The sequence below is a fragment of the Segatella copri genome (assembly GCF_026015295.1).
GTDB classification, from domain to species: Bacteria; Bacteroidota; Bacteroidia; order Bacteroidales; family Bacteroidaceae; genus Prevotella; species Prevotella copri_C.
In genome coordinates, this window is sequence record NZ_JAPDUW010000001.1 from 3,283,528 (window position 1) to 3,447,500 (window position 163,973).

At 45.6% G+C, this 163,973-nt stretch carries 122 protein-coding genes, 2 tRNA genes, 1 rRNA gene and 1 pseudogene; 73 read left to right on the plus strand and 53 right to left on the minus strand.

All coding sequences use genetic code 11. From position 1 onward, the window contains the following. Positions 1–28: 28 nt before the first annotated feature. From ONT18_RS17420 to ONT18_RS13780, 4 genes are all read left to right on the plus strand, one after another. On the plus strand, positions 29–1,108 hold the full coding sequence (locus ONT18_RS17420; protein WP_437183730.1) for a winged helix-turn-helix domain-containing protein: 1,080 nt from the start codon (positions 29–31) through the stop codon (positions 1,106–1,108). 125 nt (positions 1,109–1,233) lie between these two features. Beyond that, positions 1,234–2,757: a 2,3-bisphosphoglycerate-independent phosphoglycerate mutase gene (gene gpmI / locus ONT18_RS13770; RefSeq protein WP_264906200.1), complete on the plus strand. Its 1,524-nt coding sequence runs from the start codon at positions 1,234–1,236 to the stop codon at positions 2,755–2,757. Between the two features lie 102 nt (positions 2,758–2,859). Continuing rightward, entirely contained in the window at positions 2,860–3,525 is a 666-nt protein-coding gene (locus ONT18_RS13775) for a uracil-DNA glycosylase (protein ID WP_118151277.1), read from the plus strand. 92 nt (positions 3,526–3,617) lie between these two features. Beyond that, positions 3,618–4,253 carry a DUF3109 family protein gene (locus tag ONT18_RS13780; RefSeq protein ID WP_264906202.1) on the plus strand — a complete coding sequence of 212 codons (636 nt, stop codon included), beginning with the start codon at positions 3,618–3,620 and terminating at the stop codon, positions 4,251–4,253. An 83-nt stretch (positions 4,254–4,336) separates the two neighbouring features. Here the strand turns inward: ONT18_RS13780 and ONT18_RS13785 are convergent, their stop codons facing one another. The 4 genes from ONT18_RS13785 to rpsT form a co-directional block, all read right to left on the minus strand. Next, complete coding sequence (locus tag ONT18_RS13785; protein WP_264906204.1) at positions 4,337–5,230, minus strand: alpha-L-rhamnosidase N-terminal domain-containing protein; 894 nt, start codon at positions 5,228–5,230, stop codon at positions 4,337–4,339. 14 nt (positions 5,231–5,244) lie between these two features. Beyond that, positions 5,245–7,620: a glycoside hydrolase family 95 protein gene (locus ONT18_RS13790; protein WP_264906206.1), complete on the minus strand. Its 2,376-nt coding sequence runs from the start codon at positions 7,618–7,620 to the stop codon at positions 5,245–5,247. Positions 7,621–7,751: 131 nt separating this feature from the next. Beyond that, the gene (gyrB, locus tag ONT18_RS13795; protein WP_264906208.1) at positions 7,752–9,722 is read right to left on the minus strand and encodes a DNA topoisomerase (ATP-hydrolyzing) subunit B; all 1,971 of its coding nucleotides are present in this window, start codon (positions 9,720–9,722) and stop codon (positions 7,752–7,754) included. A 308-nt stretch (positions 9,723–10,030) separates the two neighbouring features. Then, on the minus strand, positions 10,031–10,285 hold the full coding sequence (rpsT, locus tag ONT18_RS13800) for a 30S ribosomal protein S20 (RefSeq protein WP_006847644.1): 255 nt from the start codon (positions 10,283–10,285) through the stop codon (positions 10,031–10,033). 233 nt (positions 10,286–10,518) lie between these two features. Between rpsT and recO the strand changes: the two genes are divergently transcribed. Next, positions 10,519–11,244 (plus strand): DNA repair protein RecO, encoded by a 726-nt coding sequence (gene recO / locus ONT18_RS13805; RefSeq protein ID WP_118190180.1) that lies wholly within the window; start codon positions 10,519–10,521, stop codon positions 11,242–11,244. Positions 11,245–11,307: 63 nt separating this feature from the next. Here the strand turns inward: recO and ftsZ are convergent, their stop codons facing one another. The 12 genes from ftsZ to rsmH all read right to left on the minus strand — a co-directional run bounded on the left by ftsZ (position 11,308) and on the right by rsmH (position 26,691). Next, complete coding sequence (ftsZ, locus tag ONT18_RS13810; RefSeq protein ID WP_117692949.1) at positions 11,308–12,639, minus strand: cell division protein FtsZ; 1,332 nt, start codon at positions 12,637–12,639, stop codon at positions 11,308–11,310. Positions 12,640–12,728: 89 nt separating this feature from the next. Beyond that, on the minus strand, positions 12,729–14,174 hold the full coding sequence (gene ftsA, locus ONT18_RS13815) for a cell division protein FtsA (RefSeq protein WP_117692951.1): 1,446 nt from the start codon (positions 14,172–14,174) through the stop codon (positions 12,729–12,731). A 39-nt stretch (positions 14,175–14,213) separates the two neighbouring features. After that, the gene (locus ONT18_RS13820) at positions 14,214–15,008 is read right to left on the minus strand and encodes a cell division protein FtsQ (RefSeq protein WP_153085234.1); all 795 of its coding nucleotides are present in this window, start codon (positions 15,006–15,008) and stop codon (positions 14,214–14,216) included. Then, positions 15,009–16,385: a UDP-N-acetylmuramate--L-alanine ligase gene (gene murC / locus ONT18_RS13825; protein WP_006847639.1), complete on the minus strand. Its 1,377-nt coding sequence runs from the start codon at positions 16,383–16,385 to the stop codon at positions 15,009–15,011. Further along, entirely contained in the window at positions 16,385–17,491 is a 1,107-nt protein-coding gene (murG, locus tag ONT18_RS13830; RefSeq protein WP_022121279.1) for an undecaprenyldiphospho-muramoylpentapeptide beta-N-acetylglucosaminyltransferase, read from the minus strand. Before murG ends, murC begins: the two co-directional genes overlap by 1 nt. Before the next feature lie 91 nt (positions 17,492–17,582). Continuing rightward, complete coding sequence (locus ONT18_RS13835) at positions 17,583–18,860, minus strand: FtsW/RodA/SpoVE family cell cycle protein (RefSeq protein WP_006847637.1); 1,278 nt, start codon at positions 18,858–18,860, stop codon at positions 17,583–17,585. 38 nt (positions 18,861–18,898) lie between these two features. Beyond that, a complete protein-coding gene (gene murD / locus ONT18_RS13840; RefSeq protein ID WP_264906217.1) occupies positions 18,899–20,236 on the minus strand; it encodes a UDP-N-acetylmuramoyl-L-alanine--D-glutamate ligase in 1,338 nt (445 codons plus the stop codon). Positions 20,237–20,279: 43 nt separating this feature from the next. Then, the gene (gene mraY / locus ONT18_RS13845; RefSeq protein ID WP_117692957.1) at positions 20,280–21,548 is read right to left on the minus strand and encodes a phospho-N-acetylmuramoyl-pentapeptide-transferase; all 1,269 of its coding nucleotides are present in this window, start codon (positions 21,546–21,548) and stop codon (positions 20,280–20,282) included. Positions 21,549–21,572: 24 nt separating this feature from the next. Continuing rightward, positions 21,573–23,036 carry a UDP-N-acetylmuramoyl-L-alanyl-D-glutamate--2,6-diaminopimelate ligase gene (locus ONT18_RS13850; RefSeq protein WP_118067294.1) on the minus strand — a complete coding sequence of 488 codons (1,464 nt, stop codon included), beginning with the start codon at positions 23,034–23,036 and terminating at the stop codon, positions 21,573–21,575. A gap of 81 nt (positions 23,037–23,117) precedes the next feature. Beyond that, entirely contained in the window at positions 23,118–25,277 is a 2,160-nt protein-coding gene (locus ONT18_RS13855) for a penicillin-binding protein (RefSeq protein ID WP_264906220.1), read from the minus strand. After that, a complete protein-coding gene (locus ONT18_RS13860; protein WP_022121285.1) occupies positions 25,274–25,780 on the minus strand; it encodes an FtsL-like putative cell division protein in 507 nt (168 codons plus the stop codon). The genes ONT18_RS13855 and ONT18_RS13860 overlap by 4 nt, the downstream gene beginning before the upstream one ends. Then, positions 25,777–26,691 (minus strand): 16S rRNA (cytosine(1402)-N(4))-methyltransferase RsmH, encoded by a 915-nt coding sequence (gene rsmH / locus ONT18_RS13865; RefSeq protein ID WP_117692963.1) that lies wholly within the window; start codon positions 26,689–26,691, stop codon positions 25,777–25,779. Before rsmH ends, ONT18_RS13860 begins: the two co-directional genes overlap by 4 nt. Before the next feature lie 356 nt (positions 26,692–27,047). Between rsmH and ONT18_RS13870 the strand changes: the two genes are divergently transcribed. Both ONT18_RS13870 and ONT18_RS13875 read left to right on the plus strand, forming a co-directional pair. Continuing rightward, positions 27,048–27,875, plus strand: a complete 828-nt coding sequence (locus ONT18_RS13870) for a glycerol acyltransferase (RefSeq protein ID WP_118416213.1) — start codon at positions 27,048–27,050, stop codon at positions 27,873–27,875. Between the two features lie 72 nt (positions 27,876–27,947). After that, complete coding sequence (locus ONT18_RS13875; RefSeq protein ID WP_153119036.1) at positions 27,948–28,943, plus strand: GNAT family N-acetyltransferase; 996 nt, start codon at positions 27,948–27,950, stop codon at positions 28,941–28,943. Positions 28,944–29,422: 479 nt separating this feature from the next. On the opposite strand, the gene ONT18_RS13880 is transcribed toward ONT18_RS13875, so the two are convergent. Next, positions 29,423–30,760 (minus strand): deoxyguanosinetriphosphate triphosphohydrolase, encoded by a 1,338-nt coding sequence (locus tag ONT18_RS13880; protein WP_264906225.1) that lies wholly within the window; start codon positions 30,758–30,760, stop codon positions 29,423–29,425. A gap of 168 nt (positions 30,761–30,928) precedes the next feature. Between ONT18_RS13880 and dut the strand changes: the two genes are divergently transcribed. From dut to ONT18_RS13920, 8 genes are all read left to right on the plus strand, one after another. Further along, positions 30,929–31,366 carry a dUTP diphosphatase gene (gene dut / locus ONT18_RS13885; protein WP_117692971.1) on the plus strand — a complete coding sequence of 146 codons (438 nt, stop codon included), beginning with the start codon at positions 30,929–30,931 and terminating at the stop codon, positions 31,364–31,366. A 42-nt stretch (positions 31,367–31,408) separates the two neighbouring features. Beyond that, positions 31,409–33,259 carry a tetratricopeptide repeat protein gene (locus ONT18_RS13890; RefSeq protein ID WP_264906227.1) on the plus strand — a complete coding sequence of 617 codons (1,851 nt, stop codon included), beginning with the start codon at positions 31,409–31,411 and terminating at the stop codon, positions 33,257–33,259. 37 nt (positions 33,260–33,296) lie between these two features. Beyond that, positions 33,297–34,211 (plus strand): DUF4292 domain-containing protein, encoded by a 915-nt coding sequence (locus tag ONT18_RS13895; protein ID WP_264906229.1) that lies wholly within the window; start codon positions 33,297–33,299, stop codon positions 34,209–34,211. Between the two features lie 50 nt (positions 34,212–34,261). Continuing rightward, on the plus strand, positions 34,262–36,043 hold the full coding sequence (locus tag ONT18_RS13900; protein ID WP_264906231.1) for a murein hydrolase activator EnvC family protein: 1,782 nt from the start codon (positions 34,262–34,264) through the stop codon (positions 36,041–36,043). 625 nt (positions 36,044–36,668) lie between these two features. Next, positions 36,669–37,631, plus strand: a complete 963-nt coding sequence (locus ONT18_RS13905; RefSeq protein ID WP_264906233.1) for a DUF5119 domain-containing protein — start codon at positions 36,669–36,671, stop codon at positions 37,629–37,631. Positions 37,632–37,706: 75 nt separating this feature from the next. Then, positions 37,707–38,858, plus strand: coding sequence for a fimbrillin family protein (locus tag ONT18_RS13910; RefSeq protein ID WP_264906235.1), 1,152 nt, complete (start codon positions 37,707–37,709; stop codon positions 38,856–38,858). A gap of 2 nt (positions 38,859–38,860) precedes the next feature. Continuing rightward, positions 38,861–39,991: a fimbrillin family protein gene (locus tag ONT18_RS13915; protein ID WP_264906237.1), complete on the plus strand. Its 1,131-nt coding sequence runs from the start codon at positions 38,861–38,863 to the stop codon at positions 39,989–39,991. A 17-nt stretch (positions 39,992–40,008) separates the two neighbouring features. Beyond that, a complete protein-coding gene (locus tag ONT18_RS13920; protein ID WP_264906239.1) occupies positions 40,009–40,953 on the plus strand; it encodes a fimbrillin family protein in 945 nt (314 codons plus the stop codon). A 438-nt stretch (positions 40,954–41,391) separates the two neighbouring features. Here the strand turns inward: ONT18_RS13920 and ONT18_RS13925 are convergent, their stop codons facing one another. Both ONT18_RS13925 and ONT18_RS13930 read right to left on the minus strand, forming a co-directional pair. Continuing rightward, positions 41,392–41,616 carry a DUF4248 domain-containing protein gene (locus tag ONT18_RS13925; protein WP_119238599.1) on the minus strand — a complete coding sequence of 75 codons (225 nt, stop codon included), beginning with the start codon at positions 41,614–41,616 and terminating at the stop codon, positions 41,392–41,394. Positions 41,617–41,630: 14 nt separating this feature from the next. Beyond that, on the minus strand, positions 41,631–42,752 hold the full coding sequence (locus ONT18_RS13930) for a replication initiation protein (protein WP_264906243.1): 1,122 nt from the start codon (positions 42,750–42,752) through the stop codon (positions 41,631–41,633). A 1,476-nt stretch (positions 42,753–44,228) separates the two neighbouring features. Here ONT18_RS13930 and ONT18_RS13935 point away from each other — a divergent pair. Together ONT18_RS13935 and ONT18_RS13940 are read left to right on the plus strand one after the other, a co-directional pair. Beyond that, the gene (locus ONT18_RS13935; RefSeq protein WP_264906245.1) at positions 44,229–44,483 is read left to right on the plus strand and encodes a hypothetical protein; all 255 of its coding nucleotides are present in this window, start codon (positions 44,229–44,231) and stop codon (positions 44,481–44,483) included. 295 nt (positions 44,484–44,778) lie between these two features. After that, positions 44,779–45,237, plus strand: coding sequence for a transposase (locus tag ONT18_RS13940; protein ID WP_264906247.1), 459 nt, complete (start codon positions 44,779–44,781; stop codon positions 45,235–45,237). Positions 45,238–45,558: 321 nt separating this feature from the next. Here the strand turns inward: ONT18_RS13940 and ONT18_RS13945 are convergent, their stop codons facing one another. Next, positions 45,559–45,936 (minus strand): helix-turn-helix domain-containing protein, encoded by a 378-nt coding sequence (locus ONT18_RS13945; RefSeq protein WP_106812019.1) that lies wholly within the window; start codon positions 45,934–45,936, stop codon positions 45,559–45,561. Between the two features lie 207 nt (positions 45,937–46,143). Between ONT18_RS13945 and ONT18_RS13950 the strand changes: the two genes are divergently transcribed. After that, positions 46,144–47,034, plus strand: a complete 891-nt coding sequence (locus ONT18_RS13950; protein ID WP_264906250.1) for an Rpn family recombination-promoting nuclease/putative transposase — start codon at positions 46,144–46,146, stop codon at positions 47,032–47,034. Between the two features lie 296 nt (positions 47,035–47,330). Here the strand turns inward: ONT18_RS13950 and ONT18_RS13955 are convergent, their stop codons facing one another. Continuing rightward, a complete protein-coding gene (locus tag ONT18_RS13955) occupies positions 47,331–48,395 on the minus strand; it encodes a M20 family metallo-hydrolase (protein ID WP_264906252.1) in 1,065 nt (354 codons plus the stop codon). 129 nt (positions 48,396–48,524) lie between these two features. Between ONT18_RS13955 and ONT18_RS13960 the strand changes: the two genes are divergently transcribed. The 6 genes from ONT18_RS13960 (at position 48,525) to ONT18_RS13985 (ending at position 55,156) form a co-directional block, all read left to right on the plus strand. Further along, a complete protein-coding gene (locus ONT18_RS13960) occupies positions 48,525–50,333 on the plus strand; it encodes an AMP-dependent synthetase/ligase (protein ID WP_264906254.1) in 1,809 nt (602 codons plus the stop codon). Between the two features lie 38 nt (positions 50,334–50,371). Continuing rightward, complete coding sequence (gene prfB, locus ONT18_RS13965; RefSeq protein WP_022120221.1) at positions 50,372–51,499, plus strand: peptide chain release factor 2; 1,128 nt, start codon at positions 50,372–50,374, stop codon at positions 51,497–51,499. Between the two features lie 21 nt (positions 51,500–51,520). Further along, positions 51,521–51,670 carry a hypothetical protein gene (locus ONT18_RS13970; RefSeq protein ID WP_181976430.1) on the plus strand — a complete coding sequence of 50 codons (150 nt, stop codon included), beginning with the start codon at positions 51,521–51,523 and terminating at the stop codon, positions 51,668–51,670. Between the two features lie 4 nt (positions 51,671–51,674). Then, entirely contained in the window at positions 51,675–52,175 is a 501-nt protein-coding gene (locus ONT18_RS13975; protein WP_006847608.1) for a CYTH domain-containing protein, read from the plus strand. A 166-nt stretch (positions 52,176–52,341) separates the two neighbouring features. After that, a complete protein-coding gene (locus ONT18_RS13980; RefSeq protein WP_006847607.1) occupies positions 52,342–53,706 on the plus strand; it encodes a sodium-dependent transporter in 1,365 nt (454 codons plus the stop codon). 94 nt (positions 53,707–53,800) lie between these two features. After that, positions 53,801–55,156 (plus strand): sodium-dependent transporter, encoded by a 1,356-nt coding sequence (locus ONT18_RS13985; RefSeq protein WP_264906258.1) that lies wholly within the window; start codon positions 53,801–53,803, stop codon positions 55,154–55,156. A gap of 58 nt (positions 55,157–55,214) precedes the next feature. Here the strand turns inward: ONT18_RS13985 and ONT18_RS13990 are convergent, their stop codons facing one another. After that, positions 55,215–56,057 (minus strand): helix-hairpin-helix domain-containing protein, encoded by an 843-nt coding sequence (locus ONT18_RS13990; RefSeq protein WP_264906260.1) that lies wholly within the window; start codon positions 56,055–56,057, stop codon positions 55,215–55,217. A 125-nt stretch (positions 56,058–56,182) separates the two neighbouring features. Further along, positions 56,183–56,255: transfer RNA gene (locus ONT18_RS13995), tRNA-Pro, on the minus strand. A 155-nt stretch (positions 56,256–56,410) separates the two neighbouring features. Between ONT18_RS13995 and ONT18_RS14000 the strand changes: the two genes are divergently transcribed. The 22 genes from ONT18_RS14000 (at position 56,411) to ONT18_RS14105 (ending at position 91,750) form a co-directional block, all read left to right on the plus strand. Continuing rightward, positions 56,411–56,483 (plus strand) — tRNA-Phe (locus ONT18_RS14000). A 200-nt stretch (positions 56,484–56,683) separates the two neighbouring features. Continuing rightward, on the plus strand, positions 56,684–57,040 hold the full coding sequence (locus ONT18_RS14005) for a subtilase (protein WP_264906262.1): 357 nt from the start codon (positions 56,684–56,686) through the stop codon (positions 57,038–57,040). Between the two features lie 18 nt (positions 57,041–57,058). After that, positions 57,059–59,395, plus strand: a complete 2,337-nt coding sequence (locus ONT18_RS14010) for a pectate lyase (RefSeq protein WP_264906264.1) — start codon at positions 57,059–57,061, stop codon at positions 59,393–59,395. Positions 59,396–59,597: 202 nt separating this feature from the next. Further along, positions 59,598–62,564 (plus strand): SusC/RagA family TonB-linked outer membrane protein, encoded by a 2,967-nt coding sequence (locus ONT18_RS14015; RefSeq protein WP_264906266.1) that lies wholly within the window; start codon positions 59,598–59,600, stop codon positions 62,562–62,564. Positions 62,565–62,582: 18 nt separating this feature from the next. After that, the gene (locus tag ONT18_RS14020; protein WP_264906269.1) at positions 62,583–64,244 is read left to right on the plus strand and encodes a RagB/SusD family nutrient uptake outer membrane protein; all 1,662 of its coding nucleotides are present in this window, start codon (positions 62,583–62,585) and stop codon (positions 64,242–64,244) included. 12 nt (positions 64,245–64,256) lie between these two features. Next, on the plus strand, positions 64,257–65,654 hold the full coding sequence (locus ONT18_RS14025; RefSeq protein ID WP_264906271.1) for a DUF5114 domain-containing protein: 1,398 nt from the start codon (positions 64,257–64,259) through the stop codon (positions 65,652–65,654). A gap of 18 nt (positions 65,655–65,672) precedes the next feature. Further along, positions 65,673–66,758: a glycoside hydrolase family 53 protein gene (locus ONT18_RS14030; RefSeq protein WP_264906273.1), complete on the plus strand. Its 1,086-nt coding sequence runs from the start codon at positions 65,673–65,675 to the stop codon at positions 66,756–66,758. Positions 66,759–66,775: 17 nt separating this feature from the next. After that, positions 66,776–69,226, plus strand: coding sequence for a glycoside hydrolase family 2 TIM barrel-domain containing protein (locus tag ONT18_RS14035; protein WP_264906275.1), 2,451 nt, complete (start codon positions 66,776–66,778; stop codon positions 69,224–69,226). A 155-nt stretch (positions 69,227–69,381) separates the two neighbouring features. After that, positions 69,382–72,261: a two-component regulator propeller domain-containing protein gene (locus tag ONT18_RS14040; RefSeq protein WP_264906277.1), complete on the plus strand. Its 2,880-nt coding sequence runs from the start codon at positions 69,382–69,384 to the stop codon at positions 72,259–72,261. Positions 72,262–72,808: 547 nt separating this feature from the next. Continuing rightward, the gene (locus tag ONT18_RS14045) at positions 72,809–75,745 is read left to right on the plus strand and encodes a SusC/RagA family TonB-linked outer membrane protein (protein WP_264906279.1); all 2,937 of its coding nucleotides are present in this window, start codon (positions 72,809–72,811) and stop codon (positions 75,743–75,745) included. A gap of 18 nt (positions 75,746–75,763) precedes the next feature. Further along, complete coding sequence (locus ONT18_RS14050) at positions 75,764–77,290, plus strand: RagB/SusD family nutrient uptake outer membrane protein (protein ID WP_264906281.1); 1,527 nt, start codon at positions 75,764–75,766, stop codon at positions 77,288–77,290. 15 nt (positions 77,291–77,305) lie between these two features. After that, positions 77,306–78,208, plus strand: a complete 903-nt coding sequence (locus ONT18_RS14055; protein ID WP_264906283.1) for a DUF4984 domain-containing protein — start codon at positions 77,306–77,308, stop codon at positions 78,206–78,208. A gap of 53 nt (positions 78,209–78,261) precedes the next feature. Then, on the plus strand, positions 78,262–79,866 hold the full coding sequence (locus ONT18_RS14060) for a DUF5003 domain-containing protein (RefSeq protein ID WP_264906284.1): 1,605 nt from the start codon (positions 78,262–78,264) through the stop codon (positions 79,864–79,866). Beyond that, positions 79,866–82,550, plus strand: a complete 2,685-nt coding sequence (locus ONT18_RS14065; RefSeq protein ID WP_264906285.1) for a DUF4458 domain-containing protein — start codon at positions 79,866–79,868, stop codon at positions 82,548–82,550. Before ONT18_RS14060 ends, ONT18_RS14065 begins: the two co-directional genes overlap by 1 nt. Positions 82,551–82,571: 21 nt before the next feature. Beyond that, the gene (locus ONT18_RS14070; protein WP_264906286.1) at positions 82,572–84,620 is read left to right on the plus strand and encodes a BACON domain-containing protein; all 2,049 of its coding nucleotides are present in this window, start codon (positions 82,572–82,574) and stop codon (positions 84,618–84,620) included. Positions 84,621–84,651: 31 nt separating this feature from the next. Then, positions 84,652–86,739, plus strand: a complete 2,088-nt coding sequence (locus ONT18_RS14075) for a subtilase family N-terminal domain-containing protein (RefSeq protein WP_264906287.1) — start codon at positions 84,652–84,654, stop codon at positions 86,737–86,739. 11 nt (positions 86,740–86,750) lie between these two features. Beyond that, the gene (locus tag ONT18_RS14080; RefSeq protein WP_264906288.1) at positions 86,751–87,488 is read left to right on the plus strand and encodes a DUF1573 domain-containing protein; all 738 of its coding nucleotides are present in this window, start codon (positions 86,751–86,753) and stop codon (positions 87,486–87,488) included. A 47-nt stretch (positions 87,489–87,535) separates the two neighbouring features. Further along, positions 87,536–88,018 (plus strand): lipocalin family protein, encoded by a 483-nt coding sequence (locus ONT18_RS14085; RefSeq protein ID WP_182429215.1) that lies wholly within the window; start codon positions 87,536–87,538, stop codon positions 88,016–88,018. Between the two features lie 96 nt (positions 88,019–88,114). Next, on the plus strand, positions 88,115–89,077 hold the full coding sequence (locus ONT18_RS14090) for a hydroxymethylpyrimidine/phosphomethylpyrimidine kinase (RefSeq protein ID WP_264906289.1): 963 nt from the start codon (positions 88,115–88,117) through the stop codon (positions 89,075–89,077). Between the two features lie 182 nt (positions 89,078–89,259). Next, complete coding sequence (locus ONT18_RS14095; RefSeq protein ID WP_144154481.1) at positions 89,260–90,417, plus strand: hypothetical protein; 1,158 nt, start codon at positions 89,260–89,262, stop codon at positions 90,415–90,417. Positions 90,418–90,422: 5 nt separating this feature from the next. Continuing rightward, positions 90,423–91,133, plus strand: coding sequence for a porin family protein (locus ONT18_RS14100; protein WP_144154479.1), 711 nt, complete (start codon positions 90,423–90,425; stop codon positions 91,131–91,133). Between the two features lie 266 nt (positions 91,134–91,399). Continuing rightward, positions 91,400–91,750, plus strand: a complete 351-nt coding sequence (locus tag ONT18_RS14105) for a hypothetical protein (protein WP_264906291.1) — start codon at positions 91,400–91,402, stop codon at positions 91,748–91,750. 347 nt (positions 91,751–92,097) lie between these two features. Here ONT18_RS14105 and ONT18_RS14110 read toward each other — a convergent pair whose 3' ends face one another. Both ONT18_RS14110 and ONT18_RS14115 read right to left on the minus strand, forming a co-directional pair. Continuing rightward, positions 92,098–92,715, minus strand: a complete 618-nt coding sequence (locus tag ONT18_RS14110; RefSeq protein ID WP_106812727.1) for an IS630 family transposase — start codon at positions 92,713–92,715, stop codon at positions 92,098–92,100. Continuing rightward, complete coding sequence (locus ONT18_RS14115) at positions 92,691–93,107, minus strand: helix-turn-helix domain-containing protein (RefSeq protein ID WP_106812837.1); 417 nt, start codon at positions 93,105–93,107, stop codon at positions 92,691–92,693. Before ONT18_RS14115 ends, ONT18_RS14110 begins: the two co-directional genes overlap by 25 nt. 833 nt (positions 93,108–93,940) lie before the next feature. Here ONT18_RS14115 and pdxS point away from each other — a divergent pair. Together pdxS and pdxT are read left to right on the plus strand one after the other, a co-directional pair. After that, a complete protein-coding gene (gene pdxS, locus ONT18_RS14120) occupies positions 93,941–94,816 on the plus strand; it encodes a pyridoxal 5'-phosphate synthase lyase subunit PdxS (protein ID WP_118200501.1) in 876 nt (291 codons plus the stop codon). 69 nt (positions 94,817–94,885) lie between these two features. Next, positions 94,886–95,455 carry a pyridoxal 5'-phosphate synthase glutaminase subunit PdxT gene (gene pdxT, locus ONT18_RS14125; RefSeq protein ID WP_117694675.1) on the plus strand — a complete coding sequence of 190 codons (570 nt, stop codon included), beginning with the start codon at positions 94,886–94,888 and terminating at the stop codon, positions 95,453–95,455. Positions 95,456–96,377: 922 nt separating this feature from the next. Here the strand turns inward: pdxT and ONT18_RS14130 are convergent. Continuing rightward, positions 96,378–97,679 carry a UDP-N-acetylmuramoyl-tripeptide--D-alanyl-D-alanine ligase gene (locus tag ONT18_RS14130; protein ID WP_118141662.1) on the minus strand — a complete coding sequence of 434 codons (1,302 nt, stop codon included), beginning with the start codon at positions 97,677–97,679 and terminating at the stop codon, positions 96,378–96,380. Positions 97,680–97,822: 143 nt separating this feature from the next. On the opposite strand from ONT18_RS14130, the gene ONT18_RS14135 reads away from it, so the two are divergent. The 6 genes from ONT18_RS14135 (at position 97,823) to ONT18_RS14160 (ending at position 103,530) form a co-directional block, all read left to right on the plus strand. Continuing rightward, on the plus strand, positions 97,823–98,044 hold the full coding sequence (locus ONT18_RS14135) for a hypothetical protein (protein ID WP_118190927.1): 222 nt from the start codon (positions 97,823–97,825) through the stop codon (positions 98,042–98,044). A 219-nt stretch (positions 98,045–98,263) separates the two neighbouring features. Then, the gene (gene folP / locus ONT18_RS14140) at positions 98,264–99,109 is read left to right on the plus strand and encodes a dihydropteroate synthase (RefSeq protein WP_264906296.1); all 846 of its coding nucleotides are present in this window, start codon (positions 98,264–98,266) and stop codon (positions 99,107–99,109) included. Next, positions 99,106–99,876 carry a diadenylate cyclase CdaA gene (cdaA, locus tag ONT18_RS14145; protein WP_006847577.1) on the plus strand — a complete coding sequence of 257 codons (771 nt, stop codon included), beginning with the start codon at positions 99,106–99,108 and terminating at the stop codon, positions 99,874–99,876. The genes folP and cdaA overlap by 4 nt, the downstream gene beginning before the upstream one ends. Positions 99,877–100,121: 245 nt before the next feature. Next, the gene (pta, locus tag ONT18_RS14150) at positions 100,122–101,168 is read left to right on the plus strand and encodes a phosphate acetyltransferase (RefSeq protein ID WP_153084725.1); all 1,047 of its coding nucleotides are present in this window, start codon (positions 100,122–100,124) and stop codon (positions 101,166–101,168) included. Positions 101,169–101,205: 37 nt separating this feature from the next. Continuing rightward, positions 101,206–102,408, plus strand: coding sequence for an acetate kinase (locus ONT18_RS14155; RefSeq protein ID WP_022121092.1), 1,203 nt, complete (start codon positions 101,206–101,208; stop codon positions 102,406–102,408). 75 nt (positions 102,409–102,483) lie between these two features. Then, positions 102,484–103,530, plus strand: coding sequence for a sugar kinase (locus tag ONT18_RS14160; protein ID WP_264906300.1), 1,047 nt, complete (start codon positions 102,484–102,486; stop codon positions 103,528–103,530). A gap of 95 nt (positions 103,531–103,625) precedes the next feature. Here ONT18_RS14160 and ONT18_RS14165 read toward each other — a convergent pair whose 3' ends face one another. The 5 genes from ONT18_RS14165 to efp all read right to left on the minus strand — a co-directional run bounded on the left by ONT18_RS14165 (position 103,626) and on the right by efp (position 107,304). Beyond that, positions 103,626–104,390, minus strand: coding sequence for a UDP-2,3-diacylglucosamine diphosphatase (locus tag ONT18_RS14165; RefSeq protein ID WP_118254383.1), 765 nt, complete (start codon positions 104,388–104,390; stop codon positions 103,626–103,628). A 61-nt stretch (positions 104,391–104,451) separates the two neighbouring features. Then, a complete protein-coding gene (locus tag ONT18_RS14170) occupies positions 104,452–104,772 on the minus strand; it encodes a metal-sulfur cluster assembly factor (protein WP_006847572.1) in 321 nt (106 codons plus the stop codon). A 101-nt stretch (positions 104,773–104,873) separates the two neighbouring features. Continuing rightward, a complete protein-coding gene (gene radC / locus ONT18_RS14175; protein ID WP_006847571.1) occupies positions 104,874–105,563 on the minus strand; it encodes a RadC family protein in 690 nt (229 codons plus the stop codon). A gap of 52 nt (positions 105,564–105,615) precedes the next feature. Further along, positions 105,616–106,674, minus strand: coding sequence for a glycosyltransferase (locus ONT18_RS14180; RefSeq protein WP_117694660.1), 1,059 nt, complete (start codon positions 106,672–106,674; stop codon positions 105,616–105,618). Between the two features lie 63 nt (positions 106,675–106,737). Next, on the minus strand, positions 106,738–107,304 hold the full coding sequence (efp, locus tag ONT18_RS14185; protein WP_022121096.1) for an elongation factor P: 567 nt from the start codon (positions 107,302–107,304) through the stop codon (positions 106,738–106,740). Positions 107,305–107,525: 221 nt separating this feature from the next. Here efp and rpmH point away from each other — a divergent pair, with 221 nt between their 5' ends. The 5 genes from rpmH to ONT18_RS14210 all read left to right on the plus strand — a co-directional run bounded on the left by rpmH (position 107,526) and on the right by ONT18_RS14210 (position 112,064). Next, positions 107,526–107,681 (plus strand): 50S ribosomal protein L34, encoded by a 156-nt coding sequence (gene rpmH / locus ONT18_RS14190; protein ID WP_004351099.1) that lies wholly within the window; start codon positions 107,526–107,528, stop codon positions 107,679–107,681. A gap of 225 nt (positions 107,682–107,906) precedes the next feature. Further along, entirely contained in the window at positions 107,907–108,641 is a 735-nt protein-coding gene (locus ONT18_RS14195) for a PASTA domain-containing protein (RefSeq protein ID WP_006847567.1), read from the plus strand. A 148-nt stretch (positions 108,642–108,789) separates the two neighbouring features. Further along, positions 108,790–109,848 carry an RluA family pseudouridine synthase gene (locus tag ONT18_RS14200; protein ID WP_118079897.1) on the plus strand — a complete coding sequence of 353 codons (1,059 nt, stop codon included), beginning with the start codon at positions 108,790–108,792 and terminating at the stop codon, positions 109,846–109,848. 5 nt (positions 109,849–109,853) lie between these two features. Beyond that, positions 109,854–110,849 carry a D-alanine--D-alanine ligase gene (locus ONT18_RS14205; protein ID WP_006847565.1) on the plus strand — a complete coding sequence of 332 codons (996 nt, stop codon included), beginning with the start codon at positions 109,854–109,856 and terminating at the stop codon, positions 110,847–110,849. Between the two features lie 66 nt (positions 110,850–110,915). Then, complete coding sequence (locus tag ONT18_RS14210; RefSeq protein ID WP_264906304.1) at positions 110,916–112,064, plus strand: 1-acyl-sn-glycerol-3-phosphate acyltransferase; 1,149 nt, start codon at positions 110,916–110,918, stop codon at positions 112,062–112,064. A 559-nt stretch (positions 112,065–112,623) separates the two neighbouring features. On the opposite strand, the gene ONT18_RS14215 is transcribed toward ONT18_RS14210, so the two are convergent. The 6 genes from ONT18_RS14215 to ONT18_RS14240 all read right to left on the minus strand — a co-directional run bounded on the left by ONT18_RS14215 (position 112,624) and on the right by ONT18_RS14240 (position 121,021). Beyond that, on the minus strand, positions 112,624–114,099 hold the full coding sequence (locus ONT18_RS14215; protein ID WP_264906306.1) for a TolB family protein: 1,476 nt from the start codon (positions 114,097–114,099) through the stop codon (positions 112,624–112,626). Positions 114,100–114,137: 38 nt separating this feature from the next. Beyond that, positions 114,138–115,832 (minus strand): DUF6057 family protein, encoded by a 1,695-nt coding sequence (locus ONT18_RS14220; RefSeq protein WP_264906308.1) that lies wholly within the window; start codon positions 115,830–115,832, stop codon positions 114,138–114,140. A gap of 183 nt (positions 115,833–116,015) precedes the next feature. Then, positions 116,016–117,044 carry a Rid family hydrolase gene (locus ONT18_RS14225; protein ID WP_264906310.1) on the minus strand — a complete coding sequence of 343 codons (1,029 nt, stop codon included), beginning with the start codon at positions 117,042–117,044 and terminating at the stop codon, positions 116,016–116,018. A gap of 178 nt (positions 117,045–117,222) precedes the next feature. After that, positions 117,223–118,185 carry an acetylornithine carbamoyltransferase gene (locus tag ONT18_RS14230; RefSeq protein ID WP_089544463.1) on the minus strand — a complete coding sequence of 321 codons (963 nt, stop codon included), beginning with the start codon at positions 118,183–118,185 and terminating at the stop codon, positions 117,223–117,225. 169 nt (positions 118,186–118,354) lie between these two features. Further along, positions 118,355–119,641: a glutamate-5-semialdehyde dehydrogenase gene (locus ONT18_RS14235; RefSeq protein ID WP_264906312.1), complete on the minus strand. Its 1,287-nt coding sequence runs from the start codon at positions 119,639–119,641 to the stop codon at positions 118,355–118,357. Positions 119,642–119,875: 234 nt separating this feature from the next. Continuing rightward, positions 119,876–121,021: a PDDEXK nuclease domain-containing protein gene (locus tag ONT18_RS14240; protein ID WP_264906314.1), complete on the minus strand. Its 1,146-nt coding sequence runs from the start codon at positions 121,019–121,021 to the stop codon at positions 119,876–119,878. Between the two features lie 574 nt (positions 121,022–121,595). Here ONT18_RS14240 and ONT18_RS14245 point away from each other — a divergent pair. The 6 genes from ONT18_RS14245 to ONT18_RS14270 all read left to right on the plus strand — a co-directional run bounded on the left by ONT18_RS14245 (position 121,596) and on the right by ONT18_RS14270 (position 131,754). Beyond that, positions 121,596–122,819 (plus strand): site-specific integrase, encoded by a 1,224-nt coding sequence (locus tag ONT18_RS14245; RefSeq protein ID WP_022459668.1) that lies wholly within the window; start codon positions 121,596–121,598, stop codon positions 122,817–122,819. Continuing rightward, complete coding sequence (locus ONT18_RS14250; RefSeq protein ID WP_122297811.1) at positions 122,816–123,190, plus strand: hypothetical protein; 375 nt, start codon at positions 122,816–122,818, stop codon at positions 123,188–123,190. Before ONT18_RS14245 ends, ONT18_RS14250 begins: the two co-directional genes overlap by 4 nt. 669 nt (positions 123,191–123,859) lie before the next feature. Continuing rightward, a complete protein-coding gene (locus tag ONT18_RS14255; RefSeq protein WP_007896891.1) occupies positions 123,860–124,912 on the plus strand; it encodes an IS110 family transposase in 1,053 nt (350 codons plus the stop codon). 266 nt (positions 124,913–125,178) lie between these two features. After that, on the plus strand, positions 125,179–126,225 hold the full coding sequence (locus tag ONT18_RS14260; protein WP_007896893.1) for an IS110 family transposase: 1,047 nt from the start codon (positions 125,179–125,181) through the stop codon (positions 126,223–126,225). A gap of 828 nt (positions 126,226–127,053) precedes the next feature. After that, entirely contained in the window at positions 127,054–128,508 is a 1,455-nt protein-coding gene (locus ONT18_RS14265; protein WP_089545425.1) for a hypothetical protein, read from the plus strand. Positions 128,509–128,877: 369 nt separating this feature from the next. Next, positions 128,878–131,754 carry a hybrid sensor histidine kinase/response regulator transcription factor gene (locus ONT18_RS14270; RefSeq protein ID WP_264906318.1) on the plus strand — a complete coding sequence of 959 codons (2,877 nt, stop codon included), beginning with the start codon at positions 128,878–128,880 and terminating at the stop codon, positions 131,752–131,754. A 165-nt stretch (positions 131,755–131,919) separates the two neighbouring features. On the opposite strand, the gene ONT18_RS14275 is transcribed toward ONT18_RS14270, so the two are convergent. The 3 genes from ONT18_RS14275 to ONT18_RS14285 all read right to left on the minus strand — a co-directional run bounded on the left by ONT18_RS14275 (position 131,920) and on the right by ONT18_RS14285 (position 136,568). After that, the gene (locus ONT18_RS14275; protein WP_264906320.1) at positions 131,920–134,142 is read right to left on the minus strand and encodes a hypothetical protein; all 2,223 of its coding nucleotides are present in this window, start codon (positions 134,140–134,142) and stop codon (positions 131,920–131,922) included. Positions 134,143–134,367: 225 nt separating this feature from the next. Next, a complete protein-coding gene (locus ONT18_RS14280) occupies positions 134,368–134,634 on the minus strand; it encodes an amino acid kinase family protein (RefSeq protein WP_264906887.1) in 267 nt (88 codons plus the stop codon). A gap of 515 nt (positions 134,635–135,149) precedes the next feature. After that, entirely contained in the window at positions 135,150–136,568 is a 1,419-nt protein-coding gene (locus ONT18_RS14285; RefSeq protein ID WP_264906322.1) for an AAA family ATPase, read from the minus strand. A 248-nt stretch (positions 136,569–136,816) separates the two neighbouring features. Between ONT18_RS14285 and ONT18_RS14290 the strand changes: the two genes are divergently transcribed. Further along, on the plus strand, positions 136,817–136,933 hold the full coding sequence (locus ONT18_RS14290) for a beta-propeller fold lactonase family protein (protein WP_437183740.1): 117 nt from the start codon (positions 136,817–136,819) through the stop codon (positions 136,931–136,933). On the opposite strand, the gene ONT18_RS14295 is transcribed toward ONT18_RS14290, so the two are convergent. Next, entirely contained in the window at positions 136,934–138,550 is a 1,617-nt protein-coding gene (locus ONT18_RS14295) for a DUF6377 domain-containing protein (RefSeq protein WP_264906326.1), read from the minus strand. 334 nt (positions 138,551–138,884) lie between these two features. Between ONT18_RS14295 and ONT18_RS14300 the strand changes: the two genes are divergently transcribed. Further along, complete coding sequence (locus ONT18_RS14300; protein WP_437183741.1) at positions 138,885–141,089, plus strand: alpha-galactosidase; 2,205 nt, start codon at positions 138,885–138,887, stop codon at positions 141,087–141,089. A gap of 109 nt (positions 141,090–141,198) precedes the next feature. Here the strand turns inward: ONT18_RS14300 and proB are convergent. From proB to ONT18_RS14325, 5 genes and pseudogenes are all read right to left on the minus strand, one after another. Then, positions 141,199–141,969, minus strand: a pseudogene (proB, locus tag ONT18_RS14305) (glutamate 5-kinase); the annotation flags it as partial. 63 nt (positions 141,970–142,032) lie between these two features. Then, positions 142,033–143,694 (minus strand): AMP-binding protein, encoded by a 1,662-nt coding sequence (locus ONT18_RS14310; protein WP_264906328.1) that lies wholly within the window; start codon positions 143,692–143,694, stop codon positions 142,033–142,035. Positions 143,695–143,704: 10 nt separating this feature from the next. Continuing rightward, positions 143,705–144,259, minus strand: a complete 555-nt coding sequence (locus ONT18_RS14315) for a helix-turn-helix domain-containing protein (protein WP_006847542.1) — start codon at positions 144,257–144,259, stop codon at positions 143,705–143,707. A gap of 196 nt (positions 144,260–144,455) precedes the next feature. Continuing rightward, positions 144,456–145,238, minus strand: coding sequence for a pyrroline-5-carboxylate reductase family protein (locus ONT18_RS14320; RefSeq protein ID WP_006847541.1), 783 nt, complete (start codon positions 145,236–145,238; stop codon positions 144,456–144,458). 243 nt (positions 145,239–145,481) lie between these two features. Further along, a complete protein-coding gene (locus ONT18_RS14325; RefSeq protein ID WP_264906330.1) occupies positions 145,482–148,247 on the minus strand; it encodes a DNA methyltransferase in 2,766 nt (921 codons plus the stop codon). Between the two features lie 412 nt (positions 148,248–148,659). Between ONT18_RS14325 and ONT18_RS14330 the strand changes: the two genes are divergently transcribed. From ONT18_RS14330 to ONT18_RS14340, 3 genes are all read left to right on the plus strand, one after another. After that, positions 148,660–148,827, plus strand: coding sequence for a KilA-N domain-containing protein (locus tag ONT18_RS14330; RefSeq protein ID WP_264906332.1), 168 nt, complete (start codon positions 148,660–148,662; stop codon positions 148,825–148,827). A 67-nt stretch (positions 148,828–148,894) separates the two neighbouring features. Next, complete coding sequence (locus tag ONT18_RS14335; protein ID WP_264906334.1) at positions 148,895–149,503, plus strand: hypothetical protein; 609 nt, start codon at positions 148,895–148,897, stop codon at positions 149,501–149,503. A gap of 345 nt (positions 149,504–149,848) precedes the next feature. Then, complete coding sequence (locus ONT18_RS14340; protein WP_264906336.1) at positions 149,849–151,975, plus strand: TonB-dependent receptor domain-containing protein; 2,127 nt, start codon at positions 149,849–149,851, stop codon at positions 151,973–151,975. A 161-nt stretch (positions 151,976–152,136) separates the two neighbouring features. On the opposite strand, the gene ONT18_RS14345 is transcribed toward ONT18_RS14340, so the two are convergent. From ONT18_RS14345 to argR, 5 genes are all read right to left on the minus strand, one after another. Further along, entirely contained in the window at positions 152,137–153,279 is a 1,143-nt protein-coding gene (locus tag ONT18_RS14345; RefSeq protein ID WP_264906338.1) for an aspartate aminotransferase family protein, read from the minus strand. Positions 153,280–153,387: 108 nt separating this feature from the next. After that, on the minus strand, positions 153,388–154,389 hold the full coding sequence (argC, locus tag ONT18_RS14350; RefSeq protein ID WP_117662207.1) for an N-acetyl-gamma-glutamyl-phosphate reductase: 1,002 nt from the start codon (positions 154,387–154,389) through the stop codon (positions 153,388–153,390). Between the two features lies 1 nt (position 154,390). Further along, positions 154,391–155,593: an argininosuccinate synthase gene (locus tag ONT18_RS14355; RefSeq protein ID WP_234564816.1), complete on the minus strand. Its 1,203-nt coding sequence runs from the start codon at positions 155,591–155,593 to the stop codon at positions 154,391–154,393. A 76-nt stretch (positions 155,594–155,669) separates the two neighbouring features. Then, positions 155,670–156,281: a GNAT family N-acetyltransferase gene (locus tag ONT18_RS14360; RefSeq protein WP_022121132.1), complete on the minus strand. Its 612-nt coding sequence runs from the start codon at positions 156,279–156,281 to the stop codon at positions 155,670–155,672. Positions 156,282–156,370: 89 nt separating this feature from the next. After that, positions 156,371–156,859 (minus strand): arginine repressor, encoded by a 489-nt coding sequence (gene argR, locus ONT18_RS14365; protein ID WP_022121134.1) that lies wholly within the window; start codon positions 156,857–156,859, stop codon positions 156,371–156,373. Between the two features lie 331 nt (positions 156,860–157,190). Here argR and ONT18_RS14370 point away from each other — a divergent pair, with 331 nt between their 5' ends. Continuing rightward, positions 157,191–158,519, plus strand: coding sequence for an inositol-3-phosphate synthase (locus tag ONT18_RS14370; protein WP_264906343.1), 1,329 nt, complete (start codon positions 157,191–157,193; stop codon positions 158,517–158,519). 130 nt (positions 158,520–158,649) lie between these two features. Then, positions 158,650–159,669 (plus strand): helix-turn-helix domain-containing protein, encoded by a 1,020-nt coding sequence (locus ONT18_RS14375; RefSeq protein ID WP_264906345.1) that lies wholly within the window; start codon positions 158,650–158,652, stop codon positions 159,667–159,669. Positions 159,670–159,953: 284 nt separating this feature from the next. Here the strand turns inward: ONT18_RS14375 and ONT18_RS14380 are convergent, their stop codons facing one another. Then, positions 159,954–160,712, minus strand: coding sequence for a Bax inhibitor-1/YccA family protein (locus tag ONT18_RS14380; protein ID WP_264906347.1), 759 nt, complete (start codon positions 160,710–160,712; stop codon positions 159,954–159,956). 117 nt (positions 160,713–160,829) lie between these two features. After that, positions 160,830–160,979: a hypothetical protein gene (locus tag ONT18_RS14385; protein WP_264906349.1), complete on the minus strand. Its 150-nt coding sequence runs from the start codon at positions 160,977–160,979 to the stop codon at positions 160,830–160,832. Between the two features lie 1,347 nt (positions 160,980–162,326). Here ONT18_RS14385 and ONT18_RS14390 point away from each other — a divergent pair. Beyond that, positions 162,327–163,858 (plus strand): 16S ribosomal RNA (locus tag ONT18_RS14390). Positions 163,859–163,973 lie beyond the last annotated feature (115 nt).

A 163,973-nucleotide genomic window follows, 5' to 3' on the forward strand; every position in this document is an offset into this window, starting at 1 on the left:
GCCGTCAAATTCAAAAGATCAGGAATGTATGAACAGTAACAGTAAGCTGAAAATAGTGTGGATGGTATGTGGGGTAGCAATCGTATTGTTGTTCTGCACGCAGGCATATTGGCTCCATCTTCAATGTCAATATAGCTTAGACCAGCAGGTAGAGCAATTCAAGAAGGATTGTGATGAAGTGTTAGCGCAAGATTTGAAGAATAGAAAAAAGTTGCAGGAGAATTCATCTACGAAAGGTAGAAGAGATACGGTTATGCTTAAGATAGAATCTGAATATGATATGAAGAAGGGATGTAGCCGTACTACGCTTTCTTTTTGGAACAATCACCGCTTTCTTGTCCGTTTGAATGATCCTAATCTTACGGGTGATGATGCTTATCTCATCATCAGCAGATATCTGGCTAATATAGGTAAGCATCCCTCGTTGGCTTCTTATCAAAGATTACTGGATGATAAGGGATATGGGAAGATATCCTTTTTTCGCCATCTGGATTACAAGACTGTCTTCCTGAATGCAAAATATGATGTCGAAGGCAGATGGTCACGTGTGGTGACGGTAAAGTATCAGACGAACCCAATGTTTCGCCAAGGTATTTCTTTTCAGGTGCCCATTCCTATTACTCGAACGCTCAAAGCCATGATGTGGCAATTGATAGGAAGCATCTTTCTCTTTTTCATCTTGATAGGATGTCTGTATTATCTGGTTAAGACCATAGTCTTCCAGAAACGCATTGATGGCATTCGCCATGAGTTTCTGAAGAATATGATTTATGAGTTGAAGCAACCGAAAGAAGACGACAAAGGTGAAGAATCTGCTGTTTTTATCGGTTCCATTGCTTTCTACTATGCGCAGAATGAACTGCTATGTGGTAATTTCAGAGTAGTCATCACATCTCGTCAAGCTGAAATTCTGAAGCTTCTTGCCGAGAACCAGAACCAGCTTGTAGAGCGGGATTACATACTGAATGAAGTATGGGGTGATGACTCATACTCCAATTCCCTTGCCCTGAACGTGCAGATTACCTATCTTCGCCGGGCATTGAACCTGGATGAAAAGGTAAGTATCGAAGCTGTCATCAAGAAGGGATATATCCTGCGAACCTGTTGATCTTGTTATCAACTTTCATCTTTTTAGAAAGGTGGAAGTTTTTTTATCTTAATTTATTTTGTCCTTCACCTATTTTGTTGTAACTTTGCACACTGAAATTCGAATTTAAATTATTTTATGTAATTATGGCAAAAAAAGCTCTTTTAATGATTCTCGACGGATGGGGAATCGGTAAGCATGATAAGGGTGATGTTATCTTCAAGACTCCAACTCCTTATCTCGATTATTTGACAGCAGTTTCAGCACATTCTACTCTCCAGACTTGTGGCGAGGACGTAGGTCTTCCTAAAGGTCAGATGGGTAACTCAGAGGTAGGTCACCTCAACATCGGTGCAGGTCGTGTGGTATATCAGGACCTCGTTAAGATCAACAAGGCTTGCGAGAGCGGTGACATCTTGAAGAATCAGGAGATCATCAACGCTTACAGCTATGCTCAGAAGACAGGTAAGAAGCTCCACTTGATGGGCTTGACTTCTACCGGTGGTGTTCACTCTTCTTTGGATCACCTCTTCAAGTTGATTGAGATTGGTAAGGAATATGGTTTGAAGGAGACATACGTTCACTGCTTCATGGATGGTCGTGATACAGACCCTAAGAGCGGTAAGGGCTTCATCGAGGAGGTGCAGGCTTGCTGCGACAAGAACGGTGCACACATCGCAAGCATCGTAGGTCGTTTCTATGCTATGGACCGTGACAAGCGCTGGAACCGTGTGAAGGAAGCATACGACTTGCTCGTTGAGGGTAAGGGTAAGCAGGCTGACGATATGGTGAAGGCAATGCAGGAGAGCTATGATGAGGACGTAACTGACGAGTTCATCAAGCCAATCAATAACTCTAAGGTTGACGGTACTATCCAGGAGGGTGATGTTGTTATCTTCATCAACTACCGTAACGACCGTGCCAAGGAGTTGACACAGGTATTGACTCAGCAGGATATGCCAGAGGAAGGCATGCACACCATCAAGGACTTGCAGTACTACTGCATGACTCCATACGATGCAAGCTTCCAGGGCGTTCACATCCTCTTCCCTAAGGAGAACGTAATGAATACTCTCGGTGAGTACTTGAGTGCACAAGGTCAGAAGCAGCTCCACACTGCAGAGACAGAGAAGTATGCTCATGTAACATTCTTCTTCAATGGTGGTCGTGAGACTCCATACGAGGGTGAGGATCGTATCCTGGTTCCTTCTCCAAAGGTAGCTACTTACGACTTGAAGCCAGAGATGAGCGCTTACGAGGTAAAGGATAAGTTGGTTGGTGCTATCAACACACAGGAGTACGACTTCATCGTTGTAAACTTCGCTAATGGTGATATGGTAGGTCACACAGGTATCTACAACGCTATCGCTAAGGCTGTTCACGCTGTTGACAACTGCGTAAAGGACGTTATCGAGGCTGCTAAGGCTAACGATTATGAGGCTATCATCATCGCTGACCACGGTAATGCAGACCACGCTATCAACGAGGATGGTACCCCTAACACTGCTCACTCTTTGAACCCAGTTCCATTCATCTACGTAACTGATAACAACTCAGCTACCGTAAAGGATGGTCGTTTGGCAGACGTAGCTCCTTCTATCCTCCATATCATGGGCTTGGAGAAGCCTGCAGATATGACAGGTGAGAACTTGATTTCTGACAACAAGTAAAAACGATTTTATATACCTCAAAAAAGTATCCTAAGATACTTGGCCAAGTATCTTAGGATACTTGCGTAAGTATCTTAAGATACTTTTGAATTTATATTAAGCATGAACGTAAAGATAGAAGAAAGTTGGAAACAGCATATAGGAGAAGAGTTCGACAAGCAGTATTTTGTTGACCTCACAAACTTCGTGAAAGAGGAATACCTGCGTACGCCCTGTTATCCTCCTGGCCGCTTGATTTTCAATGCCTTCAATCTCTGTCCTTTTGATGATGTGAAGGTAGTGATTATCGGACAGGATCCATACCATGAGCCGGGTCAGGCGATGGGACTGAGTTTCTCTGTGCCGGACGGAATCACTTTCCCACCATCATTGATTAATATATTCAAGGAGATTCAGATGGATCTCGGTACTCCGATGCCAGCTACGGGCGATTTAACCCGCTGGGCAAAGCAGGGAGTATTGTTGCTCAACGCCACGTTGACCGTTCGTGCCCATCAGGCTGCGAGTCATCAGCGCAAAGGCTGGGAGGAGTTTACCGATGCTGCCATCAAGGCACTCAGCAAGGATAAGGAGCACCTGGTGTTTATCCTTTGGGGCGGTTATGCCCGAAGCAAGGCGAAACTCATCGATACAAGCAAGCATCTGATATTGGAAAGCGTTCATCCTTCGCCATTATCAGCCAACAGAGGCGGATGGTTTGGTAATCATCATTTCTCCCGCTGCAATGCGTATCTGCAGCAGAACGGAATTGCGCCTATCCAATGGTAGGTACACCTATTAATATATAGCTATCCACTCATGGGTAGCTATCATTATTTTTATTATACACTTAAAGAAATTTATTCATCTCAAAAAACATTATGAAGAAAAACGAACTGCGTATTCTGCAGGTGGGCAACGTGTTGGTTTCACCTGATATTATCACCGAAAAATTCTGTTGCGACCTTGATGCCTGCAAGGGCGAGTGCTGCATCGAAGGCGATGCGGGAGCTCCTGTTACCCTGGATGAAATCATGGAGATAGAGAATGCGCTGGATGTAGTTTGGGATGATCTCTCAGCTTCTGCCCAGGCTATCATAGATAAGCAGGGCGTGGCTTATACCGATATTGAAGGCGATTTGGTGACGAGCATCGTGAATGGTAAGGATTGTGTGTTTACCTGCTACCAGGATTTGAAAGACCTGGGCGATGGACATACGATTCCGAATTGTTGTCTCTGTGCCTTGGAGCGTGCTTATCGCGAAGGAAAGTCGAAGTTCAAGAAGCCTATTTCCTGTGCTTTGTATCCAATCCGTGCCAAGGATTTCGGCAACGAGGTGTATGGCATCAACTATAACAAGTGGCGCATCTGCAAGGATGCCATCAAGAAGGGAGAGGAGTTGAACCTTCCGGTTTATAAGTTCCTGGAGGGTCCGCTGGTAGAGAAGTTCGGCAAGGAATGGTATGATGAGCTTTGCGAAGTGGCAGAGCAAGTGCTTGCCGAATTGGAAGACTAAATTCAGTTAGAGACTTTGGAAGATAATAGTTCCGAAGTCTTTTTTTGTTTTATAAAAAAAGAGATTTCGAAACGCTGTTGAGCTTATTCCGAAATCTCTAATCCTTCTATATTTGTGATATTACTTCTTCTAAAACCTTTATCCCAAGTTATCACGAAATCTTTTTGATGCTCAGCATGGATGCGGTAATAGGCTTGCTCGTCCATTTCGCCACTGCATACATATTGGTTTCCGTTAATATGAAGTGTTGTTCCTTTGCTGGCATTGCGTATCGTGAGCCGGATGGTTCCACGGAACGGACGTCCGAAGTCTATACGGCATCCCTGATGATCGAATTCCTCCTTGTATGGTTCTAATACCATTTGAAGCTTGTTCTGGGTGAGGTATGGCAGCTGGTCAACAAAGATATAGTTTACCGTATCATTGAAGGCACCTGTCGGATGAACCCATCCTGAAGATTGGTATTCAGCCGATTTCCACTCAGTAGTGTATATTCTATTGTCAAAGTGTTCTTTTTCGTTGTAACTGCCGCCCTTCAGGGGTTTGCACCACCATGTTTCGTCTGCTTTATGATAAAAAGGAACAGAGTCTGTATACCAGCCATGAAGTTCCAGCGAGAGTTGTTTGCTCTTATTTCTTATTCTTCCTGGTGCATACCAGACCGCGATGATGTTTTCGCCCTTTTTCAGATATCTGGAGATATCTATGGTTTGCATCAGAAGGATGCTGTCTCTGGCTCCTTCGTTGAAAATGCTTGGCGTAGCATTTCTTTCGTTGATGTATAGGCGGGTATTTCCTCCACTTGCCATGTTTATCTCAGCCTTTAAAGGCTTTTGATCAAGATGATAGATTTTCCTGTATAATATCTCAGAAGAATCGTTGGGGAATGGATATGATACCCAATGGGTACCGAATTCCTGTGCATAGGAATTCAGCACCCAGAGAGTTGTAAAGATGAGAATTGTAAAATATCTCATAGATGATTATTTGTCTATTTTATGAGTTTTGTTTCGCCAGCCTTGAAATTTAATGCTTTCTGCTTACCATTATACTTGACGGTCAGGTTTCCGGCATTCTTGCTGGTGATGGAAGCTTTGCTGACCTTTCCATTGTTCCATACGAGATTAATCTCGTAGTTTCCACGTGCTTTGATACCCTTAATTTCGCCTGCAGGCCATTCTTTAGGTAGAGCAGGAAGAAGATGCATAGTCTCGCCATCGCATTGCATCAGCATCTCGCATACGCCTGCTGTGCCTCCGAAGTTGCCATCTATCTGGAAAGGTGGATGGGCATCAAAGAGGTTAGGGTAGGTGCCACCGCTGCGGTGTTTGCTGTCCTTGTAGACTTCAGGGCTTACGTAGGTGAGCAGCTTGCGGTATATCTGATAAGCTTTGTCGGCACGATGCAGACGAGCCCAGAGGTTGATTCTCCAGCCTGTACTCCAACCGGTGGAATTATCGCCCTTGATTTCTAGGGTCTTGGTTGCGGCAGCAGCAAGTTCCGGAGTCTTGTTTACCGAAATCTGATGGAATGGATAGAGTCCCAGCAGGTGTGACTGGTGGCGATGATGCCAATCCTGGTCTTCCCAATCGTGGTACCACTCCATCAGATTGCCTCGCTTACCGATGTGGTAAGGGCGCAGGCGATTGAGGGCTGATTGCAACTGCTGCTGGTAATCGTTGTCGATGCCCAGGGCTTTTGCTCCCTTGATGGTATTCTTGAAGAGCTCGCGGATGATGGCGAGGTCGGCGGTTCCGCCATAGAAACTGCTGCCACGGTAGCCCTTATCGGTGATGTAATCTGCCTCTGGCGATGTGCAAGGAGCAGTAATCAGTTCGTTTGGATTGTGTGGATTCGGGATGAGCCACGCAAGCAGGAAGTCGGCAGCCCCCTTCATCAGCGGATAGGCTGTATTGCGAAGATATTCGGTATCGCGGGTATAGTCATAGTGATCCCAAAGGGTTTCTACAAGCCAGGCTCCACCCATAGCCCAGTTGCTCCATTGCGGACTTTCGCTTCCGGTTCCTACAGGATTGGTCATAGCCCAGACATCAGTGTTGTGTCCAGCGCACCATCCCTTATCGATACCATAGAAGTGCTGGGCATTGTGGCGACCTGTCACAGCCATACCCTCTACCAATCCGTCTACTGGGGCTACCAGTTCTGAGAGGTTCGCAACTTCTGCCGGCCAGTAATTTTCTTCCAGGTTGATGTTGATGGTATAGTTGCCGCGCCATGGCGAACGGAGGGCTGGTGCCCAGAGTCCCTGCAGGTTGGCAGGCACTCCCTTGGTTCTACTGCTGCTGATGAGCAGGTATCTGCCATACTGGAAATAGAGCTGTTCCAGATAAGGGTTGCTCTCGTGGTTGTCGCTGTAGGCGAGCAACTGTTTGTCGGTAGGGCGGGTGGCATCAAACTTGGCTCCTTTCAGACTCAAACTTACTCTATCAAAGAGTTTCTTGTAGTCGGCGATGTGACGCTGTTTGAATTCTTCGTAAGTGAAGTTGGCAAGGTGCCAGGCTTCATCGGTAACGTTCTCGATGTATGGAGCTCCTTCCTTCACAGGATGCTTGTCGAATCCGTTGTAACTTGTTTCGTTTACGAGATAGATGATAGCCTCGCTCACATCCTTCAGATGGAGTACAGAATCGCTTGCCCACACTTTTCCGTCGGTGTTCTTCACCTGAAGCATGGCACAGTAATGCGTACTGTTGGCTTCATCGCCGAGAACATGTCCCGTCATGGTGAGCTGTCCTCTGGATGCTTTTACCTGATGGGGAATGAGGGAAGTGAGTGAGATGTCGCTGTTGATGGATCTCTTCTGGGAGGCACTCAGCTTGATGGCAATCATCTTGTCGGGATGAGAAGCAAAATACTCTTTGGTGTATTGGATGCCGTTGCGCCTGTAATGAACAGTAGCCAGGGAGTTGTCGAGGCTCAGTTCGCGGTAATAATCCGTAAACTCGCCCTGGTTGCAGTCTTTGATATTGATCATGCCCAGTGGCTGATAGAACTCCGAGTTATGGCCTTGCACATAGTGTTGCAGGGAATCGGCGGTCTTGTAATCCTCCTTGAACAGCGCCTCTCTGATTTTCGGAATCCACTTGTAGGCTTCACCACCTTCGTTGGGATTCACAGGCACGCCCGTCCAAAGGGTGATGTCGTTGAGCTGGATAGAGTCATTATTGGCTCCACCATAAACCAGCGCACCCAGTTTGCCATTGCCTAATGGCAGTGACTCTTCGAAGGCGTATGCAGGTTTGTTGTACCACAACTTGTTGGGTTGCAACTCTTTACTTACTGTTGTTGCCTGGCAGTTCCATGTACTGGAGGCAGCTAACGCAATCGTAAAAAATATATGCTTCATAAAGATGGTATTGTTGGTTTTTTAATTCGATGCCCGGAAACGAAGTCGGAAGGTGATGCTCATTGGATGAGGCTATCCAAAAAAGGGGGAAGACTCTCGCTGAGTCTACCCCCAATATGTTCGTGTTAACTTTAAGCGTCGATATTGGCGTAAGTAGCATTCTGTTCGATGAACTCGCGGCGTGGTTCTACATCATCACCCATCAACATAGAGAAAATCTCATCAGCCTGGGCTGCGTTCTCGATAGTAACCTGCTTGAGCAAGCGTGTAGATGGGTCCATAGTAGTTTCCCAAAGCTGCTCTGGGTTCATCTCACCCAAACCTTTGTATCGCTGGGTGTGGATATTCTTGTCTTCTACTCCATCTCCATACTTGTCGATGAATGCCTGGCGCTGCTGCTCTGTATAGCAATACTCGCTTACCTTGCTACGATAAGTACACTTGTAGAGTGGTGGGGTAGCGATATACAGATGGCCTTCTTCAATAACCTTTGGCATGAAACGATAGAAGAGTGTCATAATCAATGTGTCGATGTGAGAACCATCGACGTCGGCATCGGTCATGATGATAATCTTGTCGTAACGCAACTTGTCGGTATTAGCCTCCTTGCTGTCTTCGCCATCTACACCGAAGCGGACACCGATACTTTGGATGATATTCATGACAGACTCAGCTTCGAATACCTTGTGCCACTGTACCTTTTCTACATTCAGAATCTTACCACGCAATGGGAGAATAGCCTGACGGAAACGGTCGCGACCCTGCTTGGCAGAACCACCGGCGGAATCACCCTCGACGAGGAAGATCTCGCATTCTTTAGGATCCTTCATTGAGCAATCGGCAAGTTTACCAGGAAGACCACCACCTGTCATGAAGTTCTTGCGCTGTACACTCTCACGTGCCTTGCGGGCAGCTATGCGGGCCGTAGCAGCCAGGACAACCTTTTCGCAGATTCGCTTTGCCTCGTCTGGATGTTCTTCCAGATAATCAGACAAAGCCTCGTTTACAGCCTGCTGAACGGCACCTTGTACCTCGCTGTTACCGAGCTTGGTCTTGGTCTGTCCCTCAAACTGAGGTTCAGCTACCTTGATGGAGATAACGGCAGTAAGACCCTCGCGGAAGTCTTCTGGTGCAATCTCTACCTTTGCCTTCTCAATCTGCTTAGAGATGGTTGGGTCTGCTTCTGCGTAAGCCTTCAAGGTGCGGGTCAACGCCATACGGAAACCAGTCAGGTGGGTACCACCCTCAATGGTGTTGATGTTATTGACGTATGAGTGGATATTCTCAGAGTAATCTGTGTTGTACATCACAGCAATCTCGATAGGAATACCCTGCTTTTCTGTCTTCAGATAGATAACATCATCGAAGAGATGAGTGCGGTGACGGTCTACGTAACGGACGAATTCCTTCAAACCATCCTTAGCGTGGAAAACCTGCTCCTTGGTCTTACCTTCCTCGTCAGGGCGCAAATCTCTCAAGGTAATCTTGATACCTGCATTGAGGAATGCCAACTCGCGCATACGGTTGGCTATGATGTCCCACTTATAGACAGTGTGAGTAAAGATGGTTGGATCTGGCCAGAACTGCTGGCGTGTACCGCGCTTGTTGGTTTCACCTACCACCTTAACCGGATAGAGAGGCTTACCCTTCTCATATTCCTGCTGGTAGATTTTGCCGTCACGGAACACCTGTGACAACATGTGGGTAGAAAGTGCATTCACACAACTTACACCCACACCATGTAAACCGCCAGATACCTTGTAAGAACCCTTGTCGAACTTACCACCTGCGTGAAGCACGGTCATAACGACTTCGAGGGCTGATTTATGTAGTTTCTCGTGCATATCCACAGGGATACCACGACCATTATCTTCTACGGTGATAGAGTTGTCTTCGTTGATGGTAACTTCGATGTCGGTACAGTAGCCCGCCATTGCTTCGTCAATAGAGTTGTCTACAGTTTCGTTTACCAAGTGATGAAGACCCTTTTCGGAGATGTCACCAATATACATCGCCGGACGTTTGCGAACAGCTTCCAGGCCTTCCAGAACCTGAATGTTACTCGCAGAGTAATTATTTGCGTTGTTTTGATTTTCTGCCATTTTAGTATTGTCTTATTTCCGTGCAAAGATACTAAAAAAAGCTGAGAAACAGGAACTTTTGTTTGTGAAAAATCACCAAAAAGTGAAGAAAAAACGTAGAATGTGAACTTTAGCGGCAAAAGTGTCTTGAAAAAGCTGTTTAATAATCGTTTTGCGCGTTTTTATAGGGTATGTTGTAGTATAAAACCGGTTGTGATGGGAAGATTTTATGATGCAGAAAGTGGGTAGTCGGGTTCATAGAAAAGAATAAGGCTGCGACCCTATAATAGGATTGCAGCCTTATTTATTTCTTTGCTTTGACTTATAAGTTAGGCCAACTTAGCGATGTGCTTTGTAAGACCAGACTTCAAGTTTGCAGCCTTGTTGTCGTGGATAACGTTGATCTTAGCCAACTTGTCTAAAAGCTTCTGAACAGTAGGATAGAGCTTTGCAGCCTCTTCCTTGTCAGACATGTTGCGCAACTTGCGGACAGCATTGCGCATAGTCTTTGCATAATACTTGTTGTGCAAAGCCTTCTTCTTGTCCTGACGGATTCTCTTGATTGATGATTTGTGATTTGCCATCTTCTTTATGTTATTTTTTTTATTTCTTAAATGTTTGTAGTCCCTAGCAGAGTCGAACTGCTCTTTAGAGAATGAAAATCTCTCGTCCTAACCGATAGACGAAGGGACCATTGCTTATTTGCGGGTGCAAAGTTACTACTTTTATTTGAATCTAGCAAATTTTTCATGGAAAATTTTCGCTAAATGCGCATTTTTTTGTATTTTTGCCCTGTTTTTCACTAATATTAGGCAAAATGGAGATAAAAACTAGTGCTATCGTATTGCAAACCATCAAGTATGGGGACTCTCAACTTATCGTGGATTTCTTCACCGAAAAGTTGGGAAGACTCTCCTTTATGGTACGTGTGCCTAAGTCATCTAAGGGGAAGATGAAACGGCAGCTTTTCCAACCGCTCATGGTCTTGAATTTAGAATTTGATTATCGTCCCAAGTCAAATCTGCAGCGCCTTAGGGATGTTTCGATTCAGATTCCATTCTCTGATATCCCTTTTTCTCCATACAAACTTGGCATTTCCATGTTCTTGGCAGAACTGCTTTCATATGCTACCCGTCATGAGCAGGCTAATGGTGCGCTCTATCTTTTCATACAGGACAGTATCGAATGGTTAGACCATGCTAAAGGTGCTATTGCCAATTTCCATATAGTCTTTATGATTCAGCTCTCTTTTCATTTGGGTTTTATGCCCAATATAGAGAGTGGTATGTCTGGCGATTATTTTGATTTGGTAGATGGATGTTTTGCAGCTCATGTTCCTTCGCATGTACATTATTTAAATAAGGAAGATTCTATGCGGCTTGTGTCTTTGTTCCGTTTAGACTATAAAACAATGCACCTCTACACAATGTCTCGTATGGAACGAAACAGGTGTGTAGAGGTGATACTGGAGTATTATAAACTTCATTTGCCAGATTTCCCGGAAATGAAGAGTTTTGCTGTTCTTCAGGAACTGTTTGCTTAGTCTTTTCAGATTTCCTCGTTTGCTTGATGTAAACGGGAAACAGACGTTGGCTATGTCCTCTGTTTAGGCAAAACTGATAACGCCCTGTACTGTAGCATCATCATTATTGTCTTCTTTCGGTTCTGTATTACCGGAAGCTATATTACGGATTTCTTCCAGAGTCTGTCGGGTACGCTTATAGGTAGGCGTGTTTTCTACCTGAAGGATGACATCCTCGTTATCCAAATCTTCCTGACGGAACAGGAATATGTGTGGATGACGCTTATACTGTGTCGTATTGCCATCGCTGCCATAATAGCGCTTGCGGCGGTCTTCTCTTTCAGCACGTTTCTCCTCTTCTTCAGCGAGACGGCGAGATTCTTCCTCAGTATGTTTCTTGAGGTGGCGGTTCATTCCCTCTACATCCTCGAGTCCGAAACCTGTTGCGAGAACGGTTACCTTTACGCGGCTTCCCAATTCAGGGTCAATGGCGAGACCCCATTTCAATTCGAAATCGTCACCGAATTTCTCCATAAAGTCGTTGACATCATTCATCTCGTCCATGGTCAAGCCAGGATTATCTTTCTTCTCGCTTGCAAATGCGATGCTGAGCAGAATCTTCTTAGAGTTGAATACGTCATTATCGTTAAGGAGTGGTGAGTTCAAGGCATCTTCTATCGCTTTCTTTACTCTTCCTTCTCCCTCACCGTAACCTGTACTCATGATAGCCACACCGCCATCTTTCAGTACGGTCTTCACATCATTGAAGTCGAGGTTGATGAGACCATGTACGGTAATGATTTCAGCGATACTCTTGGCAGCTACACTCAAGGTGTCGTCAGCTTTGCCGAAGGCATCGAGAACGGCAAGGTCTGGATAAATCTGGCGAAGACGTTCATTGTTGATTACCAGTAAGGCATCTACATGCTTCGACATTTCCTCTACACCATCCAATGCCTGGTCAATCTTCTTAGGACCTTCAAAACGGAATGGGATGGTTACGATACCAACGGTAAGAATACCTAACTCCTTACTAACTCTGGCGATGACAGGTGCTGCACCTGTACCGGTACCGCCACCCATACCCGCTGTGATGAATGCCATTTTTGTTCCATCGTTGAGCATGTTCTTGATATCTTCAAGAGTCTCTTCGGCAGCCTGGCGTGCCTTTGCAGGTTTGTTTCCTGCACCCAGACCTTCCTTGCCTAGCTGCAGGTGTACAGGCACAGGTGAGTCGTTAAGTGCCTGATTGTCTGTGTTGCAGAGTACGAATGTTACATCGTGTATACCTTCGCGGTACATGTGGTTGACGGCATTTCCACCGCCACCACCAACACCAATCACCTTGATGATGCTATTTTCTTTTTCAGGTTCCCCAAAGTCAAGAATATGAGGAGCGTTTCCATTATCTAGCATAGTCGTATAATCTTTATAGGGTTTATCTATCTGATTTTTTATTTAACCTGTTGTGAAATCTGTTTTCTGATAGCCTGGTCTTTGGCATCTTATTCTTCTTCAGAAATGGTATCTTTCACAAACTTCTTGAAACCTCTCATCATTTTATGGATGAGACTGTTTTCTTTGCGTCTTTTTTCTTCTTCTTCGGCTTCTTTTTCTGCCAGAAGTCTTGCCTCAGCTTCTTCCAGTTCTTTTTGCTTGCGGGCAGCCTCGTCAGCAGCCGCTTTTTCTGCCGCAGTTAGTACAACGCCCTTGCCGGCAGTCTCGTTAGGGTTTCTAGGAGCCTTGTGCTGCTCTGTTGCTACTGGCTTTTCTGCAGAATTGCTGAAGAGATCAGTGCCGATTTCATCACCTGCACAGTTCATGTCTCCCTTTGCCAGGAGTCCCAATACGGTGTTCATTGTACCATCGTGATTGGTAATCTTAGGATCCTTGGAGTTGACTGTTTGAGAAACAAACTTGGCAATGCGTACTTTGTCGATGTGGGTATGTGTCTTGAAAACCTTATCGATTTCAGGCATGTTGCTGCCGCCACCTGTAAGGATGATACCACCCAACAGCTTATCTGAGAATTCCACCGGAATCTGGAACCATGCGTTTTCTACGATTTCCTCTACGCGTGCTTCTACGATTTCGATGAACTTCTTGCTTTCAACCACTCTATCCTTGTCAATAGGGTAGTTCAGGGTCGGGTCGATATTGTTGATATCGGTATAAGCCTTGGCATACTTGAGTTTCATCTTTTCAGCATCAGGCTCTTCAATCTGAAGACAAGTTAAGTCTTTGGTCACGTTGCCGCCGCCTAATGGGATGACAGAGAGATGACGAAGTATACCTTTATAATATACAGAAACGGTTGTCGTATCGGCACCCAAGTCAACAAGCATACAGCCTGCACGCTTTTCTGAGTCTGTCAAAACGCTGTCTGCCATAGCTAAAGGAGCCAGGTACATTTCTGCAATAGGAATGTTGGCATTTTCAAAACAGGTATTGATATTGTTATAGAAGTTCTTGCGCCAAAGTATATTCAGGAAGATGCCTTCCAAATGGTTACACTGTATTCCTACAGGGTCTATCTGGTATTGGTTGTCTATCTTGTATTCCTGAGTTGCAGCATCCAGGATTTCCTGGTCCGGATAGGTCATGTTGCGGTTGATATCCATCAGTTCATTGATCATCTCTTGTGAGATGATGGTGTTACCTGGGAGATCCTTGACAATGACGTTCTTGATACTGCGTATAGAGCGACCGCCCACGCCTACATAGACCTGGGTAATATCCTGTTTCAGTATATTCTTCAACTTCTTGATGATGTTGGTCAAGCATTGGCAGGTTTTGTCAATGTTATAGATTACACCCTTTCTGATGCAAGAAGATGAATCTTCCTCTACGGTGGCAAGTACGGTGATGCTGCCGTCCAAATTCTTCTGACCTGCTATACCTGTCATCTTAGATGAGCCAAGTTCGATAGCTACAATAAATTCCTTTGGCATAGTTCTTATATGTTATCTTAATCTGTTTCTATTTTCTAATTAGCTATTTTGATGCTTTTTACATATGATCTGGTTGTCGAATTCGATATTGATATACGAATACTTGTTCCAGCCAGCTTGTGAGAGTCCATACTTATAGAATTTCTCTAATCGATTCATCTTCTTGTTGACGAAATCGTTGATGGCTTGCTCTCGTTTGTCGATGAGGTTGGTCTCTGGCAGGTTACCTATATATATAATGTGGTTGCCTACTCGCGGTACCAGTTCTATTCCTCTATCAGGCAGGACATTGATCTGTTCTATCTGGTTTCGCCAGAGTTCATTCGTCATCAGCGCTTTGCTTAGTAATGAGATGTATTTTTTAGCATACCACTTGTTGATGTAGCCCGTTGCGATGATAATGTCGCATGTATAGTTCGTGTTGGGCATGATCTGATTGTGGTCATCAATATAATAGTCCTCGTTGCTGATGTTTTTGATTCTGACGATTGGCATGCGTTGGGTGAGGTAGATGTCAACAAGACCATCTTGAGTCTTTGAACATTCTGCCGTCTTGACGAAAGGACTGGTCTTCAAGGTTTCTTCTATCATGCGGGCGTTCACCTCTTTGAGCGGTTCCCCCAGCGGATAGAGTTTCCTGGCTTCCAGTCGTTTCTTGATTTCCTTCGCATTCAGAAAGCCATTCGTCATCTCATCTTGGATGTTGATGTTCACCTTGGTGCATACCAACTTCGTTTCATCAGGTTTGTTAAACCTGGTGAAAGCGAATACCAGATAAGTACCGAGTACTAAATCCAGTGCGATGATGATGGTTTTCTTCCAATTGATATGCATTTATTTCTCTTCAAGTATTTTGGTAATTTGTGGAACATAGTTGTCCAAATCGCCAGCTCCTAAGATAACTAGAACATCGAAGTCTCGATTCTTTACCAGGTCAAGAACGTCTTCTTTGTGAATCATGCTCTTTTCTACACCTGGTTTCAGATTGTCATAGATAAGCTTGGAGGTTACTCCTGGAATAGGCTGCTCGCGAGCTGGATAGATGTCGCAGAGGATAACCTCGTCCAAGAGACTCAAACTGTTGGCGAAATCTTTATAGAAATCGCGGGTTCTAGTATACAAGTGAGGCTGGAAGATGGCTGTTATCTTACGGTCCTTGTATAACTCTCTGATACTCTTAGCACTCTGATATATCTCCTTTGGATGATGAGCATAATCAGACAGGAATACCAGTTTGTTGTTCTTGATCTTAAAGTCGAAACGGCGGTCAACTCCTCCGTAGGTCTTCATGCCGTTACGGAGTTCATCGGCTGTACAACCATTCAACTGTGCCATTGCCATTGCTGCCACACCATTTGTGATGTTGATAGGCACAGGCTGTCCGAGTTCTACGCCCGTTACGTTCTCGATAGGAGAGATGAAATCAAAGGTGATACCTCCATTCTCTATCTTGATGTTCTCAGCGTGGAAGTCGCCCTCGTCCTGGCTGTATTCGTATATCTTGACACCGTCTTGTACGTGTTGCTTCATCTCCAGACCTTTGTGGATGATGAGTGCACCGCCCGGTTGGATCAGTTCTGTATAGTGACGGAAACTCTCCAGATAAGCCTCCTTGGTGCCGTAGATGTCGAGATGGTCTGGGTCTGTAGCCGTGATGACACTCATCCATGGGCGCAACCAGTGGAAACTGCGGTCAAACTCATCTGCTTCAATGACAACATAGTCGCTCTTGTCGGAGAGGATATAGTTGGTGCCATAGTTCTTTGAGATACCTCCCAGGAAGGCATTACAGTCAATATGGCTTTGGTGCATGATGTGAGCACACATGGTAGATGTTGATGTCTTTCCGTGTGTTCCCGCTACGCACAGTCCCTTATGTGTACGGGTTAATGTACCCAGAACCTGAGCTCGCTTCTCGATGGTGAAGCCATTCTCATGGAAGAAAACCAGTTCCTTGTGTTCAGCAGGAATTGCCGGTGTGTAGACTACCAATGTTGTCTTGGCGTCCTTGCAGGCTTCTGGTATGAGGTCAACATTCTCCTCATAGTGGATAAGCATTCCCTCTTTCTCCAACTCATGAGTTAGATTGGATGGAGTCTTGTCATATCCGGCTACAACCAACTTCTTGCTGAGGAAGTATCTGGCGATGGCGCTCATTCCGATGCCGCCCGCTCCTACAAAATAAACTGCTTTAATATCTTTTATTTCCATTACTTTGTTGCTAATTTGATTACTTCGTCGGCGATGACGTCGGCAGAGTTCTTTAATCCTAATTTCTTGATATTCTCACAGAGCGAAGCAAGCTTTGCCTCGTCTTTTACCGTGTCAACTGCTTTCTTGAGCAATACCTCTGGTGCATCGGCATCCTTTACGTAGATGGCAGCATCTTTGTTGACTAATGCCATGGCGTTCTTGGTCTGGTGGTCTTCTGCTACATTAGGGCTTGGAACCAGGATAACCGGTTTGCCGATGAGGCAGAACTCGCTGATACTGCTGGCACCTGCGCGGCTGATAACCAGGTCGGCTGCCTTGTAAGCTGCACCCATGTCGCTGATGAAATCAGTAACCTTGAGCATTGGCAGCTCCTGACCTTTCAGTTGCTCCATGATGGCAGCATTATAGTATTTACCTGTTTGCCAGATAAACTGTACGCCGCTTTCTTTCACTAGGTCGAGGTGCTGGAGTACACTCTCGTTGATGGTTCTTGCGCCAAGGCTGCCACCTACGAGCAAGATGGTCTTCTTTTCAGGGTCGAGACCGAACTGCTTGCGTGCTTCTTCCTGGGTGATGGTAGTTTCCAATACATTCTGGCGAACAGGATTGCCGGTCATGATAATCTTGTCTGCAGGGAAGAAGCGCTCCATTCCTTCGTAAGCCACACAGATTTTTTCTGCCTTCTTGGCCAAGAGTTTATTGGTTACACCAGCGTATGAATTCTGCTCCTGGATGAGGCAAGGTATTCCTTTGCTGGCACAAACATTGAGAGTTGGACCGCTAGCATAGCCACCTACACCCACAGCCGCCATAGGCTTGAAGTTTTTGATGATGCTCTTTGCCATGTGCTGGCTCTTCCATATCTTGAAGAGTACGGCGATATTCTTGAGCAGATGCTTTCTGTCAAAGCCGCAGATAGGCAAGCCCTTGATCTCATAACCCGCAGCAGGTACACGCTGCATTTCCATTCTGCCGAGTGCACCTACAAACAAAATCTTAGCATCAGGGCGCTTTGCCTTGATGGCATTTGCAATGGATACGGCAGGGAAGATGTGACCACCTGTGCCGCCTCCGCTTATGATAATTCTTAATTCATTATTCATATCCGTTCATGTTTATAACGCAAAGGTATAAAAAAATATCGATTTAACGGCATTTTCTGCCATTTTTTCACCTTAATTTATAAAACTCTTGTCAGGCAGCCACCATTTTGCTGTCGTCGAGCTCATTTTGAGGTATCTCTTTCTTCTTGGCTGTTCTACTGATACTCAGGATGATGCCCAGGTACAGACAGTTGATGATGGTAGATGTACCACCTCTACTGATGAGTGGTAGTGGCTGTCCTGTAACAGGAGCCAAACCTACTGCTACTGCCATGTTGAAGAGTGCCTGGGTAACCAGCATGATGGCGAGTCCCATGCAGAGGAAGGCTGGGAAATTGTTCTCACACCGGTTGGCTATTCTGCCAGCTCTGAACAGGAGGATGATATAGAGGAATGCAACCAGTGCGGCTCCCCATATACCCATCTCTTCGATGATGATGGCATAGATGAAGTCTGAGAACGCCTGTGAGAGGAAGTCTCTTTCTACTGAGTTTCCAGGCCCTTTGCCTACGATGTTGGAAGAGGCGATGGCGATGTTGGCATGTGCCACTTGGGCATCTTTGTCGAGATCGACATCCTGTGGGGCTACAGGCTTTGAGTTCATAAACTTGTCAATACGGGCTTTCCAGGTGTCGGCTCTATGGAACATCTTTTCTGCCATGTTAGGCTTGTTCTGTTCCTGCTCAACCTTCTCTGTCAGCGTATTTTCCGGTTTATTGCCCTCTTCGCCCTTGTCCTGTCCTACTATCATGATACCTGCAAAGGCTGTGACGATGACAATCATGCACAGTCCCACCAGTTTGCCAATCTGGTTCATCGGCACTCGTCCGATGAGCATCATGGCTAAGATTGTGATACTGAGGAGCATGGCTGTGGATAAGTTTTCTAGTCCGATGAGAATTACAAATGGAGCGGTTGCTACAAGTATGAACTTGAATGCCTTCCTGTTGGCTCCCTGAGTTGTTTGCATAGCACTAAGAATCTGAGCAACAGCCAGTACTACCGCTCCCTTCGCTATCTCAGAAGGCTGGAACTGTATGCCCATCAGAGAGAACCATCGGGAGGCTCCGTTGGTAGATTGACCGGTAGCCAAGACCAGGACGAGCAACAGTAATGAGATGCCCATCACGACGGGGGTAACAATCTTGAAGTACTTGCATTTCACCTTGAGCATGCAAATCATGGTGAACAGACCGCCTCCCAAGAGCAAAATGTGGCGGATGACAGGTGCCATGTAGTTTCCTGTCTTGTACGACAAGGAGCTGGAGGCAGAATATACCTCCACGATGCTTATCATACAGAGAAAGAAGAAGACCATCCAGATCACCTTGTCTCCCTTGAAAATATTACCAATGCTCTTGTTATTCATTTCTTTATAGTTCTATCTGTTCTATTTGTTGAAAACTGTTATTCTCCGATAGCTCTTGCCAGCGCCTTAAACTGCTCGCCTCTATCTTCCATGTTCTTGAAGAGGTCGAAACTTGCGCAGCATGGGCTGAGGAGTACGGTATCGCCCGGCTTTGCCAATTCCTGGCAGGCTGCCACGCAATCCTTCATGCTGTGAGTGTCGCGTACAGGGATGCCGAGTGCGTCAAAGTTGTCGTGCAACTTCTGGTTGTCGGCTCCGAGATATACGATACCAGCACATTTCTCCTTTACCAGGTCCTTGATCTGGTTATAGTCATTTCCCTTATCCTTACCGCCGATGATGAGGATGGTAGGGGTGGTCATACTCTCCAGCGCATACCAGCAGGCATCTACGTTGGTAGCCTTTGAATCGTTCACATAGTAAACGCCCTGGAACTTGCCTACTTTCTCCAGACGGTGCTCTACACCAGGGAAGTCGCTCAAGCCTTTGTGCAGGGTCTCGTGGTTGATGCCTACGATGTTGCATGCCAGACCTGCAGCCAGACTGTTATAAATGTTATGCTTGCCGCTTAGACTCATGTCTGCCTGTGGCATTTCGAAGTCTGAAGGGAAGTTGAGTTTGTATTTGCCGTCTTCGATAAAGCCAACACAACCCTCCTCCTTGAACTCAGAGAATGGGCAGAGATGTGACTTGAGGTTGTACTTAGCCAGCTCCTTTGTAACGATAGGATCATCGTTCCAGAAGATGAAGCTGTCTTCTTCTGTCTGGTTCTGGGTGATGCGCATCTTGGCATCGGTATAGTTCTGCATCTTAAACTCATAGCGGTCCAGATGGTCTGGAGTGATGTTGAGCAGGATGGCCACATTGGCACGGAACTTATACATATTGTCGAGTTGGAAACTGCTCAGCTCGATGACGTAGTACTTATGAGGAGTTTCAGCCACCTGAAGGGCCAGACTCTTTCCGATGTTGCCTGCCAGACCTACATCATAGCCAGCCGACTTGATGATGTGGTAAATCAGCGAGGTAGTGGTTGTCTTACCGTTACTTCCCGTGATACAGATCATCTTGGCATCAGTATATCTGCCCGCAAATTCTATTTCGCTAATGATAGGTGTACCCTTAGCCATCAGTTTCTGTATCATAGGTGCTTCCTTAGGAATACCCGGACTCTTGATGACTTCATCTGCATCTAAAATCTTTTCTTCTGTATGGTGACCTTCTTCCCATTCGATGTTGTGGTCATCCATCAACTTCTTGTAGTTATCCTTGATCTTTGACATGTCTGAAACAAAGACCTCGAATCCCTCTTTCTTTGCCAGCACGGCTGCACCTGCGCCACTTTCGCCAGCTCCTAAAATTACAATTTTGCTCATTGTCTTATTCTCTATACTTGTCGGGCTGATAAGAGCCTGTATTTTATCTGATCTTCAATGTGATGATGGTCAATGCTGCCAGAATGATGGTTACAATCCAGAAACGGATGGTAATCTTTGATTCATGGAAGCAGTTGCGAGGCTTCTTCCACAGATACTTGCAGTCAGGATCCAGCTGACTGTCCTGTGTGCGGAAGTTGTCGTGGATAGGTGTGCGCTTGAAGATACGCTGCTTTACACCTCTCCGCTTTCCTATCTTGTAATAGTAAACCTGCATCATCACGCTGAGGCTTTCTACGAAGAAAATACCGCAGAGGATAGGCAGCATCAGCTCCTTGTGGATGATGATGGCACCTACTGCGATGATACCGCCGATGGTCAGCGAACCCGTATCGCCCATGAATACCTGGGCAGGGTAGGCGTTGTACCAGAGGAAACCGATGAGGGCTCCGATGAAGGCACAGAAGAATACTACCAGTTCCTCAGAACCAGGAATATACATGATATTGAGGTAGGCGGCAAACTCGATGTGCGACGACACATACGCAAGTATGCCTAGCGCCACACCTATGATGGCGGAGTTTCCGGCACACATTCCGTCCATACCATCGTTGAGGTTGGCACCGTTTGATACGGCTGTTACAACGAAGATGGTCATGATGACGAAGAGAATCCAGCCTGCTGCTACCTTGTACTTACCGCAGAAACTGGTGATGCTGGAATAGTCGAGGTTGTGTCCCTTGACGAATGGGATGGTAGTCTTCAGCGATTTTCTTGCTTCCGTACGATGCTTTACCACCGTTTCCTGTCCCTGTTGCTCGATGGCGAGGTTCTCGTTCATCTTTACATCAGGTGAAGACCAGAGTACCAGTCCCACGATCAGGCCGATGCCAATCTGTCCTATAATCTTATATTTGCCCTTCAATCCCTCCTTGTCGCGCTTGAATATCTTGATGAAGTCGTCCATTCCACCGAGAAAGCCGAGCCATACGGTGGTGATGATCATCAGGATCAGATAGATGTTGCGCAAACGTCCGAGTAACAGTACCGGTACGAGGATAGCCAGGATGATGATGACACCACCCATAGAAGGAACGCCAATCTTCTTGACACCGAACGGGTCGATGCTGGCATCGCGCTGTGTCTCTGTAATTTGCTTGCTCTTGAGATACTTGATGAATTTCTCGCCGAACCAGGCAGAGATTACCAATGATAAAATCAGCGCAAGCAGGGCACGGAATGAGATGTAGCCCCACATGTGAGAACCTGTGATGCCCCACTGCTCCAGAAATCTAAAGAGATAGTATAACATTTTTCTTTCTTTTCTTAATTGATTTTACTTCTGTGAAATTCCGAAGATGTCGCGAATCACCTCCTTATCGTCAAAGTGGTGCTTTACGCCCTTGATTTCCTGATAATCTTCGTGTCCCTTACCGGCTACGAGAATCACGTCGCCCTTCTTTGCCAGCATGCAGGCTGTGCGGATGGCTTCCTTGCGGTCTACGATGCTGATTACCTTCTTCATCTGCTGGGCATTGAGTCCGGCAAGCATGTCGTTGATGATGTCCTGTGGCTCTTCGAAGCGTGGATTGTCGCTGGTGATGATTACCTTATCGCTCTGCTTTACAGCCTCCTGTGCCATCAATGGGCGCTTGCCCTTGTCACGGTTGCCACCGGCACCGCAAACGGTGATGACTTCTCCGCCCTTGCCTTCGAGCACTTCGTGGATGGCATTCAATACGTTCTCCAGTGCATCTGGTGTATGGGCATAGTCAACAATGGCGGTATAACCTTCTGGTGACTGGATTGGTTCCAGTCTTCCGCTTACGCTGTGAAGGGTACTCATCACTACGAGTACATCCTCTGGCTTCTTGCCGAGCATAATGGCTGCACCATATACGGCGAGCAGGTTGCTCACGTTGAACTTACCGATGAACTGTACGCCCACTTCTCTGCCGTCAATCTCCAGATACATGCCGCCGAAGTGACACTCCAGGATTCTGGCTCTGAAGTCTGCCATGCTGCGGGTAGAGTAGGTTTTCACGGTAGCCTTGGTGTTCTGTACCATGATCATGCCGTTCTTGTCGTCGGCATTGGTAATGGCAAAGGCAGTCTTAGGCAGTCCGTCGAAGAAAGCCTTCTTGGCGTTACGGTAGTTCTCGAATGTCTTGTGATAATCGAGATGGTCGCGGGTCAGGTTGGTGAACAAGCCTCCGGCAAACTGTAGACCTCCGATACGCTTCTGTGCGATGGCGTGAGAAGAGCACTCCATGAAGGCATACTCGCAGCCTGCCTCTACCATCTTGCCCAGGAGCATGTTCAGCTCGATAGGGTCTGGGGTGGTATGGTCTGCAGGGATAGCCTCGTCCTCAATGTAGTTGCAGACGGTAGAGAGCAAGCCACACTTATGGCCGAACTTGCGGAACATATTATATAATAAGGTGGCAATGGTGGTCTTACCATTGGTACCTGTTACGCCTACCAGTTTGAGCTTTCTTGAAGGGTCGCCGTAGAAGAGGGTTGCTACCTTGCCGACAGCATCCTCGGTCGAAGCGACCTGAATGTAAGTTACGCCCTCAACTTTCTCTTCAGGCATGTCTTCGCACAAAACCGACTTTGCGCCCAGTTCCAATGCCTTTGGAATAAACTTGTGACCGTCAACCTGCGTTCCCTTCATGGCAACGAAGAGATGACCTTCCTTAATCTTGCGAGAGTCGATGTTTACTCCCGTAACCTCTACATCAGCATCGCCGATTATCTGAACCGGCTCGATGTTTTTGAGTAATTCTTGTAACTTCATATCCTGTTTCTGTTTTATATTCTATATATTTTTTATCTACACCTTATTATATATAGGGCTTCAGATAACTGTTTCTGAGTTTTATTCGAGCACAATGCTGCATACGACACCTTTCTTGATGACCGTTCCCGGCACCAGACTCTGCTTTACTACCTTTCCTCTACCTGTAATCTGGGTTTTGATGCCCCGGCTCTCCATATTGTAGATAGCGTCTCGGGCTCCCATTCCGGTAACGTCGGGTACAATCGTCTTGCCGTATTGCTTCTCCCTGATGAGCTTGATGCTGTGGTTACCCACGCGCTCTGCCTTGCCCCAGATAGGGTTGCCATCGGCATAGCTGCCACTCCAGTTGGCATTGGTCTTGATGCCGAGGTGGCTGAGCACATAGTTGGCAGCAAGGATATTGCCAGCCTTTACGTCAGGAACGAAGACGGATGCTGAGTCGCGGGCGTCCTTTACGTCAACTTTCAGACTCTGCGCCATGATGCCTTCTGAAATCTCATGGAACACCTTACCGCACATCGTACCGCCCGAAGCAGGCAAACCGGATTTCTGTATGCAGACGATACAGCTGTAGCGTGGCGCATCGGCAGGGAAGTAGCCTGCGAAACTGATGAGATAGCTGGTTCCGCCACTCTTATATCCACCGGCACCTTTTGAAATCTGGGCTGTACCGGTCTTTCCTGCCACTTTGAAGTTAGGCGAACCGGCTTTCTTTCCCAGTCCCACGCTTACCACCTGTTCCAGGATGGTTTGCAGTTCCTTGATGCTCTTCTCCTTGGCTATCTGCTGGCGCATCACTTCAGGAGGAAATTCCATGATGGTTTCTCCGTTCTTCATTACCTTGCTCACGAATCTTGGTCGCATCATCTTGCCGTTGTTGGCGATGGTGTTGTAGAAGGTGAGGGTAGAGATAGGCGGTATCTGGGTCTCATATCCGATACTCATCCATGGCAAACTGGTCTTTGCCCAGTTGTCATACTGTCCGTTCTTGTTTCTGTGCGGCATGCGGATTCTGGCTGGTGTTGCTCCCACCAGCGGAATCTTCAGGTCGTCGTGCAGACCGGTACGGTAGATACCCTTTACGAATTTCTCCGGGTTGTTGCGGTAATGGTCGTCTATGATGCGGCTCACACCGATGTTCGAACTGTACCACAGGGTCTGTGCGAGGGTCAGCATTCCGTATCCGCCTTTTCGCCAGTTGTGGTCTTTCATTTCTCTGCCGTACATCGGCCATATACCGCCACCGGTTTCTACGTGATAGGTCGTGTCTACCACTCCGTCGTCCAGCGCTACGAGGATAGAGGCTGGCTTGAACACCGAACCTGGCTCCAGAAGGTCGCTCACGGCATGGTTGTGGATTTCTCTGTATTCGCCGTCGAAACATTTCTCCATGTTTACGATGGCCTTGATGTCGCCCGTAGGTACATCCATCACGATGGCTACACCCACATTGGCGTTGATTTCCTTCAGCTCGTCGATGAGTGAGCGTTCGGCAAGGTCTTGCATGCTCACATCAATGGTGGTCACGATATCGGCTCCGTCAATAGGAGGGGTATCGGTAATGTCGAGGAACTTGTTGCGCACCTTGCGGCGATGCACGATACCGTTGGTGCCTCGCAGAATGGAGTCGTAACTCAGCTCCAGACCGAAGCGGGCGGTATCCTTGGCGCCATACATGGCTCCGATGGTACGGCCTGCCAGCGAACCGTAAGTTCTGGTTCGGGCATTATATTCTTCCCAGTGGAAACCGCTCTGGTAGGGTTTCAGGCGGAATACAGGGATGTCCTTTATTTCGGTGAAGGTGTTATAGTCTACACGCTTCGGATAAACCGGCCAGTGGCGGCTCATCTTGGCGCGACCTTCGGTGAGGTGCTTCTTGAAATCAGACTCGCTCAGATTCGGGAATATCTGGTGCAGGCAAAGACAGATGGAGTCTTGCTTGGCATCCCACAGCGAGTCGTTTTCTGCATCTTTCAGCGCCTTGAAGTCCATGAAAACCTTAAACTCCGGCAGCGAACTTGCCATCAGCTGTCCTGTGCAGCTCAAGATGTTGCCTCGGTTTGGCTTTACGGTCACGGAATCCTTCTTCTGCCGTTCTGCCACCTTCATCCAGTAATCATGCTTGGCGGTCATGATGTAGAGCGCTTTACCCACTACGGCTATGGCGAAAATCGTCATGATGATGGCGATGGCGCTGTAGCGGGGCATTACTTTCTTGTGATCAAATTTGCTGCTCATTCCTCGGGTACGTTTATGATATATGGAGGTTGGGTAGCGATGTGCAGCACGCTGTCTTTGTTGTTTTTCAGCATGTCGAGCACATTACTTTCACGACTCTTCTCTGTTATCTGGCTGCTTGTAGACAGCGCTTTGTATTTGGTGTCTTGCAGTTCTTTCTGCAGTTTGTCCAACTCGATGATATCGTTCTGGATATTGTATCGGTTGGATATGTAGATAATGACAAAAAACACGATGAGGATAACGAGCCATATCTGCCGGCGTATGATCTGTGCGGTAAGAATGTCTCCACCCAGAATCTTTCGCAGCGTAAAGCTCGATGATCCTGAAGCCTCTTCCTCAATGGCTTGCTTGGCAATCACTTCCTTGAGCGAAGCCTGTGGAGCCTCCTCCTGCTGTGGCTCCTGCTGCGGAGTTTTCTGCTTCGGCGGTTCCTGTGATGCCTGTGCCTTTTCTTCGGCTATAGGCTTCTCACTGATGTTTATGTCTTTATCGTTTATCATTTCTTTTCTGCTATTCTTAGTTTGGCGCTTCTGCTCCTAGGGTTTCTTTCCTGCTCGTCGGCATCGGGAACGATTACCTTGTTGTTCACGAGTTTGAAAGGGGTTTCTATTCTTCCGAAGAAGTCCTGCTCTATCTTGCCTTCTGCATTGCCCGCTTTCATCATGTTCTTTACGATTCTGTCTTCCAGCGAGTGATAGGTGATGACGCTGAGCCTGCCTCCCGGTTTCAGAAGTTCCGTGGCTGAGCGGAGCATCTCTTTCAGGGCGTCCATCTCGTGGTTCACTTCTATGCGCAGCGCCTGGAAGAGCTTTGCCATGTCTTTCTTCTCGCGTTCCCGCTTGAAGAGGGGCTCTACGGCTGCCATGAAGTCTTTGGTGGTGAGGATGGGCTTCTCGGCTCTTGCCTTGACGAGTGCTGAGGCGATGCGGCGCGAGTTCTTCAGCTCACCGTATAGGTAGAAGATGTCGGCAAGGGCACCTTCGTCATATTCGTTTACGATGTCGGCAGCAGTCTTGCCAGCACGTTTGTTCATGCGCATGTCGAGTGGGGAGTCGAAACGGAAGGAGAAACCGCGGGTCTCGTCATCGAAGTGATGGCTCGATACGCCAAGGTCGGCTAACAGTCCGTCGAGTCCGTCTACCCCGTAGTAGCGCATCCAGTTTTTCAGGAATCTGAAGTTGGAGCATACGAAGGTGAAGTTCTCGTTTGCCACCACGTTGCGCTCTGCATCGGCGTCCTGGTCGAAACTGTACAGGTGCGCTCCCTCCGTCAGGCGCGACAGAATCTCTCTGGAATGTCCGCCGCCACCGAAGGTTACGTCTACATAGATGCCTCCTGGCTGTATGTTCAACCCGTCAACGCTCTCCTTGAGGAGCACCGGTACGTGATATGTTTCTGCTGTCTTTATCATATATCTTTTTGCTGTCTTATCGCGTTATAATATTGCGTGCGTACTTATTAGTGTATAAATTTGGGTTCAAAGGTACATAAAAATCTCCATATAGCCTTACATTTTCCCACAAAATTTATAAAACTTAATGAAAAAGTTGTTTTTGGTCAACTTCACCTTCCTGTTTCGGGCATCGCCTTTTTGTTCTCATCAAGTGTGATGTTTTTGCAAAAATACGTGCAAAATGGGCTCGATTTGTCGTGATAGTTTAAAAAAACTAATAAATTTTCGCTTTTTTGCTATTTTTTTGGAAAAAATGGCACGTATTTGAAAAAGTTGAGTTACTTTTGCACTAACTTATATAAGTTTTAGCAAACATGAGTGAATCAATAGAGAAAACGATAGACATAGATAAGATTCTTAAGAGCAAGATGGGAAGCAAGGTGAAATTCGTACCGCGCTTCCTGGTTTCCTGGCTCAAGAAGATTATTCACGAGGACGAGGTGAACAGGTTCTTGTGGGAGAGCCGTGGCCTTTCGGGTACTGAATGGCTCACCGAATGTGTGCGCTATCTGAAGATGGATGTTGAAATCGTAGGCTTGGAAAACCTGCCTGACAAGAACGACGGCAAGCTCTATACCTTTGTTTCCAATCATCCTCTGGGCGGACAGGACGGCGTATGTCTCGGTTCCATCATCGGCAAGCACTATGATGGCAAGTTCCGCTATCTGGTGAATGATCTTCTGCTCAACTTGCCGGGTTTGAAACCTGTAAGTATCGGCATCAACAAGACGGGTCGCCAGAGCCGCGATTTCCCCCGGATGGTGGAGGCGGGCTTCAAGAGTGATAACCACATGCTGATGTTTCCGGCAGGCTTGAACAGCCGCAAGCGCAAGGATGGAACCATCCATGACCTGCCTTGGAAGAAGACGTTTATCTCTAAGAGTGTAGAATATCAGCGCGATGTGGTGCCTATCCATTTCGGAGGGCGCAACTCTGAGCGTTTCTACCGCATCGCCCGATTTAGCGACAAGTATCTGCCGTTCAATCTCGCCATGCTGTTCCTGGTTGACGAGATGTACAGGAATGTGGGCAAGCATTTCCGCATCTCCATCGGCAAACCGATTCCTTGGCAGACTTTTGATAAGAGCAAGTCGGCTACAGAGTGGGCGCAGTATGTTGAAGACAGGGTTTATGAACTTTAATGGTTCGCAAAACCCGGAAGAATTGTTTTATATTAACGAAATCGTAGAATCATAGCATATAAGAAGAGTAATATGGAAGAAGAAATCATCCAACCGATTGACCGTGAGCTCCTGAAGAGCGAGCTTACACCCGACAAACAACTGAGAATGACCAATAAGAGCCATAACGAGATTTACATCGTTACGGCAAATGATTCGCCTAATGTGCTGAAAGAGATTGGTCGACTTCGTGAAATCGCTTTCCGCGAAGCGGGAGGCGGAACGGGCAAATCTATGGATCTTGATGAGTTCGACTTTGGTGACAACTGTTACAAGCAGCTGATTGTCTGGAATCCTGAAGCCGATGAGATTATCGGCGGTTACCGTTATCTTCTGGGTAAGGACTGGCTGCTCGATGAGAAGGGACAGCCTAAGCTGGCAACCAGCCACATGTTCCATTTCTCCGACAAGTTCCTCAAGGAGTATATGCCTTATACCGTAGAGTTGGGCCGTTCCTTCGTTTCGCTCGAATATCAGAATGTGCGTACCAACACCAAGAGCATCTTTGCTCTTGACAATCTCTGGGATGGTTTGGGCGCCTTGACGGTTCTCTATCCGGAAGTAAAATATTTCTTCGGCAAGATGACGATGTATCCGTCTTACATCCGTCGTGGCCGCGACATGATTCTCTATTTCCTCAAGAAGCATTTTGATGACAAGGAGAACCTCGTAATCCCGATGAAACCGCTGAAATTGGATACTCCGGAGAGTGATTTGGCAGCCATCTTTACAGAAGATGACTTCAAGGCAGACTATCGTATCCTGAACCGTGAGGTTCGCAAGTTGGGTTATAATATCCCTCCTCTTGTTAATGCCTACATGAGTCTGAGTCCTACGATGAAGCTTTTCGGTACCGCCATCAACTATGGCTTTGGTGATGTAGAGGAGACCGGTATCCTCATCGCCATCGATGAGATTCTCGAAGAGAAGCGAGTTCGCCACATCAATAGTTTTATTAAGGAACATCCTGAGGCTCTCAAGATTACGAGCGGAGCCAATAATTTGATTTATAAGGAAAAAGAAATTTAATTCAAGTTTCGCATGTAAGCTTCACACGCCCCAGGCATCAGAACACCATCATGTCCCCACATGTCCAAGGCATCAGAACACCATCATGTCCCCACACGCCCAAGGCATCAGAACACCGTCATGTCCCCACATGTCCAAGGCATCAGAACACCATCATGTCCCCACACGCCCCAGGCATCAGAACACCATCATGTTCCCACACGCCCTGAAAGGGCAGAAGCTCCTAGCCCAGGGCAACGCCCTGGGTAATTACGAACACAAACCTGTCGCCCTGTAAGGGCAAAAGCTTTCAGATACCAGGCAATCAACAAAGCTTTTGCCCTTACAGGGCGTCTTGCTGATTGCTATTATACCCAGGGCGATGCCCTGGGCTAGGAGCTTCTGCCCTTTCAGGGCGTGCTGCTTCTGGAACTTTTGGGCCTTCAGCCCGTACCTGAACCACTTGCGAAAGTTCAGTAAGCTAAAAAGAGGGCGCTACCTTATACAATAGGCAGACTGATTCCGTTGATCTTCTGATAGATGTCGAGCGCATAGATGTCGGTCATGCCGCTGATATAATCAATTACCGCCATGATGCGTTCCTCCAGATTCTCGTTCTCTATATCATACTGGCTGCTCACCCGGCGCAAGAGCTGCTTGGAGTAGAAGCGCGATGGGTTGACGGCAGCTTCGATGAAAACCTCCATCAGAGTTGCCATGATTTGATAACCCGACAGTTCTATGTCGAGTACCGGCTTGCTTTGGTAAATCTTAGAGTAGGAGATCTTCTCACATTCCTTATATGCCTTTTTCTGGCGCTCGGAAATATGGTCGATGAGACTGCCCTCGAAAGTTCCGGCAAGGATTTCCTCCTCGTGCGCCAGGAAGGCTGCCACACATTCGTTCTCCAGTTTGCCGATGACGCTGGCTCTCATGTAAACCACTTTCTCGTTTTCGTCACTCAGTTCTTCGTCGATGATGCGCTGGCGTATCTTCTGCTGGATTTCTTCATCGAAGAAACTCAGCAGCAAGTGTTCGGTCTCAGCAAAGGAAAGAATCTTGAGCTTATGGGAGTCTTCGATGTCCATGATTTCGTAGCAGATATCGTCGGCAGCTTCTACCATATATACAAGTGGATGGCGGGCGTATTTGAGAGGCTCACCCGGTGCAGATTTGCAAAAAATGCCCAATTCATCGGCAATTTTCCTGTAAGATTCCGCTTCTGAAGCAAAGAAACCGAATTTGCCGTGGTTGCCGGCAAGACAGCTTGCAAACGGGTATTTTACGATGGAAGCAAGCATGGAATAGGTCATGACGAAACCACCCTGACGGCGCCCCTTGAACCGGTGGGTCAGGATTCTGAAGGCATTTGCGTTACCTTCGAAATGCGTAATATCATCCCAAAACTCCGATGAAACCATTGATTTTATCTTCTGACCCGGTCCTTCAGAGAAGAAAGTCTGGATGGCTTTCTCGCCGGAATGACCAAAAGGCGGATTACCCAAATCATGTGCCAGACAGGCTGCACTTACGATGGTACCAATCTCCTCGACGAGCGTATCCTTCAGTTCAGGCCGCTTCTGGATGACACGTCGAGAAATGTCGTTACCTATCGACATGCCCACACTCGCCACCTCCAGACTGTGGGTGAGGCGGTTGTGAACGAAGATGCTGCCCGGCAATGGGAAAACCTGCGTCTTGTTCTGCAGGCGGCGGAATGCCGATGAAAAGATAAGACGGTCGTAATCGCGCTTGAATTCAGAGCGATCATCATGGCGCTCGGCATGCTTATGCTCCTGTCCGAAACGCTTGTTGGATATCAGTTGTTTCCATTCCATATTATTGTATTACTTGATTCTGTAGCGCAAAAATACACTAAAGTAAGCACAAATCAAAATAAAATATGATAAATTACATGTTTTTATCCTCAAAAATTCATTTATTCCATCAAAATTGCTTATTTTTGCAGATTATTAAACTCAGACACAGATAAAAAAGAAGAAGTCATGATAAAAGTACAGATTATCAACAAGGGGCATCAGCCTCTACCTGCGTTTGCCACACCTCAGAGTGCCGGCATGGATTTGCGTGCAAATATCGATGAGGCAATCGTGCTTCATCCTATGGAGCGACGACTGGTGCCAACCGGTCTTTATATGGCTTTGCCTGCAGGTTATGAAGCGCAGATCCGTCCTCGCAGCGGTCTGGCTTTGAAGCATGGCATTACCGTATTGAATACGCCGGGAACCATCGATGCCGATTATCGCGGCGAAATCATGGTTCTGCTCATCAATTTCTCTACAGAGGATTTCGTAATCAACGATGGCGAGCGTATAGCCCAGATGGTGCTGGCTAAGCACGAACAATGCGATTTCATCGAGGTTAATGAGCTCGATGAAACCGAACGTGGAGCCGGCGGATACGGTCATACGGGTGTAAAATAACAGATTATTAAAGATAGAATAGAAAGGATTAGAATCGTGAAGATGAATCTTAGAAATATCAGTTGGGCAATGGGGCTGGTCTTGCTGGGTTCGGTAGCCATGCCGTCGCTTGCCCGTAAGAAGAAGGTGCAGCCGGTTCAGAAACCGGCGGTTCAGGAGGATCATCTCTCTCCGAACGACCGCCAGCGCTACAACTATTTCTTCCTGGAGGGAGCGCGCCAGCAGGCTGCCGGCAATTATTCGGCGGCTTTCGACCTCTTTGAGCATGCCAGGAAGATTGACCCGAAGGCGGCTGAAACCTATTTCTATGAGTCGCTTTTCTATTCTCAGCTCAAGCAGGATTCCCTGGCACTTGCCTATATGCAGAAGGCAATAGAACTGAATCCGGAAAACCAGACCTATGCAGAGCAGTTGGGCAGATATTATATAGGTAGCCAGAAATACGATCTTGCCATCGATGCCTATGAGAATCTGTATGCCAAAAACCACGATAATACCGATGCCCTCCGCATCCTGGTTCAGCTTTATTCCCAGAACAAGGATTATAAATCAGTACTCAAAACCATTTCGCGTCTTGAGGTGGAAGAAGGTGAAAGCGAACAGTTTACCCTCTCTAAAATGAGAGTTTATGAACTGATGAACGACAAGAAGGCTGCCTATCAGGAACTGAAGTCGCTGGTAGACCAGCATCCGCTGGATATGCAGTACAAGACAATGCTGGGCAACTGGCTCGTACAGCACGACCGCCAGAAGGAAGCCTACAAGTGCTTTACCGATGTGCTGAAGGAAGAGCCTGACAATTCCTATGCCCAGATGTCGCTTTACGACTATTATAATGCCACCCATCAGGAGCAGCTTGCCGGGCAGATGCTCGATAAGATATTGATGAGTCCGAAATCGGATCTGGAGACCAAGGTGATGATGTACCGCTCTTTCATTCAGAAGAACGAGAGCGAAGGTGGCGATTCTACCAAGGTGATTGCGCTGTTTGACAAGGCGCTCAACGTGGCTCATCCGTCAGCCGATGTGGCAGAGATGAAAGCTGCTTATATGAGTTTGAAGAAGATGCCTGCCGACTCTGTTTGCCGTGCCTTCGAAAAGGTGCTTACCATAGCGCCGGATAATGTGAATGCCAGAATGCAACTCGTACAGATGCTCTGGAACGAGAAGAAATATGACCTGGTTTCCCAGCAATGTAAGGCGGCTCAGGAGTATAATCCCGAAGAAATGGTGTTCTATTACTTCGGTGGAATGGCGTATTATCAGAAAGATAAGGAAGACGAGGCGCTCCGTGAGTTCCGTCTCGGATTGGCGCAGGTGAATGCACAGTCGCCTGCCGACCTGGTATCTGACCTCTATGCCGTAACCGGTGATATCCTTCATAAGAAAGGTGAAGAGCAGGAAGCCTTTGCGGCTTACGACTCCTGCCTGCAATGGAAAGATGACAACGTGATGGCGCTCAACAACTATGCCTACTATCTGAGCGAGAAGGGCGTTGACCTGCATAAGGCTGAGGCGATGAGCTACAAGACCATCAAGGCAGAGCCGAACAACGGTACTTATCTGGATACCTATGCTTGGATTCTCTTTATGGAAGAACGCTATGCTGATGCCAAGACCTATATAGACCAGGCACTCAAAAACCGCGATTCCACCGCAGATAACAGTACGGTTATTGAGCATGCCGGAGATATCTATTATATGAATGGTATGGCCGATGAATCCGTAGATTTCTGGAAGAAAGCCTATACCGGCGAGAACCAGACTGAGGTGCTGGCATGGAAGATTAAGAACAGACAATATATTACCGAAGAAGAACTGAAGAAGCGTAATGCGCCAAAGCAGAAACCTGCCGCTACGAAGAAGTCAGTTAGAAAAGGTAAGAAGAAATAAACGGAAAGTAGAAAAATCAGGAAAGATGAAATATACAATGAAGAAGAATAAGATGATGCTGCTTGCCGCAGCCTGCAGCATCCTGCTCCTCGGTTCTTGCGGAACCAGCAAGAATGTACAGGGCTCTGGCTCCACATCAGCCAGTCATCAGAAAGAGAATGCCACCAAGGGTTCTGGCTCTCGTCAGAGTGAGACGCTCAGGAAGTTGGCTTTCGTACAGAAGGTTTCAGACAATCAGGTGTATACCAGGAATATTGTAGGCAACATGTCGTTTACGCTCCAGGCTGGTGATAAGGACATTACCGTGCCGGGCAAACTGAGCATGCGTAAGGATGAAATCATCCGCATCCAGCTCTTTATTCCTATCCTGGGTACAGAGGTGGGCCGTCTGGAGTTTACTCCCGACCATGTACTTATCATCGACCGTCTGCACAAGGAATATATCAAGGCAGATTATTCCCAGGTAGACTTCCTCAAGAAGCAGGGCATCTCCTTCTATTCTCTGCAGGCTCTCTTCTGGAACCAGCTGCTCCTGCCGGGCGAAAGGACTGTGAAGGAATCAGACCTGAAGAAGTTTGATGCCAGACTGGATGTGGCAGGAGATGCTGTGCCGGTCAGTTTCAGGAACGGCAATATGACCTATGCCTGGACAGCCAACCGCACTACCGGCCGTATCACAGCAGCAGATGTTGTCTATAAGAGTGCGCAGAACGGCACCTCCAATCTCCACGTCGACTACGGCAACTTCAAGAGTGTAGGCGTCAAGATGTTCCCTGCCTCCCTGAATCTGTCGATGACCACTACTGCTACCAGAAAAAAGCAGGAGGCTAAGATCAGTCTGGAATTGAATCAGGTGAAGACCGACAGCAAGTGGAGCACTCAGACAGAGATTTCCAGCAAATACAAGCAGATTTCTCCAGCAGATGTGCTCAGCAAGATATTGAGTATGTAGATGCTCATCAAGAGTTTGAAATTATAGAACATGGGTTTTTAATATAAGAAATGAAGCGAATCTTATTATTCATCATGGCAATCACCTTCTCGCTCGCACCTTTTGCGCAGAAGCATTCTGCCCAGAAGAAGCCGGTGAGAAAGACTGCCGTAACTGCGAAAAAGAAGGCTGCTACTCCTGCCAGAAAGACGAACAGCAGAAGTCATGCGGTCAGAAAGACATACAAACCAGCTGCGCCAACCAGAGCAGAACGCAAGGCGGCAACCTACAGCAATGCCTCTATCCGAGGTTTGCAGGGACAGCGCGCTTCTATCCGGAAGAAGATCAGGGAACAGGAGCAGGCTTTGCAGAGAAATAAGGCGGATGTGAAGAAACGTCTTGAAGACCTGATGGCGCTGAACGGAGAAATAGACCAGCGTCAGAAGAAGATTGACGGTATCCAGAAGGATATCCATCATATTGACGGCAATATCGGCATTCTGCAGGCACAGTTGAAAACGCTTCAGCAACAGTTGCAGGACCGCAAGAACAAGTATATCCGTTCCATGCGCTATATGAGCCGTCATCATACGGTTCAGGACAAGCTGATGTTCATCTTCAGTGCCAAGAATCTGACACAGATGTATCGCCGCCTTTCCTTCATCCGCCAGTATTCTTCCTATCAGAAGGTGCAGGGCGAGGCTGTAAAGGCTAAGCAGAAGCAGGTGAACGAGAAGCACCAGCAGTTGCAGCATGTAAAGGGACATAAGAACACCTTATTATATAAGGGTAAGCAGGAGAAGACGGTTTTGGAAGGTAAGCAGACCCAGCAGCAGGAGATGGTGCAGGGACTGCAGAAACAGCAGAAGACCATTCAGGCTGTCATCGCCGACCAGCGTCAGAAAGATGCGGCAATCAACGCACAGATTGACCGCTTGATTGCTCAGGAAGTAGCCAAGGCTCGTGCCCGTGCTGCTGCCGAGGCTAAGAAGAAGGCCGCTGCCGCTGCTGCCGCCAAGAAACGTGCCGAGGAACTGGCTCGCAAGAAAGCTGCTGCCGAGGCTGCTGCCAGGGAGAATGCCCGTCGTATAGCCGAAGCCAAGGCGCGTGAGGCTGCTGCCGAAGCTGCCCGCAGAAAGGCTGCCGAAGAAGCAAGACTGGCTGCCGAGGCTGCAAGAAAGGCTCAGGAGGAGGCTGCTGCCCAGGCTGCTGCTCAGGCGAAGGCTAAAGCGCAGGCTAGGGCGCGTGCTGCTGCCGAGGCTGCCAAGCGTGCTGCCGCAGAGCAGGCTGCCCGTGAGGCTGCTGCCGAACAGGCTGCAAGAAAGGCGGAGGCTGAAAGACAGGCTGCCGAGTTGAAGGCGAAGATGGATGCGGAACGCAGTACCCGTGAGATTGCCGCTGCCAAGAAGGAGGCACAGGAGGCTTCTACCTTGAGTTCGGTAGACCGCATGCTGAGCGGTGGATTCGAGGCTAACCGTGGTAGATTGCCGATGCCTATCAGTGGCAGTTACCGTGTGGTGAGTCATTTCGGTCAGTATAATGTAGAAGGTTTGAAGGGTGTAACGCTCGACAATAAGGGTATCAATATCCAGGGCAAGCCGGGTTGTGTGGCTCGCAGCATCTACGATGGTGAGGTGAGTGCCGTCTTCGGTTATGGTGGCATGTGGAACGTGCTGGTCCGTCATGGAGCCTACATCTCTGTTTACTGTAATCTGAAATCGGTCAGCGTTCATAAGGGTCAGAAGGTACGTACCCGTCAGGCTTTGGGTAGTGTTGGCTCTGAAAACATCCTCCAGTTCCAGCTTCGCAAGGAGACTGCCAAGCTCAATCCGGAGGCTTGGCTGAGCAGATAATGTATGGCTGAGCCGATAATGTATGAATAGTTGCAGCCGAAAGTTTTGCCCCACACGCCCTGAACCAACGGTCACCGGCCGAAGGGAAAGGTAAAGGGCAGAAGCCCCTGGAAGCAGTACGCCCTGAAAGGGCAGAAGCTCCTAGCCCAGGGCAACGCCCTGGGTATAATAGCAATCAGCAAGTCGCCCTGTAAGGGCAAAAGCTTTGTATATTGCCAGGTATTTGAAAGCTTTTGCCCTTACAGGGCGACAGGTTTGCGTCCGTAATTACCCAGGGCGTTGCCCTGGGCTAGGAGCTTCTGCCCTTTCAGGGCGTGTGGGGGCAAAACCTTCAGGGCGTGCTGCTTCTAGTTCAATAAATGATAGAAATGAAACCTACAATCAATTGGTTTGATTGTAGGTTTTTTAATTGCTTACTAAACCGGTTGCTACTGGCATTTTTTTTGTGTTGTAACAAAAACGTTATCTTATTTATCATTTTATTTTTATTAAACATTGCTTTAGACCTAATTCAATTTTATGTTGTACTTTTGCACCCAGAAATTTTGAAATGAATATGATAATTAGATAAGAATATAAAGATGAAGCATTCATGAAAAGATGTAAAAGATGTATAGAACTATTCTTGTACTGTTGGCTCCTTATCATTTCGCTTACTTCTTGCGTTTATGATGACTATTCCAGTTGTCCGCCAAAGGATGGCCGTAGATTGGTGCGGATTAATGTAGATTGGCGTTTGTTTGATAAAGAGGTGCCTACAGGTATGACGGTCATGGTGTTTCCCTGGTCAGGTGGTGCTCCGCATACTGCCTTGACTAATGATATAACACATGCCGACTTTTTCTTGGAACCTGGAAAATATCATGTACTGGTATTCAACCAGAGTACGACCGAGTTTGGTACACTCGAATTTCAGGGAATGGACTCTTACGAGACGGCGCGAGCTCTGGTACTGCATACAACATCGCGCTGGTACTCACGTGGAGATAATGAACTGATAGGGGTTGAGCCCGAGTGGCTTGCCTCTGATAAACTCGATGAATTCGATGTTTCTGGAGACTATTCTGAGGCTACTTTAACGCCAAGGAATGTGCTTTCGCATATCCAGGTCAACGTGAAAGTTCCAGGTATAGGAAACCTGTATTCTGCGAGAGGATCCTTAACTGGTATTTCAGAAGGATTTCTGCTGGGACAGGGGAAGCCGCTTCAGAGTAGTAAGGTGACTTATCTTCTGGAGTCCTGGACGAAAACGATAGATAAGAATGACGCGACACTAGGAACGTTGACGACATCGTTTAAATGTTTTGGCCTACCAGAAACTGCCCATCCTGATGCCGAAAACAATAAGCTGTCTTTTTCAGCTTTGTTGATAGACAAAAAGACGCAGGTAGATTATCAGTTTGCGGTAGGAGATAAGTTTAAGGAAGATGAAAATTCATCGGAGTTAGGTTATTTTTCTTCTCTCCATGTTGATGTTGAGTTGCCGAAACCTTTACCTGATGTGAAGCCTTCGGAAGGAAGTTCTGGCGGTTTTGACGTCACGGTCAAGGATTGGGGTAAACCTGAGGATATTGATATGGAACTGTAGAAAAAGTGATAAGAATCAGATAAAAATAGTAAAAGATTAATAATAGATTAGTTTAATTTAAAAATCCAAAAAGATATGGATAAGAAATTCGTTATGGGTATTGCTGCAATGGCAGCGTTGACATTGGTAAGTTGTTCAAGCGATGACTTGGATAGTGTTTCAGGCAATTCTTCTAAGAATGAGGCTATCAGCTTTGATAGCTATTTGGGAAGAAGTGCAGTTGCTGTAAATGGTTCACGTGGTAGCGAGCTGAATAATACTACTCTTCAATCAAAAGGTTTTGGTGTGTTTGGTAACTATAGCACAGAAACTACAACTGCTTATGGTAATAACTTGTTTGATAACCAGCCGGTAACTTATGATAAAGCAAAATCAAAGTGGACATATTCTCCTCTTAAGTTTTGGCCATCAGATGGTCATATTGATTTCTTGGCGTATGCTCCTTATGAAGTAGGTAAGAAGTTAGAAAATACAACTATTTTTGGTTTTACTGTAGACGAAGATATTGCTAAACAGAAAGATTTGGTGTGGTCTAATGCTACGGGTAAGATAACAGCAAATGTCACTAGTCCAAAAGAGAAAGTAAAATTTAAATTTAAGCATGCTTTGTCTAGACTTGGTTATACTGTAAAGTTATCTGGAAATTATTCTTCTAATAATGTAACTTTTACATTGAAGGATATTACATTGGCAGGATCTGCTGATGGAAATACGCCAGCTTTCTATAAAACGGGTACCATAAATTTGGCTACTCAGATTACTCCTACTGTTACAGATCCTTGGACGTCAAAAGATAATACTACAAAGCTAAAATTTAATTGGTTCCATGGAAATTATAATATACCAGAACCAAAAGCAGGTACTACAGAGCCATCTTCATATCATCCTAATAAAGATGATAAAGGTAACAGAGACCAGAATGAAGATTATTTGTTTGTAATTCCACAGAATTTCTTAGATGCAGATGGAAATGGTGATAAACTTTATGTTATCGTAGAGTACGATATAACCTATAATAATGATCCAAAGACAACAATAACAAATAAGGTTTATAAGCAAATTAAACAGGACTTCAAGCGGGGTACGGCATATAAGCTTAACTTGACCCTTGGTCTTCCAATCGAATTCGATGTTACTGCTGGTGTTGATGCTGGTGTTGAAGGTTGGGGAGACGAAGAAAATATCAATATCGGTTCCAATGACAAGAATCCTTGGGATAGAGAATAATAATGAATTTAATAAATTATCATAAGATGAAGTTTCTTCGTTTAGCTTTTTATGTTTTGGTAGCACAGCTGGTATTATCTGGCTGTGCCGGCGAAGGTGTGGAAGAAACTTCATCTTCTTCATCTTCTGAAATCAACTTTGATGCTTATGTGGGTCGGAATGCTTCAACCCGTTCTAGTATAACCGATATAAAGTTTCTCCAAGGGAGTGTATGGAACGCCGGATTTGGTGTCTTTGCAAGATACGGCAATACTCATCTGATGGATAAAGAACACGTAACCTGGAGAGAAGGTCATTGGGGATATGACCATATCCGATTTTGGCCAAGTAGTGGAACTGTGGATTTCTATGCCTTTGCGCCTTATAGTCCATACGTAGCAATGGGCGGCCTACCTGATAGTCTGGTCTGGCAAGATAAAAATATTAGTCCATATACTTATATACGGTTTCCTTCTAACGACTCTCCTATAGATTTGGTATGGGCCAAACAACTAGGTCAAACTGCACCAAAATCTCCTGGTAGTAAAGTGACATTTCAATTTAAGCATGCTTTGGCTCGTTTGAGCTTTGATATCACAGCTCCGAATTTAGAAGATGGTACAGTTATAAAAGTTCAAAGGGTGAGACTATATGGCGTCTCAGATTTTAAAGGCGTCTTTGTTATGGAGGGCTATCTGAATCTTAATACGGGAGCTTGGATTCTCGCCGATAATGGTGTTAAATGGCATTATAGTTGGACACCAGAAGGCAAAAAAGCTGACATACCAGATAACGATAACGATAAAAAAGATAGTATCGTATATAAGTTAAGTTACCCTCCTGAGTTACCCAATCTAAAAAATAAAGTAACAAATGATGACGATTCTTATATCTTTATAATCCCTCAGACGAAGACCGAAGCGTTTCATCTAGCGATAACTTATACGGTAGAGCAGGGAGATTTTAAGGAAACGGTGACGGTAAAGAAAAATCTGCTAGAAGTTCTTCGGCCAGGAGTTCCTAATCCGTCTTTTACGTTTGAAAAAGGAAAAGCGTATGTCTTTCATTTGATACTTTCACTTGATCCTGTCGATTTCAGCGTAACGGTTGATGGCAAGAAGAGGGATGAGGTGACAGGTGAAATAACGATTTAATAAGGATAATCTGGAATATGAAGCGGAATATTTATAGTAAGTTATGGGTGATTTTCTTTGTCTTGATGGGTGCAGCCTGTACCAATCAAGTGGAGGATGCTATTCCTGTATCTGGTCAGCCTATCGAGTTTTCTGTGCAATCAGATTGGAAGGAAATTCACAATTCTCGCTCGAATGATAAAACGCAATTTGTCAAAGATGACGTGATTCAGATTTTCGGTTTTCATAAATCTTCTCAAGGTGCGGATGAGAATGTTCAGTTTATGTATCAGGAAGGCGATCCGACGACAGGTCAGAAAGTAAAATTCGATGGTACGAACTGGAATTATACCCCCAAGCGTTTCTGGCCTAAATATGGACTGCTAGATTTTTATGCCAGTTATCCATGCGATTCATACAACTCTTCTATTCACTATGACGTAGGAAATAAGAGGATGACTTATAACAATAATTTGACACAAGATCTGTTGTATGGCTTGGCTACCAATCGTGATTGTGCAAGTAAACGACTCGTAGAGATCTGGATGGTGCATGCCTTGGCTAAGGTGAAAATTATTTTAGACAAGTCGTCTTTGGGTGATATCGGACAAGTTATAGTCTCGGGTTACAAAACTGGCCATTTCTCTCCAATGAACAATAACTATGGAGTCCCTGTTTGGGAAATTGATGATAAAACGCCTATTAATGCTACCTTTCATAAATTTGCAGGCGAAGGATACGAAAAAGACGAAGAACTGTTTAATGAGAATTCTGTTACTGTATTTATCTTGCCGGAAAATATTACGGGACTCCAGATGTGGGATTATGGTGGTCACCTGATTGATGCTTCTGAAAAAATAAAGGATCTTAAGTTTGAAGCAGGAAAGGTATATAATCTCACGATATCAAAATCAAATGGAGTACGGAAGAAGAATACAAATAGCCGTTCTATAGCAATGTCTGTTCGTTGTGTTTCGGAATAGCGAAAAAATATCGACCTGTATGGTTGAAATTACCCAATACGCCCTGAACCAACGGTCACCGGCCGAAGGGAAAGTCACATCCAATACGCCCTGAAAGGGCAGAAGCTCCTAGCCCAGGGCATCGCCCTGGGTTATTACAGACGCAAACTTGTCGCCCTGTAAGGGCAAAAGCTTTAAAATACCTGGCAGTATACAAAGCTTTTGCCCTTACAGGGCGTCTTGTTGATTGCCATTATACCCAGGGCGATGCCCTGGGCTAGGAGCTTCTGCCCTTTCAGGGCGTGCTGCTTCTGGAGCTTTTGGGCCTTCACCTTGCCTTTGGCTATGTAATTCCCGCTATTAGGGCTTACTCGGGACTTGCACCCGTTAGACAATGCTCGTGCCGAGCATACCATAAAAAAACATTCAACATTCAACATTCAACATTCAACATTCTCTTTACGCCCCCGGCTCGCCCAGGTATTCGAAGATGGTGAATACCTGGCGGGGAGGGAAATACTGGCTATGCTCCTGGTAGCCTAAACGCTGCAGCTCGTTCCAGAGGGGCTCGCAACGCTTAATCCATCCCATGATATGACGGCGCGCTGTTGCCCCGTCGGTTGTGTCGGGAAAGTAGAGCAGACCCAGCTCGGTCTTGCTGTACATACGTTGGGGATAATTCATAAGCTTTATATTTTTTACAATCCTTCTACACCATGATCCTTAAAGAAACCTATCATCGCTGTGGTCATATAGCCACCCATGTTCATCTTCTTGTTCGAACGCCTGCAGTTGGCTATGTAATAATCCTTTCGCAGGAAGAAGTCCTCCAGGTCGCCAATCATATCTAACCTGAGATAGCCGCTCAGCTGGTCAGCCTTCTTCTCGCTCACATCATAATTGTATTGCAGCCGGAGTTTCAGTTTGCTCCGCTGTCCTCTCAGTTCGCTGCTCACTTCTGCACCCTCCGCAGTTTCGCCAGAAGTGCGACGGTCGTGCAGGGTAAAGGTGATGTGTTCGGGCAGGTGATGCTTCACTTTTTCACCCTCCTCCAGAAAGAAAGGCTTATAGGTAAGATACTGGTCGATGATGTGGTTCTGGTAAAGGCGCTTGAGGTCTTTGCAGGCAAAAGTCAGACATTTGTTGTCCAGTGCCGACCAGGTCTTGTAGTAATCTTCCCTGCCATGCATCAGTTGCTGGATATGCGCCGTTTTGCAGATGGTGAATCCCTTTGCACCCCAGCAATTCATGATGATATATAACTTGATGCTCGATGCGCTGCGGCATTGGTTGATGGCATTGAGGTCGATACGGCTGACTCCCTTGTCGAAACTGTAGAAAAACCGAATCACGTTGTTGTCGAAGCGGAATTTTACCATCCAGTTCTTGTGCCGGTCTTGGTATATCTCGCTCTTAAACAGGCATGTAAATTTCCGGTATAATGTCTGTTTTTCCAGCTTAAACGGCAGCAGGATGGGCTGGGATTCTATACGCTTGATGGCATCGCGCAATTGCGCATAATGGTGAGCACCATAAGGTAACTCCGACAGTTTCATGATGACATCGGTGTGGCCTGCAGCTCTCTGTTCTGCGGTGAAGCCATTAAAAGTCTGTGATGTTACCTGATAAGGGATCACATAGCCCAAGATGGCTTTCTGGGCATGCTTGATAATCTGCAGAACGATTTTGAGTTCTAGCACAGAATAGTTCTGGTAAGACAATCCCTGTACGCCAAGGATGGCTATCAGTTGTTTCTCTTGTTGATTTGTCAGAGGGAAGGCCTGCTGCCCGCCCTGCTGCTGTTGATTAAATTGTTCCATTATCGGTTTCTTTTAAAATTGTTAGTGGCCTGCCGATTGGGGCAAGTCTTGTTGTTGTTTATTGAAAACCGGCATGGAATTGGAGTAAGGATAACCTCGCAAGATTAATGAACAATCACAAAGGAAAGTTTTCCACCATCGCTCTTGCTATCAAAAGACCTTACTTCGCATCCATGCCGATAAATTTTCATCAAATTTATCAGGCATAGAATGCCCTGTAAGGATTACCTTTTGATCACTCACTTTTCAGGGTGGAAAATCCTACTCAATGAGCTATGTTCTAATCCTTAACCGAAAGCATTTCCCGGTGTCCTTCATCGGGAGGAGAATCACATTCTCCGCGCTTTCATGATGCAAAAGTAATATTTATTTCAGACTTATGCAAATTTTTGAAGAGAAAAAATGCATTTTAAAAGCTGATTTGTTGAAAAAAAAAATCTTTTTCCTCACGTATTACGTATAGTGTAAAAGATGTAAATGTATATATATAATATACTTGGTATAGTATAGGGAAGAAAAATCTGCATCTAACTGTCTGGTATTCAGTGCCTTGTATTTTTAAGATTCTCCCTGGTAGTCATTCGGGCATATCATAAAACTCATGATTGTCCCTGATGGTACCTGTTATTGTCCCTGATGGTACCCTCAGAAAGGCTAATTCTCCCTGGTAGTCATTGAGCACTCAAATGAGGTAAACAAACGATGTGTTTCCGTTTACCAACTGATGTGGCTGAACTGGGTTAAGGATATGGCTGCGTTGGGTTAAGGATTCGACTGAACTGGGTTACGCAGACGGCTGAACTCGCTGATTGAGCCACTTGAGTAGTCTGATTGAGCCACTTGAGTAAGCTGATTGAACCACTTGAGTAAGCTGATTGAGCCACTTGAATAAGCTGACTGAACCACTTGAATAATCTGCTGCATACGCTTGCGTGCATAAGTATACATTCAAGTTTCGCAAGTAAGCCCCACACGGCCCATACATCAGAACACCATCATGTCCCCACACGCCCTGAAAGGGCAGAAGCTCCTAGCCCAGGGCATCGCCCTGGGTTATTACGGTCACAAACCTGACGCCCTGTAAGGGCAAAAGCTTTAAAATACCAGACCATAAATAAAGCTTTTGCCCTTACAGGGCGCCTTGCTTATTGCTATTATACCCAGGGCGTTGCCCTGGGCTAGGAGCTTCTGCCCTTTCAGGGCGTGCTGCTTCTGGAGCTTTTGGGCTTTCAGGGCGTGCTGCTTCTGGAGCTTCTGCCCTTTACTTTTCCCTTCGGCCGGTGACCGTTGGTTCAGGGCGTATTGGGTAATTTCAACCGTACAGGTCGAAAAGTTTTAGAAAAAGTTATCAGATAGTATTGGGATAGCAAAATCTTTACTTTTTTACCTTTTTACTTTTAAAAATCCTAGAAAATTCTTGGCTGTTTTAAATAAAAGTTGTAGTTTTGCATTTGGAATAATATAAATCTGTATGATATGACAACATTAGCTATTTATAAATTGTGGAGTTTCTTGCAGTCCCTTTCTTTGACAGCAAGTAATGAGCGTTGGTTGGCCGAACGTCTGTTGGAGTCAGCTAATGCTAAGTCTGTTACAACTGTAAAGGAGCAAGAGAATGCGTGGGCTAACTATCAGCTTTCGCCCGAAATACTTAAGATGACGCTTAAGAATCGTAAGCAAGTTTCAGATGCGATAGATGACTCATTGTATGAATCTTTAGAAGAAAAATAAAGGACTTTAGGGATTTTGCAGAAAATGTGCAGACTCCTGCTGATTTTTTAGAATCGATATTAGTTTAAAATAAAAAATCCTAAGGCAGACCTTACGTTCAAGAAGATATTCGGCAATCATCCCGATCGATTGAAAAACCTTCTGAATACCCTTCAGTCACTCAATGAAGATGAACTGATACAACAGCATCATGTCCCCACACGCCCTGAAAGGGCAGAAGCTCCTAGCCCAGGGCATCGCCCTGGGTATTATGATATACAAACCAACGCCCTGTAAGGGCAAAAGCTTTAAAATTATGGCGCAATCCTTATCAAAGATTTACATCCATTTGATTTTCCACATCAAATCAACGAGCCCCCAAATCCGTGAAAATGATTTGGAACGACTCCATAGTTATATCGGCAAACTTGTAAAGACTGCGGGATGTACCGAGATAAAGGCTGGTGGTATAGGCGATCATGTTCATGTATTGTTCATATTATCAAAAGATGTCACGATTTCCGAAATAGTTGAGGAAATCAAGCGAAACAGCAGTAGATGGATAAAGGACCTTGATCCGGGTTATTATCATTTTTTCGCATGGCAGGGTGGTTATGCCGCATATTCCATCAGTCAATCCGTTGTGGACAAAACATCGCAATATATTGATAATCAGAAAGAGCATCACACCAAGCATTCGTTTGCAGAGGAATATAGAGCATTCTTGGAATTATATAATGTGGAATATAATGAAAAATTCGTGTTCCGGGATTAAGGAAGATTGGTGTTGTAAGGGCAAAAGCTTTGTATATTGCCAGGTATTTGAAAGCTTTTGCCCAGGTATTTTAAAGCTTTTGCCCTTACAGGGCGTCTTGCTGATTGCCATTATACCCAGGGCGATGCCCTGGGCTAGGAGCTTCTGCCCTTTCAGGGCGTGTGGGCAAAACTTACGAAAGTTCAGTTATTTAACAAGTTAGGGCGCATCCGGTCCGGATGCGCCCTTTTCCTTTGTCGTCATATTTCTTTCATTCAACACTCAACATTTAACACTCAACATTTAACATTCAACATTAAACATTCACCATTCACCATTAAACTATCCCAATACAACATTGGCAGGAACGCCGAGGTTGTGGTATATGTTTCTTGCAACATCAAAATTAATTGCACGACGTCCATGGAGAATATCACTTAATGCGGTTGTTGACACGCCTATAGCTTTTGCCGCCTCCTTTTGCTTGTAGCCTTTTTGGCGAAAAGCAACTTTGATGGCAGCTATGAGTGAAGGCTTAACTCGCCATGGATGGGGATCAACTTCGCATTCCCAATCGTAAGCAGCTTCGCTGAGGACCTTTAATTCTTCCTTTTCTACTTCGCTGAGAAAGTCCATGCCGCCCAATTGGGTGCCCTTTGCAAGCAGAGCCTCCATTCGCTCTTCAATTTCATTATATGTTTTTTCGTCTTTAATAGTCATAGTTATATATTTTTAATATCCTTAATCTTGTCATATATATCTTCATAATCGTTTATTTTTGCTGCAAAAATAGCGAAAAGTTCTCGATACAGAGAACTTTTCGCAAGAAAAGAAATAAATGTTTGCAATATTTAACTTATATGTACAGAAATCTCTTGCGGGTTTGAAAATAAAACCGTAACTTTGCGCTATAGAATTTTAAAACAGATGGTTATGAAGTACTTAGACCCTAAGGCAGACCTTACGTTCAAGAAGATATTCGGCAATCATCCTAAAAGACTGATCAGCCTTCTGAACGCCCTCCTGCCACTCAGCGAAGAAGAGCAGATACACGAGATAAAGTATCTGCCTACAGAACTTGTGCCTCAGCTCGAAGGGGGCAAGAACACCATAGTGGATGTACTCTGCACAGATGTCAGAGGCAGGAAGTTCTGCGTGGAAATGCAGATGGAATGGTCTGACGCTTTCCAGCAGCGAGTACTGTTCAATGCATCCAAGCTCTATGTGAGTCAGGCAAAAAAGGGAGGAAAATACAGCGAACTTCAACCAGTGTATTCTCTCAACCTGATAAATGATATCTTTGCGCATGATACTCCGGATTTTATCCACAACTACCGCATCGTGCACGATAAGGACAGCAATAAGGTCATCGAAGGCTTGCATTTCACCTTCATTGAACTCCCTAAGTTCACTCCTCATTCCATTGCCGATAAGCGCATGATGGTCTTGTGGCTCCGTTTCCTGACAGAAATCAATTCCAATACGAAGGATATTCCTGCCGACCTGCTTAATGACCCAGAGATTGGAAAAGCCGTAGAAGATCTTGAAGTTTCCGGCTTTACAGATGCCGAACTCCGTGCCTATGATAAATTCTGGGATTCGGTAAGTGTTGAAAGAACCCTTCTGGATGACAGATACCAGAAAGGAATGGAAGAAGGTATGGAAAAAGGCAGAACTGAAGGCATAGAAGAAGGCATGAACCAGCGAAGCCTTGAAATTGCCAGGAAGATGCTGGCAAAGGGTATGGATGAAGCGTCTATCATGGATATGACGGGGCTGACGGCTGAGGAGATAAAACTGCTGAAAGCGGAGATGTAGATTACGAATATCACCATATAATCAAGGGTCTATACGCCACCTGTTCATCGTGGCATATAGACCCTTGTCGTTTCACCGTGAGGTGCAATGTGTGCAAACGATTGCCTCTTTTTTATATCATTTCTTCTATATTCCTTATTCGGTATTCAAAAAAGAAGTATTATCTTTGCCAGCGAAAGTAAGTAACAAGATAAAAGATGATGGAAAACAGAAAGCGTGGTTATGTCTAAGGCATAACCGCGCTTCGTTTTTTGTTGTATTCTATATAAAAGTTGTAGTCAGAACGAATATCTCTTTCAGATGCTGGCTCCATCCAAAAGTTCCCGGTATTTAGCTACAGCATCCGAAATCTCGCTTATTTTGATAAATTCATCGGCTGAATGGGAACGGGAAGACTCGCCAGGACCCAGTTTGAACGAAGGGAAGTGCATCAGAGCCTGGTCGCTGAGGGTAGGACTGCCGAATGGCTTCATGCCCATGGCTACACATTTCCTGATAAGAGGATGCGCCGGGTCGATGCGGGATGACTTCAGACGGAAACTGTGGGCCTTCACCTCGCTCTTCAGGTGCTGGCAGATAAACTCGTAAACCTCCTCGTTGTCGTAGAACTCGTTGGTGCGGATATCCACAAGCATCGTACACTTATCCGGAATCACATTGTGCTGGGTTCCGGCATTCACTACGGTAAGCGTCATCTTGGTAGGGCCCAGGAACTCGCTTACCTTCTCAAACTTATAGTCACGAATCCATCGCATATCATCCAATGCCTCGTAGATAGCGTTTACTCCCTCGTTGCGGGCAGCATGACCGCTCTTTCCGTGAGCAATCACATCCAGCACCATCAGTCCCTTTTCGGCAACAGCCGGGTTCATGCCGGTAGGTTCACCTACGATGGCAAGGTCGATATGCGGAAGCAAAGGCAGGGCACGGGTAATGCCATCCTTTCCCGACACCTCTTCTTCGGCAGATGCCAGATAGATAAGATTATACTGCTGAGGCTTTGCGGTCAGCATTCTGAATATCTGGAGGAGCGAACAGAGTCCGCCGCCGCAATCGTTGCTGCCCAAACCGTAAAGTACACCCTCTTCAACATCCGGTGAAAACGGGTCGCGTGTCCATGAAGCCACAGGCTTCACGGTATCGATGTGAGCATTGAGCAGCAGGGTAGGTCGGCTCTCATCGTAATGAGGGTCGATAATCCAGATGTTGTTCGCCTCACGATGAGGTTCGAAACCATATTTGCGGATGGTCTGCTCCATGATGTCGGCAGCCTCCTTCTCGTTTCTGCTTACAGATGGGGTGGCGATGAGCTTTTTCAGCAAATCCACGGCATCGCTTACATATTCTTCTTGTGTCATCATAATCTCTCTATTTTTTGATTTTGGGGCAAAGATACGAAAAAAAGAGCAGATAAAGTGGAAAAAATATCTTTTTATTTTGTGTTCTTAACAAATTCTATTATCTTTGCATCAGAATATAAATATAAGCTTATGCAGATTAATAGTCATCTTTCGGTACTGGTACATAATCTCGCCAAGAAATGGGGAGAGAAAACTGCTTTAACTTTCAGAAAGTTTGGCAGCGACCAGTGGCAATCGGTTTCATTCAACCTCTTTTCCTTAAGAGTGAAACAAGTGAGCAATGCCCTCCTGAATCTTGGGGCTAAACCTCTTGACAAAATCGCAGTCTTCTCGCAGAACTGTGTGCATTATCTGTACACCGACTTCGGTGCGTACGGTATCAGAGTTACCTCTGTGCCTTTCTATGCCAACAGCAGCGAGCAGCAGATTCAATATATGATTAATGATGCGCAGATTCGCTTCCTCTTTGTTGGCGAACAGGAGCAGTATGACAAGGCTCACCGTATCTTTGCCCTCTGTCCATCTCTGGAGCGTATCATCATCTTCGATTCAAGCGTGCGCATCAGTACACATGACCCTGCAGCCCTCTATTTCAAGGACTTCCTGAAGCTGGGAGAGAATCTTCCTCGTCAGACAGAAGTGGAGGAACTCTACAAGCAGGCAAGTATGGATGATTTGGCTAATATCCTCTATACCAGTGGAACAACTGGAGATAGCAAGGGCGTGATGCTGACCTATAGCCAGTATTATGCTGCTTTGAAGGCAAACGATGAGTGCATTCCTGTTACCGAAAAGGACCGCGTCATCGACTTCCTTCCATTCACCCATATCTTTGAGCGTGGATGGGCATATCTCTGCTTGAGCGAAGGTGCCGAACTCATCATCAATACTTATCCTCATGAAATTCAGGAGAGTATGAGAGAGATGCATCCTACTTGTATGTGTAGTGTGCCACGTTTCTGGGAGAAGGTTTATATCGCCGTAAAGGCAAAGATGGATGATGCCGGTCCTATCCAGAAGAAACTCTTCTACCATGCCTTGGCGGTAGGAAAGAAGCGGAATATAGAATATCTGGCAAACTGCAAGCGCCCTCCTCTGACCTTGGAGTTGGAATATCAGATTATCAACAAGACCGTTTTGAGCATGGTTCGCAAGCAGTTGGGCTTGGAAAAACCGAATATCTTCCCTACAGCGGGTGCTTATGTAAGTCCGGAAGTAGAGGAGTTTGTACATGCCATCGGTATCAATATGGTGGTGGGTTATGGTCTGACCGAGAGTCTTGCCACCGTATCTTGCGATCATCTCGACAAGAAACGCAGTCTGGGTTCGGTGGGTCGTCCTATCTCCAGCATTCAGGTAAAGATAGGTGAGGATAATGAGGTGCTCCTCAAGGGCCCTACCATCACTCCGGGATATTATCATCGTGATACCACCAATGCGAAGGCATTCGACAAGGATGGATTCTTCCATACCGGTGATGCCGGCTATATGAAGGATGGCGAGCTTTATCTCACCGAGCGTATCAAGGACCTGTTCAAGACATCGAATGGTAAATATATCGCTCCGCAGCAGGTAGAATCGTTGCTCCTGGTAGATAAGTTCATCGATCAGGTGGCTGTGATTGCCGACCAGCGCAAGTTCGTATCAGCCCTCGTCGTTCCAGAGTTCCGTCTCGTGGAGGACTGGGCACGTGAGCATCATATCGCCTTCACCTGCCGTGAAGATTTGTGTGCTAACGAGAAGGTGCAGAAGATGCTGATGGACCGTATCCAGATTCTCCAGCAAAATCTGGCTTATTATGAGCAGATTAAGCGCATTACCCTCCTGGCTCACCACTTCTCTATGGAGTCGGGTGAGTTGACCAATACCTTGAAGATTCGCCGCCCTATCATCAACAAGAACTACAAGGCGGAGATTGACAAGATGTATGAGGAGTAATCTAAAGTTTAAAGTTAAAAGTTTATAGTTAAGAGTTAATGATTACAGCTGACCAGTTGAAGGATGTGATGGACAGAGCTGACGCTCTGCATCACTATCTCAATATAGACCAGAAGAAAGTAGAATTCGAAGAGGAGCAGCTCCGCACCCAGGCTCCTGACTTTTGGGAAGACCCGAAGTATGCACAGGAGCAGATGAAGAAGGTGAAGGGCATCCAGAAATGGCTCGACGGCTACAAGACCGTGCGTCTTTATGCCGACGAACTGCAGCTTGCCTTCGACTTCTATAAAGACGAAATGGTAACCGAGGAAGAGGTGGATGCCGATTATGCCAAGGCGATCAAAGCCATCGAAGACTTGGAGTTGAAGAACATGCTTCGCCAGAAGGAAGACCCGATGGACTGCGTGCTCAAGATTAATTCCGGTGCCGGTGGTACAGAAAGCCAGGACTGGGCACAGATGCTGATGCGTATGTATATGCGCTGGGCTGAGGCTCATGGCTACAAGGTAACCATCACCGATATGCAGGAAGGCGATGAGGCTGGTATCAAGAGCGTCACCATGACCATTGAGGGCGGCGAGTACGCTTATGGTTATCTGAAGAGCGAGAACGGTGTGCACCGACTGGTGCGTGTTTCTCCTTTCAATGCCCAGGGCAAGCGAATGACCAGTTTCGCCAGTGTCTTCGTAACTCCGCTGGTAGATGATACCATCGAGGTATATGTTGACCCAGCCAAGCTCTCCTGGGATACCTTCCGTTCGAGTGGTGCCGGTGGTCAGAATGTGAATAAGGTTGAATCCGGTGTCCGTCTGCGTTATTGGTATACTGACCCTGATACAGGCGAGGAAGAAGAAATCCTCATCGAGAACACCGAGACCCGTGACCAGCCAAAGAACCGTGCCAAGGCATTGTTGCTCTTGAAGAGCCAACTCTACGACCGCGCCATGAAGAAGCGTCTGGAGGCTAAGGCTAAGATTGAGGCTGGTAAGAAGAAGATAGAGTGGGGAAGCCAGATTAGAAGTTATGTCTTCGACGACCGTCGTGTGAAAGACCACCGTACCAACTATCAGACATCGGATGTAGATGGCGTGATGGACGGCAAGATAGATGATTTCATCAAGGCATACCTGATGGAGTTCCCTACGAATGATGACGAACAACAATAATAATCTAAAAAATATACGACTATGAGTGGAAATAAAGACTTAAGAAGAGCCAAACATGAGGCTTATCAGAAGAAACAGGCTGCAAAAGGCGAGAAAGTAATCAAGTGGATATTTATAGGATTGATAGTCCTCGGTATTCTTTTTGCCATTTATGCAACAACATTAGTATAAAACAATGAGTGGATTAGAGATAGAAAGAAAATTCCTCGTTAAGAAGGGCGACGCTTACAAAAGCGCCGCCTTTTCTTCTAGTCATATCCAGCAGGGATATATTCCTGCCGAGGGGGCTACGGTGCGGGTTCGCACACGGGACGAGAAGGCTTACCTTACCATTAAGGGCAAGTCGGTAAATGGCGGCATGACCCGCTATGAGTTTGAAAAGGAGATAACGATGGACGAGGCGCAGCATCTTCTGCAACTTTGTCAGGGCGGCGTCATCGATAAGCGTCGCTATCTGGTGAAAAGTGGCAGTCATACCTTCGAGGTAGATGAGTTCTATGGCGATAATGAAGGTCTGGTCATGGCAGAGGTGGAGTTGGCTAGCGAGACTGAAGCCTATGAGAAACCTGATTTCATCGGTATGGAGGTAACAGGCGACAAGCGATTCTACAATTCGCATCTCTTGGGCAATCCTTTCTCGAAGTGGCGTGATACCTTGCCGGCTGAATATCGTTAGAAAATGTATTGAAAAAGTCATTTCTGCGTCCTAAAACAGACTAAATAGCATAAATATTACTAAATTTGTGTTTTTGCTTTCAAATAATTCATATATTTCAGAATTATTTTATAATTTTGCACGAAGAAAAATTAAAAAGTAAGAAATTAGTAATAGAAAGATAGAAATGACAGATTCAAATAGAGGAAGTTTTGGTAGCAAGATTGGATTGATTCTTGCTACAGCAGGTGGCGCCGTAGGTTTGGGTAACGTATGGCGCTTCCCTTATATGGCTGGTCAGGAAGGTGGCGCAGCCTTTATTCTGGTATACATCGGAAGTGTGCTCCTGTTGGGCATTCCATGTATGATTTCTGAGTTTATCATCGGCCGTCATGGTGCCTCTAATACCGCACGTGCCTATACCAAACTCTCTAATGGTACGGCTTGGAAGTGGGTAGGCTATCTTGAGGTGCTTACCGGTTTTCTGATTACGGGCTATTATGCGGTGGTTTCGGGCTGGTGTCTGCAGTATGTCTATGCCAGCATCATGGGCGAACTGCATGGTGACCCTACCTTTGTGGCGAATTACTTCAAGGAGTTTTCTTCTGATCCTGTGCGTCCGGTTATGTGGACGGTAGCGATATTCCTGATTTGTCATTTCGTGATTATTCATGGTGTGCGCGGCGGTATAGAGAAGGCTTCTAAGGTGATGATGCCTCTCCTGTTCATCCTGCTTTTGATCATTGTGGTAGCAGCCTGTCTGTTGCCGGATGCAGGTAAGGGCGTGGAGTTCCTGTTGAAGCCTGATTTCGGAAAGGTAGACAGAAACGTGTTCCTGAATGCCTTGGGACAGTCGTTCTATTCTATGAGTATCGGTATGGGCTGTATCTGTACCTATGCTTCTTACTTCAGCCGTCAGACCAATCTCTTCAAGAGTGCTTTGCAGATTTCCATCATCGATTTGCTGGTAGCAGTACTGGCTGGTCTGATGATTTTCCCTGCAGCCTTCTCTGTAGGTGTATCACCGGATAGTGGTCCTTCGCTCATCTTCATTACTTTGCCGAATGTCTTTAATCAGGCGTTTGCATCGTTACCTGTATTGGGATGGATCATCTCGCTGCTTTTCTACGTATTGCTGTCGGTAGCTGCCTTGACCTCGCTGATGTCACTTCATGAAGTGAATACTTCTTTCTTCTACGAGGAGTTGAAGATAGACCGCAAGAAGGGTGCTACCATCGTTACGGTTTCCTGTGCCATCATCGGAGCCTTCTGTTCGCTCTCTTTGGGTGCAACAGATAAGCTTTCGTTCTTCGGAAAGGCGCTGTTCGATTGGTTCGACTTTGTTACGGGTCAGATATTCCTTCCTCTGGCAGGATTCCTTACCTGCCTGTTCCTGGGCTGGTATGTACCTAAGCAGATCGTACAGGATGAGTTTACGAACTGGGGAACCTTGAAGGGCCGTCTCTTCGGTATCTATCTCTTCCTGATTAAGTTCGTTTGTCCTGTCCTCATCTTCCTGGTATTCCTGAACCAGTTTGGTGTCTTCGGATAAAGTATTTGTAATCGGATATAACTATATATAATAAGGTGTAGCATCTGCCGTTTCGTCGGAAAACAACAAACACTACACATTAAAGATTTAGATAATGGAAACAAGAGGAAATTTTGGTAGTAAGTTGGGCGTTATTCTTGCCACAGCCGGCTCGGCAGTCGGTTTGGGTAATGTGTGGCGTTTCCCTTATATGGCAGGTCAGAATGGTGGTGCCGCCTTCATTCTCATCTATTTGGTATGTATCATCCTGCTCGGATTGCCTGGCATGATGAGTGAATTCATCATCGGCCGTCATTCTGCATCCAATGCAGCCCGAGCTTATACCAATCTGGGAAAGCATAAGGCTTGGGGGGCTTTGGGCTTGATGGGTATCATCACCTCTATGATTATCCTGGGTTTCTATGCCGTAGTGGCTGGCTGGTGTCTGCAGTATCTCTATGCCAGTATCATGGGCGGTGTTCATGGCGACGCAGAGTATGTGAAGACCTATTTCCAGACCTTTTCAGCCGATCCTATCCGCCCAACCTTATGGGCAGTAGGTTTTATCCTGCTTACCCACATGGTTGTAGTGCGCGGTGTGCGCAATGGTATAGAGAAAGCATCCAAGATTCTGATGCCGATGCTCTTCTTCCTGTTGATTGTGATTGTGATTGCTTCCTGCTCTCTGCCGGGAGCGATGAAAGGAGTGGAGTTCCTGCTGAAGCCGGATTTCTCTAAGGTAGATGAAAACGTGTTGCTCGAAGCGCTGGGACAGGCGTTCTTCTCTTTGAGTATGGGTACGGCATGTCTGTGTACTTATGCCTCTTACTTCAACAGACAGACCAATCTCTTGAAGTCGGCTACTCAGATTGTGACCATTGATACGGTAATCGCCGTATTGGCAGGTTTGATGATATTCCCTGCAGCCTTCTCGGTAGGTGTGCAGCCAGACAGCGGTCCTTCGCTCATCTTCATTACCTTGCCAAACGTATTCCAGGAGGCTTTCGGTAACATGCCGGTTGTCGGTTATGTGATTTCGGTGTTGTTCTATGCCTTGCTTGTATTGGCAGCCCTGACTTCTACCATCTCGATGCACGAGATAGGTACCGCCTTTATTTATGAGGAGGGTAAGATAAGCCGTGCCAAGGGAGCCTGGTTCGAGACCATCGTTTGCAGCATCATAGCCGTATTCTGCTCGCTCTCTCAGGGTGCCGTACCTGATTTGGGTTTCTTCGGCAAGGATTTCCTGAGCAATTGTGACAACTTTACTGCCCAGCTGCTCATGCCGTTGAGTTCATTCATCACCTGTCTGTTCCTGGGATGGTATGTGCCAAAGAAGATTGTGCGTGATGAGTTTACTAACTGGGGAACCTTGAAGGGAACTCTCTTCCCAGTCTTCCTGTTCACCATCCGTTTTATCTGTCCAATCTGTATTTTCCTTATCTTCCTGCACCAGTTTGGTGTCATTTAGCAAAACTGGCAAACTTGCAGACAGGCACCGGCAAACTTGCAGACAGGCTATCTTGCCCCTAGTAGGCAAGATACGGCTTGATTCTTTCTATTTCGGCAGGTGGAAAGTCTTTGAGGAGACGCAGCTCTTCAGCACTTTTCAGCGGACCATGGGTTCTGCGGTAGTTTACGATTTCCTTTGCTTGGTAAAAGTCCAGGTAAGGATGTTTGCGCAGTTCGGCTAAACTGAGCTGGTTGACATTCATTTTCCGGATATGTTTTGCATCAATATTCATATAGTGGAGGGCTGTCTCGGGCACGCCTTCCACTTCTTGTATCTGGCTCATGGAAACAAAACCGCCTAAACGCTCTCTGTAACGGATGATGCTTCTGGCATAGTAAGAGCCTATGCCGGGAATTTTCTGCAGTTCGGTCGTATCAGCAGAATTGATGTTGATATACTGACCTTCTCTCAGTTTTCGTGGATAACTGTATTGGGTAGTGTCTTTCTTCCTTTCTTCTCTGGTTCTTATAGCCGTCTCTTGATAGCCGTAGTTGTATCTTTCTCTTGGGTAAAAGTTGGCAGCCGGCTGGTAGTCTTTACCAATTCTGATAAAGGGCAGCAGTTTTTCGAATTGCTTCTTGGTTAGTCCGTAAACCCGTGCAAAGTCTCTAGGTGTCCTGAAGATACCTCCTTTATTTCGATATTTGATGATGTTTCTGGCTTGCCATGATTCCAGTCCCAGCCGTTGGAAATCAGATTGGCTTGCCGTATTGGGGTCAAAGGCGAATACTTCGCTCGACTGAAGTCCTTCGTCATAATAGCCTGGCTGTTGCCGCGTGGCATGTCTGATGATACTATCGTTATGGGCTTGTTGCTTTTCTGATGGCATGGTTTCTTTAGAACCTACAATGAAAATCATTGTGGTACTGACAACGAGCAGGGTCAGGATTACGAGTAATGCTCGCCGTTCATGGTAATTGATATAAAAAAAATCCTTTAAAAACTTCATAGGCTTACGGATTTTAAGTCTATATGATTGTTTAGTCGGGATTACTGGACTCGAACCAGCGACCTCATCGTCCCGAACGACGTGCGCTACCAACTGCGCTAAATCCCGATATCTGCTGCAAAGGTACATTAAATAATGGACAACACCAACAAAAATAGACTTTTTTATCTTTTTTTGAAAGAAATTTCCCGAAAAATTTGCAGGAACCAGAAAAAAGTATTACCTTTGCACCCGCAAATGATAAATCGCGATTTGTGAAAGTTGGTGCCATAGCTCAGTTGGTAGAGCAAAGGACTGAAAATCCTTGTGTCCCCGGTTCGATTCCTGGTGGTACCACTTCTTTATGAGACTGAATCTTCGTAACAGGATTCAGTCTTTTTTTATGCCCTTTTTTATAATACTCCATTTTACACTTATGAAAACGTTTGCGTATGAAAAATGCGCCAGGATGTTTTATAATAGCTATTTTTTCACTACTTTTGCATTGTAAAATTCAAAAACAAACCAAAAAATAAATCTAACAAACATTCATTAAAATGAAAAAAGCTTATTTGTTATTCTTGGCTGCAATGTTGTCTACGGCTGTATTTGCCGGCAGCAAACAGACGGTTAAGATTGATGGTCAGGTCATAGAAAAGACTGTCTCAGAGATTACCTTCGATGGCGACAATGTCGTTCTTCAGTATTCAGATAATACATCTGATCAGGCAGATATGTCGCTCGTAACCCTTTCTTTCACTTATCAAACTACCGGCATCAGTCAGGTAGAAGGCATTAAGCAGGCATTGCAAGGTAAGGTTTATAACCTTCAGGGCCAGTGTGTAGGTAAATCCCCTAAGGGTTTATCTAAGGGTGTTTATATGATTAATGGTAAGAAAGTAATCATCAAATAAAATAAGGAGGATTGAACAATGAAGAAAATGGTATTTACTTTGGCACTCCTCCTGATGAGCTTGAGTGCAGCTGTGGCTCAGACAGGGACATTTAAGATTACCCATGCCGTGGCTCGTAACAGCAAGGTGAACCAGATGTATGTTACCACCAAGTCGGGTGATGTGAAGTATTATAATACTGCAGATTTGACAAGTGTGAAGTTCGAAGGTGATAAGGCAATCATCGCACCTAAATCAGGCTCAGAGAATGATGAGTATGATGCTTCTGTTCAGAAAATCAGTTTCGCAAAGAAAGTAGAGCAGGGCGAAAGTGGTGATATTGACAATCCTGCAGGTGTGATTCAGATTACTGAGGCAAAGGGCTGGCAGGAGTCTGCCTACTTGAAGTGGGCTCCATTCGAGGGCGCTTCTTCTTATAATGTATATGTAGATGACAAGAAGATTGATGCTCAGTTGATTCGTCAGTATGCTTCTTACTATCGTGCCGATGTTCTCGGTTTGAAGGAAGGTACTTATTCTGTAAAGGTTGTTCCTGTAAATGCTGACGGTAAAGAGATTACTGGTGCCAATACTGCTTCTAACTTGGTAGTAAAGAGCTACAACCGTGAGGGCTTTGCTCATTTCAAGTATGCTGGTGTAGGTGCTTATAATAATGATGGTACTTTGAAGGCTGGTGCTAAGGTTCTGTATATTACAGCCAAGACGGCCAAGACTGTTTCTACAACAGTTAATACTGGTAAGCTTGAGACGATTACAGGTCTTCAGTCTATTATTGATGCTTATTCAAAAGGTAAGGATAAAACCCCAATCGCATTCCGTATCATCGGTAAGGTAAATCTTTCTGATTTGGATCACATTTCAAGTTCTGCAGAAGGTTTGCAGGTTAAGGGAGCTATGATGAATATGACATTCGAGGGTGTCGGTGATGATGCTACCGTATATGGCTTCGGCTTCTTGCTTAGAGAGGCTGAGAGTGTAGAGTTCCGTAACTTTGCTATCATGCGTTGCCTGGATGATGCTATGTCTCTTGATACTAAAAACTCTCATGTATGGATTCACAACATGGATCTCTTCTATGGTAAGAAGGGTAGTGCTGCCGACCAGGCTAAAGGTGACGGTACTGTAGATATCAAGGGTGATTCTAAGTATGTTACTGTAGCTTACAACCGTTTCTGGGATAATGGTAAGGCTTCTATGTGTGGTATGAAGAGTGAAACTGGTGAAAACTGGATTACTTATCATCACAACTGGTTCGACCATTCAGACTCTCGTATGGCTCGCGTTCGTACCATGAGTGTTCACATGTACAACAACTACTATCAGCATTGTGATGTTTATGGTATTGGTGCAACCAGTGGCTCAAGTGTGTTCATGGAGTCAAACTACTTTGATGCTGTTAAGCGTCCTATCATGAGCTCTTTGCAGGGTACTGATGCCAAGGGTGATGGTACTTTCTCTGGTGAGAAAGGTGGTTTGATTAAGGCATACGGCAATGTATTTGCCAACAAGCCTGATAACTTCAGCTATATCACATACGCAGAAAACAATACAAGCTTTGATGCCTACGAGGTTTCTGATCCAAGTAAGCAGGTTCCTGCAAGCATAAAGACTTTGGTAGGTGGTACTTCTTACAACAACTTCGATACCAACTCAAGCCTCATGTATGCATACGCTGCAGATAAGGCAGAAGATGTTCCTTCTATCGTAGAAGGCTTCTATGGTGCAGGTCGTTTGAATCATGGTGATATTGATTTCGTTATTCCTGATGAGACAGTCGTAACAAATGGTCATCAGCAGCCATGGCCTGCTTTGGCAAGCATTCTTGATGCTTATACTTCTGGTGTTGTTAAGGTATTCGGTGAGAGCAATGCAACTGGCGAAGGTGGTTCTGCTGAAGGTGGCAGCACTGGTGGTTCAGAAGGTGGTAGTACTGGTGGCTCTACCGGTGGTACAACAGAAGGTGGCAGTACTGTAACTCCTATCGAGGGTACTGTTTTGGTAACATTCACAGATTCTAAGCCTTCAAGTAGCATAGTAACAGTCTCAGGTAACTATGCTACAAATAAGGGAACTGCTACTATTGACGGCACTTCATATTCTACTTGTGTAAAGATGGAGTCTGCAACTAATATCTCAGTAACTGTTGATAAGAAAGTCACAATGACCCTTTATTTCAGTTCTGCAGATACCAAGACGAACGCCAAAATTGATGGAAAGAAGCCTGCTGAAGTAAATGCAGTTATTGATTCAACAGCTAAGACAATGACTGTAACATTGGATGCAGGTTCTCATACTATTACAAAGCAGGATACATGCAACCTCTTCGGTATTAAACTCGTACCTGTAAAAGAGTAAAGGTATAGAACTGATTTAAAGATTCCTGCCTCTTTAATGACAAAACGGACAAAAGCTAGATAAAGATTTGCTTTTGTCCGTTTTTTCTTTATTTTTGTCTTAAATCTATCTGCTGTTTTCTTCTTTTTTCTCTACTTTTGCAACTGAAAACAATTTTAAACGCAAACTCATTTAAACGTAAACGCAACCTAAAAGTAAAACAATGAAAGCAATCCAGAATTTAGCAAAGAGAAGTTTGCTTCTCGTGGCATTGTTCGTCATCGGATGTCTGCAACTCATGGCGCAGACAAGAACCATCAAAGGTGAGGTGACTGATGCGCAGAATGGTGAGGCTCTGATTGGCGCCACTGTCATGGTGGAAGGCGAAAAGGGCGGTACAGTTACTGATTTTGACGGTAACTTCAGTCTTCAGGTATCTTCTTCAGCCAAGAAGATCAAGGTATCTTATATCGGTTATATTGATAAGGTACTTTCTATCTCAGACAATATGAAGGTGAAACTCGAATCCGACAGCAAGGCGCTGGCTGATGTCGTGGTCATCGGATATGGTACGGCAAGAAAGAGTGACCTGACAGGTTCCGTAGCTACCGTGAAATCGAAGGACTTTAATAAAGGTCTCGTTTCTTCTCCAGAACAGTTGATCAACGGTAAGGTTTCGGGTGTACAGATTATGTCTAACAGTGGTTCTGCCTCTGCCGGTAGTACCATCCGTGTGCGTGGTGGTGCATCTCTTAATGCCAGCAACGACCCTCTTATCGTGCTCGATGGTGTGCCATTGGAGCAGGGTGGTATCTCGGGTAACAGCAGCAACTTCCTCAGCATGATCAACCCTTCTGATATCGAGAGCATGACTGTATTGAAGGATGCTTCTTCTACAGCCATCTATGGTTCCCGTGCTTCAAATGGTGTCATCATCATTACCACCAAGAAGGGACAGCAGGGTGCTGTAAAGGTGAACTTCAATACCACCAACAGTTTGCAGACCCGTGCGCAGATGGTAGATATGCTGAGCCGTGATGAATTTGTGAATGTCATCAACCAGTTTGGTGACGCTAATCAGAAATCATTGCTCGGTACAGCCAATACCGACTGGAATGATGAGGTTTACCGTACTGCCTTCGGTACAGATAATAACCTCAGCGTGAGCGGCAGCATCGACAAGTGGTTGCCATTCCGCGTGTCTGTAGGCTATTACAACCAGAGCGGTCTGGTTCGCAAGGACAATGTAGAGCGCTGGACAGGTAACGTGGTATTGACTCCTAGCTTCTTCCAGGATCACCTGAAGTTGACCATCAATGCCAAGGGAACCCTCAATAACAACTCATTCAATAATGGTGGTGCCGTATGGGCAGCTGCCACATTCAACCCAACCATCCCGGTTTATTCCGGCAACGACAAATATGGTGGCTATAATGAGGCACTCGATGCTGATGGCTATCCAGTGAATGCCGGTGTAAGAAACCCTCGCGGTCTGGTTGATCTGTATGATTCAAAGAGTAAGGTGAGCCGCTTCATCGGTTCTATGGATGTAGATTACAAGGTTCATTTCCTGCCAGACCTCAAGCTCCATGCTACCGTGGGTGCTGACTATGCCAAGGGCGACGGAACCATTTATGTTCCTGCCTACGCAGCACAGAGCTACAACAAGGATGAGTCTTTGGGCGGTAGCGATTACAAGTATGGTCCTCAGAAAAACGAGAACCGCTTGCTTACCCTCTATGCCAACTATGCGAAGTATTTCGAAGATATCAAGAGTAATGTAGATCTGACAGCCGGTTACGACTACCAGTACTGGAAGAGTACTACACCTCTTTATTATACCAAAAGTGCGGCAGGCACAAACCTGTCAACCGTAAAGGCATCAGATTACCGTCATGTAATGTTGTCATATTACGGACGTATCAACTATTCATTCGATGGAAAGTATCTCCTGACGGCAACCGTTCGTCGAGACGCATCTTCCCGTTTCTCTAAGGATACCCGTTGGGGTACTTTCCCATCTGTTGCTTTGGGCTGGACTTTGACAGAAGAGCCTTGGTTGAAGAACCAGAAGGTACTTTCTAACTTGAAACTCCGTGCCAGCTATGGTGTTACCGGTCAGCAGGAAGGTATCGGCAACTACAACTATCTGCCGGTTTATACATCCAGTGTAACAGGTGCCGAAGCTTTCATCAACGGACAGTATATCAATACTTACCGTCCTGAGGCATACGTATCAGACTTGAAGTGGGAGACTACAACCTCCTGGAACTTCGGTCTCGATTTCGGATTCCTGGATGGCCGTATCGGTGGTGCCATCGATTTCTATACCCGTAAGACCAAGGACCTGTTGGCATCAGTACCAACAGCAGCAGGTACCAACTTCTCAAAGACTATCCTTACCAACGTAGGTAATGTAGACAGCAAGGGTATCGAGGTTTCTCTGAATGCCACCCCTATCCAGACCAAGGACTGGGAGTGGAACCTGAGCTACAACTTTACCTGGCAGAACATGAAGGTGAAGAACCTTTCATTGACAAAGGGTGGAAGCCAGACCAACGTGAAGGTAGGTCCATCTATCGATGCTTACCAGTTCCAGGTACTCTCTGAGGGATATGAGCCATACATGTTCTATGTATACCATCAGCTCTACGACTCTAAGACAGGCAAGCCAATCGAGGGTGCTTATGCCGATTTGAACAATGATGGCGAAATCAATGATGCCGATCTCTACCGCTATCATTCTCCAGCCCCTAAGTATATCATGGGCTTGAGTACATCTTTGAGATACAAGCAGCTGACACTCGGTATGAGTTTCCGTGCCAACATCGACAACTATGTATACAACGGCATGGGTATGAGTACAGGTGCTTTCGAGACAGTAAGCTACAACAACTCACAGCTCAACAACCTCAACACCAGCTTCCTGAAGACAGGTTTCAAGACCCGTCAGTATCTCTCTGATTACTACGTAGAGAATGCTTCGTTCCTGAAACTCGACAACCTGAGTTTGAGTTACAATGTAGGCAAGATCAACAAGTGGGCTTCGCTCACCGTATCTGCAATGGTACAGAATGTTTTCACCATCACCGGTTACTCAGGTACAGATCCTGAGGTGCCAAACGGAATGGACAACTCATTCTATCCACGTCCTCGCACTTATTCATTAAGCCTCGGACTTCAGTTCTAACAATCAAAACAGATAACAATGAAACTTAAGAATATATTATATAGTATGATGATGGGAACAGCGGTGCTGACAGGCACAACCAGCTGTGTTTCCGATCTCGACCAATATCCTCATACAGAGACAACCTCTAAGGATGTTTATACCTCGCTTGCCAATTACGAGGCAGTGCTGGGCAAGATTTACGCTGCCATGGTGACTAGCGGTCAGGGCAAGGGCGGCGACAACAAGGATATGGAATCCGTATTGAACAAAGGAGCAGGTTTCGACTACATGCGTATGTTTATCAATATGCAGGAGTGTGGTACCGATGAATTTGCCTCTACCTGGCTGACTGGTGAGCAGACTACGGGTCTTACTTATCTCTCCTGGGATGCCAACGATGCCTGGGTATCAGATATGTATTATCGTATCTACTACAACATCGCCCTCTGCAACGAGTTCCTGCGCAATGCCAATAGTGCCAATTTCTCTGGTGCTGATGCAGAGAAGATGAAGGAATATAAGGCAGAAGTCCGTTTTATGCGTGCTCTGTTCTATTACCATGCGCTCGATTTCTATCGCAACATTCCGATGGTGACAGAGAACGACCCTGTGGGCAGCTACATTCCTCCTCGTTATACTCCTCAGCAGACATTCGATTATATTGAGAGCGAGTTGAAGGATTGTGTAGGTGATATGCTTCCTGCTTCTACCTGTCCTTACGGTCAGGCTTCTCAGGGTGCTGCCTATACCTTGCTTGCCAAGCTTTATCTGAACAGCGAGGTTTATACCGGCGTTGCCAAGTATGCCGAGTGCAAGGAGGCTTGCGAGAAGGTGATGGGTATGGGATATTCTCTGGAGTCTGATTACAGCAAACTCTTCAATGCTGATAACGACAAGCGTACCAACGAAATTATCTTCGCCTTGCCGGTAAGTGCTGAGCATACTGTAAGCTGGGGTTCTTCTACCTATCTGGTTTGTGGACAGGTAAGTATGTCGAATGCCAACCAGAATGTAGCCGATTATGGTGTAACTGCCGGCTGGAGTGAATTCCGTCTTCGTCCTGAGTTCGTGGATAAGTTTACCCAGACCGATATTGATGGCAGTGGCGACAAGCGTTGCAAGTTCTTCACCAATGGTCAGAGCAAGGATGTAACCAGCATGACCGATGAAACCGCCGGCTATCTTTCTGAGAAGTGGAGCAACCTGAAGGATGATGGTACTACCGCTTCCAATACTGCCGATGCAGGTGTAGAAACCGATTTTCCTCTCTTCCGTTTGGCTGATGTCTATCTGATGTATGCCGAGTGCGTGGTTCGTCTGCATAACGACTGGGATAACTGGGCTGGTGGTAGCGATGCTACAGATCCAACCGTGATTGCTTCCCGCAAGCAGGGAGCCATCTATTGGATCAATCTCCTCCGCGAACGTGCTGGAAATACTGATGTATGGTCTAGCAATTTTGCCGATGACGATGCCTTCCTCCAGTTCATCCTCGATGAGCGTGCCCGTGAACTCTATCATGAAGGTTATCGCCGTACCGACCTGATTCGCTATGGTCAGTTTACTACTAATAAGTACATCTGGCAGTGGAAGGGTGGAACTCACGACGGACAGGCTGTTGATAGCAAGTACAACATCTATCCAATCCCTAACACCGAGCTTACCGCAAATCCAAATCTTCATAACGACAACTATTAATAGGATAAAAGAATGAAAAAGATATTTAGAAACCTGATGATGCTTCTCTGCGCACTCACCGCCCTGGTGAGTTGCGACGAGAGTTGCGACAAGATATATCTGGATGGCTTCAAGGCATCCGACCTGATGGCATCGGCATCCGATGTGAAGCTGTCTGTAGATAACAGTAAGGACGTTGTCCTCTCGTTGGCTTGGCAGAATCCTACCTTGCTTTCGAGCGATGAAACCAAGCCTGCGGGCAACGGAGTGCTGAAAACTTATCTGCAGGTATCAGCCTCAGAGAACTTTACTTCAGAAAAGGAATACACCGTAACCGACCTTTCCAAGGCTTTCACCGGGGCAGACCTCAATGCTGCAGCCAAGGATCTCGGCTTGTCTCCTGATGAGAGTTCACCTCTCTATTTCCGTATCAAGAGTCAGATGGGTAGTAATCTTGATGCCGCTTACAGCAATGTCTGCCAGGTAAATGTTACTCCATACCTCATTGATATGAGCTACATCAATATCCTGAATGAGAAAAAGGATCAAGTTCTGACCAAACTCTATTCTCCTAATTCTGATGGAGTTTATTCTGGCTATATGAATGCCTCTTCTTGGTTCCATATCTGGGGTAAGGAAAATGATGGTACCATTTGGGGTAATGTAGGACAGGATAACCATGTGTACGAAATGGATAATACTGAGTCTGCATGGAACATCTGGTTCCCAGGTCAGACAGGTATTTATTATACAGTTCTTGATACAAAAGCTAAGGAACTTAAGCCAACTTACATCAAGTCAATGCAGTTGAATGGTGAAGATATGACTTATGATGCTCCTAACTATGCTTGGACCAAGGTCATTACAACTACAGCCGATAATACTCCAGTCAGCATCGTAGCTACAGGCGCTGAGTACAGCAAGGCTACAGGTACAGCTGATGCTGCAGCAGTAGTGAAGACAATGAACTATACTTTGGCTGATGGCAAGATGACTGACTCAAAGAACGCTGGCAGTGTGAATATTGCCACGGCGGGTACTTATACCATAACCGTGAAGGTTGGTGAGAACAGTCAGTTGGAATATACTATCGTTGAGGGCGACCAAACAACTCCAGAGCCAGAGGTTAGCAATACTCTCTGCATGTTCAGCAAGGATGGCAACAGCCTACTTGCCGTGATGAATAAGGTGAGCGATGGTGTTTATACCTGCAAGTACAAGCCAACAGCTTGGGAAGGATTTATGTTTATCTATGTAGGAGCCAACAAGGATGACAAGCAAACATGGTATGGTTGCGAGCCAAGTAATGATAAGATGTTTAATCTTTCTACGGCAGACGACAAGTGGAATCCTTGGTTCAAGGATGATGTAACTGGTGGTGAAGTTACCGTTACCGCCGACCTCAACACCATGACATGGCAATATAAATAATTAATAAGAAAAATAGCAATGAAAAATATATTTGGAAAAGCCATATTGCTGGCTACAGCACTCTTGTTTTCTATCACGGGCACGAGTTGCAGCAATGATGATAATACCACTCCCGAAAAGGAGAAGACATACAATATGAGTGGCTTCGCCAAGGGTGCCGATGTAAGTTGGCTCACAGAGATGGAGAAGGATGGTGTGAAATTCTATAATCAGAATGGCAAGGCAACAGAATGCATGAAGCTCCTTCGCGAAGAGGGAACCAATTCTATCCGTCTGCGTGTCTGGGTAAATCCGGAAGGTGGCTGGTGTGGCAAGAATGATGTCATCGCCAAGGCTTGGCGAGCTCAGCAGCTCGGCTTCCGTCTGATGATTGACTTCCACTATTCTGATACCTGGGCTGACCCGGGTAACCAGAAAGTTCCTGCTGCATGGCAGGGCTATACTGCCGAACAAATGAAACTGGCTGTGGCTGATCATACCAAGAATGTATTGACAGCCCTGAAGGATAGAGGTGTAACCAACGTAGAGTGGGTGCAGGTGGGCAATGAAACCCGCGACGGAATGCTCTTCAATAGCGATGAGGCTGTAACCGGTCAGGTATCTAAGAATGCAGCCAACTTTGCTGCTTATGTTAACGCCGGTTATGATGCTGTTAAGGCGGTTTATCCACAAGCAAAGGTCATCGTTCATGTAGATAAAGGTCAGGACCTTGGTGGACTTACCTGGCTTTACGATAAGTTGAAAGAAAATGGCGGAAAGTGGGATGTCATTGGACTGTCTCTTTATCCTGAGGATGATAACTGGCAGAGTTATGCAGAGAGCTGTCTCGCTAACATCCAGACCCTTTCTTCTAAGTATGGTAAGGACGTTATCATCTCTGAAATCGGTATGTGGTGGGGCTCTGACCAGGCTGCGCCAATGATGAAGAAGATGGTGGATGGCTGCAAGGCAATCTCTACCTGCGAGGGTATCTTCTATTGGGAACCAGAAGTTTACAACAACTGGAAGCCAGCCAACTATACCACTCTGGGTTGGTCTGCATATACCAAGGGAGCGTTCGACAACAGCGGCAAACCAACTGCCGTATTCGATGCATATAAATAAGAATATTAAATAGCAATATGATTAAGAGAAGCATTACTTTCATGACTCTTGCCCTGGCACTCACTACGCTGTGCCAGGCGCAGAGCAGAAAGGTTATCAACCTGCCTTCATGGGACTTCTCCCGTGATGGCAAGGCGTGGCAGCAGGTAGCTGTTCCGCACGATTGGGCTATCTCGGGTCCTTTCGATAAAAAATGGGATCTGCAGATGGTGGCCATCGAGCAGAATGGCGAAACCGAAAAGACCGAAAAGTCGGGACGTTCTGGTGCGCTGCCTTGGATAGGTGAGGGTATGTATAAGATGAACTGGACGGCTCCTAAGGGCTATAAGCGTGCCGTACTCGTCTTCGACGGTGCCATGAGCCAGCCTGTTGTCAGCGTCAATGGCAAGGAGGCAGGCAAGTGGGCTTACGGCTACAATGCCTTCCGCATCGACATCACACCTTTCATCCAGTTTGGTAAGAGTAATCTCATCGAGGTACATCTTAATAATGTAGAGGAGAGCAGCCGATGGTATCCGGGAGGCGGTCTTTACCGTCCGGTTTCCGTAGAACTCTATGGCAACGAAAACTTCTCTACCTGGGATACCTTCGTGCGTACCCTGAAGGCTGATAAGCAGGAAGCTGAAGTAGAAGTAAATGCGCTGCTGGAAGGAAAGACTGGTAAGTCGGGCAAGACCGTCATAGCCCTGTTGAATGAGGCTGGCAAGAAGGTTGCCGAGCAGACCGTCACAGGTGCCAATCCTGAAATCAAGACTACCCTGAAGGTAGCGAATCCTCAGCTCTGGTCTCCGGAATCTCCTTACCTCTATCAGGTAAAGCTTACCCGATATGAAGGAAAGAAGGTGGCTGATGTCCAGACCCTGAAGACCGGTATCCGCACCATCTCGGTATCCAAGAATTATGGTTTCCAGCTCAATGGCGTTACCCGCAAACTGAAGGGCGTCTGTTTGCACCACGACCTCGGTCCATTGGGAGCAGCAGAGAACAAGGCAGCCCTTATCCGTCAGATCAAGATGATGAAGCAGATGGGTTGCGACGCTATCCGTACTGCCCACAACATGCCTTCTACCATGCAGATGGAAATCTGCGATTCACTAGGTATGATGGTGATGGCAGAGAGTTTCGATATGTGGATTTATCCTAAATGCAAGAACGGCTACGCCAAGTTCTTCAAGGAGTGGAGCGATAAGGATATCACTAATCTGGTAAAGCACCACCGCAATCATCCTAGCATCGTGATGTGGAGCATCGGTAACGAGATTCCTGAGCAGTGGAGCAAGGAGGGTATGGAGATAGCCAAGCATCTGCAGGATATCTGTCATCAGTACGACCCATCCCGCCCTGTAACTCAGGGTATGGATAAGGCTGAGGCTGCCCTGAAGAGTGGATTTGCCCAGGTGATGGACGTTCCGGGCTTCAACTATCGCGTACATAAATATTATAAGAATATTGAGCAGTTGCCTCAGGGCTTCCTCTTGGGTTCAGAGACTGCCTCTACGGTCAGCTCCCGTGGCGTATACAAGTTCCCAGTAGTGGTAAGTGATAAGGCTACCTATCCTGATGGTCAGTGCTCAAGCTATGATACCGAGTACTGTTCCTGGAGCAATCTTCCTGATGATGACTGGAAGATGCAGGATGACTACAGTTGGGTAATCGGTGAGTTTGTATGGACCGGTTACGACTATCTGGGCGAGCCGACTCCATACGATACCTACTGGCCAAGCCGTAGCAGCTACTTCGGCATCTGCGACCTTGCCGGACTTCCAAAGGACCGCTACTATATGTATCGTGCCCGCTGGAACGAGCAGCAGCATACTACCCATCTTCTTCCTCACTGGAACTGGAAGAGCAGGGAAGGACAGGTTACTCCTGTATATTGCTACACCGATGGTGTGGAAGGCGAGCTTTTCGTGAATGGCAAGAGTCAGGGCAGGGTTCGCAAGGACAAGTCAAGCCGCCTCGACCGCTACCGTCTGCGCTGGAACAATGTGAAGTATGAACCGGGTGAGATTCGCGTGGTTACCTACAACCAGTATGGCGATAAGGTGGGCGAGGACGTGAAGCGTACTGCCGGCGAGCCTGCACAGATGAAGTTCAGTGTAGAAACACCTGATCATGAGCCTATTGCCTGCATGGTAGAAGGCTGTAGCGATGAGCACAATGTGCTTCTGAATGCCGATGGCAACGACCTTGCCTTCATCACCGTGAGTCTGCAGGATAAGGACGGCAATGAATGTCCGCTTGCCGATGACGAACTGACCTTCGAGGTGAGTGGTGCCGGCACTTTCAAGGCAGCCTGCAACGGCGATGCCACATCGCTCGAACCGTTCACCCAGCCTCAGATGAAACTCTTCTCCGGCAAACTCGTTGTCATCGTACAGAGCAGCAAGCAGAAGGGCAACATCATTCTGAAGGTAAAAGACAGCAAGCGAAATATCGAAAAGTCGATTACGCTCCAGGCAATATAAGAAGACTGAGACCGATTTCGGTTGGTTATAAAGTATATAGTTTATATCGGATCCTCTGGGAATAGCAGCGGCTATTTTTCCAGGGGATTCTTTTTTTTATGAATTTTCTCCGATATTTTTTGGCGTTATCATGAATATTGTGTAAATTTGCACACATGAAAAAGTCAACAGAACCTATATACCGCATCAGCATGGCAATTGCTATGCTCTTTGTTTCGCTCGCCATCCATGCGCAGCGTTTCGTTAACACCTCCCTTGAAGGTGCTCAGTCCGTTTGTGCCATTACCCAGGACAGTGATGGAATGATATGGCTCGGAACCGACAATGGTCTTTACAGCTATGATGGTTATCATGGCTACCGCCATTTTCAGGAACATACATTCAGCAATACGCGTGTCAATGCGCTCGGTTTCGAGGGCAGAATGCTCTATCTGGCTACTGGCAACGGCATCCTGAAATTCGATACGCAATCTTATCAATATGCCGAAACACCAGCCATGAAGGCTTTTGCCGATGAGGCGAAGCGCAAGCAGCTGAAGGAACTCCGTGTGCTCGATATCAAGGGCGGTAAGACTGACTTCGGTGGTGATGTCTATGCCTTGCTCTCTACTCCGCGAGGCTTGCTCGTAGGTTCGCTTGCTGGTCTGCATCTCGGCGGCAGACTGATTCCGCTCCGTGCTGGAGAACAGCCGCTGGTTAATGCGCTCGCCTATGATGCCAAGCGCCGATGCTACTGGATTGGTACCGAGGGCGCTCTCTATTGTGCCGACCTGCAGCTCAGGAACTTCTCACAGATTCCAGCTCTCAACGGCAATTCCATCAAATGTCTTTCTACAGATGCTGCCGGCAATCTCTATATCGGAACAGATAACGGACTCTATCAGATGGCACTCTCCAATGCCATCACCCATTATATCCACGATTCCCGCGATGATGCTTCTATTCCTAACAACATCGTCTGGGCTTGCTTTGTAGATAAATGGCAGAATGTATGGGTGGGTACCGATAATGGTCTCTCCCGTCTCACTACCCATACCTATTACCGCTATGTATCGCTCGATAAGATTACGATGTCGGGTGAGGGCAACTGTCTCCATGCCATGCTCCAGACCCGTAACGGCGAATGGTGGATGGGCGGTACCAACGGTCTGATTCATTTCACCCGGAATGCTGATGGTTATCAGAATGTGGCATGGTACAAGCAGAACAGCTCTGCCTTCCCGCTGAGTCATAACCGTGTACGCAAGATTTATGAAGACCATGACGGCGATGTATGGATCTGTACCGACCATGGCATCAACTTCTATGACCGCAGTTCCCGTCAGATGCGCAATTTCATCGTCTACGATAAGAGTGGCAAGTATTCTACTGCCTGGGCTTACGATATTCTCCAGGACAAGAAGGGCAGGATATGGATGGGTTCTTATCAGGGTGGTGTCTTCGTGATGGATAAGGCGGCTCTTCTGAGCGGCAAGACCATAGCCGACTGGCATTACTCGGACAAGGGAAAGAATGCGCTCTCAGGTCTGCATGTAGGTCAGATGGTGATGGATGGAAAGGGTAGGATTTGGGTTTCTACCTATACCCGTCTCGACTGCATCAATCCGAACGATATGAAGGTGGTGCAGGTAGCTAACTCAGATGTTGTCAACTATCTGATGGCAGACAGCAAGGGCAATATCTGGATGGGTGATAACAGTTCGGTAACCTGTTATTATGCAGCCGGTTCTGTGCTGGGTAACAGTTTTTCTTCCAAGACATGGCAGATTGGTGGCAAGGTAAGTACCATGTGCGATGTGGAAGGCAAGATATGGGTGGTATCGGGCAATGAATGCTGCGTAATCAATCCACAGGGCGAGAGCCAGCGCTTCATGATTCCTTCTGTTGTGCCGTTCAACATCTGTTACAGCAGACAGACTCATGAGGTAATGATGGGCGGCAATGACGGCTATGTGGCAATCAGTTCCGATGTAGCACAGAAGCCTAAGCAGTTTACCCGCCTGATGCTGGCTGGAATCATCGTAAACGGACAGGCTTGTGAGGAGCGTGGAGAAATCCTGAAACTGAAGAGTGATGAGAACAACTTCACCCTGCAGCTCACCGACCTTCCTTTTGCTGATCATCCTTCAGCCGTTTATGCTTACAAACTCGAAGGCAGCGACCACGACTGGCATTATCTGAACTCCGGCAATATCGATATCACCTATAATGGTTTGTCGTATGGCGATTATCATCTTACGGTTCATGCCGTGGATGGTGAAGGCAAGATAGCTGCCGAGGTTTATTCGCTCGATATCTCCGTCCTGCCGCCTTGGTATCTCTCCTGGTGGTGCAAGCTCTTCTATATCACGGCACTCATCGTGTTTGTGGCATGGCTGGTAAGCTGGTATTTCCTGCGCAAGGAACTGGCTGATGCCCAGAAGCAGAAGGCTGAGGTGTTGGAGCAGGTACAGATGCGTATGGACTTCTTCAACCGTCTGACGGAAGATTTGAAGGCTGCCGTGGCTCATCATTCATTTGATGAGGTGACTGCTCTGATGGTCCGCTACCTGAACGTGAAGATACCTGATGTGTCATCTTCTGTTGCCACTGGGTTATCCGCTTCGCCTGTATCTGAGCCTGAGTCATCATCCTCAGAACCAGTTCCTGCACGCTCTGAATCTTCTGAAGAGGAAAAGAAGGAAGTAGATGTCAGCGAGTTGGATGTGTCAGACAAGCGTCTGCTCGAAGAGATCAATGAGGCGATAGAGAAGCACATGATTGATTCCGACTTCAATGTTTCGATGTTGCAGGATGTGATAGGTATAGGTGGCAAGCAGCTGTATCGCAAGACGAAGGCGATAACGGGCCGTACGCCTGTAGAGTATATCCGTGAGATGCGTATGAGCCGTGCTGCCGAGCTCCTGAGCCAGGGCAAGTTCAGTGTTTCCGAGGTGATGTATACCGTTGGTTTTTCCAACAGCAGCTATTTCTCCAAATGCTTCTCCAAGGAGTATGGCATGACTCCTACGGAATACATGAAGGTGAAGAGGTAAATAAATGATGTGCTTCCGTTTGCCTGCTGACTGAGCTACTTGCGTCAGCTGACTGAACTACTTGCGTCAACTGATAAAATACGTTCCGATGCAGTAAAAAATGCGTCCCGATGTAGCATTTGCTACGTCCCGACGCAGCAAAAGATACGTCCCGACGTAGTACAAGCTACGTCGGGACGTAATTTCAGCTTTATGAAAACGGCTGCATAGAAACAAAAAAGGTGTGTATTGAACTTGTTTTTGCAAATAGTAATCGGATGTGACAAAAAATCGACAATTAACTAAATTTATGAACATATATGCTAAAAAACATAGATATTTCATATCAAACATTTAAATTTTAAGCGATTATCTTGGGCAAATAAGAAAATATTCGTAATTTTGCACCGATTTAAGTTAAATAGGTATTTCCATGCGTGCATATTAGTGAAAGAATGTATAAATGGAGGGGCGAAGTGTTGCCCTGAGTGCTTTCGGCTTTTACCAAACGAGAAAAAAACGAGAAAAAAATGATAATTATTAATTAATAAACTTGAAACAAACAAGGATGAGAAGATTAACTCTTTTACTTGTCTCACTTGTATTGTTGTCTATCCAATCGGTCTTGGCGCAGAGTTTCAGCGTCAAGGGTACAGTCGTGTCTGCTGAAGACAACGAACCGATGATTGGTGTGACCATTATGCAAGAGGGAACATCAAATGGCGTAGTGACCGATATTGACGGTAACTATACCATCGAAATTAAGGGTGCTTCGAAGGCTACGCTTGCCTACTCTTATGTGGGTTGCGTTACGCAGAAGCACGTTGTGAAAGCGCAGACAAATACGCTCAACATCACCCTTGCTTCGGATTCCAAGATGATGGATGAAGTGGTCGTGGTGGCGTATGGCGTGAGAAAGAAGGGAACCATTGCGGGTTCTGTGTCTGCCGTAAAGTCTGAAAAGATAGAAAATGTGCCGGCGGCAAGCTTCGACCAAGCTTTGCAGGGACAGAGTACTGGTTTGCAGGTCATCTCTTCTTCGGGTGAACCTAGCAAGGCGGCTACCTTCCAAATCCGTGGTACCAACTCTATCAACTCCGGCAAGTCGCCACTCTTTATCCTCGACGGCGTGCCAATCTCAAGTTCTGATTTCAACACCTTGAGTCCTAACGACATCGAAAGTATCTCTGTATTGAAAGATGCCTCTTCTACCTCTATCTATGGTGCACGTGCTGCCAATGGTGTGGTTGTCATCACTTCCAAGCGAGGCTTGTCAATGGACCAGGCGAAGATTACGCTCCGTGCACAGTATGGTTTCTCTGAGTTGGCACAGACCAACTGGAAGATGATGAATACCAATGAGCGTATCCTGTTTGAGAAAGAAGTAGGTCTGGATACAGGTAAGGATTACAATCTCCTTTCAAGAGTAAACGTAAACTGGCTGGACGAGGTGTTCAACGACCGCGCTCCGCTGCAGAGCTACGAACTCTCTATCAACCGTGCTACCGATCGCTTGAACTACTATGTTTCTGGTGGTTTCTACGATCAGGACGGTATCGCACAGAATTCAACCTTCCGCCGTTACAACATCCGCACCAATGCTGATGTAAAGGCTGGCAAGTGGTTGAAGGTTGGTACCAACACCATGGCTGCCTATGAGGAGGCTCAGCAGGCTGACGACGGAAGCTATACTACCGTTACTCCTATCTCAGCATGCCGATTCATGCTGCCTTACTGGAATCCTTATGCCAAGGATGGAAGTCTGGCTTCACTTGCTGCAGGCAACTGGGCTGGAACCAGCGAGAACCCTATCGTTTACATGGGCTTGAATCCTATCAAGAACAAGAAATATAAGGTACTCTCTACCATGTATGCTGAAATCTATCCGATAGAGAATCTGACTATCCGTACTCAGTTCGGTGCCGATTTCACCCATTCTACAGCGTTCCTCCAGTCGTTCCCAAGTCTCTCTTCAAATAACGGACAGGGTACTGCGGCACGCCAGAGCAGCGATGCCATCAACCTGACAGAGACCACTACGGCTAACTACCGTTTCACTCTGAACGATATCCATTCGTTCAACGTGATGCTGGGTCAGGAGGCTGTCAATTTCCACTCAGAGGGTTTCCAGGTATATTCCAAGGGTCAGACCAGCGACCTCCTGACCAATGTATCATCAGGTACACGTGCCAGCCGCTGGGCAGATTCATCTTCTGACTACTCTTACCTGTCATTCTTCATGCGTGGCGAGTATAACTATAAGGAGCTCTACTATGCCGACTTCTCTCTGCGTACCGATGCTTCTTCACGTTTCGGTAAGGATCATCGCTGGGGTACATTCTGGTCGCTCGGTTTCATGTACAACGTGAAGTCTACCGACTGGCTGAAGGATATGAAGTGGCTCAGCACAGCCCAGATTGCCGTAAGTACCGGTACATCGGGTAACTCTGAGATTCCTAACTATTATCACCTGGCTTTGGTTTCTGGTGGTGCCAACTACGATAATACTGCCGGTTTCTCTCCATCACAGAGTGGTAACGAGGAATTGGGTTGGGAGTCAACCTGGGCTAACAACTTCGCCCTCCGTCTTGGTTTCCTCGACAGAATCAACTTCAGCTTCGAGGCTTACTACAAGCGTACCTCCAATATGCTGATGCGCGTTCCTGAGTCTTACACCGTTACCGGCGAGGGCTATCGCTGGAAGAACGTAGGTGTGATGGCTAACAAGGGTATCGAGCTGAGCGCTGACGGTGATGTAATCCGCACACGCGACTTCACCTGGAATGTAAGTGCCAACGTATCTTACAACCAGAACCGATTGAAGGAACTCTATAACGGTGTAACCGAGTATGTAAACTCAACTACCGGTTTGAAGTATGTGGTAGGTCACTCAGTAAGCGAGTTCTTCCTGAACCGTTATGCCGGTGTGAATCCAGCGAATGGTGAACAGCTCTGGTATGATAAGGATGGCAACGTAACCAACGAGTTCCGCGAGAGCGACAAGGTGATGACAGGCAAGACCTATGATGCACCTTGGATGGGCGGTTTCGGTACAAGCTTCCGTTGGAAGGGCTTGCAGCTTTCTGCCCAGTTCAGCTGGATTGGTACACGCTATGTGATCAACAACGACCGTTACTTCGAGGAGAGCGGTGTAACCTTCGGTACTGCTTACAACCAGTCAAACCGTCTGTTGTACGACCGTTGGAAGCAGCCGGGCGATATTACCGACATCCCACGTTGGGGCGAGGTAACCCAGCTCGACGACCGCTTCTTGGAGAATGCATCGTTCCTCCGTCTGAAGAATCTCAGTCTGTCCTATTCATTGCCACAGAGTTTGTTGCGCAAGACCAACTTCTTCTCTATGGTCAGAATCTACGGTCAGGCACAGAACCTCTTCACCGTAACCGGTTTCAACGGTCTGGATCCTGAGGTTTCATCCAATATTTACCAGGCACAGTATCCGGCATCACGCCAGTTTACTCTGGGTGTTGAATTGCAATTCTAACCAAGAAAGGAGAAAAAAATGAATATCAAAAATATAAAGACATACATCCTGTCGGGAATCCTAGCCCTCTCGATGTCTTCCTGTCTTGATAAGTATCCTGAGGATTCTATCCGCATGGACCAGGCTATCAACACGGTAGGCGACATAGACAAGCTGGTGTACGGTATCTACGACAGTTTCAAGAGCAGCGCCCTCTATTCGGGCAATCTGACAATCCTGCCAGATCTGCAGGCAGACTTCGTGTACTGCGTGAAGGGCTACTCTAATGCCTATGGCGATATCTACCGTTGGAAAGATATCAAGGCTACCAACACCGATATCGAGGCGGTATATGCCGATCTTTATGGTGTTATCAACAATGCCAACTTCCTGCTCGATAATGTAGATAAGGTGAAGGCAAACACCAACAGTGATAAGGAACTCGACAAGTTGGAGCAGTGTGAGGGCGAGGCTTATTTTGCCCGTGCCCTGGCTTATTCAGAACTGATCAAGTGTTTCTGCAAGGCTTATGACAGCGATGAGCAGGCTGCGAAGGAACTCGGCGTTGTACTCACAGAGCACTATTACGGCAATGAGCCACAGAAAAGAGCCACTCTGAAGGAATCATACGATTTCGTATTGAGAGACCTTGACAAGGCTGCCGAATATCTGAAGATAGACGAGGACTTCTCTGGAAGTCTCTACAACGAGATTTACTTCAACGAGTATACCTGTCATGCCTTGCGTGCGCGCGTATCCTTATATATGCACAAGTATGATGATGCCATCAAGTATGCATCTAAGGTAATCGGCAGTAAGTATTATACATTGGAGAAGGCTTCTTCCAACACCTATTCAAACCAGGTGAACGATTATAAGTATATCTGGACCTATGGTGATTCGCGTGAGGCTATCTGGAAGGTAGGCTTCACCGTGAACAGCTATGGCGGTGCACTGGGTACTATCTTCGATAACTACAACTATGTAACTTATCGTCCAGACTATGTGCCTGAGACATGGGTCATCAACTCATTCGACAGCAATGACCTCCGTGCTGCAGCCATCTTCACAACCCGTGTAACAGGTTATGAGCACGGTTTGCAGTGGCCTTTGCTGAGCAAGTATTTCGGCGATGCAGAATTCCTGAACAACAATATCCTGCATGTTCACCAGCCAATGGTATTCCGTCTGTCAGAGCAGTATCTGATACGTGCTGAGGCTTACGCCATGAAGGAGGAATATGGTAAGGCAGGTAAGGACATCTCTACCTTGCGTACAGCCCGCTACTCATCTTATGGTGGTAACACCTCGATGAGCGAGAGCAACGCCATGAAGATAATTGAGGCAGAGCGCGTGAAGGAACTCTATATGGAAGGCTTCCGTCTGAACGACCTCAAGCGCTGGCACAAGGGATTTGAGCGTAAGGCTGCCGACCAGCCTGCTGCCAACTTCGTGCAGAGCAGTCTGAAGGTTGAAAAGGATGACCCTCTCTTTGTCTGGCCAATTCCTCAGCATGAGCTTGAGGCACCAGGTTCTGAGATTCAGCCTAATGAAAGTAACAAATAAAATAAGGAGACGATCATGAAGAAAATAATGATGGGATGTTTGGCAGCCGTAGCTGCACTCATCGCTCTTGTGAGTTGTTCACAGGATTATACCACTTATGCTGGTCCAAGTCATATCATGTTCTCTGATACGCTCTATCAGTATGCTGTACAGGAAAGCAATGAGGTTTTCAATGTGCCTGTATCAGCAACCGAAAAAGCTGACTACGACCGCACCTTCGGCGTGGAGGTAGTAGACAAGCAGAGCAATGCCATCGAGGGTAAGCATTACCGCATCCTCAACAACACCGTTACAATCAAGGCGGGCGAGATGGTAGGAAATGTGAAGGTTCAGGGTATCTATGATAACATCGGCAAGACCGACTCGCTCGGCTTCACCTTGAAACTGGTGATTCCGGAGAAGTATAACTGGACAAATCTCTATAAGGACTATGCCCACGTGGTAATGCAGAAGTCTTGTCCTTTCGATATCCACAACTTCTCAGGCTGGTGCATGGTAACATCTACCTTCTACAGCAAGTATCTGAACAACGTAACCAACCGTCTGATCAAGACCGAGGTGGTGGAAGGCGAGGAGAATACCGTTCTGCTGAAGGATGTTTACTATAAGGGCTACAACCTGAAGTTGAAGTTCAATACCAAGAACATGCTTGAGCCAAAGGTAGAGATGGACGACCAGATAGCTGGTGAAACCGGCGAGGCGTTCGGTACCATCTATGGAGACGGCAAGTTGCGCATCAGCCAGCCTTCTCTCTATACCTCTTATTATAACACCTGCCAGAACTATGTATTGCAGTATGTCAACATGAGTGTTGACAACAAGGATGGTTCAACCTACGGCAACGTAGGAACCTTCATCACCATGTATGAATGGATCAGCGATGCAGAAGCAGAGAAATTGAAAGAACAAGGATATTAAGCCTTCGGTTTTCAAATGCAGATATATTCAATTAAAAATAACAAAAGAACAATATGAATAAGTTAATTTCAAAATATTGGCTCGCACTTGTGGCACTCGTGTCTGTGTGCATGTTCTCGGCTTGTTCGAGCGACGACGATGCCGTTACTCCTGTGTTTCCACAGGTGCAGACCATTGCTGGAGCTGCCGGTGATGTGAAAGAATTTACATTTGATGCGAATGAGAGCTGGAGTCTCTCTTCTAACAAAATCTGGTGTAAGATTGCCCAGAATGATGCAGAGAATGGTTTTGTAATCAATGGTACTGCAGGTAAGCAGACAGTTAAGGTTACTCTTACAGATGATGATGCCAGCAAGAATTTGAGTGTTGCTCAGTTGAACTTGAAGATGGGTGGTCAGGAAGTGACCATCGCAGAGATTCATCGTTCTGCTGACGGCTATAAACTGAAGGTGTTTGTGCGCACAAGTCCTGATGCCGATCCTATCAACATTACCGAGACTGGTATTGAGGCAGGCTACAACAAGTACAGCAAGTTCTATGTTGAGTCAAACTTTCGTTTCGCCGTAACCAACACCCCAGAGTGGGTAGAGCTTGAGGGCGGCTTCATGGTAGGTGTTCCTAACAAGGAGGTTGCTGGTGGCGTAATGTTCAAGGAAGGTGTAAAGAACGCCAAGTATGCCATTGACAAGAGCGAGGGCGAGTCTATCACATTTGCTTCGCAGGATGGCAAGGCAGAGGTTACAATCCCTGTATATTATAATGGTATGGCTTCTGATGATATCAATATCAAACATCCTACAAAAACGCCATGGGCTGTATGGACCGTGTCGTTGGACGGCAAGTTGTTCACACAGAACAGCTCAAATCTTACAGGCGAGTCGTCAAACGACTTTACCTATCACAACTATCTTCCTTTCCCAATCAAGGTGCTTAACGACGACATCCAGCTTGTGGTGTTCGAGAAAGCTGGCGAGAAAGATAATGAGGTCTTGAAGGAAGATCAGACAGGTGCTGTTCAGCTTAAGGGCGAGAAGGGCAACATGAAGCTTACTGTTGCTCCATTGACAAGTGGTAGCCGCAAGTTTGTTGTTTATGCTTTGCCTAAGGCTAAATACGAGAGCCTGGAGAATGGTCTTGACGGAATGTTGGAAAACAACTTCAAAGAAGTGAAGACCGACTACGACCGCTACTTCCTCCTTGAGCTTGAGCAGAAGGATAACAAGTCAGAGGCAGGCGATGAGTCGGCTGCACCTACCATCAAGATTATGAACTACCAGGATGTAGCGTGTACAAAGGATGTAAACGGTATGTATAAAGAAGTAGCATCAAGTTTCCTCAATTATAATGGTGATGAAATCTATGTTGCTTCGGCAGGAGTAGGTTCTTCGCTTACTGTAAACCCTAACATCAAGGATTGGGATCCTACTACCATGATGGAGACGGGTTATCTCTATATGATAGGTAGCGATGGTAAGGAAATCGTTCCAGAGCCAGGCATGGATGAGAATGAAAACTGGGTATTCTCTTTCCGACTCCCAGAGACAGCTCCGGTGTTCATGGCTTTCCAGGATCATGGCAAGGTGGTGAAGGTTCTTGTAGTAGAGCCTACCTATAATAAAAGTAAGAAACATACTTCTATCAGAAAAATTAGAAAGTAATGAACAGGATGAAAATATTTTCAAAGGCACTCTTGTTGCTCTTGGTCTCTCTCCTGACCTTTGCAGCAACAAGTTGCTCGGATGATGAAACCGGAGGCTGGGACGGCACATACGGATATGTGCAGTTCAAGCTCAGCAAGAAGGTTTCTTCTAGAGCTACCCGTGCTACTGCCCTTGACAAACTTGAAAAACTGGATGATGCCAAGAAAATTAAGGTGGTCATGGAGCACAATGGTACAACTGTGTCTCAGACACTGGTGCTCAATTCTTATAATTCAGAGAATGCTGAGTATGGTCTGAGAAGTGAAAAACTGCAACTCGCTTCGGGTACTTACACCGTCATCGGTTTCTATCTCTATGATGCTGTAGACGAGGAGTTGCTGGCTTCTTCTGCCGGCGAAACATTTACTGTAGTAGGTGGCGGTCTGGAAGTACAGAACCTCATGGTGGAGACTGTGGAGCGTGGTAAGGTGAAGTTCAATCTCGTGAAGGAGTGGGAGAAGACCCGTGCCGGTGGTACTGAGTATCTCTTCTCTAACATCCGTCTCGTTGACGTCAGCGTAACCAACCTCTTTACCCGTGAGACCTATACCTTCCCTGAACTGAAGGTGAAATATAAGGAGTCTAGCGAAGAGCATCAGAATCCAGACAATGAGAACGATAAGTATATGGACACAGGGACAGCTTACTGCGATTCTACCGTATGGCTGCCTGCCGGTACTTATCAGGTTACCTCATATACCACCTACGGCAAGACAGGTGCGGTGAAGACCAAGTATGAGACTCAGCCTGTAAAGGGCGAGGCTTTCATTATAGAGGACAATCAGCTCAATGATAAAGCGCAGGTGCCTATCCTCCTTTCTAAGACAAAGGAGTATATCAAGGACTATGAGGCTTTGAAGGCAATCTGGGAATCTCTCCAGGGTAAGGAGTGGAGCTTCTATGGCGATGCTACCTTCAAGGGAGCAAACTGGAACTTCAACAAGGAACTCGATATGTGGGGCGAACAGCCGGGCGTAACGCTCAACAGCAACGGCCGTGTCATCGGTCTCATCATCGCCGGTTTCGGTGCAAAGGGAATCGTACCTGATGCCATCGGACAGCTGACAGAACTCCAGGTGCTCAACCTCGGTTCTCACGATGAGAAGATTGGTGCCAACATTTTCAATGATTACGATGCAAACAGTCTGACTGCTGCAAAGAAGAGCAGCATGCGTCACGACTATGAGAATAAGTTCCTGAAGTATGACCCACGTGCCAACATGTCGGAGATGATTGTAAAAAGCTACAACTCTGATCCTAAGGTGGCACCGAAGAACAGAATCAAGAAGGACAGCCGCATCAACCTGAAGGATGCGCAGATCGGTACATTGACCAACCGCATTAGCGGTATTTCAAAGGCTATCTACCGTCTGACTAAGTTGCAGCAGTTCTATATCGGTAACTCTTCTATCACATCCGATGAGGTTTGTGCGAAGTTCTACAATGCTGACGATCCTGTTTATGGTAAGTTTGCACAGGAGTTTAAGGATGAGGATTGGGACAAGATGGAAAACCTGACCGATATCGAGCTTTACAACTGTCCGAAGATCAGTCGCATTCCAGACTTCTACTATAATCTCCCTAAATTGCAGGCGATGAACCTGGCACGATGCAAGGGTATCTCAGCCAACCAGTTGAGAAACGACTGGACTCGTCTGGCTAACGAGAAGACCGGCAAGACGCTTCAGATTCTCTATATGAGTTACAACAACCTGGAGGAGTTCCCTGAGTCATCAGCCTTGAGCAAGATGGTGAACCTCGGTCTGCTCGACTTGGCTTACAACAACATCAAGAAGTTGCATCCGTTCGGTTCTGAGGTAGCTCTTTCTTCTCTCTATCTGAACAACAACCAGATTGAAGAGATTCCTGCTAATCTCTGTGCCTTTACAGATGATGTAGAGAGTCTGACCTTCGCTCATAACAAACTGAAGAAGATTCCGAATATCTTCGATGCAAGTTCGGTTCGCGAGATGGGTTCTGTAGACTTCTCTTACAACGAGATTACAGGTGTAGATAAGAGTCATGGAACCTACAAGGGTATCAATGCAGCTTCAGTCAGTCTGTCAAACAATAAGATAGAGAAGTTCCCTTCTGAGTTGTTTACAGCCGGTTCGCCAATCACAACCATCGATTTGAGCGCCAACCAGATGCGTACCATTCCTAAGGGTTCCATCAAGGGCAAGAAGGCTTATCTTCTGCAGGTCATCGACCTCCGATTCAACAAGCTGACATCCCTCTCTGATGACTTCCGCTCAACCACATTGCCATACATTACCAATATGGACTTGAGCTACAACTGCTTCACCGAGGTGCCAACCCAGCCATTGAACAGTGCCGTGCTCCGTGCCTTTGCCATCAACCACCAGCGTGATGAGAATAACGACCAGCGTTGCCTGCGTACATGGCCTACAGGAATCACAACCTGTCCGAGTCTGATCCAGTTCCAGATTGGTTCCAACGATATCCGTAAGGTAGAAGAGACACTGACCTCTCACCTTTATATCCTGAATATCGCAGACAACCCTAACATCTCTATCGATGTAACCAGCGTCTGCCCATACATCAAGGCAGGTATGTATAAGCTGTTCTACGACAAGAATCAGGACATCCGCGGTTGCGATGCTTTGGATCTCGAAAATTAAACCCTATAAGAAAGTAGTAATATGAAATATATGAATAAACTGACATTAGGTATCGTTCTCGCTGCCGGGCTTTTCACAGCCTGCAGCGATAAGGATGATGTCGATATCCCAGGAGGTCTGGCTCTCGATAAAAAGGTGATAGCAGTAGACCCTCAGGGAGGAACAGAGCAGATTGCCATCGCTGCCTCACAGGACTGGGTGGCAAATACCTCTGAGCCTTGGCTGATGCTTTCGCCTGCCAACGGCGTGGGTTCTGTAGAGGGTACCATCAAGGTGGATTCTACTCTTTCCAACACGCTTCGCAGCACAGAAATCAGTTTCCAGGGTGCCAACGGACAGAGCCGCACACTTACCATCACCCAGTTCGGTTATGGCAAGCAGATATTCCTGAAGGATCCTGTTGTAGAAATCGAAAACTCCGATACTTACGATAACCGTGCTTTCGAGAGTCTCATTTCTGCCAACGTGGAATGCAAAATCGGTAAGATAGAGTATTCCTTCGAGGGTGATATGACTGATGCCGAGAAGACAGAAAACGAGAGCGAGCGTGAAGGCTGGCTCCTGAACAGCAAGGATGAAGATAAGCTGAAAGGTACTAACCTGGGTATCGTGCTGGATAGAAAGTACCGTCCTCGCACCGTGAACTTCAAGTTCCGCTGGGCGATGAACGTGGTTCCTGCCGTTCGTGTGGCTAAGGTTCACTTAGTACCGGTAAAAGCTGAAGATAAACTGGTGGATGCAGATGGTAATCCTACAGCTGATGTCATCCTGACCGTTCGTCAGAAGGCAGCACCAAAGATTGAGGACAACCATGCCGGTGACTCTCTCTCTGTCATCATGATCAACCAGAAACTGGGTAGCATTGCTACCTTCGATTCCAGCGATAACATGCGCAACTGGAGCGGCGTAACGCTCTGGGAAGCTACTGATGCTTTCGTGAAAACTCATCCTGAGGCTTTAGGACGTGTACGTTCTGTCAAGTTCAGCATGTTCAACCTCAAAAGTGGCGAAACTCTTCCTAAGGAAGTGGGCAACCTCAAGTTCCTGGAGTCATTCTCTGTTGCAGCTAACGAGAACAACCAGATTCGTGAGGTGAAGCTCGGTGATGAAATCTGCTCGCTGAAGTATCTGAAGAATCTTACCGTTCAGGCTTACGGTCTGACTCAGTTGCCTTCTAACTTTGCTAAACTGGGTAGCAGCCTTGAAACGCTCAATCTGGTAAGTAACAACTTCAACAAGTTGTCGGATATCACCAATATCGTCAACGAGAAGAACTTCCCTAAGTTGCGTAACCTCATTCTCTACGCACAGCGCCGTACGGATGTTGTCACCAACATCGCTTCGCTGGGCGAAAAGAATGCATCAGGCGTCTATGTTTATAATAACTATCCTATCGGACTGTATGGTAAGGTAAATGCCGGATCCGCAGACCGTCAGGCGCTTCTCAAGCTCCTGACATGGGATAAGTTGAATACACTGGAGTTGTCTTACTGCTTCCTGGAGGGTGAACTTCCTACCGATGAAGAGATGACTGAGGCACTGGAGGCTGCCGGCAAGGCTACCCGATACAGCGAGTCTGACTTCTCTACCAACAAGAAAGATTATCTCGACAAGCTGGTAGGTGATACCTGTAAATGGTTGCTCTCACGCTGGGATAATCCTGTAACCTGCAAACACAAGGATGGTTCTGTAGTTAGTGAGGAGGTTTGTCCTAATCAGGTGCCACGTGTATTGCCAAACTGCCGTCAGTTGTCACTCAACCTGAACTTCTTTACAGGAAAGGTGCCAAACTGGATTCTTTTCCATCCACACCTGGTAGAATGGAATGCACCTACGATGATCTTCAACCAGCAGCCTAAGGGTAAGAATAGCGATGGCGCTGCCGTTGGTTTCTCTAATATGACAGAAGACAGCTATAGCTATGACTACTATTACGGAACCAGCGACCCAGGCAGCCAGTGGGAGGTTCGAGGTGTAGCTTATCCGCTCTACTACCGCAAATACGTGGCAGCAGGCGATATTAATGAAGCTGCGCTGATGGCAAAGTACAGGAGAACTAAGAAAAAGTAAGATAAACATAAAAACAATATAGAAGCAAACAATGAAGAAAAAGTTTTTCTATATAGCAATGGTCGCATTGGCATTGACGGGCTGTTCTGACAGCCTGTCAACCATCGGCTCTTCTGACGGCAATTCAGAAATCACCATCCCTGCAGATGCTGAGGCGGGTGAACTGCTGATTAAGTTCAGTCCGGAAATGAGCGATATCCTCGACCAGGCACAACTGAGCAAGACCCGCGCCGGAAAGGCTACCCGTTCGGGTATTCCTTCTACCGACGAGGTGCTCGACATCCTGGGAAGCTACAGCTTCGAGCGTGTGTTCCCGGTTGATGCAAATACTGAGGCAAGAACCCGCGAGGCGGGACTCCACCTCTGGTATACGGTGAAGTTTAATAAGGGAACCGACCTGAAGGCGGCTGCCGAGCGCCTGAAGCAGTTGGGCGAAATCTCAAAGGTTCAGACCAACGGTCGCATCAAACGTGCTTACAAGACAGACAGCAAGCGCATCTATCTCAGCGATAAGGCACTTCAGCAGAAGTCTACCCGCGCAGCAGCCGAGGACTTCCCTAATGACCCAGGCTTTGCTAGCCAGTGGCATTACCATAACCTGGGCGAGGGCAACTATGATTTTGAAAACCTCAACAACAATCATGTAGGTGCTAAGGCTGGATGTGATGTGAATGCACTTGAGGCATGGAAGATCTGTAAAGGTGATCCTTCTATCATCGTGGCTATTCTCGATGAGGGTGTGATGTATACGCATCCTGATCTGGCAGCCAACATGTGGTGCAACCCGGGCGAAAGTGTTCAGGGTGCCAAGACTGACGGCGACGGAAACGGTTATGAGGGCGACCTTCATGGCTACAACTTCGTTACTGAGAGCGGCGATATTACCTGGACTGATGCCAATGACACCGGTCATGGTACTCACGTAGCTGGTACCATTGCAGCCGTAAATAATAATGGTAAAGGTGTTTGCGGTGTAGCCGGTGGTGACGGAACTCCTAACTCTGGTGTCAAGATTATGTCTTGCCAGGTATTCTCCGGTCAGAACAGTGTAACCTTGGCAGGCGAGGCGAGAGCCATCAAATATGCTGCCGATAATGGTGCTGTCATCCTGCAGTGCAGTTGGGGTTACAACTCTTCAGAGTCTAGTATCATCAATGGTTATACTCCTGGACCTGCTACCGAGAAGGAGTGGGCAGAGACTTATCCTTTGGAGAAGGAGGCTTTGGATTACTTCATCAACAATGCCGGTTCGCCTAATGGTGTCATCGACGGCGGTATTCCAGTCTTCGCAGCCGGTAACGAGTATGCTGGCAATCCTGCTTTCCCAGGTGCTTACTCTAAGTGCGTCAGCGTATCTTCAGTAGCAGCCGACTTTACTCCAGCCTGCTACACCGATTTCGGTTCGCTCGTAACCCTGAGTGCTCCTGGTGGCGACTTGGAATATTACAGCAAGATTGGCGAGCAGGAAGATGAATATTGGGCAGAGACAACCGAGCAGAAAGGTGCTGTGCTCTCTACGATGATCAAGAACGGTCAGCCTGCTTACGGTTACATGGAGGGAACCTCTATGGCTTGTCCTCATGTTTCGGGTGTGGCTGCCTTGGGTCTCGCTTATGCTGCCAAGACGAACCGTCATTATCGTGCTGCCGACTTCGTAGCCCTGATGAAGAAATCTGTAAAGGAACTGGATAGTCATTATCAGAATGGTGCAACCAAGACCTACTACATGAACCATACTACCGTAGGTGCTTCGCCAGAGATTGTACAGCTCTCTAAGTACATCGGCAAGATGGGTGCTGGTCTGATTGATGCAGCTAAGCTCTTGAATTACATCAAGAACAAGGAATTCAGTTCTGATATGAAGTTGCCTAACGTGTATGTGGGCATCGAGAAGACTGTTTCTCTCAACCTCGCTGCATATTTCGCAGGTCAGACAGAGGGCTTCTCTTGCTCAGTAGTGAATGGCAACGTAGCTTCTGCTTCGGTAGAAGGCAAAACGCTCACCGTGAAGGGACTCGCTGCCGGAAGCACATCGCTCACCGTAACAGCTGCTGATGGTACCAGACAGACCGTAGTTGTGACCGTTAGAAAGAGTGCCGGTAACAATGGTTGGATGTAATTGGATGTAATATGAAGATATTTGCTTTCCTGTCGCTTTTCTTCCTGGCTTTGCCTGTTACGGTGAATGCGCAGGAGGAACTGCTGAAGTTTGAGCATCCGCTTATCGATGCGGGTACGATGACCGAGGACGATGCGCCTCGCACCTTCACCTTCGTGGGTAAGAATGTGAGCAAGAAGATACTGCACATCACACAGGTGAGAACCACCTGTGGATGTACCAGTTCTTATGTCAAGGGCGATGTGATGAAGCCTGGCGATACCTGTCAGGTGCAGCTCACCTTCACGCCTAACCGCTATCCGGGCACCATCAATACGGGTGCTTATCTCTATCTGAAAGAGGTAGAGGGACAGCCTGCCGTTAAGCTTGCCTTAACGGGAAAGGTGCTGCCGGGTGCTGACCAGTGGGCACGCTATCCGCACAAGATGGGCGCACTCAGACTGAAACAGGCGAAGGCAAGTATCACAGAGGTAAAGCCGGGCACAGAGCCTGAGGCACGCATCCTTTGCGGAAACAGCGGCGACAAGCCGCTCCGTATATCCAGCCTCCTTCTTCCTCCTTATGCCCGTCTTACAACAGAGCCTGAGGTGATAGAACCGGGTGATGAGGCTGACCTCGTCATCACCATCATAGCCGATAAGATTCCGGCTACGATGCCCGAATCCTTCACCTTCCCTGTTATTCTGGAGGGCTTGGATGCCCGTCCGTCTGACAGAACGATACAGGTCGTTGTAAAGTTAAAAAGGTAAAAGGGAAAAAAAGTAAAAAAGAAAAAAATACCAAGACAATGAAATATTTGAAAAAACTCTTCACCCTCCTGGTGATTGCTTTGTTTGCCTGCGGCTTTGCAGCCTGCAGCAGCGATGATGAGGAACCGGAGGAGCGTTCTCTGGAAGTTACACCTGCCAATCTTCATGGCACATGGGAGTTGGCTGAGTGGAACGGTGAACCTCTTGCTGAGGGCACATACTGCTACATCGTTTTCAACCGCAAGGACCAGACTTTCGAGATGTATCAGAAGTTTGACAGTATGTATGGTCGCCATATCACCGGTTCGTTCGCTATCGAGAACGATCCATACCAGGGTTACATCATCAGCGGAAGCTATGATAACGGTAAGGGCGACTGGAACCAGAGTTATCTCGTAACCCGCCTCCTGGCATCGGGTTCCATGATATGGACCGCCAAGAACGATGTTACCGACATCTGCCGCTACAAGCGTTGCAATGAGGTTCCTGCTAAGATACTCAAGGATTGTAAAGATCTCACTGAAGAATAAAAAAAAAGAGCGAATTATCTGCAAATTCTGCGGATTATTCGCTCTTTTTTTGTATCTTTGCCCTCAAACTTATCATCGGGTTCAAAGTTTAAGGATATGATATTAACGATTACAGGTTCAGACAGCACCGGAGGCTCTGGTGTGCAGGCGGACATCAGGACGATTGCCGAGTTGGGCGGTTATGCTGTTTCGGCAATAACCAGCATCACTGTGCAGAATACGCTCGGTATTCAGGAGTTCTTCGATATTCCTGCCGAGATTGTTTCGGGGCAGATTGAGGCTATCATGAACGATGTGCAGCCTGATATTGTGAAGATTGGTATGATACGCAGGGTGGAAACGCTGAATGTGGTCATCGATGCGCTGACCAAATACCGTCCTGCCCATATCATCTATGCCCCTGCCATCTGGTCGAGCCAGGGCGATGCGCTGATGACGGAAGATGTGGTGAGCCAGATCAAATACCGTCTGCTGCCGCTCTGTTCTGTCGTCGTGTCACGCAAGAAGGAGAGCGACATCATTCTTCAGAATTCCAAACTGCTGAGCCTTGCCGAAAAGCAGGGGCTCCGGATCTATCGCCTCGACAATGCCAATTCGCATGGTCTCATCAACCGTTTCTCTTCAGCTCTTGCCGTCTATCTGAATCAGGGCAAGAAGATGGAGGAGGCGTTGGCGATGGCGCAGGATTTCATCAATGTAGAACTCGTGCGCCAGAGCAATCTGCAGGGCAGGAGTTCCGAGCTTTACAACCAGTTTATCTCGCAGGTGAATAACTTCTGCCGCACTTATAGCGATGTTCATTTCTATGCCGACCAGTTGAATGTGAGTGGCCGTTATCTGGCTCAGGTTACCCGCCGTATCTCCGGCAAGACCCCGAAGGCAATCATCGATGAATACATCGTGAAGGAGATAGAGCGCGAGCTTTCTACCACTACGCATACGGTTCAGGAGATAGCCAATACCTTCGGTTTCTCATCCCAGGCTCATCTCACCAAGTTCTTCAAGAAGATGAGAGGGGTAACGCCTTCTGCTTTCAGGCAACCAAAACCTGTTGATTAAAATGAGGCCATGTTTAGCCATCTTTGCCATGGCTATCGTTGAATTCTCTTGTTTGTTTTGCAACACTAAGATAAGTGAATTCTTCGACATGACAAAATCCTGGGCAACTTTTTGTTGCTCAGACACTTAAAAAGTTTAATTTATAATAGTGTTGCGGAATTAATGTAAAATAATAACAAAACATGAAACGTACTTTTTTCGCATTTCTTTCCCAATGCCTGCTTGTCATCATTATACTGACATCATGCAGTGACGACCAAACCGATCTCTCCCCTGATATTAATACCCCGATTACCGGTTATTGGCAAATAGCCGATGGTGACATCAATGGCGATGGTGCCATTCAGGGCATCGTGGTACACAGTGACGAGACTGTCAGCGAATGGTTATATACCGGTGAAACCGCTAATCCTTATCACCTGGGTTTTAAAACAGGTAAATGGAGCGTGAACGGCAACCACTACGAGATGCAACTTCCTATCAGTAATGGCGCCTATTATAATGTGACAGTGGCGGGAAACAATGACAGAACAATGTATCTTGCGTATAAAGGAAAAACATCCGTAGTGCCTTTCTATAAGCTGACATCCCTCCCTGGAAATGGAAACGAGATGATTAGCGAACTTGAGGGCATGAAAATGTCGGGTTACACGATGGCTGACATCACGGGTTATTGGGAACAGGATAACGAGAACGGCACAGGCTTCTATATCGATAATGAAGGAAACATCTCTGATTTGACATGTTTGTATGGTGTGGAAAAATATTATTCCGTGGAATATCATTCGGCAGAGGTGATACTTAATGGCAATAGCTGTGTCATCTCTTCTTTGGGTTCACAATGGATGGTGTATGCCGTAGGCAGCAACTCATTACTTGCCATTGACCGCAATAACAACAGTCAGCTAGTGGAACACTTCGTGAAGAAAGATGTTCCTGATGAGATGATGCGAGCCGACGAGATCATGAAGGCCCCTGTGCCTGCAGGACTGCTTGGCAAGTGGGAAACCATCCACTATACGCGCATGATCAATGGTGAGAATGTTACCGATATTGACATTCTCAATGGTGATGATTGGAACAAGCAGTTTTACCACACATTAGCTTTTTCAGAAAATCACAAAATAAGCAAATGGGATAGGTTTGGAAGTCAGCTCTACGACCAATGCTTCATGTTGAAGGGTGACAACATCACTATTGCAGGAGACTTGACCAATCTCCTTTTCCCAAAATACAGTTATACAGAAACATGGACCATAAGCGACAAGACTGAAAACAGTATGAAGCTTACGCGCGAGCAAGATAATACAACAGAATGTTATACTTATAAACGAAAATAATTTCAATGAAACATATCATAACAGTCGTTATCATGATGTTGTTGCCTATGTGGACAACAGCCCAAAACGAAAGTCGCCACGTGTCTGTCATTCCACATGCAGGCGTAACAATAGCCAAGATGAATGGCGCTGCACTAACGGTAGCAGAGAAATGGAAAGCCGGATATACTGTTGGAGCAAGCGTTGAGTTTCCTTTGTCGCAGAATTTTTCTCTGCTTACGGGAGCTGACTTCAGCCTGATAGGTACTGGACTTGAGAAACAGAAAGAGAAATATGCGTCTGCCGATGAAAAACTTGACGTGACATATCTCTCCGTGCCTCTGCAAATCAAGACATACTTCTCTGGTGTGAAAGGATTGGCTGCACATATTGGTGTGCAGGCTGGCATACTCCTCTCGGCAAAGGATAAGATGACTATACACAGCATACGCACGATGAACCTCGGCAACGACGTATCATCAATGTACCTATGGGAATCGTACAAAGAGAAGAAATCGGAGGATGTAAGCAGCAAATTCCGCAATGTTGTTATTGGCATTCCCCTTGGAGTGAGCTACGAATGGCGACATATCACCCTCGACGCCTCCTATTGTTTCGAACTGCGACAGGCTATCAGTCTGAAGACAGACAACCCCGGTGGCTGGGGCTTCAACAACTCTCCAACGGCACGCAACTATGCCATATATATCACGGCAGGATATAAGTTCACGCTATAGATAGAAAGGCGCACCCGACAAACCCTGTGGAAGGCTTAGTTGCAGATTTGAGGGTTAATATGTAGATAGCATTATGCGTAAAAATCCCTCATTGAGGGATTATTTGTATCTTTGCTGCAGTTTTAAATGATTAATTTTGCACTCAATTCTTAATAGTAACAATATGAAAAAAAAAAATTATACGATTTCTGAAAGTAGCAATTTTTTGTACGGTTTGTGTGCTATATAATGCATGCTCATGCCTGATAGGAAATCCTGGTGAGGACGTGTATTATCAAGATGTTAAGGTTATAAATAAATCAGGGGAAACGATCTATGCTGCAGATTTTATGTTTGGGGATACTACTCTTTTAACACCAAAACATGTGTTTAAGATGTTTGATCCTAGAATATTGCGAGAAGCATACAATGATAGTTGTTTTATAGGGAAAATAGCAATTCCGGAAACAGAAGATGAAGCTAATAGTCTATACCAAGTGATAATATTTAAACAAAGTACTATTGATAAATATTCCAAAGAAGAGTTGATAGAAAAAAATATTTTTGATAAAAGGTATTTATTGAACTACAATGAATTAAAGAAGGTAAATTTTAAAATGACCTATTCGGGGGATTAATCTTATTCAAGTTTCGCAAGTGAGGGAATTGATTGAAGTTAAAGAAGTTATCACTCCCTACGGTCGTTCGGGAAGTGAAGAGACAATAGTCTTCTTTCGTAAAACGTAGGACATTTGTCCCTTAACTTCCCTCTAACTTCCCTAACTTCCCTTAACTTCCCCACATGCGAAAGTTCAGTAGTTAATAGTTGATAGTTTATAGCAATCTTGCTAACGGCTACGCCCTATCAACTATTAACTATAAACTATTAACTTTTTCATTGGGGGTTAACAGGGTTAACAGTTAACAGCTGTTTTTTGCATCCTCCCCCTCCTTTATACCTATAAGTAACTGTTCAAAATTAATTTTACAAATATGAATAATTCACGAATAAGTTCGTACCCACAGAGGCCAAGGCCCTGTTCGTACAATAGAAAAGCGAGTCCGTAGTCTCGTAATCTATCGGTCTTATCCATTTGCCCTTAAGTATACGCCAAAGAATCTCGGCAGGATTAAGTTCTGGAGAATAAGGTGGAAGATAGACGAGGAACAATCCTCTATTCTCCCAAATTTTCCTCAGTTCTTTCACCTTCCGATTTCTATGAACAGAAGCATTGTCCAAGACAATTACAGTCTTCTTCGTGACATTGAAAGAGAATCTGTCAAGATAGTCCACAATCTTGTCTGCGTTGATGGACTCTTTTGTGGTAAAGCCTTTATATTGGTTCCTTTTGGTAATCATACCAAAGATATTAAGCCGGGCAGCTTTCTCGGATGGGATGTAAACATCCTCATTCTTGAATTGCCAGCCATATGGAACATATCCATTTGTACAGACATGGCTTTCGTCGGCATAATATAGCACAAGTTCCCCTTTGGAATCAAGTTCTTCAAGTTCTTGCAACTTCTCTTTCTTGTATGCGTAGAGCTGCGGTGAGGGTTTGCCCCTTGGGCGTTTTCTTATACGCTTATATCTTGCACCAATGTTTCTAAAAAACGTTTGAAGGTAATGTCACTGGCTTCTTTGCCAGTCGCATTCTGCCATGCCTCACGTGCTTTAGACACGCTTTGACGGTCTTCCTCAATTGCCTTGCGGACTGCTTCTTCATCAGAACAATCCATAATAGGCTTTCGACCCTGACCAGGACGTGTCTCCAAGCCTTTGATGCCATTTTCTTCATAACGTTTTACCCATGCGTAGACAGTAGGTACAGTCACCTCAAGCATTTCTGCTATTTTGGGAGCTGATTTACCTTCTGACTTCAGCAATATGGATTTGCATCTGATACGAAAACTATGAGTAGGGCCATTATGATAGCCTTTCTCTAATTTGAGGCGATCAACCTCTGATAATTCAAGTACTTTTATTGGTTTCATAATTCTACTTTTTCTATAAAACGGAAAATGAACCATATTAGTACTGATATATATAAATAATTTAGATCACTTACTTATAATAATAAATATATATATACTTATTTTTATATGTGAGTAGAGGGAAGTATGCATTTTTGGGGTGTTAACTGTTAACCCTGTTAACCCCTGGCTGTTTTCCTTACCCATCTTGTGTTCCTTCTTAAGATAGCTAAGTGCCTTATATGAAGACAGATAAGTGCCATCAATGATGACCGGCAGGAGGCTTGAATGATGCCTCATGAGGGCGATAATCTGCCATCATGCAGGCTGTTTTTATTCCCTCCCGATGCATTTTTTAGTGCATCCCGATGTATTTTTCATTCCCTCGCGATGCAAAAAATAGTGAGTTTCGAGCCGAAAAGCTATGACTTTCGCATCAAAAAACTATGAGTTAGTTTTTTTACACATAGATAAACCTCTCTCTTGCAGAATCGCCAGCGAAGCTTTTTTACAGCTTTGCTGGCGATTTCTCTGTATATAATCTTACTCAATCATGTTCTTGAGTATCCATTTCCTGAAGAATGGGTCTTCTATATTCCATAATCGAAATTTTTCGTTACGAAATTTTTCGCTAAGATACAAAAAATGTAGAAGTTCGGGAGGTGAACTCCTCTCGGTTTCTCTTAGCAGTACAATCTGTGTACTGCTTTATATATTCAGGAATATCTCTTATATATTTGCGAATCTCTCTTTATACAAAATGACTCAATGTTTGCAGAAAATGGAATATTTTTCTGCTATTTCGCTGAAAAATGTTTCCTTTGCAGCCGTAATTGAATAAAAATATAAGAATTATGACAGAAAATAGACAAGAATTGAACCGCAACTTGGCTCAGATGCTCAAGGGTGGTGTGATTATGGACGTAACAACTCCAGAACAGGCAAAAATCGCAGAGGCAGCAGGTGCATGCGCAGTAATGGCGCTGGAACGTATTCCAGCTGATATCCGTGCAGCAGGTGGTGTTTCACGTATGAGCGACCCTAAGATGATCAAGGGTATTCAGGAGGCTGTTTCTATCCCTGTAATGGCTAAGTGCCGCATCGGTCACTTCGCTGAGGCTCAGATTCTTCAGGCTATCGAAATCGACTATATTGACGAGAGCGAGGTGCTCTCTCCAGCTGATAATGTTTATCACATCGACAAGACTCAGTTCGACGTGCCATTCGTTTGTGGTGCCAAGAACCTGGGCGAGGCGCTCCGCCGTATTGCTGAGGGTGCTACCATGATCCGTACCAAGGGTGAGCCAGGAACAGGTGATGTGGTTCAGGCTGTTACCCACATGCGTATGATGCAGAGCGAAATCCGCCGCCTGGTTTCTATGAGCGAGGATGAACTTTACGAGGCAGCCAAGCAGTTGCAGGCTCCTTACGACCTGGTGAAGTATGTTCACGAGAACGGCAAGTTGCCAGTGGTTAATTTCGCTGCCGGTGGTGTGGCTACTCCAGCTGATGCTGCCCTGATGATGCAGCTCGGTGCCGAGGGTGTATTCGTAGGTTCTGGTATCTTCAAGAGCGGTAATCCTGCTAAGCGTGCCCAGGCTATCGTGAAGGCTGTTACCAACTACAATGATCCTAAGATGTTGGCAGAGTTGAGCGAGGACCTCGGTGAGGCAATGGTAGGTATCAATGAGCAGGAGATTGCTTTGCTCATGGCTGAAAGAGGTAAATAATAATAAATGAGATAACAGATAAAGGCCCCTCCTGAACAAGAAGGGGCTTTTATATTAGATAAGTATGTTATGAGAATAGCAGTATTAGCTTTACAAGGCGCTTTTGCTGAGCACAGACAGAAGTTGGCTCAGTTGGGCGTGGATAGTTTTGAGGTTCGCCAGTTGAAGGATTGGGACCAGCCTAAGGATGGCTTGATTATTCCGGGCGGTGAGAGTACCACCCAGGCGAAACTCTTGAATGAACTGGGATTGATGGAGCCTGTGAAGGAGGCGATTGCTGCCGGCTTGCCAGTTTATGGTACCTGTGCCGGTTTGATTCTTCTTGCCAAGAAGATTGAGGGCGAGCCTAGTCAGCGCATAGCTTCGATGGACATCACGGCTTTGAGAAATGCCTACGGTCGCCAGTTGGGCAGTTTCTACATCGAGGCTCCGATGAAGGGCATCGAGGGCAACATCCCAATGACTTTCATCCGTGCTCCTTATATTAAAGAGGTGTGGGGAGATGCTGAGGTTCTGGCGGAAGTAGATGGCAAGATTGTGGCTGCCCGTCAGGGTAACCAGCTCGTTACCGCCTTCCATCCTGAATTGAACGAAAGTCTGGAGATTCATAAGTATTTTCTGGGGATGTGCAGCAAGTAGGCTTCATCCTAAGATGAAACTTATTTCGTTGGCCGATGAAACAGGCTTCATGGGCACATGAAGCTATATTGCAAAGTATCTTAGGATACATTGCCAAGTATCTTAAGATACATGAGCAAGTATCCTAAGATACTTTTTTATTGATAGCGGACTATCTAATTCAAAAAGGTTTTCTTCATATCGGCCGACCCACTTTTGGGGTTCATAACTTTGAACATATTCCTGTTGTTCAGCCAAGACTTGCAATATCACTTTTTCATCAACCATAATTGCTCTATTTGAGGATTATTTCTTACTTTTTGGTAAAAGTGCAGTAAAGTCTTTAATACCAGCAGGTTACCATTCTTATACTTTGCTAAAATGCATATTTTCGTCCTCTAAACTTTGCTAAAATGCATGTTTTCGTTCTTCAAACTTTGCTAAAATGCATATTAGGCATGAATGTTGTGTCTGATACTTTTTTCCGATAAATGTTTGCCGTTTACAAATATTCATCGTATCTTTGCATTATGAAATCTTCGTTACGTAAAACTCATAATGATGTAAATGCTTATGGTACAGTTAAATCCTTTTGTATTTAAAAAGCTGTTGCAGAGTTCATGTAGATGGGGCTGTGGGCCTGTTGAGTGAGCGAAACAATGTGCCTGAGTGAACTCAATGAGCCGTCCGAATAAGCCTACTGATATGATTGAACAAGCTTACAAATACGACTGAGTAAGTGAAAGAATACGTTTGCTCAGGTTCAAGAAGTCGGAATATCAGGTTCAAGGAGGCTGTTTCTAAGAGATTCCCACTAGGCTCAGCAGCTCTGCTGAGCCTAGTCAGCAGGTCTGCCGACTGCAGTCAGCACATCTGCCGAGCCTAGTGGCAACACCCTATAATCGTACAACCACACACCTTTTAGTTGTACGATAATAACCGTTTATAACAACTCCGGAAGCTGGAAGAGCTTCACGCTGTTGCTGCCTTTGATGAGGATGTAATGGTCGTGAGGCTGGTTCGCCTTGAGTGCTTCCTTCACTTCCTCTACATTCTGGAACTTGCGGTAGCTGCATGGAATATCCTTGAATTCATCGCCTACCAGCCATACATTCTCCAGACCGGCTGCCTGCAGCTGGTCTACTACCTTCTGGTGCTCCTCGTGGCTCACTTCGCCGAGCTCGCCCATCTGTCCGAGAATCGCCATCTTATGAGGCACATCCATCACGCGGAAGTTCTCGATGGCGGCTGCCATGCTTGATGGGTTGGCATTGTAGGCATCTACCACCAGCTTGTTGTGCGCCGTCTCTTCCAACTGCGAACGGTTGTTGCTTGGGATGTAGTTCTCCAGGGCATGATCTATCTGCTGAGGCTTCACATCGAAATGAAGACCGATGGTGATGGCGGCAAGCATGTTGTCGATATTGTAAGAGCCGATGAGATGGGTTTGAACCTCATGCCAGTCGAAACTCTCGGTGCGCCAGCGGAACTTCAGGAAAGGAGCGCAGGAGATGACTTCTCCCCATACATCGCAGTTTTCGTCCTTGCCGTAGGTGATGAGGCGGTTGATGTTGCGCTGCTCGGCCATCTGGATCAGATGCTCGTTGTCTGCATTGATGAAGACGAGGGCATCGTTGGCTGCGAGGTAATCATAGAGCTCTCCCTTGGTCTTCTTCACACCTTCGAAACTGCCGAATCCCTGCAGGTGGGCACGGCCTACGTTGGTAATCATACCGCAGGTTGGCTCCACGTATTCCACGAGTTTTCGGATGTCACCAGGATGGGAAGCACCCATCTCTACAACAGCAATCTCGTTTTCCGGAGAGAGACGGAAGAGCGTCTTTGGTACGCCTACATCATTATTGAAGTTGCCCTGGGTGAACATCACGTTGAACTTCTCGCCGAGAACGGCAGAGACGAGTTCCTTGGTGGTGGTCTTGCCGTTGGTTCCGGTGATGCCTACCACAGGAATATCGAAGTGGCGGCGATGCTCACGGGCTAGTTCCTTGAAGGTGGTGAGGCAATCCTCTACGAGGATGTAGCGCTCGTCTCCCTCCTTGGCATACTCTTTTTCATCTACAATCACATAGGCACAGCCTTTCTCCAAAGCCATGTCGGCAAACTTGTTGCCATCAAACGATGCGCCCTTCAAAGCCAGGAAGATGCTGCCCTCTGGGCAGTCGCGGCTGTCAGTGGTAATCACTGGGTGCGCTTGGTAAATCTGATAGAGTTCTGAAATATCCATAGTCTATAACTGTTATTTTGGGTGCAAAAGTAATCTAAATTATGGACATAACAAACAATTTTCCCAAAAAATGATGGTAATCTCGATAATTCTTTCTATTTTTGCAGAAAATATTCAAGTAATCTTTGGAAAGTGAGGTCGGAATGGGCGCAAACATAGAAAGAGATAAATTAAAAACGAGGAAAGACAAGCTAGCTGGTTATTTCTTCGATATCTCCAAACTAAGTTTTGGAGCGATGGTTTTGGGTGGGCTTACGCCAATGATAACAGGAGAATTCGATTATATGAATCTTCTGTATGTTTTATTTGGTGTGTGCATGACAATTTTGTTTGCAATAGTAGGTAATCGAATTTTAAAATATTAAGAAAATGGAAACAATGATTTTGATATTTGGAATAGGCACTTTAATAGGTGGTGGTATTTTGCTTTGGACATATACTGAATCAGGGAAGAAATGGCTAAAAAGTTTATAGTATGAGTTATTTAGCGTTATTTTTTATGATAACTTCTATTGTTGTTATTGCTCTTATAGCTTGGAGTTATACAACGTCGGGCGAAAAGTGGCTTAAGGAGTTATAATCCGATGGAATATACAATCAATATCAAGGGGCACTTGATGGATTTGAGTACCCCTCAGGTGATGGGCATCCTGAATGTTACGCCCGACAGTTTCTACTCTGGCAGTAGAAAACAGACAGAAATGGAGATAGCTCAGAGAGCTAATCAGATTATAGAAGAAGGTGGAAGCATCATCGATGTGGGTGCTTTCTCCACCCGTCCCGGTGCCGATGAAGTATCGGAAGAGGAGGAGGGAAGGCGCCTGAAGTTTGCTCTCGACATCGTTCGCAGAGAGCAGCCGGATGCTGCCGTCTCCGTAGATACCTATCGCCCAACTTTGGCACGTAAGTGTATCGAGGAGTGGGGAGCTGACATCATCAACGATGTATCAGAAGGTGGAATCACAGGTATCACCAATGTACCGCTGGAGCAGAGACAGGAGGAATATCCAGAAATGTTCCGGTTGGTGGGCGATCTGAAGGTACCTTATATATTAACGTCGGTGCAGCCTACGCTCGAAACGATGATGAAGGGCTTTGCCAGAGAGGTACAGCAGTTGCGTGACCTGGGAGCCAAGGACATCATCCTCGACCCAGGCTTCGGCTTTGGCAAGAATCTCATCCAGAATTATCAGATTTATAATGAGATGGAGAAGTTGAACGTGATGGAACTTCCGGTTCTGGTAGGCATCTCCCGCAAGAGTATGATACAAAAGCTGCTGGGTGGAGATGCTACGACATCGCTTAATGGAACTTCCGTGCTCGACACCATCGCTCTGATGAAGGGCGCCAGCATCCTCAGAGTGCACGATGTGAAAGAAGCTGCTGAGGCTGTGAAGATAATAGAAGCAATGAAGGAGGGACGCACATGATAGAATTTGGCATCAAAGACTTTCTCGATATTCTCCTGGTAGCCTCGCTGCTGTTCTATGTTTATCGTCTGATGAAGGAATCGCGCTCACTGAACATCTTCGTGGGCATCATGCTCTTCGTTCTTATCTGGCTCTTTGTGAGTCAGATACTGGAAATGCGTCTGTTGGGTTCTATCCTGGATAAACTGGTGAGCGTGGGAGTTATTGCCCTCATCGTCATCTTTCAGGAGGATATCCGTAGATTCCTCTATGAGATAGGTTCGCAGAAAGGTATGCGCCGGCTGGTTCGCTTCTTCCACTCCAGCAAGGAGAGCCAGAAGGAGGCTAACAAGGAGACCATCATGCCGATTGTGATGGCGTGTATGAGTATGGCGAAGAAATACGTAGGTGCTCTTATCGTTATAGAGCGAGGCGTTCCACTGAAGGACATTATGGATACGGGTGAGGAGATAGACGCCAAGATTAACCAGCGGCTGATAGAGAATATTTTCTTCAAGAATTCGCCGCTTCATGATGGAGCCATGGTGGTGAGCAATAAGCGCATCATGGCAGCCGGATGTATTCTGCCTGTGAGTCATAACCTCGATATTCCGAAGGAACTGGGACTCCGCCATCGTGCCGCTCTCGGAATATCACAGAGCAGTGATGCCATCGCCGTCATCGTATCCGAGGAGACCGGACGAATCAGCGTGGCCATCAAGGGCGAGTTCAAACTCCGACTCTCTGCCGAGGAACTGGAAAGCATCCTTACTCTGGAGATGATATAAGTAAAGTGAAGAGTGAAGAACGAAGAGTGAAGAATTCATCACTTTTCCTGCTACGTAAACCTTTACGACATGAATAATCTCCCGATTTAGCTTTTTTTACACATTTTAATCGCTGCTATTTCAAAGAAAATGTGTACTTTTGCAAAGTCGATGTGGCAAAAAGGTGAAAAACAAGATAACATCGCCTTACACTTTGACAGATCTACTTAGGAAACAACAAAATATATAAAATATTAAAAAGTAAAATGGATTTATTACAGCAAATCGTAGCTCGCGCTAAAGCTGACAAGCAGCGCATCGTGCTCCCTGAAGCAGAAGAGGAGCGTACATTGAAAGCAGCCGATAAAGTTTTGGCTGATGATCTCGCAGACATCATCCTCATCGGTAACCCTGCCAATATTAAGAATCTCGCAGCTCAGTGGGGTCTTAACAACATCGACAAGGCTACTATCGTTGATCCACAAAACAACCCTAAGACTGAGGAGTATGCTGAGAAGCTCGCTGAACTTCGCAAGAAGAAGGGCATGACTGTAGAGCAGGCTCGTGAACTCGTAACTAAGAACAACCTCTACCTCGGTTGTATGATTATCAAGACTGAGGGTGCTGACGGTCAGATTTCTGGTGCATTGAGCACTACTGGCGATACTCTCCGTCCAGCTCTTCAGATTATCAAGTGCACTCCAGGTATCACTTGCGTAAGTGGTGCTATGTTGCTCATCACAGACCAGAAGCAGTATGGTCAGGATGGCATTGTAGTAATGGGTGACGTTGCTGTAACTCCAAACCCTACAGCAGACCAGCTTGCTCAGATTGCCTATACTACAGCTCATACAGCTCAGTCAGTGGCAGGTATTGCTGATCCACAGATTGCCATGTTGAGCTTCTCTACAAAGGGTAGCGCAAAGGATGCTATCAACAAGGAGACTGGCAAGAGCGTTTATATCATTGACAAGGTAAAGGATGCCGTAGCTATTGCTAAGGAGAAGTTCCCAGAGCTTCATCTCGATGGTGAACTTCAGGCAGATGCAGCCCTCGTTCCTGAGGTAGCTGCCAAGAAGGCTCCAGGTTCTGACGTAGCTGGTAAGGCTAACGTATTGGTAGTTCCAAACCTCGAGGTTGGTAACATCGGCTACAAGCTCGTTCAGCGCTTGGGTGGTGCCATCGCTATCGGTCCTATCCTTCAGGGTATTGCCCGTCCTGTTAACGATCTTTCTCGTGGTTGCTCTGTAGATGACATCTACTACATGGTAGCTATCACAGCTTGCCAGGCACAGGACGCTAAGAAGGCTTAATTCAACATTCAACATTTAACATTCAACATTTAACATTATGAAAGTATTGGTTCTGAACTGCGGTAGTTCATCTATCAAGTACAAATTATATAATATGGACGATGAGTCTGTATTGGCACAGGGTGGTGTAGAGCGTATCGGTCTTGATAACGCTTTCATCAAGGTGAAATTGCCTAACGGCGAGAAGAAGCAGATCATGCACGACATGCCTGACCACAAGGAAGGTGTGAACTTCGTGTTCAAGTGCTTGCTCGACCCGGAAATCGGCGCTATCAAGGATTTGAAAGAAATCGATGCTGTAGGACACCGTGTCGTACAGGGTGGTGACAAGTTCAAGGAGAGCGTTATCGTTGACAAGAGCGTAGAGGATGGTATCGAGGAACTTTGCGACCTCGCTCCTGTTCACAACGCAGGTCACCTGAAGGGTATCCGTGCCGTTGACTCATTGATGCCTGGCACTCCTCAGGTTTGCGTATTCGACAACGCATTCCACAGCACAATGCCTGACTACGCTTACCTCTATGCAATTCCTTACGAGTTGTACGAGAAGTATCACGTACGCCGTTATGGTTTCCACGGAACATCTCACCGTTATGTTTCTAAGCGTGTTTGCGAGATTCTCGGTCTCGACCAGAACAACTCTAAGATCATCACTTGCCACATCGGTAACGGTGGCTCTGTAGCTGCTGTATTGAACGGTAAGGTATTGGATACTTCAATGGGCTTGACCCCATTGGCTGGTTTGATGATGGGTTCACGTTGTGGTGATATCGATGCTTCTGCCGTTACCTACTTGATGGAGAAGTTGAACATGAAGCCACAGGAGATGGCTGACTTCCTGAACAAGAAGAGTGGTGTGCTCGGTATTACAGGTATTTCTTCTGATATGCGCGACATCGAAAAGGCAGCTAACGAGGGTAACGAGAAGGCTCAGTTGGCTCTCCGTATGTATGAGTATCGTATCAAGAAGTACATCGGTGCTTACACAGCAGCTATGGGTGGCGTTGACGCTATCGTATTCACAGCTGGTGTTGGTGAGAATCAGACCGATCTCCGTGAGGAAGCTTGCAAGAACCTGGAGTATCTTGGCATCAAGATCAATAAGGAGGTTAACGACAAGGTTCGTGGTGAGGAAGCTATCATCTCTACTGACGACAGTAAGGTGAAGGTAGTTGTAGTTCCTACCGACGAGGAGATTGTTATCGCTCGCGATACAATGGAGTTGGTTGCTAACAAGTAATCATACGCTATATATAATAAGGTGAAGACTAGAAACATAAGTGAATGGTCTTCACCTTTTTAAATTTTTAGAATTATGAAAACAAAGATTGTAACTTTCGGAGAAATATTGCTTAGAATTTCTAAGCCTGGTTATCAACGTTTATTTCAGGGACATCATATGTTTGGCAATTATGGTGGCAGTGAGGCTAATGCAGCCATCTCTTTGGCTTATTTAGGCGATAATGTAGAGTATGTAACCCGTGTGCCATACGGTGAGATGGGTGAGGCGGCGTTGATGCATCTCAGAGAGTACGGTCTGAATGTTTCTCATGTTGTGCGTGGCGGCGAACGTCTCGGAACTTATTATTTCGAAGAGGCAGTAGCAATGCGCAATTCCCGTGTGGTTTACGACCGCAAAAATTCTTCTTTCTATACGCTGAAGCGCGGAATGGTGAAATGGGAAAAGGTGCTGGCTGATGCTGCCGTATTCCATTGTTCCGGCATTACCTGTGCTATCAGCCGCGATGCGATGGAGTCAACTATGGATGCCATCAAACTTGCTGTTTCTGACGGGTTGACCATTGCCTGCGACATCAATTACCGTAAGAATCTCTGGGGATATGGTCTGGAACCTCATGACGTGCTATTCCAGATGATGCAGTATAGCGACATCATCTTTGGTGACCAGAATGAGTGGGAGGTAGCCAGCGGTGTGCCTCATATTCCTTTCGAGGCTTTGGATGCAGACTATGAGATTGACAAGGAGGCTTATCAGAAGTATTTCCGCAAGATGCATCAGCTCTTCCCTAAGTGTAAGAAGATGCTGATGGCGGTAAGAAATCAGATTGCCAGCAGTCATCATACCTTGAGCGGCTTGCTCTATGATGCTGTAGAAGATCAGCTCTATACTACAAGAATCTATGATATTGAGCCGATTGTTGATCCGATGGGTGTAGGCGATGCCTTCGTTGCTGCCTATATTCACGCACATCAGAAGTGGGGCGACAAGAACCAGTATTGCCTGGATTTCTCGCTGTCGGCTAGTGCCATCAAGAATACGATTCCGGGCGATCAGAACCTGGTAAGTGAAGAGGAAATCATCTCGAACATGACTTCTTCGGGAGGAAGAATCCAGCGTTAAGAATAAGTAATAAGAGTACTTGGCAATAATAAAGGGCAACCTGTTTGGGCTGCCCTTTATTATTATCGTTTGTTTTGTTCTTGTTTTTTTTGCTTTTACGGTTGGCTTTCGCCTTCCACATATTCTTCCATAAACATGTGTTCGCCATCAAACACGGCATAGGTGAACTGCCATATCCAGTCGCCCAGAATCATCAGTCGGGTCTTTTTGCTCAACATCAGATCCAGTTCAATGTGGCGATGGCCGAACATGAAGTAATCTATATCCTTGTGGCCTTGCATATACTGTTTGGCAAAGCGCACCAGGAACTCCTTCTTTTCGCCCATATAAGGCTCTTCCTTTCCGTCAGCACGTTTCAGTCGGCTATGCTTAGCCCAGTTCAAGCCCAAAGCCATTCCCCAGCGAGGATGAATCGCATTAAGGAGGCGTTGGCAAGTATGATTCTGGAACATTCTTTTCAGAAACTTGAATTTCTTGTCTGGGTCACCCAGTCCGTCTCCATGTGCCAGATAGAATACTTTATCGTATATCTCTATGGTCTGAGGCTTGTAATGTACGGTAACGCCACACTCTTCCTCCAGGTAGCCATAGGTCCAAAGGTCGTGGTTACCCGTAAAGAAATGTACTTCCACTCCCATATCGGTCAACTCCGAGAGCTTACCTAAGAAGCGTGTATAGCCTTTTGGTACGACATATTTATATTCGTTCCAGAAGTCAAACATGTCACCCAGGAGATAAACTGCCGCAGCCTTCGTCTTGATGCTGTCCAGGAAACGGACCAGGCGGCGTTCTTGCATGCGGGCATGCGGAATGGCTAATGAGCCAAGGTGCGCATCTGAGAGGAAATATACATTTTTCATAAGCGATTCTTTTTAAATGAATAGTGAAGAATGAAGAGTGAAGAATTCAACGGCTTTGTCTTTATTCAAAACCGAGTTCTACGCGAGCTTCCTCGCTCATCATACTCTGATCCCAAGCCGGTTCGAATACAAGGTTCACATTGGCAGATTTTACGCCTTCCACGCTGTCTACCTTGCTTCTTACATCCTCCAGGATGAAGTCGGCAGCAGGGCATGAAGGGGCTGTGAAGGTCATGTCGAGATCTACGGTGGCATCGTCTTTCACATCTATTTTATAAATCATACCGAGGTCCCAGATGTTGACAGGAATCTCAGGGTCGTAAACGGTCTTAAGTACATCTACGATCTTTTCTTCTATCTTTGTCTTTTCTTCTTGTGTCATAATAATCTTTGTTTTTGCCTACAAAGATAATAATTATTGCAGACAAAACAAAAAGAAAAGCTGTTTTTTTCTTGCAGAAGGTCTAATATACCCCAAATAGACTACAATTTACCTTTATCGTGATATGAATAAAAGGCACCATCGGTTATGATGACATGGTCCATAAAGAAGAGACGCATGATTTCGCAGGCTTTGGCAATCTTCTGGGTAAGTACATCATCGGCTTTGCTTGGCTGAGGATTGTTGCTGGGATGATTGTGGCAGAAGGCGATAATGGTAGCGTTGTTGAGCACCGCTTCTTTTATGATGAGCCGGATGTCGGTTGCCGTTTCTGTAATGCCGCCTTTGGAGATGCAGCTCGCTTTGATGAGCTTGAAGTTCTGGTTCATCATCAGGAGCCATGCTTCCTCTGTATCTAAATCCTGCATCTTCGGAAGCATATAGTTGTAGATGGCAAGGGATGAGCCTAAGTCGGGACGTGTGCCAATCTTATCGAGAGCACGGCGCTTGCCCAGTTCGCAGGCTGCAAGAATGGTGATGGCTTTGGCGGGTCCCATTCCTTTATATTGCGTCAGTTCTCTGATGGACTTCTTTCCTAGCTGGTTCAGGTTGTTGTCGCAATCCTTCAGAATGCGTTTCATCAGGTCTACGGCACTTTCGTCAGTAGATCCCGAACCAATCAGAATACCTAAGAGCTCGGCATTGGATAAAGCTGAGGCTCCCAAGCGCTCCAGTTTCTCGCGGGGCTTGTCTTCTTCTGCCCAATTGGCAATGGTTAGTTTCTCTGCCATAATAATAACTGATTAGTAGATTATTATTGGCTTCTCTTTTTGCGGGGAAGTCTTATTTGTAGAAAGTCTTGTTGTATGCGCTGAATTCGCTCTGTCCCAGTACGCATCTCTTCCACCATGCAGAAAGAAATCCGCATCCGTAACCCATCAGCTGTGTGAAGGCAGCGCGAATGCTCAGCAAGCCTATCTTCACGCTGTGATTCTCTCTGCTGCTGTCGATAAACAGTGCGATGGTATAGAGAATGATGCCGGCGAGACCGATGCAGCCCAATGCTGCCATCGCATTGCCCAAGGTTGGGAATACGTGAACGGTGCCAAGCATGTATGGCAGGAAGCCGAAGAAGAGCAGAAGCAGCGTGCCTATTACACCCACGGTGAAGACCATAGGAAGGAGATGCACGAGTTTGAGACTCTCTGGATATTTCTTGTAGAGATTGATGCGGGCGATGCCACTGTTGTAGACCTGTCGCCAGAACTTGCGGAAGTCGGTGCGGCGCTTATGCCATACCCATGCTTCAGGGAACAGACGGCAACGGCAGCCTGCCTTGAAGATACGGATAGAGAAATCAATGTCCTCACCGAAACGCATATTAGAAAAGCCATTCAACCTGAGATAAACATCCCTGCGGATGCCCATGTTGAATGAACGGGGATAGAACTTATCCATCTTCTTCTTTCCGCCACGGATGCCACCGGTGGTAAAGAAAGAAGTCATGGAATAAGAAATGGCTTTCTGAGTATCTGTAAATGATGAGTGCGCCTTGTCGGGACCGCCGAAAGCATCGGCTGGCTCACGGCTCAACTCATCACTTACAGCCTTCAGATAACCTTCTGGCAAGACCACGTCGCTATCGAGTATCAGAAGATACTCACCCTTGGCGCGCTCGGCACCATAGTTGCGACTCTGGCCCGGACCAGAGTTCTCCTTATAGTAATAATGTATATCCATCATGTGCTCATATCGTTTGCACACCTCCTCGCAGGGAGTCTGTGAGCCATCCTCAACGATGACAACTTCGAAGTCTTTCTCTGATTGATGAGTCAGACTCTCTAAAAGTTCGTCCACTTCGTCAGGACGATTAAATACAGGTACTATGATGGAATATTTCATTCTTCTTACTATTAAGGGTTAGTTTTACTCAATAAGAGCACAATCTTCCTGTTGGAGGATGTATTACTCGCTTACACGACCGAGGTAGCTACCGTCACGGGTGTCGATCTGGATAGTCTCGCCTTCGTTGACGAACAAAGGAACACGAACCTCAGCACCAGTCTCCAATGTAGCAGGCTTTGTTGCGTTGGTAGCAGTATTACCCTTTACACCTGGCTCAGAGTGAGTAATCTTCAAAGTAGTCTTCACTGGCATTTCAGCCAAGAGGATAGTACCATCAGTTGTATCAGTAACCACCTCAACAACGTCACCCTCCTTCATGTACTGGCCACCAGTAACGTTCTCCTTAGCGATAGGCACCTGCTCGAAAGTCTCCTGGTTCATGAAGATGCAACCAGTAGCGTCCTCGTAGAGGTACTGGTAAGGACGGCGCTCAACGCGAACATCCTCCAATTTGAAACCTACCTGGAATGTACGTTCCAATACACGACCGTCGGCAACATTCTTCAATTTTGTGTTCATTACGGTGTTACCTTTACCTGGCTTTCTGTGCTGAAAGTCGATGCAAACCCATACTTTGCCATCCATGCGGATGCAAGTACCAATCTTAATTTCCTGTGAATTAATCATTTCTTGTTTATCTTGAATGTTATTACAATAATCTCAAAATCGAGTGCAAAGTTACGGCAAAAACATGAAAAATCAAAGGAAATATCGAAAAAAACATAAATATTTAAGCTAAATTTGGTAGTTTTCTTGGTTATTTCAGAAAATATGCGTAATTTTGCAGCCCAAAAAGGGCGTGTTTTGCACTTTTGTGAAGAATATTAATTAAAAAATAAATAAGAAAAATGAAAAGAACATTTCAGCCTCACAATCGTCGTCGCGTAAACAAGCATGGTTTTCGTGAGCGTATGGCAACAAAGAATGGTCGTCGCGTATTGGCTTCTCGCCGTGCTCATGGCCGTAAGAAGTTAACTGTATCTGACGAGCACCACGGAAAGTAATTCCGAGGAAAGATTCGTCTGTTGACGATGACATTAAAAGCAGCAAGGATGTATTCTTTGCTGCTTTTTGTTGTTTATAACGCCCCTTCCTTTTCTGAGATTGCTCTTTTGGGAACAAAGATGTTTTGTTTTTATATCATAAAATAGGTGGTGAGAGTGCAAAAACTTTCCTTTTTATTTTGTTCTTCCCCTAAATACTTGTATCTTTGCACCAAAAAATAATATATGACTTCATCAGAGTTTATAAATAAGTTTAAGAGTAAGTACCTTTGGGGGAATATCGGTGCCATGATTCTGGTGCTGGTGTTGCTCTGTGTCGGTGTCAAGTATGGCATCGATATCTATACCCATCATGGTGAGGCCATCCGTGTGCCGGATATTCGATATAAGAATATCGATGATGCTACACATATCCTCGACGATGCGGGATTGGAAATTGTTGTAACGGATACGGGATATGTCCGCTCTTTGCCGCCTGATGTCATTCTGGAGCAGACTCCGGTTTTCGGAGAAGTGGTAAAGTCGGGACATGTTATCTATGTTACCATCAATTCTGATCATTCTCCACGTATCACCATTCCTGATGTCATTGACAACAGTTCGTTGCGAGAGGCAATGGCTAAACTTACTGCTATGGGATTCAAACTGGGTACACCTGAATATATTCCTGGCGAAGAGGATTGGGTTTATGGTATCCTCGTTAAGGGTAAGCATGTTGTAGCTGGTGATAAGGTTTCTATCGATGATGTGCTTGTCATACAGGTTGGTAATGGTAAACGGAGCGTTGATGATTCTATCGATGTGGTAGATCCGGTTTATCACGGCGAAGAAGATGTGATGGAAGGCGAAGGTGACATGAGCGGAGAAACTCATGAAGACAACTTCGAGGTGGTTCCTGGTACGGAAGCCACAGAGCCTGCTCCTTCGCATGAGCACCACCAGAAGGAAGTGGTGGAGTAGGAGAAATGAAAAGTGAAGAGTGAAGATTTCAATAGTAATACGAATGATATTTTTAGATTATATATATAATAAGGTATATGCTCCTGTAGAGGATGACTTCGGGTTTGATGATGCAGGAGATATGGACGAACTGGATGATGAACTCCAGATGGAGGAAGGAACCGCTGCTTCTGGTGAAGGAGGAGATGAACTCTATGAGCACTGGAAGGTTCAGGTGGATGCTAACCAGGATCCGGTGCGTATCGATAAGTACCTGGCTGATAAGATGGCCTATCAGAGCCGTAACCGTATTCAGCAGGCTGCTGATGCCGGATTCATCCATGTCAATGGTAAACCGGTAAAGAGCAACTATAAGGTGCGCCCTAATGATCTGGTTACTCTGATGCTCGACCGTCCTCGTCATGAAACGAGTATCAAACCTGAAGAAATCGCTATCAATGTGGTTTATGAAGACGACCAGCTGATGGTGGTTAACAAGGAAGCCGGTATGGTGGTGCATCCGGGTGCGGGCAACTTTCATGGAACCTTGATTCAGGCGGTAGCCTGGCATTTAAGGGATATGCCTGAGTTTGATGCCAATGATCCGGAAGTGGGCTTGGTGCATCGCATCGATAAAGATACCAGCGGACTGCTCGTTGTGGCAAAGACTCCTACGGCAAAGACCGCATTGGGTAAGCAGTTCTTCAACAAGACTACCCATCGCAGTTACAATGCGCTCGTTTGGGGCAATATTGTAGAAGATGAAGGTCGCATAGAAGGCAATATCGGCCGTGATCCGAAGAACCGCCTCCGTATGAAGGTCTTCGATCCGGACAGCGGAATAGGCAAGACGGCGGTTACGCATTACAAGGTGTTGGAACGTTTCGGTTATACCACCTTGGTGCAGTGTGTGCTTGAAACGGGCCGTACCCATCAGATTCGTGCCCACATGAAGCATATCGGTCATCCGCTCTTTATGGACGAAACGTATGGCGGAACAGAGATTCTGAGAGGTCAGCGCAGTAGCAGCTACAAGGCATTTATCCAGAACTGCTTCAAACTCTGTCCGCGTCAGGCTCTCCATGCCAAGACACTCGGTTTCGTGCATCCTACAACCAAGCAGCAGATGGATTTTGACAGTGAGTGGCCAAATGATTTTAGACAATTAATAGAAAAGTGGCGCGGCTTCATCGCTGGCACCACACAAGATACATTCAAAAATATTTAGTAATTATGGAAAATAGCAAGAGAACGATAGCCATCGTATGTGGTGGTGATTCTTCTGAGCACGACGTATCATTGCGCTCAGGACAGGGTTTGTACTCTTTCTTTGATAAAGAGCGCTACAATATTTATCTCGTCGATGTGAAGGGCACCGACTGGCATGTCGCTTTGGATAATGGTGAGACTATCGAGATTGACAAGAACGATTTTTCTTTCGTTATGAACGGCAAGCATGTCTATTTCGATTATGCTTATATCACCATCCACGGACAGCCTGGTGAGAATGGTGTGATGCAGGGCTACTTTGACCTCATCCATCTGCCATACTCTACAAGCGGTGTTCTGGTAGAGGCAATGACTTTTGATAAGTATGTGCTCAATAATTATCTGCGCGGTTTCGGTATAAACGTAGCAGACAGTATCTTGCTCCGTCGCGGTGAAGCTTATGATGAAGAAGAGATTGCCAAGCGTATCGGTATGCCTTGTTTCGTAAAGCCTGCTGCTGACGGCAGTAGCTTTGGTGTGAGCAAGGTGAAGAATGCTGACCAGCTGGCTCCAGCCCTCCGTGTGGCTTTCATGGAGAGCAATGAGGTAATGATCGAGGGCTTCCTTGATGGAACAGAGATTTCACAGGGTATCTACAAGACAGCAGAGAAGACTGTTGTACTGCCAGCTACAGAGGTGGTTACCACCAACGAGTTCTTCGATTACGATGCCAAGTATAACGGTCAGGTACAGGAAATCACTCCAGCCCGTCTCTCTCCAGAGACCGCAGAAGAGGTAGCCAAGACCACATCCCGCATCTACGACATTCTTCATGCCAACGGTATCATCCGTATCGACTATATCATCTCTAAGGATAAGGATGGTAAAGACAAGGTGAACATGCTGGAGATCAATACCACTCCAGGTATGACCGTTACCAGTTTCATTCCTCAGCAGGTTCGTGCAGCAGGTCTTGATATCAAGGATGTGCTCAGCGAAATCGTGGAGAATCAGTTCTAGAATAACAAACTCATATATGGTTCTGCGATTTTTTCGCAGAGCCATATATATTAATAGGTATATATTATGAATATCCCTCAAGAATTTGATACCATCCGTCCTTGGGAGCCTGAAGATCTCCCAGAGGTATTCGACCGTTTGCTTTCAAACGATCAGTTTAAACAAGTGCTTGCCTATCTCTATCCACAAGTACCTTTTGAGATGATTGCCCAGAAGTTGAAGGCATGTAAGACCAATCTGGATTTCCAGCTGGCTTTTGCTTACGATTTTGTTCATGGCATTCTGAAGAAGGCAGCAACAGGCTGCGAGATGGATTGCACATCGCTCGATAATACCCGTAATTATACTTTCATCAGTAATCACCGTGATATCGTGCTCGATTCAGCCATCCTCGATGTCCTTCTTGTCGATAATGGTTTTAAGACCACCTGTGAGATAGCCATCGGTGATAATCTCCTTTCTCTTCCTTGGGTCAAGGACCTGGTACGTGTCAACAAGGCGTTTATCGTAGAGCGTGCCCTGAGCATGCGCCAGATGCTGATGTCGAGCAAGCGCCTCTCTGACTATATGCATTTCGCCATCAAGGAGAAGAACGAGAACATCTGGATAGCCCAGCGCGAGGGTAGAGCCAAGGACAGTAATGACCGCACCCAGAAGAGTATTCTGCAGATGATGTCGATGGGCGGTGAGGGCAGCATTATCGACCGCCTGAAACAACTTCATCTCGTACCGCTCTCTATCAGTTACGAATATGATCCATGCGATTTTCTGAAGGCAAAGGAGTTCCAGCAGAAGCGCGATAATGCCGATTGGAAGAAGGGACCAATGGATGACCTGGTAAGCATGCAGACCGGTATCTTCGGTTATAAGGGTCATGTGCATTATCATGCAGCCCCATGTCTTGATGATTATCTGGACAGTCTTGATCCTGATATGCCTAAGCAGGATATATATAATAAGGTAGCCGCCTACATGGATGAGCAGATATTCAAGAACTACCGCCTCTATCCGGGCAACTATGTGGCTCTTGATTTGCTTGAAAACTCAACTGCTCATCAGGCAGAATATACTGCCGAAGATAAGGCAAAATTTGAAAAATATATGGCTGGTCAGCTTGCGAAAATTGACCTTCCAAATAAGGATGAAGCTTACTTGAGAGAGAGAATTCTCGAGATGTATGCCAATCCTGTACGTAATTACCTTGCTGCTCAATAGCGGCAAGGTAATACTTTTTCTGTTTGATGATGTTGGAAACTGTTATTATCTGCCTGTTTTAATCAGACTCCTAATTGGTAATTCATAAGCTGTTTACGACAGACAGTTAACAGGCAAACCACAGACAGCCTACTGGCGCTATAGCCGCTAGTGGACTGTTCGCCTAGAACAGCCTTCCCCAATGCCTTTGTTTCGTTTTTATGCGAAGCTTACGAAGAAATACTCTTCACTCTTCACCTTTTCCTCGGAATCCCCTGTGTTTATCGGCATTCCGGGTGGTGAAGAGTATTCGGGCACTCTTCACCTACTCTTCACCACTCTTCACCTTTCTTCACCTCTTTGTTTCGGCGGATTTGCGTTTCTTCTTACGCTTCGATGCCTCGTGCCTAGGTGAAGAGTGGTGAAGAGTGGGTGAAGAGTCGCTGATAACTCTTCACCCCTTGAAACGCCCTGTTTATGGGCGTTTCAGGGCATAAGGTGAAGAGTGAAGAGTTCAAATGTATATGTATAGAAAACGCTCCTGTTGCAATATGGCAACAGGAGCGTTTTTTGTTTTTTCTTATTTGAACTTTTCAGCTTCTTGCTTCATCACATTCTCTATATCGATGGCATCGAATGGAACGGGGCCTCGGCTCAACTCCGGTATGTTGAAACTCTTCAGACAATCATCGTAGAAGGTTGGTTCCTTCTGTGGAAGAACGAAAGGCTTGTGAGCCTTGCCCTGGCGGTCTACATAGCAGAAGTAAGGCTTGCCGTAAAGTCCGTCGTCACGCTTGCTGGCAAAGACAAACCATCTGCCGGTATGCGACCAGCTGTGGTAGGTATCGCTCTTCTCGCTGTTCACGATGCTGAGGCTATCCAGTTTTCCTGTCTGCAAGTCCATCATATAGAGGTCTGCCTCGGGATGCCAGATAGGGAAGGTGCCGTAATCGGCTACCGTAAAGAGACAGTATCTGCCGTCAGGACTTATCTTAGGATGGCAGACAGAACGCTCCTTGTAAAGAGTATCTATATTGGTTCCGAAACTCCCGGTCTTTTCATCGAATGGGATGCGCACCAGCGAATATTTCAATCCCTTCAGATTCGTACTTTCAAGTCCCTTCCTGTCGGCTGCGCAGTAATAAACGTATTTCCCGTCCGGTGAGAAAGTAGGAAATGTCTCCAGATGTGTACTGTCGGAGGTAAGCGGTGAGGAGATGATGCGGTTGTTGTCTAGATCGGCTACATATACATCGCTCTTCGAATCATATACTTCCAGTCGCTTGTCGGCGTTGGCATGAAAGGCTGGAATGATGATGTTGGTAGAGAAGGTGACGTATTTGCCCGATGGACTGAAACCATAATATACACTTGAAGAAATCATGTTGGCGTTCTTCAGGTTCAGCTTGCGCAGCTTGCCATTGCGGTTAAGAATGGCTCCTCCGCCTTCACCTCTTATATATACAATACTGAGGTTGGGATTCTGGTTGCCAAAAGCATGACAGTTCATACAGCGGTTTTCCTGCAGATTGTGGTCGGCGAGAATCTTCTCCTGCCAATTCTCTATGCAGCGCTGCTTAATCTGTATCTTGTTCCATACTTCGTAATCGGGTTCTATCAGTCGGTAGGTGAGATAAGCATCCAGACTGTCGCCCACTACCTGCCAGGTGAAGGGTTTGAACGCCGTCCATTCTCCCTCATTGCTCTTTGAATATATCTGAACTTTGATATTCTTGCCCACAGCCTTTTGCAGGAAAGCCTTCCAGTTGTTCATATCAAACTTCAGATTCTGGCTGTTGCTGGTGGCAGTAAGAGTGTTGGCTGCATCGTTGGCATCTGCTCCCTCAATCGTGAGTGTGGTTTCGATGTTGGTAAGGTTCTTGTCGCGTATCTCGAAGTTGAGAGGAGCGATATTGACCGGAATCGTTACATCGGCATAGTCGGGATACATGTTGGGCAGATGGTCTACCTGCTCAGCATTCTCGTGAGTCTGGGCACATGATGCGAGCAACAGTATGCCCGCCATGGCACTGTATAGGATATTCTTGTATTTCATCTTTCTTCTTTAATAAACAGTTAGCGTCAATTGTTTCCTTAGTTGATGTTCAACTTAGGCACCTCTGCCTTGTCGAAGTAATACCAGTAGGTATCGCTGAATGCCTGGTTGCCCCGTTCTTCATTATACTGATGGAAACGCTGCAGAACATCTTGACGCTTGATATATTTTGCCCATTCTTCCGGCTTTGCCTTGGTTCCTGCCAGATAAATCATGAGAGCCTCCTGGTACAGGCGTTCGTAGGAAACGTTTTTCAGTTTGAGATAATAAGTATCATAATCCCGCTTGAAGGTTTTCATGTCTTTTAGGAGGAGATCGCTGCAGAGCATGTAGTCGATGGCGATTTTGTTGTTTGGATTACTTTCTGCCAGTTCGCACATGATGGTGTGGCAATTCTCGTTTAGTCGTAGCGTATCCTTCCGGTTGATGAACGGGCGCTTTTCGATGTATTGCTGCAGGAGAGCTTTTTCATCGGTTGTTGCTTTTCTGCCAAGTGATGAGAAGGCACGGTTTGCCCATCTGCTCCATACGAAGGTTTTTTGCAGGATACGGAGATATTTGCGGGTTGCTGCGTAGTCGCCTTTTACCAGATTGATTTCGGCAAGTCGCTTTACCATTCTGATATTCCGGTTGTTCGGAGAGCAGACATTGGCAAGCATTGTGGCACGTTCGCAGAAAGTCATGTCGCCCAGAACCCAATACAGTTCGTTCAGGGTCTTGATGGTGAGGGTTGGGGTGTCTGGTCCCAGTTTATCGAATGTACCCAGGTTGTTGCTCTGGAATCTCAGCAGGTTGTCTGGAAGATATCCGTTTTGCGCCATCACGAGGTTATAGTAGAACTTCATGTATTGGTCTGGATTTTCCGTCTTTTCTACGATGTTGATAACCTTATTATAATTACCGAAGTAATATTCACAGTCTACTGCGAATGTTTTCTCCAGATCCATTTGCGGTTTTACCAGTTTTCCGAAACCCGGATAGGTATAAAGGGTTTGGAAGTCGCAGAAGTAGAGTCGCTTGGTCAGCATCAGCAGGAAGAAAGGAATCACGAGGGCAGCCAGGCGATAGTAGGTTCCCACTTTCTTGATGTGGGAAAGACATCCTGTAAATACCAGCGCTCCGTAGATCCATACTCCATTTCCAAAGAACCAGTGGCATACGAATACGGAAACAATGATGCTGAAGGCGGTAACCCAATGCGCTGTTCCCAAACCTGCTGCGGCAGAAGGATTGTCGTCCATCTTCTCTATCTTCTTGAGAAACATTCGGGTGGAAGTGAGCAGCTTGGTGCTGACACGGAACACACTGGCACCACCTGCTATTGCCAGAATGCTGCAAAGCCGGTAGTCGTAGTGAAAACTGAAACATACCAATAGGATCATCATGATGAAGGCTACGATATGTGCCGTCTTTTTCCCTTGGATGTCTGCATCTCTTACTGCGCATTTTACATTATGTCCCGTAATAAGAATACAGAGGGTAAGGATGATAGGACCGGCATAGCGGAAATAATAAAACTGGGTCAGGAAATCGCCAGCCAGACAGGCCAGCCATCCCGGTTTGTCCAGATAAGTAGTCAGATAATCCCATGATGACAGAAACAGTTGATTCTGCTCCTGATAAAACAGATGGTAGGGATAGAAAAATTGGAAGAACACAAAGCATGCGATGGCTCCCAATGCATATAACGAATATATGCCAAAACTAGACTGGCTTGTTTGCTGTTCACTCATTTTTGTCGATTTATAAGTTTTTATATCTGTGCATCTTGTTTTGTATAAGTAGTGAAGTTTTAGCATTTACTCTTTGCCAAGGTGCAACTTATCAGGGGCAAAGGTAATAAAAATATATTAGAATGAATCATAAAAAATGCAGAAACTTACTCTTTGAAAGTAAATTTCTGCATTTATCAGCATTTATTTCTGTTCTTGTTTTTCTGCAATGCATTCCATTTCTATCAGCCAGCCCGGTCTGCATACTCTTGCCTCTACGATGATATGTGGTATCTGAGGATAAAACTGATTCATCAGTTGCTCTACGGTATGATAGTCTGAGATGTCGCGCAGGTAGATGATAAAGTATTGGATATCGTTCATCATCGCATCGCCATCCTTCAATAAAGCACCGATGTTCTCGAGCAATCTGCCGGTTTGTCTTATAATATCGCCTTCGTATACAACTGCTCCATCTTTATCTATGCTGGCTGTTCCTGATATGAAATATTGTTTCTTCTGAGGCAGAGAAAGGCTGGTTCCCCGTTCAAAGGCTACTCCGTATTCGTGAGTAGGATTCAGATGGTTGAGTGCCTGGAGATATTGCTTGTCTTCTTCCCTGATACTGGGAACGGTCAGAAAGTCGATAGCTACAGATGCATGACGTACGGATGTTGCTCCGCCGATGCCCGTACTGGCTATATAATGGGTTTCTGCCGTCAGACCTTGCTGGTCGAAAACATCATTGCGCGCTTCTACTACTCCCTGATAGTTTACATCGATATGAGTTACGTATATCCATGTTCTTACCAGGTTGCGCTCCATCGTCATATCTGTACCGGCGATAAGTTGCAGGTATTTGTCGAATAGCATTCGGGTCTGTTCGTATGAATCCTTTCCCTTCGCTTCTTCCTCTGTCAGTCGGAGACTGTGGAACAGGATTGGGGTCTTATCGTCTGTGGTCTTGATAAGAAGTGAAATCTTGCTCCCGTTGAGCGGAGGTTGCTCCACAACCGTAAGATGGGTATCCTTAAGATACTCCTGATAAAGGAGTGATTCCTCAAACTCTCTTATCTGGTTCTGGGCGTCGCTGAGGAATACTTTGCAATATTGCAAAGTACGATTTCCCAGTTTCTCGGTGTCGAGATAGTTACCTAGTTTCAGATACAGAAAATTCAAGCGGTCGTTGAACGTCCCCTTGGCTTCTGGTGATAGTATTATGTATTTGTCCATCTTGTTTTTCTTTTTTTTCGCCGGCAAAGGTACGGATAATATATGAGATATAAGAATATAGACAGGATGAAAAGATGAAAATACCGAGAAATGGGGATAGGATGATGTGGGATAGAGCGAAAAAGAGGGTGTGTCATGAACTTATGACACACCCTCAATCTCTTTCTTATATCCTGCTTTAGAGTGATTCGAGCATACGCTTGATGACAACCTCGGCTGAAATCTCACGGTTGGCTGCCTCTGGAATCACCAGGCTGTTCTTGCTTTCAATGACATCATCGGTTACAATCAAGCCACGGCGAACTGGCAGACAATGCATGAAGCAACCATCGTTGGTCCAGCTCATGTGCTCCTCGTCGATGGTCCAGCTCATATCCTTGCTTAGGATTTCGCCATACTGTGCTGGGTCTTTCACGCCCGGACAGCTCCAGTTCTTGGCATAAACGAAGTCTGCACCTTCTAGCGCCTTCTTCTGGTCGTACTCCACCTTGGCATTGCCTACGAACTTAGGGTCAAGCTCATAGCCCTCTGGATGAGTAACCACGAAATCTACATCGGCTGCGTTCATCCACTGGGCGAATGAGTTTGGCACAGCCTGTGGCAGGGCACGGCAATGAGGAGCCCAGGTCAGGACTACCTTAGGACGAGCCACCTTCTTATGCTCCTCAATGGTGATGAGGTCGGCGAATGCCTGGAGAGGGTGAACGGTAGCTGTCTCCATAGCGAAGACTGGGCGGCCACTGTACTTTACAAACTGGTTTACGATGGTTTCGGCATAATCGTAGTCACGGTCTTTCAAACCGGCAAAGCTACGAACACCGATAAGGTCGCAGAAGCTACCCATCACAGGGATAGCCTCCAGCAGGTGCTCGCTCTTGTCGCCATCCATGATAACGCCACGCTCTGTCTCCAGTTTCCATGCACCGGCATTCACATCGAGTACGATAACATTCATGCCCAGGTTCATCGCGGCCTTCTGTGTACTCAGTCGGGTACGGAGACTGTTATTGAAGAATATCATCAGCAAGGTCTTGTTCTTGCCCAACTCCTGATAACCGAAACGGTTTGCTTTCACTTCCTGTGCCTCGGCGAGTGCTGCTTTCAGGTCGCCAAGGTCTTCAACATTAAAGAATGTCTTCATTGTTATTATTGTTATTTCGTTTTTTATTTGTTATTTCTGATATATATTGCTCTTGGATCTTTCTTCTAGAATCTTGATGCTTGCAAAGTTTGCATGCAAACCTTGCAAACATGGCAGAAACTAAGACTTGGTACGGAGAGGGTACGGAGCGGGTACGGAGCGGGTCTTGTTAGGCTCTTGTCTGTCCCTGGCCAGTAATCAACCACTTGTAGGTGGTAATCTCTTCGAGTGCCATTGGTCCGCGGGCTCCGAGCTTCTGGGTACTGATGCCAATCTCTGCGCCCAATCCGAACTGTGCGCCATCGGTGAAGCTGGTAGGAGCGTTTACATAAACGCAGGCTGCATCTACCATCGCCTGGAACTTCTTCTGGGCAGCTTCATCATTGGAAACAATGCTCTCGCTGTGTCCGCTTCCGTAAGTGGCGATATGGTCGAGTGCTTCATCTTCTGAAGCTACGGTCTTGATACCCATCTGCATGCTGAGCCATTCTGTGTTCCAGATGCTCTTCACGTTGGCATCAGCCTCCTTCATCTTCGCTTCGCTTTCCTCTGCCTTATATAATAAGGTGTCTGGATAGTGTCCCTTTAAAACTTCGTAAGCCTTAGCATCAGCATGAATCTTGGTTTGCTTCTCGGCGAGTCCTTCACAGAGGGCAGGGAGGTCGCTTAATCTGTTTTCGTGAATCAGCAGACAGTCGAGCGCATTGCATACGCTCACTCTTCGGCACTTGGCATTGGTGATGATGCGCTTGCCCATCTCCAGGTCGCCATCCTTGTCGAAGTAACAGTGTACCACACCGGCTCCGGTTTCGATAACCGGCACTTTGGCAGTATCACGGACGAAGTTGATAAGCTTCTTTCCTCCACGAGGAATGCAGAGGTCGATATAGCCCACGGCATTCAGCATTTCGCCGGTAGCTTCATGGGTAGCAGGGAGCAGTGTAACAACATTCGGATCAATACCAAAAGTTATCAACACCCTGTGGATAAGTTCGACACCCGCTGAGTTTGAGGCGTTTGCATCCTTTCCTCCTTTCAGTACGCACGCATTTCCGCTCTTGAAACAGAGTGAGAAAACATCGTAGGTTACATTAGGACGAGCCTCGTAAATCATGCCGATAACTCCGAATGGAACGGCAACTCGCTGCAGATGCAAACCATTTTCGAGTGTTTTGTCTTTGAGAACTCTTCCGAGCGGTGAGGGCAGGGTACTTACGTGTCTCATATCCGAAGCAATATCCTGGAGTCGCTGCTCTGTGAGTTGCAATCGGTCGTAGAGCGGGTTCGCCTTGTCCATCTTCGCCAAGTCTTCTGCATTCGCTTTGAGAAGCGCAGGAGTTTCTGCGATGATGGCATCAGCCACCGCCTGCAGGATTTCATTACGTTGTTCATCAGTTAGCAAACCAAGTGTTTTGCTAGCTGCCTTCACTTTTTGGAAAGTCTCTTTCAGTTCCATTCGCTATTTCCTTTCTTATTTTTATGATAAGATATTTTGTAATGTGTTACGAGTTCCCTCTTAACAACGGCAAAGGTAAGCATAAATATCGGAAATTGCAAACTTTATGCAAGAAAAAGTGATGATTTTATAGATAAATGGATAGTTATACGGAAAATGAGATTTAAAAAGGTCAGGCAGCGCCTGACCTTTTTGTAATGGTTCCTTCTAATTATTTTGATACTGCCAGAAGAATTACTCTTTTTCGTTTTCTTCAGGGTGAGTCATTAGATACAGTTCCTTCTGTCGTTCGATTTCTCTTCTCAAGTCTTCCTTGTCTGGCAGGTAAAGCTTGTATTTTGCAGCGAACATCTGGTCGTTCTTGGCAAGAGTGGAGTATCGGGCTACATCCGAATCGGTTTCGGCACAGAGGATGATTCCGATAGTAGGATTGTCGTCTGGTCCTTTCTTCATCTTGTCATACATCTGCAAGTACATGTCCATTTGACCGACATCCTGATAGGTGATGCGGTTGACCTTTAAATCTACAAGGATAAAACTCTTAATAAGATAATTATAGAATACCAAGTCGATGTAGTAGTCGTTCTCTTCCGTTCGGATATGTTGCTGGCGAGCTACAAGGGCATAGCCTTTCCCCATTTCCATCAAGAACTTCTCTAAATTATCTATGATGGCAGATTCCAATTTCGATTCTTTGAGAGAAGAGTCGGAAGGTAATCCCAAAAACTCCATGACTACAGGAGATTTGATGTATTCCAGTTTATCTTGCTGGAATTCATTTGTTTTCTCTTTCATCTCTTTCTCTACAGGTGCTTTGTCTTTTGACATAAGGAGGCGCTCATAGTACAAGGTATTGATGTTACGGTTCAACGTACGGTAACTCCAACCTTGCTCGAAAGCCTCCTTTGCATACCAATCCCTAGCCTGCTTGTCTTCTATGCGAATAAGCAGTTCGTAATGCGACCAAGGTAGTAGGTGGATACCTGCTTTTTGTACATGCTGGAGGTTATTGCTCAATTCTTCAGACGGTGTTTGTTGAATTGAGGCTTTGAATTCGACGGACACTGTCCGTTGAATTTGTAAGTTACTGAATTTTAGGTAAAAACGTCTGAAAACCCTTAGGGTAGTTACAGAGAACCCTTTCCCAAATTCCTCTGTAAGTGCAGCGGATGCCACCTCAATAATATGCTTTCCATACTCAGCCCTTGCTTCTCCGTTCTGCTCCTCTTCTACAATACGTTTCCCTATTCTCCAGTTTCTTTCTACCAGAGAATAATTGACGGCAGCGAAAGCTTTGCTTCTTGCTTTGCTGACTATTGTCTTCAAATCATTTACGAGAAACTTCTCTTCTCCTTTATATGAGTGCTCCATCTGCTTCATAATTATGCCTTGTTTTAAGTATGGTGAGTGCAAAGATACGTTTTTTTATTGGTAAAGCACAAAAATATGGTTAAAAAGTTTGCGGAAACCAAAACATTTGCTATCTTTACATCGTCAAACCCTTGCTGAAAGCCCTCGCGGGTGGGATGTTTCGGGAGATATACATAAAAGGCGTAACAGTACGCTTTGGTTTTGGCGTGTTGGAATTTCGCAAATTTTACGTCATTTAGTATAAGAGGATAGTTCTTCACAAATGGGAAGAAATTATTTTTTTAACACCGAAGAAGCACTTTTTAGGAAAAAGAATGACTAAAAAAGCAAAAAATAGCAGATTTGAGCTTTTGTTTTGAGTTTCAAGTGGTTGTGGCAGTCGTTGGCTTTTTGTGGCATTCGTGAGGAAATGCGAAAATGGCGGATTTGAGAAGTAGAAACGCTTTCAAGTCATTACCTCAAAGAAACGCTCTAATAAGCATTTTTAACGGCTTCGGTTTTTACTTCTCAATTCTGCACAGGTTGTGAATTTGCCATGCAACTCTCATGATTTAATTTTGCACAGAACAAAAAGCAAGGAATTATGAGAAGTACATTCAAGACAGTCTTCTATGTAAACGGAAGCAAGGAGAGAAACGGAATTGTCCCTATCATGGGACGTGTGACAATCAACGGAACTATCGCACAGTTCAGTTGCAAGCTGAGCGTGACCAAGGCGATATGGGATGCCAAGGGCAACAGAGCCAAAGGCAGAAGCAAGGAAGCCAATGAGGTGAACTTTGCGCTTGATAACATCAAGGCTCAAATCGCTAAGCATTACCAACGGCTTTCCGACCGTGAGGCGTTCGTTACCGCTGAAATGGTGAGAAACGCATATCAAGGCATAGGTACGGAGTATGAGACATTACTCAGAGCTTTTGACAAGGAGAACGCAGCCTTTGCCCAACGCGTGGGAAAAGACCGAGCTGTCCGAACCTACCGCAAGTATCTGACGGTAAGAAAGTACGTTGCCGAGTTCATCAAATTTCAGTACAAGCGCAGCGATATGTCCATGAATGAGCTTACCGAGGAGTTCATCCGTGATTTTTGTCTGTATTTGAAGAATGTCATTGGACTCACGCAATCTACCATTTGGATATACTCCATACCATTGAAGCATATCGTCACGGCAGCACACTACAACGGCAAGATACAGAGAAATCCGTTTGCCATGTACCACGTTGACCCAGACCACAAGGAGCGTGAGTTCTTGACAGAGGAAGAATTGGACATATTTGCAGGAATAGAGTTGGAAAATCCCAACTTTGCTTTTGCGAGAGACTTGTTTATGTTTGGTTGTTGGACAGGTATCTCTTTCGTTGACATCAAGAATCTTACAGAGGACAATGTTGCCATTATAAGTGGGTCTCCATGGATAGTTTCTCAGCGTCAAAAGACAGGCGTACCATTCAAAATTAAACTGATAGATGCAGCCATACAGATAATTGAACGTTACAAGCCATTGAGAAAAGATATGCACTTGTTTAATATTGGCTCACTTGACATGGTAAACAAGCGTATAAAGAAAGTGGCAAAAATGTGTGGCATCAAGAAGCGAATTTCATTTCATGTCTCCCGGCATTCGTTCGCAGTTTTGGCTTTAAACTACGGTATGCCGATAGAGAGTGTAAGCAAGATACTGGGACATACGGACATCGCCACAACACAAATTTACGCAAAGGTGACAAGTACTAAATTGGAGCATGACATATCAGCTTTTGAAAGTCGAATCAAGGGGCATATGCCGACAATGGGGGGAATGGCATGAAAAGGACTGTAATCACCGTGGACGGAAATGGAATGTTATCCATTCCGTCCAACTTGCAAGACTTGTGGATGAGTGAGGGTGAATTGGTTGATATGCTTCATGTCACCGCCATGAAACTCCATGCTGTGATAAGGTCAATATACAAGGATGGTTTATTGACGGTGTCGGAAGTCCAACAGAAACAGGAAATTTCCAAGGGCATTTGGCAAACGCTGTATGGCTTACCGATGATTGTTGCCCTTTGCTTCCGTATAAACTCATATGGTGCAGCTCGGTTTCGTGACATCATCTTCAAGAGATTGTACGGGGCAAAAGAGAAAAGTAGTGTCATTATCCTACAACTCTATGGAGGAACAACCGCCTTTAGTTGAATGTCCTCTTGCTTGTTGGCTTGGCGCTGTCGTACTGTCGTGAATAAGTACTGAAGCATAAGCATGACATTCTTACTTGTAGGGGGATGAGTTCTGTTCATAAAAATGACGGACAAAACGCCCCCTTATTTTTGTTGAATTGTTGAATATGATGAAAGAAATATTGAACATCAGGCATTTACGGCTCAACATATTCTCAACAAATCTCTCAACAAAAGAAAGATAATGTTGAAAAGAGAAAACCATGAACACCATTCCTTTCTTTCTTTTTTGCCCAGTAATTTGTTGTGTAGAGCTATTTGTTGAGAGTTTGTTGAGGGTATAAGTGGTTGGTTCTCATAAAGATAACACCTATCTTCAACAATTCAACGTTTTACATGCCCTCACTTGGTACGCTGTAAAATGTGCTTGTGGATTAATTGGCAACCGCTCTATTCTCCGAAATGGTTGCAGCAACGTTTCTTGGAGGCTTTGCGCCTCCAGCCACTTGGGCGAACCTCCGCAGTGTTTTAGCTTTTACCTTTGCACCCAGGAATCAAGTTAGGATATTTGGTTAATGGGTGTTAAGGTGAACTATCTTTCTTTCAAGGTATGCCCTTTCTCATGTCATAGTCCTTATATAATCCAGCCAACTTTCTTGATTCCATTTAACTATTAAATGTCAAAATTATGGATAAAGAACTTTACATAGGCGTGGATGTCTCAAAGCAGACTCTCGACCTTGCTTATTATGACGGAGAAAGCATTGATTGGAAGAAAGCCCATATAAAGGTGAGCAACAACAATGCAGGTTTCAAGAAAATTGGTTCATGGGTGGCAAAGGTAAGCAAGGGGTTTGATATAGTCTTGTTCTGTATGGAATATACAGGACTTTACACCCAAAACTTTAGACTGTGGTTGGAAGAGAAACATTATATTTATAGGATGGTGGAACCTCGCAAGATGCATCGCTTTGAGCCAGACTTGGATGATGGACTGCGTTCGCTCGACCGCATCAAGACTGACGAGCTTGATTCTTTCCGCATAGCCATTTACTGTGAGCAGAACCACAGAAAGATTCTTCGCAACCCATCAAAACTTCCTTCTCCTGTATATTTTAAGTTGAAGAGGCTTTTGGCGGAACGCAAGCAGACAGTCAAGCAGTCAGTCCTTTACAAGCAGCAGCTTCATGATATATGTGCGTATGACACAGATTTGTCTGTGGAACGTAAGAATGGGCAACTTAAAACGCTCAATGATGCACTTAAAGGCATAGACAATGAAATTGACATGTACATAAAAGAAGATGCGGACATCAGCAAGAACTTTTCCCTGCTGACATCAATACCTGGTATTGGGCGTGTTGTCGCACTTGAAACCATTGTCTTGACCGAAAACTTCATGGCAATAGATAACCCACGTAAATACGCTTGCTATATTGGTGTCGCTCCTTTCAAGAAAGAATCTGGTACATCTGTGAGAAAAGGCTCGTCAGTCTCTAAGAAAGGTTTTAAACAGGCAAAGGCAGATTTGTCCATTGCCTGTTTGGTTTGCATGCAGCACATTCCGAACATCAGAGATTACTGGGAACGCAAGAGAAAGGAGAAATGCAGTGGAATAGTGTTTAATGCAATCAAGTTTAAGATGATACTCCGTATGTTTGCCGTTATAAAACGAGGTACTCCGTATGTGGAGACGGACAATTATCGAAATGGGAAAAACAAGCAACCAGGAGTGAACTAACAGTGTTTTAAGACCATCACTATACCATGATAGAGTCTCTTGGTTGCTTTTGGCACTACCTTTGCGAGGAATCCTCAAAAGGAAGGAACTCCAGACAGAGGTAGTGAACTTTTTAATCTTAGGCAAAGCCCTTTCCCTTGATATAGTCTCCTCTGCCCGAAATGTCAGACTCAGTGCCTTTTAGGGAATTAGCTGTCCGTCCCAGCTTTTAAAAGATTTGGCTTATCCTGACATAGAGAGTTCCTTTCGTAAAGCGGTGCAAAGATATGAAAAATAAATCATTTGTAGGCATTGACATCTCTAAAAATGTCATAGATGTATCTATATTTCGTGAGGACACCAACATCAAAATGTTCCCTCATGAGGTGTTCAACAACACTCGCAAGGGATTTGGCGATATGTGCTCATGGCTCAAAAAGAGCCGTGTGGTACTTTCCCAAGCCCTGTTTGGCATGGAATTTACAGGTTGCTACTCCTTGGACTTGGAAAAATTCCTCACGTCCAAGAATTACTCTTTCTGTATGCTTAGTACACGTATAGTAAAACATCATCCTATGGGGACAATAGATAAGCGAGACAAGAATGACTCTGCAAAGATAGCTGACTTCCTCTATCGTTATGATGGCACGGAATGTGCCAAGCCATACAAGTTGCCAAGCAAGGCTATGCAACAATTGAAGCAACTTGTCAATGAGCGTAAGTTCCTTGTGGAGCAACGGACAAACTTTATGAACCGAATGCAGATGTTTGAAACGAAAGAGGATTCTGCCATGTATGAGAGCTACATTAAAAAGCTCAATCATGACATTGAGAAGATAGATCAGGAAGAGTGTGAATTAATGTCCAAGGAGGAAGATGTCTTTGACACTTTTCAGAATCTGTTGACGATACCAGGAATTGGTTTTGTCAATGCAACAAACATAATTGCCATCACACGAAACTTTACCGCTTTTGACACAGCTCGGCAATATGCGAGATATGTTGGCGTAGCTCCATGCAGTCACACTTCTGGTACCAGTGTGAAATGGCGTGCCCGACCTTCCGCACACTGTAACGGTCAAGTGAAAGCTGACCTGTCTATGGCGGCATTGAGAGCTGTTGAGTACGATGTGGAAATGCAAATGTTTTATAATCGAAAGTTAGGAGGCAGAAAAGATTCTGATACTAAGCGTAAGGCATTGAATGCCGTCAAGTTTAAGCTCATTTGCAGAATGTTTGCCATAGGCAAGCAAAAGAGAAAATGGGAAGTGTTGAACACCTCTGACGACAGAAAGAACTTACATATTGAAAAGTCCAAAGCAAGTGAACTATGACAATGTACCATTGTCTCTTATAGTCTTGTGAGGACAGATACGGATAACTAATTAGGAATCGAGCAAAAAGCTATTAAAAGAAAGAGTTCCGTATCGTTTTTTTTGTAACAGAAAAGTCAAAAAATGTCTTCTTCTGCTACAGGGGTAGGTATGACTATATGCTTTCTGGGGGCTATTTTGCTTATTTTAACACAAAAAAGCTCTCAAAAATTTGGTGATGTCTTAGGAATCATGGCATTAGATTTATGCAGACTATACCGAGGACACACAGCACACTCGGCATAGTTCACAAAGGAAATCAACAACACACAACTGAAACACTTGGCAAGTTTCACACTGAAAATATCACCTTTTCCTTTGCAAACTCCATGTACAAAGTAGCTTGTGTCTGTGACCTTGTTCTTTCAATGTGGCAGCTTTGATGTTTGGCGTAAATTGAGAGAATTAAGGTCTGCAACCTTGGGCATGGAAAGCCGAAAGGCAAATATCTCGTCTTTTGTTCTTAGAGGAGGGAGCGAGGTTATGTTTTGGGAACCCCAAAACGCCTCGCTCCACCATGAGGGCGGAGAAATTTTGCTCCCAACGGTTGCAGAAAGTGAGTGTACCAACTGTAGGCAGTGCATAGAAATATGTAAATAGATTTGTCAGGTGTAGTTTATTCTTCCTTTATTTGCACAAAAGTATGTTTTGAGTGTTATAAAAAATAAAAAAATGCACTATTACGTTGATACTTTTGTATTTTTGCACTCAGTTATCTTGGACAGCAGAATTTGAAACACTGAAAATCCGTAATCTGTCTATATGTAAAATCTTTAAATTTGGATTATTATGACTAAGAAGTTTTGGTTAATAGCACTCATCGTAGCTTGCACTGTTGTATTTGGCAGTTGCGATAAGTCTGAGGAATTGAGTGTTGAGCAATGTAAGTTGGATATGAATCTATTCAACCAAACCTATACTGTTAATGATGAGGGGTGCTGTGTGCTAAAAGGGAGAAAGCCAATAGCAGCAGAAGAAATACAGAGTAAGGTCAAGGGCTATGGTTGGGAGAGTATTGCCACTTATGAGGTACAGGAAAACGGAAAGTTGAGCAAGGAGGAATTTTGGAAAGACAGATTTGGTGGCAGCCCTACACACTTTTGGTTTGAGACATCACAGCAAGCTTTTAGTTATTTTTATAGTGATGCCTTGCCAGCCTTTTGTTTCAGTCGTGTATCATGGACTTATGACATGGACAAAGGCTTCATACTGTTTGGCAGCAACAAGCAGACAACAGACAGCAGATACATGCAGATTCTTAAGCTTGACGAGTCGAATGGCAAGACCTTAATGTACACCATACAAAAATTGGGAGCGACGAGTGATGGCAGCAATGGTTACAAGTCTATATATGGCATGATTGTATATAAACGCATGACCGAAACCGATTTGGAAATGATGAAGAAAAGTTACACGTATGATACGGATATTGACCGTTCTGTTCCCGACAACTGCAAGTTTAAGATTAAGGCATACTATGCAGAAGACGACAAAGACAACACAGACCCTGTGTTTCAGACCTTCTGCCTTGTAACATTTGAGCTTACCGATGAATATGGTTTCAACTCTTCAGATAATGCCTATTACAACTACTACGATTCAATTACTTGGACGAGTGATTGTCGTGATATGCCAGATAGCTTTGGAATCATGGAACGTAAGACAAACTGTTTGAATACTTCCTATTGGTGGAGCACATACTTCTTCACGCCTCATGACAATACTATTGTCTATGCCAATGGCTATAAAGATGGCCGTATTGTCTATCAAGCCCGAAAGAGGCTCTATTTGGTGAATGATGGATTCTTTGGTTACGATTGGGATAACGTAAGGTATAATTCCAAGAACCCCGAACTAACAGAATATTGCTTGCTGGACAAGAGCCGTGAGTTTATCCTAACTCCACCTACTGCCTACAAAGAAGACATTACAAAACCGTATGCAGAGTTACGTATTGTACTGAAAGGAGCAAAAGACAAAAACGACAAGGAATATATGTTAGGCGTGCTTGAACGTGAAAGAGAAGGTCTGTTGAAGATTATGGACCAGTACTATGAAGCACATAGTACTATAAAAGAAACAGAAAAGGCTTCGCTGTGTAAAACGTTTAAGGCACTACCCGAAGATGCTGATATTAAAGCATATTGGCGTACAAAACATTCTCGCATGGTACTGATACTTAAAACTGACGGGGAAGACCCTATAAACAGTGAATACTATGTGCATGCGGAACCAATTAAATGATAAATAAGTTTAATGTGGATAACGCAATTGAATGTAGCTTATATAACAACAATAGTCATAAGGCGAAGTTAATCTTTGTTTTATGACTATTGTTTTTTGCACCAACATAGTGTGGTTTCATTTTTATTTTGTATTTTTGCAACTGTAAAGAGTTGTTAGGCAAAGCAAACATATGCATATTGCAGAAGTTGTGACTATTGCCAAGTCATTACCTCTATTGAGGTTGAACACTTATAAATCGCTCATTTTAAGCTATTCAGCAGATTATAGAAGAATTTTACGAAAAAAAACGTATTTTTGCACTTGCGTGTTGAATTTGCGTAGGAACAAAACATTAACTTTGAAAACAAAAGCTGAAAATTATTAAGGATGGGAAAAACAGGGAGACTTTATCTGTGTGCATTGGCAATGGTGATTTTTGTGCTTGCATCTTGCAGTAGAAAGCACGAAATCTCGTTCACGGCTAAAGAGCGACATGAGATAGACAGCATCGTGAAGTCTTTGCACAGTATGGACAGGCTTGACAGTATTCATCAAGCAATGCGCAAGCAACAGAATTTGCTCGGGCAGATAATCGTACTGCGCGAGTGGGGCAAGCAGTTGCGCAACGAAAGCCGTTTCGACGAGGCTCTGGAGAAACACGGCGAAGGATTGGAGCTTGCCGAACACGTGGGCGACACGCTTGAATGGGTGCAGGCGCTGAACAACATCGGCACCGACTACCGCCGCATGGGAATTCTCGATGCAGCGCAAAAGTACCACAAGAACGCACTGATAATGGCAGAAGAATGTTCTGACACATCGTTTACCGCATGCAAGAACCGCGTCATCTCGCTCAATGGACTTGCCAACGTCTATCTCACCGTCCAGAACTTTCATCTTGCCGACAGCTGTCTGCGACAAGCCCTTGCCGGCGAAAAATCACTCGGTAGCATCACGGGGCAAGCCATCAACTGCGCTAACCTCGGCTCTATATTTGAAATCAAAGGACAGACCGACTCTGCATGGATTTACTACAAAAAGTCAATGGAACTCAACACCCAAGATGGCAATACGCTCGGCATAGCTCTCTGCCACACCTATTTCGGCAACCTCTATGAGAAGGCGCATCAACTTGACAAGGCCCTGGCGGAATACAACAAAGCCTACCACTTGATGAAGAGTTCCAAGGACCAATGGCACACGCTGAACTCGCTTATCGCTATCGCTGGAGTATATATAACCAAGGGAGACTGCAAAAAGGCCGAAAGTTTTCTCACAAAGGCCAAGAACATCACCACAAGCATACACAGCACTGAGCATTTGGCACAAATATACGACCTTTACTGCAAACTCTGCAAAAAACGTGGCGACTGGCGAAGCGCGCTGCTTGCCCATGAACGGTCGGCTGCGCTTCAAGACAGTCTCATCGACATGGAGAAGGTGAACCGCATGCAAAGTGTCAGCTTCAATATTGAGCACGAACGGTATACACGACATGTCGCTACCGCCAACAACAAGATAACGCAAGAACGATTGGCTCGCCATACAGGATATGCCATTTTTGCAGTCATCATCTTCTTTCTTGCCGTCATCATCGGATTGCTCATCTATAACCGCAAGCTCAGCAAACGTGGCTATGAAGCGCTAAAGAAGCTCAACGACATGCGTGAAACATTCTTCCGCAACGTCACACACGAATTCCGCACACCGCTGACTGTTATCCTCGGACTGAGCCGTGACTTGCAGAAGGACAGCATAACAACGGATGAAGCACACGACATGGGCATGACAATCGAAAGGCAAGGCAACCGAATACTAAGACTTATCAATCAGTTGCTCGACATTTCAAAGATTCGTTCTGCCATCGGCAAGCCGGAATGGAGGAACGGCAATATTGTGGCATACATAAGCATGATAGTTGAGATGTTCGAGGATTATAGCCGGAAGCGTGACATTAAACTTCAGTTTATTCCCCATGAGAACGAGATATACACTGACTTTGTACCCGAATACATGAACAAGCTCATGAGTAATCTACTGTCGAATGCCATAAAGTTTACGCCTGCTTTGGGAAAGGTAAGTATCAGCTTGTGGCGCAACGGCAGACGACTGCATATAGTCATAAGCGACACGGGGTGCGGCATATCAAAGGAGAACCTGCCACACATCTTCGAGGAATTCTATCAGGCTGACAATAACGAAGAAGCGGGAACAGGCATCGGCCTGGCGCTTGTCTATCAGATTGTGAAACAACTTGACGGCACAATTTCCGTAGAGAGCACTGAGGGAAAAGGCACCACATTCCATATCGTGCTACAGATCAAAGCAGAAAGCAAAATGTCCCACAGTATCCTCAAAGAAGAGCCGAAGGCAATTTCTCTTGGCAATGATACACAGACTAAACTTTTGTCCGATTCCCCACATTTCGAGGAATCAGTAGAGGGCTTGATCGATAGCTCGGGCAAGGTTTCCATCCTCATCGTTGAGGACAATGCCGATGTGGCAACATACATCGGCAGGCAACTCGGCATAAAGTATAATGTTCTTTATGCCCGAAACGGCGAGGAAGGTTTTGACTTAGCCAGCAAACAACTGCCTGATGCTATTGTTACCGACCTTATGATGCCGAAGATGGACGGCATGGAACTGATGCGGAAGATACGCAGCGACGAGCTGACAAGCCACATTCCTATTGTCGTTGTCACGGCAAGAGTCACCGAGGCAGACCGTCTCCGTGGTCTTGAGGCTGGAGCCGACGCATATCTTACGAAGCCTTTCAGCAGCGATGAACTTCTCACCCGTATCGACAAATTACTTGAACAGCGTACACGCCTGCAGAAGAAGTTCTCACAGATGATTCTATCAAACGATGACAAGCCGAACACGCAAACGCTATCTCCTGCCAGCGAGGTCAGAAGAGAGGAGCCCTTCGTCAACCGTGTCACCGACTGTATCTACGTCATTTTAAATTCAGGCAAGTTTGCTGATGTCAACACTGTTGCAGAACGACTTAACATGAGCTACAGCCAGTTCTATCGCAAGCTGACAGCAATCACGGGACTCACACCTGTGCAATATATTCAACGCACAAAGGTGGCGAAGGCAAAACTGATGCTCACGAAACATCCTGAGATGAGTTTTAACGCTGTTGCCGACCAATGTGGGTTCACCGACTACTCGAATTTCGTGCGTGCCTTCCGCAATGTGCTAAATATTACTCCGACACAGTTCGTCAGGCAAATAACCAACTCTCCGAAAGACTGACACTGACAAGCAGAACAATTGTTTTTCATAGCCGTTGGTGGCAGATTAGTGGCAGAGATTTGTAAAACAAAGCAAACTCGCAAAGTTTGTGCCCATGATTCCATGTGCACAATCTTTGCGAGTTTATGGAGAAATGTCTATCCCCACTGATTGAATGCAAATTGCTTATCTTCTAATTATCTTACGTCCATTCTGAATGATGATACCTTTGTAATCACGACCTACACGTTGTCCGGCTATGTTGTACATCGGGGCGTTCTTGTCTACACCATTCACACCTTCAACTGAGTCAATTCCAGTAGATGACATCTGCTTTACCTTCACAGAGAATATCTTAGCCCCGTTGGTTGGTGCAGCCATAGCTCTTGTGCCCACTGCAGCCGAGGAATTGTTGGTGGTATAGAGATAAACGTAGGAGTCTTGAGCAACGGTATAGCTGACGTTGGTTTCTTCCTGCGAACCAGAAGTGATGGTCTGCGGAGCGTCGGTGCCCACCTGCACGGCAACAGCCGTTGTGCCATAGGTCTGTGTCTCGACGGTGATGATGCCCTGTCCTTCTGGCACCATAAGAATCAATCCCGTGTAGCCATTGTCTGCGGCAACAGAGATTGGGTTTTCAGACGATGCGATGGTTGCCATGTCGGTGTTGTTGGTAGTCTGGACAAGCACAAGCGAATTGTCTGTACTGTCGTAGTAGCCTGTTTGCTCTGAACCAGTGGTATTGATGTTGAAGTAAACGTTGTTGACGACTTGGTTGTTGAGGTCGGTGCTTTCTGTGATGTTGCTGGTGTCAACAACTTCGACAGCATTGTTGCTGTCGGTGACTACAGGCGATATCTCGGTAGGCTTCGGTGAAGCGATGCCAATGATCGCCGTCAGCGCTGCGGCTCCCGTGGCGTCAACGATGTTTGAAAAACATTCTTTGTAATCCATGAAACTTACGAACCGGGCACCCTTTGGAGAGAGGATGGAAACGTTGTCGGAGAGATTGAGATTGAACACGCCATCAATGGCATTCCTTCCGCCAGAAGCATGCAGAGTTGCATTGTCGATGGTCAGTGTTCCGTCAATCTTTCTTCCTCCAGCCTTAAAGTAGACACCAGTTCCACTCTTTGTTGCGCCATTGGCTATGACCACGCAGTTTCTGATGGTGAGATTGGAAAGATATGCAAATATTGCCTCACTCTGAAGTCCGTTCACCGTCAATGTGTCGGTGCCATTGTTTTGCCCCTCTATAGTCAGCGTTGGGCCGTTGTACGATGCCATATGCCCATCACCATGGTTGAAATCAATGCCAATATTGCCGCCAGTGATTGTGCTATTGCCGTTGAGCCTGATGGTGAGATTGTCACCATACGCCTTGATACCCTCATTAGCCTTGCCGCCAGGGTTGATGTTGGCATTGGTCAGCACCAGTGCACCGCTCTTGGGGTCAATGGCTACGCTGCCTTTGTCGTACAATATATCATACATGTTGTCCTGTGTCACTTTCTCGCCTTGCACAAAGAGTGAGTTGGTCTGTATGTTGAATTGCGCCGTCAATGTCTGGCTGCGTGTCGTGCCATCTGTAACATAGGCAACAATGCCCGATGGCTCGGTCAGTTCCACGGGCCCTTCGTATTTCTGGATGTCCGACGTGCGACTAAAGCCGTTCCTACTGATGATGTAATAATAAATGTCGCCTGCCGTGTTCGGATTGGTAAGGGTAACCCTTACAGCCTGTGTGAACACATTGGTATCGGGGGTGTAGCTGGCGCTGTCGGCAGACAATACCGGTGCGTTGTAGCCTACGTTCGGTTCAAGTCCTTCTTCAATAGTGGTAAAGAATCTCCATGGAGCAAAGTTGCTGTAATAGGGCTTGCTTCCAAAGGGCACGTTCAAGACTGCATTGTGATAGATGTAAAGGCTGGAGCGCTCTCGCCACAAGAAGTCACTGTCGCTATTGAAGAGTGCATACCATGTACTGACAGGATACGCACGCTTGCTTACGACCTTCTCCAGATTGAAACAATGGCAGAAAGACTGCTCCCCGTAGTCGTACAGCGTCTCTGGCAAGATGAGTACTTTGAAATTCTTATTGCCGAAATGATGGCCATATATGCCACTGGGCACAGAAGTCACCTTATATGTGGTTTCGCCCACGTTGACATATCCTGGTATGTCCAGCGTGTCAGTATAGCCATAGGCATTGTCCACGGTCAATGAATCAGAGCCATGAACATAGAAACAAAATGTAACGCCATTGACTGTAGCATAGACACTGTCACCACTCAATGTTCCCGTTACATTCTCTTGTGCCGAAGCCGAAGACAGGCAGACGGCGAGTAGCAGAGCTAAGAGGATTCCACGAAGTCTGCCATGAAGTTGCAGTTTTAAAGTTGTTGCCATAATACTATATTTATATGTGAATAATAGATTAAATCCATACCATAAATAACATGCTGCAAAATTATGGAAAAATGTAGGATACTCTATTACAGAATCTTTCAACTTTCTTGCGAAATCTTGCAAAATGCACATGAACCATCTTGCGAAATCTTGCACATAGACTTAGCCAATGCCTATAAACAAAAGGATTTTCTGTGACATATTTACGTTGTTTAACAATCGTCATTATGAAAGTAAAAGAGTAGTTACTGCTATAATCCACCCCTTACCCTTCATCCTCCCTTTTTTCGAATCTCGGTTTTGATATGAAACAAAGTACCCTTGGTATCTTCTGCTGTCATCTCGGTCGTGATATATCGAAGGGATGATGCGAGAGGTTGGGAGAGATGGGTCGCCATTGTAAATGCCATCCACATTGGAGAGCAAAACGAGGGCATCGACATTCAGCATTCTTGCTATCAAGCCCGATAATTCATCGTTATCGGTAAACATCAACTCGTTGAGGCAGGCGGTGTCTGACCTTTTTGAAAGTGCGAAGATAAATTATCAGACAGTGTCTGCTGTTTCATGTGGCGGAAGCGATGACGATGATGTGGCAACGGTTAATGCCGCTTCTGTTATAGCATCTAGCTATTCTGGAACATTGAAGCCAATAGGCTTCTCTGATGCTCCTGCGGCTTGTTATGTAACTTTAACCCGCCTTTCCTCGAAAACTATTCGTTTGGATAGATTACTCTGTGAAAAATTTGATGTAGATTTGAATCCAGTCAACTTGACTATAGTTGATAATGGAAACGGAAGATATACTTTGGAATCGGAAACTTCCAAAAGCATAGGAGGTACGTAGTATCAAGGGCAGCTAACTTTGACCTATCAAAATAGACTTGGTGTCACATTCTCTTTTACAGGTTGTAAGGATTGATTAGTTATAAAGTAAGTAACAGTTAAAAATAACTTGGTGCAAATCTGCTTAGCATTTATTTGTTCCAAGTTATTTTTACTGTTACTTAGAGAACAAACAAGTCGTCCATTGTTACTGCCGACTGAACATCCCAGGCATAAGGATTGTCGGATAATCCCATGGTCGTAATCATTGTAAGATGTACGGCTTTTTCGGTGCCAGTTTCTTGGATGAAACGCTCTCGCTTGTTTTGTAAACTCGCATCTATCGTATTAGTTATCTGAAATGGAGCCTTGGAGTATTTGATTTCACAGAGATTGATGACATCATCGCTCCTGTCTATCAGCAAGTCAATCTGTGCTCCCGGCTTATCCTTGCTCCCAGCTACACTCCAAGAATAAACCGTGGTGATAACTCCTTGAATGCCTAGCTTTGTCTTGATTTGCTCCACATGCTGTAGGCATACTCGTTCAAAAGCCAAACCGCACCACGTGTTGTACTCGGGTTTGCCGGTAATCTTGGTCCAATATTGTGCGTCATTGATATAGCTGTCCTTGATAAACTTATAATAAAATAAGGTGTAATTGTCCATTAACTGGAACAAGGCATTCTTAGCTTTCATTCCGATGCAATTATATTTTCGGATAAATCCGCAGTATTCCAAGTTCTCTAAGTATTCCGTCAACTTGCCATTGTCGGTCAACTTGGTTGCTTGTAAGATTTCTGTTCGGGTCATTCCGACTTTCTTGGTTGCCAAAGTATCTACTATCGAGAGATAAGGCTTAGGCTGTTTGAACAAAGAGTCGTATAAGTCATCAAACTCGTGACGAAGATTGCCATCCTCTGAGAAAAATAACTGGTTGATGTTCTGTGCCAGACTCATTCCCGGTTTCAGTTGAGACCAATAAAACGGAACACCTCCCATGATCATATAGCCTTCCAAAACCTGTCGGCGATTAAAGCGCAGTCCCATTTCTTCGGAATAGAGTTCGCATTCCCTTAAGCAAAACGGTTTCAGATGAATGCGGACAGACACACGGTTGTGCAATCCACCATGATTTTTAATCACCTTATTGATAATCCATGAGGTAGCACTGCCGCAAACGATGAGGAGAATATCCTTGCGGGCGGAAGCCCATCCATTCCAGAAATGTTCCAAAGCCGAAAGGAAATTGGAGCGTGGAGAATCCATCCATGGCATCTCGTCGATGAACACTACTTTCTTGGGGATAGTAGATTGTGCCAACAGTTGCCCCAACCTGTCAAAAGCATCATACCAATCTTTTAACTTCGACTGTTTCTGTTTGCTATATGATGTGAGTGAACGGTTGAACTCTGCCAATTGTATGCGATTGGTCTCATTTGCCAATCCTGTATGATAAAAGGCAAAGTCATTGTTGAAGGCCTCCCTTACCAGGAAAGTCTTTCCCACTCGTCTGCGCCCATATATGGCAACAAACTTCGACTCATCTGCAATCAATGCTTGATGAAGTGTCTTCAGTTCTTCTTTTCTACCTATTAACATAGTTCAAATAGTTATATTTCTGGGGCAAATATACGAAAAAATAGTGAGATAACGTGCGGAATCTATCTTTTTTAGATATATTCCGCACGTTTAAAGTATATTTTTAACGTTTGTTACTATAAAAAGGAAAGAAAAGAGTATGCGGAATAGCGCAAATATGAAGCGATATCTAAGAAAATGTGCTTTAAACGTGCGGAATCTATCTTTTTTAGATACATTCCGCACGTTTAAAGCATATCATCCTCGCCATCACGCCTAATGGGCAGTTTATGCTTGTGGCGTGCCGTGGCAGTCATGTGATTCAGGTTTTCAAAATCAATAAGAAAACTGGAATGATGGTTGATACGAAGCAGGATATGTTCTGATTAGCCTATCACATTGCATAGTCGGTTGATGGCTGCATCAAAAGTGGTGAGGTCTTTGGCTCGCTTTCTGATGGCTGCCTTGTAATTATAGATGGTTTGCGTAGAATAGAACAGGAGGGTGGCCAGTTCCTGTCCATCCGTAATTCCCAGTCGCATCAGTGCATAGATACGCAGTTCCTTGGTGAGACTGTTAGGGGCAGGGAGAACAATCTGCTTTTCTGGCAACAGCAGTTGGTTGAACTCTTCCACGAAATTCGGATACAAGTCAATGAATGCCTTGTCGAAGCGAATATAGAAGTTGGCTGCCTCTTCTTCTGCCAGCTTGTAGCTGTTGATGGCAGTCAGAAGATCGGCAGTTTGCTTTGCCTTGATTTTGCGGCTTACCAATTTGCGATAATCATCCAGTTTCTTGATATATACGGCACTGATGTCCATAAATAAATGCATATAGGTCTCTCTTCGTTTATTGGTGTTGAGCAGCTTCTGGTTCAGTTCGCCCAAGAGTGTATTTTGGCTTTTTATCTCCCTACGGCTCTTGGCTAGGCGCTTGTTCATCTTGAACGCAAAGAAAGCCATGGCAAGGAATCCTAGCGACAGGATGCTCACGATGACGAGAGATGCTGTTACGATGCGGTTCTTGCGTACTTCTGCCTGATGGTTCGTTTCTGTGATAAGGGGAAGTATGCGTGAAATCTCAACCATGCGGAGACGGTTGTTGTAGAATTGGGCATCCTCCATGGAGCAATAGAGGTATTTGGCAACCCTCTTTGCATAGGAGGCATCCTTATTATATAGATAGGTGGAAAACTCCTGAAGGGCCAGATTCTCCTTCAGGGGACATATCTGGTCTGAGATGGCTGCTTCTACAATATACTTTTCGTATAAATCCTTTTGGTCGGTATCATAATAATAGCGGGCTATGCAATAAGCCGATGAGGCATACACACGGCTGTTCAGGGGACTGGCAGAAAGCGCCTTCATGTAGAACTGAAGTGTTTTTTTGCTTGTACGCTGCTTTAGAAATTCAATCTCTCCTGACAGATAGTAATAAAGAGCGGATTCCTTGTTGCCGATATGCTCAAGAGTCTTGCCTAAATAAAAACGTTTCTTGGCTTCTAATCCTTCTTGAAACTCCGACTTGTTGCAGAAAGTTTCCCAGTAGTTATATACCCAAGTCAAGGTATAATAATAGTATTGCAATAATTTAGGTGACATTTTCTCCACGTCTATTGCGAGCATTAAGTCTTCTGCCTGGCTGTAGAAACCGCCTGTTGACAGCACTGCCGCACGATTGATTTTATTCAGGTTGATGAAATAATCATCCTGAAGTTGTACTGCCAGCTGGTAGCCCTTCTTGGCGTATGTCATGGCAGAGTCGTAACGATAGGTATAATACTCTCTGTAAATCTGGTTATAGAGACTAAGTTGGCTGCGCTTGTCGGAAGTCATGTATAGTTGCTTTTTGAGTCTTAGCAGTTTCGCTTCTTTTCTTTGGGTAAACTTGCTTCGCTGAGCGATGTAACTGTCTAAACGATGGAACAGCTGTTCCTCGTTTAAGGAAGAAGCATTTGCCAGTAATGGCATAAACATCATTAAGAACCACAATACTACTTTCATAACTATTTAATTGTTATTGTTACTATCTGATAGGCTATAAGAAAGCCTTATAATTGTATTTACTGCAAAGATACTACATTTATTTTTCTTTTTAATATCTACTCTGTTAAAAAGTATTAATATCTTTGATGTCTTGATTATTAGTGGTCTATGAACTTAATAAACCTAGTATTTATCTACTCGTAACCTACACATGATGTCAATGTTTGAAAAATCTCCTTAACTTTGCAACTGCAATCGAATCGCATTCGGTAGCAAGTGAAATCATGTACAACTAAGAATAAACAACTGTAAGATTTGTAAGATTATGAACTTAAGAATCCGTACATTCTCTATGGAACGTAAAAAACAAAGAACAACGAAAAAGGTATTTATGATTATCGCAGCGATGTGCATGACATCTATTATGGCATCTGCTCAAAAGACCATCAGAGTGTCAACAGACAAGACCGACCTCGTGATGCAGGTTTCTCCTAAGGGTCGCCTCTACCAAGTGTATCTGGGTGACAAGTTGAAGAATCCATCTGATTACAATCATCTGAAGTGGGATGTATATGCGGCTTCTGATGGTTCCGTCTGCCAGCGAGGTCATGAGGTTTATGCAACCTCTGGTGCTGAAGATTTCTTCGAGCCGGCAGTGGCAGTGACCCATGCAGATGGTAATATGACCACCTATTTGTATTACCAGTCTTCTGAAGAAAAGGCTATCAGTGGAGGTGTTGAGACCATCATCACTCTTAAGGACAAGGTGTATCCGCTGACCGTGAAACTCCACTATGCAGCTTACCCTAAGGAGAACGTCATCAAGGCATGGAGCGAAATCTCTCATAAGGAGAAAGCTCCGGTAACGCTTTGGAGATATAGCTCAACAATGCTTTATTTCAAGGCAAACAAGTATTTCGTTACCAATTATCATAGCGACTGGGCTAAGGAAGGCCAGCCTGAAACTTGCCAGTTGACTGCTGGTAAGAAAATTGTTGATACTAAGTTGGGTACCCGTGCAGCCATGCAGGAGGAGCCTTTCTTTGAACTGGGATTCGATGAGCCTGCCAAGGAGAATGAGGGCAAGGTGATGCTTGGAACCATCGGATGGCCTGGCAACTTCCGCTTTACCTTCGAGGTAGATAACGTGGGAGCTCTTCGTGTTATTCCTGCCATCAATCCATACGCCTCTAACTATAAGCTGAAGGCTGGTGAAACGTTCACTACCCCTGAGTTTATCTTTGCCATGAGCGATAATGGTATCGGTGAGGCTTCCCGTAATTTGCACAATTGGGCTCGCCAGTATCAGGTAAACATGGGTATGGAAGATCGCCTTACGCTCTTGAATAACTGGGAGAATACTGGCTTCGACTTCAACCAGCAGAGTCTTGCTGAGTTGATGAAGGATGCCAAGGACCTGGGTGTAGATATGTTCTTGCTTGATGATGGTTGGTTTGCCAACAAGTATCCTCGTAAGGACGACCATGCAGGTCTCGGCGACTGGGAGGCTACCAAGAGCAAACTGCCTGATGGAATACCTGGATTGGTAAGAGATGCCAAGAAGGCTGGTGTAAAGTTTGGTATTTGGATTGAGCCAGAGATGGTGAATCCTAAGAGTGAACTCTTCGAGAAGCATCCTGACTGGGTCATCATGCAGCCAAAGCGTGATACCTATTATTACCGCAACCAGCTGGTACTTGATATCAGTAATCCTAAGGTACAGGATTATGTGTTCGGCATCGTGGATCGCATCATGACAGAGAATCCGGATGTGGCTTACTTCAAGTGGGACTGCAACAGTGTGATTACCAATATCTATTCTCCATATCATAAGGAGAATCAGGGTAATTTCTATATCGATCATGTCCGTGGTATCTACAAGGTGCTTACCCGTATTCATAACAAGTATCCTAAGTTGCCGATGATGCTCTGCTCTGGCGGTGGCGGCAGAATGGATTATGAGATGCTTAAGTATTTCACAGAGTTCTGGTGTTCAGACGATACTGATCCATACGAGCGCCTCTACATCCAGTGGAGCCTGTCGAAGTTCTTCCCAGCCAAGACCATGGGTTCGCATGTAACCAACTGGAACAAGAATACCAGTGTGAAGTTCCGCACCGATGTTTGCAGTTCATGTAAGTTGGGCTTTGATATCGACCTCAAGTCGCTTTCTGGTGATGACTACAAGTTTGTGCAGAATGCTGTCAAGAACTACGATAGCATGAAGCCTATGATTCTCGAGGGCGACCAGTATCGCCTGGTTTCTCCATACGAAGGCAACCATTGTGCCATTAACTATGTAAGTAAGGACAAGCAGCGTGCCGTTCTCTTTGTATACGACTTGCATCCACGCTACAAGGAGCCTGTGATGAATGTGAAGATGCAGGGATTGGATGCCGATAAGGTTTATACCGTAAAGGAGACTAATCTGATACCTGGAAAGGAGTCTGATTTGGAGTGCAATGGCAAGCAGTACAGCGGTGACTATCTGATGAAAGTCGGCTTGAATGTATTCAGCCAGACCGATGGAACGAGCCACGTATTGGTATTAGAATAACGTATCAACTATTCATAATAAAAACGAAAAGCAGCAAAGTCTATACAAATAGGCTTGCTGCTTTTTTAGGTTTCTGTATTTCTTATCCCTAATGAATTTACTTGTTTAGTGGTCTTGCCACAAACTCAGTATGAAGGGTCTCCATCGGATGCTCCTTCAGATTGATGAGGATGTTTGGCGTATTGCCGTTGGCGATGATTACCTTGATGCCGGCATTGGCTACGTCGTGAGCGGTCTTTACTTTCGATGTCATGCCGCCTCTGCCGTGACTGCTCTTGCTGGCAAGGATGTACTCACTGATGTCACGGTCGTAATAAACCGATGGGATGATGCGGGTGGTAGGCTCGCTTGGGTCACCATTGTAGATGCCATCCACATTACTTAATAGAATCAATGTGTCGGCATTCATCATCTTGGCAATCAAGCCAGACAACTCATCGTTATCCGTAAACATCAGCTCGGTGATGCACACGGTATCGTTCTCGTTGACGATAGGGAGTACGTTGTTTTCCAGCATCACCTGCATGCAGGCCTCCTGGTTCTTATACTGCTCTTCGGCACCGAAATTCTCCTTCATGGTCAATACCTGACCAATCTTTATCTTATATTCACGGAAAAGGTTGTAATAGAGACCAACGAGTTTCACCTGTCCGATGGCAGAGAACAGCTGGCGTTGCTCCACGTTGTCCAAATGATGGTCAACATGCAGTTCGGCTCTTCCGGCAGCCACGGCTCCAGAAGAAACCAGAATCACCTCATAGTCGTGTTTTCTGAGCCAGACAATCTGATCCACAATCGCCGACATTCTCGTTACATCCAGTTTTCCGTCTTCTCGGGTCAGCACGTTGCTGCCCACCTTTACTACGATTCTTTTTCCCATTTTATGCCGATATTTAGTTGGAGCAAGGAATCTGTTGTTTCAAATTCCTTGCCCCTTCAATCATTATTTCTTTTTATTGTCTTTTTCCCGAATCTCTACTCTTCGAATCTTGCCGGAGATGGTCTTTGGCAGTTCATCTACGAATTCGATGATGCGAGGATATTTATAAGGAGCAGTCTCATGCTTCACATGATCCTGCAACTTCTTGACGAGATCTGGACCCGCCATACTCTTGTATTCATCCTTCAGTACAACGGTAGCCTTGACTACCATACCGCGGATTGGGTCTGGCACACCGGTGATGGCGCACTCTACTACGGCAGGGTGAGTCATCAGGGCATTCTCTACCTCGAAAGGACCGATGCGGTAACCCGAACTCTTGATCACGTCGTCGATTCTTCCCTCAAACCAGAAGTAGCCTTCCTCATCACGCCAAGCCATATCACCTGTATGATAGAAACCATCGTGCCAAACCGATTTGGTCTGCTTTTCATCGCGATAGTAATATTTGAAGAGACCGATAGGCTTGTCATCGCCGATGCGGATGCAAATCTCGCCCTTTTCACCATCTTCGCATTCCGTCATGTCTGGGCGAAGGATGTGAACATCATATTGTGGGTTTGGCTTGCCCATGCTTCCTGGCTTTGGCTTGATCCAAGGGAAGGTTCCCAATGTCATGGTGGTCTCGGTCTGTCCGAAGCCCTCGTAAATCTGAACACCAGTTAGCTTCTGGAAGGTCTCTGCCACGGATGGGTTCATTGCCTCACCCGCTGTGGTGCAGTATTCAAGACTGCTGAGATCATACTTAGAGAAATCCTCCTGAATCATGAAGCGGTAGATAGTAGGAGGGGCACAGAAAGAGGTGATGTGATACTTCTCAATCTGGCGCATGATCTTATCCGCTGTAAACTTCTCGTGGTCGAAGACGAAGACGGTAGCTCCGGCAAACCATTGTCCGTAGAGCTTGCCCCATACAGCCTTGCCCCAACCGGTATCGGCTACGGTAAGGTGGATGGAGTTCTCGTGGAGATTGTGCCAATATACACCCGTGGTCAGATGACCGAGCGCATAGAGGTGATCGTGTGCCACCATCTTTGGCTCGCCAGTGGTTCCCGATGTGAAGTACATCAGCAGGGTATCTTCGTTAGAGTTTACATGTTCTGGGCGAACGAAAGGAGCACATTCGTTCCATTCCTTCATCCAGTCGTGGAAACCTTCAGGGATATCCGGACCGATACTAATCAATGTCTTGACAGTCGGACTCTCTGGCATTGCCTGATTAACCTGCTCTACCACGTAATCATCGCCGCAGCAGATGATAGCCTTCACGCTTGCTGCATTGTTGCGGTAAATGATGTCGTGCTTGGTAAGCATGTGGGTAGCAGGGATGGCTACGGCACCCAACTTGTGGAGACCGAGCATGGCGAGCCACCACTGATAGTGACGCTTCAGAATCAGCATCACCTTATCATCGTGACCGATGCCGAGACTCTGGAAGTAAGCAGCAGCCTTGTCGCTCTGCTCCTTCAGATCCTTGTATGTAAAACGGATTTCTTCGCCACGTTCACTTGCCCAAAGCAGCGCCACGTGGTCTGGTTTGATCTTTGCCCATTCATCCATCACGTCGTAGGCAAAGTTGAAATCTTCTGGTATGATAAACTCCAGATGCTCCTTGAAGTCTTGCTCTGAAGTGAATTTTGTCTGTTTTAGAAATCTCTCGATCATAGTTACTCTTCTAGATAATTATACAAAGGAACTTGGCTGGCTCATTGTTGAGTGAGCGGAAGCAATGCGACTTTCTACTGTCGAAGTAGATGCTGTCGCCTGGGTTCAGCACCATCACTTTTTCTTCGATGGTTACTTCGAGCTGTCCCTCAATCACATAATCATATTCCTGTCCGTCGTGTCCGTTCTTGTTTGGCTTCTTGTCGCCTGGCAACGGATCCACCTGTACCATGAACGGATTCACCTTTCTATCCTTGAATCCTACGGCAAGGCTCTGGTATTTATACTGGTTGTTGCGGTCTATCTCCGGTCCCTGTCCCTTGCGGGTAACGTAGTATCCCTTCATGCGAGGTTCCTCGCCGAAGAGCAATACGTCAAGGTCGATGCCGTATCGCTTAGAGATTTTTGACAGGCGATAAACAGAAGGATCCGCCTCACCGGATTCTATCTTGAGGTAATGATCAAGACTGATTTCGCACAGTTCTGCAATTTCCTCGGCAGGAATATTGAGAACCTCGCGGAGACCTTTCAGCCTTTCACCGATTTGTTTGATTGCTTCGTCCATAAAATATTCTTTTTATTGTTTGCTTTGATAATACATCGAACAGTTGCTGCTGGGCAATTTCGAAATGTAAGCGCAAAGATACGAAAAATATTTAAAACGGCTCAAAAAACTTACGTTTTTATAACTCTTTGTGCTTATAAAAACGAAAATGCTGCACAAATAAAGTAATCTGTGCAGCATTCATTGTATCATTTTCTTATTTTTTTCCTGCCAATAAACCATTGATTACTGCGCTGGTAAAGCCGCCTTGTTCCATGGTGTTGAGGCCCTTGATGGTGCAGCCGCCAGGAGTTGTTACTTTATCAATGGCAGCCTCTGGGTGTTCGCCAGTTTCCTGAAGCAGCTCTACGGCACCCTTGATGGTCTGCAAGACAATCTTCTGGGCATCCTTAGCCTTGAAGCCCATCTCTACGCCGCCTTCCACATTGGCTCTTACATAGCGCATGGCGTAAGCGATGGCACACGACATAGCGGTAGCTGCTGGGAAGAGACGTTCTTCCATGATGAGGCTTTCGCCCAATTCATCGAAGATTTCTGTAATCTGCTGGATTTCTGTAGCAGATGCATCTACAGGAGTGATGAAGGTCATCGACTGCTTGTAGGCAATGGCGATGTTTGGCATCACGAGGAAGAAGGTTGGGGTGATGCCATCCTTGTCCAGCCACTCCTTGATGTTGGCTGATGGCACACCGGCTGCTACCACTACGAGTTTCTGACTCTTGTAGTTGAGTGCATCCTTGATTCCCTTCAATGTCTTCTCCACGCACCAAGGCTTTACTACCACGCAGATGATGTCTGCGCCATGGCAAGCCAACTGGTTGTCGAGAGTTACGCTGGCTCCTTCGCTTGCGAAGTGATCCAATACTGGTTGGTTATGGTCAGATACCGTAATATCTGATGGAGTGAACTTCTCGCTCTGCAAGAGTCCTTCTGCCATGGCACCGCCCATAGCACCTGCTCCGATAATTGTTATTTTCATTGTCGTCTTATAGTTAAAATGCAATTATGGTGCAAAGATACTACTTTTATCAGAAAAAAGAGCAGTTTATAGACGATTTTTTAAGAAAGTATGCTTGTTTACTGACGATTTTTTAAGAAATTCGCTAGTTTACTCCCATTCTGGAAGTATCCACGTCCTTGGTTCTCTTTTCCTTGTACTTGCCTATCTTATAGATGATGGAGATGGATGCTGATGCCCTTGTTGGCTTATATTGCAAATTCTTTATTCCACCATTTCCGCATACTTCTTGAACAGCTCCGCTACGCATTCACTCTCCGTCATCTTGGTGGAGAAACCATAGGCTGCCATCACGGCTCGGTCGTTCTGACGATGTGCTTGTAAAAGCTCTTTTGGCATGAGTGTCGGGTCGTAGAGGTCGGCGAGAGAAGAGTCGGGATACAATGCCCTCGCATCTAGGATGGCTTGGGCGGATGCCTCTATCTTCGCTTGCTGCTCTGGAGTAGAAGATGGCCATGGGAAGTTGTTATACACCACGTCCTTGCTGTAGCGATAGTCGCTTTTCAAGCGACCGCACACCGCTCGCATCCATGCCATGTGGACGTTCGACTCCAAGATGCCGAAGTGGTAGAGAGTGGCGGAAGGGATTGTTAGAACAGCATCGCTTGCGATGATATTCGGATTGACAAATCCCATTGGAATATATTTTCTGTTTTCCGACGAGTGCCTTGGAACAATAATGTACTCTGTAGTTGAGGCTCTTCTTTCATCAAAGAGGGTTGGCATGTCGGCTTTCTTTCTTGTTGCCTCTTTCTTGCTCTTTAGCCTAAACTCTCTGACGGCTTCCACTCTTTTTCTCACCTCTGGCAATGCTTTAAGTTCTGATGGTGAAGCTCCAACAAGCCAAAGGCACCAACGCTTTTTCTTATTCAAAAACTCTTGCGCACCTACGAATGGACGTATAAATTTGTTGGTATTGGGTTCTTTTGTAATGAAGTCTTCATATTCGTCTGCCTCTATAATCAAGTTGCCATCGTCTGTAGGTTGGCTACCTTTTGTCATAAGCGGAATATCGCAAAGAGCTTTAGTTCTGCTTTCTACGAAAACGTCTGGCGAATCTATCAGATACCCATTGATGTTTTTCGCTTCTATCACCTGTCCGTTGTCAAACAATAATTTTAGCTTGTTGGTAGGAACATCCGAGAATCCTACAATCACGCAATGTACATGTGCTTTCAGGCTAGCTTCGCTATCCCATCTGAAGGTGCGGTAAGCGAAGTCGATATGTACGCCAAACATTTCTTTGAGAGGTTTCCATATCGCTGCAACCTGCTCTCCTTGTGTGATGGAATTGGTGGAAACAAGAGCTGCGTGGATATTAGTGTTCTGCATCATTTGGGCAGCCTTGTAATACCAAGCAGCCACGTAGTCTATCTTGCCAGCTGTCTTATATGGTTTGCCCTTTTCATCCACGAAAATATTGAGCAAGTCAGCTTTTTGTTCCTTGCTCTGCAATGAGTAACCTACAAATGGTGGATTACCTATGATATAATCTAACTCATCTTTCGGACATACCTCCTCCCAGGCAATTCGCAATGAGTTGCCCTCTGTAATGTTAGCGTAGCTCTTCAGAGGCAGGAAGTCGATGTCGTGGTGGATGATCTTCTCTGTCTCTGCCATCATTTGCGCCTCGCTTATCCAGAGAGCGGTGGTGGCTACGGTGACGGCGAAGTCATTGATTTCGATGCCGTAAAATTGATGGATGTTCACCTTGATGGGATTCTCGAAGGCGTTAAGTTGCTCCACGCTGTATATCTGCTTGATAATCTCGTTCTCCAGTCTTCTGAGCGAAAGGTAAGTCTCCGTGAGGAAGTTTCCTGAACCGCACGCCGGGTCGAAGAAACGCAATTCAGCCATCTTGTCTTGCAAGGCATGAAGTTGCTGCATACGTTTCTTGATGTTGCTTTCCTCCAGACAATCATCGAATGTCTTTCTAAGGTCGTTATAAAACAGAGGGTCTATTACCTTATGGATATTCTCTATCGAGGTGTAGTGCATACCTCCTGAGCGTCGAGTCTCTGGATTGAGGGTGCTTTCGAATACTCCACCGAAGATGGTTGGAGAAATCTCGCTCCAGTCGAAATCGAGCGAGGCGTGCTGCAGGAGCGTATCACGCAGTTCGTCGGTGAACTGCGGAATGTCTATATCCTCGGCAAAGAGTCCGCCATTGGTATATGGAAAGGCGGCAAGCGAGGGATTGAGATACTTGCTTCGCTTGTCGGCAGGGGTGTTGAGAACCTCGAAGAGTTGTACCAGAGCCATTCTCATATCTTCCGTCTGATAATGAGCCAAGAAATCATGGAACATATCTCGTTTGCCGAAGATTCCTGCATCCTCAGCATAGAGGCAGAAAACCAACCTCACGCAAAGAATGTTCAGGTAGCGCAGTGATTGAGGGTCATTGGCATCATACTGAGTGATAAAGGCATCATAAAGTTTGCCGACAATCTCGCCAGCTTTCATCGATACCTCCATCTCTCGTTGCAGGTGAATGCCCTGCTGCTCTACCAGGAATTGCAGGCGATAGTACTCCTTCTCCAAGTCTTTGAGGAGAATACGGGATGGCTCACCCTTTGGGTTCTCCATATCATAGACATCAAACTCGGCGAAGTTGCAGGTAACAATCCAGCGAGGTCGCTCGGAGTAGGGCAACACGGCAGAGTATCGCTGTGCCTGCTGGAAGGGGGTTAATAAAGAGCCGTCGCTCTGTTTGATGGCTTGTCGCAAATCCTTGCCCAGTGATTTCTGCTCTATCATCACATGGGTGGAGGGAATCATTCCGTCTATGAAGGATGTATGGTCGAGCTGTGCCTGTTGCTCGAAGGTGATGAACACAGAAGGACTCTCCACCCCGAAAATCTCGGTGAGGAGTTCTATCCAGAATGTCTGGCTCTCGCCCTTCTCATATCCACGGCCTTCCCATTTCTTGGCGAAGGCAGCGGCAGCCATGCTTTGTTGTTTCTCTGTCATGTTCGTAAGTGAAGAGTGAAGAACGAAGAGTGAAGAATTCGTCGGCTACTCTTGCGTTGTCTCTTCCTGTTGGCAAAGGTAATAACTTTTTCTTAAAACGCCAAGAGCAACAGCCAAAAATGTATCGGCTGCCGCTCTATTATTTGCTTTTGACATTTGCTTGCTCAATTAATCTTTTTTTCTTTTTCCTCACTAAATGCCTTTATCATTATTTATAGTCTTTGCAATCTTAACACTACAATAAACGTGCGCCAATGCTATAACAACCGTTAAAAACCAAGTCTTATTTCGAAATTTCATCCGTTTTTTATTCTTTTGTTTCCATTTTAGCGATATTTTTCGTATATTCGCATTCGCAATCGGGAAACCGACAACGCAAAAAATAAAAAATGAATGCAAAAACAAATATCTTATGGCAAAGATTATTGTAAGAAACCAAACGAAAAAAACACTAACCAAAGATGGTGTTGATTACATCTGCATTACCGATATAGCATGGCAGAAGAATCCCATTGAACCCAAAGATGTGGTAAAGAATTGGTTGCGTTCCAAAAACACCTTGGAGTACTTAGGACTTTGAGAGCATTTGAGCCCGATTCGATGGGTGGAACTACCCCATGCTGTAGTATTATTAAATTTTATCAACTATGAATAGTAAGAATTTATACTTTACAATCTTCTCTTTAATCCTTTTAGGATTTATCTTTTCTTGTGCAGAGAATAGTAATAAGTGTAGTCCTTCTTATGCAAGCAACATAGAACAACTTAATGAAAAGTTATATGATTCTTATGCAAATGTTGCAGTAAGGAAAAACAACACAACATCTGATGACATAATAACACCAGAATATTTTGGAGGCTCATATGTCAAGGCAAATAAACTTATTGTCATGGTCAAAAATGGAAGTCCAAAAGGAATAGAAGATATAAAGAAAAGACTAGGCACGGATTCAAATGTGACATTTGTATCTTGTACTTATTCTCTTCAAGAATTAAAAGAATTAAACGCTAAATTGAAAGTATCTTTTGCCAAGAAAGCTGCATTGCGAGACGAAATTGGGTGGGTTGCTGTTGGTATCAGACCTATTCAAAATAGAATTGTCGTATATTTGAATAATGCTTCTAATAAAAATATCTCTAAATTCAAGAATGAAATTTGCAATTCAGATAAAATAATTTTTGATCAGTTGGAAATAGAGCCAATTGAAATACAAAAAGATACAGCAAAAGACGAAAAAGTAGGAAGTCCCTCATAAAAGTGTATGGATAACTCGAAAAGTCCCTCATAAAAGTGTGTTAATCTTCTAAAAAGTCCCTCATAAAAATATGATAGATTTTGCCATTTCATTGTTTTTCAGTCTTTTGCAGCAAGAATACAATAATGATACCATGAGTATATGAAGGAGATGATGTCGCATCGCAACCTTTTTGATGGCTTTTCTGTCTAATAACTAGACAGCAGTGTCAAGTATTTAGACAGGTCATCTTATGACCTTTTTTCTATATATTCTGATAATCAGTCGTTTATGTTTTTGGCATAGCCGTTGCCTTGCTATTTTGCAACAAATAAGAATAGTAACAACATAAAGAATAATAAGACAATGAAAAGACTTGCGTTAGTAGCATCCTTCTGTGGCATTACCATAACACAGATGATGGCACAGAACATCAATGGTGAACAGATTTCCGACACGACCCTATTTGATAAGTTCTCCAAAGAACTTGGCGAAGTGGTGGTGAAAGCTCATCTTCCTCAATATAAGAAGACCCACGAAGGACTGCTGACCAACGTGGCAGGAACCGTGCTTAGCAAGATGGGTACGGCAGAAGATGTATTGAAGCATGTGCCGAGTATCGTGAAGAAGAAAGATGGATATGAGGTGGTCGGCAAGGGTACACCTATTATATATATCAACGGCAGGAAGATGCAAGACATCAGTGAGTTGGATAACATCAAATCTTCTGACATCAAGAGTGTGGAAGTCATCCAGAATCCAGGAGCTACCTACGATGCTTCGGTAAATGCAGTAATCAAAATCAAGACCATCAAGAAGAAAGGAGAAGGTATCGGCTTTGATACTCGCTCTGTGTATTGGTATAATAAGCACGACAATACCATCCAACAGGTTAACATGAACTATCGTCATAATGGACTGAATCTCTTTGCCACTTATAAGTTCTCTGATGCAACATGGATGCAAAAGGCCATCTACGAGCAGACTGTACATGTAGATACGCTTTGGCAACAGCATAACAACAACGAAGTAACTGGTCGCATAGAATCGCACCGTCTTATCAGTGGTTTTAGCTATGATTTCAATGCCAATCATTCCATTGGTGCGAGATACACCTTGACCTCGCCAGGCTATTCTCGCTCAAAAGATTTTTTCGATAGTCAGGTAACTGCCGACGGTAAGTTTTACGACTATATCAAAACCGATGGTCTGACGGTCGACAAGAACAGCCCTAGCCATCAATTGAATGCCTACTACAACGGCACATTGGGCAAGACCACTATTGATCTGAATACCGACCTCTATTTCAGTACAAACAGGGCTTATGCCTATAGCGATGAACAGAGCCAGGAGCACGATTCTCGTAACATCAACTCCAAGAATCGTGTGAGCAATAAGATGGTAGCTACCAAACTCGTAATTACCTCTCCTCTCTTAGGCGGTAATCTCTCCTATGGAGCTGAGTATATCCATACCCGTCGCAACGATGACTACGAAGTGAACCGCACAGACCTCCTCGCCAACTCTTATAGCAAGTTGGAGGAGCAGACGGCAAGTCCATTCATCCAATATGCGCGCCTCACCCCGATAGGAAACATCACGGCAGGGTTGCGATACGAGTATGTAAGATTCAAGTATTATGATGCAGGCATCTATCAGCCCGAGCAGAGTCGCTCCTTCCGTAACCTCTTTCCTACCATCAGCTATGGTGCGAAGGTAGGTAAGGTAATGGCACAGTTGAGCTATTCGGTAAAGACCTCTCGTCCTTCATATAGTCAACTGAGCAACAATGTATCTTATATGAATCGATTTACTCGCCAGACTGGTAATCCTTATCTCGACAACGAAACCAATCACAGAGTGGAATTATCGGGTGTATGGAAGTTCATCCAGTTTATGGTCAACTACAAGGACTCTCGCAATGCCATCATCTATTGGGCGGAGCAAATTCCTGAGAACGAAGCAATTACCATGATAAGTCGTAAGAACGTGAAGAGTCTCAAGAGCATGACCGCCTACATCAGTGCCGCTCCAAAGATAGGCATTTGGGCGCCGCAAATCAACTTGGGCATGCAGAAACCCTGGTTCACCCTCCATACTGATGTGGCATCTTATCGCTTGAATCGTCCTATTTTCATGGGCAACTTCAACAATGCCTTCTCCTTGTCATGCGGCATCACCCTTAACGTGGATTATCGCTATCAGAGCAAGGGTAACACGATGAACGTATATCTTGCCAAAGAGCAGCATGTACTGGATGTCAGCATCAGCAAGTCATTCCTAAAGGATGCCCTTACCTTGGAAATAAAAGGCAACGACCTGCTTTATAAATGTTGGGATGCCGACTTACTCTATAACCAGAAGATGGAACTCCTGCAAGTATCTAAGCGAGGTACGAGAGACCTGCAATTCACCCTTCGCTATAAGTTCAATACCACACGCAGCAAGTACAAGGGAACTGGTGCCGGTAATGCAGAGTTGAATCGACTGTAAATATTTTTTATTACTTTTATTCGAAAGTAGAGACATTTAAGATGATTTCCTATAAGGGGAACAAAAAAGCAGCAAACCGCAAAGGGCTTGCTGCTCACGATAGGAGTGATTCCTATTTCTTTTATGGGTTGAGTTTTCTTTATATCCTTATCTCAATGGGTTTATACTTCCTTCAATACGGTTTCCAATCTTTCGATGAAGTCATCTACATTTTCCTTGGTCAATACCAATGGAGGGAGGATACGGAGGATGTTGGTGCCGGCGCAACCGGTGAAGCAGTGCTGCTCGTGGATGAGCTTGCTGCGAACTTCCTTGTGAGGAATATCGAGTACGGCGCCTACCATCAAACCACGGCCACGAACTTTTGTGATGTGGCTGTTGCGCTTCTGCAACTCCTTCAGCTGGGCAATGAGATATTCACCAACCTCATGCGCATTCTGTACCAGATTCTCCTTCTCGAAAACATCGAGAACGGCGAGAGCGGCAGTACATGCCAGATGGTTGCCACCGAAAGTAGTACCCAGCTGACCATATACAGGAGTAAACTCTGGAGAAATCAATACGCCACCCATAGGGAAACCATTACCTATACCCTTGGCTACGGTGATGAGATCAGGCTTGATGCCCAACCACTGGTGAGCGAAGAACTTACCGCTTCTACCATAACCGCACTGGATTTCATCGCAAATCAGGAAAGTGCCGTATTTCTTGCAGGCTGCCTGCAATCCCTGAGCAAACTCAGGAGTTACCATGTTGCAACCACCTACGCCCTGGATTGCCTCAATGATACAAGCACATACATCGCCCTTGGCGAGTTCCTTCTCCCAAGCCTCCAAATCGTTGATAGGAAGATAGGTTACGTGACCATTGTCATTGATAGGAGCGATGATCTTAGGATTATTTGTTACCTCTACGGCAAGGGATGTTCTGCCGTGGAAAGCCTTCTCTATAGAAAGCACGCGGGTTCTTCCGTTGGTGAATGAAGCCAGCTTCAAGGCATTCTCGTTTGCCTCGGCACCAGAGTTGATGAGGAAGAACTGATAATCTTCATAACCGCTTATCTTGCCCAGACGCTCAGCGAGTTTCACCTGCAACTTGTTGATGACAGAGTTGGAATAGAAACCCAGGTTGTTCAACTGGTTGGTGAGCATCTCCACATAGTGAGGATGGCAATGACCGATGCTGATAACGGCATGACCGCCATAGAGGTCTAGGTATTCCTGCCCCTTGTCGTCCCATACCTTGCAGCCCTGTCCTTTTACAATATTAATATCGAAAAGAGGATATACGTCGTAAAGTTTCATGTTAAATCTATGTTTTAAGAAAGACAACTCATAGAGTTATCTTATTACAAACTATTTTTATGATAGAAGAACGAATGATTTTTCATCCGTTCTTCCGTATTCTTTTATCTAAAATGCTGATGGCTTGAGCTTTAAACCTGCAGTCTGGTCGAGACCAAACATGATGTTCATGTTCTGGACAGCCTGACCTACGGCACCCTTCAAGAGATTGTCGATGCAGGAAGTGATGAGGAGCTTATCGCCATACTTATCCACATGAACCAGGCACTTGTTGGTATTCACCACCTGCTTCAGGTCGATAGCCTTATCCACATAGTGGGTGAACTTGGCATCCTTGTAGAACTCCTTGTAACCGGCTACGATTTCCTCGATTGGCTTGTCGGTCTTCACTACTTCTGTAGCGAAGATGCCACGGGCGAAGTCGCCACGGTAAGGGATGAAGTCGATGGCAGCATCGAGATACCCCTGTGTCTGCTTCAGACTCTCACGAATCTCTGGCACGTGCTGATGGTTGAATGCCTTGTAGATGCTCATGTTGTTGTTGCGCCATGAGAAATGGGTAGTGGCTCCTGGCTTCTGACCAGCGCCGGTGCTACCGGTAATGGCATTGACAGAAACATCGCTGTTGATGAGGCCCATCTTAGCAGCAGGCAACAAACCAAGTTGAATGCAAGTTGCAAAACAACCTGGGTTTGCCACGTGCTGAGCTACGGCTATTTTTGATTCATTTATTTCTGGAAGACCATATACAAAATCGTGAGCGGCTGGGGTTGGCTGCTGGGTAGCAACCACAGTCTCAGGGGCAAGACGGAAGTCTTGTGCCAAATCGATAATCTTCACGTTCTCCGGAACATTGTGCTCCTTCAGGAACGCCTCGCTCTTGCCGTGACCGAAGCAGAAGAAAATGACATCCACCTGGTCGAAAGGCATCTCGGCGGTAAACTTCAAATCAGTCTCGCCATACAATCCCTCGTGAACCTCAGCCACCAGGTTACCGGCATTACTCTCGCTGTTGGCGAATACAATCTCTGCCTCAGGATGGTTGATAAGGAGGCGAATCAACTCACCTCCTGTATAACCTGCTGCTCCTAAAATACCTACTTTTACCATATTATCTTTCCTCGTTAGGGTGCATACCATAATAAACACGGAGTGGGGTAGAGCTTACCTTGATGAAGCCCTTCGCATCCTCTGCGGTCCAACCGTGCTGCATCTCACCATACTCACCGAGCTTAGACTTGGTCAAATCGTCTGGTGAATCGACACCAACAGTCTGGAAGCTAAATGGACGGAGTTTCAGGATAGCTGTACCGTTTACGTTGCGCTGAGAAGAAGTCAGCATTGCCTCGATATCCGGCATTACAGGCTCCAGGTACTGGCTCTCGTGGAGGAACATTCCGTACCAGTTGCCTACCTGGTCCTTCCAATACTGCTGCCACTTGCTCAATGTGCTCTTCTCCAACAGACGGTGAGCCTCGATGATGAGCTTAGGAGCTGCAGCCTCGAAACCTACACGACCCTTGATACCGATGATGGTGTCACCCACGTTGCAGTCGCGACCGATAGCGTAAGATGCACCAATCTCCTCAATCTTCTGGATGGCCGCAATCTTATCATCAAACTTTTCGCCGTTGACAGCCACGATCTCACCCTTCTCGAAGGTAATCTTCAGTTCGGCCTCTTCTTCCTTGGCAGTAACGTGCTTCAGGTAAGCCTCCTCTGGGAGACCTTGGGTTGGGTCGAGAATCTCACCGCCGCAGATACTGGTTCCCCAGATACCTACGTTATATGAATACTTCAACTTGGTGAAGTCTGCATAGAAACCGTGCTCGTTCAGGTAGTCAACCTCCTCCTTACGAGAAAGCGCCTTGTCACGTGTCAAGGTGATAATCTCTACACCAGGAGCCATCACCAGGAAGGTCATGTCGAAACGAATCTGGTCGTTGCCGGCACCTGTACTTCCGTGAGCGATAGCATCTGCACCAATCTCCTTGGCGTAACGTGCGATGGCGATAGCCTGGAAGATACGCTCAGAAGATACTGAAATAGGGTAGCAGTTGTTGCGGAGCACATTACCGAAAATCATGTATTTCAATGATTTCTCGTAATACTCGTGGGTAACGTCGAGAGTGACGTATGCCTTGGCACCCAACTTATATGCGTTCTCCTCGTTGGTCTTCAACTGCTCGGCAGAGAAACCACCTGTGTTAGCGCATGCTGCATAAACATCCCAGCCATCCTGGGTCAACTTCATTACTGTGTATGATGTATCGAGACCGCCGCTAAAAGCGACTACAACTTTTTTATTTGCCATTTTATTTTATGTTTAATATGTGGTGAATAATGTTTAGATGGCATTCTTGCCAACACCTTAAATTATATGTAAGGATTTAAATTTCTGCAGATGGACCGTCAATCTTGCGGATTCTCTCAATCACTTCCTGAGGAAGCTTGATAGGCAGATGTTCTTCTGGGTCGAAGAGCATGGCGGTGCAGATGCAGTATTTGCGGTTGGTACGATGGAGAACATCTACGTTGATGCAACCCTCGCAACCACGCCAGAATGACTCATCATCGGTCAGGTCGGCGAAAGTAACAGGAAGATAACCCAGCTGGGTGTTCATCTTCATGACAGCCGAACCGGATGTCAAAGAGAAAATCTTGGCATGAGGCCATCGCTGTCGGGCAAGCGTAAAGGTAAGGTTCTTGATGCGTTTAGCCAGTCCCATACCACGGAAGTCTGGGTGAACGATCAAACCTGATGTGGTAACATAGTGCTTGTTGCCCCATGTTTCGATGTAGCTGAAACCTGCGAACTTTTCGCCCTGGAGAGCGATGACCGCCTTGGCTTCGCGCATTTTGGTGGCAACATACTCTGGTGAACGCTTGGCGATACCAGAACCACGCTTCTTTGCAGCTTCTGCAATTGTAGTCAGAATGGTGTCGATGTACTTGATGTGACTTTCGTCAGCCACCATTACTTTAACTTCTGCTTCTTCCATTTTTTCTCTTCTATCTTAAAATGTTTTTGTTTTAATATTCTTTCTTTATATATAATAAGGTGTATGCTTTGCATAAAAATGCAACTACCTTATATATATTTATGGTGAACGTCTGGAATTACCTCTGCTAGTGCATTGATGATTTCCTCTTCTGTGGTACCTTTCTTTTTAACCAGGAAGATAGTGTCGTCACCGGCGATGGTTCCAAGAATTTGAGAAATATCACTATTGTCTATGTTATAGGCAATGCTGCTTGCATATCCAGGACGTGTTTTGATCACGACCATGTTCCCGGAGAAGTTGATTGATTGGAATCCGGTATTCACCATCATCTTGCTCACTGGAATATGGTTTGATACTCTCTTATATAATGTATCGTTGGGCAGGACATACGCATATTTTCCACTCGAAGATGCTGCCTTTGCTACCTTGAGCAGTTTTAAGTCACGGCTCAATGTTGCTTGCGTAATCTTAAAGCCTTCTTTGTGAAGAGCCTCCAAAAGTTGGTCTTGCGAACTTAACTCCTGACTTGATATAAGCATCTTCAAAGTTTCCAATCTGCTGTTCTTTGCCTTCATATGCTGTATTTTTATTCGTTTAACGGCTGCAAAATTACAATATATTTTGCAAATAACCAAATAAAATGAAAGAAAAATGCATAAAATAACATTATTTTGTCTTTCGTTATGCATAAACGTGGAATAAATATGCATGTATTACCTTCTTTTATACAAATATTCTACACTTGGCTTTTGATGCAGAATAGCCTTTTTATCCATTTTAAGCTAATTATTGTAAATTATTGAAAAAAAGTCTACGGAAACCGCATCGGTTCAATTAGTTTTTGTTATCTTTGCAGACACAATTCTTAGATTATAATCAACTTAATATAAAATAAACCTTTAGAAGATGGAAAAAATTAATGTTAAACCAGCAGAAGGTAAGCTGGGAATCTTGGTTGTTGGTTGTGGCGCAGTAGCTACTACCTTCATGACCGGTGTTTTCATGACTCGTAAGGGACTTGCAAAGCCAGTAGGTTCAATGACTCAGTACGATAAGATTCGTGTCGGCAAGGGTGCAGACAAGAAATATTTGCACTACAAGGACATCGTTCCACTTGCTGACCTTAATGATATCGTATTCGGTACTTGGGATGTTTATCCGCAGAATGCTTATCAGGCAGCTATGTATGCTGAGGTATTGAAGGAGAAAGATATCAATCCTGTACGCGAGGAGTTGGAGAAGGTAGTACCAATGAAGGCTGCTTTCGACAAGAACTATGCAAAGCGTCTTGATGGCGATAATGTGAAAGATTGCAAGACTCGCTGGGAGATGGTAGAGGCTCTTCGTCAGGATATCCGCGACTTCAAGGAGAAGAACGGTTGTGCCCGTATCGTTGTTATCTGGGCAGCATCTACCGAAATCTATGTTCCTGTAGATATGGAGATTCATGGTACATTGGCAGCACTTGAGGCTGCAATGAAGGCTGACGACCGCCAGCATGTAGCTCCATCCATGTGCTACGCTTATGCTGCTTTGACAGAGGGTGCTCCTTTCATCATGGGTGCTCCTAATACAACTGTTGATATTCCTGCTATGTGGGAACTCGCAGAGAAGACCAAGATGCCTATCGCCGGTAAGGACTTCAAGACAGGCCAGACTCTTGTCAAGAGTGGCTTCGCTCCTATCATCGGTACCCGTTGTCTCGGCTTGAATGGCTGGTTCTCTACCAATATTCTCGGCAACCGTGATGGTCTCGTTCTCGATGAACCTGCTAATTTCCATACCAAGGAGGTAAGTAAACTCTCTACTCTTGAGACAATCCTGAAACCTGAAGCTCAGCCAGATCTCTATGGTCATGGTAACGATGAAGATACCCAGTACTATCATAAGGTACGTATCAACTATTATCCACCTCGCAACGATAACAAGGAGGGTTGGGATAATATCGATATCTTCGGCTGGATGGGTTACCCAATGCAGATTAAGATTAACTTCCTCTGCCGTGACTCAATCCTTGCTGCTCCATTGCTACTCGACCTTACATTGTTGAGCGATCTTGCTGCTCGTGCAGGCCGTTTCGGAATCCAGCGTTTCTTGAGTTTCTTCCTTAAGGCACCTATGCACGATTATACTAAGGGTGAAGAGCCTGTAAACCATCTCTACCAGCAGTATACGATGCTGAAGAATGCTATCCGTGAGATGGGAGGTTACGAGGCCGATGAGGAAATCGACTAATCAGGTTATTTCATTTAATACTACACCTTATTATATATAAGGCATTAAATTTATATCATGGCACACCTTTGGAATGTTAGAATATCTCTCCATAGGTGTGCCTTTTTGTTTATTTATATAGAAAGTAGACATGGATTCGGTAACGAGTTTTATTTATGGTATGAGCATGATGTTCTTCTCCATGATGGCATTCCTGTTTTGGAGAAAAGGAAAGGAGATGCTCTTTCGGATGATTATGTGGCTCATGATTGTGGTCGACCTGCAGTTGGTAAAGGACCTGGTTTTCTTTCTGATTTATGGTTTTGACAACGAGCATGCGTGGTATCTTACGTCTTCGTTGGATATGATGATTATTCCGTTCTACAGCTTTGTGTTGATGGAACTGGTGAAGCCGGGCTGGTTCGGATGGGTGAAAGCTTTGATGCTGGAATTGCCTTTCCTCTTGTTGCCGGTGTTCTATATTTTTACCCATAATATCATCTGGTTTTATGTGCTTTCTGCCTGGGGAGCCATTTATGGATTCTCTACCTTTATATTGCTTTTCTTTATGATTCGGAGGTATCACCGCCAGCTGAAAGAGCGCTTTTCTTATCAGGAAAATATTAATCTGAATTGGCTTCTTGCCATTCTCAATACCTTCTTCCTGATTCTGTTTTTATGGACGCTGAGCTGTTTCGTTATTAATGTGGATTACGACAATATCTATATGGTAAGCTCTCTGATACTCTGGATGCTGATAGATTATTTTGTTTATAGGCATGAGTCAGTGATAGAAGAGTTGAGCGATATTGAAATTGTACCGTTAGAGCAGAACGAAGTAGATGTTTCAGGGATGGCTGCTGAGGTGCAGCGGTTGTTCGAGGAAGATAAAATCTATCTCAATCCGAAACTGAAATTGTCTGATGTGGCGCTGGCTGTAGGTACGAACCGTACTTATCTGAGTCGCTATTTTAACCGACAGAATGGGCAGACGTTTTATGATTATGTGAATTCTTATCGTATACAGTATGCTGAGAACTTGTTGAAGTCAACGAACTTTCCTTTACCGGAAATCGCCATCAAATCGGGATTTAATTCTATTTCTACGTTCAGAAGAGTATTTTTTGCCTCTTTTGGTTGCTCTCCTAATAAATATAGAGTAAATGCATAAGTTGTTGGTGTTTAGGTGGTTTGTAAAAATCAGTGGTACACTGAAAAATGTCAAAAGACACTTTTTGTCCATTTGAAACTTATTTTTGCTATTTTGAAACCATAGTTCTCAATTTTTTTTCTATCTTTGCACCATAGAACTTTTTGAAGAGAATATAACTCTAGCATTTACTTTTTCTAGGAATTAAAAAATAAAGGTTGGCCAACCCGTTGAGGGCAAGCCAACCTTTCTCGTTATGTATGTTATTCTTTGTTTTTTTACTTTATTCCCGGTTCCCGTTTTCATTATTCCTTGTTACTGCCTCCGAAGATGCGGAGCAAGTAGAGGAAGAGATTGATAAAGTCGAGATACAGAGTCAAGGCTCCGATGAGTGCCAGTTTCTGTGCGCCCTCGCTCATGTCGTATTGTGTCTGGAGCATCTGCTTGATCTTCTGACTGTCCCAAGCGGTCAAGCCAACGAAGATGGCTACGCCGGCGTAACTCAAAATGTAATCAAACCCAGAACTCTTCAAGAACATGTTTACTATGGTAGCGATAATCAGACCAATCAGCGCCATGAAGAGTATTTTTCCTAAAGAGGTCAAATCCTTCCTGGTAGTGTAACCATAGAAAGCCATCGCTCCGAATGTGCCGGCTGTAATAAAAAATACCTTGGCAATACTTGTCATCGTATAAACTACGAATACGGATGAAAGCATGGCACCATTCAAAACCGAGTAGACGATGAAGAGTAGGGTGGCCGTAGTCAGGGAGAGTCTCTGTAGGGCACCGGTAATGATGAATACCAGGGCGAGCTCTGCGATAATCAGACCAAAGAGCAAGCCGCGGCTTGTCATCAAGGTCATCAGCAGGGTAGGACTACTAGCTACACCATAGGCAGTAACGCCCGTAATCAGGAGAGCTAAGGTCATCCATGTATACACTTTGCGCATCAAAGCAGAGAAAACCCCGCTTATACCTCGCTCTTTCTCATTAACAGCAAAGCCATTGCTCTGCTGGTTGTTCTGACTATTTATCAGATTGTACATTTCCTTTTCTGTCATAATTCTATTTTCTTTTGTTATTTATGGTCTATTGAATAATATAATAAGCGCAAAGATAATGCCATTTATTGAAACGAACGATAATCTCTGCGCTTTATTAACATTTATTCCGTAATTTTACGTCATTCTCAGACCCTTTATCAGGATATGATAGTTGCCGCTAGGAATGATGGTGATGTCTGACTTCATGTCAGTCTCCTTGCGGTTGAAACTGATCTGCCATTGCCATCTTAATCTCTTATCTTCTCTTTCTTCTACCACTCTCATACGCTATTCGTTTTATTTCGAATGCAAAGATACGTCTTTTCCGTTTTCTACCTATGCGATTTGTGCGATTTGCGTGGATTCGGGAAATAAAGTGCGAAAAATATCATGGAATCATTCAGAAGAATATCTCCGAAGGATACGAAATTATCTCCGAAAGATAGCACAATATCTCCGAAGGATAAGAAAATATCTCCGAAGGATAGCAGAATATCTCCGAAGGATAAACCCAGAAGACAAATGTAGGTAATCCGATGACGAAGATATGGAAACTGGGTTGTGGCAACGAGGTGAAGGGTGAAGGGTATATTTTAAATCTTATATTATATTCTTTTTTTAGGGTTTTTCCGATTTTTGACCCTAGGGTACCCTTTCATTTTTCCCTTGCCGCGCGTATATATAAAAAAGAGTTTTCAAACCTTCACCCTTCACCTTTTTATTTAACGTTTTATGTGTCAAATAGTTACGGGTGAAGGGTGGTGAAGGGTGTTTTGTGTATTTTATAAACATATTTTAAGAATCCAGCCTGTTTTTACATATTTTAAGCGTTTATTTTGGGTTCCGAAAGAGGCATTTTTTTTAGAGAGTCCTCTTTTTTTTATGATTTCTTTCTGCAGAAACTCCTAGAAACTTAGTTTAATCGGTATCCTTGATGTATAAGCCGTTAAAATATTATCAGCGAAATAAAGTTAATGGCTATGGATAAGCGTAAACTTCTAAAATATAAGTTATCTTAAAAACATTATAACCTTTTATAGTATTGTCAGCGAAATAAAGTTAATGGCTACGGATAAGCGTCAATTTTTAAATATAAATTAACTGAATTTTCGCATGTGGTTCAAGAACCTTTCAGGGCGTATGGGACAAAACTTGCGAAACTTGAGTAAATTAACTGAAAAGCATTATAACCTTAAATAGTATTGTGCGCTTGCGTATACGCCTAAGTGTGTGCACAGGCAGGCGCATATATATAATAATGTAAGCAGCTAAAATCTCTTGCGTAAAGTCTTTATAGATGTTAAAAACCGACTAAAAAAGCAACTTTTTTGCGAAAAGATTTGGCGGAATGAAAAATAGTTAGTACTTTTGCACTCGCTTTTGAGAAATACGCTTTCTCTTAGCGATTAAAGAAAGAGTTCTTTGAAAGATTTTACATAAACAGACAAGTAGTACAAGAAGCGGTTAACTTCTTAGAAATAAGAAAGTTGACTGGGTAGAAGAAACGAACCGTCAAGCAATTGACAAGTCAGGTTTACTAAGCTTCAATAAACGAAAAGGATATTCGTCCTAAGTACAGACAACAAACACCGATTGCTTCAGCAATGAGGCAAGAAGTAAAAATGATATTTTACAATGGAGAGTTTGATCCTGGCTCAGGATGAACGCTAGCTACAGGCTTAACACATGCAAGTCGAGGGGAAACGATATTGGAAGCTTGCTTCCGATAGGCGTCGACCGGCGCACGGGTGAGTAACGCGTATCCAACCTGCCCATCACTTGGGGATAACCTTGCGAAAGTAAGACTAATACCCAATGACGTCTCTAGAAGACATCTGAAAGAGATTAAAGATTTATCGGTGATGGATGGGGATGCGTCTGATTAGCTTGTTGGCGGGGTAACGGCCCACCAAGGCGACGATCAGTAGGGGTTCTGAGAGGAAGGTCCCCCACATTGGAACTGAGACACGGTCCAAACTCCTACGGGAGGCAGCAGTGAGGAATATTGGTCAATGGACGAGAGTCTGAACCAGCCAAGTAGCGTGCAGGATGACGGCCCTATGGGTTGTAAACTGCTTTTATAAGGGAATAAAGTGAGTCTCGTGAGACTTTTTGCATGTACCTTATGAATAAGGACCGGCTAATTCCGTGCCAGCAGCCGCGGTAATACGGAAGGTCCGGGCGTTATCCGGATTTATTGGGTTTAAAGGGAGCGTAGGCCGGAGATTAAGCGTGTTGTGAAATGTAGACGCTCAACGTCTGCACTGCAGCGCGAACTGGTTTCCTTGAGTACGCACAAAGTGGGCGGAATTCGTGGTGTAGCGGTGAAATGCTTAGATATCACGAAGAACTCCGATTGCGAAGGCAGCTCACTGGAGCGCAACTGACGCTGAAGCTCGAAAGTGCGGGTATCGAACAGGATTAGATACCCTGGTAGTCCGCACGGTAAACGATGGATGCCCGCTGTTGGTCTGAATAGGTCAGCGGCCAAGCGAAAGCATTAAGCATCCCACCTGGGGAGTACGCCGGCAACGGTGAAACTCAAAGGAATTGACGGGGGCCCGCACAAGCGGAGGAACATGTGGTTTAATTCGATGATACGCGAGGAACCTTACCCGGGCTTGAATTGCAGAGGAAGGATTTGGAGACAATGACGCCCTTCGGGGCCTCTGTGAAGGTGCTGCATGGTTGTCGTCAGCTCGTGCCGTGAGGTGTCGGCTTAAGTGCCATAACGAGCGCAACCCCTCTCCTTAGTTGCCATCAGGTGAAGCTGGGCACTCTGGGGACACTGCCACCGTAAGGTGTGAGGAAGGTGGGGATGACGTCAAATCAGCACGGCCCTTACGTCCGGGGCTACACACGTGTTACAATGGCAGGTACAGAGAGACGGTCGTACGCAAGTACGATCAAATCCTTAAAGCCTGTCTCAGTTCGGACTGGGGTCTGCAACCCGACCCCACGAAGCTGGATTCGCTAGTAATCGCGCATCAGCCATGGCGCGGTGAATACGTTCCCGGGCCTTGTACACACCGCCCGTCAAGCCATGAAAGCCGGGGGCGCCTAAAGTCCGTGACCGTAAGGAGCGGCCTAGGGCGAAACTGGTAATTGGGGCTAAGTCGTAACAAGGTAGCCGTACCGGAAGGTGCGGCTGGAACACCTCCTTTCTGGAGAGACGAATATTGAGAGAATGTTGAGTGTTGAATGTTGAATGTTGAGTTCTCATTCTTGCTTACTTCTATATTTGTTGAGATAGTGACTGATTAAAGTTCGCTTCTCTTC

Coding starts and splice junctions, on each gene's coding strand:
- ONT18_RS13915 (WP_264906237.1), top strand. CDS start 38,861: ATGAATTTAATAAATTATCATAAGATGAAGTTTCTTCGTTTAGCTTTT.
- ONT18_RS13910 (WP_264906235.1), top strand. CDS start 37,707: ATGGATAAGAAATTCGTTATGGGTATTGCTGCAATGGCAGCGTTGACA.
- ONT18_RS13820 (WP_153085234.1), bottom strand. CDS start 15,008: ATGCATATCAATTGGAAGAAAACCATCATCATCGCACTGGATTTAGTA.
- ONT18_RS13870 (WP_118416213.1), top strand. CDS start 27,048: ATGAGTGAATCAATAGAGAAAACGATAGACATAGATAAGATTCTTAAG.
- ONT18_RS14320 (WP_006847541.1), bottom strand. CDS start 145,238: ATGAAAATAACAATTATCGGAGCAGGTGCTATGGGCGGTGCCATGGCA.
- ONT18_RS14345 (WP_264906338.1), bottom strand. CDS start 153,279: ATGAAACTTTACGACGTATATCCTCTTTTCGATATTAATATTGTAAAA.
- ONT18_RS14385 (WP_264906349.1), bottom strand. CDS start 160,979: ATGAGAGTGGTAGAAGAAAGAGAAGATAAGAGATTAAGATGGCAATGG.
- ONT18_RS13895 (WP_264906229.1), top strand. CDS start 33,297: ATGAAGAAGAATAAGATGATGCTGCTTGCCGCAGCCTGCAGCATCCTG.
- ONT18_RS13955 (WP_264906252.1), bottom strand. CDS start 48,395: ATGATGACACAAGAAGAATATGTAAGCGATGCCGTGGATTTGCTGAAA.
- ONT18_RS14230 (WP_089544463.1), bottom strand. CDS start 118,185: ATGAAGACATTCTTTAATGTTGAAGACCTTGGCGACCTGAAAGCAGCA.
- ONT18_RS14020 (WP_264906269.1), top strand. CDS start 62,583: ATGAAACTTAAGAATATATTATATAGTATGATGATGGGAACAGCGGTG.
- ONT18_RS14370 (WP_264906343.1), top strand. CDS start 157,191: ATGGAAAAAATTAATGTTAAACCAGCAGAAGGTAAGCTGGGAATCTTG.
- murC (WP_006847639.1), bottom strand. CDS start 16,385: ATGGAAATAAAAGATATTAAAGCAGTTTATTTTGTAGGAGCGGGCGGC.
- ONT18_RS14025 (WP_264906271.1), top strand. CDS start 64,257: ATGAAAAAGATATTTAGAAACCTGATGATGCTTCTCTGCGCACTCACC.
- ONT18_RS13875 (WP_153119036.1), top strand. CDS start 27,948: ATGGAAGAAGAAATCATCCAACCGATTGACCGTGAGCTCCTGAAGAGC.
- ONT18_RS14100 (WP_144154479.1), top strand. CDS start 90,423: ATGAAACATATCATAACAGTCGTTATCATGATGTTGTTGCCTATGTGG.
- ONT18_RS13920 (WP_264906239.1), top strand. CDS start 40,009: ATGAAGCGGAATATTTATAGTAAGTTATGGGTGATTTTCTTTGTCTTG.
- ftsA (WP_117692951.1), bottom strand. CDS start 14,174: ATGCCAAAGGAATTTATTGTAGCTATCGAACTTGGCTCATCTAAGATG.
- gpmI (WP_264906200.1), top strand. CDS start 1,234: ATGGCAAAAAAAGCTCTTTTAATGATTCTCGACGGATGGGGAATCGGT.
- ONT18_RS14315 (WP_006847542.1), bottom strand. CDS start 144,259: ATGGACGAAGCAATCAAACAAATCGGTGAAAGGCTGAAAGGTCTCCGC.
- ONT18_RS14280 (WP_264906887.1), bottom strand. CDS start 134,634: ATGTTTACCGATAACGATGAATTATCGGGCTTGATAGCAAGAATGCTG.
- ONT18_RS14270 (WP_264906318.1), top strand. CDS start 128,878: ATGGGAAAAACAGGGAGACTTTATCTGTGTGCATTGGCAATGGTGATT.
- ONT18_RS14200 (WP_118079897.1), top strand. CDS start 108,790: ATGGAGGAAGGAACCGCTGCTTCTGGTGAAGGAGGAGATGAACTCTAT.
- argC (WP_117662207.1), bottom strand. CDS start 154,389: ATGGTAAAAGTAGGTATTTTAGGAGCAGCAGGTTATACAGGAGGTGAG.
- ONT18_RS13780 (WP_264906202.1), top strand. CDS start 3,618: ATGAAGAAAAACGAACTGCGTATTCTGCAGGTGGGCAACGTGTTGGTT.
- argR (WP_022121134.1), bottom strand. CDS start 156,859: ATGAAGGCAAAGAACAGCAGATTGGAAACTTTGAAGATGCTTATATCA.
- ONT18_RS14015 (WP_264906266.1), top strand. CDS start 59,598: ATGAAAGCAATCCAGAATTTAGCAAAGAGAAGTTTGCTTCTCGTGGCA.
- mraY (WP_117692957.1), bottom strand. CDS start 21,548: ATGTTATACTATCTCTTTAGATTTCTGGAGCAGTGGGGCATCACAGGT.
- ONT18_RS14115 (WP_106812837.1), bottom strand. CDS start 93,107: ATGAAACCAATAAAAGTACTTGAATTATCAGAGGTTGATCGCCTCAAA.
- ONT18_RS13945 (WP_106812019.1), bottom strand. CDS start 45,936: ATGACTATTAAAGACGAAAAAACATATAATGAAATTGAAGAGCGAATG.
- ONT18_RS13860 (WP_022121285.1), bottom strand. CDS start 25,780: ATGATAAACGATAAAGACATAAACATCAGTGAGAAGCCTATAGCCGAA.
- ONT18_RS13775 (WP_118151277.1), top strand. CDS start 2,860: ATGAACGTAAAGATAGAAGAAAGTTGGAAACAGCATATAGGAGAAGAG.
- pdxT (WP_117694675.1), top strand. CDS start 94,886: ATGAGAATAGCAGTATTAGCTTTACAAGGCGCTTTTGCTGAGCACAGA.
- ONT18_RS14380 (WP_264906347.1), bottom strand. CDS start 160,712: ATGACAGAAAAGGAAATGTACAATCTGATAAATAGTCAGAACAACCAG.
- rpsT (WP_006847644.1), bottom strand. CDS start 10,285: ATGGCAAATCACAAATCATCAATCAAGAGAATCCGTCAGGACAAGAAG.
- pta (WP_153084725.1), top strand. CDS start 100,122: ATGGATTTATTACAGCAAATCGTAGCTCGCGCTAAAGCTGACAAGCAG.
- ONT18_RS14325 (WP_264906330.1), bottom strand. CDS start 148,247: ATGACAGAGAAACAACAAAGCATGGCTGCCGCTGCCTTCGCCAAGAAA.
- ONT18_RS14040 (WP_264906277.1), top strand. CDS start 69,382: ATGAAAAAGTCAACAGAACCTATATACCGCATCAGCATGGCAATTGCT.
- ONT18_RS14065 (WP_264906285.1), top strand. CDS start 79,866: ATGAACAGGATGAAAATATTTTCAAAGGCACTCTTGTTGCTCTTGGTC.
- ONT18_RS13960 (WP_264906254.1), top strand. CDS start 48,525: ATGCAGATTAATAGTCATCTTTCGGTACTGGTACATAATCTCGCCAAG.
- ONT18_RS14335 (WP_264906334.1), top strand. CDS start 148,895: ATGAATAGTAAGAATTTATACTTTACAATCTTCTCTTTAATCCTTTTA.
- prfB (WP_022120221.1), top strand. CDS start 50,372: ATGATTACAGCTGACCAGTTGAAGGATGTGATGGACAGAGCTGACGCT.
- ONT18_RS14155 (WP_022121092.1), top strand. CDS start 101,206: ATGAAAGTATTGGTTCTGAACTGCGGTAGTTCATCTATCAAGTACAAA.
- ONT18_RS14170 (WP_006847572.1), bottom strand. CDS start 104,772: ATGACACAAGAAGAAAAGACAAAGATAGAAGAAAAGATCGTAGATGTA.
- ONT18_RS14010 (WP_264906264.1), top strand. CDS start 57,059: ATGAAGAAAATGGTATTTACTTTGGCACTCCTCCTGATGAGCTTGAGT.
- ONT18_RS13790 (WP_264906206.1), bottom strand. CDS start 7,620: ATGAAGCATATATTTTTTACGATTGCGTTAGCTGCCTCCAGTACATGG.
- ONT18_RS13850 (WP_118067294.1), bottom strand. CDS start 23,036: ATGAAGTTACAAGAATTACTCAAAAACATCGAGCCGGTTCAGATAATC.
- ONT18_RS14375 (WP_264906345.1), top strand. CDS start 158,650: ATGGATTCGGTAACGAGTTTTATTTATGGTATGAGCATGATGTTCTTC.
- ONT18_RS13970 (WP_181976430.1), top strand. CDS start 51,521: ATGAGTGGAAATAAAGACTTAAGAAGAGCCAAACATGAGGCTTATCAG.
- ONT18_RS13880 (WP_264906225.1), bottom strand. CDS start 30,760: ATGGAATGGAAACAACTGATATCCAACAAGCGTTTCGGACAGGAGCAT.
- ONT18_RS13855 (WP_264906220.1), bottom strand. CDS start 25,277: ATGAGCAGCAAATTTGATCACAAGAAAGTAATGCCCCGCTACAGCGCC.
- ONT18_RS14220 (WP_264906308.1), bottom strand. CDS start 115,832: ATGAGTGAACAGCAAACAAGCCAGTCTAGTTTTGGCATATATTCGTTA.
- ONT18_RS14250 (WP_122297811.1), top strand. CDS start 122,816: ATGAAAAGGACTGTAATCACCGTGGACGGAAATGGAATGTTATCCATT.
- ONT18_RS14275 (WP_264906320.1), bottom strand. CDS start 134,142: ATGGCAACAACTTTAAAACTGCAACTTCATGGCAGACTTCGTGGAATC.
- ONT18_RS14050 (WP_264906281.1), top strand. CDS start 75,764: ATGAATATCAAAAATATAAAGACATACATCCTGTCGGGAATCCTAGCC.
- ONT18_RS14195 (WP_006847567.1), top strand. CDS start 107,907: ATGACTTCATCAGAGTTTATAAATAAGTTTAAGAGTAAGTACCTTTGG.
- ONT18_RS14180 (WP_117694660.1), bottom strand. CDS start 106,674: ATGAAATATTCCATCATAGTACCTGTATTTAATCGTCCTGACGAAGTG.
- ONT18_RS14265 (WP_089545425.1), top strand. CDS start 127,054: ATGACTAAGAAGTTTTGGTTAATAGCACTCATCGTAGCTTGCACTGTT.
- dut (WP_117692971.1), top strand. CDS start 30,929: ATGATAAAAGTACAGATTATCAACAAGGGGCATCAGCCTCTACCTGCG.
- ONT18_RS14095 (WP_144154481.1), top strand. CDS start 89,260: ATGAAACGTACTTTTTTCGCATTTCTTTCCCAATGCCTGCTTGTCATC.
- ONT18_RS14245 (WP_022459668.1), top strand. CDS start 121,596: ATGAGAAGTACATTCAAGACAGTCTTCTATGTAAACGGAAGCAAGGAG.
- ONT18_RS14235 (WP_264906312.1), bottom strand. CDS start 119,641: ATGGAACTGAAAGAGACTTTCCAAAAAGTGAAGGCAGCTAGCAAAACA.
- ONT18_RS14240 (WP_264906314.1), bottom strand. CDS start 121,021: ATGAAGCAGATGGAGCACTCATATAAAGGAGAAGAGAAGTTTCTCGTA.
- ONT18_RS13990 (WP_264906260.1), bottom strand. CDS start 56,057: ATGATTTTCATTGTAGGTTCTAAAGAAACCATGCCATCAGAAAAGCAA.
- murG (WP_022121279.1), bottom strand. CDS start 17,491: ATGAATAATGAATTAAGAATTATCATAAGCGGAGGCGGCACAGGTGGT.
- ONT18_RS13935 (WP_264906245.1), top strand. CDS start 44,229: ATGACAACATTAGCTATTTATAAATTGTGGAGTTTCTTGCAGTCCCTT.
- ONT18_RS13985 (WP_264906258.1), top strand. CDS start 53,801: ATGGAAACAAGAGGAAATTTTGGTAGTAAGTTGGGCGTTATTCTTGCC.
- ONT18_RS14165 (WP_118254383.1), bottom strand. CDS start 104,390: ATGAAAAATGTATATTTCCTCTCAGATGCGCACCTTGGCTCATTAGCC.
- ONT18_RS14045 (WP_264906279.1), top strand. CDS start 72,809: ATGAGAAGATTAACTCTTTTACTTGTCTCACTTGTATTGTTGTCTATC.
- murD (WP_264906217.1), bottom strand. CDS start 20,236: ATGAGCAAAATTGTAATTTTAGGAGCTGGCGAAAGTGGCGCAGGTGCA.
- ONT18_RS13785 (WP_264906204.1), bottom strand. CDS start 5,230: ATGAGATATTTTACAATTCTCATCTTTACAACTCTCTGGGTGCTGAAT.
- ONT18_RS14070 (WP_264906286.1), top strand. CDS start 82,572: ATGAAATATATGAATAAACTGACATTAGGTATCGTTCTCGCTGCCGGG.
- gyrB (WP_264906208.1), bottom strand. CDS start 9,722: ATGGCAGAAAATCAAAACAACGCAAATAATTACTCTGCGAGTAACATT.
- ONT18_RS14355 (WP_234564816.1), bottom strand. CDS start 155,593: ATGGCAAATAAAAAAGTTGTAGTCGCTTTTAGCGGCGGTCTCGATACA.
- ONT18_RS13900 (WP_264906231.1), top strand. CDS start 34,262: ATGAAGCGAATCTTATTATTCATCATGGCAATCACCTTCTCGCTCGCA.
- ONT18_RS14205 (WP_006847565.1), top strand. CDS start 109,854: ATGGAAAATAGCAAGAGAACGATAGCCATCGTATGTGGTGGTGATTCT.
- ONT18_RS13950 (WP_264906250.1), top strand. CDS start 46,144: ATGGTTATGAAGTACTTAGACCCTAAGGCAGACCTTACGTTCAAGAAG.
- ONT18_RS14300 (WP_437183741.1), top strand. CDS start 138,885: ATGGAACGTAAAAAACAAAGAACAACGAAAAAGGTATTTATGATTATC.
- ONT18_RS13980 (WP_006847607.1), top strand. CDS start 52,342: ATGACAGATTCAAATAGAGGAAGTTTTGGTAGCAAGATTGGATTGATT.
- rpmH (WP_004351099.1), top strand. CDS start 107,526: ATGAAAAGAACATTTCAGCCTCACAATCGTCGTCGCGTAAACAAGCAT.
- ONT18_RS14080 (WP_264906288.1), top strand. CDS start 86,751: ATGAAGATATTTGCTTTCCTGTCGCTTTTCTTCCTGGCTTTGCCTGTT.
- ONT18_RS14285 (WP_264906322.1), bottom strand. CDS start 136,568: ATGTTAATAGGTAGAAAAGAAGAACTGAAGACACTTCATCAAGCATTG.
- radC (WP_006847571.1), bottom strand. CDS start 105,563: ATGGCAGAGAAACTAACCATTGCCAATTGGGCAGAAGAAGACAAGCCC.
- ONT18_RS14035 (WP_264906275.1), top strand. CDS start 66,776: ATGATTAAGAGAAGCATTACTTTCATGACTCTTGCCCTGGCACTCACT.
- ONT18_RS14215 (WP_264906306.1), bottom strand. CDS start 114,099: ATGAAATACAAGAATATCCTATACAGTGCCATGGCGGGCATACTGTTG.
- ONT18_RS14360 (WP_022121132.1), bottom strand. CDS start 156,281: ATGGAAGAAGCAGAAGTTAAAGTAATGGTGGCTGACGAAAGTCACATC.
- ONT18_RS13930 (WP_264906243.1), bottom strand. CDS start 42,752: ATGGAACAATTTAATCAACAGCAGCAGGGCGGGCAGCAGGCCTTCCCT.
- cdaA (WP_006847577.1), top strand. CDS start 99,106: ATGATAGAATTTGGCATCAAAGACTTTCTCGATATTCTCCTGGTAGCC.
- ONT18_RS14060 (WP_264906284.1), top strand. CDS start 78,262: ATGAATAAGTTAATTTCAAAATATTGGCTCGCACTTGTGGCACTCGTG.
- ONT18_RS14075 (WP_264906287.1), top strand. CDS start 84,652: ATGAAGAAAAAGTTTTTCTATATAGCAATGGTCGCATTGGCATTGACG.
- ONT18_RS14005 (WP_264906262.1), top strand. CDS start 56,684: ATGAAAAAAGCTTATTTGTTATTCTTGGCTGCAATGTTGTCTACGGCT.
- ONT18_RS14030 (WP_264906273.1), top strand. CDS start 65,673: ATGAAAAATATATTTGGAAAAGCCATATTGCTGGCTACAGCACTCTTG.
- ONT18_RS14135 (WP_118190927.1), top strand. CDS start 97,823: ATGGGCGCAAACATAGAAAGAGATAAATTAAAAACGAGGAAAGACAAG.
- ftsZ (WP_117692949.1), bottom strand. CDS start 12,639: ATGCTAGATAATGGAAACGCTCCTCATATTCTTGACTTTGGGGAACCT.
- ONT18_RS14260 (WP_007896893.1), top strand. CDS start 125,179: ATGAAAAATAAATCATTTGTAGGCATTGACATCTCTAAAAATGTCATA.
- ONT18_RS13890 (WP_264906227.1), top strand. CDS start 31,409: ATGAATCTTAGAAATATCAGTTGGGCAATGGGGCTGGTCTTGCTGGGT.
- ONT18_RS17420 (WP_437183730.1), top strand. CDS start 29: ATGAACAGTAACAGTAAGCTGAAAATAGTGTGGATGGTATGTGGGGTA.
- ONT18_RS14255 (WP_007896891.1), top strand. CDS start 123,860: ATGGATAAAGAACTTTACATAGGCGTGGATGTCTCAAAGCAGACTCTC.
- ONT18_RS14160 (WP_264906300.1), top strand. CDS start 102,484: ATGAAAACAAAGATTGTAACTTTCGGAGAAATATTGCTTAGAATTTCT.
- ONT18_RS14330 (WP_264906332.1), top strand. CDS start 148,660: ATGGCAAAGATTATTGTAAGAAACCAAACGAAAAAAACACTAACCAAA.
- ONT18_RS14055 (WP_264906283.1), top strand. CDS start 77,306: ATGAAGAAAATAATGATGGGATGTTTGGCAGCCGTAGCTGCACTCATC.
- ONT18_RS14340 (WP_264906336.1), top strand. CDS start 149,849: ATGAAAAGACTTGCGTTAGTAGCATCCTTCTGTGGCATTACCATAACA.
- ONT18_RS14295 (WP_264906326.1), bottom strand. CDS start 138,550: ATGAAAGTAGTATTGTGGTTCTTAATGATGTTTATGCCATTACTGGCA.
- pdxS (WP_118200501.1), top strand. CDS start 93,941: ATGACAGAAAATAGACAAGAATTGAACCGCAACTTGGCTCAGATGCTC.
- ONT18_RS13835 (WP_006847637.1), bottom strand. CDS start 18,860: ATGAATAACAAGAGCATTGGTAATATTTTCAAGGGAGACAAGGTGATC.
- ONT18_RS13940 (WP_264906247.1), top strand. CDS start 44,779: ATGGCGCAATCCTTATCAAAGATTTACATCCATTTGATTTTCCACATC.
- ONT18_RS14210 (WP_264906304.1), top strand. CDS start 110,916: ATGAATATCCCTCAAGAATTTGATACCATCCGTCCTTGGGAGCCTGAA.
- ONT18_RS14225 (WP_264906310.1), bottom strand. CDS start 117,044: ATGGACAAATACATAATACTATCACCAGAAGCCAAGGGGACGTTCAAC.
- ONT18_RS13975 (WP_006847608.1), top strand. CDS start 51,675: ATGAGTGGATTAGAGATAGAAAGAAAATTCCTCGTTAAGAAGGGCGAC.
- folP (WP_264906296.1), top strand. CDS start 98,264: ATGGAATATACAATCAATATCAAGGGGCACTTGATGGATTTGAGTACC.
- ONT18_RS13925 (WP_119238599.1), bottom strand. CDS start 41,616: ATGAATTATCCCCAACGTATGTACAGCAAGACCGAGCTGGGTCTGCTC.
- ONT18_RS14130 (WP_118141662.1), bottom strand. CDS start 97,679: ATGGATATTTCAGAACTCTATCAGATTTACCAAGCGCACCCAGTGATT.
- rsmH (WP_117692963.1), bottom strand. CDS start 26,691: ATGATAAAGACAGCAGAAACATATCACGTACCGGTGCTCCTCAAGGAG.
- ONT18_RS14310 (WP_264906328.1), bottom strand. CDS start 143,694: ATGATCGAGAGATTTCTAAAACAGACAAAATTCACTTCAGAGCAAGAC.
- recO (WP_118190180.1), top strand. CDS start 10,519: ATGGAGATAAAAACTAGTGCTATCGTATTGCAAACCATCAAGTATGGG.
- efp (WP_022121096.1), bottom strand. CDS start 107,304: ATGATTAATTCACAGGAAATTAAGATTGGTACTTGCATCCGCATGGAT.
- ONT18_RS14090 (WP_264906289.1), top strand. CDS start 88,115: ATGATATTAACGATTACAGGTTCAGACAGCACCGGAGGCTCTGGTGTG.